Genomic DNA, 187,132 nt, shown 5'->3' with positions numbered 1-187,132 from the left:
AAGAGAGAGGTATTAGGATTAGATGATCCAACTACCGATTTAGATCCAAATGATTATGGCGACGGTCTTTCAGATCCTAATAATCCATGTGATCCAATCGCAGCTGATCCAGCAGGAGATTGTGATAATGACGGATTAACAAACGGAGAAGAGATTGACGGACCAGATGGTGATCCAACAACAGATGACGGAACGGATCCTTTAGATCCAGATTCAGATGACGATGGCTTAACCGATGGAGAAGAAGTATTAGGATTAGATGATCCAACTACCGATTTAGATCCAAATGATTATGGCGACGGTCTTTCAGATCCTAATAATCCATGTGATCCAATCGCAGCTGATCCAGCAGGAGATTGTGATAATGACGGATTAACAAACGGAGAAGAGATTGACGGACCAGATGGTGATCCAACAACAGATGACGGAACAGATCCTTTAGATCCAGATTCAGATAGATGGTTAACCGATGGAGAAGAAGTATTAGGATTAGATGATCCAACTACCGATTTAGATCCAAATGATTATGGAGACGGTATTTCAGATCCAAATAACCCATGTGATCCAGCTGCGTTACTAGTTAATGAAGATTGTGATGGTGATGGATTAACAAATGGAGAAGAAGTGGCAACAGGAACAGATCCTCAAAACCCAGATACAGATGGTGATGGTTTAACCGATGGAGAAGAAGTGTTAGGATTAGATGATCCAAGTACAGATTTAGATCCAAATGATTATGGAGATGGTATTTCAGATCCAAACGATCCATGCGATCCAATTGCTACCGGACCAACAGGAGACTGTGATAATGATGGCTTAACAAATGAAGAAGAAGAAACGGCAGGAACAGACCCTCAAAATCCAGATACAGATGGAGATGGTGTTCTAGATGGAACGGAAGTTTTAGATGGTACAGATCCTTTAGATGAATGTGATTTAGATATCGATAGCATAACGCTTACTCCTTCAGAAGGTTGGAACGATTTAGATTGTGATAGCGATGGTATACCTAATGGAGATGAAATAGGTTATGGAGATACAGATGAAGATGGAGATCCTAACTTTAATGATCCAGATGATGACAATGATGGTGTATTAACGATTAATGAAGATTATACAGATACAGATGTTTCAGATGGAGAAGTTGATCCAACAGGAGATAATGACCCAACCAATGATGATACCGATGGTGATGATATACCTGACTATTTAGATAACGACGATGATGATGATGGTATTCTAACTAGTGATGAATATCCTGGAGATGGATTTGGTTACGATGCATTTGATAGTGATGGAGATGGTTTACCTGATTATCTAGAAGTAGATAGTGGTGTATTAACAGCATCCGATGATGATATTGAAATATTCAATGCTGTTACTCCAAATGGAGATAATGATAATGATGTATTTACAATTGAAAACATTGAATTATTCCCAGAAAATCAAGTAAGAGTATATAACAGATGGGGAGTTTTAGTTTATGACGCTTTAGGATACGGACAAAATGGCGAGTATTTTAGCGGTAGATCTAGTGGAAGAGTTACTATTAGTGAAGATGAATTATTACCTGTAGGTACGTATTTCTACATTGTAACTTATGTTAAGAATGGAGAAACTAAAGAAAAAGCAGGTTATTTATATATCCATAGATAGAATTAAAAAAGGAGGTAGATTAAGGTCTACCTCCATTTAAAAAATAAACATAACAGATTAGAATGAAAAATAAAATCTTACTATTAGTTATTAGTATTAGCACTACTTTTTGCTTAGAAAGTTTTGCGCAGCAAGAAGCTCAGTATACACAGTATATGTATAATACAATGAGTATTAATCCTGCTTATGCTGGATCGAGAGAAGTATTAAGTGTTGTTGGTTTATATAGAACACAATGGGTAGGCTTAGATGGTGCTCCAGAAACACAAACATTAGGTGTGCATTCTCCTATTGGGAGTAGTGAAAAACTAGGTTTGGGACTGTCTATTGTTAATGATAACATTGGACCAACACATGAAACTAATTTTGATATTGATCTTTCATATACTATTAATACTTCAGATAAAGGAAGGTTCTCTTTTGGTTTAAAAGGAGGAGGTCATTTATTAAATATTAATTATGACGAACTTAAACGTTATAATACGGATGCTATATTGCCAACAGGAACTATCAGCGAATTTTCTCCTAATGTAGGTGTTGGATTGTATTATCGTCATGCCGATAAATGGTATGTAGGTCTTTCTGCTCCAAACTTATTGGAAACAGAACATTTAGATGAAGTAACTTTATCTACAGCAACTGAAAGAATTCATTATTATTTAATTGGAGGTTACGTTTTTAATTTATCAGATAATTTAAAATTTAAACCTGCATTTTTAGGTAAAGTGGTAGAAGGAGCGCCTTTACAAGTAGATGTAACAGCAAACTTTTTAATAAATGAAAAACTTACTTTAGGTGTTGCTTATAGATGGAGTGCAGCAATAAGCGCATTAGCAGGCTTTCAAATTACGGAAGGACTAATGATTGGCTTAGGGTATGACAAAGAAACAACAGAACTGGGTAAAACGAAATTCAATAGCGGTTCTTACGAAATTATGTTAAGATTTGAATTATTTAAAAAAGATAGTAAAATTATTTCCCCTAGATTTTTCTAATATAAAAGATTATGAAATTATATAAACTTACATTAATTGCTTTTTTTGGTTTCTTTATATCTACAGGATATGCTCAAAAAGGAAAAATTAAAAAAGCAAATAAAGATTATGACCAGTTTAGCTATGTTAAGACAAGTGAAATTTTACTTGAAGTAGCCAAAGAAGGACACAAATCTGTTGATTTATTCCAAAAACTTGGTAACTCATTCTATTTTAATAATAAAATGGAAGATGCAGCTAAATGGTATGGCGAATTAGTGGCTTTAAATGAACCTTTAGATGCTGAGTATTACTTTAGATATGCACAAGCATTAAAATATGGTGAAAACTATGAAGAGTCTGATAAATGGATGAAAAAATTCAACGACTCTAAATCCAATGATTCAAGAGGAAAAGCGTTTGCTTCTAAAGTAGATTATCTTACTAAAATTGAAGCAGCTAGTAAAGATTTTGAAGTAACTAATATGGACTTTAATTCTGAAGTTTCAGATTTTGGAACCACACAATATAAAAACAAATTAATATTTGCTTCCTCCAGAGGTGATGGTAAAATTTATCAATGGAACAATCAGCCATTCTTAGATTTATACGCAGTAGAAAAACAAGAAGATGGTACTTATCTTAATGTAGAAAACTATGATGAAACAGTAAATACACCTTATCATGAGTCTACAGCTTCTTTTACACCAGATGATCAGTTAATGTTTTTTACTCGTAATAATTATACCAATAAAAAACTGAAAAGAGATAGCGAAGATGTTACAAGATTAAAAATATACAGAGCGAGATTACAAGATGACGAAACTTGGGGTGATATTGAGTCTGTACATTTTAATAGTAATCAATATAGTGTAGCACATCCATCTATTAATGTGTACGGAACAAAATTATATTTTGCTTCAGATATGCCAGATACCCAAGGAGAATCTGATCTTTATGTTGTAGATATAAATACAGATGGTACTTTAGGAAAGCCTGTAAATTTAGGTTCTAAAATAAATACAGAAGGGCAAGAAACATTTCCTTTTATTAATGAAAAAGGAGATTTATTCTTTTCATCTAATGGATATCCTGGTTTAGGAGGATTAGATGTATATGTTATTAGAAATTTTGAAAATAAATACGAAAGTAATTCTGCTATAGTTGTAGAAAATATTGCGAAACCTATTAACAGTCCGCAAGATGATTTTGGTTACTATGAAAACTTAGGAACTAATGAAGGGTTTTTCTCTTCAAATAGATTAAACGGAAAAGGAGATGATGATATTTATAGTTTTGCTGCAAAAGAAACGAAGTGTGAGCAAATTGTTGAAGGTATCGTTAAAGATAAAAACTCTAGAGAATTATTAGCAGAAGCTACCGTTATCTTATTTGATAAAGACGGAAAAGAAATGCAAAGGCTAGTAGTTTCAGAGGATGCTGCTTTTAGTTTTAATTTAGACTGTGAAGAAGAATATTTAGTACGTGCTCAAAAGCAAGATTATGCTTCAGATGAATTACGTTTTACTACACCAAGTACAAAACAAGAATTAGACTTAGAGCTTAATTTATCTAAAGAAGTTAGAGAAATTGTAGTAGGTACCGATTTAGCCAAAGTATTAGATATTCCAATTATCTATTTCGATTTTGATAAATCTAATATTAGACAAGATGCAGCTTTAGAATTACAAAAAGTAATCGCTGTAATGAAACAATATCCTAATATGAAAATAGATGTACGTTCGCATACCGATTCTAGAGCTCCTTATAGTTATAACGAATCACTATCTAAAAGAAGAAATAAATCTACAATTGCACATATCATTAAAGTTGGTTTAATAGATGCTAATAGACTTACAGGAAATGGTTATGGTGAAAGAAGGTTAACAAATAGATGTTCAGATGGAGTGCCTTGTACAGAAGAAGAGCACCAGCTTAACAGACGTAGTGAGTTTATTGTAGTTTCTATGGACTAACTAAAAAATAGAGTAAACAAAAAAACCACCAAGAAATTGGTGGTTTTTTATTTTAATAGAATGTGTAAAATAAAAAAGCAAGCTTAAATTAAGCTTGCTTTTTTTCGTGACCTCGACTGGATTCAGTCGGATTAACTTATGCCTTTATTTATAAGGCTTTCAATGTCTTGTAATAATCTGTTAACCGATTTGTGATAATATCGGTTGATTTACAATGCTTTGATTTGCATTTCAATCTTAATGTAAAGATACTAAAACCATGGATTCAAACCTACATAAATCGTATCAAATGCTATGAAGCCTTACTCCATATTATACCCGTTAGGGTATGATATCATTGTGCTTTTACATAATTATACCTGTATGGGTATAGTTAGGAAACAGCCTCTAAATATTGATTTACAATCTCTTCTTTAATACCGCTGTATTCTGCGAATTCTTCTGCAGTTATAAATTGATGCGACTTTTTTCCGAAGTAGATTTTAATTTCATTTAAGAGCTTACGACCGTAGCGCTCACTTCTTCCTGTGATACGTTGTATGTCTTTGGGATATATACAAGCTCTTACTACTCTCATTTTATACTCTATCCATACTTGGTCCATATTGCATCTGGGAATCGTCTATATGTCTTTAAATGGCATAAAACGAATCTATCGGCATGGATGTATGGGTGTTTTTGATTTCTCTTATAAATCTACTGTCTTTTGCTTAATAATCAAAATATTAAAAGTTATGGCTAGACAAACAGGTATTATCAAATTGAAAGGAACTATCGGAGATATTTCCTTCTACAAGAGCGCAGACGGACACCTTGCGCGATATAAAGGAGGTGTTGATGGAAAACGTATTGCAAGTGATCCTGCGTTTCAGAGAACTCGTGAAAATGGTTCGGAGTTTGGACGTGCTGGAAAAGGAGGGAAGGTATTTCGAAATGCCATTCGTGTGCTTTTGCAAAATGCAAAAGATAAACGAGTGGTAAGTCGTTTGACAAAAATCTTAGTTGCAGTCACAAAAACGGATGCCGTTCACGATCGTGGTCTTAGAACCATCGAAGATGGGGATATGAGCACATTGTTGGGCTTTGAATTCAATGTGAATGGAAAGTTAGGAGCAACACTTTTTGCACCATTTGCTGTTGCATATGATCGTGTAACTGGAGATGTTACTTTGGACTTAGATCCATTTGCACCAACGTTACGAATTGCAGCTCCTGGAGGAACTACACATTACAAAATTGTAATGGGAGGAGCAGAGTTGGACTTTCCAAATGAAGCTTCTGTTTTTGAAAGTGCAGAAACAGGTATTCTTCCATATGATGGAGTGGATACTGCCGCTATTAACTTGACTGTTGCTCTTACTGCAAACACGGTACTTCCTGTCGTACAAGTTGTTGGTGTTGCGTTTTATCAAGAGGTAAATGGACAAATGTATCCGTTGAAAAATGGTGCATATAACGCGCTTTCAGTCGCAAATGTGGATACTGTTTAAATGGATGTTTTATTACATAGGACCTATTATGAAGAGGGCACGAATAGTGCGCTCTTCTATAATGGTCAATTTTTAGGTTTTGCTATTGAATTACCCTGGTTACATAACCAAAGAAATGTGTCTTGTATTCCCGAAGGTGAATACGCGCTGAAAGCGAGGTATTCGGATAAATTTGGACATCATTTACATATCGTGGATGTAAAAGGTCGTAGCCTTATATTAATTCATCCAGCGAATAACGCAAAACGGGAGCTTCAAGGTTGCATTGCACCGGTAACGCAGTTGTCCGGAATAGGAAAAGGAACCGATTCAAAAGCCTTACTTCAAAAATTGGTATCGCTATGTTATCAAGCATTTGACAGAAACGAAAATGTATTATTAACTATTAAATCTTAAGATTATGAATATAGCAGATCGTTATAAACAACCAACGCCTAAGTTCTTTAAAACTTTGCGAAACATCGGTATTGCATTAGCAACCGCAGGAGGCGCTATCATCGCTGCTCCAATTTCTTTGCCAGCTATCCTAGTAACTGTTGCCACTTATGTGACGGTTGCCGGAACTATTGTAACTGCAGTGAGTCAAGCAGTCACTATGGATGAAAATAGGGAGATTCCGAAGCATGCGATAACAAAAAAATCTAACAAGGATCCAAAAGATCCTGAATCAAGTTCCCGATAAAATGACACAACATTTCTCACATATTCGCTTTTCTATCCTAGGAGGAACCATTTCTTCCGTGTGGTTTCAAATTACATCTGAGGATCTTTTTAAAACTGCTATCATGGCAGCTTTCGGTGCTGTGGTTAGTTATCTCGTTTCCGTTTTTGCTAAACGTATACACCAGTTTTTTCAGCGTCGGAATAAATCATAAAAGAGAACTTTTCCGTTAACGGAATGCTTCCTTTCTAGTACTAAGCCCTTGCTTATTATTTTAAAAGGAAAAAAAGAAAACAATAGTACTAGTGGCGTGGGAATGCTGTCAAGCTTTTTGGACAAAATAATATGCCTAGTAGTAGGTTTAAAAAATAATACGCTTTTTTTCGGCGTATTATTTTTTTCAAAACCTTTAGGCTTGAGCTTTATAGCATTATGGCGTTGGGTGCAGGAAGCTAACTATATTTGTGAGCTTTTTTATACTTTAAATTCTGCCCATAATGGATAATGATCTGAGATAAGCCAGGATAGACTATTATTAGTTAGCAAACGGTTTTTTAAAGCCACGTTTACAAAATCATAGTTGCCACCACTTAAAAATTCCATAGATAATTTAGGTCCGTTATCATGACTATTGAACCAAGCTATTTGATCGTAGTACTTTGTTTTATTGAAAATGGATCTGGTTACCTGGTTGTTTTGTAATTGAGTAGGTACATATAATCCTTCCGATAGGAATGTTTGATCTAATAAATCACCACGCTCATCAATATTGAAATCTCCTAATGCAATAAAATCTTGATGGTATGCATTTACATTATCTGCCCAATCCCTAAGCCATTTTGCAATGCCACGTAATTCCGGAATACGATTTTTTTTATTTTTCTCATAGAGAATGTGAAGTGTCACTAAAATGAATGTACGTTTTCCTGACTTGAAACTTACTGCATAAGGAGATCTGACAAATTGATTTGAAAGTGCTTTATCTTTAATTGAGTCTTCCCATTCTTCAGGCACTACTAGTTCTCCTGCTAATCCTGAAAGTTGTACACGACGCGTATCAAATAAATACGCCATTCGTTCTCCGTTACCAACTTTACCTTTGTTTACATCTGTTAGGATTAATGACCAATTTGAACCCAGTACTTTTAACGTATCTCTTAAAGCACGGATGTTATCTTTTACTTCTTGAATAGCTATAACATCAAAACGTTTTATGATTTCTGCAATGCATAGAATTGCATGTAAATCTCTTTTTGGCGAGTCATCATCATCGGAATCCCATTTGCGTGTTAGATTACCAAATGCCCTTATGTTCCAGGTTGCAATTAGAAGGTTTCTATCTAATTGTTTTGAAGGAATCTTTAAATCTAAATCCGTTTTTAAAAGTTGCAGATTTTCTATTACTTCAGATGGTGGTTGGTCTAGTATTGAACTCATCCTTAAATATAATAATATTTATATTTATTTACAATAGTCTGATAAGCAGGTAATCTAAAAGGCGCGAGCCGACTGCGAGATTAGCAAGGCTGGTGTGGTAATAGCACGTTGCTTTTGCAGCAAAAGTGCGTACAACAGCAACGGTTTACCGCAAGGGTGGCGCATTTTTTGATTTTTTTCTTCTAGTTAGTTTTTGTTTTGATGGTATGCCGGAATATACCTGTTTAGGTAAGTGCAAGGTTTGAAGTAGGCCATGGAAGGTTAGGGGATAGTTTTCAATGGCGGTTTGGTGGTTTTCCTTTTGTGTTTGCTATTAGTAGCTAATAGATGTAATACATTTGCAAGAGTTTATTATGGAGTCTGGTAGTTAGCCAATCCGTGATTTAAAAAAATATGGAGTGGGGATGACATGGACCGGATGAAAGCCTTGCTCTTGCATGGTTTGCGAAATGGGATAATCCTTTTGTATGAGGATTATTCTTTAAAAGTAAAATTTGGTTTATAAGAATGAGGTCCCCGATTTCTCGGGGACAAGGTTATCTTATTTGCAATATGGGATGGTCAAAAAATGTGACACCCGTAGCCCACAGATTTGAATTATACTCTTATTAATAGTATTTGTGAATTGGAATTAAAAGTACTACAGGTTCAGTTTTTGTTAGGATTTCTGTGGGTTTTGGCCGCAGCGACCCGCAGGCTCGCATAATATTAAATAGCGGTTGTGCCTTAATAATTACCACTTGCGCATAGCGCAAAACTGTTTTGGATTTTAAGGCACAAAAGTAGCTATGGGTGAGGAAGGAGTGAATGTGTGTAATAAAACAAATAAATAGTATCAACGAGGACGTGTCGCCGCAGTGGTGCTATTTATGGTAAGCACAAATGCGACGATAGAAGCATTTTTGATTATGTATTATGGAACTAAATGGAACGACTGATGAACACCTTATTACCTGCCTATCTTGATTTTGATGTTAGAGGTAAGCGTAAATGTGTATGGTTTTTAGGATTCGTTTTTTGTTCTATTAATAAATAGGCTTCCAATTAGGCCAATGCCGACTATCACGTCTACAATGTTCCATATTTCCCTGCCAAGTGCAATTTTAAAAAAAGGTTGAAAGAGTAATGCTAGTGCACCATAAATAATCATTTCTGTGCTTTTTTTTTCAGCATAAGCCTTATACATCAATACTCCAAATCCGATTAATGCTATAAAACGCACAAGCTGATAAAACCCATAAGGCATATTTAATAAGCACAGAAAGAACAATATTGCTAAAACAATTATTATAATTGTTGTGCTATTTCTCATTATCTTGTTTTAAGCTATTCATTGTATCATCGTCAATTTTGCTTATTAGTTCAAATTCATTTGAAATATGTGTATCAAAGAAATCATCTTGAAGTCTTGATAAATAGGAGGTGCTTATAATGTCTTGTTCCAAATAATCTTCAAAGTCCGGATGCTTTTCAAGAATTGCTTTATTTTCAATTTTTAATTTTGAGCGAATAACTTTGAAAAATTTAATTTCGCTGTACTCCACTTTATTATCCGCTTTAATTGTCTCAATTGCGACTTCAATTAACTTTAATTCGTTCTCCTGTGTTAATTCTGTACTTGTAAGCTCGTTGAAATATTGCTTTAAAAACTGATGTCCATCTTTATTTATGGCAAGTAATAAATTATCCATTTCAGAATTAAAATCTATATCACCAAAGGTTTTATTTTCCTTATGTAATTTTTTAATAAGTTTAATTTCTCGTTTATCAATATCTCCATCACAGGCCATACAAGAAAACGCAGTCTTTAATAATAATTTGTCAAAGTTTATTGTTTCCATTTTAGTTGTTTTTAAAACCAATAGTTGGTCTTTGGTTAGTATTATCTGTTAAGCCTTCCATTTTAGCCTTAATGGATTTATAACTATTCAATTCTTTTAAAGAAATTGAAGGACGATTTTGTTCAATAGTTTCGATTAGAATCTCTTTTGAAATTCTAGATTTCATTTTAAGTGCTTTTCTTGATGCTTCATCACACAAAAACTTTATATCACTTGAAACGTAATTTTCTGTAGATTTTGCTAGAGTAGAGTAGTCTAAACCAATTTCCCTTGGTCTTTTTTCTAAATATAATTTAAACATCAATTCACGAGCTTCAAAATCTGGTGGTGGTAAATAGATTACTTTATCTAAACGACCTGCTCTTAAAATCGCTGGGTCAATCGAATTAGGTCTGTTTGTCGCTCCTATAATAAATACACCATCATCTCCACAATTATTCATTTGAGCTAAAAATTCATTTACAGCACTTGTATTCATATGATTTACACTTGAATTATCACGATTAGGAACTAACGCATCTAATTCGTCTATAAAAATAATACTTGGTGCATCTTCGCGAGCTTCATCAAATAGGTTTTTAATATTTTCTTGTGATTGATTTACAAATTTACTCTGAATATCAGAAGGTTTTATTTGATAGAAATTAAATCCAATTTCCTCCGCCATTCTTTCTGCAAAAAATGTTTTACCACAACCAGGTGGACCATAAAGTAACATTCCGTTGGGAATTGTTAAACCATATTCCGCATATTTTTCTTTGTCATTTAATGCATCAATTACATCTAATTGTATAGTCTCTTTGAGTTCTTGCATTCCAGCAATCGCCTTGAAACCTTGACCATTTTTTATGTTTTTTAATTTGGGCTTGGTTGATTCGTTTGAATTAGAAACTTGTTTAATTTCTATTTCTCCGTTGATAGCTTGAATAAACTCTTTTACATTTTTAAAACGATTTTCTGCATCTGGTTGTAATGCTTTGCTTATAATATTTACAGTTTGTTGGTCAATTTTAATATCAGAATCGTTAAATTTTAAAGTTTTATTTCGTTCTTCTAAAATAGCATCTTCTAATTTTATCCTATCGGATTTGTATTTTGATATTTCTACAAACCAAGGTGGTAAACCAAAAAGTAAATGATAATATAAAGCACCAACTGAAAACACATCACTCTGCACAGAAAATACTTTGTTGAAATTTTCGTTGGCTTGATAAAATGGGTTTAAACCATCTTTTAAAAAATCTTTGTTTGACTGACTTAAATATCGAGCATAACCAAAATCAATTATTTTTGGAATTTCAACTTTACCTGATAAGTCAGTCATAATATTTAGGTTCGTAATATCATTATGAATAACTGGATTTTCAAGATTATGCAGATAGTTCAATCCATTTAATACGCCTGAAATTATATCTTTTGCATGATAAGGATTAAATGTTTTATCTCGTTTCATTTTATCAGCTAGAGTTTCGCCACTAATAAAATCGAGAATTACAAAAGCATACTTTTGTTTTTCTAGAAGCAATTCGCCATTATCACAATACTTTACCGAATTAGGATGTTTAATTTGTTTTAAAATCTCAATTTCTAAAACAGCATCATTGTCATTAAATTGTGTTCTATCTAATTTAGAATAGGTAAACAACTTTAATAATTTTGTTTTTCCTTCCTGGTCTTTTACACGATATGTTTCTGCATAACTTCCTTTTTTTAAAAAGAAGGTTACTTTGTATTTATTCGCAATACTTTGTCCTTTGGTTAATATGTATTGTTTGTTAATCATTTAATTCTTCGTTGTTGAAATGTAGAAACTCCATTCATACTCATAGCTACTTTTCATCAATTCAGTACCATAGTCAGGTAACACTCCAGGTGCAGAAGCTCTGTAAGAATATGAACCAGAAGATAATGTTAATGACTTTCGTTCTTGTGGTGAGAATGAATATATTTCATTATTCAATTTTAATGTTAGTGTTTTACTTGTGTTGTTGTAAATTTTAATAACAGGTTTTTCGGAACTAGTCTTTCCAATTGGTGTAAAAATACCTTCTTCATTCTTAGGAAGCATTCTATCTAATTTTACAAAATTAGAATGAACGAATCCTTCTTTATTTGTTTCAATATCTAAAACTTGATAAAAGCCGTTAACTTTATCTTTAGATATAACAAACAATGCAGTTCCTTGCTGTAATGAAGAAATAACTTTACAGCTTGTGTTTGCTTCAGTTCTGAAGTTTACAGTTTTATTTACGTAACCTAAATAGCTTTGAGCATAAGAAGCAAAACCAAATATGAGACCTAAGAATAATGTTAAAATAAATCTTTTCATAATATAAAATTTTAGCCGATTAAAACAGAATCATCTCCACTTGGTCTGTCAGAAATTGGTAACATATCGTAAAGTGAAATTAGTATCTGTCTCAATTCTTCCTTATCAGGATTTTCAGATATCATACTAATTCCTTTATTTACCAATTGTCTAGCTCTATTAGAATCACTCCAAGTATAATCGCCAAAATTGTCATTAAAATCTCTTAGCATTCCAATAAACTGATATATTTCGGTTAATTTAAAGAAGAACATATTAATTTCTTCTAATAAGGTAGTGCCAAGTTTTACATCCTTGACCCTTATTACTTCTTCTAATTGGTTACGGAACTGATTAACTACTTCTGTGGTTTTATCATTTCCTAAATCATTGTTTACTTTTTCTAATCTGTAAAACTCTTCTTTGAGTTCCTCTTCTAATTTTGGCCATTCAGTTGTTTCGTTTAATACGTCAATCTCTTTTAATGACTTTCTTAATTCATTTAATACTTGGTCTTTATTTCCTTCTTTATCAGCACTAAACATTTTTTCAATTTCCTGCAAGTCAGATTCAATTTTTTGAAGTTGCGCATTATTCGAATTCTCACTTTGCTTTAATTCTACAAAACTTCCTTTTGCTTTTCGAATTTCATTACCTAACCAATTTGTATCTGTTGATTTTGTTTTGCTTTCGACTTGAGTTTCATATGAAAAATCCAAGTATGGAAAATAAGCGGTTACCGTGATTTTTTCAGACCTATCAATATTTACTGTTAAATCTACATCACTATTTACAGGTAAAAGTGAAGGCAAATCTGAACCACTTATTATAATATCTGTAACGTGTTCGTTATAGATAGCTCTTGTACTTTCAGCATTGAGATCTCCTTCATATATTGGTATTTTTATAAAATCAGAATCCATTCCTGGCCGAATTTGCTTTTGGGTTTTCAAACCGTTCCTCGTACCAATTGCTGGAATAGATTGATTTTTTTCTAAATTCTTAACTGTGGTAAAGATTATTTTTCCAGTTGATTTACTTTTTATCTCTATCCCAACATTATAAGCTAATGTAGCACTTCCAATTTTTGAGCCTTGAATTACGCTAAAATTAGATGGTTCACTTTCTAAAATATCTCCTTTGTCGTCATATAAAACAACATAAAAAACATTCGTTTTTCCTTCATTTAGTTGAATTTCGACAATTTCGCCAATAGTGTTTATTTCAATTTTTCCACTAGACCAAGCTTTATCTCCTCTAGTAACTTCTGCAAATACTTTTTCAGGGATTTCGCCTTCTGTTTTGTCTGCTAAAATTTTGATTGGTACAAATTCTTCTGTTTCTACCGTTGAAGATTCATGTGCTATTTCTAGCTGAATTTTAGTTTTATCTCTTGTTTGTTCTCTTACTTCTTCTGAAACGTCAACTGTTGAAGCATACAATGCAGCACCTTTTGAAACTACTGTCATTGGGTCTGCACTTGTATCAGGTTTACAAATTTGTGTTTCTAACATTTTTCGCAAAACAGGCGAAAAAGTTGGTCCACCAACAAGTATTAACGAATCTAAAGATGAGCCTTTTAAATTATTTCTTTCTAAAAGGTTTTTGCTAACATCAATTGCTTTTTGAAAAACTGGTGAAAGGGCATTTGATATGTCAGTTTGTGTAACAGTAATATCTAATTCAAATTCTTCTCCTTCATCATCTTCTCCAGGAATATCTCCTAAATCTGAAAGTATATTGTGTGTATCGTTGAATGAAAGTTTTATTTTGGTTTCTTCTGCATAAAATTTCATTGCATTTCTTAAAATTTGCTTTTTAGAATCGTCTGCTAAAATGGAATCAATTGCAAAATTTTCTTGTATGTAAGGCAATATTATTTCATCTACAATTGCAAAATCTAAATTTTTACCACCAAGATAGTTATCTCCTTCGGTATCAATAACCTTCATTATGCCTTCTTCCACTTTTAAAAGTGCTGCATCAAAAGTCCCTCCACCAAAATCGAAAACAAGCCAAAATCCATCTTTCTTATCAGAATCTAATCCGTAAGCCATTGATGCTGCAACAGGTTCTTGTAATAATTCAATATGGTCAAAACCTGCTAATTTTGCTGCTTCTCTTGTTGCTTCTTTTTGATTGTTTTTAAAAGCTGCTGGAACTGTAATTACGATAGAATTTACATTTTCGTCGGTAACGAAAGATTTTAAAGTTTTTAGTACTTCTGCGGATAACTCTTCTGAACTTAATTCCTTAACTAAATTAGAGCTTGAATAGGATTTATCGCTTCCCATTGTTCTCTTAAATTCAATAAAAGCATTAGCAGAATCTTCCTGCCAATTCTTCATAGCTTTTAGTTTTTCTCTCTTAAGGTTATTGAAGGCGCTTTCTCCAACTTGTATTGCCTTCTTCTTATTTATTGAAATACAAGAAGGCATAGTGTCAACTTGTCTATCTGTTTTTTTTATTGTTGCTTCGCCATTTTCCATTCTAGCAATAGCAGAATTTGTAGTACCTAAGTCAATTCCGTAGTCAATTTTTGTTCTAGCCATTTGATATTTTTTATTCACCAATACTAACTTCTATTTGAGCAGATTGAATCATTGCTCCCTTAAAGTTTACTTGTGGTTTTATAATTCGTGTAATAATTTCTTTTCCTTCTTCAATTTCATCACTAGGTGTGAAATTCGCAGTCACTTTCATTCCTTCATTATATTCTTTACCGAGCATTTCAACTAATTCATAGCCGTTAGCTGCAAAGTTATCTTGAATACGTTTAACTGAAGAACCCAATTGTTTTAATCCTTTTGTGCTCTCGTCCATTCTACTTAAATTCTTTTGAATTCTTATAACTTCATCTGCTACTTTTAAGGCTAATGAATGGTCTGCTTTTTCGTTTGAAGTTGTTGGCTGTACTTTGGTTTCTTCTTGTTTTAATTTCAATTGTGTTTCTAAGACTTCTACCAACTTGTTGTCCAATTTCACGCTTTCTTCTTCTAAAGCGGTTTTGGTATTCTTTATTTGAGTTTCAACATCTGTTTTACTCGATTTAATGCGTTTGCCTAATAACCAATAAACCAAACCACCCAATAAAAGTGTTGCTAACGTTGCAATTATCCAATACAAACGGTTTTTACCTAAACTACTGTCTAATTCTGAAATTTTGGAATTTGCGTTTTCGCCAGTTTGTTTAATTTTAGTTCCTAATTCTGTTGAATTGGTTACAATATTTTGACTGTTGTTTTTTATCAATTGATTTAAACTGTCAATGATACTTTCTTGTTTTTCTGATTTTAGGTTTAGTGTTTCTAAACCCTTTTTTTGTTGATTTAGAATGTATTGTTGATTGTTTAGTTTTTTTGTCAAAGAATTTATTTCTTGTCTTTGCTGAAAAACATTGTTTTTTATAGTTGGTATTTCTTTAACCAAAACAGAGTCTTGTTGCTGTTGAGCAAAAAGATTTGATGCTCCTAGAAATAGAGCTATGAGTAAAATTTTCTTCATTATTTTTTGATTGCTTTAATAAATTGGTCTAATCCTTTTCGGATTATGTGGTTAATACTTTGTTTGTTCTTCAACTTTTCAACCAAACTTGGCGAATATTTGTAGTATAATTTAATAAAACGTCTTCCAACTATGGTTTTGCTTAAAAACCCATCTCTGAAATTTCGTAATTCCATTACTTGTGGATGGTCGTAATCTCCATAAGCCATTGTTGCAATGTAGCAACCTTTATCAGTTGCACTACTGATAGTTGAACCAACTTTTTTTGCTGTAGATTTTGCTTGAGCTGCTCTTACATCTTTCCAATAGCATATATGTTTAACTTGGTTTATTTGAATTGGTCCAAGTTTGCTAAATAAGAAATCTACTAGATTTTGATATTCCGAAACCTTGTTTCGATTTGAACATTTTTTTATTATTTCAATGTCTCTTAAACTTATCTCACTACTAACAAGTTCAACAACTTTAGACCAATTTAGACAGCTAGCTTTCATTTTACTAACTTTAGAATAATTGATGCTCTGGTTGTAAGGCATATTCCTTATCATTGAAGAAACTTGGGCATCAATTTCACTAATAGCTTTGTCATAAGCTAATCTAATGGAACCCAATACTGAGATAGCTTGATTTATTTCGCGGTCTTTCATATCAGCAAGTGAAGCCAGACTATCTTTTGCTCTATCTTTTGTTAATTTACCAACAGCAATTCTATCTGCTATTTTTGTTAACTTTTGAGCTTGTTCTAAATAGTTATCACTAGAACCATTTTCTAGACTTTCGTTGAAATAATCAATACCACATTGCATTATTTCATTTGCTAATTGGTCTGCAATTGTTTTATATTTTAAGTCAGTAATTCCAAGTAATGATTGAAGAGTTACTAAGTCATCTTTACAGTTTGCAGCTAAATTTAGTCCAAATTGGTAGGCATCAATTTTGTTGTCCTTTCTTTTGTTTTTACTTCTGGAAATTTGGCTTTCAATATTGTGTACTGGTTCTTCTGTGAACTTTTTTGAAAGATAATTTTGAGTTGAACCGTTGCAATTACTGAATAATTGTAATGTTTCAGAACTAGAATATTGGTTTTTGAATTGCGTTAGCAATTCATCAACCAATTTTTCTATTTGTTTTTCATTATCAATCGTAAAAGTTTCATCTGCAACAGAATGAACAAAATTTTCAAAGTATTCAGATTCTATAAGTTTTATTTTTGCCTCAATTCCTTCTTTGATTTCTTCTCGATTTTGACTTAATAATCTGTAAGTTCCCAAATTATTAAAAGCCGAAAAATTCTTAGAATTTACATCTTTGTTTTGAGTTACTTTCTCCCAAATCTCAATTGCTTTTTCTTTGTCTCCATTTTTTAAGTATTCAATTGCAGTTTTATCAATATCGTTTGCTTTGAGAAACCAAAACAGAGCATAGTTTACTTTATCTTGGTTTTGCTCAATATTAGAAAAAGCTTTATTTATAGAATCTTCGGTTCTGGTAATACTATCTAAATCTTGAAAATCGTAATCAGAATTTATTTCTTTACCAACCTTAGAGTAGGCTTTTATTTTCGTCTTTTGCTTTTGTAATTCTCTTTCAGTTGCGTTTGAAAGAATACCTGCAATTCGGTAAGGGTTCTTTTGGATTAACTCCATATTTTTTCGGTTGGTTTTAAATTCCTAAAATTACTTCTTATTTTATTTCTTCTATTACGGTTTTCCGTATTCTGTTCGTTTTTTGAGTATTTAAAAAAAACAAAGTAGCTGTTTGTGAAACTGGCTTATATTTTGCCTTTGTAAAACCTACTATTTATCATTATTATAGTATGTATAAAAGATGGTTTGTGTCAAAACAGTTATTAATAGAAATTAATAAAATGGTTTTATGAATTCAAAAAATTAATAGCGAGAACAATATAGGAAATTTCCTCTTTTATTTTATTATTGATAATATTAAATGATGAATTTTGTTGCGATTTATTATTTTAAATTGGATTAAAAAGATTTTGGGATGTTAGGAGGAATGCACTTTTTTTTCTGCAATTAATTTTTAATTTCGCAGATAGATAAATAAAATAACTAAGCATTCACAAACCAATGAAAACTCTTTTAAAACTTACCTTTTTACTATTCTTTAGTCTTACTAATGCTCAATTTTCCGAAACTGCTCTTCCGGAAGAAACGAAAACTTTTATTGGATATTTTAATAATTTTAACACCTCACATGGTTCATTGCGATCAGAGATAGTAGATGGGACTAAAATATACACCTTGAAATATGGTATTGGAGCAGCACAGAATTTTATTATTCGTTTTGAAGAGACAGGAAATGATTTAGAATCCTTATATCAATTACTTAGCACTTTTTTTATTAAGGAAAACAAGAAAGATGAACAATATGTAAAGTCTTTTAAATTAGGCGAGGTGGATGTGATTTGTACGGGATTTGGTGGTATTCCTTTCCATATTTATTTTAAAACAGAAGATGGTGTTTTTTATATTTCTGAAAGACAGCTGGATAAGTTGTTCGGTAAGAGATAAGTTAATGTATTGTAAATAGGTATGTGTACCTGTTTGATAACTGTTTAGCGTATCAATCCTCAAAGTTTCACTAAAGTATTGATTATCTAATTTTAAAATATTCTCCTTTTCTTTAAGGTAAGCTGCCATTGCTAGCTCCCGTAAAAGGGAATAATTTTCTAATTCAATATAATTTGCTTTTACTTGTCTAAATATTTTTCTTTATTTTATTGATTGCGGTAAGCCTTAAATAATATAAATGGTTATTTATACAAGTGATACATCTCACTAATATGTTTTTTGATTTTCTCTCTAAACCATATTGGTTCTAGTACCTCAACCATATTACCTAGTTTTAAGATTTGTATTTCAAACTCGTAATTTGGTTTTAAAACATAGGTGACTTGTCCCCATTGGTTATCTATGCCGTTGATACAAATTTGGGATTTGTGTATTGGTAAGCTTCGTAAATACTTAATTTGGTTGTTATGTGCTTTGATTACAATTTTTTCGGGAGATTTACTTTTGGATTCGGTATAATTTAAACCAACTACATCATCGTATTGTTTTAATTGTTTTTGAAAATCATCCAGTTGAAGGGACTTGATGTTTTTAATTTCTATTTGTGAGAGTCTGTCGATTCCGAAATTTTTGATTTCACTTTCTCCATCTACTACTGCAATTAAATACCAACGATTGGCATATTCTTTTAAGCAAAGTGGGGAAACGATATATGGCTTGTTTGTTGCCCCATAGTAATTTTCTTTGAGAAAAGATATTTTATGGTTTGCGGCTATTGCTTGAATTAATTTTTTGAAATGTTGTACTCCAGAGAAGTTGGTAGTGTCCTCAGGGAGTACCCATTTTTGAAAGGACTTATAATCTTTAAATCCGTTTTCATAAAGTTCTGCCATAGCAGCAAACTGGGCAAATTTAAAAAATTGGCTTAAAGCTTCTTCATTCTCTTCTAGGGTATAGCCCCGCGTTTTATGGTTATAGGTGATTACAATACCAAAATCTACTTCTAATATATTCTTGTCTCGCTCGAAAGTGCGTTCGGTAAGGTCTACATCATAATCTTGGCGTAATCGATGAATAATCTCCTTTTTACTAAAGTTTGGATTGGCCTTAATTAGTTGTGCTATACAATTTAATCGCTTAAGAATTTTATAATCTGCCATAGTAGGTGTTTCCTTCAAAAATAGAATTTCCATTGCTTATAACAAGGTGATTGGAGTTTATTTAGCTATAATTTATAAAGTTTTTATGAGTCCGACATCATTTGGCGGAGTGGGTTTCGATGTTTGCATTATAATTAAAAATATCTGTTATGAAAAATGAATACTTGCTCCAAGACGAATTTACACATTGGCTAGATTTACAAAATGATTCCCTTTGTTTTAAATCTTCCTTTTACAGTTACCAAATAAATAAAATACATAGCATTTTTGCTTTAGAGAATGGGTTTCCATTTGATTTTTCGGATGCATTGGAAAATGAAATAATTTGTAATAACCCTCAAGGTGTTGAGGTAATAATTTTGAAGGTATTAGATAAAATGGAGCACAATGGATTTTGTAAGGATGTAGATATTCCTATTAAGGCATTGGAAGCAATGCGGATTGGATTACTGAAATATAGGCTGTTTCTTCATCATTTTTTAGCAAGTAGGAATACCAATTATAACTCTATAAATAGTATTAGTAATTACTTTTCTGAAACAAAACAGTTGCATTTAGTTTCCCTTTTTAAAGGTAACAAAAGGTATTCGTTCCCCGTTTACCAAGATGTCTATATCTATAATGCACTTGAAGTTGATGCTTTGTGGCAAAAGCTTTTAAAATCTCATGAAGACCAAAAGTTGGGAACTAAAGATGCGCATGGCACCATGGCTACTGATTTAGGAACTATAGTTGTGAAAAAGCGCGAAAAAAAGCAATTAGAAGTTGTGGATGGAGGGCAAACTTTAATCACACTTTCCATTTTAATGCATGTACTTACCCAGTTTTCAAAAGGCACAAAAGGTGCTGTTGGTTTTGAAAATAGAAATAGAGGTTTGTCTCAAATATTTTCATTTAAAACCGAATTAAATGATCAGAAATTGTTTCGAGTATTGGTTAATAATGGGATCAATAAATGCGCTACTTCTGCCAATGAAATAAGCAAAGGGATAATGTATAGATGTGAAGAACCTGGTTTAAATAATGGATATGCATTTTTACAAACTACATTTCGTTTTGTGCAGTTTGTGCAAGAAGCTAAGATTCCACAATCGGATCATTATATAGCCAATATGGATGCGTTTTTTAGTAAGGTGTTGAAAAACCATAGTATAACGATTAAGAAGTTAAGTCTAGAGAATAGGGATAAAACTTATTTAAATCGTAGTACTATTTTGGTGCAAAATATTATGGAATGGTTGTAAAGGAATCTTCCTGTTTTATAATATAATAAAGGAACAAAGATGGCGAATATTGAGTTACATCTTTTAATAGAAAAATTGAAATGAATACAAATATATATTACCAAGTAGAAACTAAATATTGGCGTAGGGAAGTACCGAATATTCATGATGCACTTTCGGACAGGGTACCTACCCAATCGGATATAGCCGAAACGAGTACTTTGTATAAAAATGATTCACCACTTGTAGCTAGATCTGCAGCTTTTAATCATTTTAATAGTATTATAGACGTGCTATATGAGGGTTTAGGTACGGAGCAAACTTCGGATGCTCAAGCTCGTATAGATTTGCAGTGCTATTTGGATTCAGGGAATGGTATAGAATATCTCAGTAAGTTTCCAGATAAAAAATTTAAAATGCTAAGTAGGGATGATATACACAATCGAATAGAAATATATGTCGTTATAGAAGGCGTGAAAACAGCAATCCATGGTTTACGTTGTTTAGAATATACAGATAGATTAGATGAAGGTATTATTGAAAACTTAGAAGGTTTAATCTTAGAATATAAATACTATAAAAATAATCAATTCGCTATAGATAAAGAGGGAATTAATATTACTTTAGAAACTTCAGATGGAAAAATAACAAGCATATTAAAAACTCCAGTAGATTGGAAACAACTTCAAAACTATCTGTAATATTGAATTAAATTAAAATTATGAGAGACGCATATAATAAGTTATTTGAAAAAATAAATAGAGAGGATTTTTTTAAATTAGGATTGGATGACATAATCTATATAGAGGAAAATGAAATAATGTTACAATGGGAGAAATTAAAAAATAACGTATTGAATAATAAGGAGGTATTTATACGAGGATATAGTCGAGACGCTAGAAAAACGAATTATTATATAACACTCTATATGTTCCTGTTTAAATTAGAGAATGTGATTAAGGATCCTTCAAATAATACCGAACCAACAAAACTAATAGCAAGTTTAACAAACTATATAAAAACTCCAAAAAAGAAATGTGAAAAGGAACTGTTAAGTAATTACCAGATTTCACATTTATTTGGAAGAACAAAAAACCCCTTGTTATTTAATTGTTCATGGAATATAGCTTATATCCCAAAATATTTAGATCCCTTTACTGGCCACGAAACACGAGGGGAGCACAGCATGACTTTTAAAAAAGTATTTAAAAGTCAGATTGAAAATCGTTTTTTGGATTATATTATTGATTACAACGATTTTATAACAAAATATGTTGAGCCTAATTTGCAAGAAGCACTTGATAATACAAGAAGAAAATTAAGAATTGATAAAAAAGAATTTGGAAAATTTGAAAAGGACGCAAGGAAGGAACTTTCTAAAATAGAACTTGAAGATAATAAACTTTTTTAATAATGGTTTAGAATTGATTACGGCCAACATAATTTTAATATGTAGCACGAGGAACAATCCAATATTATTAACTTATCATAGAAAAGTTAAGGGGAAAAGGTTCTTTTTAGTAATGAAGAAAAAAGTTATTATATTAATTAAGATGAACGCTCAAGTTTTTGTGTTTTGTACGATTTTTAAAACTTGTAATTAAAAGAGCACATATTAATGAATAGCAGTAACGAGAAAACCTTAAAACCTGAATGGTTGGAAAAAAAATAAAAGATAACCTTTACTTAAAAGTTTATAATCGTTAGATTTTAATTCCAAATCTCATCCTTATTACGTATTCTTTCTATTTCCTCCATAGCATTTAGTTCTATTTCTTGAACATCTTTAGAATAAAAAGGTATAATACTACTGTTCGGTAAATGTTTCACGTAATTATCAGTATGATTCCATTCCCAAATATTTCTTATCCAAAGCTCTTTGTCTTTATAATCTCGTTCGAGATAAATGAAGTTTTCTTTTGTCTTCCAGCTTCCTTGCACTTTAATCGACTTAAAACCCTTCCTTAAAGAGGAACTTGCTGGTTCTGAGTCAAAAATTTCTTTATTCGGCTCAAATGAATCCATTTTTAAGTCGACATCCAAAATTACTTGTTCCATATGGTCAGCACAGTGAATTAGATCATTGTAATTTTGAAGTAACTCAATTGTACTTAATGGATTTTCATGATGATTAAGAAAAACGGGCAAATCAATTTTAGCATAAATACCAAAAATTGAAACAGTGGTTTGACTTTTATCTAAACATAACTTTACGGTCATGAATTCATCTTCGTATTTTTTAGAAAACAAATGATAATTTTTTTCAAAATCCTTGATTTGTCTCTTTCTACCTATTGGGGAAATTAGGCTTAATGTATAGGTCACCTCTCCTAACACCCCAGTCAACTGAGCATCATAATTTAATTTAACAATTACAGGCTGGTTTCGCCCATTTGCTAGTGTAGAATCTAGGACACAAATCGTATCAGCAGATATTTTGGATCTGAAAATGGGAATATTATGTTCTTTGAAAGTGTTAATCACTTGTTTTTCGATATCTGTTTCTTTTATGTCTAATTTAAATTCAAAAGAAGGCTTCTGTAATTCATTCATTTTGGCTGGGTAAGGGTCTTGTACCAAATCCTCGTTTGGGGTTCTAAAGAATTGTTTCCAATTTTCATAATTGAAATTCTTTGGATCAAGATTGGATCGACCTTCATAAGCTTGGCATTTATCTATTAAGTTCTCTTCAAAATATTTTTTACTGATAAAATTAGCGAGATGATCTTGATCTATCGTGTTTTTTAAATAAGGATAAATAATCTCTAATATGCTATTCTCATCCATATCAAGATTCCGTTCTATTTTGCTAAACATACGATCAATTCTACCCACTCGTTGTTCATTATCTCCAGGGGTCCAAGCTATGCCATAATGAATGATTTGGTCACAAAAATATTGAAGATTAACTCCCTCCTGGAGAACAGAGGTGCTAATTAATACATCAGGATAAAATGGCGTATTAAAACTTGTCATAACCCTATTATTCTTAGTGTCTCCTGAATAAGCATATGCTGGTTGTGCATCCCAAAAATTTTTCCATTCCTCATTCAATAGCTGATCTTCATTAGTTAAGTTAAAGACCTTTTCACAAAGCACCTTGAAGTTCAAAATAGATTCTATTATCAATTGCGGGATCGAAGAATAAGACATTTGCTCACTAACTTCTTCAGTAAACTGTAGATACAATTTAACTGCAGTTGATTCACTTCTATTCGAAGCTTTAATGAAAGCGATATAAAGATCTACCAATGCTGGAGAAGCAAGTAGCATACCCTTTTCAATAAAAGTACTAAACGCCTCTTTTTGGTATTCATTCAGTTCTTGGTATTCCTTTTTTATACTTTCCTTTTTCTCTTCTTGTAATTCTGATTTTTCAAGATATCTCCAGAAAATTGTCATTAGAGTTGGGAGTTTAAGGGTTTCAGTAGACTTTTCTAATAAATCTAAACGTCCAGCCAAGGTGTTTTTGATCTTCATACTAACATCTTCAGTAACATTTTCTGAATCTGTTCTGTGTAGTAAACAACTGATAAAGTGATCGTCAGTATAGCCTTTCCCTTTTAAGAAAGACTTATAAATTTCAACTTTATATTCCTTATCAAAATAGTCTGCTCCTGGAGCAAAAAAGATATTAAACACGCTTGGTTTAGATCTATTGAATCTAAGTCGAAAATTTGATGCGTGAGTTGAAGTTTGAATGCCCGCTTTCTTTTTCAATGTTTTAAAAAGATACATCACTTTGGATGTTGGAACTTTTTCCAAATCTTCTCCTAAATCTTCATCAGATAAAATTAAGTCTTCTTCTTCATGATTAGTCAAACCACTCTTGTTTTCAAAATGTTTTCTAAATTCATTTAGACCAGCAACGAGTTCCATACTAGAGCCCAATGCATTGTTTATTTTTTTTAATAAAATTTCATCATATCTAAAGATTGCTCTTGCTGCAATTTCCCTAACAGATGGTATTCTTCTTACGAATACTAATTTTTTCGAATTAGGAGAGTTAAGGGTTTCTTTTTCCGCTATAAGGTCTTTATTAAGCTTTTCGTATTTAGGATGAGAAGGAGGAGATCCATCAAAAATTGATTGATACTTTGCCGATAATTCTAATAACATTTCTCCATCAGATCCTGAATTAAAATCACTCCCTTCTTTAAGTTCTTTATCATCTTCATAATTAATTTGTTCTTTTGGAATAAACTCTGTACCTTCTAAAAAACCAAGTATATTTCTTCTACTACCATGCATTTCTCCTTGCATATATTCAGCAACTAATTGTTTCTGATAGATCCCAAAAAACAGTTCAGACATTTCGTTATCCTTAAAATCCGATGCACGACTAATCTCTTTTCGATAATTATATTTCACTTTCCCTTGCTTTGATAATCGCCTAAATCGTCTTAGACATATATCATCAAGTATTGTATCATAACTTAATTCGGAGTATTTCTTATCATCAAAATAGGATACTATAGCATTTATATTACTACTTGAGCTGTGATTTGGAGTAGCAGTAAGCAACAATGTTTTTTTAGCAATTTTATTAGCACCTTCGTTAAAAAATGTTTCAGCAACAGCCACACGTAGACTCCCACCATGCTTGTTTCTAAAATAATGCGCTTCATCAATTATTACTAAGTCAAAATAGCCATCAGGAAGATGCTTTACTATGTCTTTTCGTATTAAGTCTGAAATTCCTTTTGCAGATTCTTTATTTCTTTCAATATTGTTGTAATCCTTGTCTGGTTCTATTCCTATATTTTTCAGCCTAGCATTTACGTCCGTTTGGCTGAATAATGAACTAAAAGAAGATATCTTACCTATAAAAAATTTACCCCATCCTTTTTGAACTTCAGTTGCCAAATCATATAGGTTGGTACAAAATATTGCGGGATTAATTGGTTTACCATCCACTCTTGATTTTACGATATCATCTTTTACTTTATAGTGCACTTTAATGAAAGTTTCGTATTCCCTCTCCCAATTGTAAGCAACTTCATTTCTAGGAGCTAACACAAGAATTCTTGCATCTGGTTTTTGCTGCCAAAGTGCTGCGCAAACTGCCAAAGACTGAATGGTTTTACCCATACCCACTTCGTCAGCAAGAAGTGCTATTTTTTTTTCATTAAGCAGATTGAATAAATAAGCTGAGCCTTCAGCCTGTATGTGCTGCATTGATATCGGGTTGTAGCTGTTAAATTCTAGCTCCCTATTTTCTTTATCTCTATAGAAACTAACAAAACGTGTTAGTTCTTGTGGCGTTATGTTTTTAAAATAGCTCATATTAATAAGAACAACTTTCTTGAATGTATTTTAACCATTTATTCATTTGATATTTATTCACATTATCAAAGTCTAGCATAATATTATCAATGGTTTCAATAGGAGGGGGATTCTCAAAAGTATTGTAACTATTAAACATATTTATCACTTGGTTTCCTCATTGATCATGAACCAAATAAAGGAACTGCTCATTTCTGTATTCGTAGAAATCATTTGCTCTTTTAAACGCATCAAATGTTCTGATAATTGGGATACAGACCCCGGAATTCGATATCCAATCATTGATAATTCTCTAGCATCAGTTTTAGCTTCTTCCAAACGAATTCTTATTTGTTCAAAAGCCAAGAACATGGTAAACCATGCATTGGAATAATCTCCTTTTAAAGCCTTAATGATTTTATCAGAAAGCTCTTCTCCTGTTTCCGTATCTGGTTGATAGTTTATTTGATGATACTGTGATTTATTTTCAGGTTTACGGTCACTCCAAGCTCTTAATAAGTCACTTAGGGATTCGAAACCCACTGAAGGTCTTTCCATTGGATTCAATTCAATGATAACACCTAGATAAACTTTATTGCCACCTTCTTCTTTATCGTAAACGGTAAATAGCCTATCTTTTAAAAGACTTTTATGTTCCTTGTAAAAGCTGACTCCTGAATTCAGAACTTGTTTCGCTGATATTCTATTTTTTTTACCAGGTAGATCGATAAATAAGGATTCAAAAGATGAATTATCCTCAGACTCAAATCTATATTGATAGGTAGACCAATCGACATAAATTTGGCAATTTATTGTCCAGTCGAATAGCAGTTCTTTCTTCTCATCATCAATATCTTCTTTTCTCATGCCTTTAGGGACATCAATTCGTTTTAGTTGAAAACTTTGTTTCAAAGCTTGATAAGTATAATCATTTATATCTTCAACGACACCAGCTTCAATATTATTTGCATTTATAGCTATGTTTAAACCAGCTTTGGTAAAATTCCATGAACCAATGGCTAATTTGGATGTAGTGCACCAAACCTTTGCGTGTACAAGAAGTTCTTTCCCATACTCATAAAGGTCTTTGTGCAGTTTGACTTTAGGCGTTGCTAAAACCTCCAAAACTACTTCAGAAGATAAGCGCATTGCTCCAGAAGTTGTGAGATCAGGAATTACATTTAGGTTGTTAACCCAACTCAAATCTTCTTTAATTATATTAAGAAATTCGTCTGAAAAATAAGGAGACCAAACAAACATATCTTTACATGTGTCTTCCTTGATATAATCTAAAAGACGATGCTTTGATATAGAGTGAATAAACTTCCATTTGGCTTCTGGCTTCAATCCTTTCTGCCATTCTATATTTAACGAATTAATCTTATTCCTATCCGATATATTAGGCAATAACCCCAAGAAAAAATCCGTAATAGCTTGTGCATTTACTTTATCATCTATTTTTTTAAAGACTACACTTTCTGAATTTTTTGACCAGGCAGAAAGGGTCAAATTTGCGGAACCTGTAACTAACCAGGCCTCATTTTTTTTATTCACCAACAAAGTAACCTTTGGATGGAATACCCCATGGGTAAAAGATTTACCAATGCTTTTTGGTTTAATAGCTATAGTTTGCACACTCGTTCTTTTAATGTCTGGGCGCATAGCACGGTAGTCGTGAAAAACTTTAACATCTACAGAGCCGCTATCTGCATTAACGATTCTGTCGTTCAATGCTTCAAAATCTTTTATATTTTTAATATCAAATGGGTTTGTTTGTACTAGGGCAGAGAGCACATATTTCTCAAAAAAATCTAAACTTAGATTAAATGTTGTGAACCAAGCCATTTTTATTTCTCCAATTTCAGAAATGGTCTTTTTAAACTCGTTATATAACTTTAGTCCTTCTGCCATTAGTTTATATTTAATCCGGTGTATATTGATTTGACAGCGTCTAAATAATATCGATTATACCAATATCCGTTAACCACAACATTAGATGTTGAAACATGTATTGCTTGAGGTATATAATGTTTGATATGATCATTTTCTAGTTCCACCCATGCCACGCCACCACGATCTTCCATAATTTTCTTATGGTAGTTTAATATTGCTTCTGCAAATTGTACTCCGTTATTTGTATTGTCTTTAACAAAATCAACCAACATTTCGAGTCTTTCGTTACGGCAAGTAAGCGGTAAAACACTTTCAAAGGGTATATCTCTAACTAACATATCTAAATCAGATTTTATATCTGATAACTTTTTTACAGAAACATCAGAAAGTAAATAAAACGCGTGAGAACATCTACTTAAAAAAGGTTCTAGGTCTAAAATCCACTGTAGCAATTCTTTTTCCTTTTCGTCCTCCTCTTTTTTATAGGCAGAAGCTATTATAGATGCTATGGTTTGTTCTCCAAATTGATTCATTTCTGAATAAATTGATTTCGCTGCACCTGAAGTTATCCCAAGCTTTTCCTTCCAATAGTTTTGTAGCAAAATGTTTTGTTCTAATTTACCGAAACAATCGGCATATAGCTTCCATAAAACCTTATCGTTTTTATAACGGTTAAGAGTAACTATAGGATAACCTTTATCTTGGTTTTGCAACAATTCAGTAAGCAAAACCATTAATTTATTTACCAATTTATTACCTTCAGGCCATTGTAAGAATAATTGTTCTATCCGTTCAAATTCTTTAGGTGAATATTCAAAGTTTTTTGACATCAACCCCATATTCATAAAAGGCCCTTTGTACCGTCCATTAATACCTAATTGTATTTGTCGGACTAATACTCCTTTTGATCGTTCGGCATGTATTTCAATTTCCTGATAATTACCATTCGATCTATCTAAATTATCTTGAGCTTTGTTGTTGCCAAGTAAACCCATAGTATTTACCGAGTTCCATTGATCCAAAAGGGCATATACCAGTAAATCCTCCATAAAAATGAGCATACCAGCTTTAGTGTCGTATGTATCACGATAGAATTGGAAATGATTTTGTGCTTGGTTAAATACCTCGTTATTTTCTTGCTGGAAACGATAAAGCACGAAATGATGAAGCAGATTAATGGAGTAATTCCGAACGTCTGTTGAAACCGTTGTAAGTTTGTTTTTAAATATGAGCTGCCCAAAATAGGTCCATATCATTTGCATTCCCATAGGGTCTACGGAACCATCTGAAATGAGGTCTTTGTCCGGGATAGTGAATATGTTAGTCCATTTCATGTTTTATAAATAAAGTGAAGCGTAATCATCAATTGATATTGTGGTATAATGCTTAATATTTAAATTTCTTAAAAAATTATCAATTTTACGATCGTTACCAGTGCTTAAAAAAACTGTTTTTTTTCGTCTCTCCTCAAATTGTCTAAAGTATCTTTCACGTTCAATTAATAACCAGCGAATAAATACTTCTTGACTTTCTAACTTTAAGCCCACAATAATCAATGGCATATTAAACCAAATGTGTAGCCAAGTGTCTTTACCACTCCAATTCCCTTGGTTTTTACCATTAAATAACCGTTTTTCTCCTTTGTGTATCCAATTTCTAGCTTTTTCAACACTCCCCATATAATCAGTTAAACCTAGGCGGATACTATCATGATAACGAGTTAATCCATGAATATGCCAAATACCAAAACCACTTGTAGGATCCTTTAATTTTTCTTGTGCATAATATCTATCCCAAGGATAAAATCTAGTAAATCCTTTATTCTCAGTTTTGAAAAAACATAATTCTTTCGATGTTTCTAAAGCTAAATCAAAATTTGTTGTAAGTACAGGGCAATTTTTACTTTGCGCCAAATTTAAAAATTGGTTATGAGGTTGTAAATTTTCTATTGAAGGCGATTTTAAATACGTACAAACTTTTAATTTTAACTCCTTACCATTTACACTATGCATTTCTATAAAATCATACATTTCATTATAGGTAAGACCTTCAAAATTTAATTTTTCTCCACCAATTTTATGCAATAAAGATTTCCAATCTAAAAAAGTGTTTTCTAAATTATTAATACCATTGCCTAATAATATAGCAGGTCTTTCTAATTGATGAATTGTGTCTCTTAATAGTCCCATAGCATTTTTAAACAATTCAGATAAATGAAATATTATCTATTTTATTCTAATTCTTCAATTGTGATTCCATCTTCTAAAAACTTGTAATATCCCGGAGATAACGCTATACTATCCTGATATTCATCATCCCATAAATCCTCATCCGTTTCCCACTCTTCCTTTTTTCGGATGAATTTGTATGGTATTTCTGAACAATCTATTTGCCCTTTTTTGTTTTTTTTGATTTTGAATTTTTCTCCTGGTTCTATTTCCATGTGATACATATTGTATCCTTGTTGGAAAAGTACTGCATCACTGTTATAATCTTCGTCTGGAGAAATGCCCATTTGTTCCAATGTAGATTGAAAGCTCGGTGTTATTATAATTTCAAGTAGTTTCATAATATTTTATCTTAGGTTTTACTTAAGGACCTCCCATATTCCAATTTTGAAAGTTTGTGGAATATTTGTTGCCGAATTTACCTCTGATAAAAAAATTAATTTTGTAATTATTTTATCTGGAAGCATTAAATTATTGCCTGTTTTTTCTTTGTATGGTGTTTTATATTCGTTTAAAAAAGCTTGATAAATCTCTTCATAAGATTTGTCATTGGTTTTTAAAGCAATTTCTTTTTTCGGTAATTTGTCATCAAAAGAGAACCATTCAGAATAAAAACTTTTTGATTTTGATGAGTTCTTTGGTTTAGGAGTTAAAAATGTAGGTTTTAAATTTAAATTTTCAAATGAAACTTCGAAATCATCAGTAATGCCACAAATTAAAAAGAACCCTTTTTTATTTGTAGAGTCACAATACAAGTTTAAACGCATTAAGTCATTAAAAACTCTTATTCTTTCAGGTTTTCCCCTAGTAGAATCTTTCTTTACATATTTAAATTCATATGCAGACTCTATCTTGTTTTTTGTATTATTAAATTGAAGGTCAATTCTTCTAACAGGTTTAAATTTTGAATGATGAAATTCCAGATTAGGCTTTAGTCCTGTAACTTCCAGATACTCACAAGCAGGAATTTTAATCGTTGATTCATCAATGATGTAATCTCTACCTACTGCTGAAATATAATTCATCCAATGAATTATACTTGAAGCTAAATAGGATTCTTTAAAAGTTTTCATAGTCTTTGATTAGAAAAATTAACAAAATGAAGATTGTCTATTCCAAAAAGCACTAATCGAACCCAAGGGTTGTCTCTATGAATTTCTATAAAATGCATATAGGTTTTACCTTTAGCATATTTTAGTACTTCATTATTCATAAATTCTAAAGGTCTTTCTGATTTTAAGCCTCCTCTTAGAATTGAAAAGGATGAGTTTTTGTTTTCTTCACCATTCATTAAATTATATTGAAAATATTCAACATTGTCGCTAGAGTGTTCTAGTTTAGTATATTCAAATTCATTTATTCCACTAATAATAATTCTAATCCAATGATTATCATTATAGATTTCGATGAATTGATTGTAACCTTTATTACCAACATATTTGGATACAGCAGTATCTAATATTTGTTTAGGATATTCAACTATAGAATTACATTTAAAAATCGCAAATTTTGATTGATTTTCTGTGATAATTTCTTTCTCAAATATTTCTATATTATTCATAATACTATCTTTATTATTTATTCCACCTCCAAAATAACATACCCAACCCCTCCAAAAGTAAAACCATCTCCAACCTTTCTACCTAACATGATTTCTGCTAATGTTGAGTTGGGTGCAATTTGTTTAAAGCCTCCTTTAAATTAGCAGAGAATTTTCTAAAGAACTCGTTTTCATGTGAGAACTCATATTTTTTGACTAAGTAGCTTTTAAAAGACATAGGTTTAAAAAATTATTCAAGAATTAGATTATTATTATTATTATTAAAATATTATTCAGGCTTTCATATGAGTTAAACTTAATTTGTATGTTTCAGATTCTTTAAAGCATCATAATTTAAATATGTATTTATATTATTTATTTTAGAAAATTTAAGTTCCATAATTATATTTGTTATTTACCTACCAATCCCTCTTACTTCACGATCATAAATCTCATTAAATAACAATGTTTTAAACAAAGCATTTGTTTTACCATCCGTCATTTTGTTATAGAAATCCAATTTTTTATCAATAAAACTTAACAGATTATCATCTATTTTTTCGTCAAATTTATCTTTGATGTTATTTTTTGAATTTTGTTTATTAAAATAACTTAACAGCTCTTGGTCATCATAGGTATCATCAAGAATACTTTGATAATCCTTTTTATCCTCATCGGTAAAGTCAGCCCCAAACGTATCATTTAAAACTTTAATAATTTTGGTTAAAAAATCAATTTCTTCTTCTGGTTTCTGAACACCACCGCCAGGTGTCATGCCATAATCTTCACCATCTTCTGATATTAAATCTAAGTTAGTAGTAAATTTATGTTGTATTTTATAACTATCTAATTCAATATCATTAATCACATCTACAGGTAAATCACTTTTTACATAAGGCAACTTTTTAAGTAGAGCAGAAAGGAACACGTACTTTTTTTCTAAGTCCACATCTGTAAATTGAATAATCTGACTTAAAAAACGATAGATTTTAGTATAAGACTTTGCGGCCGCTTTAAAGGCGTTTTTATCTTCATCTTCAAGCTCGTTATCAAAACGTTTTGCAATAGCTGCTAAAATGGATTGTATGCCTTCCATCTTGTCATTTGGCTTAAAGAATATCTCTGCAAAAGCTTCTACTTCGGTTTCATAAAAGACATTAAAACTATCTACCTCATCTAAAATAGTATATAAACTATTTGGATCGGTTTCATTTTCTTCTTCCATGAAGTTTTTACCATAGAAATGCTGAAAATCTGCACGCACTAATTCTGGATCGTTTACAAAATCTAAAACCATGGTAGAATCTTTACCTCTTCGGTTTCTATTTAAACGCGATAAGGTTTGTACCGTACTTGCGCCTCCTAATTTTTTATCTACAAACATGGTATGTAGTAACGGCTCATCAAAACCTGTTTGAAATTTATTTGCTACTATTAACATTCTGTTTGCAGGTAGTTTCAAAGCTTCTGGAATACTTATTTTACCACCAAGATTATTCATGCTACTTTCCGTAAACTCCTCGTTAGTATCAGGGTCTTTAACTGTTCCTGAAAATGCTACCAACGCTCTGTAAGGCAAATTCATTTCTTTAAGAATAGCATCAAACTTCAGTTTAAAGCGTACTGCGTGTAAACGTGATTTTGTAACCAACATCGCTCTTGCTTGCCCTTGTATTTCGTTTTGTGTTTGGCTTGTAAAATGCTCTAACATAATACGTGCTTTTTTATCTATGGCGTGATCTTGAAGATCTACATAGTTACCTAAAACGCGTACTGTTTTCTTTTTGTCGTACTCTTTATCTTCTATTTCTGTACGCTTTACTAGTTTGTAATAGCGTTTAAAAGACATGTAGTTTTGTAATACATCTTTTATAAAGCCTTCCTTAATGGCTTCCTCCATGGTGTACTCATCAAAAGGTTCAATTTTACCATTTATTTTTGTGCCAAATAACTCTATGGTTTTTTGCTTGGGTGTTGCTGTAAAAGCAAATTGCGAAATGTTTGGTTGTTGTCCTTTTTTGGAAATTTCTTCAGCAATAATCTCATCAGCTGTTTTAATATTAGCTTCGTCTTTCTCTGCTTCTTCTAGGCTTAACGCTTTACGCATTTGTCGAGATGATTCTCCCGATTGCGAGCTATGTGCTTCATCAATTAAAATAGCATATTTACGATCTGGATAATTGGTAACATTTTGAGCAATTACCGGAAACTTTTGAATGGTTGTTATTATGATTCGTTTTTTATCTTCAATAGCATCTTTTAAATCTTGAGACGTTGATCTTTCATCTATATACGCCACAACTCCTGGCGTATTATCTAGTTGACGTATATTATCTTGGATTTGCTTGTTTAACACACGTCTATCTGTAACTACAATGATAGAGTCGTATAATGCTTTTTCATCGGTATAGTTTTGATAAAAATTAGCTAATCTATATGCTAGCCAAGTAATGGTATTTGATTTTCCAGAACCTGCGGAATGTTGCACCAAATAGTTTTTACCCGTACCATCTGTTTTTAAAGCTTCTAAAATACGTTTTACAGCTCTACGTTGATGAAAACGAGGAAACAGTAATTTGGTAGATTTTTTATCTTCTAACTTTTTAGTTTTCGGATTATATACTTTTTCCTTATCGGTTTGCACACTAATAAAGTTTTGCACTAAATCTAATAAAGAATCTTTTCGCAATACATCTTCCCAAAGATACTCCACTTGATAACCCGTATCTGAATGGTTAGTCAATCCCGTATTAAAAGGTAAAAAGTACGTAGATTTCCCTTTTAACTCTGTAGCCATAAATACTTTTTCTGTACCTACCGCAAAATGAACTAAGCAACGTTTAAACTCTAAAAAAGGCTCTCCTTTTGGTAAACGATCTTGCATAAACTGCTTAATCGCATTGTGATGGTTTTGTCCTGTTAAAGCATTTTTAAGTTCTGCGGTAACTACAGGAATACCATTAATAAATAAAACAAAGTCAATCTCGTTATTATTACGATTAGAGTATTTTAATTGACGTACAATGGCTAAACGGTTTTTAGCATACGCGACTTCGTGCTCTGGTGTTTTGTTGTTAGCCGGTTTAAAAAAAGCTAAATCTAGTTTTTGACCACGATCTTTAACACCATTACGCAGCACCTCTAAAGTTTTATTCTTGGTAATATTTTTAGCTACGTTTTCTACAATTTTGGTGTCTACTAAAGCTCCGTATTGTTTAGCCAATTCTTCATACTTTTTAGGTTGTGTATCTTTTACAAATGCAATAATTTCTGAAGGAATAACACACGAGTCTTTGTCATACAAATTAGGTGATACGCTGCGGTATTCTTTAACTGTATTGACCAAGTAATTTTCTATATGTGCTTCGAAATGGATTTCTTTAGTTCCTGATGCCATTTTATGTTGTTTTTTTACACTTATTTTTTTGTTTTGGCCCAATGATGGCCCAATTATTTTTGTTAACTGGACTAAAGGTGGCCCAATTAAAAACCTTGAAAACACCTTTATTAATAGGTGATTACGCTTTGTCTACCGTTTTTAACTCTAATTTTGGCCCAATGGTGGCCCAATTATTTGTTTTATGCTGGCCCAATATGGTCGCCCTTTAAAACGTAAGTGGTACCAGCGCCAATGGTCCCGCTTTTTACTAAATACTGTCCATCTAAATCGGTTAAATATCGTGTAGCTGTTCTTTTAGCTACTTTACAGATCTCTTGAACAATAGTATTTGAAATACTTTGATGTTCTTGGACATATAAAATAATAGTTATAAACTCTGGTTTTAGTCCTTTTGCAGCTAAAGCCTCTTTTGTGTAATTGATTAGTGTTACCTGAAAATCTGGTGCTGTATTTGCAAAAATTGGTGGTGCTATTTTATGTGCTTTACACGCATTTATGATTTTTATGGTACCACGTCCCCAAGATTCTATATATCCTGCTCTAAATAAAGTGTTTGCTATATCTGGGTTAAATGGTTTTGATGGGTGTTTCTCTGTTAACCTATCTACCGTCCAATTTTCAGGTAACTGACCTTCGTTCCAAAATATAATTTTATTGTTGTAAACACTTATTTGAATAGGAATACCACTACTATAATCTTTATGCGCAATAGCGTTTAATAAAGCTTCTCTAACTGCGTCTTGCGGAAAGGTGAATTTCTCCTCACGTGCTCCATCATCGGTATATGAAATAGCTGCTTTATCATATTTTGTTTTAAGCAAGTCTAAAGCTTCTTCGGCTTGTTCTAGTAAATTGCCTTTTATTTCGTCTTGGTATATTAAATCGTCATCATCTTCAAAAAAACCTATTTTGATAGATGCGCCTGTAATGTATTTTTCTGGATTGGGATGAAATAACAATATCGCAGCTCTTTTAAGCATGGTATCATTATCTGCATACAGGTTTAAGCTTTCTAATAGCTCTTTATTGTTGCCTTCTAAATCTTCGGTAGACAAGCGATTACTTTTTTTGGCTTTGATCTTAAAAGCAGAAAACGTGCTGTCTTTTAAATCTTCTACTGAAATATTTGGTACAGGCACACCGTCCCATTTTTTACCTTGGCGTTCTAGTAAAAATTTGGTTAAGGCTGCGCCTTTCAATTCTTGTAAGGTACTATCAGAACGATAATAGTATTTACCACGTAAACTTATAGGAAACGGGTATTGCTCCACAATAATCTCTAGATACTCTAAACCGTCTTTTGCATGCAAGTTTACTGCTGCCATTACACCCAAAACATCGCGTATTTGGTTGGGTAAATCTTCTAGCAGTTTTCTGGCATTATCAATGCCCTTAACAACACCATTATCGTCAATACCAATATATAGCGTTCCACCTTGTGCATTAGCAAAACCAGAAACCCATTTCAGGTACTTCTCGTGCCAAGATTCTTTCCACTCTATATGTTGACTCTCTGCCATAATTAGTTGTTAGTTTTTAGATGTAGCTTGCCATTCTCTTACATCTATTTTGCCTGTTACTGCTTCACTAATGATAGATTGACGGTAGGCTTTTAGTTTTTTGATTTGAAGTTTTATTTTATCAATTAATAAATCCATTTTATTAGTTTTCAAATCTAAATGATTTACAATCTCTTGTTGTTCTCCTAAATCGGTCGGTAAGGCAAAACTAAATTCATTAAAAACGTTTTGATATAGGTGCTGAATAGTTGCACCTGATTTATTAAAATCAATAAATAGGTTAAATACGTCAGAACTTAATAACCAGAAAAAGTAATCTTGTAAATAATCCTTATTTAATGGTCGAGTAACAAAAACACCAGAATTTAAAGTAACTTTTTCTGGTTTGTTTTTTACAATTGCTATTTTACCAATAGTACCATCTTTTGTTATTAAAACATCATCATCCAACAATTGGATGTTTTCATCTACTTCATACCTATCGTAATCTACTCTGTGACAAGTATCCCATTTTATTTTTCCCTTATTAAAATCTGTTCCAGTAACTAAATAAGGTCCGACTTCTCTAAAGTCTTCAGATTTCAAACCTTGCCAACCAATTCTTCCTTTCACATAAGTAATATGCTTTATTCTCTTAATGCTCCAATTAGAATTATATTCACCCAACCACTCAATACCAGAATCTTTTAGTTTGGCATTTGGGTTTAAACCTTTGGTAACTGCTTCGTTAATTATGGCTTGTCGTTGTGCTTGTAGTTTTTTTATTAATTGCTCCTTTTTTTCTATTAACCCATCAATGATTTGGGTTTTGTGGTCTAGGTAGTTTACGATTGACGTAACATCTTCATCAGAAATATAAGGTATTTGAATATTTCCAATTGTTTCCGTATTTAAATTTAACTGTGTTCCTACTTTTCCTAAACCACCAAAAGGCAAATCTGATTGAAAAATATAATATAGAAATTCAGGATTTAATTTCAATTCTGGAAACCAAACAAATCCATCATGAATACAACATTTAATTTTTGTTATAATTGGTTTTCCCACAGAACCAGCGATACTTAAAAAGAAATCACCTGGATATCTTTTCACGCTTAATGATGCTCCTAACTCTGATAATTTCTCCTTAGTCTCTAATAAATATCTTTCACTAGCAGAAACATCTGCAATTCTAACCCACGAAAATTCTCCTTTTTCATCATCAAAATATTTTGGGTCAGCTATTGGTCTTGGTGAAGCACCTCTTTTAATTGAAGTTATCCACTTCATTTTCTTAATTTCCCAATGTTCAGGAATCTTGCCAATCCAATTAATCCCACTTTCCTTATATGATTCGTATGTCTTCATTAGGCTAACAAATCATTTAAAAGTTTTGTGATATCTTTTTCAAGGTCAACAATTTCTGCTTTAATTTCGGCAGCTGGCTGTAAACCTTTGTACTCGTAAAAGTATTTGGTAAAGTTAATTTCGTAGCCAATACGGGTTTTATCGTAATCTATCCATGCTTCTGGCACGTGTGGCAATACCTCGTTAGCGAAGTAGGTTTCTATATCGTCGGTTAATGGTACGTTTTCTTTATCACGTTTTTTAGAGTCTGGTTTTGGGTTGCCTTTACTCATTACCATTTTACCGTCTTTATACAATGGTTGTTCTATGGTGAGTTGGTAATAGCCAAAATCGTCATTATTGTAAATTTTGCAGTGTTCGGTTTCTTCAAAATTGGTATACAAGTCTAACAAAGCAGCAATATGGGCATCAGTAAACTCGTTACGTTTGTTACCTAAACTCTTTTTGTTAGAGCGCGCGAAAATGTGCTCGCTTTCTTCTTTTCCTTTCGCATTGGTACCAATTACTTTGCTCGCATTCCCATTAATTAATTGCACTTTACCTTTACGGTTTTCCGCTTTTTTATTGGTTAAAAACCAGATGTAGGTGTTAATACCTGTGTTGTAAAACAAATCTTTAGGTAAAGCCACAATACACTCTAGCCAATCGTTTTCTATAATCCATTTACGTATGTCGCTTTCGCCACTTCCTGCATCTCCTGTAAATAATGGCGACCCGTTGGTAACCACACCAATTCTAGAACCGTTGGTTTTGTCCATTTTAGCAATCATATGTTGTAAGAACAATAATTGTCCGTCACTAGTACGCGGTGTTCCTGCATAAAAACGTCCTGCAGGATTTAGCGCTTCGTTTTCTATAAAGTTTTTATCTTTTTTCCACGTTACACCATATGGTGGATTTGCCATCATGTAGTGAAATTGCTTGCCTTGAAATTGGTCGTCTGTAAATGAGTTACCATGTTTTACATCTCTAGGGTTTTCCCCAGAGATTAAGGCTTCCGACTTTGCTATAGCACAAGACTGCTCATTTAATTCTTGACCATAAGTCAACATGGTTGGTTTGTTGTTGGAATCTTTACAGATTTCGTCTAACACAAAGTTTTTACCTAGATTCACCATACCACCTGTACCACAAGCAGGATCGAAAATGGTGCGTATAATACCAGACTTACAAAGCTCGTCTTTTTCAGGTGTGAAGATGATAGCATTCATTAAAGCAATAACATCACGTGGTGTAAAATGCTCTCCAGCAGTTTCGTTGGATTGCTCATTAGATATACGTATTAACTCCTCAAACACGTAACCCATACTATGGTTATCTATGGTATCTTGATGCAAGTCAATTTTGCAGATGGCATCAATCATTTCATATAACAAACGGTTTTTTACCAATCGCGCTATAATTTTATCAAATTGAAAACTTTCTAAAATATCGCGTACTTCTGGATTGAATCCGTTTAAGTAGTTATTGAAGTTGATTTCAATATATTGCGGTTCGTCTTTTAACGAATTAAGCGTGTGTTTTGATGTGTTGTAATACGTTAAACCACCTGCTGCTTTTTTAAGGATTGGATCTAACTTGTCTTCGCTAACCTTATCTTTAAAATCGTTGTAGCTTTTACGTACATTTTCGTTTACGTTTTCGAGCATACAATCTAGTCTACGTATTACTACAAAAGGTAATAGTACATCTCCAATTTCATTTTTCTTAAAGGCATCACGTAAGACATCGTCTGTGATTTGCCATATGAATCCTACGTCTACTTTGTTATTTATGTTACTCATTATTTGATTTTTGTTTTAAGGCTTCGCTTAATAAATCTCTTGATAAATGTCTTAAATTGTCATGCACCCCATTTAACCTAAGCACCAATAAATCTCCAGGAAACCACTTAATTATTCCAGATTCATTGCAGCACATGTAATTACCATCTTTAGGTTCTACATTAGTTTTGAAGAATAGAGAGTCTTCTTCGATACAAAAAAAGCGAGCACCTACTTTTAATAAATCAGAAGATACCTTCTTTTTTATTAAATTAATTTTACCCTCTATTTCGCATTTTACATTTGCCATAATTTAATTCTTTTTTTTTAATTTATTGAAGCGATCGTCCATTTGAATATCTCTTAATATTTGAAAGCTAGATAAATAATAAACCTTACTTGTTGGATTAAAATCTTTAAATGAAACAAATGTTTTTACAGGTGTTATATTATAACCTTCTTTGGAGAACGTTCTGTATTTTACATAGGGATAAACGGTTTCTACATTTAAATCAATTCGTTTAGCTATATCTATGGTTGATTTCATTGCATAATAATCATCTCTAAACGTTAGTATATCGTCTTTTAAATTTAATAGAAATTTTTGACCAGCCTCATTAATATCGTAATAATCTCTTACTTCTGCGCCAACAGGTTTATCTTCATTTGACATATAATTTAACAGTTCTAAATCAAAGGCACGCATGAACTCGTTAATAACGCCATTGGTGCCAACCAACTCTTGTTCTCTAAACTTACCGAAATTTGTTTTCGTCATAGTTTGATTTTTGTTTAACAAATGTATGTTCTATTTGTGTGGTGGTTGTGTGTTGCTAGTTGAATAATGGGTTATTTAGAATGTTTCCGAATTTTAAATTGTTTTGCTTTAGTTTTTCATCGTGCGCCTCATCATACTTTTCATTAGATTTTTCATTCAGGTCTTTTATTTTTTTTATATAAGTATTAGCCTTAACAAAGTTTTTGTCAATTTCATTATTATAGAAATAAAGTCCTGAAACGACACCATTATCTCTATCAAAAACATGTTGTAAATCCATTAAAGCGTAATCAGTAATTACATGTCTATTACCCTGAAATTCTGAGCCAACATGTCTTAATATTGTAATGTTATTTTTAGGAATATTTAAAGATTCAGATAAAATTAATAAATATTGATTTACAATTTTATTTTTCACAAAATCGGGATGACCTGTATTAGTAGGGAATTCAGAAATTATGGTTAAATTTTTTTCTGCACTCCTATTTTTATAATTAAAACAAGTAGTTAAAAAATTAATTAAACTATTTTTTTTCTTAAATTCATTCGCGAAAATATATGGATCAATTAAGATAATGTTTTTACACTCATGAAAACTATTAGATACATCTTTTGTATTCATCCTTATGTCAAATTCTGATCTTAATGGACTCTTAAAAAACTCACCTTTAAAATTATAGTTAGTTCCTTTACACAAAACATTTCGTTTAGATGAAATTTGCATACAATCAACATCACCTTCGAAGAAAATAGAATTAGGTTTTGAATAATCAATATTAGCATCATAACTTTTGTTATATGGTGTTTTAATTATAGTATTTAACCAAGCTGATTTAATAGGATCCTTTTTTTCCTGTATTATATCTAAAATTTCTTTTATAGTGTAGCTTAATTGAAGATGTGATTTGGTGATAATTTGAGTGATTTTTTGATAATTAAGTTTTTCTGTAGAAGTTTCTATACCAACTGAATTATCTTGAATTGATTTGTTATTAAACAAATAATCAAAAAAATCTTTTGAAAGATAAACGTTAGACTCCATTAACTATTTGCTTTTAAAACCAATTCCAAGGCTAAATTATCATTCACATCATAAAAGTCTTTACCAAACCCTCTAGAAAAGCCTCCTTTTTTAGTATACTCCATTTCATAAGGACCTTCTTCATCAAAATAATAAAGCTTGAAACATTTGTTCTCAAGATTTAATAGTTGAGATTTCCTTATCATGTATTCTGAATGTGTTTCTAGAATAAATCTAATACCATAAATTGTATAAGCATCAAGAAACAAATCTGTTAACTTGGCTTGTAAAGCTGGATGAAGGTTGGCTTCTGGTTCTTCAATGATAACCACTTGGTTTGAATGAGAAAATTCAGGAAAATAAAAATACTTTTTTAAGTTGACTTTTTGTTCATCAATTTTTTGAGCAATTTTAAGCAGAATCGTAAATATTTGTCCTGCACCAAAGCCTTTATCGGCAATATTGATTGGCTTTTCAATCCCTTCTTCAAAAACATTAATTACACTTGCCTGTCCATAGATAGATATTATTTCATAGTTTATTCCTATATCGAACTCACTCATCCATTTTATTATAAATTCATCAGCAATTGATCCTTTTTTAATCCCTTTGTTTATCTGTTTTTTTGCTAGTTTACTTATATCATCGGATGTTCCTTCATTTAGAATTAAACGCTCCTGATTATATCTATGAGGTGATAAATGATCTACTTTGAACTGAAATAAATCCATTAGCTCTTCGCTAAAAGTATTTAACTTAATAGTTTCATCCTTGACATCGATATTTCCCACATCCTCTTTACCATCTTTAAAATATGAAATTAAGATTTTATTGAAAATATTGTTTAGATCTAAATCGTTTTGAGATAATTTATCTAATTCAAATGAAGGTGAAAATATTACGTCTTTTGTCGCACTTCTAATTGATTTATTTATGTTCTTAATCTTTTCATTTATTATAACTAAATACTTTGTTAGTTTCTCAAGTTCTGATTTTAAGTTTATTTTAGTTTTTTCATCTATTTTTTTTAACTTATAATCAGCTGAAAGACCAGCTATTGACAAGGCGATTCCAACTACTGGCATTGCAGAACCTAACAACATAATCAAATTTTTTGAAGAAATTGGCAAAGTCGAACTAAGACCAAGTTCTTTTTTCGTTTTCAATTCAAGCTTCTCAATCGTTTTCTCAACCGTTTTTTTCGTGTTTTTTAATCTTTCTTTTTCATTTGACTCATTTAAATAGTTATTTCTAGATAAAAATCTATTGTTAAAATACAAACTATAAGATTCACCTCCTTGTCTTTTAAATTCAATTTTTGATTCATTTTGTTTATTTAAGATTGATAACGATTCCAATATCCCACTTTCAAAATAATCTTGCTTATCAATTAAAGTTGGAGAAAAAACTAGAGCAAACAAATGACCATATCTTTCATACTCAAAAGAAATATTTGATTTTGTATTATTTTTCCAATTGATACAATTGGAATAGTTCTCAATTTTGTGACTACTTGAGTTATCTCCTAAAAAATCTAATTTAAAATGAATTGTTGAATTGGTGTAATCACTCAAAACCATAAGTGCTTTTAATGCACTAGACTTCCCTGAATTATTTTTTCCAGTAAAAAAGGTTATTGGTGCCAAATCAAGTTCCCAAGTCTCCTTAATTTTTCTGAAGTTTGATATTTTAATTTTTTCCATTACTTAGTTTAAAACGTATTATATAATTTAAAAATTGGCAGATATCTTTACCTGCCAATTTTTAATACTATTGTGATAAAGCACAACTGAGGTTTACTTCTTACTTTCCCCCTCATTAGAAGCACTATCTTTTAGTGCTTCTAAGACAACAGGAATAGCTGCTATAGCTATGCCTATTAATAATTGCTTAAATTTAACCATTTCGAAAAATTTAGATTACGCCTACTTGATTTTTTTTAAATTGACCTTTTGGCTTATATCAATTGCCATTAGACTACTTATTTCTTAATGACAATGCAAATATTAGAACTACTTGTGCAATCGACATGCACACGTCTAATTATAATTATTTAGACTATTATTTATTTTCATTTTATATGGTTGTAACACCTATAACCATTACTATAAGACAGGATTTTTTTTTAAAATTCAAGGCTTATATTTGATTTTGTCTTAATCTCCCTGTTGATACCTTTAGAATAATTTTCACTCTTAAGATTACTAGGGGTATCTCCTAAAAAATCTAATTCAAATTGATTTGTTGTATTGGTGTAATCACTCAAACCATAAGTGTTTTTAATACACTAGACTTCCCTGAATTATTTTTTCCAGTAAAAAAAGGTTACTGGTGCCAAATCTAAGCCCCATGTATCCTTAATTTTTCTAAAGTTTGATATTTTAATTTTTTCCATTACTTAGTTTAAAACGTATTATATAATTTAAAAATTGGCAGATAAAGATATCTGCCAATTTTTAATACTATTGTGATAAATCACAATTGAGGTTTATTTCTTATTTTCAATCTTAATCTTATCTATAGCATTTACTATAGCTTCTGAAATAAAAGGAGCTAAAAATATAGCCGCTTTTATTAATCCTTCTTTAAGTCTTTTCATTTCGAAAAATTTAGGTTAGGCCTACTTATTTCTTTTAAATTGACATTGTAGACTTATATCAATTGTCAAAAGAGTGCTTGTTTCTAAATGACAATGCAAATATTAGCACTACTTGCGCAATCGATGTGCACACGTCTAATTATAATTATTTAGACTATTATTTATTTTCATTTTATATGGTCGTAACACCTATAATCATTACTATAAGACAGGTTCTTTTTTTTAAACTCAAAGCTTATATTTGATTTTGTATTAATCTCGCTGCTGACACCTTTAGAATAATTTTCCATCTTAAGATTATTAGGGTTATCTCCTGAAAAATCTAATTCAAATTGATTTGTTGTATTCGTCTAACCTCTTAAAGCCATCACGGCTTTTAAATGCCTATATTTTCTAGAATTATTTTACTCTTATTATAAGTTATTCTAGAAAAAGTAAACTAGGTAAGAATAATCCTCTCCAAGTTTAAGACAATTTACTAAAAAAAAAAAGACAATTTCTTGTTTTTTATACGATATCTGCTTTTCGTTTTTATCCAACACAATGATTATAGCAGAAATTATTAACGAGACAATAAAAATAAAGGTAGCTATTTTGCATACTAATAATTTTTAGCCATCTTTATTACTCGGTCTCGTATCCTTTCTATTAATACTTCTGGTTTTATAACACGTACTTTCTCACCGTGTTCTAAAATTTTGGTCTCTAACTCATAGTTTAAAACAACACTTATTGTAATATCTATAAAACCGTTTTCTAGAGTTTTATGGTTTTCAATGCCTCCTGAAGATTGGGATTCGTGTATTGGCTTGCTATTAATATACGGCCAAAGCTCTTTATTGATTCTTAAAACTATTCTAGTCACATCAGTATCCTTCGGTTTAGTAACACCTATAATATCTTCAAAATATTCTTCAAAATCTATAATTTGACTTGCGTCAAATTTTAAAGAAGCATGCTCGATACATTTAATACGATCTAAAGCTAAATTAGTTAAATTATCATAGCCTTCATTTTTACCAAAAATAAACCATCTGTTATTATATTGTTTTAGGTGATATGGATGAAAAGTAATTTCCTGTTCTATTTCGCTATTAAAAGATTGATAAGTTACTATTAAACTTTGTTGGTTTTGAATAGCTTTAAATAGTGGAGATATAAATTCAGCACCAATAAGAAACTCATTAGTATCGAAACTAATTATCTCTTGATTTTGGTTTGATAGATTAAAAGTTTGATCTAACTTAGGTATTAATTCGTTAACCCATTCAAACTGTGGCAATCCTTTAAAACGTCCTAAAACTAACATTGCTGATTTTAATTGTTCCGCTTCATTTTCATTTAATGGTTGATTCTTTATAGAAAACGAGCTGTCCTCATAACGATAATAAACTCTTCTACCTTCTTTTTTTTTTTCTAAAGGTATAGACCAACCTTGTGAAGACTTCATAAATCTTAAGTCATCATAGAGCTGTCGTTTTTTAATGCCTTCCGAATTATAGTCAAACTCATATAATGCATTATTACAAGCTTCTAACAAGTCTTCGATATAATAACGTTTTCCTGTATTTCTGAAGCATTTATCTAATGCTTGGTATCTAATTATGGCGTTTTTGTTAGTGGACATATTTCTCAAAATTATTTCTTCGATATAAAAGTATATAAATTATGTGCATTGAAGATGCACTGGTTGTGAAAAAATGATATTTCAAGTTTATTCATAGATTCTAATAAAACATCTAAAAGAGATATAGAACTACTTAAAAAGGTAGATTGATATGTCTTAAACGAAGACAAGATTATAATGAGCTAATAGAAAACTACTGGTTTTAAAGGGAGGCGTTTTTGTTGTATTAAAATAATTAGGAGCCGAAGCTTTGATAAATATAGTGCGTAAAAGGATATCAATATTGCTATCTATTTGAATTAAGTCATTTTGATGAATGTTACTACATATAGAAAATGCCGCTATTACATAGGAAGTTGTATTACTTGGTATGCTTTGTATTTAAAAATGAACATCATTTCCTTTTATCCGCACTATTTGAAGTAAAGCTGACTAAGTTAAAAGATTCTCTCATTCTAGATCTAACACGTTCGCCATATTTCTCTTGAAGTTCTTCTGCATTGAGATTGGTTGTAATATGTGTTAGGATGTTTTTTTGTTTAAACACCTCATATCTTGATATGAGTATTTCACCCATTACATTACAATCTTTACCATAATGTCTGCCAATATGTTCAACACCTAAGTCGTCAAAACAGTATGTATGGTGATCGCTATAATCTTCAATCATTTTAAAACCAATACCATTAAAACCAAACACGATATTCCTACAAGGAATCAATGTGTAGGATTTTTTGTGAGGTACTAGATGCGGTAATAATCGCATTAAAGTCGTTTTTCCACAACCAACAGGACCAGATAAAAGGATACCTTTATTGGTGTCGATATCCAGTTTCTTGCAGTATTCGTGATCCTGGATAAAATAGCTTGCTAGTTTGAGTAAGAGCTCTTGGTCGTCTTCGTAGATTTTGAAGTTCTTGCCAAATAATAATTTTCCTTTTACGTCTAGGTAGGTGAGGATTTTAGGGAAATCGTAGGTGATTTCTTTGCCGTTAAAACTTCCTAACTCAAATTGTGTAGCGCCTTCGTAAAGGATACTCGGGTTTTTTAAATTATATGTGCTAGTTGTTTTTGTCATTTTGGAATTCAATTAAGAGATTCCCGCCTTCGCGGGAACTAGAGTGGGTGGTCATAATTTTTATTTCTGATAGTATGTAGATTGCCGCTTTCGGTAGAGCGATGGTTGTCCCGAATTTGGGACTGTTGCTTTTCTGTTTTTAGTTCTGCAGCTTTTAGTATCCAATTTTTGGCTGAAGCATGCCAATCTTCCATTTTAATTTTACCACCTATTTTCCAACCGTTAGCTTGGTAATGGTTATAGAATTTTTGTGCTTCCAATTCTGGTGCCTTTATTTTTTTAAAAAAGGCTATAACTTCTAATTCATTTTTTGGAAGCTCCAGTTTATAACTGTTTTCTATTTGTTTATACTGTTTATTAAAAGGTACCAATGCTTGTCCTTGATTTGGGACGGATAAGTCCAGCGGTTGTCCTACTACTTGTCTTGCATTTGGGATAGTTGATTCCAAATTACTTTGACTTTGCTTCGTAAGATTCCCGTTTACGCGGGAACTAAAGATGAGCATCTTAATCACAGATCCTTTGAACGGATTATGGGATGGTTCATAGATGAGGTATTTGTAATGATGTAATTCTTTGGTGCATCTGTGATAGGTAGATTTAGAACCTATCTTGGATAAACGCATGACCTCTTCCCGGTTGACATGGAAACCGTCGCAAAATCGATTGTAGTTCCATATTTGGAAAAACGCTAAATACAAACTTATGTGCGTTGGATTGAGCCTGCTGTCTTTTGAAAACTGACTAAATACTGCGTTGAGGTGTTTGATATAATTAACTTCTGCCAAAACATATCTTATGAAGCGACACGATTGTCTTTGAGTACTTTTAATATTTCTTCATACTCATAGAGTATAATGCCTCCAATTTTTGTGTAGGGTAGTGTACCGTTGATTCTGAAGTTTTGTAATGTCCCAGTACTCACTTGAAGCATTTCCATTACCTCGGCAGATTTGAGGTATTTCTTTGGTGTGGTTATTGGGTTTTCGGTAAGTAGTTTTTTTAGCTCTCCGAATAATTGCATTTTAAAATCGTGGAGGTCGTCTGTAGTAATAATTTCTGTTGGCATAGTAGAATTTGTTTTAGTTATTATTAAAAGATCCCCGCTTTGGGGAGGTCCCGCATCAAGTGCGGGATAACTTTAAGTACTATCTTATCGAGTTTTACTCTCTATGATAGTACTTATGTTAATTTGACTTTCGTTCTACAAAGCTGGTGTTTTTTGTATTATTTTTTTCGGTAGGTATTCGGTACTACCGAAATAATTTAACAGTTATGAAGTGTAATTTTATGGCCATACATATTGTGTTTATTTAGCGTTATCAAGGTCTATACGTTTTTCAAGACTCGTTTTTAATTGGTCTAAAAACTTTGTGGTGTCTTTTTCTCGATTCTTGATTTCGGCATAGGTTTTATAAAAATTATTGAGTTTGAGGTCAAACAAGGTCGCGCAAACTTCTGCCATTTTACTTAATTCTGCTTGTCCGTTTCTTATAGCTCCAGAACTATGTAAAGCATATAGCAATTCTACTAAGTCTGTTTTTGATGCGGTCCATGATAGTCCGTTAAGAATAGCCGGACTTATTTCTTTTACCGCTATATTCTCATTTTGGATTCGTAACGATTTAAGTTCGAATTGGTAATAGTTAGATAGTAAATCATAACTAATTACTTGCGCTGCTAGATTATCGTGACTAGTAGAAAATTCGGGATCTGTACAATAATGTAACGAGTCTACAGGGAATTCTAGTTTGTCTTTACCTCTTACAAAATAGATATGGTCTAATGATGTACTAGAATATTTTGTGTATTGGAAGAATTCTAAATTCCGTATTTTTTGTTGTTCTAGTTTGTCTATTAAAGCGCATACAAAATCCATTTGTTTTCTGATACCAGCATTTGGCTTTTCACAGGTAAATTGTTTTACTTGTGAAAAAAAGTTAATACGCCCAATGATAAATGGTTTGACTTCTTTAAAGAAATAAATCTCATCCTCTTGATTTCTGAACAAATCCTTTTTTCTAAGCTTTTTCCTTAATTTATTAAGCGTGTATATGGAAAGGTAGAGACCGTTATTTAACACATTAAGATTCCTGAGATTGGACTGTTTTATTAGTCCAATTTCCTTTTTATATTTCGATATTATTAGAGTAACGTGTTGCATAAGCGAGGGTTTTTAATTAACACAATTATCTGAATAATACATTTTCTATACCAAAATGAAAAGGAGTGAAATATTTTTAACAAATCTTAACTATTTCTTTTTGAGTCTTTTATGTTTTTTAATTGTTTCTCTTTGTTTAATAATACTTCCCTAAGCGCATTCATATCATCACTCACTTTGTTTTCTAATACGCGTGCATAAATTTGAGTAGTTGAAATTTTTGTATGTCCTAATAACTTAGAAACCGTTTCAATAGGTACACCATTTGACAATGTAACTGTAGTGGCAAATGTATGACGTGCCATATGAAAGGTTAGGTTTTTCTGGATGCCTACGAAGTTGGCAACTTCTTTTAGAAATACATTCAGCTTTTCGTTTGTTATTTTTGGTAGTAAAGAGTCGTTTACAACTGTAGTTGGATGGTCTTTATATTTATTTATGATATCTAATGCTTGCCTTAATAGTGGAACTTTAACAACGGTATTCGTTTTTTGTCTTTTGGTCATTATCCAGTTACCTCCATCTATACTTAATACTACATTGTTAGGTTTAAGATTCATGATATCCACGTAGCTGATACCTGTATAGCAGCTAAAAACAAATAGATCGCGAACGCGGTCTAGACGCTTGGAAACGAAAACCTTTTCTTCCAGGTTCTTTAATTCCAGTTCGGTTAAAAATTCTCTGTTGGTTTTATCATAGGTCATTTTCCATCTTACAAAAGGATCTCTGTCTATCCACTCTAAGTGATAGGCCAGCGTTACGACTTTTCGTAAACGTTGTATGTGTTTCATCCTCGTATTATTGCTTAATGCTTTGGGGTGGCCTGCTGGCCATATCTCACAAAGGAATAATTCAAAATGACTTAGAAATTCAAAATTGAGTTGGTTGAGGTAAATGTCTGTGGTGTTTTTTTTCTTCTGCAGAAACTTAAATATATAGTTTTCTGTAATTCCAAAATTTCTAATGGAACCAACTGCTAGCGTGTTGGCGATTTTTTCACTGTGATAATCAAAAATATTTTTCAAGGATTTACTTTGCTGCCCATCTCCAGTATACATTGATTTAATCAACTGCGCCGTAATGAGCTCGTCTTTGAATTTTAAGTCTTGATAGATTTGGAAGAGTTGGGTGCTAACTTCATCCATGTAAAGATTGATTTGTCTTGCTTGTGCAGAAGAGCCTTTTGCTTTTTTCTTTTTAGCATCCCATAGAGATAGTGGAACTCGCTTTTTTAAACTAAGGTTTACTCTTTTGCCATCTACAGTAATTCTAATGTAAAGTAGTGCTTCATTGTTAATTGCTCTTGTGGTTTGTAACCAGAAGATTGTTGAAAATGTGTGTTTTGTACGCATAGTTGTCGTCTTTAGATATTAAACATCGTTAGGACGAAAGTCAAATCAACTGTACTCTTTCAAAACTATTATTCTTCAAAGTGTCTGCTTAGCAGACACTTTGAAGGTCTGCTATCCGAAGAGCAGACATTTAAGTTCAATTAATATCAAATTAAATGAATGCTTTAAAAACCAGAAAACCACTCAAATCATAGTGATTGAGTGGTTTTAGTTAGAATTCTCATTCTTTAAAGTGACCTCGACTGGATTCAAACCAGTAACCTCTTGAGCCGTAATCAATTTTTTAAGTATTTGTTTATTACCTGAATATTATGTAAATCCTTTGTTTGTGTACTGTTAGTGCTGTTTTGTTTAATAATGGTTAATAACTATTATATGTTTAATTATATGTTTTTTCTGCAAATATTCTGCAAATTTATATATTTGCAGAAAGCATATAGCAATGAATAATTCTACTAAAGTAAAAAAAGATAATTTTCTTATTTCAATTAAACTAGATAATAGGCGTAAAAAGCAGAGTGGGAAATATCCTGTTAAACTTAGAGTTTATGGAAAAATATCTCAAAAAGAAAAATGGTATGCTTTAGACCTTGATTTAACTGAAAAGGAATTTGATACTATATGGATAAATTCTGAAAACAAAACTTTAAGAGGGAAAAATAAAGAAATACGACTGCATTTACAAGCTATTGAAACTAGAGCGAATGAAGAAGCGAAGCAATTAACAGTTTTTGATTTTGAACGATTTGAAACTCGATTGTTCCGAAAGTCTTCCGATAAAAATAATTTGAAATATTATTTTGATACTATTATTGCTGATAAGATTAAAAACAATAAAATTGGTACAGCCGAAAGTTATAAATACACGATTAATTCTCTAAAAGAGTTTAGTGAAACAAAGAAGAATTGTAAACTGGAAAAGTTAACATTTGATTTAATTAATGCTAACTGGCTAAAAGAGTATGAGAACTTTATGTTAGCTAAAGGTAAAAGTTATACAACAATTGCAATTTATACTAGAACATTAAGAGTTGTTTTTAATAACGCGATAGAGAATAATGACATAAGTAATGATATATATCCATTTGGTAAAAATAAATATAAAATACCTAGAACCAGAAAAGTAAAGAAAGCTTTAAATTCTGCTCAATTAAAAACGTTGTTTGCTGCAGAGGTTAAAAGTGAGAATGAAGCAAAAGCAAAAGCATTTTGGTTCTTTAGTTATGCTTGTAATGGTATGAATTTGAAAGACGTTGCATTATTAAAGTATTCGGATATTGATGGAGATAAATTTTCATATTATAGAGCGAAAACATTTGATAAAACAGCAGAGAAAACAACCATTACTATTTATTTAACAGAGTTTACAAATAAAGTAATAGAAGATTATGGAATTGAAAATAAAAGCGGTTACGTATTCGATATTATAAACATAAATGAAGATAGTGTAACACAATACAAGAAAATTAAAAATTTCACTCGGTTTATTAATGACCATATTAAAAGGATAGCTAAAGCAAACGATTTACCAGCAGATTTATCTACCTATTGGGCTCGACATTCCTTTGCAACAAATTCTTTGCGTAAAGGTGCTAGTATGGAGTTTATTAGTGAAGCCTTAAATCATAGTGACCTTAATGTTACTAAAATTTATTTTGCAGGATTTGAAGATGAAGCCAAAAAAGATTTCGCAAACACAGTAATGGATTTTTAAAAAATGGAGAATATAGTAGAATTGGAAATTATCAATCCAAAGAAAATGGAGAGCTTAATTAAACAAAAAAAACTAAGAGCAAACCCTATTTTAGGATTTGATGTTCTTTTTGAAGAACCACGAATAGAAGGTGTTATTTATAATAATAAATTAGAAAAACTTAATAGTTTAATAAAAGCATTCGAAACATGGTATAGAAATCAACCATTAAATACCGTTTTTTATGGGTTTGTAGATCAAGAAGAATTTAAAGCTATATTAACATCTAAATTTTATTGCATTGTGGCTGAAAGGCATTATGTAAAGGGTAATAAGTTAGTTCTCCATCTATGCACTAAAGAACAACTAATAGGCATTTTAACAGAATTAACAAAACAAATTACAGCTCAATTAAGTTATGCGCATTTTGTTAATAATGGAATAAAATTAAATCATCCTCAAATGATTAGAAACTTAAATATTAGTAAAAGAATTATAGAAATCGAAGAGTCAAAATATGCTAAGAAAGTAAAAAAGAAGCATTATTTGAAAATTATAAAACAGTTTATAAAAGAAGAGTTAAAGTTTTTAAAAGAGGACTTTAAGTATTCATCACAAATAGTTGGTCAACCAGAAAATGATGAAATAACTTTTTCATTTGTTAATAATTTTGATAAAGTTGAACCTGTAGAAGTTTATAATTATTTTAAAAAATCTTTAGTTGATAAAGGTTATTTGTCTTTAGATGATTTAAAGAAATATCTTATTATGGCTTTTGAAAATAAAGAATTACCTAAATCAAAATTTACCTTTTCAAATTTACATATAGAAAAGGTTAGAACTATATTTTATACTTACTTTAAAGATATAGCAATAAATACTCATGGAAAAAAAGAAATTTACGCTGATCTTTTAGGAGGATATTTCAACAGTTTCACGACTAAAAAAGTGATGAATAATTTTGCAGATGGATACAAAATAGTACGTAAATAATACCGATTTACGTATTTGAATACCTTCTTTACGTAAGTTATAAAAACACCTTAACAAACAAATAATATTGCACTATTAATAATTAAAATAGTGTAAAAATGATTCCATTTGAACAAACGCAACAAGATGTTGCTGAGGTAAAAAAAGAGCTTAAAGAATTAAAAGCCTTATTGCAATCTAATGCAAAACAACAAAGTCAAACAGACGATCCTCTAACTATTGATGAAATAGTAAAACTAACAGGTTATACTAAACCTACAATTTATGGTTATTGTCAAAAAAACGAAATACCACACCATAAAAAAAACGGTCGCTTATTCTTTTTTAAAACAGAAATTATAGACTGGATAAAAGAAGGAAAGCAAAAAACGGTTAAAGAGTTACAGGTTTCTGTAGATACATTTTTGTCTAATAAAAATAAGAGATAAAAATGGAAGCGCAAAAAAACAAAATAGATCTAAACAAGGTCATTGATTCTGAGATTCAAAAGAACAAAAATAGTTTTCCTTTGGATGTATTTCCTAAGACAATGCAGAATTTAATTGAAAATGCCAATGAAACTGTAATGTTTAATAGGGAGTATTTTAGTGCTGGTATTCTTTCTGCTTGTGCAACAGCAATAGGAAATAGTTCTAAATTATTTAATGGTTCTTATTTTAGTAAGGCCATTTTTTGGTTGATAATTGTAGGTAGAAGTGGAATAGGAAAAACGCACCCTTTAGTGTTTGCAATGCAACCTATAGAATATAAAGATAAAATGGCATACAATGATTTTAAAAATGATCTTAAAGAGTTTGAAAATCAGGAAAACAAAACTAATAAGCCAAAATATAATAAACATATATTAAAGGATTTTACACCTGAAAAACTAGCTGAGACTTTACAAAATAATGAAAAAGGGGTAGCAATTTATAAAGATGAATTATTAGGTTGGATTAATAGTTTTGACCAATATAAAAAAGGTGGAGATCAGCAATTATATTTAGAACTTTTTAATGGAGGAATACTTACGGTAGATAGGGTGACAAAAGACTCAATTAGAGTAGAGGAAACTAATGTAAATATATTGGGAGGACTCCAACCTAAGTTATTGAAAAACCTTGGTAAAAACGGCAGAAACGATGATGGTTTTTTATCTAGGTTTCTATTTGTTTATCCTAAAGAAGTTAAACCTCGTCTCTTTACAGGTAAATCCATTGAAACTGTTCATGTAGATAATTATAAGAAGTTAATAGCTAATTTATATGATGCTCCAGCTCGAAATTTCAAAGTCTCGCAATCAGTAATTGAAATCTTTAAAAAGTGGCAACATGAGAAGAGTAAAGAATCTTTTAATGATGATCTAGAAATGTTAACACAATCGAAACTTGAATCTTACGTATGGAGATTAGCGTTGATTTTGGAGTGTATTAACCAAGCGGATAGAAATGAGTGTACTGAAGAGATTTCTGATAAGAGTATTAAAGATGCAATTAGATTAGTTGAATATTTTAGAATTAATGCCTTTAGAGTTTATGATGAAATGTTGGATAACAATCCGCTTAATCAACTTCCAATAAATAAACTAGATCTATATAAAGAATTACCAATCGAATTTAAACGTAAAGATGTGTTACCGTTATTTGAGAGATTTAAGATAAATGGAGGTTCTATAGATAGGTTTTTAAAATCAGAACTATTTTCTAATCCCAATTACGGATACTATAAAAAGAAATATACAACAGGAAACTAGGTAAAGTAGGTAAGCCTTGTTATTAACCGTTATAGAATATCGGTTTACGGTTTTCTAGTTTTCCAAACTTTCCGTTTTTCACCAGTAGTAAATGCAAAGTAAACCTTTCTATTATTGTTGTTTACCAAGTTTACCGAGTTTCCTTCAATTTCAAATAATTATGAATTTTAGATATAATTTTGATAAATCAAGTAATAAATATCTATGCCCAAAATGTAATAAACGATCGTTTGTAGGCTATATAGATTCAGAAACCAATCAACTAATGTCATTACGTTACGGTAAGTGTGATCGACAAAGTAAATGTGGTTTTATAGCAACTCCAAAAGGAAGTGTTATTAAGACTACAGAATATGTTTATAAAGAACCAAAAACTATTTCTTATCATAAATACAATTTGGTTTCTCAAAGCGGAAGAGGCTTTTCTGACAATAATTTTATTCAGTTTTTGAAAACCGTTTTTAATGAAGAAGATATAAAGAAAGTAATATTAAAATATCTTATAGGTACTTCTAAACATTGGAATGGAGCAACCGTTTTTTGGCAAATAGACAACAATGAAAAAGTTAGGCATGGTAAAGTGATGTTATATGATGTAAATACTGGAAAACGGAAGAAAAATAAAAATGGTAAAGCATTTATTACAAGTGTAAAGAGCTTGATAAAAGAAAAGAATTTTAATTTATGTCAATGTTTGTTTGGTTTACACTTAATTGCGGAATCAGATTCAAAAGAAGTTGCAATTGTTGAAAGCGAAAAAACGGCAATTATAATGAGTGTTTTTAAACCTGAATACATTTGGTTAGCAACTGGTTCTGTTAGTGGGTTTAAATATGAATATCTCAAACCAATACGAGACTATAAAATTATTGCATTCCCTGATAAAACAGAATATAATAATTGGCTTAATAAAGCTATAGACTTAAATGCTTTAGGTTTTGATATTGCAGTTAGTGATTGTATTGAAAAATTAGAATGTGAAAAAGGTACGGATTTGGCTGATATTTTTTTAGATAACATTGAAAACGTCCAACTAGTAGAAGAAAAAAATATTGAAAGTTCTGAAAAAAATATTGAGAATGAAATCATACAAACAAACACAGATCTAATAGTTTTAAAATTAGCAAAGCAAAATCATAACTTAATTAAATTAATAGATGTATTTGATTTAACGGATAAAAACGGTTTAAGTTTAAGAACGTAAGTAAATTTGATAAATTTTAAAGCCTAGGCATCCGTGAAAAACGTAAAATAAACGAGATAGTTGTTTTTATTAAGCGTGAAAAACGGTCATAAAACGGTTATAAACGGTTTTATCATTGAAAATCGTTAATCGATATTACTTTTTACGTTTCCATTGTTTTTTTACTGGCTTATTAGTTTTTATTGGTAACAAAAAAAGATGCTAGACAAAAATAATTTAGCCTTATATGTCTTATAAAAGTATACTGATTCAGTTGTTTAATATAAGTTAAAGAAACAACTAGAAACACTTTTAAGTTGTTTCAAACCTCCAATCTATCTCGTTTTTTGAACAAAAACGGTATAAAACCGTGAAGCACTACTTTGTATTACTAATTGCGGTTTTTGTGTTGTATACCGTTTTTTAGTGCTTGGAATATTAGAAAAGGGTATTAGTATTTAAAAGAATACGGTTTAATTTCTGTTGGTTAACCGTTTTTTTGCTTTCTAGTTATTGTAAATGGAAGAGGATTTTTAGTAAGACATTAAAATTTAAATTGTTGTTTACGGTTTTCCGTAATAGAGCAAAACAAGATTTTTTTATATTGTCAGCGCAATTAATTAATTGCCTAGTTAAAAATAATTTATACAGAAAAACTTAATGGCTTATTTATATAGCAGAACCCATATATAGCCTGTAAAGTAAACAAAATATTTTTTATGCATATATAGATAAGTTGGTAATATTTTAAATAAAGAATTATGAAAAAAATTAGAATTCTATTTTTATGTTTTTTTACAGCAATTAATTTTTCAAATGCGCAAACTAAAAAAGAAACTATTAAATGGCTAGACACCTACCCTAAATTACTTCAAGATAATGATAAATATTATAGTTATTCTGGCTTTTCTGGTTATCAATTAGATTTTTTTACATCAGAAAAAGATGGTGTTGCTAATTTAACTTGGATGGAGAAGTCGAATACAACTCCTCCGTATTACCAGCGTACTAATGTTGAGAAAATTTATAGAATTGTATTATTCCCAACTGAAAAATCTAATAAAAAATGGTATAAATTAAGATTGATTTGTGAAGAAGGAGTTTCAAATATCATGTTTATCTTTAAAAGTAAAGATTCTGCTTTAAGAGTTTATAAAGCCATAAAACATCTTACTACATTTTATGATACAGATATAGAGTTTGATGATCAAGTTAGCTTAGAAGATAAGTTTTAATAAAACTAGAAAAAATAAATAGCGTTTGGAAATAACGTTTCTATTTATAGGTTGCTTGCTGCTTGCTTACGAAATTCTCCTGGATTTTATATTTGGTTTGTATTTACTAAATTAGTTGCTGATATATGTAGCTAATCAAGTATGATTATGTTGCCAGTAATTTTTTTAAAAAAATACACTTATGAAACAATTTGTATTAATAACATTGATTTTTTTTGTTTTTGGCTGTAAACAAAATCCACCAGAGCCAACTGAATTATACAACAAGTATAGAAACAGTGTTGCATTAATTCAAAACTCATATTATTTTAAAACTACATTAGATAATGGATTTGAATTCTTTTATACAATTGAAAATAACAAACCTGTTTTCTTTGACGAAGAACACGAAGCTATTGAAAATGCAGGAATAAGTTATGGGACTGGATTTTTTATTTCAGAAAAAGGAGAGTTGGCAACTAATAGGCACGTAGTTTATCCGAACAAAGAAAATGAGTTAGTAGGAGAAGGAATAAACGATTATTTAAACGATTTACGATACAAAATAAAGAAAGCAATTAATGAAAAAGAAACAGAACAAAGTAAATTAATTGATGTTTGGAATGAATATTATGATTATTTAGATTATGATAAAAAAATAAAAATAAAAAATGAATACTCAGAGACGAACAATGATTTATTAGAATTTGAGCAATTATTAGAAAAACTCGATTTTAATCCAGATAATACAATTACAGAATTAAAGCGAGTTTTTCTAGGTATTGCATTTGATGATACTCACGTTACTTCTATAAACGATTTCAAAGAATGTGTCGCAATAAAAAAAGCAAGAGAAGAGGAAGTTGATTTAGCTATAATTCAACTTAAAGATAAAACAACGCCAACAAAGATAAAAAACACATTTTCTTTAAAAAATATAAACGGTTTTGAGCCTCTTAAACTTAACGATGCTGTTTACATGATTGGTTTTAATCATGGTATCTCTTTAGCAAATACAAGAAATGGAATTAAATCTCAATTTACTCAAGGAACAATAACACAAGACCCAGATAATAATAGGGTTTTATATTCAATACCAACATTGCCAGGTTCAAGTGGAAGTCCAATTATAGACAAATGGGGGAATTTAGTGGCCGTCAATTTTGCAAAAACTGGAGATTTTCAAGGTTTTAGTTTTGGAATTCCTTATTTAGCATTAACGAACTTATACAATGACCAATCTAACATTGTTACATCTGATTATAGTATATCAAATACTACAGCTGAGTCTAACAAAAATATAGTTAGCAATAATTATGAAAATATAATTCGAGAATTTTTGCGAGCAGAAGAACAAAGGGATTTTAACAAAATATATTCTTTCCTATCACCAAAGTTTAGTAGATATTATGACATAAATAAGCCTAATTATTCAAATTTAAAAAAGCGATATGAATATTTATGGGGTTTTGTTTCAAATTCGAGAAATTACATAAAATCTATTGAAAAGATTAATGAATACACTTATGATTTAAATACTAATTACAAGTATTATAATGAAAGAAAAAAGAAAGAATTTAGTGTTAATAGCACAGTTAGATTTTTATTTGATTCTAATGGTAAAGTTATTGAAACATATGGAATAGAATAAAAATCACTATTAATTACTTTTTCTGTGCTTCATACAAAGCTCTTTCAGGTTTTCTATTTAATTTGTATTTGTTTAATTAGAAAGAATAAATAAAAAGAGGTTGTTAAACATAAAGAACGAAACAAGAAATGCATTACAAACTGACAGAGGAAATTATAAAACTTAGTAATTCAGATATTTGGAAAAAAGCAAAACTTGAATGGGTTTTTGAATATGCATATTATAGCGAAGATCTAGAAAGATGTCTTTGCGGACATTATCCCATAAAAAATGTTTGTGTAATAAAAAACACTTTCAATAAAACCCAAACGGAAGTTGGAAATTGTTGCGTAAATAAATTTTTAGGAATAGAAGATGGAAATAAAATTTTCACATCAATTAAGAAACTTAAAATTGACAAATCCAAAAGTATGAGTCCTGAAGTTTTGGAGTATTTAAGAAAAAAGAAAGTGTTGTCGGACTTTGATTATACATTTTATTCTGACACTATTAGAAAAAGGAAATTGTCTGAAAAACAATTAGTAATTCGAGAAAGAATCAATCAGAAGTTAATTGACTTTACAAGTTATGAATCAAACTCTAATTTTACGAGAATAAATCTTGTTTTAAAATGGGCAGAAGATAATTCCTGGTTTGACAAAAGTTTTGTGAATTCTTTAAAATCTAGTTGTGAGAAAAAAGGAAAATTGTCTGAGAAACAAACTTTAGCATTAGAGAATATTATAAAAAAAATGAAAATTGAATAATACGTTTGGTAGTAATGTAAATATATTATTTTTAGTTTTTGCCTATTTATGTGAATCGTATCAGATTTTATTTTTGGTTTGTATTTGCTAATCAGTTACTAAAATACATAATGTAATCATACACAAAACGATTGTCATTAATTATTGGTAAAGTTGATACAATTAATGTTTTATAAAAATTATTGACATAATAAAATTCAATACCAAAAAAATGAACAAAACAATTATTTTAAAGAATATTCAAAAACGATTACCCGAAAATATAATCATACAAGACGAAACGCAATACGAATTCAATGATGATGAATATCTTTCTATTCTTTCGTGGATTAAATGTTTTAACAAACACTATGAAACTTATGGAATGAGTAAAGGGGTGTCTGTGCAATTTCCTATAATTTCAAAAAGAATTCGTCTCGATTTTGGTCTTTATAGGATTCCTTGTGAGTTGGAGTATAATAAAGGGAAACATATTATTTATATTTCTTCGAATGGAAAAAGAATGGATGGATCAATTGATACAAACATAACAACAACAAAATTAATAAGAGAATTTAATCTTTAGCCTTGTCTTAATACAAGGTGCTATTTATCTCAATAGGTTATTTTCTTTGAAAATTTACTTGCAAATATTCCCTATTACCACCAAAAAGAATTATATTTTTAACAACTTTAACTCTCAACGATTTAAAAATTGTAAAAGCAGTTTAATTAAGTTCCTTTTCTGGAACAAAATATCATAAAAACAATAAATGACAAGCAACAACCAAAGAGCCGAATTACAAAATCAAATTTGGAAAATAGCCAACGATGTACGTGGCTCTGTAGACGGATGGGATTTTAAACACTTTGTATTAGGTGCATTATTCTATCGCTTTATAAGTGAGAATTTCACAGAATACATTGAGGCTGGTGATGGAAGTGTTAATTATGCAAAACTATCAGATGATATAATCACACCTGAAATAAAAGACGATGCTATTAAAACAAAAGGATACTTTATCTATCCAAGTGAATTGTTTGTTAATGTAGTTGAAAATGCTAACGATAACGAAAACCTAAATACAGACCTAGCTGCAATATTTACAGCGATAGAAAGTTCTGCAAATGGGTATCCTTCAGAAGAAGATATAAAAGGCTTATTCGCAGATTTTGATACCACCAGTAACCGACTAGGTAATACCGTAGAAAACAAAAACGACAGATTAAGAGATGTTTTAAAAGGTGTAGATGGCTTAAAATTAGAAGGGGATTTTAAAAATAGTAAGATAGACTTCTTTGGCGATGCTTATGAGTTCCTAATTCATAAATACGCAGCCAATGCAGGAAAGTCTGGTGGTGAATTTTTTACACCAACAAACGTATCGCAATTGATTGCCCAATTAGCAATGCACAAGCAAGAAAAAATAAATAAAATTTATGACCCTGCAGCAGGTTCTGGCTCTTTACTCTTACAAGCTAAAAAGCACTTCGATAATCATATAATAGAAGAAGGTTTTTATGGGCAAGAAATTAACCATACAACCTATAACTTAGCACGTATGAATATGTTTTTACATAACGTAAACTACGATAAGTTTCATATAGTATTGGGTAATACATTAATGAATCCACAATTAAAGGATGAAAGACGAGGTTACGATGCCATAGTTTCTAATCCACCGTATTCAATAAAATGGAAAGGTAGTGACGACCCAACACTTATTAACGACGACCGTTTTGCACCTGCAGGCGTATTAGCACCAAAATCTAAAGCAGACTTTGCTTTTGTGTTACATGCGTTAAGTTATTTATCTCCTAAAGGTAGAGCTGCGTTGGTTTGTTTTCCTGGTATTTTTTACCGTGGTGGTGCAGAGCAAAAAATAAGAAAGTATTTAGTAGATAATAATTATGTAGAAACTATTATCAATTTAGCACCTAATTTATTTTACGGAACAACTATAGCGGTTACACTTTTAGTGTTATCAAAACACAAAACAGATACTAAAACACAATTTATTGATGCTACAGGTGAAAATTTCTTTAAAAAAGTAACCAATAACAATGAGATGACGGATGCTCACATTTCAAAAGTTATGGAAATGTTCGATACTAAAGAAGAAGTTGAATATGTAGCCACAACCATTGACAATACTAAGATTGCGAAAAACGATTATAACCTTTCTGTTAATAGTTATGTAGAACCTAAAGATACACGCGAAAAAGTAAATATTGAAGTATTGAATAAAGAGATAGCTACAACTGTAAAAAAGATAGATAAACTGCGTGCTGATATTGATAACATCGTAAAGGAGATAGAAGCATGAGTAAGTTAGATGTATTGTTAGAAGGTGTTGAAGTGGAATGGAAACCTTTAGAGAGTGTTTGTAGTGTTTTAAAAGGAAAGCAATTAAATAAAACTGAACTTACAGAATTAGGAGAATATCCTGCCTATAATGGTGGAACTAATTATTCTGGATTTACAAATAAATTTAATGTTGATAAAAATACGACCATAATAAGTCAAGGAGGTGCTTCGGCTGGTTTTGTTCAATTTATCAAAAGAAAATTTTGGGCAAATGCACATTGTTATTATTTGAAACCTGATATAGATGTAGTTGAAAATAAATATGTTTATTATTTTGTTAAAAATAAACAGAGTAACCTTATGAACTTTCAATTTGGAGCAGGAATACCTGCTTTAAAATCGGATGTAATTAAAAAACTTGAGATCCTAATCCCATGCCCAGATAACCCAGAGAAATCACTAAAAATCCAAAAAGAAATAGTTCGTATTTTAGATATCTTTACTGAATTTAGTAAAGAACTTAATAAAGAGCTTACTAAAGAACTTACAGTACGTAGAAAACAGTACTACTATTACCGTGAGCAATTACTAACTTTTGATGAAAGTGAGGTTAAAACTGAAATATTAGGTAGTCTAGCTGAAAATCTAGATTCAATGAGAAAACCAATCGCAAGCAGTTTAAGAGAACCTGGTAATATTCCTTATTATGGAGCATCAGGTATTGTAGATTATGTTAAAGATTATATTTATGATGGAGATTTTTTACTAATATCAGAAGATGGTGCAAATTTAATAGCAAGAAAAACACCCATTGCATTTAGCATAAGTGGTAAAAATTGGGTCAATAATCACGCTCATGTATTAAAATTCAATAGCTATGCTGAGCGTAGATTTGTAGAATATTATTTGAATAGTATAGATTTAACGCCTTATATTTCTGGGGCAGCTCAACCCAAACTGAATCAACGGAATTTAAGTGGTATTAAAATTCCAAACCCACCACTTTTATTAAAAGAAAAAATAGTATCAATTTTAGATAAATTCGATACCCTTACAACTTCGATTAGTGAAGGTTTACCAAAAGAAATAGACTTACGTAAAAAACAATACGAGTATTATAGAGAAAAGCTGTTAACTTTTCCTAACGATAATATAGAAGCATAATATGGGTAAGACTTTAGATGAAATTGCAGAAGAATTAAGAGGTGCTAATAAAAAAGTACAACTTATTTATGCCTTTAATGGTACAGGTAAAACACGATTATCTCGTAAATTTAGATTGTTAATAGACCCAAAAATTACGGAAGAGGGACAAGAAGAACAAGAAACATCAGGTATTAAAGTAATGTATTATAATGCTTTTACTGAAGACCTTTTTTATTGGGATAATGATTTAGATGCAGATACCGAAAGAAAGCTGATAATACGTCCTAATAATTTTACAGGTTTTGCTTTAAAATTTCTAAAAGACCAAGGATTAGATAATAATATCGTAAAAAATTTCCAACATTTCACAAGTGATTCTGTAACACCTTTTTTTAATGAAGAGTATACTACTCAAGATAAAAATGGAGATGATATTGTTATAAAAGCATATTCAGAAGTAACCTTTTCTGTAGCAAGTGGCGACGACCAAAGCGAGAATAATATTAAAATTTCTAAAGGAGAAGAAAGTAACTTTATTTGGTGTGTATATTATAGCTTAATAGAACAAGTAGTTGAGCTTTTAAATATTCCAGAACTTCAAGATAGAGCAACCGATATTTTTAATGATTTAGAGTATGTGTTTATTGATGATCCAATAAGCTCGCTGGATGAAAATCATTTAATTGAATTAGCAGTAAATTTAGCTGAATTGATAAAGAAGTCAAATGGTATAAAATTTATAATTTCTACACACAATCCACTTTTTTATAATGTTTTGTATAATGAGCTTGGTAGTAAAGTTTGCTATATGTTAAATAAACTTGAGGATGGTACTTTTGATTTAGCAGAAAAAAAAGGAGATTCGAATAAAAGTTTTTCTTATCATCTGTATCTAAAGGAGACAATTGAAGAAGCTATAAAAACAGAAAGTATTGAAAAATATCATTTTATGCTACTTCGCAATTTATATGAAAAGACTGCAAATTTTTTAGGATATAAAAAATGGTCAGACTTACTACCAGAGGATAGGCAATTATATTATAATAGAATAATTCAGTTTACTAGTCATTCAACCTTATCAAATGAAGCAGTCTCAGAACCATCTAATCCTGAAAAGCAAACTGTTAGGTTATTGCTTGAACATTTGGTTAATAGCAAATATTGGAAAGAAGAAATAGCAGTAGAATCAGTATCAGCCACAGAAGAAGCCTCAACAATAGCAACAGAAAATGAAGCAATATAAAACCATAGCAGAATCTAACAATTTTATTGTTTTAGATAAATACAAAAAGTTTTCAGAACTAAATGAAGCACCTACAAGCTATCAAACAGAGGCAGATTTAGAGAGAGAACTCGTAAAAGATTTAACAAATCAAGGTTATGAGTATGTAAAAAGCTTAACTACACCAACAGCAATGTTGACCAATGTACGTGTACAATTGCAAAGTCTAAACGATATGCAATTTACAGACAAAGAATGGGTGCGTTTTGTAGAAGAATATTTAGACAAACCAAGTGATAACTTAGTAGATAAAACAAGAAAGTTACACGATAATTATATCTATGATTTTGTGTTTGATGATGGGCATATTCAAAATATATATTTGGTAGATAAAAAGAATGTAGTACGTAATAAAGTACAAGTAATTTCTCAATTCGAGCAAAAAGGCACAAATGCAAATCGTTACGATGTTACCATATTAGTAAACGGTTTACCTTTAGTACAAATAGAACTTAAAAAACGTGGTGTAGCTATTCGTGAAGCTTTTAATCAAGTACATCGCTATACCAAAGAAAGTTTTAATACGGATAATTCATTATTTAAATACTTACAAATATTTGTGATTTCTAATGGTACAGACAGTCGTTATTTTGCAAATACAGTACAACGTAATAAAAATAGTTTCGATTTTACAATGAATTGGGCAAAGGCTGATAATTCATTAATTAAAGATTTAAAAGACTTTACTTCCACTTTTTTTGATAAACATACATTATTAAACGTATTACTTACCTATTCGGTATTTGATGTAAGTGATGTATTGCTGGTAATGCGTCCATATCAAATTGCAGCAACAGAACGAATTTTATGGAAAATACAAAGCGCTTTTAATGCTAAAAATTGGGCAACAACAAAAAGTGGTGGTTTTATTTGGCATACTACAGGTTCTGGTAAAACGTTAACCAGTTTTAAGGCAGCACGTTTAGCAACAAAATTAGATTTTGTAGATAAAGTATTTTTTGTGGTAGATAGAAAAGATTTAGATTTTCAAACCATGAAAGAGTACCAACGCTTTTCGCCAGATAGTGTAAACGGTTCAGATAGTACAGCGGGATTAAAAAGAAACATAGATAAAAGCGATAATAAGATTATTGTTACCACCATTCAGAAGCTGAATAACTTAATGAAAGGTGAAAGTGACTTAGATATTTATCAAAAGCAAGTCGTCTTTATTTTTGATGAAGCACATCGCTCACAATTTGGTGAAGCGCAAAAGAACTTAAAAAAGAAGTTTAAAAAATACTATCAATTTGGTTTTACAGGAACACCAATTTTTGGTGATGACATTGTAGATGGTAAAATGATTCGTAAAGGTAATGCACTTGGTTCGCAGACTACCCAAAGCGTATTTGGTACAGAATTACATTCTTATGTTATTACAGATGCTATTAGAGATGAGAAAGTACTAAAGTTTAAGGTTGATTATAACGATGTACGTCCTAAATTTAAAGGTATAGAATCCGAACAAGATTTAAAAAAATTAACGGGAGCAGAAAACAAAAAAGCCTTATTACATCCAGTACGTATTAAAGAGATTTCGCAATACGTTTTACAACATTTTAGACAAAAAACACACCGTATAAAAGGGACTAATAACGGTTTTAATGCCATGTTTGCAGTAAGTAGTGTAGATGCAGCAAAGTGTTATTATGAAGAATTAAATAAGCTTCAAAAAGATAGTGATAAGCTATTAAAAATTGCAACTATTTTTTCTTTTGCAGCAAATGAAGAGCAAGGAGCAATTGGAGAAATAGAGGACGAAACCTTTGAGCCTACTGCAATGGATGTAAGTGCTAAAGAGTTTTTATCAAAAGCTATTGATGATTATAACAAGGCTTTTAAAATGAATTATGGTATTGATAGCAAAGGCTTTCAAGACTATTACCGTGACCTTGCAAAACGAGTAAAAAACAAAGAGGTAGACTTACTAATTGTTGTTGGTATGTTTCTAACAGGTTTTGATGCTCCTACTTTAAATACCTTATTTGTAGATAAAAATTTACGCTATCATGGTTTAATGCAAGCCTTTTCGCGTACCAATCGTATTTACGATGCCACTAAGACTTTTGGAAACATTGTAACCTTTAGAAATTTAGAGCAAGCAACCATTGATGCTATTACACTATTTGGAGATAGCAGTACTAAAAATGTAGTATTAGAGAAAAGCTATAAAGAATACTTAGAGGGCTTTACGGATATTGCAACAGGTAATGCACGTAGAGGGTATATTGAAGTGGTAGAAGAATTAAAAGAAAAATTCCCAAATCCTGATGAAATAGAAACAGAAAAGGATAAAAAAGAATTTTCTAAACTGTTTGGTGAATACTTACGAGTAGAAAACATATTGCAAAATTATGATGAGTTTAATCATTTAAAAGAATTGCAAAGCATTGATAAAACAAATGAAGAAGCAATAGAAGAATTTAAAGAAGTAAACTTTTTAACGGACGATGATATTGCGAGTATGCAAAGTATTGAAGTACCTGCAGAAAGAACAATACAAGACTATCGCTCTACTTATAATGATATTCGAGATTGGTTAAGAAGAGAGAAAAAAGGAAATGAAGCAGAAGAATCAGATATTGATTGGGATGATGTAGTATTTGAAGTGGATTTATTAAAATCGCAGGAAATAAACTTAGACTATATTTTAGAGTTAATATTTGATAGTAATAAGAAAACAAAGAGTAAAGAAGATTTAGTAGAAGAAATAAGACGTGTAATTCGTGCAAGTTTAGGTAATAGAGCTAAAGAAACTTTAGTAATCGACTTTATCAATGAAACAGATTTAGATAGTATAAAAGAAAAAGCGACTATTATAGATGATTTTTATGCGTATGCAAAAGTAAAACAGAAAAAAGAAGCATCAGTATTAATAAAGGAAGAGAACTTAAATGAAGAAGCAGCAAAACGTTATATTTTAGCGTCTTTAAAGCGTGAGTATGCAAGTGAAAACGGTATGGAACTAAATTCTATTTTGCCTAAATTGAGTCCTTTAAACCCTCAATATCACACTAAAAAACAAAGTGTTTTTCAAAAGATTGTTGCGTTTGTAGAGAAGTTTAAAAATATTAGTTACGAATTATAATAGTAATAAATAAATTTTATGCATTTATATAACTTAAAATCAAAAGAATCTATTAGTATTTTAAATGAGAAACCATTTAAATTGATGCCTTTTACAGTAAAGCAAACAGAGTCGATATAGTTATTTGGGAATTAAGTCAAATAGAGGCAAAGTACTTAATATAGTCTTGAAAACACGTGTTTCGGAGCTCTTAATAAGTGATCCTAAAGCAATTTAACTTAACTTTTTTTAAGATAATAATAACTGTTTTTCTTTGTCAATTCGTTTTAAAATGGTTATTTTGCATACTCTAATTTAAACCTTATAAAATATAATTCTTGTAATATGGCAAGATTATTGTAATGTTTTAATGGAGTTATAACTAAAGAAAATGGATAAGAAGAGTATAGACAAATTTTTTGAGTCTTATTCAAAAGATGTCTTAAAAAGTAAATGGGAAAAATACGATAAGTATTCAGAAAATAAAAATTCCGTTACAGTTAGCGAATTGTTAAATGTTTGGGATTTTCATTATGAAAATACATTCGTATTTAAAGAACCAAATTCAGATGATATTGGTTTTATCCAAAAGATAGATATTACAGAGTCCGAAATTACATTCGGACTTTTTTTATACCTTTATCCTATTAAAAATATAATAAATAAAAATAATGAATCAAGCAAGTTTCAAATTTATCAACTACAAAGTTGTTAATTTTAGTTTTAATTCAGATAATATTAAAGGTGAAGATATTTCAATAAAGCTTGATCCAAGTGGTGTTTATTCTGTTAATGATAAAACCTTCACATTGAGTTTTAATTTTTATGCTTTTAATAAACAAGAATCTCATAACGAACATTTTGTTTATTGCGAAATGCAGGCAGATTTTAAGTTTTCGGATGACGTAATTAATTTAGAATCTATACCTAACTATTTTTATCCAAATTGTATAGCAATAGTATTTCCTTATTTACGCTCTTTCATTTCAAGTCTTACGATTCAAGCAAATTTAAAGCCTATTATATTACCAACAATGAATTTAACTTCATTAAGTAATCCTTTACAACAAAATACAACTCAGAGATAATATTTTAGAATGCCTGAAACACAATTTATTTTATATCAGACTCTAGAAGATCAAGGTAATTATTTGGACAATGAGATGGAAGGTCCTTATGATTGCAAATGGGATAATACTTGGTTAGGTAAAGGTTTTTATTATTGGTATCATCATATAGATGTCGCTAAGTGGTGGGGGCAACAAAGATATGGAGAAGGTAATTATGTTATATTTAAAAGTGTTTGTACTGATTTGTCAAAATGTTGGGATTTACATACAGGTCCAGGCCAAGAGAATTTCCTTTATTGGTTGACTAAAATGGATGATAAAGATTTATTAGAAAAAGATACAACCGTCGCTCAAGTTATAGAATTTATAAAAGGTGAATACAGTGATTTTAATTACGAGGGAATTAGAATATTAGGTATAGATTCTATATCTCAAACAGCGGTAAGAAATATGAATTTACAAAGATTGAAATTTGAGACACCTAATTTTCAGCGTGACGCTAAAAAGCAAAGATTTAAAGCTTATTTTGACCTTACTCATCCAGTGCAGGTTTGTTTGTTCAAACACGATTCATTAGGGCGTAAAGATTATAAAGTTGTTTTCCCATTTGAATATTGTGAAGATTATCGTATTGATGATTATTTAATATAATTCCCCATAATCCAAAACCCAGTTTTTTCGCACCTCAAAATCCTCTGTCTTTTACTGCATAATTATTTGATTAGCGGCTAACTAGTCTTATTCAAGATTAGTTTAGGTGTTAAAAATAACAAAATGATATAATGGTTAAACCTACTTTAAAACTATACTTATTCAATATTATAAACTTATTATTGGTTTGTTTTATAATTCAATTACTGTTTACAATAGTTTTTAATTCCCCAAATGATAATGCAGATTTTACTGGAATAAATATTTGGCTAATTCTAGTGCTGATACTGACCTATGTGATTTGTAAATCATTGAAAAATAGCACTGAAAAGTTTTTATTGTATTTTGTTGTTTGCCTACTACCATTATTCATTGTAAGTAGGTATTATACTTTATTTGATTTTGTTAATCCTGAATATTATGGTTTTGACAATGTGTTGTATGATTATTTGCCAAGTGAATTGGATTTTGATATTAGAAAATTTATTTTCTGGCAAACAGGAGTTTCAAGCGGATTTAATTATTCAATAGAGAGTACTAACTTTCTTGTTACATTTTTTACAGTTCCTCCAGTTGCTTTATTTGAGTGCTTAATAAAAGCTATATTCCCAAACATTTTTATAGTTCTTCTTTTACAACTACCTATTGTGTTAGTTAAGAAAAATATTATTGATTGGAAAAAAGAACAATAAAGACTTTATATTTTATTCTTAAGTTCTAAATAGGATGATTTTTATCCATTTGGAATACGAGATTATATCTGGTCGCTTTGGTTTATTGTTTTATAGAAGTATTAAAAAACATCTCTTTCTTTGTGTTCTTTAAAATGTTGAATTTAAAAACACCCTAATCCTGATTAAATACTTGGTTATTAAGTAGTTGAATAAAATTTGTATCTTGTAGGATACCTTTAAGGTAAATTTCATTATATAATTTAACTCTTTATTTAAACATTATGTCAAATTCAAAACTCGAGTTGACCAATAACACTTTAGCATTAGCTGATGTGTTCAGTGGTTATTGTAAATACACATATCAAGAAGAAAGCCTAAAATGTAAAATAATGATGGTTTTTTCTAAAATGACTTGTGCGAAAGTTATAGGAACAAACCTATTAAAAAATAAAACACTTTATTTTAATACTAAGAACGATTTTAGGATTGTTTTTTTTGCAAGATTGCTATTTATGCTATTTGCTGTTCAATTTTCATATTGTCAAGTAGATATTTTAAATCCGACGACATCTATGGAATATGCTAGTCACTTTTTGGGTGAAAAAATCGATGTTTTTTCTGTTGAGGCGAATTCCGCTCATGTACATAAAGTTGAATATAATAATAACGATCTACATCAATTTCAACTTGTTAGTGTTTTTCCATTAACGGAAGGAGGAAGAGTAACTTATCAAACTGATGTAATAAGGACTAGCGAATCTCCGTTTGTTCATAGGAGGTTAGCGGTAATTAATAAGTCAGATTTTTCGGTAGCGTTTAAGTTAAATATAAAAAAGCTATCGATTAAAGAATTCGAACATACAGAGGTGTTAAATGAATCAAGTTCTGTCGCTGCAAGAGGAACGCTTGGTTTTCATTTTGAAAGAACAGATAAGCATGCGTATTATTTAGTAAGTATTTATCCTACACGCACTAATGCTAGATTAATGTTTGAATGGGATAATGTTAAAGATCCTGGTTCATCAGGATTTATAAGAAGGCTAAATGTTATCAATAAATCTAATTTTATTGGTGAGTTTGAAATTAAAGTTATAAAAATAGATGCAGAAACTGCAGCAAACATAGGATTTAAAAAAACGGGTTTACTAAAATCAGAAAAGCTCAATAAAACTAGTACAGTAAAAGCAAATAGTCAACATGGTTTTCACTTTGAGCGAACAAATAAACATGCTTTTTATTTAACTAGCCTATATCCACTTACAGAAAATGGTAGACTAACCTATGAGTGGGATAATGTTCGAGATCCAGGTAGTTCAGGATTTATAAGAAGATTAAATGTAATTAATAAGTCAAACAAGCCAGTTGAGTTTAAAGTAAGAGTATCAGAGGTGAAGCCAGTAAAAGGTGTTTTAGACCAATTTTCTGGAAATTCACAGGTTAATGAAGTTAAAAAGCTACTGATGGCTCTAACAATTCATCAGACGTAACAGTGACTAAAAAACAAATGGCTGACGATGATATTAGTTTTCAATGTGTGAATGCGGGGAATAAAATGAATAAAACATGTCAACGAAATCAAGCTGCAACTGCTTGTGCTCAAATGTCTTGTCAATTAGGTAAAGAAATGGACATAGGAAAAAGGTTTTCTATGCAGGAACAATATGATGCAGCAATGTGCTCAGAGTTTGAAACAACTTGTGGCTTTGATGGTTCAGGAGGCGGAAGTGGTGGAAACAACGGTGGTGGTAGTGGTGGTAATTCGGTTAGTTGTTCTTGGTATTCTCTTGGTTGTAGAATAGTACATACAGGAAATGATAATTGGTGGTTTTGACATAAGTTTTTCTTTGTGGTAAACCATTTTTAAGTCCAAGTATTCCTTACTGTATGTCTTTGTATTATTTCATTAACTTTCATTTTAAAATAACTTAATATGTATGATCAAATGATAACAAAGACAATACAAATTCAAGAAATTACGGTAGATGAATTAGCAGACAAAGTAGCAGACAAATTATTAATCAAAATAAAACACTATTTAGATGATTTGTATACTAATGAAAGCGATGTGTATCTAACAAGACAAGAAACAGCAGATTTTTTAAAAGTAGATTTGTCAACACTTTGGAATTGGTCTAATAAGGGTAAATTAAAAAGCTATGGTATTGGTAGTAGGAGATATTACAACAAGCAAGAAATAATAGCCATTTTAAAGAAGAATCAACTAAAATGATATTGGTTTAATAGTCGGGGAGCTATAAAGAACATGAATAGCAACATTATTAATTCTTGATAATTCTGCAAATTTTCTGCAAATGATGAAAACAAAAAAGCTCCCAATCTCTTGGAAGCTTTATTATCAGTAGTGACCTCGGCTGGATTCAAACCAGCAACCTCTTGAGCCGTAATCAAGTGCGCTATTCAGTTGCGCCACGAGGCCTTTTTTGTGGGTGCAAATATATTTCTTTTTAATAGAAACACAAAGCAAACTTAAATTTTTATTTAATTTTTTTTACGAGTAATATTATACACAGATAAAAGTCGGAGTTTATATGACATTTAAAGAGAAAGCGTACAAATTCAATTGCTTGAAAGCGTATAAGTTGTGAGGTCTTTTAAGTTTTTTTAATAGGAAGCTGAAAAAGTGTAATTAATCTAAAGCGTTTTTGGTCACATAAAGTTTCCAACCAAAAATAGCCATTTGTAGTTTTGAGGCTTTGCTTAAGTCCAATCGCTGTTTCGTGAAACTAGGTAATATGGTTTTATTAAGCTTTGCTAATATTTTAAACGCTTTCTTTTTCATTGTTAAAAAGGATGTATTCCTATAGGACAAAATTATTGCTTTAAATAGACGTAGCCAAATATTCCTTTTTTATAAAAGAGTAAAACTTATTCTAGACTAAGTTTTACTTGGTTATTTGCTACAGCATAGAAATAATAAGTTCAATTAAAGTGGTTACAAGTGTCATCATAATTTAAGGGTTATTGGTTAATAAAGCGTTTCGTTTTTCTAATGTTTTTTCAATATATATGTTTTTAAAAGCATGTTCCAAATGTTTTAATCAAAAACAATGAAGTTGCGTATGGTATTATAACTAAAAATAAGGTTTGTGTTATTAATTGTAATCTTGTTTTCTTGAATTGTGTTATAATATGTAATTAAATTATTTTTTTTAGTATGTAATTGTAATTTTTGAAGAGGCTTTTTAGTTGCATTTTGTAAACTGAAGGCTTTCTATTATCAAAACAAATGGTATTTATCCGTTTTCATCTTTTTTTATTATTTCTTACGACTTAAAAGGGCATCTTTATTCTGTGTAGATTTTTTTCTATAAGTGTTAAAGTTATGCATTTCCTGAGGCTAAAATCTACTTAAACCCAATTGGATACGTACTTTTACAAAAAATTCCCGCCTAATGAAAAAGTATTACATCTTATTGATATGTTTAGTCATATATCAATTTTCCTTCAGTCAAATTGTTATCAATGAAGTCGATTGCGACACACCAAGTACAGACGACAAAGAGTTTATAGAACTTAAGTCAGATACACCCAATTTTCCACTAGATGGTTATGTATTAGTTTTATTTAATGGTAATGGAGATGATAGCTATTTTGCTTTAGATCTAGATGGTTATCAAACAGACCCAAACGGTTTGTTTTTAATCGGTAGTACTACAGTGGAACCTTTTCCGCAATTACTTATTTCAATAAACACCATTCAAAATGGAGCAGATGCAGTTGCTATTTATTTAGGAAATGATTCCGATTTTCCAGATGAAACACCTGTTACACAAACCAATCTAATAGATGCTTTGGTTTATGATACTTCCGATTCGGATGATACAGAACTAATGGCTGCCTTAGGAGTTACAGAACAAATAAATGAAGGGTCAGGTAACAATACAAACTCCATACAACTTCTTCAAGATGGTTCGTATATATCTACAACACCAACGCCAAGAGCGGTTAATGATGGAGTAGGTATAGCTGTTACTGCAATTAGCATGTATACAAGTCAAACCATATATAATGAAGGAGACACGTTTGATATTGTTTTTTCTACGGAAGAAAACGTAACTGAAAATTTGACTTTTAGTTTTACATTAAATAATTACGGGTTTAATGCTACCGATTTTACAGGAGATACAGCCGTAACTATTCCTAATGGATCTAATACGGTAACAACAACGATAACTATTATAAACGATACTTTAGATGAAGGTGATGAAGAACCAATAGTGAAGTTTGCTAGTTTAGATTGGCCATACATTGCAAACAATAACTTTTTAGAACTAAGAGCTGTTGATGATGATTATACCATGGCTAATTTTGGAACACCTTCCAATCAATTTGATCCATTTTTAAGAAACGTTACCAGCACACAACCTGCAGGATATTATGATAGCTTACATGGTTTGCAAGATGAAGAATTACGTCAAGCATTACAAGATATTATTGCTGAAGAAGGTGTGGTAAGAGCTCAAACGTATACAGATGTAATTGATATTTTAAGAGAAGCAGATCAAAACCCAGAACATAGTAACGAAGTTTGGTTGTTGTATACAGAACAAGGTAGATCTAAGTTAGATAATCATACAGGAGGTAGTAGTACAGGTTTGTGGAATAGAGAACATACCTACCCACAATCTCGTGGTACTTTTGGATCTAGAGATGGAGATGATATTGCAGACGGAAAGGAAATATATTGGAACACAACAGCAGACTCCCTTCGTCATGGTTATTCAGATGCGCACGCATTAAGAGCGGCAGATGGACCAGAAAATAGCTCCCGTAACAATAAAAATTATGGAGACCCACTTTTAGGTGGATATAATGGACCGGATAATACCGCGGGAAGTTTTTACGGTGACGTGGCTAGAAGTGTTTTTTATATGGCAGTTAGATATAATGGGTTAGAACTTGTTAATGGCTATCCAGTTGATGAGGATGCAAACGACGGAACACTTGGTGATTTAGCAACCTTACTAGAATGGCATAGAAATGATCCACCAGATGATTATGAAATGAACAGAAACAATATAGTCTATACCTGGCAGTTTAATAGAAATCCATTTATTGATCAACCAGATTTAGTAGAATACATTTGGGGAGATCAAGTAGCTCCAGATGTAATTTGGGATCAAGGATTGAGTATTGCAGAAGCGAATGAACTCCAGGTGCAAGTATATCCTAATCCTGCAAAAGATGTCGTTTATATTAACGGACTTTTAAATAAAGCTACAGTGGAAGTTTTCTCTGTGGAAGGACGAAAATTAGAAAACTATACGATTACCGGTAATTCCGTTTTAAATACCAGCCTTTCTAGCGGTATGTATTTGTTTAAAATTACTTCGGAAGGTAAGCAACGATCAAGAAAATAGTGATCCAATAAAAAGTATCACATTAAAAAAAAATCGCAAACAGAACGTTTGCGATTTTTTTTATGCTTGGTTTTAACTAAAATATTATTTTTTGGTGGTCACCTGTATCACACCGTTTTTAGCTTTTTCGCCATATTTTCGTGTGTGCTTTTCACCTTTAATAACATTCATGCTTGCAATGTTATTTGGGTCTAGATTTTCCAGTTCTTCCCTTGTAGATTCTTTATCATCTATAAATATTAAAGGGCTATTTTCTGCGTCTGTAGAAATAAATAAAGAATTTCCAATATTAGATTTTATAAATTTCACATCTTGTTCTTCGTTATTGTCAGTATGCCAAATAGTTTCCTTGTCTCCTTCAATAATAATATCTTCGCTAATTATGTTTCCATTTTTCTCTTTTGTTTGAATTATCATGTGTTTGGAGTTTGGACTAAGTGATTTATTGCTTGTAAATGAATATACCTTTTTTTTGTTTTTAAAATTTTTTCCGTCTTTTATGATATTTCCGTCTTTATCCTGAGTAATAATTTTTATATCATTAGCAGCACCTTCTTCAACAACCCAAGTTTTACTTTCTTTTCCTTGTTTAATATCTTCAGTTATTATATTTCCATCTTTATCTTTCGTTATAAAAAGTACTTTTTCTTTGTTTTCTGAAGCATCCGTATTTAAATCTATAATAGTAGCTTTTCTTTGTACAATTACTTTGTGGTCTTTGTTGTTTTCATCTTCAACAATAACTTCCATATTGTGGTTGGCATTTTTTTCTTCTTCCGTTAAAATAATAACGTTACTTCCAGAACCAGATTTTACAATTTTAGTCTTGCCATCTTCCGTAATAAATATTTCTTCGTCTTCTATAGTGCTAATAGAAATACTATAGTCTTCGCTATTATACGTGATTTTAATAGGTTTAATGGCGTTATTCGAATTAGAACTAAACTTGGTTTTTGTCTTTTTAGAACTTGCTTCAATCTTAATAGCTATGATTTCATTGTTGTTATTTCTTTTGATGCTTTTAAAATCAAGAGTTACGTCTTTACTTTTAAATTCGGAGGTTATTTTGTCTAATGCAGCATCTGTGAAATCCTTATTAATTAGCACCGTTTCAATAGCTTCAGTAGTTTGTGTGGAATGAAAAGCATTTCCATTCAAGTACACTTCTTTCGTATTAAAACTCATTAAAAACAACGCTAATAACGGCAATATAAAAGCATATTTTAATAGGTTTAATTTGTTGGATTTTGATTTGTGTAACATAACGATTCGTTTTTTGATTAATGAAGTGTAAAAATTATTTGTCAGTTTTAATTGCGGATTAGAAACAGTCGTTTTAAGTAGAACATATGCATAGCTTTTTTTACAAGAAGAGATACGCTGTGCATTTTTGTCTGCAATAAACTCCAGGTTTTGCTGCATTTCTTTTTTGTAAAACCAGATAAACGGATTAAACCAAAATATAACCGTCGCTAATTGTATTAAAATAATATCTATAGAATGCAAATGCTTGGCATGTACTTTTTCGTGATTAATGATATGTGTTAATTCGGTAGCACTAAATTGTTTTGCATTGTAAACAATGAAATTGAAAAACGAAAATGGCGAAGTGGCAGCTTCCGTTTCTATAATTTGAAAACCATTAATGGCTTCCGTCTTTTTATTCTTTAATAAACGAAACAAAGAAGTGCATTCTAAAACCAACTTTATCAAAAAGAAACTGACACCAAGTAAGTACATACTACTTAAAATGTTAAAAGTGTAATCTGAATCTGTTACGGTTGTAATGCTTCCTCCGGTTTCTGTAAATGCCGAAATATCGAAGGCGTGTTGCGAAGCTTCTATATAAATAGGAATCACTAATAAAGGCAAACCAACAGTCACTAATACACCTATGAATAAAAACCATCGGTTGCTTTCAAAAAAAGTTTCCCGTTGCAAAAACAATTTGTAGCATAAATAGAATAGCGCAGTAATGACAGATGCTTTTATTAAATATTCCATGCTTATTTTTTTTGTTCAATTATGGAAATAATCTCCTTCAGTTCTGCAACACTTATTTTCTCTTCTTTAGCAAAAAAGGAAACTACATTTTTATAAGAGCTATTAAAGTAATTGTCTATGGCAGTGTTCATAAACTTCTTTTTATACGCTTCTTTGGTTATTATAGGAAAGTATTGATGCGTTTTTCCGTAGGCAGTATAACTAACATAACCTTTCTCTTCCAGATTTCTAATAATAGTAGAAAGTGTATTGTAATGCGGTTTGTCGTCCGTTATTTCTTTTAAAACATCTTTTACAAAAGCCTTTTCAAGCTTCCATAAAATGTGCATAATCTCTTCTTCTTTGTTGGTTAGTTTCTGCATCGAAAACATATTTTTGTTCCCATAAAATGGGGATCTAATTAATTTTTATTAAATGTATAACTATTTATGTAGTTATACAACTATAAATATAGTTTTTCAACTAAATTTTAAGTTTTGTTTTTTCATTTAGAAGAAATACTATCTTCGTAAAAAAAAATAATTATGAGTATTGCTTTTTTGATTTTAGGCTTTGTTTTGTTAGTAATAGGAGGTGAGTTTCTAGTTCGTGCTTCGGTTGCTTTATCTTTTAAATTAAACATATCTAAGATAGTTATTGGTATGACTGTGGTGTCTTTTGCGACTTCAGCTCCAGAATTACTAGTGAGTTTAAACGCAGCGCTGTCTGGCTCTCCAGCAATTGCAATAAATAATGTGGTAGGTTCTAATATCGCAAATATTGGTTTGGTGCTAGGTATTACGGCAATAGTTGGTTCTATAGGTGTCGATAAGTCTTTTTATAAGGTAAACTGGCCAGTAATGATGTTGTTCTCTATTGCGTTATATTATTTTCTTTGGAATGATAACCAACTAACAGCAATAGAAGGTGCAATCCTTTTTACAGCTTTAATTGTATTTGTAATCTTTTTAATTAGAAGTCAGAAAAACGCGGAAGTTTCCGAAGAAGTAGATGATGCTTTAGCAACCGTTTCCAATTTTAAAATGATTATTTGGTTACTTATAGGTGCTTTGGCTTTATATTTTGGTAGTGAGTGGTTGGTAAAAGGAGCTACAGAAATTGCAACACAACTTGGAGTTAGTGAAGCAGTAATTGGTGTTACTATGATTGCAATTGGAACCAGTGTTCCAGAATTAGCAGCTTCTGTAATTGCAGCAGCGAAACAAGAAAAAGCAATCTCTTTAGGAAACTTAATTGGTTCTAATATTTTTAATATTGGTTCGGTACTTGGTTTAACTTCTATGATTAAAACCATTCCAGTAACAGAGTCTTTAATACTATCTCGCGATATCTTTTGGATGCTAATCTTTGCTTCTCTAGTTCTAGTTTTAGCATTGCTTCCAAAAAGACACGAAATAAACAAAATAAAAGGATTTGGTTTAGTTATGCTTTACGGTATTTTTATCGTCTTAGTGTTTAGAGGGAGTTAGGGAGAGGTTGGTTTGGAGTGTTTGTGTTTGATTAGTTGCGTGTTTAAGCATGCGGTTTAGCAAATATAAACCGAATAGAAAAGTCACAAGGATTTTCGTAAGTAGGCTAAAAGACATCAATGAAATATACTAGGTGTTGTAACACGTTTTTATTTTTTTGTAATTGTTTTATAAAATGATTGGCCAAAATCTTCAATTATAATATTCTCAAAAGTCAAGTCATTATCTTTTATTTTACTCCACATTATTTTTCGATTATTTACAATACCATAATTAATAAAACTGATTTCAAACAATACATTATTTTGTTCTCTTTTATTTACTTTAATTATATAAAACCTATTAGCGTTCATATGATTATCAACAAAATTAGGATTGATAGCCATATTAACTCCTTTCTGCATTGTTTGTTTACTTGGATACATTAGTATGTCAGTTCCCATATTATGTATAGGAAATAAGGATTTGTAAGCAATAGAAGATGAAACTGAATAGTCATTATCCTCAATAAATTTGGTGTCAATAAATTCTAGATATTTAATTAATCCTTTCTTTTTATTTTGAGATAATTCTCCTTTAAAAGTTTCTTCTATTTTTTCATCCAAGAGTTCTTTGAAAATTTTAAATTCATTATCAGGTGGTAATTCTGATCTTAAATAATTTTCAAAAAGTAATATTTCTTCAGTATTATTCACGTTCCATTTAGAAATACAATACATTTTATTTTTAAAGTCGTCATCTCGAATTGTTTCAAAAAGTGAAGTGATTGGATTATTAGAGCAATAAAAAACAGGTTTTTCAGGGAAATTACATCTTCCCATTTTGGTAAGATTTATTGGTGGATATGAATATTCAGAAAACATATCTATATCAGTAAATGTTGAATATTCTCTAACTCTAAATAAGTTAAAGTTAAAATCTTTACATTTCGTAGATAGTAATAAATTTGGAGGTGAAATTAAGAACTCTTTTTGAATTATTGAATAAACTTCGTTTATATAATCTTCTTTTTTCGGGTATTTCTCTTTATCATAAAAAGGAAATTCAGATTTATTTAATTTTTTTATAGCTTTTAACGAATTTTCCAATGAAGGAAAGTCTTTTAATACATCTTTATTGCTCATTTTTCGTTAAATGTGTTACAACGGTTAAAACAATATAAGTCCGTTTTCAAGAACCTACATCTGCATCTAAACGAAGTTAGCGAAAAAAACTTAAAAACTCAAAAGCATAAATTACTCACATAAAAAAAAGGCTATCTATACAGACAGCCTTTTTAATGGATAATTAAATAATGTAAATGGTATTAGCTAATATTTGCAGACTTTACAGTCTTAATAATTCTACCAGCAATTTTATATGGATCTCCATTAGAAGCAGGTCTTCTGTCTTCTAACCATCCTTTCCAACCTTTCTCAACAGTAATAATTGGTATTCTTATAGATGCTCCTCTATCTGATACTCCGTAAGAGAAATCATCAATAGATGCAGTTTCATGGTCTCCTGTTAAACGTTGATCGTTAAATTCTCCGTAAACAGCCATGTGTTCTTTTACAACTGGTCTAAATGCTTCACATATTTTTTCGTACGTTTCTTTACTTCCACATGTTCTTAAAACAGTGTTAGAGAAATTAGCATGCATTCCAGATCCATTCCAATCCATATCTCTACCTAATGGTTTTGGATGGTACTCAATATAGTAACCATATTGTTCTGTTAATCTATCTAATAAATAACGAGAAATCCAGATTTCATCACCTGCTTGTTTAGCGCCTTTTGCAAACAATTGGTATTCCCATTGCCCAGAAGCAACTTCTTGGTTAATTCCTTCAAAATTTAAACCTGCATCAATACATAAATCTGCATGCTCTTCTACTAGTTTTCTACCATGTGTATGTAAACCACCAACAGAACAGTAATACATTCCTTGCGGAGCAGGATAACCACCAATAGGGAAACCTAAAGGTAATTGTGTTTTTGTGTCCATTATAAAATACTCTTGCTCAAATCCAAACCAGAAATCATTATCTTCATCTTCAATCGTAGCTCTTCCATTAGAAACGTGTGGCGTACCATCTGCATTTAAAACTTCTGTCATTACTAAATAACCATTTCTTCTTGTAGGATCTGGGTAAATTGCAACTGGTTTTAATAAACAATCAGAAGAACCTCCAGATGCTTGTTTAGTAGATGAACCATCAAAAGACCAATTATCTAGCTCTTCAATGGTACCTTGAAAATCTTCATGCTCTTCCACTTTGGTTTTACTTCTCATGTTTTGAGTTGGGAAATACCCATCTAACCAAATGTATTCTAATTTAATTTTTGCCATAATACTTACAAATTATATTAATAATAAGGTTACGAATATAAGTAATTTTCATTATTGCCTATAAAAAAATAGCCCTAATCATTTTAATTTTATTGAATTGTTGTTAATAGCCCTATTTTTTTTAGGGTATTGTTTTTTTTATAGCTAAAAATTGTAAATTTGTAAAACAAATAAAACATAAACTTATGTCCACCTTAAGATTTCATGCCGTAAAAGAAACCTATAATAGGAAACCTGTTCACATTGAAGAAAAGGAACGTCGTTCTTCCATTTTTGGTGCTAATGTCTTTAATGAAGACACCATGCAACAATATTTAACTAAAGAGGCACTTAAAAGTGTGCAGGATGCCATTAAAAATGGTTCAAAAATAGATAGAGTCATTGCAGATCATATTTCTACAGGTATGAAAGAATGGGCAATTTCTAAAGGAGTGACTCATTATACCCATTGGTTTCAACCACTAACAGGTGCTACTGCAGAAAAGCACGATGCGTTTTTTGAGCCTGTTGGAAATGGTAGAGCAATTGAGAAGTTTGAAGGCGGACAACTAGTACAACAAGAACCAGATGCTTCCAGTTTTCCTAATGGAGGCATTCGTAATACGTTTGAAGCGCGTGGTTACACCGCTTGGGATCCAACTTCACCAGCATTTATTTATGGTACAACACTTTGTGTGCCTACTGTTTTTGTTTCCTATACCGGAGAAGCGCTAGATTATAAAACTCCGCTACTTCGCGCGTTGCAAGCCGTAGATCAAGCAGCAGTTGCCGTTTGTAAATATTTTGATAAAAATGTAAAAAAAGTAAATGCCTCTTTGGGTTGGGAACAAGAGTATTTCTTAATCGATCTTGCCTTGGCTAATTCTCGTCCAGATATAGTATTAACTGGTCGTACGTTATTAGGACATTCTCCAGCAAAAGGACAACAGCTAGATGATCACTATTTTGGAACCATACCAAATCGAGCAATGGCATATATGCGAGACTTAGAAACCGAATGTATGTTACTTGGTATTCCAGTTAAAACAAGACATAACGAAGTCGCTCCTAATCAATTTGAATTGGCGCCTGTTTATGACGAAGCAAATCTTGCAGTAGATCACAATTCCTTATTAATGGATGTGATGGATAAAATTGCGGCACGTCATAATTTTAAAGTGCTTTTTCACGAGAAACCATTTGCCGGAGTGAACGGTTCTGGGAAACATAACAATTGGAGTTTAGCCACAGATACTGGAGTAAATCTTTTAAGTCCGGGGAAAACACCAATGAGCAACTTACAGTTTTTAACCTTTTTTATTAATACCATTAAAGCGGTTTATGATAACGAAGAACTTCTTCGTGCTGCAATAGCATCTGCTAGTAATGATCATCGTTTAGGAGCAAATGAAGCGCCTCCTGCAATTATTTCTGTATTTATAGGAGAACAATTAACGAAGACATTAAGTGAGCTGGAAAATGTGACTAATGGTAAATTATCTCCGGAAGAAAAAACAGATTTAAAATTGAATGTCGTAGGAAAGATTCCAGATGTGCTACTCGATAATACCGATAGAAACAGAACGTCTCCTTTTGCGTTTACCGGAAACAAATTTGAATTTAGAGCAGTAGGATCTACAGCAAATTGTGCAAATCCAATGACGGTTTTAAACGCTATTGTTGCAAAACAATTAATAGAGTTTAAAGGGGAAGTAGATGCCTTAATTGAAAAGAAAAGCTTGAAGAAAGACGAAGCGGTTTTCAATATACTAAGAGAATACATCAAGAAATCTAAAAACATTCTATTCGAAGGAAATGGGTATGGAGAAGCTTGGGAAAAGGAAGCTAAAAAACGCGGATTAAGTAATAATAAAACGACTCCGGAAGCATTAAAAGCTAAAATCTCTAAAAAAGCTATCGATCTATATGGCGATTTAGGTATTATGAATAAGGTGGAAGTGGAAGCGCGTTACGAAATAGAAGTAGAGCAATATACCATGCGTTTACAAATAGAAAGTCGTGTGCTTGGTGATATCGCAAGAAATCATATCGTGCCAACTGCTGTAAAATATCAAAACATTTTAATTGAAAACGTAAGAGGACTTAAAGAAATTTATGGTGCGGATTTTAAAAAATTAGCCAAAGAACAAATGGTTTTAATTGAAAGCATATCCAGCCATTTAGAATCTTTAAATTCTAATGTTACTAAAATGACGAACGAACGTAAAAAAGCGAATATGCTAGCAGATATAGAGAAGAAAGCCGAGGCATATTGTTTTAAGGTAAAACCGCTATTTGATGATATTAGATACCATTGCGATAAGTTAGAGTTATTGGTAGATGATGAGCTTTGGCCACTAACAAAATATAGAGAATTACTGTTTACAAACTAGATATTAGTATTCATTAATATTAAGGTCGCTTAATAAAAGCGACCTTTTTTATGGGACAAAAGTTAATACTTTGTATTTTGTCTAATATAATTTACATATCAACGAATACTTTGGTTAATAGGGGTTTAGTCTCTTCTGTTTTGCTTATTTTAGCAGAGCTATTAATCAAATCAATTTAAAATGAAGAGGCTTTTCTTAAGTGTCCTTATGCTCATGGTTGCGACTTTTATATTCTCGCAAGCTAGTAAAGAAAAAGAGGAACAAGATTTCAAAAAAGATTTAGTACAAACAGAACACGTAGTTCAAAATAATATTAACTAGTTATAGTTAGTAAATGACTTTACGAGTTGTTTTGTGTTAATTTAAGTTTTTAAGTATTTATAATAAAGACAAATGAACTTTCTTCATTTGTCTTTATTTTTTTATATTAGATGGATCCCTAAATAAGTAATACCCATGATTTTATATTTAAAACAATCTTTTACAGTTGTATTCCTGTGCTTTTGTTTTTCTCAAGTTCATTCGCAAACAAAAACCGAAGTAAGTAAACAACCGAAAGAAAATTCACATGCTTTTTTCTATCAATATAGAGCAAATAATGTGTTTACAGCAGCTGTTGGTACCGCAGTAATTAATGGAGATTACCAAGATCCATTATTCGAGTTTTATGGTCAAGTAGGTTATAAAAGATATATTAATCCCTATGTAAATGTGAATTTTACCTACAATAAATTCAACCTTGCACATAAAAACATTAGTAATAATGGATACATGTCTTTTGATCTTAATGTAGAAAGTACCATGATGCCAGATAGCTTTTTTACCCCTTTTGTTTTTGCAGGTGCAGGAGTTAATGCATCTAATTATTTTACAACAACAGATATGAAAATACAAGGAGGTATTGGTGTAGAATATATAATAATGGAAGATTTTGGAATCAAACTGTTTACCGATTATAACCATACCTTTTCAGATGAATTAGATGGAAAAGTATTTGGTGATGCAAACGATGTGTATTGGAGAATTGCTTTTGGAGTAAATTATTACTTTGGTAGAACTAACAAAAAGAGTAAAATACCAAGTGATGTACCAACAATTATTAATTCTAATCCAATAATTCATAATTAACTAAAATACAATTCCTATTTTTGTTGCTCAAAATAGATTCATGAGCCAAGATGTAAGTAAAAGATATGCACAAAGAGGAGTTTCTGCTTCTAAAGAAGATGTGCATAATGCTATAAAAAATATAGATAAAGGATTATTCCCAAAAGCATTCTGTAAAATCGTTCCAGATTATTTAACCAATGATGACGATTATTGTTTAATCATGCACGCAGATGGTGCTGGAACAAAATCATCACTAGCATATATGTACTGGAAAGAAACAGGAGATATTTCTGTTTGGAAAGGTATTGCTCAAGATGCACTTATCATGAATATTGACGATTTACTTTGCGTTGGTGCAACAGATAATATTATGCTTTCCTCTACTATTGGAAGAAATAAAAACCTAATTACAGGCGAAGTGCTTTCGGCAATCATTAATGGTACCGAAGAACTTATTCAAGACTTAAAAACCTTTGGTGTTACTATTCATTCTACAGGAGGCGAAACTGCAGATGTTGGTGATTTGGTTAGAACGATTATTGTAGATTCTACAGTAACGGCAAGAATGAAACGTGCAGATGTTGTGGATAATGCAAACATTAAACCTGGCGATGTCATTGTTGGTTTAGAAAGTTTTGGTCAAGCTACTTATGAGAAAGAATATAATGGCGGAATGGGAAGCAATGGCTTAACTTCTGCAAGACACGATGTCTTCTCTAAATATTTAGCAGAAAAATATCCGGAAAGTTTTGATGCTTCCGTACCAGAAGATTTAGTGTATTCTGGAAATGTCAAATTAACAGACGCTGTACAAGATTCTCCTATTGATGCAGGAAAACTAGTATTATCACCAACTAGAACCTATGCGCCAATTATTAGTGCCATCTTATCTAAATATAAAAGCGATCGTTTGCACGGAATGGTACATTGCTCAGGAGGAGCACAAACCAAAATACTTCACTTTATAGATAACCTGCATATTGTAAAAGATAATATGTTTTCGGTTCCACCATTATTTAAACTTATTCAAGAACAATCTAAAACAGATTGGAAAGAAATGTACCAAGTTTTTAATTGCGGACATAGAATGGAATTATATGTAACTCCAGAAATTGCTGAAGATATTATCGCTATTTCAAAATCTTTTAACGTAGATGCCAAAATTATTGGTCGCGTGGAAGCTTCCGAAGTGAAAAGCTTGACTATTAAAAGTGAATATGGTGTTTTTGAATACTAATTTCATTTTATTAATGTATCCGTTAATAGGTTCTTAAAAAAGTGCAACTAATGAGTTTCGAAAAAAAAACATTACTTATTCTATCGTTACTGTTATTAGTAATTAATATATATGTGATCACTACATTCTCTGTTTTTGAAAGGAGACTAGTGCGATTAATAAGTGTGTTTTCTTATTTTTTGTTATTTATGTTTTTTAAAGGATATAAAAATAAGGCAATAGGTATTGTTCTTGTCTCCTTTTTAATTTCTGATTTTTTCATGCTTTTTTATGAAGACAGCTTGTTTAATAAGCTAACGTCTGTTTTTTCCATTATTGGTTATTTAGTCTTGTTGCGTAGTGGATTAAAAAAAGTGCAATTAAAAAAAGTGAATAAATTTGTTGTTGTTTTTTTTGGAATATTAATTTCATTAAATTTATTTTTTTTAGATCAACTAATCCATTTAATTACCTATAAACTACATGATGGCTTACTGCAAATAATATTCTATTTGTATGGCGTCGTAACTATTTTAACCTGCGTTTTTGCAGGAAATTATAATTTCACAACCAATACTACAAAATCCATGTACTATATGTATTTTGTTTTTGGTTTTGTTCTTTCCGATTTCTTTACGGTATTAGCTTATTATTTTGAAGTAAAGATGTTTTATCTTCCAGAGATTTGTTTTTACTTTTTTGCCTTCTTTTTTACGGTACGATACGCAATTCATGATTATAAGGAAGCTAAAGTAATACTGACTTATTAATAGTAATGGCTTTGCCAGTACCTCGGTTTTCTGTTAAAATTTGTTAAAAATATTAAATGCTTTGTTGAAGTATTTAAATTCGTGTGCTACTAAATTTTTGCTCATGAAAAAGGTATTAATCCTACTAATCGTATTATCTGTTAATTACAGTAATGCGCAATCCGATTCTACAGTTGTGGATACCACCTTTAGAGGGAGTTTTCCTAAATGGAAAAACAAAAATATTGCTACTTTAGATGTAAGTGAAGTCGCTTTTGTGAATTGGAATTCTGGAGGAAGCAATTCCATTTCCGCTTTATTAGGTGTTGCAAGTCAAGCAAACTACAAATTCAAACATTTTTTTTGGAATAATAATATTAATATCCGCTACGGAATTAATAAACAACAAGAACAAGAGTTAAGAAAAACCGAAGATTTAGTGGAGGTTAACTCTAGTGTTGGTTATAGAAGAGATAGTTTAACCAATTGGTTTTATACTTCTAGATTTAATTTTAAAACGCAGTTTACAAACGGGTATACCTACCCAAACACATCCAATGCTATTTCTAAAATTATGGCTCCTGGCTATTTGTTTTATGGTGTGGGAATTGAATATGGTAAAAATATAGAAAGATTATCCGTTTACTTTTCACCAGCAACTACAAAATCTACTTTTGTTTTAGATCAAGAATTAGCAAACGCAGGAGCATTTGGTGTTAAACCAGCTATTCTAGATGAACAAGGAAATGTGATTAAAAATGGAGAGCAGGTGCGAAATGAGTTTGGGATACTAATTACAAACGCCTACGAAACAGAAATAGCTACTAATATTTATATGAAGCATGCGGTGAATTTTTATACCGATTACCTTAATGACTTCGGAAACATAGATGTAGACTGGCAAGTAAACTTAGATTTTAAAGTAAATAATTACGTAAGAGCGAATCTAGGTTCACATTTAAAGTATGATAATGATGTGAAAAATCTGATGGCTATTAATGAAGTAACGGAAGAAGAAGAATACGTAGAAGAAGGTGCCAAAGTGCAATGGAAACAAATTCTTGGTATTGGTGTTGTTGTAGATTTTTAAATCTATAATTAAGCAAAGCCTTTTATTAAAAAGATAAAGACTAAAGATACCGAACAGTCTATTAGAAATAGAAAACAGAGTAGTTTTACGTTAGAAACACCAACCATTTTGTAGAAGCCAATTCTTCGTCTAACGCTAAAATCTTTTAGAAGTAGTCCAAATAAAATTACTACAAATAGCTTCGTTAAAATAGTAAGCACAAAGCTTTGGCTTATTATTAAAACAATAAGATTGATAGTAATAGACCACAGAAATAGTGGTTTATAGTAAGCGAGTATTCCTTTTAGCAGTTTCATGAGTATTATTAAAACGCAAAAGTGCTCTAATTATTTCCATAACAATATTGCTAGTCTATACACTATATAAAATCCATAAATTATCGTATTTTTGGCATACAATTTTTTAGAAGATAGATGTTAGATAAATTACAAATAGTAAAACAACGCTTTGATGAGGTTAGTGATTTAATCATTCAACCAGATATTATTACAGATCAAAAGCGCTATGTAGAGTTAAATAAAGAATACAAAGACTTACGCCTTTTAATGGATAAACGTGAGCAATATATAGAGTTTACAGATAATCTTGCAGAAGCGGAAGCGATTATTGCAGATGGTAGTGATGCCGAAATGGTAGAAATGGCCAAAATGCAATATGACGAAGCTAAAGAAGGGATTCCTAAGTTAGACGATGAAATTCGTGTGCTTTTAATTCCTAAAGATCCGCAAGATTCTAAAAATGCGGTAGTAGAATTACGTGCAGGAACTGGTGGAGATGAAGCTAGTATTTTTGCTGGTGATTTATTTAGAATGTACACCAAATACTGCGAAGGTAGAGGCTGGAAAGTAGATACTGTAGATTATAGTGAAGGTACCAATGGCGGATTTAAAGAAATTCAATTTGAAGTTACTGGTAACGATGTGTACGGAACTTTAAAATTTGAAGCTGGAGTGCATCGTGTACAACGTGTACCACAAACCGAAACACAAGGTCGTGTGCATACAAGTGCAGCAACCGTTATGGTATTTCCAGAAGCTGAAGAGTTTGATGTAGAAATAAACCCAAAAGACGTACGTATCGATTTTTTCTGTTCTTCAGGACCAGGAGGGCAATCGGTAAATACTACCTATTCTGCAGTGCGTTTAACACACGTTCCAACCGGATTGGTAGCACAATGTCAAGACCAGAAATCACAACATAAAAATAAAGAGAAAGCTTTTAAAGTATTGCGTTCTCGTTTGTATGATATGGAGTTGGCTAAGAAAAATGAAGAAGATGCTGCTTTACGTGGAACCATGGTAACTTCTGGTGATAGAAGTGCTAAGATTAGAACCTACAACTATTCGCAAGGTCGTGTAACCGATCATAGAATTGGATTAACACTTTACGATTTACAAAATATTGTAAATGGCGATATTCAAAAAATTATAGACGAATTACAATTAGCAGATAACACCGAGAAGTTAAAAGCTAGTGACGAACACCTTTAATAATAAGCCTCTTTTTTGAGGCTTTTTTATTAAAATGTAAATAGAAATAATTTGTCATTCCGCACCCGATGCGGAATCCACTAATACTAAAAATAGATTCTGTGTAGTAGCGCAGAATGACAATATCTGATTCATGACAACACAACAACTTACTGCTCAGATCCAAAAAAAGAAATCCTTTCTATGTATAGGATTAGATGTCGATTTAAATAAAATCCCAAAACATCTTTTAAAAGAGGAAGATCCAATTTTCGCTTTTAATAAAGCAATTATAGACGCTACACACCATTTATGTGTTGCCTATAAACCAAACACTGCTTTTTATGAAGCCTACGGATTAAAAGGTTGGAAAGCTTTAGAAAAAACCATTAACTATTTAAACGAAAAGCATCCAGAAATTTTTACCATTGCCGATGCTAAACGTGGCGATATTGGTAATACAAGTACTATGTATGCTAAAGCTTTTTTTGAAGACTTAGCGTTCGATAGTGTTACTGTTGCTCCCTACATGGGAAAAGATTCGGTAGAACCTTTCTTAGCTTTTGAAAACAAACATACCATTATGTTGGCGTTAACTTCCAACGAAGGTGCTTTCGATTTCCAAACCAAACAAGTAGAAGGAAAAGAATTATACAAACAGGTTTTAGAAACTTCTAAAAATTGGAAAAATTCAGAAAACCTAATGTATGTGGTTGGTGCTACTAAAGCCGAATATTTTGCAGAAATCAGAAAAATTGTTCCAAATAGTTTTTTACTAGTTCCAGGTGTTGGAGCGCAAGGTGGAAATTTACAAGATGTCTGTAAATACGGAATGAGTGATACTGTAGGTTTATTAATAAACTCTTCTAGAGGAATTATTTACGCTTCCAAAGAACAAGATTTTGCAACTGCGGCAGCAAACAGTGCAAAAGATTTGCAAACACAAATGGAAGCATTACTGTCATTACGAGAAACGAAGTAAGCTTTTTAAATGAAACTAAAAGATCAATTAGGAAGACCATTAAACTTTAAATCCGTTCCAAAACGAATCATCTCTTTAGTGCCTTCACAAACCGAATTGTTATACGATTTAGGTTTAGAATCTTCTATTGTTGGTATTACTAAATTCTGTGTACATCCAAAGCAATTATTAAAAACAAAAACAATTGTTGGTGGTACAAAGCAGATAAATCTAGATAAGATAAAAGCATTACAGCCAGATATTATTCTATGTAATAAAGAGGAAAACACGAAGGAGATTGTTGCTGCTTGTAATGACATTTGTGTGGTGCATGTTTCCGAAATTGAAAACATTTCCCATTGTGTAGAAATGATTCAGCAATATGGAGAGTTATTCAATAGGAAGGAGGAAGCTTCCGAAATTTCAGAAAAAATTCAAAATAATTTAAAAGATTTTCAAAACTATATTCAAGAAAAACCGACTTTAAAAGTGGCGTATTTTATCTGGAAAAATCCTTTTATGGTTGCTGGTGAAAATACCTTCATTAATTATTTATTACAATTAAATAAATTGGTAAATGTTTACGCCCATTTAGGAAGGTATCCAGAAATTGAAATGCAACAAAATAAAGAAATAGAGGTGGTCTTTTTATCTAGTGAACCATATCCTTTTAAAGAAAAACATATCGAAGAATTAGGAGCGTACTATACTAATGCCAAAATACAATTAGTAGATGGCGAAATGTTTTCGTGGTATGGTTCTAGACTAATTAAGTCTTTTAGTTATTTTAAGAAGCTACATGTAAGTCTTTAGTATACTTTTTCTTGTATACCACTTCCACAAAACGTACAGCTTTTTTATCTGTAGCTTTTAGGTTTAATAGCTTGTCTAAATTTGGTTTTATATTTCCAACTTTGCAAAATTGTGCGCTCATAACTTGTTCTTTATATATAAAGTACGAGTTTTCTTCGCGTTTGGATTTTAAGCAAAGGTTAAAGAATTGATAAATAATTAAATGGCAGACGGAGATTGATCTCTAGAAAGATATTTTAGCTTATTCAATTTACCAAGAAGTTTGATCGCTCTGTATTCCGAAATATCACTTAAAGCATGGTCTGTTTGTCTAAGATTATAAGCTTGCTCTACCAAATTTTTATATTTTTTATCGAGTTTACTTTGATGTTTTTGTATTAATTCATTTTTGTTCATGATGGTAATTTGCTATTAATCAATTAAATATACAATATTTTTAGGTAGCATAATTATGCTTGATTAAATTTAATAAAAAAAAAGATTCTTTTAAAATTTATTTTTAAATTCTATGTAGCCTATTCTAAAGAGTAAATCGTTTAGCAAATAAAAAGCCTTTGAAGAATTATTCCTTCAAAGGCTTTTATATATTTTAGTAATCGAATTTTCTAACTATATGGACTAATCTTGTAAAGCAAAAACTTTACGTAATAAATCTGTAGTTCTAGAAGACGATTTACTTCTAATTTCACCTTCTTCAACAGCAATCATTTTATAAACTCCATTTAAAGCTTCTCCAGTAACATAATCTGTTAAATCCGGATTTACATTGCTAGTAAAAGGAATTGCGTTATACTTGTTAATTAAATTCGCCCAAACTTGGTCTGCACCAACTTTATCAAACGAAGCTTTAATTACTGGATTAAACTTAGCGTATAAAGCCGTTTGTGTTTTGCTCGTTAAGTATTGTGTAGCTGCATCGTTATCACCAAGAAGAATGTTTTTTGCATCTGTAAAAGTGATGTCTTTCACTGCACTAACAAAAATAGGAGTTGCTTCACTTACCGCGTCTTCTGCTGCTCTGTTTAATACTTTCAAACCTTCGTCTGCTAAGCTGCTTAATCCAATATCACGTAACGCTTTATCTACTTTTTTTAATTCTTCAGGTAACAATATTTTAACCAAGTCGTTTTTATAAAAACCATCTGTTTGTGTCAATTTAGTTACTTGTTTGTCAATTCCTAAATCTAAAGCTTCTCTTAATCCAGATCCAATTTCAGATTCAGACAGCGCACCAACTTCTTGTGGTAATTGGTCAATAACTTGTTGTAATTCTGCGCAAGCAGTTAAGTTTAAAAGAATAACTAAGGCAAATATTTTTTTCATGATTTATAATTTAAGGTGTAAAGATACTTATTATGGCGTGTTTTTTTTATAAAAACCGCGTTTTCCGTTATATCTTTTTGTGAAAAACAAAAAGGATGCCACTGCAACCACTCACGCAAATAGTAACTATGAGAAAATCACCGTTTTATTATTATAAACCATCACCTTACGTTTAATATGTAGTTTAATAGCATTGGCTAAAACTATTTTTTCTAAATCACGTCCTTTGGCAATTAAATCTTCAATGGCATGTGTATGAGAAACACGGGCAACATCTTGTTCTATAATCGGTCCAGCATCTAATTCCTCAGTAACATAATGACTCGTTGCTCCAATAATTTTTACGCCTCGTTTATAGGCAGAATGATAGGGCTTTGCGCCAACAAAAGCGGGTAAAAAAGAATGGTGAATGTTGATGACTTTGTTGTTATACTGACTTATTATCTTACCAGATACAATTTGCATATAACGAGCAAGAACAATAAAATGGATACCGAACTCTTTACATAATTTTAATTGTTGTTCTTCGGCTGCTGCTTTGGTTTCTTTGGTAACTGGAATATGATAAAACGGAATATTAAAACTATCTGCAATAGGCTTTAAAGTATTGTGATTACTTATTATAAACGGAATCTCTACATCCAGCTCTCCAGAGTTATAACGACCTAAAATATCGTATAAACAATGGTCGTATTTAGAAACAAATAATGCCATTTTCGGCTTGTCTTCGGCAGAATAAATACGCCATTTCATTTTAAATTGTTCGGCCAAATTAGATTTAAAGTTTTCTTTAAAAGCTTCCGTATTAAAAGAAACTGCTTCAAATTCTCCTTCTAATCGCATAAAGAAAATGTCTTGTTCTCTATCTACATGCTGATCTATATATACAATGTTTCCGTTATTATTCGCTATAAAATTGGTGACAGTTGCAATAATTCCAGATTGATCCTTACAGTTTATAAGTATGGTTAGTTTTTTCATGTTTGTTTCCGCGAAAGCAGTATTTTTTTATATTTTTATTTCCGTGAAAACGAAAATCGAATACCTAATAGGTATACTAAATTACTCTAAAAAAGGGAACTTATCTTTTTGTTTTTAACTTTTAGATAATTACATATTATAGAGCAATATTTTTGAATATTCCGTAAATTGCAAGCCTAAAACAGATTATATTTTAAGAATGACACAAGCAACACCATACAAGCCAAAATATAAAGTACGAATCGTTACTGCAGCAGCATTATTTGATGGTCATGATGCATCCATAAATATTATGCGTCGTATAATCCAATCTACAGGAGTAGAAGTCATCCATTTAGGGCATGACAGAAGTGTAGATGAGGTTGTAAATACAGCCATTCAAGAAGATGCAAATGCTATTTGTTTAACTTCTTACCAAGGTGGACATAATGAGTATTTTAAATATATGTACGATCTTTTAAAAGAAAGAGGTGCAGAACACATCAAGATTTTTGGTGGTGGTGGCGGTGTAATCCTTCCGTCTGAAATTAAAGATTTAATGGATTATGGTATTGCACGTATCTACTCTCCAGATGATGGTCGTGCCATGGGATTACAAGGTATGATTAACGATCTAGTGGAGCAATCGGACTTTGCCATTGGTGATGTTTTAAATGGGGAATTAGATATTTTACCAACTAAAAATGCAAAAGCAATTGCTAGAGTAATTTCTTCTGCAGAAAATTTTCCTGAGGTTGCCAAAGACACTTTAGATAAAATTCATATAAAAAATAAAAATTCTAAAACACCAGTTTTAGGAATTACAGGAACTGGAGGAGCAGGTAAATCTTCTTTAGTAGATGAATTGGTTCGTCGTTTTTTAGTCGATTTCCCAGAAAAAACCATTGGTTTGGTTTCTGTAGATCCTTCTAAACGTAAAACAGGTGGTGCCCTTTTAGGGGATAGAATTCGAATGAATGCTATCAATTCACCAAGAGTATATATGCGTAGTTTGGCTACGCGTCAATCTAATTTAGCATTATCAAAATATGTAAATGAAGCAGTTCAGGTTTTAAAAGCTGCGGAATATGATTTAATTATTTTAGAGACTTCAGGAATCGGACAATCCGATACCGAAATCATGGAACATTCTGATGTTGCTTTATATGTGATGACTCCAGAATTTGGTGCTGCAACTCAATTAGAGAAAATTGACATGTTGGATTTTGCGGATTTAGTTGCCATCAATAAATTTGATAAACGTGGTTCTTTAGATGCCTTACGTGATGTGAAAAAACAATACATGCGTAACAATAATCTTTGGGATGTGCATCAAGATGATTTACCCGTTTATGGTACTATCGCTTCGCAGTTTAACGATCCAGGAATGAATACGCTGTACAAAGCCATCATGGATAAGTTAGTGGAGAAAACGGATTCAGATTTAAAATCGACTTTTCATATTTCAGATGAAATGAGCGAGAAGATTTTCGTTATTCCACCATCCAGAACACGTTATCTTTCTGAAATTGCAGAAAGTAATCGTGCCTATGATAAAACGGCAAATACACAAGTGGAAGTTGCTCAGAAATTATACGGAATTTTTAAAACATTAGAATCTGTTTTAGACGCAACACCTGTTTTAGATAAAGCAGGAATTGCTTCCGAATCTATTTCACCTAACGAAGAAAATAAAGATTTTGTAAAACTTTTAGTTGGTGAATTTGACCGCGTAAAATTAAACTTAGATCCTTACAATTGGGAAGTGATTACCGGTTGGGATGAGAAAGTAAATAAATACAAAAATCCAATTTATAGCTTTAAAGTAAGAGATAAAGAAATAAAAATAGAAACACATTCAGAGTCATTATCACACTTGCAAATACCAAGAATAGCCTTACCAAAGTACCAAGCTTGGGGAGATATTTTAAAATGGTGTTTACAAGAAAACGTACCAGGAGAATTCCCGTATACTTCCGGATTATATCCTTTTAAACGTACCGGAGAAGATCCAGCACGTATGTTTGCAGGAGAAGGCGGACCAGAACGTACTAATAGACGTTTTCACTATGTAAGTGCAGGTTTACCAGCAAAACGTTTGTCGACAGCTTTTGATAGTGTAACGCTTTACGGAAATGATCCAGATTTAAGACCAGATATCTACGGTAAAATTGGTAATGCCGGAGTTTCCATCTGTTGTTTAGATGATGCTAAGAAATTGTATTCTGGTTTCGATTTAGCAAATGTAATGACGTCGGTAAGTATGACTATTAATGGTCCTGCGCCAATGTTATTAGGTTTCTTTATGAATGCTGCTATTGATCAACAATGTGAGTTTTACATTAAAGAGAACGGACTAGAAAAAGAAGTAGAAGCAAAAATTGCTAAAATTTATAAAGGTAAAATTCGTCCATCTTATCATGGCGAATTACCAGAAGGAAACAATGGTTTAGGTTTAATGCTTCTTGGTGTTACAGGAGATAAAGTATTACCAGCAGACGTGTATGCCGAAATTAAAACCAACACGATTGCACAAGTTAGAGGAACCGTTCAAGCAGATATTTTAAAGGAAGATCAAGCACAAAATACTTGTATTTTTTCTACAGAATTTGCATTGCGCTTAATGGGAGATGTGCAAGAATATTTTATCGAGAATAATGTCCGTAACTTCTATTCAGTATCAATTTCTGGTTATCATATAGCAGAGGCAGGAGCCAACCCGATTACACAATTAGCGTTGACCTTATCTAATGGTTTCACGTACGTGGAATATTATTTAAGTCGTGGTATGGACATCAATAAATTTGGTCCAAACTTATCGTTCTTTTTCTCTAACGGAATTGATCCAGAATACGCCGTAATTGGTCGTGTAGCAAGAAAAATTTGGGCAAAAGCAATGAAGCACAAATATGGTGCAAATGCAAGAGCGCAAATGTTGAAATACCATATTCAAACTTCGGGACGTAGTTTACATGCGCAAGAAATTGACTTTAATGATATTCGTACAACGCTTCAAGCATTGTATGCTATTTATGATAACTGTAATTCCTTACACACCAATGCGTATGATGAGGCTATTACAACGCCTACGGAAGAATCTGTACGTAGAGCAATGGCAATTCAGTTAATTATAAATAAAGAATTAGGATTAAATAAAAACGAAAACCCAATACAAGGATCTTTTATTATTGAGGAATTAACGGATTTAGTAGAGGAAGCTGTGCTTTTAGAATTCGACAGAATTACTGAAAGAGGTGGTGTTTTAGGTGCTATGGAAACCATGTACCAACGTAGTAAAATACAAGAAGAAAGTCTGTATTACGAAACATTAAAACATAACGGGAAGTTCCCAATTATTGGTGTAAATACATTCTTAAGTTCTAAAGGGTCTCCAACGGTTATTCCTGCGGAAGTAATTAGAGCAACAGAAGAAGAGAAGCAATTTCAAATTAAAACCTTGGCAAATCTTCATGATGCAAATGAAACAAAAGCATTGTTAAAAGATTTACAAGAACGAGCAATCAACAACGAAAATATTTTTGAAGCTTTAATGGAAGTTTGTAAAGTATGTTCCTTAGGTGAAATTACTGCTTCCTTATTTGAAGTTGGTGGTCAGTATAGACGGAATATGTAAGCAGATTTTTAAGTAATTATATACTCTTTTTAATACACCTCGAAGGTTTTAAAACCTTCGAGGTGTATTTTTTTTATACATTTTTGTAATATATTATATATTGTTAATACTAATTAAGAAAACAATTTTGAGTAGAGATTTTTATATAGTATCAATAGAGCCTCACATGGGCATTATCATTAAAATTTGTAGAGCTTACACAAATAGTCAACAAGAATTTGAAGATTACTATCAAGAAGTTTGTCTTCAAATATGGAAGAGTAAAGATTTGTTTAAAGAAAAATCTAAATGGTCTACTTGGGTTTATAGAATAACATTAAATGTTTGCTTAACGCATACTAAAAAAAAGTATAGAAAAGTAGAATTACAAACGGATGGTGTATATGATACCCAGAGCATAAACAACACAGCTTTTGCTGACGAATCATTAAACCTTTTGTATGATGCTATTAAGAAACTAAAAGAAACAGATAGGGCTTTGATTTTAATGTATTTAGAAGAGAAACCATATAAGGAAATTGCAGAAATTTTGGGAATAACTCCAAATAATATCTCCGTAAAAATATTAAGAATAAAACAACAATTAAAAGTATTATTAGATGGAAAAATCAATTGAAAATATTTGGGAAAATGGATTTAAAAATCCAAAAGATTTAAAAGTAGATAAAGCCTTTAATTATTATGAGAAGAAATCAAACCTTCTGATTGAAAAATTAGAACGCACTTACCAATTGGACAATAAAAGCTTACTTCCAATAGCAGTGGTATTGGGATTAGGACTTAGTATCTATGGACATATAATATTAGGGTTATATGTAATGGGGTTATTGATTACGCTATTTTTTTACAATAAAAAAACATTGCACTCCTTTGAGGATATTAAAATTAGTAATTCAAATTATGAATATTTAGTAAGTTATAGAAATACTATAAAAAGGACCATAAAATCAACAACTAGAGTTGTTGGATTAATATTTCCGTTACTTATATTACCAGGATATTGGTTGTTTTATAAAAACACAGCGTTTCATATAAGTTTTTTAGGTAAATTAACGAATATTCAATTGTTTATTATGGTGTTTGCTGCGGTTATAGTGTTTGGATTCTTATTCATATTTATTTATAGAGTATCAACTAAAGTTCTTTATGGTAATTATATGAACCAGCTTGATAATATGATTAAAGATTTAGAAGCGTTGATGTCTATTAAATAAAATTTTTCGTAAAGAAAGTAAATTACAGAAATAACATAATCTATGCAAATCAAACACACATTCAAAGCAATCATTAATTGGTCAATAAACGAAGGCGAAAGCACGAAAAATCCAAGAACCTTCAGTCGAAATCATGAAGTTTTCATTGACAACAAAGCAACACCATTGCATGTGTCTGCAGCAAAAACCTTTAGAGGTGACGATGCATTATACAATCCGGAAGATTTATTATTATCTGCTTTAACTTCCTGTCACATGATGTCTTATTTATACGTGTGTGCGCAACATAAAATTGAAGTATGAAGTTATTCAGATGCATCTGAAGGATTTCAGAGAACTATTTGTCATTCCTAGCAACTAGAAAAAAGCCTCAAAATTCCCGTTTTTTCATTTTCCAGAAATACTGCGAACCCTTATCTCTAAACCATTTCGTGATTTTAGAAAATACTTTTCTTATTAAAACACTAGAATAATGGGTTTTAAGGTTTATTTAATTATTTTTATGCCTTTATTTTTTAGAACTACATAGAACATAAAAAGAGAATAAACCGAATAAGCTAATCAATCTTAAAATAACCAAAATGAAAACAAAACTTCTTCTAATACTAGCAATAGTATTTTTATCTATTTCTCAAGCGCATGCTCAAGTGCCAATTAATGATGAGTGTGCTAATGCGCAGGAAATTATACTTACCACAACGGATGCAACATTAGTTGCAACAGAAACCACAATGGCAACACAAAGTCTTATTGCCAGCTGCGAGAATACAAGTCAAACGTGGTTGGATACTTGGTATTATTTTACAATGCCTGTAAATGGTAATGTAAGCATTACTTCAGCCGATTTTTATGACGTATTTACACTATATGCTAATTGTGCAGATAGCATGTTAGCGACTCCAGTTGAAATTAATTGTTCTAATGATGATACTTTTTATTACAACTTAATTGGGAACACTACACCTGCGTTATGCAAATCGTGATATTATGCGGAGCAAAAAGTTTTAATATTCAGGCTTTTGAAACGCAGCTAATGAGATTGCCAAATGCGATATTCCGTTACAACGCTAATGCAGACGTGCAAACGAAACCGGGCAACCCAAACCTTGTTGCAAGTTGTGAAGTGCTACCAAACCTTTAGATACTTGGTATCAATTTACAATGCCTGTTAATGGTAATGTAAGCATTACTTCAGCGATTATTTAGACTATTTACGCTTATGCTAATTGTCAGATACCATGTTAGCGACTCCGTGAAATTATTGTTCTAATAGATACTTTTTTTACAACTTAACCTGGAACAACGTAACCTTGCGTTATGCAAATCGTGATATCTATGCTGGAGCAAAAAGTTTTAATATTCAGGTTTTTGAAGCTGCAGCTAATGATGATTGCGCAAATGCGGAAGTAATAACCGTTACAACAGATGCAGCAACGAACGTTCAAACAGAAACAGGTGGTGCAACCCAAAGCCTTATTGCAAGTTGTGAAGATGCTAGCGCTACGTGGTTAGATGTGTGGTATCAATTTACCATGCCAGTAAATGGGAATATAAGAATCACTTCCGTAGATGGCTTCGATCAGTGTACGCTTTATGCTAATTGTGCAGATACCATGTTAGCAACTCCAGTTGAAATTGGTTGTTCTAGAGATGATACTTATTATCATGACTTAACTATGGGAACAACGTATACATTACGATATGCAAATCTGGTAAGTTTTGCAGGTGCAAAGAATTTTGATATTCAGGCTTTTGAAACAGTTGCTAATGACGATTGTTCAAATGCAGAAGTAATCGCCGTTACAACAGCTGCAGCAACGAACGTTCAAACAGAAACTGGTGGTGCTAATCAGAGCCTTATTGCAAGTTGTGAAGATGCTAACAATACTTGGTTAGATGTTTGGTATCAATTTACCATGCCAGTAAATGGGAATATAAGAATCACTTCCGTAGATGTCTTCGATCAATTTACGCTTTTCGCTAGTTGTGCAGATACCATGCTAGCAACTCCTATTGAAATTGGCTGTTCTAGAGATGATACTTATTATTATGATTTAATTATGGGTACAACGTATACCTTACGTTATGCAAATCTCCAAAGTTTTGCAGGGGTTAAGAATTTTGATATTCAAGCTTTTGAAGATATAGTTAATGACGATTGCGCAAATGCAGAAGTAATACAAGTTGCAAATATTGGTCTATGTTCAACAGAAAATGTAACAATAGACTCTAGAAGGGCTTCAATTACTACAAATATTGGTAGTTGTCAAAATGCGAGTCAAATTTGGTTAGATGCTTGGTATGCATTTGAAGCGCCTTTAACTGGGAATATTAATTTAAATTCAAGTTCAGGCTTTAATAATTTTGTTGTTTATGACTCTTGTGGAGGAACAGAAGTAGCTTGCTTTAATACTAGTGGTGTAATACCTGTTGTTTTCGGACAAACATATTTGCTACAAGTTATGCGTACAGATAGTGCTGCAAACTCATTTACTTTTTGTTTAGAAGGAGCACCAGAAGTCGCTCCAGGAACAGTTGGGTCTTGTGAAACGTTACCAGATGTTACCATTTCCACTTCTGAAAATAATTTAAACGAATGGTTGCCAATTATAGATGCTAATGGAAATATAGCCGCTGCAATACATGCTAATGGAAATGATTTAGGAGTAGTAACTACTACTTTGTTTGTGGATGCAGGAGATACAAGAACGACTTCTAACGGACATACATATTCTAGAAGAGAAGTTTCTATTTCACCTACCACGCAACCAACTACAAACGTTAGTATTCGTATTTATTCTTTAGAAGATGAAATCACAGATTTAATTACTGCAGATGCTAATTTAAACAGCTATTTTGGTTTAGAAATGATGCGTTTAGACGGTTCTGGTTGTACTGCAGGTTATACTGCGGGCGGAGATTTTTTTAATGCAACAACGGTACTTTATGGAGCAGATTATTATACTGGTTTTAATACCAATTCGTTTTCTGTGTTTTATCCAACGTCTACAAATTTAGACAGTACATTATCTATAGATACGATTAGCTCTGTGCAGGGGATTTCTGTTTATCCAACCATTTCTAGCGGAATAATTAATATTAAAGCTGAAGATAATTTAGGTAAAACAATGCTTTCCGTTTTAGATTTAAATGGAAGAGTAATTTTGTCTTCGGAAATTGATTTAGATGGAAATCCAGTACAAATTAACTTAGAAAGTACTAGTAAAGGATTATACTTTTTAAAATTAGAGAACAACGGAAACATTAAAACTCAGAAAATAATTTTGAAATAAATTTAAAGTTTGTATTTCTAGTTTTGGGATCTTAAAAAAGTGCTTTTTTATGCATAACAAAACAAAGCATCTCCATAAATAATATCAAAACAAAAAAGCGTTTCAATCTGAAACGCTTTTTTTATATTCAATAAAAAAAATATGTCTATCAAACACACTTTTAAAGCAACCGTAAATTGGACAATAAACGAAGGCGAAAGCACGAAAAATCCAAGAACCTTCAGTCGAAATCATGAAGTTTTCATTGACAACAAAGCAACACCATTGCATGTGTCTGCAGCAAAAACCTTTAGAGGTGACGATGCATTATACAATCCAGAAGATTTATTATTATCTGCTTTAACTTCCTGTCACATGATGTCTTATTTATACGTGTGTGCGCAAAATAATATAGAAGTGTTAAGCTATAGCGATCATGCAGAAGGAGATTTAGAAGTTGCAGCTTCAGGAAGTGGTAGTTTTAAAACGGTACGATTAAAACCAGTAGTAACCATAAAAAATGCTAATCAAAAAGCATTGGCTTTAGGTTTGCACGAAAAGGCAAATAGTTTATGCTTTATAGCTAATTCGTGTAATTTTCCAATTGCTCATGAGGCGACTATAGTGGTTCAATAATAAGTTTGAAAAAATAATTCAAATGTTTTGCATCTTTTTTAATGGTATCACGTCTATTATATGAACATAAAAATTAGATATCATGAAAAATAAAGAATGTACTTGTAACTGTGATGGTTGCTCTAAAGGAAATTGCCAAAACTGTACTTGCGAAAACTGTACCTGTACAAGTTGTAACTGTTAAGCAATACTTAAAGACAGTAATAACAACGCTAATCTTAGTAACTTTGTACTAAGATTAGCGTTATTTTAATAGATGGTTATGGATACTCAAGACATTTGGAAATTACATGCAGACGATATTAAATATTTTATTCTTAGTAAAGTCAAAGATGCCGCTGTTGCTGAAGATTTACTCCAGGAAACTTTCATAAAAGTACACACCAAACTAAATACGTTAAAAGACGAAGACAAATTGAAGTCTTGGTTATTCGCTATAGCAAGGTATACTGTTTTAGACTATTTTAGAAGTAAAAAAGTGGTGTATGAAACCACCGACGAAGATTTTATTTTTGAAGAACAAAAACTAGAACATACCGAAGCCGATTGCTTACATGGTATCATTAAAAGCTTGCCTAAAAAGTATAGAGATCCATTGTTTTTAAGCGATATAAAAGGTGTCAAACAACAACAAATAGCAGAACAATTGCACCTACCATTACCTACCATAAAATCTCAGATACAACGTGGTCGAAAAATGATTGCACAAGGTTTTGTAGACTGTTGCGACTTTGTAATAAATGAAGAAGGTTTTTTAGTTGGAGAAATCAAAGACAAAGCAGACTGTAAAATGTGTCATTAATACGTACCTTTGTGCAGAATTAAGACGATTTATTTCGTTTTACAACTTACAAATTTACGTAGCATGTCCTTTAAAAAATTAAATCCAGTATTAAAAGAAGCCTTAGAAACTCTTAATTATGAGGCACCTTTACCTTTTCAGAAAGAAATATTACCAAAGATAAAAGGAGGAGCAAATGTATATGGATTAGCTCCAAAAGGTTCTGGGAAAACGACAGCTTTAATCATTGCAATCATTCATAAATTAAAAGCAGAAGCCTTTGAAGATTCTCCTAGAGCATTAGTTATTGTAAAAGACAAGCAAGCCGCTTTAGACTTAAAAGAAGAGTTTGAAAAGTATACTAGATACATGGATTTAAGAATCTATGCAGCTTATGATGAGCAAACTTTAGACCAACAACGCGAGGAAATTTATTACGGAGTAGATGTTTTAATCTCCACACCAAAACGTTTAAACAAGCTTTACTTTATGAATAGTGTGCATTTAGGACAACTTAAATTGTTGGCTTTAGATGATGCCGAGTTTTTAATACGTAATAACTACCATAACGATGTTTTACGTGTTACCGAAAGTTTAGCGAAATGTCAATATGTGCTTTTAGCAGAAAAAATGCATCCTAAATATGAGCGTCTTCAAGATACAATTATGTACAATGCACATATAGTAGAAGGGAAATAATTACAGCGTATGCATCCAGGTGTTTTGTAATTTTTTGAATACTTTAAGTTCTTTTCTTAAAATAGGAATATACTCCTTACCATTACTATTGCATTTTTCTAAACGCTTACAATGGCTATACAGTCTATTGGTAAGTTGTCTTACAGATGCAATATGTTTGTGCTTTTTATCTGAAAAACGTTCCATTTCTGCCTTAATAATTTCAGGAGCAAGAGAAATAGAATGCTGTACAATATCACCAGAAAAGTAAATGTGTGCATCTTCGGAACCATCTTCTTTTAAGTATGCTAAATCCTGATTTAGATACGTAGAAATATTTCTAGACAACAGAAAAATAACCAAGGCTTGCTTGTATATTGGTAAGGCTGAAAGATGTGATGGTATATGCGCTAACATGATAATTTTTCGATTTCCATCAAATTTAGGCACAAGATCGCACTAAATACTTTCGTTTTTAAAGTAAAACCTTATATTTACTTTAAGTATTAAAATATTTTAACTTAAAACTTTAAAAATGAGCTTAGATAATCTGAATTGGAAGATTTTGAAGTGTTTGCAAGAAAATTCGCGACAATCAAATGCTGCAATTGGTAGGCAAGTGGGTATTACTTCACCAGCTGTTTCCGAGCGTATTAAGAAGATGGAAGATTTGGGGATTATTCAAAACCATATAACCTTAATTTCTCCTTTTGAGGTTGGTTACCAACTTAAAGCTCTAATTACTTTACATGCTTTTATGGGAAAACTAAAGCCGTTTCTTGAGAAAGTGAAAACCTTTGATGAGGTTATTAATTGTTACCGAATTACGGGTGACGAAAACATTGTCATGGAAGTGATTTTAAAAAATCAGAAACATTTAGAAACATTTATCGACCAACTTATTGTGTATGGCGAAAGTAAAACGCAAATCATTTTATCGCACGTAGTGAAGAATAATGCTATTAATAAGATTTAAATTGGGTAAGGAGTATTTAAATCTTATTAATAACTTGTTTTAAATTTATTGTTCACTTTTTTTATTCTTCATATATACCTTTAAAAATAGGAATAGAAAAGCACAAATACTTCCTAGTATTGCCATGATATACCAGGTGTTATTAAAGCCAAATCCATCTGCAAGTTGCATTCCTGCATTATGCCCGAAAATATGTGCTATAGAAAAAGCGATGGAGTAAAGGGCCATATATTCTCCTTGATTTCCTTTTTTTGCACGTTGCATGGCAAAGGCATTAGAAAACGGAAAAGCAATCATTTCTCCAACGGTCATTAAAAACATTCCTATAATTAATATTCCAGTCCAAGTAGTTAGGTTTAAAACCAAAAAACTAAGCGCAGTTAATGCAACTCCAAAAAGCATTAAACCCGTTTTGGTGTATTTGGAATTTTCTAACCATTTAATTAAAGGCATTTCTAATAAAAAAATAAAAAAACCATTTGCCCCTAAAAGCAATCCTATTTGTAATTCGCTTAATAAGTGCTTTTCTCTGTAATAAATTGGCATGGTAGAAAAGTATTGCAGAAAAATAAAACCAAACAAAAACATAGCAATTAGAAAAATTAAAAAGGACTTGTCTTTATATGCCGATTCTGGATTTTCTACAATGATATTATCCTGGATTTTAGCTTTTTTAGGATTTAAAACTAAAAACAAAACCAAGGTTGCTAGAATACAAGTAATACCATCTACCCAAAATAAACCACTATAGCTCATTTTTGTTATTATAAGTCCGCCAACAGCTGGTCCTGCAGAGAAACCAAGGTTTATAGCAAGACGAATTAGGGTTACACTTCTTGTTTTGTTTTCGGGTTTACTATACGCACTTAAGGCAACAAACATGGCAGGACGAAACATATCTGCAACTAACATTACTAGAAATATACCAACACATAAAGTAACAAAAGTGTTTAAAAACTGAAGCGCTACAAATAGTATTCCCGTTAATAATAAACTTCTAACCATTACTTTGTAATAGCCAATTTTGTCTGTTAATTTTCCACCTAACCAAGATCCTGCAACAGAACCTAATCCAAATGCAGACATGATCCATCCTACATCTGTAAGCGTGAATTTTAAATCTTCTATAAGGTATAAAGAGAGAAACGGAATCACCATAGTTCCCGCTCTATTAATTAAAGTGATAAGCGCAAGCCACCAAACTTCTGTAGAGAGCCCTTTAAATGTATCTATGTAATTATGTAATAGTTTTTTCATGTTGGTTGGTTTAGTCGTTTCTTGGTTTATTTCATTTGCAAAAAGTTTACTTCGTTAATAGACCTAAAATAAAAAAGTCCAACTACGAAGTTGGACTTTTAATATGGTATTAATTGATATTTACATCATCATAATATATAAGAAGTCCAACCTGTATCTCTACAAGAGGTATATTGTTTATAATTTGTAATGACTAAATTCATTTTATTTATATTTTGATGATTCAAAGCTAAACAAAATAATTAGAAGTTGTATTTTTAAGCCGAAAAATATTACCATGAAAAAATTATTCTATCTATTGCTATTGACATCAGTCTTAAGTTGTGCACAAGAAAAACAACCTTTATTAGGTGATACCGATTGGCAACGAGAACAGAATGCAGATTTTAAAGATGCTTCTAAATCGCCCTTAAAAGCTAAAGACAGAAAGACGTTTAGAACATTAGATTTTTATAAATTCGATGCTAATTTTGTGGTAACTGCTACTTTAGAAAGAACACCAGATTCGGAATGGTTTAAAATGAAAACCACTACAGATCGTGTTTCTAAAGAACGCGTTTATGGCGTTTTATCTTTTCAGCTAAACGGAAATTCCTATCGTTTGGATGTTTATCAAGGGCAAGATTTAATGCAGAAAGAAGGTTTTGAAGACTATTTATTTCTTCCGTTTATAGATAATACGAATGGAGATACTACCTATGGTGGCGGACGATATATTGATTTGCGCATTCCGGAAGGAGATACTTTAACGCTTGATTTTAATCAGGCATACAATCCGTTTTGTGCGTATAATGAAAAGTTTTCTTGTCCGATTGTACCAAGAAATAATTATGTAGATGAAAGCATTGAAGCAGGAGTGAAGGCTTTTGTGAAGTAGTTTTCAGTCTCAGTCTTCTGTTTTACTTTGCTAAAAACATTCCTAAAAAGACAGCTAGAAATCCTAAAACAAAACTTGCAATCGTGTATATGGCAAAACTGGTGAAGTCTCCAGATTTTAAAAATAGATGGTTTTCATAAGCAAAGGTGGAGAAGGTGGTGAAACCGCCACAAAAACCAGTTGCTAATAATACCGTTTGGTTAGAAGAAAGACTATTGTTTTTAAGTGCATAGCCAAGAATGAATCCTATAAGTAAACTTCCTAAAATATTCGCTAAAAAGGTTCCGTAAGGGATTCCGTTTTCACTATTGTTTAAATATTTCCCAATAATATAACGCAATACACTACCAAAACCACCACCAACAAATACGAGTAATAAATTCTTCATATTACAAATATACTATCTATTAAATTACAATAGAATTAATTTTTAAAACATGTTAACCTTTTTAGTTTTTGAGTATTAAAATTTGAATTTCATGAATTCATTCTCCTTAATACACTGGTTTAGCCTAAAGGCGTAATCCGAAAAGCCTCAAAATAGAGTAGGTATATCTTAAATTAAAAAAATCATGGAAAAATTAAGCGAAAAGCAACTCTTAGTTGCTAGACAAGAATTTAAGCCTTATTTAGCATCTGGAAGTAAAGCACTTTCAAAATTAAAGCTAAAAACACCTTTGAGTGCTTTTAACCAAAAGTTAAACACCACTTTTGAATCGTTGGGATGTGTAGGTTATAATTCGGAAAAAAAACAATTAACAGCAGTAGTAAATATTAAAATGACATCAGGGTATTCTGGTGATTTATGCACAAATGGATCCCATGAATATGTGCGATTTTATATAGACTATAAAGATGGTGATGGTTGGGAAGATATGGGAGTTGTGGGTTTAAATGTGCATGACATTCCAACTAAAAAAGATTGTCAGGGAGATACTGAAAAACCAATAAGTTATGTGGTTCGATTAGATATTAATCCGAAAAAGAAATTTTGTACCGTTGCAAATTTACCAACGGTAAGAGCAGTGCTTGCTTGGAATACTATTCCAGAACCGAATGATCCAAATTTAACAAAAGGAACTTATGTTTGGAGTGATAAAAAGGATGCACAAATTCAAATAGAGCCATTACAATTTTTTATGCCAAACTTCCCCGTTTTAGAGATTGATGATTTATTACATACTGCTATCTTAAATCCAAATTTATCTTTAAATACTATTGCTTTTGATAAACCGGAACAAATTGCTGCATTACAGAAAACAAAACAATCTATAATTCCAAAAGACTTACAATTTAATGAGCTTGTAAGTTTATATGCAAAAGATAAAATTGAACCACATAGATTTGGTTACCAATTGCTTCATCAGATTCAGAACACGGCATTTACAAATAATATTAGTGATATTTCAAGCGTATTTGAAGGGAATAATATTTCATTATCCGACAGTTTAATGCATTTAAATGCCCTGAATTGTAATACCAATTATGAAGAACTTATTGGTGTTGGTGCAGATTATAATCGAGAGGCTTTGGTAGGAACAATTAAAGTGAAAAAATCTTCAGGTTATAGCGGAAGCCTTTGTAGTAGCGGAAGTAAAGAATATGTATCTTTTTGGGTACAAACGGAAGAGAATTGTAATTGGGTGCATGCAGGAACATCTTCTGTTACTGTGCATGATATTAATAATATGCCTAGTGAAGGTTTATTTTATTCTGTAGTACTACCTTATAAGTTTACGGATTTAAAAAAGAATTGTGATACACCACAAGTTTTAAAAGTGCGCGCTGTATTGTCATGGAATGTTCCGCCTAGCGATATGAATTGCGCAAATTGGGGAAATGTGGTAGAATCTTACATACAATTAAAACCTAAAGATACATGGCATGGTATTGGTCCAAAACTAACAGTTATTGGAGGAGTAAGAGTGGAAGATATTGGTACGGATGGTTTAACTAAAGCGGGAACTTTCTTTGATTATTATGATACTCCTGTACCTTATGATAAGTGTGCTTTTGCTAGATTAATACTGGTAGAGGCTAAAACAAATGCATTTCTTGGTCAGAAATATAAAATAAGAATAGATAATCTTACTACTGGAGAAAGTAGTTATTTAAACAAATCATTTAAATTAGATGATAATTCAGAATCTACAGCTAATGGAGATAATGAGTATACATATTATGGGGATGCTACTAACAATGAAAATAATATTGTTGCAAGATTTTCACCAGGAAATGATGATTTGTTACGAATTACATTAGAGCATTTAGATGGTTCTACACCAGATAGTCAAGTCATTCAAATGGATAATACCATTCCAAATATCACTCTAGATATTGATAATTATGGGGAATGTTCTCACTTTATAAAAGGAAGTGCTATTTCAGGAAAATTTTCTGTTACTGAGACGCATTTAGAAGATTATCAATTGCGTACTACTTTAACCAATAGTGGGAATCATCTTATTGCTAATGGAACTCTTTCAACCATTGGAGATGTAGACTTTACTACAGAGACTTCTGAAACTAAAAACTGTGGAGAAATAACGTTATCAGCAAAACATAGAGTTATTTTGGATAGTAAGAGAATATATCCAGCAGTTAGTGTTAGAAGAATTGTTTGTCTAAAAGACATGCATTAAAAGTTTATTATTCATTTAAAAAAGGAAAAGCAGCTCGACTAGAGCTGCTTTTTTAATTACGAATTAGATATGCTGTATTATTTCACAGGATAGTAAATATCTGTTTGTATTTCTTCCGGTTTAACCGTTGTTGGATCATTAACATACAATTCCCAAACCGATACGCCTCGCATTTCTAGTTTCTTGTCTTGCATGTATGCACCAATAGCCATATGTGCTTGGTAATCGCCAGAACCATAATTACCATATTTGGCAATTTTAACCGCTTTTCCGGCAGATATATTAAAAGCTGTCATTCCTGGAGCAGGAGCTAATTCTTTTTTTAATAATAGGCCAATATAGAATTCTGCTTCTTTCGTTTCTTCATCCCATTTGGTGTAATAGGTACCTGGAATATAATCTTCTTGGGCTAATTTATCTGCAACATAAGCTCCAGCTTTTGGCATGAATTCCATAAAAAGTTTGGTCATTTCTTCTGGAGGTAAATCCGTTGAAGTCTTTTGTATATACCCTATAAATTTTTGAGAAGGTAAGGTTAGTTCCACAACATCACCTAGTTTATAATCTGCTTTCGGCATTTTTTCATAAGCTTCGGTTACCACAGCATCTAGTTTGTTAAGTCCTTTGTCGAACATGATACCAAGGTTTTTTTCCATACCTCCTTGAACAGCAGCAAAGGCTTTAAACATAAAATTCATTTTGTCATGTTTCATTCCCCAAGTTACTTCTGTACCATCTTCCACTTCCTGAAATTGCCAATACACATGATTAGGTTCCATACCCCCAAAAGAAATTTTTTGATCTATAGATGTATTAGGCGTTACAGCTACAGTTTCCATATAACCTGGTCCTTCAGCACCTTCCCAAGAATAATTAGCTCCTACACCAGAAGTTTTTTCAGGATATGTAATGGTCATAGTTGGGTCTTCAGCTTTCCACGGTCCCCAGTTTTCCCAGTTTTTAAAGTCGTTAATTTGATTGAAAACCATAGTTACTGGCGCTTTAATTAATTTGGTTCGTTTTACATCATAGCTATTTGGCTGTACAGCTACAAAAATGGAAAAACCAACAATTAAAATCAGTAATAGAAATAGGACGTACTTCAAAGTTTTCATTTTCTAAATTTTAGTGTGTTAACAAATATAGTGAATAAAAAAAAACACTAAATTTGAAATTGAATAAAATCAATAATAATATTAATATGAAATTAAAATCTATTGTAAGCTTAACTTTACTTGCATTGGTAATGCTAGCGTGTAAAAAGGATAAAGCAGAAACTGAAGTAGTTAAAGATGAAGGTGTTGCATTTAACTATAATGTAGAACAGTTTGCAGACATTAAAGTACTACGTTATCAAATTCCAGGATGGGAAAATTTAACACTTAAAGAACAAAAACTGGTTTATTATCTAACACAAGCTGGATTGGCTGGTCGTGATATTAGTTGGGATCAGAATTATAGACATAATTTGAAGATTAGAAAAGCTTTAGAATCTGTTTATACAAATTATAAAGGAGATAAGAAGGTTGCAAACTGGGCGAATTTTGAAACGTATTTAAAACGCGTTTGGTTTTCTAATGGAATTCATCATCATTATTCTAATGATAAAATTAAACCAGAATTTTCATCCGATTATTTAGCGCAACTTTTAAAGGAAACGAACACTAGTTTAGAAGGGGAAGCTTTTGATGTTATCTTTAATGATAAAGATGCTAAAAAAGTAAACTTAACTAAAGATGTGGATAATGTATTTTTATCTGCAGTTAATTTTTATGGGCCAGATGTTACTACTGCAGAGGTAGAAGCTTTTTACAAAAAGAAAACATCTCCAAATGCAAAAAAGCCTTTATCCTTTGGTTTAAATTCTCAATTGGTTAAGGAAAAAGGCGTTTTAAAAGAACGTGTTTATAAATCTGGAGGCCTTTATGGTGCTGCAATAGATCAAATAATTACTTGGTTAGAAAAAGCACAAAGTGTAGCCGAAAATAAGGCGCAAGGTGATGCTCTTGGTTTATTAATTCAATATTATAAAACAGGAGATCTTCAAACTTGGGATGATTATAACGTTACTTGGACGGCAGCAACCGAAGGAAATATAGATTATATAAACAGTTTTATTGAAGTATATAATGATCCATTAGGATATACTGGATCTTATGAAACAATTGTACAGATTAAAGATTTTGATATGTCTGAGAAGATGGCTGTTTTATCTGAAAATGCACAATGGTTTGAAGATAATTCTCCTTTAATGGATGCGCATAAAAAAGACAGTGTTGTAGGTGTAACTTACAAAGTTGTTAATGTCGCAGGAGAAGCAGGAGACGCTTCGCCAAGTACACCAATTGGTGTGAATTTACCAAATGCAAACTGGATTCGTGCTGCTGTTGGTAGTAAATCGGTATCCTTAGGAAACATTATTAATGCATACAATAATGCTGGTAGTAATGGTCGTTTAAAAGAATTTGTTCATGATGAAGAAGAGCTTAAATTAGAAGAAGAATTTGGTCAGAAAGCAGATAAATTACATACCGCATTACATGAAGTGATTGGTCATGCTTCCGGACAATTAAATCCTGGGGTTGGTGAAACGAAAGAAACACTTAAAAAATATGCATCTACTTTAGAAGAAGGTCGTGCAGATTTAGTTGGGTTGTATTATTTATATAATCCAAAGTTACAGGAGTTAGGTTTGGTGGATGATTGGAAGTCTGTAGGAAAAGCAGCCTATGATGGTTACATTAGAAATGGATTAATGACGCAATTAATTAGATTACAATTAGGAGATGATGTAGAAGAAGCACACATGGTTAATAGACAATGGGTTTCTGCTTGGGCTTTTGAAAAAGGCTTAAAAGATAATGTTATTGAAAAAGTAACACGTGATGGAAAAACCTATTTCAATATTAATGATTACGAAAAGCTTCATGCTTTGTTTGGTGAATTATTACGCGAAACACAACGTATTAAATCGGAAGGAGATTACAAAGCTGTAGAAGATTTAGTAGAAGGTTATGGTGTGAAAGTAGATCCAGCAATTCATGCTGAAGTTTTAGAACGTAACAAACAATTTACATCTGCTCCTTATAGTGGTTTTGTAAATCCGGTATTAGTTCCAGAAACAAATGACGCGGGAGAAATTACTGGAGTAAAAGTTATTCAACCAGGAACTTTCTCTGGTCAAATGTTAAACTATAGTAGAGATTATAATTTTTTACCAGAAGTGAATTAAAAAGTTATTTCAAGCTTTATATTAAAAACAGAACCTAAATTTATTTTAGGTTCTGTTTTTTGTTTTAATATTCTTTTTGGAAGGAATAAAACCTATTTATTAATACTAAATTTTAGTAAAATAAAATTAAAAATAAGAAGAATAAAAAGTATAGTTATTATTTGAAACATAATAGAAGTGTTTTGTTTCTTTAAATTTAAGGAATTATAGAAACGCATAAAATCCCCATTAAAGGGGATTTTATTAATTAGAAGGAATACGAATTTTCCCTAAAAAAGACTTACTGTTCTAATTAGTTTTTAATCATTCGTTTGGTGTAATATCTATCTTCTACTTTAAATCGGATTAAATACATGCCAACTTCTAATTTTGAAACATCTATTTTAGAAGTTGCTCCTTGGGTTTGCATGATTTTTTTACCATTTAAATCGAATATTACCATTTCGTTTATTTGCATATTTGTGGAAATATTTAAAATACCTTCTGTTGGAACTGGGAAAATCTTAATTTGATTTTTAGTTAGACTTTCTTCTTCAATACCCAAAGTACTATCCATTACTGTTACTGTAATTATGGTAGAAGTTGCATTACCAAAACCATCTGTAATTGTTAAAGTTACTGGGTATTCTCCAGATGTTGTAAAAGTATCTGTGTCTATACTTAATACGAAAGTGCAATTGTCATAAGAACCATTATCTACATCCTCTGCTGTAATGGTAATCGAAGGATTTCCTTCTAAATCTATCGTGATATCTTGACCAGCTACCGTTGGATCTATAGTATCTTGCACTGTAATTACTGCCGTTGCAGCATCGCTATTATTACTAGCGTCATTAACGGTTAATGTAACGGTATTGGCTCCAATATCATCACAAGTAAAAGAAGAAATATCTAAGCTAGAACTCGCAATGCTACAATTGTCACTAGAATTATTATCTACCATATTTGGTGTAATACTCGCATTTCCACTTGCATCTAATTGCACGGTTATATTTTGTGTAATTGCTGTTGGATTAATACCGTCTTCCACTGTGACGATTGCAGTTGCGGTTCCCGTATTATTGCTTGAATCGGTTACCGAAAGCGTTACTGTATTTGTTCCTAAATCATCACAAGAAAAACTGGTGATATCTAAACTGCTACTTGCTATGGTGCAATTATCGGAAGAACCATTTTCTATTTGAGATTCTGAAATGTTAGCGTTTCCATTTGCATCTAGTTGTACGACGATATTTTGCGTAATAACCGTTGGGTTTACGGAGTCTTCTACCGTAATAATTGCAGTTTCGGTATCGCTATTATTGCTTTGGTCTGTAACCGTTAAGATAACGGTATTGTTTCCTAAGTTAGCACAAGTAAAAGCGGTAATATCTAAACTAAAACTGGCAACAGTACAATTGTCTGTGGAGTTGTTGTTTACCATGTTTGGCGTAATAACAGCATCCCCATTAACATCGAGTTGCACGGTAATATTTTGTGTAATAGCTGTTGGGTTTACGTTGTCTTCAATAGTAACAATAGCGGTTGTGCTATTACTGTTTCCGGAAGTATCTTCCACAGTAAATGTTACCGTATTTGCTCCTAAGTTGGCACAAGTAAAAGCAGTATTGTCTAAACTGCTACTTGCAATAGTACAATTATCTGTCGAACCATTTTCTATTTCCGAAGGCGTAATATTTGCTATCCCATTTGCATCTAATTGGATGGTGATATCTTGCGAAATTGCCACGGGATCTATACTATCTACAACAGTAATAGTTACATCTTGTGTGCTTACTTTATTTTCGGCATCTGTAGCTGTAATGGTTACCGTATTAGCACCAAGATTTGCACAGGTATAATCAAATTGTGTTTGATTTAATACTACCGAAACTAATTCGCAATCGTCAAAAGTACCATTATTAACATCATCGATGTCTATAGAAACTTGTCCGTTTGCATCTAGTTCTGCTGTAATATTTGGATGCACCATAATAGTAGGAGGTAGGTCATCATAAACATCTACATCCAATGCAATTTTGTATAGCGAATAATTACCATCTGCATTTTTTATACTTAACCAAATATCGTGTACATCACAGGTTACTAGATTGGTTGGTATTTCTACCAAGTATTCATCGGTATTTCCTGTTGGTGAAAGTGCAGCAGCTGTTCCTGTACCAAAGCCTAATTCGGCATCGTATAAAAATTCAGCTTCCGTTAATGCGGCAGGAACTTGGTTTTCTTCCGCTTCAAAAACATAAAATATTTTCTTTTCGTATAAACCCCAAGTGCCATTTAGATTTTGAACACGTAGGCCTAATTTATGAAACCCAGCATCTAATGTTCCTAAAGGAATTACAAAGTTTTGAGTGGTTTCACTCGGACTTCCAGAAATGGTTAATGCATTTCCGTTTCCAAATCCGGGATCAATATCAAACCAATATTCTGCTCCGGCAATATTAGAAATAGGATCGCTTCCTGCTATGTCTTCCGAAACATAAAAAACTTTGTTATCGTATAAACTCCAATTTCCAACTAGATTTTGTGTGCGAATTCCGATGGTATGAAAACCAACATCTAATGTTCCTAAGGGAATTGCGAAATTTTGTGAGGTCTCACTCGGACTACCAGAAATAGCTAATGCATTTCCGTTTCCATGCCCAGGATCTGTATCGAACCAATATTCTGCTGCTGAGATGTTAGAAACTGGGTCGCTTCCTGTTATAGCATCCGAAACATAAAAGGTTACATTGTGGTAAAATCCCCAAGTACCTAAATTATCTTGAGCTCTAAGGTTTAGTTTATGAAAGCCTTCGTTTAAACCTGTAATAGGAAAGTTTAAAGCTTGTGTAAGTTCACCAGTATTTGCGTTTGCAGTTACCAAATTACCATTACCTAAACCAGGGTCTGTACCAAAATAATATTCAAATTGTTGAATGTTTTGCGAGCTTACTGTGGCAAAACTAAAAAAGAATAGTAGTATACAACCTAATAGATAATGATTTGGCAAGCGCATATTTGTGTTTTGCGCTTTCATAATTAATGTGCTTTTGCGTTAATGGTTACGTTAATTGTACCATTTTTTGGTACTGCGCCATCATAACTAATTATGTCTAGAGTAGGTATACCTTTTGGGTTACCAATTGTATTATATAAAAAACCGTTATTGTATAGGCCCATTTCTGTGCCACCACCACCTCCAGTAAGTGCAGGAGAAGTAGCTTGTAAGGTTAGATCGTCTTCTATACGGAACGCAGGATTGTATAAGTAATTTCCTGCAAAGCTTTCTGTGTTTGTAGCATCTATGTTAGTAAACATTGGGTCTGTATCTACTAATGTATTAGAGTCTGAAAGTGTACCATTAGAAGAGGTAAATATTATATTGCCAGTACCATAATTGTACGTTAGGTTGTTAGATAAATTAAAGTTTCCAGTAAAAGCAATTGTTGAATCTGTATCGTAATTAGAAATAAACATATTATTATATAAAATTGCAGTACCCGAGGTAGAATAATTGGTAATGGTTATTGTTGGGCTATATAAATAATAATGTCTAAAAATATTATTAGCTATTACGGCACTTGTAGTGTTATAGGTGTAGATTGGACTAGTGGATGAGAAAATATTATTTGAAAACAAAACATTTGTAGCATCTTCATATATATAATTTGTGCCTACTAAAAGGCAACCTCTAACTTTAATATCATCCATAATAACAGTTGGTGCAGCATTCCCTTCACCGAATTGCAAGCTGGATGCTCTACAGTCTGAAATAGTTAAACGAAGAAAAGGAGGAGCAATTGGAGCACCAGAACTTTGTGGATTAAGTGATGAAAATGACAAGCCTTTTAGTGTTACATCTGAAGAACGAATAATAACAGTACCTAATTGTGAAACTTTAGTTGTTTCGCTATGTGATCTACCAACAATAGTTAATTCTTTATCTATAGTAACAGAACCATAACTTGTGCCAGAAGGTTGTACGTAAATAATATCTCCTGCTGTGGCAGCATCATGTGCTGCTTGCACGGTTTGATAGGTTGTTGTGGATCCGGAATTATTGTCAATGGTAATAATAGTTTGTGCAAGTATACTTGAGGAGATAAGTAGTAAGTATAAGACTAAGGTTTTTTTAATTGTTTTAGTTGCATTTTTCATGATATAAAATATGTTAGATTAATAGATTACTAATGTAGGAAAGGAGTAAACACAAAAAAATCCCCAATACTGGGGATTTTTGAAAACAAGAATTAATAAGTGTTTCTTGAAAAAATGAATTGTTATATTTTAAAATTTATACTTCTTCTCTAAAGCATAACGCAAAAGCTCTCCTTTTCCGTGAAGTCCAAGAATGCGGATCATGTTTTTTCTATGTGTATCTACCGTATGAATACCAATAAATAAGTCTTCGGCAATCTCTCGTGAGGTTTTACCTTGCGCAACGAGTTGTAATATTTCAATTTGACGTTTGGTTAAGAGCCCTTTTTTAGTGTTGCTTTTATCTGTGCCAAGTGCATTGGTATCTATACTTTTGTCAAAGTATGTTTCTCCTTTGTACACCGTTTTAATTGCTTGTAAGACTTCTGTTAAGGAAGAGTTCTTTAAGATATAGCCTTTTGCTCCAGCTTCTAGCATTTGTTCTATGGCATCAATTTGATCGAACATAGAAAAGGCTAAAATCTTTGTAGTTGGGAATTCTTGCATGATTACTTTGGTGGCAGCGATGCCATCTAATTTGGGCATGCGTATATCTGTAATAATAACGTTTGGTTGTTTTAACCGTACAATTTCTAATAACTGTTCACCATCATTTGCAGTGCCAATTATAGAGATACCTTCTTCATATTTTAAGAGTAATTGTAATCCGTCAATTAAAGATTGATGATCTTCTGCTATGGCTAATCGTATCATTTTGTATGTTTTTAAATTCAAAAATCAAGCATATATTCTTTACGTTTTTCACTGAAAATGTTCTGTATTCTTAAATAGGAATGTCTATAATTATAGTTGTTCCTTGGTCTTTTTTAGACTCAATAATCATTTGGCCCTCTAAATGCTCTACCCGTTTATCAATACTATCTATTCCCATTCCGGAAGCTTGTTTTAGGTTTTTGGTGTTAAAACCAATACCATTATCTTCCACAATAATGTTTAGACCTTCTTCATGATTTGTTAAATGTACAATGCCTTTTGTTGCATGCGCATGTTTAATAATATTGGTTATGAGCTCTTGAATGATTCGGAATATGGAAATTTCTAAAGAGTTTTCTAGGCGATTTTCTAATCCAAAACTATGGACTTCAAAAGTAAGCCCATTAATTCCGGAGGCATTTATAGAGAGTTTTTCTATTGCGGGAAGTAAGCCGTTTTTAGCCATTACTCCAGAGTTTTTTAAATGTGCCATAGATCTAATCTCTACATAGGCATCTTCTAACAAAGTGCTGGTTTTTTTTATTAATTCTTCGGAAGCTTTAAGGTCTGTTTGGTTTTTTATGAGATATTCAAATTGCATTTTAGCGGCAGACAATGTTGCACCAACACTATCGTGTAAATCGGAAGCTAATTTTTGACGTTCTTTTTCTTGACCTCTAATCATCGCATCAATAGTAGATAACTCTAAATCTTTAAGTATTTTTTCTTTTTCTTCTATTTGTTCTTGACGTTCTTTTTCAGCTTTAAGTTGTTTTCGTTTGGAGTTTTTGAATATTAAAAAAGCGAATAGAGAGACTATAGAAAGACTGCTTCCCCAAGCTAAAGTGAGGTTTGTTTTTTCTTTGTTTTTTAGCTGAATTTCTGTTTGATGGTATAATTCATTTTGCAATTGTTTTTGAAAATGCATTAAACTATCCGTTTTTCTAAAATTATCAATTTGCATTTTTTGCAATGCTCTAGTATTCGCTTTGTCTTCTGCTTCATTTCTATATTCTCTTCCTTTTTCATAATGATAAAAAGTGGAATCAAAATTCTTTTTTCCTCGATGTCCTTCAAATAAAAAATAATGAGCACTTCGTATTTTAGTCTTATTAGGTATTTTTTCTGCATAAAAAAGACCTTTTTTAGCGATTTCTATGAGGCTGTCATGTTTCTTCTGTTTAAAATAGTATTGTGCCATTACATCATAGCCATGTGCGAGGATACTGTAATTATTTAATAGATTTCCGATTCTAATAGCTTCATTAATTTTCTTTTTTGCTAGTTTAAAATCTTTTTTTATAATGTAAGACTGTCCAATGTTGACATGGTTTACAGCTCTGTTTTTTAAATCCTTTTTTATGGTACAGAGTTTTAAACTTTCATTAAAATATGCTAATGCTTTGTCTACCTTAAACCGTATGTTATATATATTACCAATATTTGTTAGATTGGAAATAATGGTGAGCGTGTCTTTTCTGCTTTTGCTTATGGATAGGCTTTGTTCATAAAAAAATAATGCTTCATCTAAATTCCAACTGGTCTTATGCATTTTTCCAATATTATCTAGAGCTTTTGCCTCTCCTTTTTTATTACCTAGTTTCTTGTATAATTTTAAACTTTTTTCATAACTATTAGTCGCGGAAGGATAATCCCCTAAGATGTGATTTATATGCCCTAATGTGATTAAAGCTTTAGCTTGCTGAGGTTCTAATTTATTAGCTTCGGTAAATTTTATAAGCTGGTCTATAAGAATATAAGCACTATCTGTTTTATTATCTAAATAATTTTTAGAAATTAATGTGTTAAATGCTATGGCTCTTGTAGAATCTGGTTTTTTTGAGTTTTCCCAGATAGCATACAGTGTATCTTTAGAAGTTTGACCAAATGAAGGATGTATGACTATTAGTAATAATAAAATTGCTAATGATTGTTTTACTCTCTCCTTAAAAAAAGGATTTTTTTTAGATTGGATTGGCATGTTCATATCGGTAAATCTATTATTATCGTTGTGCCTTGGTTAATTTCAGACTCGATAGTCATTTTTCCGTCCAAATGCTCTACGCGTTTATCAATACTATGAATTCCCATCCCTTTTTTAGAAATGATTTTGGTATCAAAACCAACACCATTATCTTCTATCATAATATTTAGGCTGTCCTCATGATTTGTTAAGCTAATGGTTGCTTGTGTTGCTTGCGCATGTTTAATGATATTAGTGGTTAGTTCTTGAATGATTCTAAAAATAGTAAGTTCTAAACTGTTTTCTAATCTGTTTTCTAAACCATGATCTACCACATCTATTTGCGTTTTATTTAATGCTGAAATTTTATTAGCCATTTCCTTAACGGCTTTTAATAAACCTTGTTTAGCAATTACTCCAGAATTTTTAGCGTGTGCAATGCTTCTAATTTTCTGATAAGCTTCGTCTAAAAGGGTGTTGGTTTTTTCGAAAAGGTCTTCCGATTTGTTTTCCTTTAAAACATTAAAATGAAGTTTTACAGTAGCCATTAGTCCGCCAAGATCATCATGTAAATCGTTAGCAATACGCTGTCTTTCTTTTTCTTGCCCTTCAATCATAGCATCAATACTAGTCAGTTCCTGTTCTTTAAGTACCGCAGCTAGTTTTTGGGTTTGTATTTCTTGTTCTTGTTCGGCAAGTAGTTGTTTGCGTTTGGTGTTTTTCTGAATTAAGAATGCAGAAAATCCACCAAAAACTAAAAGGAATAAAGAGACAATAAGCAAGTTTTGATTTTGTTTTCTTTTCACTTCACTTTCTAGATTATCTGCCCGAAGTTTTTGGTTGTCATATTGTTCTTTAATATTGGCTATAGCTTCACGATGTTCTTTGGTATTTAGGCTGTCCGAAAGTTCAAGGGATAATTTTAGACTATTATATGCGCTATGGTAATTTTTTTGTTTGGCAAATAAATCCGATAGATTTTCATTAATTTTTTTGCTATTCTTAAGGATGTTTTCTCGCGTAGAAACGCTATCCGCTTTTAGATAAAACTTTTCAGCTTCATCTAGTTTGTTTAACCTTTCATAGGAAACACCAATGTTAAAATACGTATTAAAGTAACTTTCTTTTGAAGTATGACTTGGTGCCTTTTTAAAGAAGTCTAATTTCTTATTAAAATAATAAATAGCAGAATCCGATTGTAATAAATTATCTTCAAATAAAGCGCCTAAATTATTATAGGTATAAAGTAAATAAGCGCTATCCCTTTTTTTATAGTTATACCCTAAAAGCATTTTATAATTACGTAATGCTTCATTATTTTCATCTCTATAATAATAGTAGGTTGCTAGTAAAAAACGATGAATTATTTTATAAGTTGCTTGGTTGTACTCTTTCGCTTTTTGCTCTAAAATATTTAAATATTCTAGGTTATAATAGTTGTCATTATTATAATCATAAGTTTGACTAAGCGCTGCAAGGCTAGACAGTGTGGTTAAAGTGTCTTGTGCTTTTTTTGCTAGTTGAAGTGTTTGATAGCTTTTTTTGAAAAATAAAGAATCATTACTCGTTATTTTATTATAAAAACCCTCAAAATATAAGACTCTGCATTGTTGAAACTTCGTTAGGTTTTTGTCTTGTTCGAGCTGGTTTATATAGAAAGACATAGAATCACTATCTCTTAAACGGCTATGGTATATTAATTTATAAAATTTGGCATCCGTAGGTTTTTTAGAATTTTTAAATTTTGATTCTAATAGTGCAATAGGTGTGGTATTATCAAAATAAAAATAGGCAGAGTCATTTTGTGCTAAACAAATAGTACAACAAAAAATGCAGAGTATTTTTATAAATGATGCTCTCATAAAATTATTCCAAAAATTTACATTCAAGAGCTATTGGTGATCCTTTTATAACCGTTTTTTTCTTTCTTTTTGTAATGTTATTTTCGTTGCAGTCAAAATTTTCAAACACTACTATAATGGTTAATTCTGAGCCAGGTATTTCAGCGAAACTGCCTTTGTTAAACTTTTCAAATTTAGGTTTTGTAAAATCTCCACGACCAGTGATTTCATAAGTTATCGTATTATCTTTATTGCTAACTTCGGTTAATGTAGTTCCACTTGGATATGGTATTATGTATTTTGCTGTTCCATCTATGGTGTTATAATCATAGCCTTGATTTAAAATAGCACAAGGATTCTTGCATAAATCAAAAGCAGAGTCTTCTTGCTTGATATTGTTGTCTTTACAGTTTATTAAAAAAATGAAAAAACATAATATGCTCACCGATTTTAAATTTAAAATTTCCATTGTTTAGGTTTTCGTTAGCTTATTGGTAAATCTCTCAAAAATAGAGGTGTAAAAACATACCCGTTATTAGGTATTTTAAAAAGTTAAGCATTAATTTTTTAGAACGAAAAAAATAGAGGCAAAAGCCTTTTATAATAGATAAAGAGTCGTATTCTTTATATATAGTTTCCTGAAATAATAAATCCCCAAAAAAATGGGGATTTATGTCTGAAATAAAAACGATTTTTAATGTTTTATGAAACGTTTTATTACTGTTTTATTTTCTACTTGAAACTGGATTATATACAAGCCTTCCGAAAAATGAGAAACATCTATTTTGTTTGAAGGTTTCTTGATATGTAGTATTTGTTTTCCTAATACATCGAAAATTTCTATAGTATCTAGTGTTAATTCGGTGCTAATATTTAAAGTGGCTGTTGTGGGAACTGGATAAATAGTTATTTGTTTTTCTATTTCGTTAAACGTTTCCGCGGATAACTGTACATCAATAACTTCTACATTTACTTCAAAGGTTTCTTGATGTCCTGAACTGTCTGTAATACTAAGTATTACTGGGTAATTACCTACTTCAGTAAAGGTGTCCACATTTATGCTTAGCGTAAAATCACAATTGTCTGTCGAGCCATTATCAATATCATTTGCAGTAATGCTCACAGAACTATTTCCTTCTAAATTTACAGTGATGTCTTGCGCAATAGCACTAGGATTTAAATTGTCAATAACATGTACTATGGCTACCCCAGAAGTTGATGCTCCAGCATTATTTGATACTAATACATCTACATTATTTACACCTAAATCTAAACAGCTAAAACTAATAGTAGAAGCTAATGGGTTTCCACCAGTAAAAGCAGCGGTACCACAATCTATAGAATTGCTAAATAACAAATCTTCCGCATTTATAGTCGCGTTTCCAGAAGCATCTAGAAACACATCAAGTGGCGTAGCTAGCACTTCATAGCCAAATGTTATTCCCCAGGAATTTAATGTACCTACATCTTGAGAAACGCTATCGGATATAAAAATTTCCCAGATTCCAGATGTGTTTTCACCATCAAATATAGATAATGGATTTTCCGGAATAAACAAACCGTTTATAGTTGGTTCAGAGCTATCACATGCTGTTTCTACAGGGGTAGTCGCTTCATCATCAAAAGTGGCTAAGATATTATTTCCAAGACATCCATAGGTCGATGCAGGTACTCCTGGACGATCTATTAATGTAGCCGTCGTTCCGCTTGGTGATTTTATAGTTACTATAAGGTCTCCCACATACGTATGCGAAATATCGAGATCTACATTAAGATCTGTAATAATTACATTGTTTGCTACGGTAAAAGTGTCGGTTATACCAGTGGTATTACCATCAGGAATACTAAGAGCTGGACTGTTAGATAGCGATTGGGTAAGTGGGATAAGTCCAGATCCTCTTATTATTAATTCAGGTGGATTATTCGTAACATTTATTTGTTCGGTAAGCGTTGCTGGTACTCCGGTACAATAATCATTAACATAATAATTTACAGATGTCATACCAACTCCAGTAACGTTTGGGTCAAACGAATACGTCAAACCATCGCCAGTATCTGTTACACCTATTCCGCTATAAACACCCCCAGTTGGTAGTCCTCCGGAAAGGCCTGTTTGTATGCCAGAAGCCATGCAAATTTCTTCAACAGACTTAAAGCTAGAATAGTTTGTAGGTAAATCGAAAGCCTCTGTTCCATCACTTCTACTAGAAGATGATCCTTGTGAAGCACTAAAGCCTAAACCTCTTTTAGCGAATGCTTCCCATATTAAACATTGGTAAGCGCCACCATATAAAGTTTGATCTGCCGCTAAAATGGCATCACGACCATCTATAAATCCGGGGCTACAAGGTTGTAATATTAAGCCTTGTGTAACTAAATTTAATGCAATATTATTTCCACCTGTTCCGGTATAAAAATTAGCATCAAAACCTTGGTCTTCTATTAAACTCCAAGTCATATCCCATAACATGGCTGTCCAAACAGAGCCTATACCATGAGGAATAACTTCTGTTTTGATATCGTCATAAGTATGTGGATTCGTTGTTAGTAATGTGCTATATGGGTATGTTCTAAAACCTAAACCACTAGCAGATTCTCCTAATAACCATGTTCCTATGGGTCTGGAATCTTCACCAGTATCTCCAGATTTCATTGTTAAAAGCAAACCATAGAAATCACTCCAGCCTTCTCCCATTTGTTCTGTGTTTGCAAGACATCCTACTAAAGAACCTCCAGTTAACCGATTGGAAATACCATGTCCGTATTCATGAATGATCACTCCATTATCTATATCACTATCTCTAGAATTGCAAACATGCATACGCATGGTAGGATTCGTACCGTCTACAGGTGTCGAGAAAAACGCATTACAGGTGGCACTTCCATCTTGTGCTTGGGCATTTACGGAGTCTCCTCCTAATCCTGCATTACCATAATTATTTTCTTGAAAATTACCAGCTGCTTCATCAAAACCATATTCATAAAGTACATCATGTACAATGTTATTCCAATAAAATAAATTGGTAAGGATTGCATTTTCAGATTGGTCTCCAGCCGAATAAGTTGTATTAAGAGGAAAGTCGAAAATTAAACTCCCTCCAGGGCTATATGCATATTTGTCATCTGGTAAATTGTTAGCATCATCATCGTCATAGGCGCTTACATTATTTCCAACAGTAGATGTAAATTCAGCACCTTCAACACCATTTGTATCGTGCCATCCAAATGGAGAAGCAGATAAATTTTCGGGGTTTGTTACAAGTGTTCGGGGTCCATAATTTGGCGATTCCGTAGGCATAGCATACACGTTGTAAGTCGCAGTAGGTGCAAATGGTATGGGTGTGGAATAATTATTTAAACTAGAATGAATCTCCTTAATAGGGCCAATAAAATCAGTATGGTTTATGGTAGAACTGCTAGTTGGATGTTCTTCATGATCTCCTAAAATATTACAAGATATTGTTAAATTATCTTTATCTATAATAACTCCTGATGCAGCATCTACGTGAAAAACCCACCAATCGGATGCGTTTTTTTCAGCAATAGAAAGTTCCCAAACCATAGTTGTACCAATATCTTTCTGTAAGTAATACATTAACTTAACGGGAATGTTTTTCAAAGAAATTCCGGCTTTATTATAAATGGCTTTTTTATTTATTCCTCCTAAACTTTCAATAGTTTCTAATTTGTCTAAAGAATAATGCATTTGATTGGCAACCGAAGTAATTGCTTGACTCGCATTAAGAGCTACCGTTTTATTAAGGACAGTAGATGGAATATTTTCTATAAAATTATTATGCGATATTATGACGGTTCCAGACACGTCAAAATGAATGCTGGATTCTGTTCCTTTTACTTCAATACCATCTATAGCTTGTCTTAAATATATATGTCTGATACCCGTTTTTTTACTAACATATTCGTTAGTTATAACATAATTATTGCTTTTCTGCGTAATTAATGTTTCTAAAGAAATTGAAGATTTTTCAATGGAAATTTTTTGATTTGGTTTTTGTTGAGCAAGGAGTACATTCGTCACCATACAGATGATTACGAAGAATCGTGTAGTGTTTTTCATTTAAGTAAATTTAATTAATAGCCTTATAAAGGTATATTAATTTTTTGATAATCAATAAGTTGATTTAGGTAAATGAAAAAAAATATAAATGTTTTTCTGAAATTATTAGAGTCTGTAGTGTATGTGTACTTGTTAATAGAACACAGGTAGTACTTGAATTTAATACAATGATTTAGGTGAAGATTTATTTTAAAAAGTGCTTTATGGAAACAATAAAAAGAATAAAACAGATAAAAGCAACTAAAACCCAAATACTTCCTTTGTAATGTTGTTTGTGCAGTTTTAGATCTTTTCTGTAGGTGTATGTTATAGCTATAATAAATGCGATTGCAAATAAAATTCCGAAAACGATTTGACCATTACTAAACATATCTCTATTTTTATGCAAAATTAAGAAACAAAACCATAAGATTTCCGTTTTAACGGAAATGAAAAATAAAATTTTCATGAAAAATAAAATAGAGGCAGTAAAAGCGTTTCACACCGCTTTTAAAATAGGGCATAGAGAAACACCAAAAGCCAATTTAGGAAAAGATAAAAACACGCTTCGTTTTAATTTAATGCAAGAGGAAAACGAAGAATACTTTGAAGCTGCTAATAATAATGATTTAGTAGAGGTTGCTGATGCTTTAGGAGATATGTTATATATACTTTGTGGTACTATTATAGAACATGGTATGCAACATAAAATAGAGGAGGTTTTTAACGAAATTCAACGAAGTAATATGAGTAAACTTGGTGAAGACGGACAACCGATTTACAGAGAAGATGGCAAGGTGCTTAAAGGTCCAAATTACTTTACACCTAATATTTCTGAAATATTAGATAAGTAAACAAAAAAAGCAACCCATTAGGTTGCTTTTTTTTTATTCTTTTTTACTTTTTATTTAACAGCAACACGCCAATTGTGTTTGTCTTCTGCTTTATTATATTGTATATCCATTAATTTTCTTTTGAAAATAGTAGAATAAGAATCGGCATTCAATTCTGGTAATTCATAGACTTCTTTAGTATGTTCAAATGCTGAAATCGGACTAATAACTGCAGCAGTTCCAGTTCCAAAAATTTCTTTTAAAGATCCGTCTTTTGATGCTGTTTTTAATTCCTCCACAGAAATAGGTCTAATTTCTACTTCTACATTATTGTCTTCTGCTAATTGAATAATACTCTTTCTAGTAATTCCATCTAATATACGATCACTTGTAGGAGCTGTTACTAGTTTGTCGTTAATTCTAAAAAACACGTTCATGGTACCAGCTTCTTCCAAGTATTTATGAGTACTAGCATCGGTCCAAATAATTTGTTGGTATCCTTGATCTTGTGCTAAAGCGGTAGGGTAAAACTGCGCAGCATAATTACCAGCGGCTTTTGCATAACCAACACCACCATCTGCAGAACGACTAAATTGTTCGGCTATTAAAACTCGAACTAAACCAGAGTAATACGCTTTAACAGGTGAACAAATAATCATAAATTTATATTCGCTAGCAGGAGCAGCAGAAATAGCAGGCTCTGTAGCAATTACAAAAGGTCTTATATATAAGGCATTACCATCTCCTTTTTTAGTCCAATCTTGATCTAAACTAATTAAAGTACTAAGTCCTTCCGTAAAATATGCTTCCGGAAATTCTGGCATCGCTAATCGTTTTGCCGATTCGTTAATACGTTTAAAGTTTTCTAAAGGTCTAAATAACCAAACCTTATTATTATCATCTTTAAAAGCTTTCATCCCTTCAAAAACGGCTTGACCATAATGAAACACACGAGCCGAAGGATCTAATGTTAATGCTTGGTACGGTTTTATTTTAGGGGTTTGCCATTCGCCATTTACAAAATCACACTCAAACATATGATCCGAAAATTCGCGACCAAAAGCTAAATTTTCAAAATCAACGCTATCTATTCTTGATTTGTCTACTTTTACTATATCCATTTTGTTTGCAATTGTTTATTCATGCTAAAAAACATGTATTAAGACACAAAAATACAGAATAATAGTGGTATAAAAAAGATTAATTATTTTTTAAAAAGTACTATCTTTATGCCGAAATATTAATATTAAATTGAAATAAAAAATGAAGAAATATATACTAATTACAATGCTTTTAACTGTTTTTGTAGCTTGTAAAAACGATGCCAAAAAAGAGAGTGCTACTATTGAAGAAGCTAAAGAAGTAACATACACATCTTTTGGTGAAGAAATTATTGCAGATGATGCGATTGCTGCAACTTCTATGGCAGAACATTATAAAACAATGAAAGTTGGAGATAGTATAAACTCTAAAATGATTGCAAAAGTAGCCGATGTTTGTCAAGCTAAAGGTTGTTGGATGAAATTAGATTTAGAGAATGGAGAACAGGTGATGGTGAAGTTTAAGGACTATGGTTTTTTTATGCCTAAAAATATTGCAGGACAAGAAGTTATTATAAATGGTAAAGCATATGTTAACGAAGTGCCAGTAGAAGAACTTCGTCATTATGCAGAAGATGCAGGGAAATCTGCGGAAGAAATTGCGAAAATTACGGAGTCTAAAAAAACATACTCTTTTGAAGCAGACGGTGTTTTACTTGTAGAAGAGCAATTATAAATGAAACACTTACTTTGGTTTTTTTGTTTGGCTTTCCTTTTAAGTTGTAATACAAAAACAAAACAAGAAGAGAATACAGAAAAAAAGGTTTACGATATGTATGAGCCATCCGAAATGGCAATACTCATGAACCAGATGTATGCACATAATTTAAAGATTAAGAATGAGATTATTGCTGGTAAAATACCAACAGAGTTTCCTCAAGACTTTTTAAATATTCATACCGCAGAACTTTCCGATTTTAAATCTAGAAGCGAAAGGTTTCAAGCGTTTTCTACACTCTTTGTTACTGCAGAAAAAGATGTTTTCAATACCGAATCTAATATTCCTATAGAAGATAGATTTAACAATGCGGTTGGTCTGTGTATTTCTTGTCATCAAACCGAATGTACAGGACCAATACCAAGAATTAAAAAACTATTAATTAAATAGTCCTTTTTTTGAAACGGAATATTATAATTACAGAAGATGGTTCTACAACCATTCAAATTCCAGAATGGAATGAACAATACCATTCTACACATGGCGCAATACAAGAAGCGCAACACGTGTATATACAAAATGGTTTGCTTCATTATGTAGAGATAAATCAAGCAGAAAGTATATCCATTCTAGAAATAGGTTTTGGTACCGGATTAAATGCCTTTATGACATTGCTGGAAGCCGAAAAACAAAATCTTAGTATAACGTATAAAGGCGTAGAGGCTTTTCCTGTTTCTTCCGAAGAGCTAAAACAATTAAATTATGTTACCCAATTAGACGTTTCTATGAGGGAATCTACTTTTAATAAACTTCATGAAGTTCCTTGGGAAGCCGAAGCACAAATTACCAGTAATTTTCAACTGATTAAAGCGCAAAAAGATTTTTCAGAAATAAACGAAAAAGAAGCTTTTAATATTATTTACTTTGATGCTTTTGGAGCAGAATTGCAGCCAGAATTATGGACAGAGGAAATATTTAAAAGTATGTATAATGCTTTAAAGGAAAACGGAGTCTTAGTAACTTATGCCGCAAAAGGAACCGTTAAAAGAGCATTGCGAAGTGTAGGGTTTCATTTAAAACGCTTACAAGGTCCTCCCGGAAAAAGACACATGTTAAGAGCAACCAAGGTATTCTAGCTAGTTAGTACCTAACAGGCTATCGCTTTTTTTGCATTGTAAATAGTAGTGGTCATACATTGCTGTAATGGTTTTATAAAACGAAATTTTCTTTTTATAGTTAACAATATATTTACAGCTACCTTCTAATTCTACCAATTTTTGAAAAGCTAAAATTAAAGTAGATTTATCTTCGTTAAGCATATCTAAAGCGGTTAATATATTCCAATAATTAATTACATTATAATTGCTTACATCATTATTCAAAGACTTTTTGGTTTCAGAAATAACATATTCGGCAAAACTAAAGTGATCCTCTGTTACCGTTTTCTTTTTCTCCGGATTGTAAGAGAAAAAATCGGTTTCAAAATTTTCAAAAGTTAAGGTGTTTGTAGCTTGGCTATAACTTGTAGCTATACACGTAAATGCAACTAAAAATGTAAATAGAAATTTCATTGGTCTCTCTAAAAATTAAGGCTTACTTTAAAAAAATAATGGTGAAAATATACCTTCTAATTATAAAATGTAAAGTAATGTATTATTATGTGCTAATTATTCGATAAAAAGCTAATTTGTTCGGCTTTAAACAATTAAAACACTGATGGTTATAGCTTTATGAAAAACAAAGCAAAAATAAAGCCACACTTAAAAGTATGGCTATATTTTAAATATATATATTGATTAAGCTTTCTTTGCTTTAATTGTAATTTTTAATTCCATATCATCATTAATAAACTTGTCACCAAGGTTATCAAAAACAGATTTAGAACCATAGTTAATTCCCCATTTCGTTCTATCAATAGTAAAGGCTTCACTAGAAATTGTCATGATATCTCCTTCTTCGGTAATAGTAACAGGAAAAGTAACGTTATGTTTGTCTCCTTTTAAAGCTAAGTTACCAGAAAGCATTGTTTTTCCTCCTTCAGCAGCTTGTGTACCTGTAATTTCAAATGCTCCTGTTGGAAATTTGTTTACATCAAAAAAGTCACCTTCTTTACCTTCAACAGTTCCCATTAAATGCGCGTCTAAATTCTTTTTTTGATCTCCTTCAGTATCTGTAGAACTGATAGTTTTCATATCAATTAAAAATGTACCACTTTGTAAAATACCATTATCTACATAAAACACACCATTTTCAATGTTTACGGTACCATTGTGGGTTCCTGTTGGTTTAAAACCTTTCCACTCAATGGTAGATTCAGATACATTTGCAACATACTTTGCCGTTGCACTTTCGCTAACAGCAGCAGCTTCCGCTTCACTTGTATTCGCTTCTTTTGCTTTTTTGCAACCTATAACTGCAGTACATAAAGCAACAACAGTAAAAATATTTAAAACTTGTTTTTTCATAATAATTATTTTGTTTTTAGTGTTAAGTGACAAAAATACAAATTGTTAAGGTAGTTAAATAAGAAAACAGCTAAAAAAAAGTCAATGACATTTTGACATTTTTATAATAATGGCAGTACTTTTGCCATCTGTTAAAAGTATTTATAAAAACTAGGTACAGAAATGAGCAAGAAAAATAAAGAAGAAGTTATAGAAGAGCAAGTAGATCAAGCAACAGCAGAAACGCAAGAGTTATCTGTTGAAGAGCAACTACAAGAAGAAGTAAAACACGAAAAAGATAAATTTTTACGTCTTTTTGCAGAGTTTGAAAATTATAAAAAACGAACATCTAAAGAACGTATCGAGTTGTTTAAAACAGCAAGTCAGGATGTTATGGTGTCACTTTTACCGGTTTTAGATGATTTTGAACGCGCTTTAAGTCATATTGAAGACGATAAAGAAGCAGAAGAACTACGCAAAGGAGTGAATTTAATTTATCAAAAATTACTTTCTACATTAGAACATAAAGGATTGGCAGCCTTATCTGTTATAAAAGGAGATGTGTTTAATGCAGACCACCATGAAGCAATTACACAAATTCCTGCACCAACAGCTGACTTAAAAGGAAAAGTGATTGATGTGGTAGAAAAAGGATACAAATTAGGAGAGAAAGTAATACGTTTTCCAAAAGTAGTAATAGGACAATAAAAATTATTAATTAAAAAAGTGCTTTCCTTATGGAAAGGATTTAAGAATAAGAATGGCAAAAAGAGATTATTACGAAATATTAGGATTAAGTAAAAGTGCAACTGCAGCTGAGATAAAGAAAGCGTACCGAAAGATGGCTTTAAAATATCATCCAGATAAAAATCCAGATGATAAGGATGCAGAATCTAAATTTAAAGAAGCAGCTGAAGCTTACGAGATTTTAAGTAATGCTGACAAAAAAGCACGTTATGACCAATTTGGACATCAAGCATTTGATGGTTCCGGTGGTTTTGGAGGTGGCGGAGGTGGTATGAATATGGATGACATATTCAGCCAGTTTGGTGACATCTTTGGTGGTTTTGGAGGAGGAGGTGGCTTCTCTGGTGGTTTTGGTGGTCAACAGCAACAACGCAGAGTTAAAGGAAGTAACCTTAGAATTCGCGTTAAACTTACTCTTGAAGAAATTGCCAATGGAGTAGAAAAGAAAATTAAAGTAAAACGTAAAGTTCAAGCAGAAGGGACTACGTATAAAACCTGTTCTACTTGTAATGGTTCTGGTCAAATTACTAGAGTTACAAATACTATTTTAGGAAGAATGCAAACAGCTGCCACTTGTACAACTTGTGGTGGAGCAGGACAAACTATAGATAAAAAACCAGCAGAAGCAGATGGGCATGGTTTAATTATTAAAGAAGAAACGGTTTCTATTAAAATACCTGCAGGAGTTGTAGATGGTATGCACTTAAAGTAACAGGAAAAGGTAACGAAGCACCAGGAAATGGAATTTCTGGAGATATGTTAGTCGCTATAGAAGAACTAGACCATGAAACACTTCAACGTGAAGGAGACAATTTACATTATGATATGTATGTAAGTCTTCCAGACGCAGTTCTTGGTACTTCTAAAGAAATAGATACGGTAACAGGAAAAGTGCGTATTAAAGTAGAAGCAGGAGTACAATCTGGTAAAATTTTACGCTTACGCGGAAAAGGAATACCAAGCATTAATGGTTACGGAAAAGGAGATTTACTTGTACATGTAAATGTTTGGACACCTAAAACACTTAATAAAGAACAAAAAGAATTTTTTGAATCGATGCGTGAAGACGAACATTTTTCACCAAAGCCAGAAAGCACAGATAAATCTTTTTTTGAAAAAGTAAAAGATATGTTTTCTTAATAAAAAAACAATAGTACAAATAAGAAATCCACTTTTTAAGTGGATTTTTTTTTGTTTAATGGTAACAAATCCATTTCTATTAACATTTATTTAGCAAAAAATAGTATATTTGGTTTATCGCTAATTTATTTTAGCGGTAATTTTTCTTTTTCATAGCAATTTTTTCCCATCCTTTCACTTAAAGTAAAAGGGTGGGTTTTGTTTTTAGATAGAATTGGTTTCCGTTTTTTATTTAAACCACAAAATGTATTTCTATAAACCATAATGTCTTTTTTTTAGTCTTAACCCTATTTGCTATCTTTAATTTATGGATAATGCATGCTATTTCTCTTGTAACATTTTCTATATTTACAACACTTATATTTTACCAAAAAAAAGGCTTGGTATTGCTAAACATAAATTATGAAAAACCTCTTAGAAGCACATGAAGTTTCTAAAAACTTTGGAGATTTTAAAGCATTAAATAATGTGTCTATTTCCGTTCCTAAAGGAAGTATTTTTGGACTATTAGGTCCAAACGGAGCAGGAAAAACAACATTGATACGTGTGATAAACCAAATTACAATGCCAGATTCTGGTCACGTTATTTTAGATGGGGAACCTTTGCAATCCCATCATGTACAAAATATTGGCTATTTACCAGAAGAACGTGGCTTATATAAATCGATGAAAGTAGGAGAGCAGGCATTGTACCTAGCACAATTAAAAGGCTTAAGCAAAGCAGAAGCAAAAAAAAGATTGAAATATTGGTTTGAGCGTTTAGAGATTGGTGATTGGTGGAACAAAAAAATACAAGAACTTTCTAAAGGAATGGCGCAAAAAATACAGTTTGTCGTAACTGTATTACATGAACCTAAATTATTGATTTTCGATGAGCCTTTTTCAGGGTTTGATCCTATAAACGCAAATTTAATTAAGGACGAAATTTTACGCTTAAAAGAAAATGGAGCAACCGTGATTTTCTCAACACATAGAATGGAATCTGTGGAAGAATTATGTGATCATATTGCGCTAATCCATAAGTCTAACAAAATATTAGATGGTAAATTAACAGATATAAAAAGACAATATAAAACGAATACGTTTGAGGTTGGTATAAAAGCTGCAGACAAAATAGCACTTGCCGAAACTATTTCGCAAAAATTTGATGCATCACTTACCAATTTTAGATCTTTAAACGATGAGTTAAAACTAAACATTAAGCTTTCAGAAAATGAAACTTCTAATGATTTATTAAGCTATTTAACAAGTAAAGGGGAAGTTTCTCATTTTGTAGAAGTTATACCAAGTGCCAACGATATTTTTATTCAAGCAGTAAAGAATAACTAATTTATGAACCATTTACCACTTATTATAAAACGCGAATATTTAACAAAAGTTAAAAACAAATCGTTTATTATTATGACTATTTTAAGTCCTATTATCATGATAGTGCTTATTGCAGTTGTGGCTTATTTATCGCAATTAAATAATAATAAAACACGTACTATTTCTATTTTAGACGAATCGGAATTAGTTACAGATATTTTTCAAAACGGAGAACATACAAAATATAATATCCTTAATAATGTCTCTCTAGCGGATGCTAAAACTATTGTAGAAGAAGCAGAAACCTATGGCTTGCTATATATACCAAAACAAGATAGTATCGATGCATTGGTGAAACATATTAAGTTTTACTCTAAAGAAACACCTTCTTTATCTGTAATATCTAGTTTAGAAAGTAAATTAGAAAACAGGTTAAGAGATGTTAAATTACAAGAGCAAGGCATCGATCTAGACAAACTTACCGCATCAAGAACCAACGTTAATATTGCACAAGAAAGTTTTATTGGCGAGAAAACATCTAAATTAGATAGTTACTTTAAATTAGGTTTCGGATTAGCAGCGGGTTACTTATTATTCATGTTTATTATTATTTATGGTAACATGATTATGCGAAGTATTATTGAAGAAAAAACAAGTAGAATTATTGAGATAATTATTTCTTCTGTAAAACCAATTCAATTAATGCTTGGTAAAATTATAGGTACTTCTTTAGCAGGAATAACCCAATTTGTTATTTGGCTTATTATAGGAAGTATTTTAATGACAGTAGTTTCTGCTGTTTTAGGAATAGACTTAATGCAACAAACACCGCAAAATGAAATGTTGCAGCAAGCTATGGAAAACCCAGAAGCTGCAGTAGAAATACAAAATGCAATGGCGGCTTTTTATAATTTACCAATAGGAAACTTAATCATCGCATTTATCTTATTTTTTATTGGAGGTTATCTATTATACAGTTCGTTATATGCCGCAATTGGAGCAGCAGTAGATAATGAAACAGATACGCAACAGTTTATGCTTCCTATTATAATGCCGTTAGTTTTGGCCGTTTATATTGGTATATTTACTGTAATAGAAGATCCTCATGGTACGGTTTCTACTATATTTTCGTTTATACCATTTACCTCTCCAGTAGTGATGCTAATGCGTATTCCTTTTGGTGTCCCTATTTGGCAACAAGTACTTTCTTTTTTACTATTAGTTGGTACCTTTATGTTGACTGTTTGGTTTGCAGCAAAAATATACAGAGTTGGTATTTTAATGTATGGTAAAAAACCGAGTTATAAAGAGCTAATAAAGTGGATTAAGTATTAATATGAAAGACATTAAAAACATACTAAGTAAATCTATTCAAATCTCTAAAGATGTAGAGATTAGCGTGCAAAATATTTTGATTTTATTTTTGTATTGCTTTTTGCAACCGTATTTTTAAGATTGCTTAGAAGGTTAATAAGTAGAAAATTACCAAGTGATGATAAGTTAAAATTCAAAGCTGTTTTTTCTTATGCAACCTGGTTTAGTTATGTAGTTATCGTTTTGGTAACATTACATACTGTAGGAGTTAATGTTACTGGGATTTTTGCAGCATCTGCCGCATTATTAATTGGTATTGGTTTGGCCTTACAAACCCTTTTTCAAGATATTATTTCTGGAGTATTTATCTTAGTAGACCAATCTGTTCATGTTGGAGATATTATTGAATTGGACGGAAAAATAGGTCGCGTAGAAGAAATTAAATTACGTACCACAAGAGCAGTAACTATAGACAATAAAGTGTTGGTAATACCAAATCATTTATATTTAACTAATAGTTTGTATAATTGGACGCAAAACGGAACCACAACCCGTGAGAGTGTGGATGTTGGTGTGGCTTATGGGAGTGATGTGCAATTGGTGAAACGTTTGCTTATAGAAGCTGCTAAAGGTCATAAGGATGTTTTAGAATATCCAGCGCCAGCAGTGTTATTTACCGAATTTGGAGATAGCTCTCTAAATTTCAGAATTGCTTTTACGCTAAATGATAGCTTTAATGCAAGGATTCCAAAAAGTGATATTCGTTTTGAAATTGATAGACTATTTAGAGAAAACAATGTATCTATTCCTTTTCCACAAAGAGATATTCATATTATTCAGAAATAAAAAAAATAAAGATGCCTAAAATATTAGTAATAGAAGATGAAGCTGCAATTAGAAGAGTATTAGTAAAAATTCTTTCCGAAGAAAATGATACCTATCAAGTAGAAGAAGCGGAAGATGGTTTAGTAGGAATCGAAAAGATTAAGAAAGAAGATTATGACTTAGTGCTTTGCGATATTAAAATGCCAAAAATGGATGGTGTGGAAGTATTAGAAGCGGTAAAAAAAATAAAGCCAGAAACACCAATGGTTATGATTTCTGGTCATGGCGATTTAGATACCGCTGTAAATACCATGCGTCTAGGTGCTTTTGATTATATCTCAAAACCGCCAGATTTAAATCGTTTATTAAATACCGTTCGTATTGCTTTAGATAGAAAAGAGCTTGTTGTAGAAAATAAAATGCTGAAAAAGAAAGTCAGCAAGAACTATAAAATGATTGGGGAAAGTGACGCTATTTCTCATATCAAAGAAATTATAGAAAAGGTAGCACAAACAGATGCTCGTGTTTTAATTACTGGTCCAAATGGTACCGGAAAAGAACTCGTTGCGCATTGGTTACACCAAAAAAGCCAGCGTTCTAAAGGAGCAATGATAGAGGTGAATTGTGCTGCAATACCTAGTGAACTTATAGAAAGTGAACTTTTCGGACATGTAAAAGGTGCTTTTACAAGTGCAAACAAAGACAGGGCAGGGAAATTTGAAGCTGCAAATGGAGGTACTATCTTTTTAGATGAAATAGGAGATATGAGTCTTTCTGCGCAAGCAAAAGTATTACGTGCATTACAAGAAAGTAGAATTCAAAGAGTTGGTAGTGATAAAGACATTAAAGTAAATGTTAGAGTAGTAGCGGCAACCAACAAAAACTTAAAAAAGGAAATAGAAGAGGGTAGATTTCGTGAAGATTTATACCACAGACTAGCAGTAATTCTTATAAAAGTTCCTGCTTTGAATGAAAGAAGAGATGATATTCCGTTATTAATAGAATATTTTTCTAAAAAGATAGCAGACGAACAAGGTACAGCGCAAAAGAATTTTTCAGTAAAAGCTATTAAATTATTACAAGAGTATGACTGGACTGGTAACATTCGTGAATTACGTAATGTAGTAGAGCGTTTAATTATTCTTGGAGAAAAAGAAGTAAGCGAGAAAGACGTAAAAATGTTTGCGAGTAAGTAAAATATAAAATCACTTCAATATAAAAAAAGACACTAATTATTTAGTGTCTTTTTTAGTTTAGTATCAAATGTATTAATAATAAGTTCTACCTCATTTGGTATCTGGTTATCTTCTACCCAAGTATGTATATCTCCTAAATAATGCATGCCTAAATAGTTTGCAGATGCTACAAAAGGCATATTAAAACCTTTTATTAAATCCTTGCTATTACTGGTGCTTATCATCGCCATGTTTTTACCGCGTAGTTGTCTTCCTAAATCTTTTTCTGTTCTAATAACATCCGAAATACGATCAAAAAAAGCTTTCATAATTCCGCTCATGGTATACCAATACACAGGAGTTGCAAAAATGATAGTGTCATAGTTTGTAATAACTTCTGTGATTACATTCCTGAAATCGTCACCTGCATTTTTATATTCGTAATCATACTGACCAATAACTTTCATGTTTAAATCAATAACATCATAATTCCATTTTGATACAAGATGATTCACAATTTTATAGGTATCACCAAAACTTCTAGAGCTTCCTTGAAGTATTACTGTTTTATGTATTATCCTTAAATTTAGGTAGCTAAGAAATGACTTTGATAAGAATAAATGGCTAATTTCTAATAGAAACAATTAATGGTAACACAGAAAATATTGATGTGTTTTAAAAAGAAACAAAATTAAGAATGCGTTATATTTTGAAACTAACACTCACTCCAGTTTGTATATCGGGACTGTTGTTTACCGTAAGATCTTGTTGTAAATAAATAGTGGTGGTAACCTTTCTTGTAAAAGAATATAACAAAGTCCAATAGTTATTGTTTTTATACAAGTTGGTAGTCCCAATTCCCCAAGCATCGTGTACATCTGGATGACGAATAGGTATTATATAATCCAACTCCTCTCTTTTATTTAAGCTTGTTTGTATGTAGAAATCTAAACCTATAGAATGTATAGATCCTTTTTTAGATATAATATTATACTCCAAAGCACTTTCTAAAAAAGCGAGATAATTATTGGTTCCAAATGTTACGTTATCTTTTTTAAAGTCAATAGCATTTTTTCTTATAGCACCAATACCTGCACCCATTTGTGCGTAGTTACCGTTTTTAAACGGAATTTTTTTAACAGCATTTACAGATACACCCAAGTCTATTGACGAATTATATTTCGATAGATTGGTACCAAGATGCGAGCCAATATTCATAAAAAAACTTTTGTTTTTATTAATCAGCCACTCCGGATAATAATAGTACGTAGTTTCTATTCCGCTTAAAAAAACATCATTTTTTTCTAGTTCTGCAGTATTACCATTTCTATCGGTATATTTAATTCCTGCTTCATTTAAGTTGAAAACTTTTCTGTCAAAAGGATCTTCTCCTCCTGCAATTTTGCTGTGAAAATCTTCAATAAATTTATCACTTGTCAAAAAAGAAAGCGGATATTCTCCATTGGTTAACATGGCAACGCGCAACGCAACTACTAATTCTTTATTATCACTTAAATTAAAAGCAACATTCGCTTTAATACTTTTAATGACTCCGTCTATTTGTAATTGAAAAGTTTCTGCATCTAAGTCTTCTACGTCAAAATGATATTGCGCTAAATCCCAATCGTATTTTCGGGCTTCATTTCTTGTCGCTTCATCATTCGGAATGTAAGTGGTTACAGGAGGTCCCCAAACGTTGGCGCTTTCTAAGCTAATATTAACAATACTATGTTTGGTAGCGTGCGTTTTAAAATTCCCTTGAAGTCTAGAAAAAAAGATTCCAAAAGGATGTGAAGATAAAATACTAGGTTTTGTAATTCCGTTTTTAATAGACGTAGGTATTGAATCTGCTTCCTGGGAAAAAGTAATAAAAGGAAATAGTATGAATAGAGAGATACTTAAGTAAAATGTTTTCATGAAGGTTAATTAGCGTGGGGTAAAACTACAATATTTATAATCAGCTCGCCTAGAAAATTTTAGACAAATTATAAGGAGCTATTTTGTAATAGAATTTCTATTAACCAAAATTATTAATATCTTTAAACATAACTTAAAATGGCGATAAAATTGAAAGCAATTAAAATAAAGGACTTTAAAATACAATCTCAAATAGAAATTTCGAAACTTACAACAACCTATAGTTTAGAAGCAGATGAAGACGATGTAAAAGACGAATTAAAAAAGGTTAGACGAAAACTTGGCGAATTGCAAGATACCCTTTATGCGCATGGAAAATATGCTGTTTTGGTTTGCTTACAAGGAATGGATACTGCCGGGAAAGATAGTTTGATTCGTGAAGTGTTTAAAGATTTTAATGCAAGAGGAGTAGTCGTGCATAGTTTTAAAGTGCCAACAGAATTAGAGTTAAAACACGATTTTATCTGGAGACATTATATCGCACTTCCCGCTCGTGGTAAGTTTGGCGTCTTTAATAGAACGCATTACGAAAATGTACTCGTAACTAGAGTGCACCCTGGTTATATTATGGGAGAGCATTTGCCACATGTGAATTCTGTAGAAGATATAGACGATGCTTTCTGGAGCCAACGTTTTGAGCAAATAAATAATTTTGAAAAGCATATTGCAGAAACCGGAACCATTATTTTTAAATTCTTTTTGAACTTATCTTTAGGCGAACAGAAAAACCGGTTACTACGTCGTTTAGATAAACCATCTAAAAACTGGAAATTCTCTCCAGGCGATTTAAAAGAACGCAAACTTTGGGGAGCATACCAAGAATGTTATCAAGACGCTTTAAATAGAACTTCAAAACCACATGCGCCTTGGTTTAATATTCCTGCAGACGACAAACCAACAGCAAGACTTATAGTTGCTAAAATAATGTATGATACCTTAAAAGAGTATACCGATATTAAAGAACCAGAATTAGATGATGATGTGAAGGCAAATATAGCATTGTATAAAGAGCAATTAAGTAAGGAGTAATACTGCTTTTTTTTTTTCTAATTTTTTAAAGAAGTAATGTGTTTAAAAGAATTGATTATTATTTATAATATTTATCATTAAAAATAATATATTTATCGTTTACCGATAAATTTTTATCTATATTTGTGATGTAATTATAACTATTCTAATCATGTCAGAAACAAATAACGTCGTATTTAAAGGTTTGAAAATTGTAACTTGGGTCATCTTTGTTGGCTTATGTATTGAAGCAGGGGGATTGGTAGTTAACTTTATATGTAGTTTGTATAATCCTGAATTCGTTGCAAATCTATATCAGAAATTAGACTTAAGCGAAATGTATACAACTAGCAAATCGGCCTTTTTTAGTATGTACAGTTTTATATTAATCATCTCGATTCTTAAAGCGTATCTATTTTATTTACTGATTGTGCTAGTAACCAAAATTGATTTGTCTAAACCATTCAATAGTTTTGTTTCTAAACAGATTTCACAAATTAGTTACTATACATTTTCAATAGGCTTATTAAGCTATTTGGCACGACAAGTTGCTGAAAATTTGCAGCATCGAGGTTATAATATCGATATGTTAAACCAATTTTGGGCAGATAGTCAAGCATTTATTTTAATGGCAGCTGTAATTTATGTTATTGCTACTATTTTCTCAAAAGGAGTAGCATATCAAGAAGAACTAGAAGAAACAGTATAACGTATGGCAATTATTGTAAACTTAGATGTTATGATGGCAAAACGTAAAATGTCACTTAACGAATTATCGGAAATTGTAAATATCTCATTGGCAAATTTGTCTAAACTAAAAACAGGAAAAGTAAAAGCCATTAGGTTTAGCACTTTAAATGCGGTTTGCGAAGCATTAGATTGTCAGCCAGCAGATATATTAGAACATGCAAAAGATTAAGAATCTTAAAAATGATGCTAACTACTATTATTCCAAAACTACCAATGCGTGACAAGAATGTCACGAAAGACTTCTACATAAATAAGTTAGGTTTTAAAGTGTTTGGTAATCCAGATTTTAATGGTTATTTAATGCTAGAAAAAGATCAAATTCAAATACATTTCTTTGAATTTAAAACACTCGAGCCCAAAGAGAATTACGGACAAGTTTATATTAGAACCAATAATATAAATGATTTTCACCAATCCTTATTAGATAATAATACCACGATACACCCAAACGGTGCATTGGAAAATAAACCTTGGGGGCAAAGAGAATTTGCCATTCTCGATCCTGATAATAATTTATTAACCTTCGGACAAAGTATTTAATATTAAATATCGCTAACCTACTCTGTGTGTCATTTGTTTTAAATGTAAAGCTATTTGTCATAATACATCAACTTCAGTATTCCGTTTTTATTCACTAAATTAGTAGCTTAAATAAGCATTCGCAAACAAGTTAAGAGACATTATTTCGTTGTCCATTTTGATCGAATCGGTATCGCGTTTTATGCATCTTGAATGCAGCAGACTTAGAAAAAAATTATGATAAAAATCAGATGGATAGTAGTATTGGTTTTAGTTTCGAATATACTATTTGGCCAAAAGAGTGATGCGATTGTTCCGTTTAATAAAAAACTAAATACATTTTATAACGTACGCGATTTTTGTATTTCTAATAGTGGTAATGAAGCTTTTTTTACGATACAAAGTCCGGATGCACAAATTTCACAGATTGCGGTTGTTAAAAAAGAAAAAAAGGAATGGTTGGAGCCAGAACTATTATCTTTTAATGATTCCTTTATGTATTTAGAACCGTTTTTGTCGCCAAATGGAAATCGACTATTTTTTGTTTCAGATAGACCTTTAGACAATATTTCTAGTGAGAAAAAAGATTTCGATATTTGGTATGTGGATAGAAATAATAGTAACGATGCATGGTCGACCCCTAAAAATATAGGGAAGCCTATTAATTCTAGTTTCAACGAGTTTTATCCTTCCGTTAGTAGAAATAATAATTTGTATTTTACCATGGAAGCGCCTAATGGATTAGGAAAAGATGATATTTATTTCTCTAAATGGAATGCAGGTACATATGAAACTCCAGTTCTTTTAAATGAAAATATAAATAGCAGTGGTTATGAATTTAATGCTTTTATCTCTAGGGAAGAAAAATTTATAGTATATACCAAGTACAATGAAGATGGAGGACAAGGAAGTGGTGATTTGTACATTTCAATAAAAGATGAAAATGGCAAATGGGAAAAAGCAAAAAACTTAGGAGTTCCTATTAACACAAAGTACATGGAATACTGTCCTTTTTATGATGCCGAAAACGAAATCTTATATTTTACCAGTAAAAGAAGAAATCTGGAACCTAGAAAATTTAAAGATATTTTAGATTTTAAAAGCTATGTTCAAGAAAATCCAAATGGCTTAAGTAGAATTTATTCTACGGCTATAAAAATAGAATAAAGCAAGTTTTAAAGGAACAGGATAGAACTGCGACGCATTCGGAATTAAAAGGAAAGTGGATATTATAAATGCTTATAAAAAGGAGCTCATTCTAAACAACCCACTAATCAATAAATAAAATAAACGATGACCACTACCAGCCACCATGATGCGCGAGTTGCAAAAATGACCTTTGCTTCTGTATATCCGCATTATATTACCAAAGTAGAAAAAAAAGGAAGGACTAAACAAGAACTACATCAAGTAATTCATTGGTTAACGGGGTATAATGAACAAAAGCTAGAAGAGCTAATAAATGAAAAAGTAACCTTTGAAACCTTTTTTAAAAACGCATCCTTAAACCCAAATGCAGCACTAATTAAAGGTGTGATTTGTGGATATAGAATAGAAGATATAGAAAATCAGCTAACCAAAGAAGTTCGCTATTTAGATAAACTGGTGGAAGAGTTAGCGAGAGGAAGAAAAATGGAGAAGATATTGCGTATAGCATAATTTTGTGAATTTTAGTTTAATATTAATCCCAACAACAAAATGAAGAAATCTATTTATTATTTATCGTTTATAGTACTATTAACGTTTGGTTGTGTTAATACAACAACGATCCAAGATGTTATTCCTAATCACGATAACTTCACCATAAACTCTAGTTTTGTAAACGAAACACGCGTAATTAATGTGTGGCTTCCGCCAAATTATAAAAATAGTACCGATACTTTTCCGGTGTTATATATGCCTGATGGCGGAATAAAAGAAGATTTTCCGCATATTGCGAATTCCATAGCCAAACTAGTTGAAAGCAAAAATATTCCACCAGTAATTCTTGTGGGTATTGAAAATACAGAAAGAGGAAGAGACTTAACCGGTTTTTCGGAAGTAGAAGCAGATGCTGAATATTGTCCGTTAACCGATGGCGCAAAAAACTTTAGAGCATTTATAACCGAAGAGTTAATGCTTCAGATAAATACAAAATACAGAACAACTTCTCAAAAAGGTATTATTGGCGAATCCTTAGCTGGTCTTTTTGTTATGGAGACCTTCCTTTTACAACCCAACGCATTTGATTTCTATATTGCAATGGATCCTTCCCTTTGGTGGAATAATAACTATTTGGAACAAAATGCTTCCACATACGTAAATGCTTTTCCAAATAAAAAAATCAAACTTTGGTTTGCTGGTTCCGGAGTAGAAGATATTTCCATTCACACCAATATTCTTGCTAAAAGGCTACAAAGTAATGCGCCTAATACCTTAGTTTGGAAATATGAAGATGCGCCAAATGAAAAGCATAGTACCATTTTTAGAGCTAAAAAAGAACAAGCACTTACTTGGATATTGAATCCAGAAAAATAGCATATAAATTAAGGTTTTATATTTTATTTAAGAATTCTTCATTTCTAGAAGTAGTACCTTTAAAACTTAAAAAAAACATCCCTAAAAAAGTAAAATGAAAAAAATTCTCCTGTTTCTTTTCGCATTAAGTACGATTACAAGCTATTCACAAACCGATGAAGAAGTCCTTAGAGAAATTTATACACAGTCTTTAACCAATGGTAAAAGTTATGAGTGGCTAGATTATTTGTCTAACCAAATAGGAGGTCGTTTGTCAGGATCTTTACAAGCAGAATTTGCTGTGCAATGGGGAAAAGAAGAATTAGAAAAACTAGGTTTAGATAAAGTTTGGTTACAAGAAGTGATGGTGCCAAAATGGGTTCGTGGCGCAAAAGAGTATGCGTATTTAGAATCTTCTATAAAGAAAACTACGACCAGTGTTGCTATTTGTGCGCTTGGTGGCTCTGTGGCAACAAATCCTTTGGGTTTAAAAGCTAAGATTATTGAAGTTCAAAATTTTGAAGAATTAGAAAAGCTTGGAGAAGCTGCAATAAAAGGAAAGATTGTATTTTTTAACCGTCCCATGCAACAAGATTTAATTAGTACTTTTAATGCGTATGGCGGTTGTGTAAATCAGCGTTATAGTGGTGCTGTAGAAGCTGAAAAATATGGAGCAGTTGGTGTTATTGTACGTTCTATGAATATGCGTTTAGACGATTTTCCACATACAGGAAGTATGACCTATGACGATCTTCCTTTAGAAAAACGTATTCCTGCTGCTGCAATAAGTACCAATGGTGCAGAACTCTTAAGCACAGCATTAAAATTAGATGAAAATTTAGAATTTTATTTTAAACAAAGTTGCTCGCAATTTAAAGATGTACTTTCTTATAATGTCATTGGTGAAATTACAGGAAGTGAGTTTCCTAAAGAGTATTTTGTAGTTGGCGGACATTTAGATTCTTGGGATTTAGGAGATGGGTCTCATGATGATGGAGCAGGAGTGGTACAGTCTATGGATGTTTTAAGACTTTTAAAAGCATCTGGAATTAAACCAAAAAGAAGTATTCGTGTCGTTTTATTCATGAATGAAGAAAACGGATTACGTGGCGGAAATAAATACGCAGAAGAAGCAAAACGAAAGGGAGAAAACCATGTGTTTGCTCTAGAAAGTGATGCTGGAGGATTTACCCCAAGAGGATTTAGTTTCGATTGTAGCGACGCTAATTTTGACCAAGTATTAAGTTGGAAACCTTTGTTTAAACCATACCTTATTCATTATTTTGAAAAAGGAGGAAGTGGTGCAGATGTTGGACCATTAAAAAACGATAGTAACGTATTAGCAGGATTACGTCCAGACTCACAACGCTATTTTGATCACCATCACGCAGCAAATGATACCTTTGATGCGGTTAATAAACGCGAGCTAGAACTAGGGGCGGCGACCATGACATCTTTAGTTTACTTGTTTGATAAGTATGGTACAAACCCTCTGCCAAAGCAAAGCGAGATTAAAAATTAATCTAAAAAAAAATAACAGATGCTATTTTATTAACGAATAAAGATAGTATCTGTTTTTTTCATATCCTCTAGTCGTTGCAGTGCTAAAACTAACTGACTAGCATCCCAATATCCATATTCAAGGACTATTTTTTTATGGATAAATTGATAGGTAATATGAACAGGCATTTCAATTTTTTTATTGTTTTCTAAAAGGTTGCCTTCCCAAATCCCCCAAAAATTCACCCATTTTTTTCCGTTGTCGTCGGTAACCATTTCAAATTCTCTTCTGTTTTCTTCAAAAGCTCTCGTTAAAAAACTAGAATCATTTCTTTTATGATATTCAGGTAAACTTTTAGCAGTGAAAAATTGATTTCTTGTATTGTAATACACTTTCGCGGTATCTGCATAATTCATTGTTAAGCTATCCCATTTCTGGTAGTCATAATTATTAATTACGGCTTTAACAATGTCAATTTCTGGAGAGTTTTGCGTGTAGCGATTTTTTTTGGTACAGGAAACTATTACAAAGAATAGCAGCCCTAATGCAATTACATTTTTCATGAATCTAAAATTTAAATTAATAAAGCGTTTCCATATAGAAATAGGAAAAATATTAATCATAGTAAAAGTGAGGCAATACTATATTTTAGCTCAATTAGGATTCATATAAATATACAAAATAAAATATATTAAGCATTGACTTTTAGTAGATTATTGGTTTTGGGTAAGGTTGGTTGGAGTAAAAGGCTCTATGCTTTACTTTAAAGATCTTTCGCTTCTATAAATTATTTCCAAATACTATTAAGCAGTTAATCGTTTATTGTGGTTCTTTATAGTAGTATTTTAGGTTATCTGTTTCCTTTTTGTACTTTTAGTGGACTATTAATCAATTTATTAAAAAATGAAAAAAAAATTACTTTATCTGGCTTGTTTCGCTACTAGCCTAACTTTTGCTCAAAGCATTGCCACGTTTAACAGTATGAATATGTCAGTATATGCCAATGTCGATGGTACAGTAGATCAAAGTCCAACAGGAGCAAGCACAACGTGGAATTTTACTAGTTTAACCAATACGGGAACTTCTATAGATTCCTATGCTGCACCAACAAGTATGGAAACAACTACATTCCCAGGAACAACAAATGTGTTTTCTTCTGGTGATAACGATATTTTATTAAAAAGTATTGCTGGAGAACTTTCTATAACTGGAGCAGTAACTCCAGATTTAGAATTGAATTATATAACAGATAATGCGCTTATTGGTGCATTTCCATTAAGTTTTGGCTATAACAATTCAGATCCAGTTGCTGGAACCTTTAATAGTGGATCTGCTTCAGGTACCTTTTCTGGAAATATTGTGAAAATGGTAGATGGATATGGAACACTTAGTATGAATGTTGTTGGATCTGGAACTTATAGTGGAACCGTTACAAGATTAAAAATGCTACAAACGGTTACTTTAGATTTGCCTCCATTTTTAAATAATGCTGGAACGGCAACACAAACTTCTTATTACTATTATGACAATAGTAATGGTAATTTAGTTTTTAGATCAAATACTATAAATATTAATATACCTATTGCTGGAATTGATGACACAACAACTGTTAGTGAAGTATATTTAGTCACTTTGTTGGGACTTGAAGAAAATGTATATAATGAGATATCTGTGGTGCCAAATCCAGTACAGTCCATATTAAATGTAAATTTAAAAACACCAACAGCAATTAAATCTATTGTTGTTTTTGATTTAAATGGAAGACAAGTTTTAAGTACAACAAATAATACAACCGCTATAGATGTTAGTGCTTTACAAGCAGGAATGTATATTGTGCAGGTACAAACGGATAGAGCAGTGCTTACCAAAAAGTTTATTAAAAAGTAATAACTTTGTTTTTATAGAAAAGGCATAAAACCTGAAAAGTTAACTTTTCAGGTTTTGCTTTTTCATTTGTTTTCGTAGTTGTTTTATGGTAAGTGTACTGCCATCATGACTCCATCCAGGAGCCGCAAAAGCATACATGAATTTATGAGACCAGTTTTTGGATTTCTTCATATCGTTCCAAATATCTTTGTATTCATGTGTTAAAATAACAAGTGGATTATAGGAATTTGGCGCGTGAGTAACCCCATATTTAATTTCAATATTTTCATCTAGCTCTTTCCAAGTACCGAAAATTTTATCAAAAATATTTAAAAAGCCACCATGGTTTTTATCCATATATTCTATGTTTTGTGCATGGTGTACTTGGTGCATCGTATGTGTGTTGAATACTTTTTCAATGACACCTAATTTAGGAACGTAAACCGTATGTAATTGAAATTGCCAAAGGGATTCAATTCCTAAACAAACAACTACCATTTCTGGAGGAAAACCAATAGCAGGCATCCACATGTAAAATAAAGGTTTGTAAAAAAGAGTAAACCAACCATTTCTCACTGCTGTTCCTAAATTAAAATTATTGGAAGAGTGATGTACAATATGTGCAGCCCAAAGAAAGCGTACATTATGATTCTGTCGGTGAAACCAATAATAACTAAAATCGTCACAAAGTTGGCATATAAACCAAATGTACCAAGCGTATCCAAAAGACTCGTATCCCATAATATTGGTGTGTACACCAGCTACTATTGGGTTAAAAAGGTTGTAAATAAAGTTAAATAATACAATGGCTGCAATGGTTTTAGTAAGTGGTGCTATAATAGCAGAGCCAACGCCCATTGTTACACTTGCTGCCAAATCTTTCCATGCGTATAATTTTTGACTGCGAGCCTCTTTACGATGTTTGCTATAGCTCAACTCTAATAAAATGAGTCCTAAAAAACAAGGTACACCGTAAACTAAAGGGTTAGTAAAATCCATTAAAATTTATTTTTAATTCCAAAAATACCTTGAATTTACTCGGAAACCGCAGTTGAAAGGTATTTCTTAGTAAAAAAAATCCGCATTAAGCATAGGTTTGCTTAAAACGGATTTATATTTTAGAATGAAATGGTCTTATTTTGTTAAAGCCTTTTCCTTTGTTTTACTAGAAATTTCTATTTCTATTTGGTTGTGAAGTATATCTTCAAAAGTTTCTCTTTTTCGAATTAAATGTGCTTCGTTATTTAGCCAAAGTACTTCAGCAGGACGATAACGCGAATTGTAATTGCTAGCCATCGAGTAACAATAAGCTCCAGCGTTTTTAAATGCTATGATGTCTCCTTCGTTAATTTCTGCAATACGTCTGTTATTCGCAAAAGTATCCGTTTCACAGATATAACCTACAACACTATAAAAACGCTCTCTTCCTTCTGGGTTAGAAATGTTTTCAATTTCATGCTGCGATCCATAAAGCATAGGTCTTATTAAATGATTAAATCCGGAATCAATTTGTGCAAAAACAGTAGAAGTAGTTTGTTTTACCACATTTACTTTTGCTAAAAACTGACCAGCTTCGCTCACTAAAAATTTTCCTGGTTCAAAACCAAGGGTTAATTCTTTTCCGTATTCTTTGCAGAAATCATTGAAACGTTTGGTTAGTTTTTCTCCAAACTCTTCAATATTCGTTTCAATATCTCCTTCTTTATAAGGTACTTTAAAACCAGAACCAAAATCGATAAAATCTAACGTTTTAAAGTGTTTAGCCGTTTCGAATAAAATTTCACTAGCATATAAAAACACATCAATATCTAAAATATCACTTCCAGTATGCATGTGAATACCGTTAATATGCATGTTGGTGTTTTCAACAATACGAAGGATATGCGGTATTTGATGGATGGAAATTCCGAATTTACTATCTATATGTCCTACAGAAATATTCGTGTTTCCTCCAGCCATTACATGCGGATTGATACGAATACAAACAGGTGTTTTTGGATGCTTTGTACCAAATTGCTCTAAAATAGAAAGGTTGTCTATATTAATTTGAACGCCCAATTTAGCAGCGGTTTCAATTTCTTCTAGTGAAACGCCATTCGGAGTAAAAATAATTTGATCTGGTGTAAAACCCGCAGCAAGCCCCAATTTTACTTCTTGAATAGAAACCGTATCTAATCCGGCTCCTAAGGATTTCATTAATTTTAAAATAGAAATATTAGATAGCGCTTTAACAGCATAGTTCAGTTTTACCTGTTTAACCTTTTTAAAAGCAGAAGTTAAACGCTTATATTGAAAAGCTATTTTAGCTGCGTCATAAACGTAAATCGGACTCCCGAAATCTTCTGCTATCTTTAATAATTCGCTGTTTTGCATGTGTGATTTTTTTTCAAAGATATTTTTTTTCAAGCGTATAAAAATTAAAATATCATAATATTACATATTTTAAACATATTGTTAATTATTTAACAATATGAAATTTCTATAGTTTGTTAGTTTTTTAATAATTAAATATTAGGGTAAGTTCTTGTGATTATTTACTTTTGTTTTATTATAAATTCTTTGAAGCTTTTGGCGAAAGAGAACTAACAATTTTACTTTAAACAAGATGAATTTACACGAATATCAAGGAAAAGAATTATTAAGCAGTTTTGGCGTACGTATTCAAAGAGGAATCGTTGCACAAACAGCTCAAGAAGCAGTTGCTGCAGCAAAAAAAATGACGGAAGACACAGGAACTGGTTGGCACGTGATTAAAGCACAAGTTCATGCTGGTGGACGTGGTAAAGGTGGAGGAGTTAAGCTTGCTAAGAGCTTACAAGAAGTAGAAGAAATTGCTGGACAAATTATTGGAATGGATTTGGTAACACCACAAACTTCTGCGGAAGGTAAACGTGTACACCAAGTTTTAGTTTGTGAAGATGTTTATTATCCTGGAGATTCTGAGACAGAAGAATATTATATGTCTGTACTTTTAAATAGAGCTACAGGTAAAAATATGATTATGTATTCTACAGAAGGTGGAATGGATATTGAAACGGTTGCAGAAGAAACACCACATTTAATATTTCATGAAGAAATAGATCCTGCTTTAGGAATAATGGGTTTTCAAGCTAGAAAAATAGCTTTTAACTTAGGTTTATCTGGTGTTGCTTTTAAAGAAATGACAAAATTTGTAACTGCATTATATACAGCTTACGTGGAGTCTGATTCTTCTTTATTTGAAATTAACCCAGTTTTAAAAACAAGTGATTCTAAAATAATGGCTGTAGATGCTAAAGTATCTTTAGATGACAACGCATTATATAGACATAAAGATTTAGCTGCTTTACGTGATTTACGTGAAGAAAATGCAATTGAAGTAGAAGCAGGTGAGCATGGACTTAACTATGTAGATCTTGACGGAAACGTTGGTTGTATGGTAAATGGTGCTGGACTTGCAATGGCAACAATGGATTTAATTAAGCAAGCAGGTGGTGAGCCAGCTAACTTTTTAGATGTTGGTGGTACTGCAGATGCTGCAAGAGTAGAAATTGCATTCGAACTTATTTTAAGAGATCCAGCTGTAAAAGCAATCTTAATTAATATTTTTGGAGGTATTGTTCGATGTGATCGTGTTGCTCAAGGAGTTATTGATGCATACAAAAACATGGGGAATATTGAAGTGCCAATTATTGTACGTTTACAAGGTACCAATGCAGATATAGCTAAAGAATTAATTGATAATTCAGGATTAGCTGTAATGAGTGCTACAGAGTTTCAAGAAGCTGCTGATAAAGTACAAGAAGTATTATCTAAGTAAATTACAATGTGGTACAGAACTAGTTTCTGTATCTCATAAATATATAGAAAAGAGGGACCATTTGGTTGCTCTTTTTTTTTGCCTTAAAAAGACAATAGGCAGATAAGTATTCTTTAAAATGATGATAAGTATATATTAGACAAAAAAAAGAGCAACTAATCGTTGCTCTTTTTTTGTATCTTATTTTTTGCTGGAGTATCGCTTATTTTTTTCTCTCCTTTTTTGGGCATTGGTCCACGTAAATGAATTACTAAACCATTAAGAAAATTTCGTAAAATTTGATCACCACACTCCATATATTTTGGATGATCTTCTTTTCTAAAAAAAGCATTAAGCTCACTTTTTCCTATTCTAAAATCAACTAAAGCTAGAATTTTTATAATATCCTCATCACGAAGTTTATGTGCTACTCTTAGTTTTTTAAATATGTCATTATTAGTCATAGTAGAATTTTAATTTTTTTTGTTAGTTTTAAAAGTATAAATCCTATCAATCTATGTAAACAAAGGTCTTGTTTGCCATTTTGTAAGATTTTGTTTCTATGAAACTAGTAAAAAAGCGATGAATTACTCTTTTTTTTTCGACAAGATACAATATATCGACGATTATAAAAGAGGGATTATATCTAACTTTATAATAATTAATTAATTCCTCATAGTAATGGTAAATAGGGTAGAAAAACTATGCCTTTTGTCTGAAATGATTGCATTTGCGAAATGTGACAAGATGATAAAAAGTATTGAGCATAAATTTTTAATAGGTGTAGCGAAGCAATTGCATATTTCTCGTGAAGATTTTGATTACCTTATAGAAAACCCTATAGATTATACACATTTAAAATCACATAGTGAACGTATTGTACAATTTCATAGATTGGTTTTATTAATGAGTATTGATGGTGAAATTGAAGATAAGGAAATTATTAAACTGCATAATTTTGGTTTACGAATGGGATTAAACCATGAATCTATTAGTAGAGTATTGTATTTAATGGAAAGCTTTCCAAATAAAATTGTACCACCAGATGTTTTGATAGATATTTTTAAAGTACAGTATAATTAAGTGAAACTCTAAATTAAAAAGCCAAAGGCGCATTTAATTTAGTTATAGAACATATTCCTGTGTAGGCAGGAATCTCATTTTTTAAATATTTTTTTTCCACTCTAAATTAAAAAGCCTTTAGGTATTAGTTGAAAAAAGATTTCTCGACAAGCTCGAAATGACATAGGTTTCAGTCATCAGTCATCAGTCATCAGTCATCAGTCATCAGTCATCAGTCATCAGTCATCAGTCATCAGTCATCAGTCATCAGTCATCAGTCATCAGTCATCAGTCATCAGTCATCAGTCATCAGTTAAGCTTTCAACTCTTCCAGTTTACCTTGGTAGCTTTTAATTTCGTCACGAAGTTTTGCAGCAACTAAAAAGTCTAAAGCTTTTGCTGCCTGCTCCATAATTTTCCGTTTTTCACGAATTTTCTTTTCTAATTCTCCTTTCGATAAATATTCGCTTTCTGGTTCTGCAGCTCTTGCCGCTTCTAATTCGTAACTATAGGTGCTCACCGAATTTTTACCTAAAGCACTATCTAAACTTTTATTTAATGCTTTTGGTACTAAATTATGCATGGTGTTATAAGCAATTTGTTTTGCACGTCTGTATTCGGTTTCATCAATCGTTTTTTGCATGCTTTTTGTAATTTTATCGGCATACATAATTGCTTTTCCGTTCAGATTTCTTGCTGCTCTACCAACGGTTTGAGTTAGTGATCTTGCCGAACGTAAAAATCCTTCTTTATCTGCATCTAATATAGCAACCAAAGATACTTCAGGTAAATCTAAACCTTCACGAAGTAAATTCACACCAACCAAAACATCATAAATACCTTTACGTAAATCTTGCATGATTTGTACACGCTCTAAAGTATCTACATCACTATGAATGTAATTTACACGGATCTGAATACGACTTAAATATTTCGTTAATTCTTCCGCCATACGTTTGGTAAGTGTAGTTACTAAAGTCCGTTCGTCTTTTTCAATACGTTGCTGAATTTCTTCAATTAAATCATCAATCTGATTTAAACTTGGTCGTACTTCAATTATCGGATCTAATAAACCTGTCGGTCTAATGACTTGCTCTACATAAACACCATCTGTTTTTTCAAGCTCATAATCTGCAGGCGTTGCACTCACATAAATGACTTGGTTTTGAAGGGCTTCAAATTCTTCAAATTTTAATGGTCTGTTATCCATTGCAGCCGGTAGTCTAAAGCCATATTCTACCAGATTCTCCTTTCTACTTCTATCGCCTCCATACATCGCATGGACTTGTGAAATAGTTACGTGACTTTCATCTACAACCATTAAAAAGTCCTCTGGAAAATAATCTAATAAACAGAAAGGTCGTGTTCCTGGTTCTCTTCCGTCCAGGTAACGCGAATAATTTTCAATACCAGAACAATAACCTAATTCTCGAATCATTTCTAGATCGAATTCGGTGCGTTCTTTAAGACGTTTTGCTTCTAAGTGTTTTCCTATTTCTTTAAAATAATCGTATTGTTTGACTAAATCATCTTGAATACTTTTAATAGCTCCTTGTAAAATGTCTGGTGAAGTAACAAACATATTAGCAGGATAGATGGTTAATACATCATATTTTTCAATGATTTGATTGGTTTGAATGTTGAAGGATTCAATCTCTTCAATTTCATCGCCAAAGAAGTGAATACGAAAAGCATCATCTGCATAACTTGGGAATATATCTACTGTATCTCCTTTTATTCGGAAGTTTCCGTGGTTAAAATCGGCTTCGGTACGCGAATACAAACTTTGTACTAATTGGTGTAATAATTTGGTTCGAGAAATGACTTGATCGCGTTTTAAAGTAATGACATTTTTTTGAAACTCTACCGGATTTCCAATACCATATAAACAAGAAACCGAAGCAATTACAATGACATCACGACGACCAGAAAGTAGGGAAGAGGTGGTGCTTAAACGCATCTTCTCTATTTCTTCATTAATAGATAAATCTTTTTCTATATAAACACCAGAAGTTGGTATGTAGGCTTCGGGTTGGTAATAATCATAATACGAAACAAAATACTCGACCGCATTTTCCGGAAAAAACTGTTTGAATTCACTGTATAACTGTGCCGCTAAAGTTTTGTTATGCGCAAGGACTAAGGTAGGTCTTTGGGTTTCTTCAATAACATTAGCAACGGTAAATGTTTTACCAGAACCAGTAACACCAAGTAAGGTTTGGTATTTTTCATGAGTATCTAAACCATGTACTAATTGTTTTATAGCATTTGGTTGATCTCCTGTTGGCTTAAATTCTGATTCTATTTTAAATTTCATATGTTATTGTCATGCTGTACTATGATTCCGCATCTAAAAACGTAATACCTTTAAATGACTTAAAGCTAATGGAACTTGAAATCTTTGGAAGCTATCTTTTTAAGGTAAAATGTCCTTTAAGTTCTTCATCCGTATATAATGTGATTAAGTACCAATAATCATTACTTTCTAGATTATATCCTCTGTAGGTTCCGTCCCAAGATTTCTCAGCAGGAGAAACTTCTTTTAAAAGTTTACCATATCTGTTAAAGATTAGGATTTGTTTAATGGTATTTTGAGTATCTGTTATTAACCAAGTATCATTAAATGTATCTCCATTTGGTGTGAAAAATAAAGGAATATGAATTTCTTGAATACTATCGATTGTAAACGGAATAGATTTTACGACACAACCATTTTCATCTTGAACGATTAAGGTGTGAAGTCCATTTGCAAGATTTGTAAATACAGGGTTTACTTGTGAAGCACTAGAATCTACCGTGTACAGGTAGTTTATACTAGTGTCTGTCATGCTTACTGTTATGGAATCATCCACGATAGTAATATTAGAATCATCCAGTGTGAAATCTGTAGCAGGATAAATAGTGATATCAAAACTAGTTTCGTTGTCACAAGTATTAGGAGCAGTTCCAGTTATATTATAAATATAAAGAGTTTGCGATGTTGTGATCATATCACCAGCGTTTAATTGCGTTCCGCCACCATTGGTTGCGGTATAATAGTTTCCATTCGTTAATACTGGTAAGGTATAACTTGTACAAACCGTTTGATTTGATAAAGTGTCTACAGGAGGATTTCCGGTAACTGTAATAGTGAAATTAGATTCGTTTGAACAAGTGTCAGGAGCAGTCCCAATTTCGTTATAAATAAAAATAGTTTGTGTGGATGTAATGTTGTCTCCAATGTTAAGTTGTGTTCCGCCACCATTGGTTGCCGTGTAATAGTTTCCGTTGGTAATAGCAGGTAATGTATAGCTATCACAAACGGTTTCGTTAGAAACGGTATCTACAGGAGGTGTTCCGCTAACTGTAATTGTGAAACTAGTTTCGTTATCACAAGTATTAGGAGCTGTTCCAGTAATATTGTAAATAAAAATAGTCTGTGTGGTTGTAATGGTACTTCCTGCCGTTAGTGTCCCCACCATTGGTTGCCGTATAATAGTTTCCATTCGTTAATGCTGGTAAAGTATAACTAGTACAAACAGATTCGCTAGACACAGTATCTACAGGAGGATTTCCAACTGTAATTGTGAAACTGTTTCGTTATCACAAGTATTTGGCGCAGTTCCAACTTCGTTGTAAATAAAAATAGTTTGAGTGGGTAATTTATCCCCAATGTTAAGTTGTGTTCCACCACCATTGTTGCGTGAATAGTTTCCGTTAGTAATAGAAGGAAGTGTATACTAGCACAAACGGTCTCGCTAGAAACGGTATCTACAGGAGGTGTTCCGCTACGTAATGGTGAAACTAGTTTCGTTATCACAAGTATTTGGCGCAGTTCCAGCAATATTATAAATAAAAATAGTTTGTGTGGTTGTAATGGTACTTCCTGCGGTTAGTTGTGTTCCACCACCATTGGTTGCCGTATAATAATTTCCATTCATTAATGTAGGTAAAGTATAACTAGTACAAACGGTTTCGTTTGTAAGTGTATCCACTTCCACATTACCAACATGTAATTGTGCCGCATTAGTAACCAAGTCGCAACTTGCTGAAGTGACTTCGCAATAATATTGATTCAAATCAAAAGTTAATGGCGCATTAGTAATGGTTAAGGTGTCTGTTGTTGCTCCAGAATAATTAGCATCATTCGTCACATTTACCCAGTTTCCGGCACTAGTTAAAACTTTCCATTGGTAGGTATATGTTTCGGTACCAGATATAGCCATTGTAAAAGTAGCTGTACCATTCTCACAAATGGTTTGTGCTGTAGGATTTGTAATTGTAGGTGTATTATCTGTAATTGGATCTGCAGTATGCGAACCTAAATCGGCACAATCTTCTTGCGTGTTAATAGTCCAATCCGTAGCATCAAAAGATGTTTGTGATACGGCAGCATCTGGATTTCTAATAATAGTATATCCTCTTTCAGTTGGCGCATTACGATATCGATAAGTATACCGTTTTTTAAAAGTTTAAATTCATCGTTATCATTTATTCCTGTGCCAACATTAAAATCGGCAACTAACGAAGGACAATCCGATCCACTTCCTAATATAATAATAAAGGTATCAAAAGGCGCCACAGTACCTAATATGTTATAGGTCTGACTAGGAACAGCGTTTCCAACATCTCCATAACGTTCAATAATATAAACACCATCTAAAACAATAGGCGTATTGGTTGGGTTGTATAATTCTATAACGGCGTAACTTCCGGAATTCGCATCATAAATTTCTGAAATATAAACATCTGCAGTAGTACATGCTGAAGCTAATAAAGTGAAATCTGTTGCTGAATTACCTACACAGCCACCAGTACTAGTAATGGTTATATTAGAAGTAGCAGAAGTTCCTGCAGGAATATAAGCTTCTATTTCATTGTCATTAATTATGGTGAACGTCGCACTTATTCCATCGAATGCTACAGTTGCGGCAGCGTTAAAATTACTTCCGCTAATATAAACTACTGTGTTTTCTGGTCCGCTAGAAGGGAAAAAAGAAGTCAGTACAGGAGCAGGACAAAAGTTGGAAACCTTTGCTGCGTTTTTTAAGTTTTTGTTAGTGTTAAAAGCGTTGCTTGCATTGTAAATAAAAAAAGTACAAATAAAAACAAGTAAAAGTTTAATACGTTTCATTGGCTATAATTAGGGCGCAAAAATAATTAATATTTAATTAGTCTTATGTTATGTGAATGTTACCTTCTAAAAAAAAGGAGCCTTATTTAAAAATAAGGCTCCTAAATATATGATAAAATATTAGATTAATAAAGAATACCTAGACTATAAACTATTTGTTAAGGTATACCCAACCTATATATCTTTGTTTGGTAGCATTAGCATCGTTAAGGTGTAATACGTAAAAGTAGGTTCCAACAGGTAATGTTTTATCCGAACTCATAAGGCCTCTGTTCGCTTTTCCGTACCATTTATTATCGTTGTTTCCAGTGAAAACTAGTGTTCCGTAACGGTTATAAATTTCTAGTTTATGATTGGTGTATACATCATATAATCCTTGAATTTTAAACCATTCGTTATAGGCATCTCCATTTGGTGAAAACCCGTTAGGAATTATTATAGCATCCAAATTAACAAGAACCTCAAAAGAAATAGATTTAGAAACACAACCATTAGCATCTTCCACATAAAGGGTATGTGTTCCGTTAGATAGGTTGTTAAAAGTATCATCTGTTTGAAACGAACCAGAATCGACAGCGTACACATAACTAATGGTTGTGTCGTCCATAGTTACATTTAATTCGTTTTCATTTATAGTAAGATTAGCTGCGGTAAGGATGAAATCTGTAGCAGGTAAAATGCTAATATCAAAACTCGTTTGGTTGGTACAAGAAGCTACAGAGTTGTAAATATAAACCGTTTGTGAGGTAGTAATCACATCACCAGCGGCAAGCGCTGTTCCTGTTCCGTTAGTTCCTGTAAAATAATTACCGTTTGTTACAGTAGGCAACGTATATTGAGAACATGTTTCGGTGTTACTATTTGTATCTACTAAAGGAGCTTGGCTTATAGCAACGGTAAAACTAGACTCGTTAGAACAGTTATTGGGAGCAGTACCTAATTCTATATAAATATATACCGTTTGCGATGTAGTAATTGCATCACCAGCAGTTAATGGAGTTCCTGTTCCGTTAGTTCCTGTAAAATAATTACCATTCGTTAAAGTTGGTAACGTATAACTTTCACAAGCCGTTTGATTGGCTAAAGTATCTACGGTTGGTGTTCCATTTACGGTAACTGTAAAACTGTTTTCGTTGGTACAAGTACCTACAGCATTATAGATATAAATAGTTTGTGTAGTTGCAATGCTATCTCCTGCGTTTAAAGACGTTCCAGTTCCGTTGGTTGCTGTAAAATAGTTTCCGTTTGTAAGTATTGGAAGTGTATACGAAGTACATACCGATACATTAGATACAGTATCCACACTTGGAGCAGGAGTTACAGTAATTGTAAAACTGCTTTGGTTTGTACAAGTACCTACGGCATTATAGATGTAAATAGTTTGTGATGTCGAAATTACATCTCCAGTAGCAAGTGCTGTTCCAGTTCCATTAGTTCCAGTAAAGTAATTACCATTCGTTAGCGTAGGTAAGCTATAGCTGTCACAAACCGTTTGATTTGCTAAAGTATCTACAATAGTCACATTAATTTCTAATTGTGCTGCATTGGTTATCAGCGTACAAGAAGGTGAAGTGATTTCGCAATAATATTGATTATTATCAAAACTAACAGGAACATTATTAAGGGTTAATGTACCCGTTGTAGCGCCTGAATAATTCGTGCTATTGGTTACGTTTACCCAGTTTCCGGAAGCGTTAAGTGTTTTCCATTGGTATGAAAATGTTCCAGAATCTTCGGAAGCTGTAAAAGTAGTTGTCCCATTTTCACAAATAGATTGTGACGTTGGATGCGTAATATTTGGTGTGTTATCTGGAATAGCATCTGCAGTATGCATATCTAAATCGGTACAATCTTCTTGAGAACTTATAGTCCAATCGTTGCTATCGTATATGGTTTGCGGAATGGTAGCATCTGCATTTCTAATAATGCTATATCCTCTTTCGTCTGGCGAATGCACATTATCTATAATGACACCGTTTTTTAAAAGTTCAAATTCATCATTGTCATTAATTCCTGTGCCAATATTAAAATCCGCGATAAGCGAAGGACAATCGGAACCACTTCCCATTTGAATTATGAAAGTGCTTAAAGGAGCTATAGTACCTGTAATAGCATCAAAGGTATTGTTTGGTGCTGCATTTCCAATATCTCCATATCGAACAATAACATAAGTATTGTCAATAATTACGGGAGCATTCGTTGGGTTATAAAGTTCTATAACCGCATAGTCTCCTGAAAACGCATCATAAATTTCTGAAATATAAATTTCTGCAGATGTACATGCGGAAGCTAATAACGTAAAGTTTGTAGCAGATGTTCCTGCACATCCACCAGTACTTACAATAGAAATAGAAGCAGAAGCACTAGTTCCTGCAGGAATAATAGCAGTTATTTCTGTATCACTAATAATATTGAAAGTAGCATTGACTCCTCCAAACGCAACCATATTGGCAGTGCTGAAGTTGCTTCCAGTAATGGTGATTAATGTATTTTCTGGTCCTGAAGAAGGAGAAAAAGAGGTAACAACAGCAGCAGGGCATTCTGTTGTTTTATTTATGTTTTTAACAAGATTGGTATTGCTTGATGTACTAGTAATAGTAAATAATAAAAGAGCAATAGAACAGAATAGGGTAATAGTTTTTTTCATTAAATAGTTTTAAGGGTGGTAAAAATAATAAAAAATATAATAGTCAATAGAGTGCAATTATAAACAATAATTAGCGTACTAAAGCAAAATGTCCTCGGTAGGTTTTTCCGTTAGAAAAACTAACTACAAACCAATAATCTGACGACGGTAAATTTTCGCCGTTAAATGTACCATTAAAACCTTGACTTTGTGGGCTTACTTGTTTTAAAAGTTTACCATATCTATCAAAAATTTGAATAATCATGGTTGCTTTAAAATCTAAATCGACACCTAATGGCATCCAAGTTTCGTTGTAATAATCTCCATTTGGTGTGAAATACGTAGGAAAACCTAAAACGTAAATAACTTCTATAGTTGTACCACAACCATTTTTATCTCGTATGTATGCGATATGTTCTCCTGCGGAAATATTAGTAAATATATTGCTGTCTTGGTATATGCCATTACTATCGTCTAATGCAAATTCATAATCTCCAAATCCGGAAACAGTAAGATTAATGGTGTTGTTTGGAGCCACGCCAGATACCGAAACAGATTCTACAAAGGCTGTATCTTTAGGTTCGACAATAATATCTCTAGTTGCAGAACAACCATCTGGATGTGTTACTATTACCGTATATGTTCCAGCTTCATTAATGTTTATGGTTTCGGTTGTAAATGTTGTAGCGTTGTTATTGAATAACCATTGGTAAGTGAAATCTCCAGGCGCACCAATTAACAGTCCTGCTTCTAATGGGACGGTGTTTGGGTAATTATTTAAACAGTAGTTTGTGGTTTCATCTTCTAAAAGGATAGGAGTATATTTCATCGATAGCATTACTGTGCTAATTGCAAAACAACTGCTTCCGTTGGTGATACGTACATAAATGGTTTCTGTATCTTGGATGATGTTGGTGTAGTTTCCGTTGATACTATTTATTTCCGCTTGTAAATCTGCTTCCGTAGGATAAAAAGTAATGCTAGATCCTGCAGGAACTTGTGTTTCAATTTGAGAGCGTAGTTGGTTTAAATCAAATTCGGTAAAACCATCTACAGGAAGATTATCACATGCTGAAAATGGTGGAATAGTAACCACATTGTTTGAAATATCTAAAAGCAATTCCGCGACAGCGTAACAACCAAACTGATTTTCTACACGAGCAAAAACGGTTTGTAAAACCATAGTGTTTTCGAAAGCTGTAGCATTAGGAATTTCATCTATTTCATCTTCTGCATCTATTTCAAAGAGATAAAAATTAGTGATAGTATCTCTGGTATCTGTGACTATATCTTGTTGCGCATCGAATAGATTGTAGGTTGTAATTCCGTCTTGGTTGACATCACAAGCAATTAATGTAGCGTCGTTAATAATAGGGTTTGTTGCGTATTCTACTGTGATTTCTCCAGAGGTTACGCAGGTAGTAGGATAGGTAATAGTAACGCTATACGTACCAGCATCTAGAACGGTATAAGTCGGACTGGTTTCTCCTGTAATTGGTAAGCTGTTTTTAAACCAAGTATACCCTGTAGCTCCAGTTTGTGTAGCATCTAAATCTAAAGTTTCGTTTTCACATAAAGGATTTCTTGTAGCAAAAAGTCTATCTAAACCAAGATCAATATCGGATGTAAAACTTCCCGCTTCTAAAAAAACTGCGGAATCATATCTATAGTTTTGCTCATCTGCAATTACTAATTTAACATGATAAGTTACATTAGGCGTAATAGTTGCTGTAGCTGTAAGTACTGCTGTTTGTCCGTTAAAATTTATAGGAGCAGAAGCATCGTTCCAACCTCCAAAAAAAGTTTCATTAATAGGGGGGCAAGCTCCTGGAATACCAGAATGCACCGTAGTCACTTTTACAGGCGTATTGGTTCCTGGGACTAACGCTATATTGGTATAATTTGTAGAGGTTGTTGGACGAATTAAAAAGCCAAACAAATCGGAATACTGACAGGTACTATTATCTCCTTCTTGGTATTCTTCGGAAGCGAATAAATAACGAAAGCTTATTTGGTTACTAAGCGATTGAAAATCGAATTCTAAAATGGTTGCGTTTATAGTATTGTTCTCGCTTAAAGCAGTTTCTAAATCTCTATCGCCAGACCATCCAGAAGCATCATCATCACTTAAGCTGGTATTTGGTCCTGGAACGTTAGATAATCTTCCGGTACTTAAAACCAAACCGTTGGTTATAGGAAATGTTGTTCCAGTAGCATCAAAATAACCATAACTTTGGTCTGATCCATTAAAATTACCACCTTCCACATTTGTAACCACTACATTACTAATACATTCACTATTAATTAAAATGTCTTCAATAAGTTGTTGTGGTGTATAGGTATTGTTATCTACTTGTATGTTTTGCGAAAATAGCAAACAAGTGAAAAGAGATAATAAAACCGTAAAGCAATTCTTCATTACATATAATTGGATTGCAAATATAAAGAAGTGTTACGTTTTATAAGGGAAATGATATGTTAAAGAAATTTACGACCTGTATTTATCGTTTAAGTGTAAAATTACCTTTTAATTCAAATTTCTTTCCATCTTGAATTACTTCGGCAAGAAACCAATAATCACTTGCTGGCATTTTTTGTCCTCTGTACGATCCGTCCCAACCAGGAGAAGTATGCGACAATGTTTTTAATAGTTTTCCATATCTATCAAAAATATATACAATGGTTCCTGTAAGTTGGTTAACGCCAGTAATGTGCCAAGTATCATTATAACCATCGTTATTAGGTGTCATGAAAAGTGGCGTATCTATAATTACAATTTCTTTAGTAGCAGAAGCACAGCCATTAGCATCTAAAACAGTAATAGTATGTGGCCCAAGTGTTACATTATTAAAAAAGTTAGATTCTTGTGCAGGACCATTATCTAGAATGTAGAAGTAATCGCCAATACCGCTAATAGTTACGGTAATATTATTTGGGTCTGAAAAATCTACTTGCTCTGTAAACTCAATAGTTGCTTGTTCCGATTCTATAACATTAAATGTTGCAGAAGTTGGACAGCCAAAATCTGAAGTAACTGTTACGGAGTAGGTTCCTATTTCCGTTATTTCAATTTCTGAAGTTGTAGCACCTGTAGACCAAGAATATGCATCAGTACTAAAACCTGTATGAGCACTAACAATAAGTGGAAGACTTTCTAAACATATTGTTTGATCTTCAATTTCTACAACCGGTTTTCTCTCTACAATAGTATTAAAACTAGTTATGCTATAACATAAAGTGTTTTTGTTTTCAATACGAATGTAAAAGGTTTGTCCGTTAAAAGCATAGTAATTTAAATCGGTAATTTCGTTATCGTTGTCCATAGCTTCTTCTTCTAATTCAAAGTAAGAAACTGTAAAGTCACTCGGATTTTGACTTCCTAAAACGATGGCTGTTTGTACCTCTAAATTAAAGAGTTGTATTTCGTCATAATCATCATCACAAGTTTGTAAGTCGGTTAACGTATTTGTAATCGGACTACTATTTACTTGTAAATTAAAAGACGAAGTAGAATAACAATGTGAATTTGTGTTTTCTGCTCTTACATAAATAGTGTCATTATTTGTAGCATAGATATACGCATCGTTTGACGGATTTTGTGCATTTTGTGCATCAGTAAGATTGCTATAAAAAGTAACAGCAATATTGGTTACATCGTCTATTAAAAGATCTATGGTATCGGAAAGGTTATAGGTTTTGTCTACATTATCACAAGTTTCAAAAATGGAAACAGTATTAATACTAGGAGGAACGTCTACAATTAATTCTATTGGCACAGCAACATAGCAGTTAGAAATCGTGCTAGTAATTTTAATATATGCTGTTTGCGGATTGCTAGTATTGGTATAATTACTTGGGTTGTTAATTATATTGGTATGCGCTTCTGCATCGTTAAAAGAAGGATGGTAGGTTATTGCAATATCATCTTGTCTAACACCTAAAACATCTATTTCTACAGCGGTTAAATCGAAATTAATAAACCCGTCTGTATCTGTATCACATTTTTGTAAAGGTCCAGTAGGGCTTACATTGGGTACTTGTATGATGATTAAATCAAACTCGGAAATACCATGACAATAGGTTCCGTTATCTATTCTTGCAAAAATTCGTTGTGGGTTTTCTATATTTTCATATTCCAGCGGAAGGCTGTTTTCTTCATTTTCTGCATCATTAAAGGAAGTGTAAAATGTAATGGTTAAATTTTCTGTGCTAGAAGCAGACATTTCTGCTATTTTTTCAGAAAAATTAAAAGTCTCTTTTCCATCATTTGCAATATCATCACAAACTGTGAAATTTGAAGGAGGGGTATATTCTGGAATTAATCCTACTTCAATTAGAAAAGAAGAAGTATCAAAACAATCATGATCTGTAATGTTTTCTACTCTTGTATAAATTCTTTGCGGGTTGTCTGTGTTTTGATATATCGCGTTTTTATCTATAATGCTTGTTGCTGTTCTGTCTATTGCATCTTGTGCAGTTTCGAAATATAAGACCTGTTTACCAGGTTGTCCATTTAAGATTTCAGCATCTTTTTCATTAAAAATAAAATCTGCTGTTTGATCACCATCTGTTTCACAATGTCTAAAATTAGTAATCGTAGTAAAAACAGGTTGTGTATTTACTATTATTTCAAAAACAACAAGAGCAAAACAAGTGGTAATATTGCTTTCAACTCGTGTATAAATGGTTTGCGTATTTGCGTTGTATGCAGTGGTGTTAGTAATAGCACCAGTATTTGTATTTGCATTATTTTCAGAAGTATGAAAAGTGATCGTTAAATTGGCAGTACTCGTTACTATTTCATCAATTTTATCGTCTAGATTTACAATATACGAAGCATCATAATCGTCATCACAAATAACAATATCAATTGGTTGCATAACCGTAGGAGCAGGAATCACTTGTATTTCTAACTCGGCAACATCATAACAACCAGTGACTGTATTTCTAACTCGTGTAAATACTATTTGCGGATTTGTTGTATTGGTGTAAAAAGGAGGTAATGCGTTTTCATTATTATCAGCATTATCTTCTGTTAAAAAATATTTTACAGCAGCATTTGCAATACCATCGCTTACTAATCGTTAAAATCTTCTAGAGAAATAGAGGTATAACCATCATCATCTGTATCGCAATAATCTACCGTATCTAATGGTTGAATAATGGTTGCTGGATCAATAATTAGATTAATGTTTGAAAAGTAAATACATCCAGGTGTTTCAATGGTAACATATAAAGTATGCGGATTCTCTGTTATGGTATAAATTACCGACTTGTCAATTTCGTTTTGATCATTGGTTTGGTCGTCTTCTGTTTCATAAAAAGTAACAGTAGCATCTTCTACATTATTTGCAATTATATTGCCAACAGAATTTAAATTAAATTCAACAATACCATCATTAGAAGCATCGTCACATTTACTAAAATCTCTAATGTTTGTTCCAGATTGTAATAAATTTGCATGTAACTCTACTGTAGATATAGAAGCGCAACCGGTAGCGTTACTTACTACTCTAATAAATACGATTTGCGTATTTGGAATTGTATTATTAAAATTTTGATAATCTGTAATTGGGTTATCTCCAGTTTGTGCATCAGCATACGTTACATGAAATGTAACGGTAACATCTGTTAAGCCTTCTAGTACATCTGGAATTATGGTAGATAAATCAAAAGAAGCTAAACCATCATCATCTGGCTCACATGCGTTAATTTGCTGTGTGTCTGTGTTAATATCTGGGTTTTCTAAAACATTAATTACTAGGGTTGTTGTACTCACGCAACCGGTAGAAGCATCTACAACACTGACAAAAAGTTGTTCTGTCGTGCTAATATTTGTATACGGTAAAGGAATCGCATTTACTGCATTGTCTGCATCTATTTGCGAGTAATGGTAGTTTACAATGTATCCCGTGTTTCCTCCTGTAATATCATCATTTTTAACCGATAAATCTATGGATGTAAAACCATCTGAAGTTGCATCATCACAAACATCTAATTGTGTTGGGTCTGCAATTATAGGTAAAGGATTTACTACTAGATTAAATGTAGTAAATGCTAAACAACCATTATCTGTATCTTCAATTCTTACATGAATTATTTGCGGATTACTAGCGTTTACTATAGGAGTAGTTATCGGATTGTTTCCACTGTGTGCATCTGTACTCAATGTATAATAACTAATATTGTAATTTGATGGTGGTACCGAAGCCAAGACTTGTCCATGCATTGTAGAAAGATCAAAGGTTTCTTCTTCATCATTACTAATGTCATCACAAATTTCATAATCTGCAATATTTCCAGCAGATTGCTCTGAGCTTAATGTAACAAGAATTTCATCTGTTATCTCGCAAACGCTGTCTCCAATAGGCATGGTAACGACCACTTGGTATAAACCAGATTGTGTTACATTTTTTATATGTGGAGGTGTTTCGTTAGGAATTAAAGTACTATTTAAAAACCATTCGTAGGTTGCTAAAGAGTTATCCGTGTCGGCATTTATAGTAACCGAATCGGCACAAGTTGTAATATCTGCTCCTAAATCTACGGTTGCATTAAAACTATTTCCTTCAATAAAAACAGCAGAATCATAATTCTGGTCATCTTGATCTGCAATAACTAATTTAATTTGGTATTGTACATTAGGAATAATACTTGCAGTTGCAGATAGTACGGTTGTTCGTCCGTTAAAGTTCGTGTCTCCAATATTATACCCATCAAAGTACATTTCGTTTTCTGCGAGACAATGACCAACAATTTCATCGTGTATGGTACTTGTATTCACAGGAGTATTCGTTCCTGGTAGCACTGCAATATTAGTATAATTGGTTGTACCAACTTCTCTTAAAAGGAAAGCAAAACCATCAGAATATTCACAAGGATAGGTTGCATAATATTCTTCGGAAGCTAAAATATAATTAAACTGAATTTGATTGGTAACCGAAATAAAATTGAATTCGATAGATGTTGCATTTAAGGTATTAGAAATACCAAGAGCAGTTTCTATATCGGGATCGGTAGCCCAAGTGCTTTCTCCATCATGCATGTTATTTGCATTTGTGGAATTACCAGCAGAAGTAGCGTTTCCTGTAGATAATAGAATTCCATTTTCAAAAGGGAAATTGGAAGTGCCTTTTTCAAAATAACCATAACTAGTTAATCCATTTACACTTCCGTTTACGTTAGAAACGATATTGGAAACTTCAACACAACCTTGAATTAAACTATTTTCAATAAGTTGTTGTGGAGTTTGTGAATTATCAATGGAAATTTGTTGCGAGAATGAATCCTGCATAAAACTGATGCCTATTAAAATACACGTAAGTACTAGCTTTAGTTGAGGGTTTGTGTTTATTTGGCTCTTTTTCAATTTATTGGACTTTAATTCTAGAGCTCAAAAGTATACTAAAATTAGATTAAATGCAAATAAAATCGACGAAATACCTACCGGTGAATTGGCTATCTATTCAAATAAACCCATCCTGTCATGATTTTATAGTTGCTATCATTTAAGTTTAGTACGTAAAAATAAGTGCCAACAGGAAGTAATTTATTTTGATTATTTAGTCCGCGATTGGCTGTGCCTTCCCATCGTTTAGAGTTGTCTCCAACAAATATTAATGTACCATATCTATTATATATTTGAAGTTCATGTCGTTCAAAAATATCATACAAACCTTGAATGTTAAACCAATCATTTACATTGTCGTTGTTGGGTGAAAATCCTTCCGGGATAATAGGAGGACAGTTCTCAGTTATTAGATTAAATTGATAAATGGTATAGCATTCTTCGGCATCATCTTTTATATAAATAGTTTGAGGACTTGCTGTACTTGAATAGTTTTCAGGATTAAGAATATTGTTTTCGTTATTTACTAGATCTTCAAATTCTTCATAAAAACGAATCGTATTTATATCTTCATATTGGATTAATTCCAATTGGTTGGTAATATTAAAATATGCAGTATTAAAACCAAGATCACAATTTAACATGTTATTTAATTCTATAATTTCAGGAAGCGGAATAAGCTGTATGTTCTCTGTGGTTATATTATTGGTTTCGTTTAACTCTATAACCATGCCGTCACCATTTCCTATATCGTCTACAACAATAGTAAGGGTAAAAGCATCAGGAATGTTGTTAGGTATGGTAAGTGAGATATTTCCGTTTTCAAAAGCATTTATAGCAATTTCATTTTCCGTGGTGCTTTGTGCAATTAGTTGATTGTTTGCATAAAACGCAATAGGAGTTTGTTCTTGTAAAGTTGCGGTACTATTTATATTATAGACGGTGTAATCAAGGTTTATCGTTTTGCTATAGCAAGGAATGGAATATTGGTTAACAGCTATTGTAGCATCTGGTAGTTGACTGTTTAAAACGGTAATGATATTATTTAAAATAATTAAATCTGCTTGTGTTGTCAACTTTATGGTTGCTGAGGTATCTCCAGTCGCAATATTATTTTGAATGGAATACACGTCTAAATCGGCATTATAAAAGCTAGTAGAGTTCGTAAAGGTATTGGTGCCATTAAAAGCATTGCTCGCTAAATTTAATGGCGGATTAGAAATTATGGAATTATTAATAGATAAGGTTTCGCCAAGGTTTAAGGCGTTGTCTCCTTCCCAGGCAAGAAAACCAATTTTTGCACCTTGAGTGTCTAAAACGTTTAGGTTATCTATAATAATGGTTTTTTCTTGTACGTTTCGGTTAATAATATCTAATCCTAAAAACAAGTTTATTTGATTTAAGGGAAGTGTATTATCTTGGTATATAATATAGATACTCCAGCCTGCAAAATTGGTTCTATTAGCACAGTATCCTGGATTGCTTGATAGTGTATCTGAAATATCTAAATTCGTTAGTTCATAACTCGTATTTCCCTGAGTTGTTATTAGATCTGTAATATTAGTAGCGCAAGAAAAATAGGGTAAGGTACCATAATCATCGTCTTCAAAATTAACGTTGTACACATTTTCGGCGGTAATAGGAATGTTGTTTAAGGATACTTCCAAATCTCCTTCTCCAGATCCAGCCCAAAACAAGAAAGCTGCCTTAATTGTTGTGTTTGCTGGCATTTGTAAATCTGCTTGTGAAGCAGGAAGGATCTGACAAAAAGTATTTTGGTTATTTTCTTCAGGATTTAAGGTGTTACCAATAGCTAAATAGTCATAATGTCCATTAAATTGCTGAAACAACGTAATCTCTTGTGCATGAAGCAGAAAAAGGCTTTTGACAAGTAGCAATATTAATAAAAAGGTATGACGCGTTTTCATATTATTCCATGTAAATGTACGCGATTCCTTTTATCGTTTCAAAGTAAAATGGTTGAAATATTCTCTACCATCTTGTAATTTTACAGCAAACCAATAATCATCATTTGGCAATTTTTTTCCATTAAAGGTGCCGTCCCAACCAGGACTAGTAGGGCTTATCTGTTTAATAAGTTTACCATAACGATTGTATATTCTAATGGTAGTATTGGGTTGTATGGTTTCCGAAACACCAGAGATTTGCCAAGTATCATGAAAGCCATCATTATTAGGAGTAAAGTATGGTGGGAAACCAATTAATGCAACAGACTGTTTTTCGATACCACAACTGTTTTTATCTCTAACATAAACGGTATGTAAACCTCCATCAATAGCTAGAAATGTATTGCTATCTTGATATGGTCCTGTGATATCGTCTAGTGCATATTCATAATCTCCAAGTCCAATAGCTGTAATGTTTATAGAGTTGTTATTGAATATTTCAATAGGAGGAATAGTAGCAATACTTGAGGTGTTTGTAGTTATCGTTCTATCGGAATAACAACCTTCAGGATTTTCGGGAGAAATAGAAGATAGGTTTGTAATTCGAACCGTATAAATGCCGGATTGTGTGACTTGAATTTCCGGTGTGGTTTGTAAGGTTTCTAACCATAAAAAGGAATAATCACTTAATATACCAGGAAGATTTCCTACCGTTAAAGTGATAAAATCATCTTCTGAATTTTCACAAAAAAATACCGTTTCCGTTTCTTCAATATCGGGTATGGTATTAGAAATTAATTCTAGCTGACTGATGCTATAACAATCACCAAAAATGTTATTTTCTAATCTTACATAAATGGTATTCAGGTTGGAAGTGTTTTCGTAATTGGTAATATTGAAAATTGCGTTTGTACTATCTTCAGCATCCGTAAGGTTTTCAAAAAAGGAAATATTGTTATTTGTAGCGCCAATTGGTATCGCAGATAATAAGTCGTACGTTGCTTGTTCTAGAGGTAACACGCAACTTAGTAATGGGTTTAAATTTAATATTGGCGGTGCTTGTGAAATATTTAAATTTCTATATATGGTTTGTATTTCACCAGCTGTATCTATAGAAATAGTTACTGTGTAATCTCCAGGGTTGGAGTATACATGAGTAGGATTGGTTAAAGTGGAGGTATTGTCTGTTCCAGATACGGGATCTCCAAAATCCCAAGTAATATTATTTATTATAGAAGAGGCGTCTATTTCAAAAGAGGTGGTATCTCCATAGCATGTATTTGTGAATACATTGGTTGCAAAAAAGTAGGATTGTATAAAAGGAGGTAGGCCAAACTGACTAACATTTCCATTAAGGTATATACCATCTGAGATGTAATTTGCGGCTAAGCCAATTTCATTAGGATCTGTAATTACGCCAAGGTATTGAGAGCCATGTTTTGCAACATAAATTCTTCCATCTAAAGCTTGCTGTAAAGCTCCTAAATTAATGTTTTCTTGAACAATTATTATGTCAGAATTAACAATAGCAGTTTCTGTAAAAGGGTTTAAGTTATATTGATGGATTTTAGAACTGTTGCTGTCTCTGTCAATTTCGGAGATGTATAGTAAATTACTGTCAGGAGAAAACTCACAGCCATAAGGGCCAAAATTATCGGAAGTATAATTTGAAATTGTAATCGGATTTGTTAAAATACCTGTAGAAGCATCAAAGTCAAAAATCTGTGTTTCGTTATTCTCATAAGATTTTACACAGGCTATTTTTTGTCCATTCGGAGATGCTTTTAAATAACCAATACTATTATTTACGGCACTATGCATTGAGCCAACAGCACTAATAATAGGAGTAGTGTTAATTCCGGAATTAGAAATTAGATACGCAATAAATTCATTACTATTCCATTTATGACTTATTACCCAAATGTCTACACCATTAGCATGCTCCACAGCAGTTATTTTTTCTGCAGTTGGTGCAATTAAAAGAACATTTTTATTCGATGTTATATCTCCTAAACCATTATCTAAATTTATATCTACTTCCGAATAACGCAAACCATTAACACCAGCTTTGTCATCTACAGTAAAAAGGTAAAAGATATTATTTGAATTTGGTTTTGGAACAATCAGTGCAGACTGTGTACTAGAAAAATCACCTAAAAGACCATTTCCATTAGGCATGACAAGATGGTTTTTGTTCCAAACGGTTATTCCATCCGAATAGAATAAAAGATTACCAAATTTATCAGAAATAGTTGAGCATCCTTCATCTGTTTCTAATTCACCACCAAGAATACTAATAGGAGAACTATTGTTGAAATTTATTCCTGCTTGCTCTCCAAAAAACCAGTTTGCGGCTTCATTTTGCGTATAACTTTTTAAGCTTATCAATAGTAAGCTTAATAAAATAATATGTTTTAAATCCTTGGTCATTATAGCTAGAGTATTAGAAAAAATATAAACTTTACTCGTCTCTTTTATATAGTAATAATAAGTTGATAAACTTTCTGTGCAAAAAAGGTTACTAGGTTAAAGGTAGTATTTTTCTATCAAAAAGGTTTGGTACTAGAATGGAATTTACAGATTATTAGAAAAAGGATGCATTTTCGCTACAAATATTGGGTTTTAAATAAAAAAATAAGTGTTTACAACATGGATTTTGTAAACACTTATAGTAAAAGTTAGTTTGTTTTTAAAGACTTCTTTAATTATAAACAGTTGTTGTGTATGCTTTTAGAAGCATTATCGTTTTAAGGTAAAGTGATTAAAATATTCTCTTCCATCTTGAAGTAATACCGAAAACCAATAATCGTCATTTGGTAAAACATCACCATTAAATGTGCCATCCCAACCTTGTCCAATTGGACTAATTTGCTTTAATAGTTTACCATAACGATCAAATATTTTAATTTTTGAATTTGGCTGAAAAATACTAGAAACACCATAAACTTGCCAGTAATCATTAACACCATCATTATTTGGTGTAAAGAATTTAGGAAAATCTATAACCGAAATTATTTCTTTTTCAACACCACAACCATTTTTAATATCTCTAACGGAAACCGTATAAATTCCTCCAGGAGTTACATTGGTAAATATAGGGCTAGATTGATAATACGTATGTAAACCAGCATCATTAAAAAGGGCATATTCATATTCTCCATCTCCAGAAGCATTAACGGTTATGGTATTATTTGTGCTAGCATCTATAATGTCAACAGAATCAATATTTGCAATACTAGATGGTTCTACAGTAATAGTCCTACTTTTTTCGCAATTATCTGCATTGGTAACGGTTACTGTATAGATTCCTACTTGATTAATCTGAATCTGATTTGTAGTTTCTCCTGTAGACCAAGAATACGTATAATCGTTTGGGTCACCAATCACGCCACTTTCTATTGGAGTTGTTTCCGGATATGCGTTTAAACAATAAAAAGTAGTTTCATCTTCTATAAGTTGCGGAAGCTTATTAATAGTTAGATTCACTTCGCTAATACCATAACATGAATTACCATTTTCTGCTCTTGCATATATGGTATGTGTATACGGATTTGTATTGGGATATGGAGTAGTTAATGCATCCTGCTCTAAAAGCGCATCGTTATAAGTTTCATAGTAGTTTATAGGAAATGTGATACTATTTATAGTTTGCATGTCTGTTGTAAATACATCTAGATCAAAGGCGTTTATTCCATCTTCAGAACCTAATTCGTCACAAGCAGGTTGCGCATTATAATCTAGTATTTGTGTTGTACTTACCTCTAATGTAAGTTTTGCAATGGCAGTACATGTTGTGGTGTTATCTTTTATTAGAGCAAAAACTTCTTGCGGATTAACAGTATTAGGATAGTTAGTTTCATCTAATTCGTTTTGCTCACTTTCAGCATCTGCTAATAAACGATAGTAAGTAACGGAAACATTTGTAGCGCCTCCAGTTAAAGCATCTTCAGCTTCCGTAAGGTTAAATGTTGTAAATCCGTCTGCAATACCATCTTCATCACATTGAATTAAGCTACTATCAAAACGATTTGGTAACGGATTTACAATGACATCAAAAAAGGTAGTGTCATAACACTCTGTATTTAATCTATTTTCAATTCGAACAAAAATTCTTTCTAGAGACGGCGTTTGTGTATAATACGTGTTGGCTAATGGAGTATTTCCACTATCTGCATTTGCCTGCGAATCATGATATGTTACAGCATAGTCTGCTATGTTTTGAGTACCTAAGACTTCCGAATCAAAATCGGTAAGCACAACTTCTATTTGTCCGTTAGTATCATCACCATCCACATTGTCATCACAAGATGTAAAGTTATCTACAAAGTTAGCCGTTGGTGTATTAAATATTCTAGTAGTAAACGAAGTGGTATCGTAGCAACCAGAATAACCTTTGTTTTGTATTCTCGCAAAAATAGTTTGCGGATTATTTTGATTATCATAGGAACCTATGATTTCATTGTCAAAATCATCTGCGTCTTCTTGACTTGCAAAATAATGAACGCTAAAATCGCTGGAAGGCTGCGTTCCTAAAACATCGGCGTCTTGAGAAGTAAAATCAAAAGCCCAAAGGTCATTATTATTGTCATCGCAAACGGCAATATCTAAAGGTTGGTTAGCAACAGGAGGTGTATAATAACTTACAATCGCTTGTCCTTCTTTAGACTCACAATCGTTTCCAGGTATTTCTATTAATACTTCATAATTACCATCTGTATAAACGATTAATTCATTTGGAATTGTTGGAGTTGCAATGGGTACACCATTATTTGTCCAAGAGTAAGTCGCTCCAGGAATAACTTCGGCAGCCAAAGTATAGTTTTCTCCGATACACAATGGTAATTGTATGTTTTGTGTCGTGGAAGTATTATCTATAATATCAATTTTTTCAGAAAAGAAGGAAGAAATAAAAGGCGGTAAACCTTGTCTAGCCAATCTACCATTTAAACTTATTGAATTAGGTGTGTAATTACAATTAACACCTAAAGTATTAGGAGCTTCTATGGTACTTAAATTTGGTAAACCTGTGTCATACGTCCTACTTTCTGTTTTGTATATTTTATTGTCGGGACCTAACTGTAAGGCGCTTCTAAATCCTCGTTTGCTTTCAAGGGTGATTTGACTACCAGCTATGTTTGCTGCTGTTAAATCAAATTGAAGTAAGGCACTTTGATGATTGTTCGGGTTATTGTTATCACTAGAACTTGAACTAGAATAGTCATTATAGGTACTAATATAAAGAATTTCACTATTGGAAGAAAATTCCGCACCATAAGCGTAAGTAGCACCATTAAGCCCCGATGAGTTTATGTTTAATCGTAATGGGTTAGATACAGAGCCATCCGTTACATCAAAATCAAAAATAAATAGGCCTCTACGAATATTTGCCGAAACTAATTTTGTTCCATCTGGGGATAGTTTTAAATAACCTCTTCTTTCAGTTATAATTCCTCCTGTAGTACTAATAGTAGGAGCGGTGTTTACTCCAGTTGGGCTAACTTCAAAAGCATAAAATGTATTGTTATTGGTGTCTGAAGCACCAGAATTTGTAAGCGCATCATTATCGGAATATGCAACTACCCAAATATTACCAGTGGTACAATCTTTAAGAACAGCACTCAGTTTTTCGGAAGCTTTATATAGCAAACGTTGGTTTTTTAAAGTAGTCAAACCTCCTAAACCTCCACCTAAAGTCATGTCTACTTCCGAATAATTAAAACCCCTGTCTGGCTGACTTTGGTAGGTTGTTCCTTGTGTGAAAATATAATAGATATTAGGATCTTCTGGTTTAGGAATTATAATAGCAGATTGTGTACTAGAAGGATTTCCATATAAGTTATTCCCATTTAGCATCACTTGATGGTTTCTATTATACACCGTAATACCATCTGTATAAAACAAAAGGTTTCCGTCATTATCCGAAATACTTGTACAACCTTCGTCTGTTCTTAATAAACCATCTGTTAAAGCGGTTACCGCTCCTGTATTATTATCAAAACTAATACCTGCATTATCACCAAAATACCAGTTAGATGCTTGGTCTTGAGAATAGGTTAGGGAATAGGTTAAAAAAAGGAGGTATAATATTTTTTTCATCTTATATAGCAATAGCTACCAAAGATATTACATTTTTATTTGAATTTAAGAAGGTGAATGTTAAAATGGGCTTTGTATGAAATACTATAGATCTCTATTTTTTAAAATTCTGTAGGATAGAAATAAGAAAATAGCTGTCCAACAAAGTACAATAACAATTTCATACCAATGTACAGCATAATCATAAGTAAGATCCATTTTATCTGGAAACTTAGTCATCATGATACGTTGAAAAGGTTGGTCTATTAGTTTGTACATCGATTTTAAAGGGAAGAAATTCTGAATTTTTTCTGCCAATTCAAAATTAGCTTGCCAAGTAATCAATCCTAAAATAATATACTCAAAAATGTATAAAACAAAAAGGAAAGCAAGCGCGAATGCCGAGCGTTTTACAAGCATACCAAAGAATAAGCATAAAGTGAAAAAACCAACAAGCTTCACAAAATAAGCGATTAGGAAATTAGTTTCTCTAAAAATGATACTTGCTTCGGTGTAACTAGAGTAGTACATACCAATACAAAAAGAGGCTACAGCAATTAAAATAGTTGCTACTAAGGAAAAGAATACAATGGTGTAAAACTTAGAGAGTATAAATTCCTTTTTACTTAAACCATCTATTAAGTTTTGTTTTATAGTCTTATTGCTATACTCATTACCAATCATACTTACTACAACAATGGCGAAAAAGAATTTAAATTGTGCAGCAAAAAACGTGGTGATATGCCAAATGATTGGAAAGTTAAAAATACCTAATTCGCCCAATTCTAATGTGAAAAAGCCAAAGAAATTTATTTTTATAGAAGATAGAATTAATACGGTAAACGGTAAAATAAAAGAAATAAAGATAAGTACTTTACTAGCTCTATTTAATAGTAGTTTTTGTAATTCAAGATTTAATAGTCGTAACATGGGTTTGGTTTTGGATCTGAAACAAGTTCAGTATAAATGGATGAATTAGTTATTGTCTGTAAGCTGAAGAAATTGTTCTTCAAGACTTTCTTTACGTTTTACTAAATGAGATAATACGATGCCTTTTTCAAACATCAATTTATTGAAATCTGTAGCATCCATTGGTGCATTTAAAAAGGCAGTAATTAAACCGTTTTCCACTTTTATGTTTTTAAAAGTAGTATTGCTTTCTAGAAGCTTTATTAAATCTTCTTGTTTTTCGGCTTTTAACTCAAAAAAGCCATGACTGGAAATCATTTCGTCTACACGACCAGAATATAGTTTTTCTCCTTTACGAAGTACCACAACATGCGAGCATACTTTTTCTACCTCGTCGAGTAGGTGAGAAGCTAAAAGAATGGTAGTTCCTTTTGCTGCAATATCTTGTATTATTTTACGTATTTGATGAATCCCTTGTGGATCTAATCCATTTGTAGGCTCATCAAGAATTAATATTTCAGGATCATTTAATAAAGCCGAAGCAATAGCTAGACGTTGTTTCATACCTAAAGAATAGGTGTTGAACTTGTGGTCTTTTCTATCTTCTAAACCAACAACAGCTAGTTTTTCTTCAATTTTACTATAATCAACGCCTTTAATTTTGCAAACCAGTTTTAGGTTTTGAGCAGCTGTCATGTATGGGTAAAAGTTAGGACGCTCAATAATGGCTCCCACTTTTTTTAATGCATCATGTGTAGATACCGTTCCATCAAACCATTTAAAATCTCCTTGCGTTTTGTTTACCACATTTAAGACAATTCCTAATGTTGTAGATTTCCCACTTCCGTTTGGTCCAAGAATACCATAAACGTTTCCTTTTTTTATAGTAAACGAAAGGTCTTTTACTGCTGTGAGATAGCCAAATTTTTTGGTAAGGTTATTAATCGTAAGAATAGATTCCAAAGTATAAAGGTTTGATTAGTTATAGGTAAGACGAGGGAAGCCGAAAATTGTTACAGGTTAAAATGAAAAAGCACCCTAATTATTTAAATTAGGGTGCTTAAAATTTTATAATAGAACTTTATTTAGTTCCAGTTTTCTTCAAAGTCTAGATTGTCATAATCGTTAATATCATAACCATCATCAAACTCGTCAAATTCATCTAAATCTTCACTTTCAAAGTTTTTAATAGGCGCTTCATCCGGAATTTGTCCATGCACAAACATTAAGTTTGGGTAATCTTGTCCTTCGGCTTCCTCTACAATTTCAGCTAGCTCTACATAAAAGGTCCACATGCTTAAAAAGTCGTACACATAAATTAGTTTGGTAGCCATTTCATGTGATACATCGTTAATTGCAGTTTCGTTCATTAAACGCACAGCATTAGCACCTTCGCTAACATCAAACATCGAGATTTCTTCGCCTTGTTCCCAAGTATCATTACTTATGTAAAAGGAAGCCATTTCTAATCCGTCAAAACCAAAAGACTGGGTGATGATGTTATGTAAGTCTTCTAAAGTATCTGTTTCTCGGATTTCTAAATCACGAAAAATATCTTCTTCGGTGTCATTATCTAGTACTACTCTAAATCTGTAAATCATGGTAAAATATTATTTTGCAAAGATACGATTTCCATACTCTAAAAACCAAGAACTAAATTCCAACTTTTGGTATTTTAATTAAAGCGTTTTTTACTTTATCTACTATAACGATGCAGTGTGAATGTCATAGCACTTAATAGGAAAAATGCACCAATTTGATGTGCAACACCTAATACTAATGGTACTTGATATATAATGGTTAGTACACCTAATAAAAATTGAAATCCGACCAATATTAATAAGGAATGGATTGCTATTTTTTGATATCTAGTAGTTGTTTTCTTTTTTGCTTGAAACCATATAATGAATATAAAAAGAACCACTATATAAGCAACTGTTCGATGTATAAACTGAATACCACTTGGGTTTTCAATAAGATTTTTATAAAACGGATGAAGGATATAAACGGTTTCGTGCATAAATTTGCCTTCGTTCATTAAAGGCCAATGGTTATGTAGTAACCCGGCTTTTAAACCAGCTACAAAAGCACCATAAATAATTTGAAAAATTAATAGGATGTAACCAATCCCAATAAGGTTTCTAAACTTTTTGTCGACAGCTTTTTTCTCTGGAAATATTAAATCTAGAGCAACCCATAAGGTTGCTGCAAAAGTTAAAAAGGCTGTGGTTAAATGTGCTGCCAATCTAAAATGACTTACATCTGGTTTATCTACTAATCCGCTTTTTACCATATACCAACCTAAAAAACCTTGAAAACCACCAAGCACAAGCAGTACGATGCATTTTTTTATTGTTTTTTTGGTAAGCTGTTTGGTTGCTAAAAAGTATAAAAATGGAATAATAAAAATCATACCAATTAATCTACCAATGACGCGGTGTAACCATTCCCAGAAATAGATACTTTTAAAATCTTCTAATGTAAAATGAGAATGTAATTTTTGAAATTCTGGATATTGTTGGTATAAAGCAAAAGCTTCTTGCCAAGCCGCTTCTCCAATAGGAGGAATAGTTCCAGTTATTAATTTATAATTAGAGATGGATAAACCAGAATCTGTTAATCTGGTAATACCACCAACTACTACCATAACGAAGATTAATAAACAGCCAGTAAACAGCCAGTAGATTACTTTTTTATTGTCCTTTTTCATTGTTGAATTAATTCTTTTTCAAAACATAAGCTATTTTCCATAGCAACGTATTGACCGTAATTAGGAATAATTTGATACTTGTTTTTTTTATAAAAGGAAACCGCTTCCACTTGTCTAATTCCTGTTTCTAAAATGCAGGTTTTATACTGTAACTCTTTAGCCCAATTTTCTAGTTCCTGTAGTATTTTACCAGCAATGCCATTTCCTCTTGCATCCGGTTTTGTAAACATGCGTTTTATTTCTACGCTACTTGTATGAAATTCTTTAAAAGCACCACAACCAACAGGTTTGTTATCTATGTATGCTACAATAACATGTTGTAAAACATCAATATTATTGTATTGGTTATAGAAGTCGTGTTCTTCTCCGTCTGTTATTTTTAAATAGGCATCTAGTTGTTTTACTAAGTAAACAAAGTCGTTATTTTCAGAATTCGTTCTAACTAAATCCATTTTTTTGTTTTTTTACTTACTGAAAAACTGCCTACTACTCACTTTTTGTTAGTCCTAAACGTTCTCCTTCTTTTAACATTAGCTGAAAAGCGGCATCAAATTCATTCGGTATTTCTCCTTCTAAAATAGCTTCTTTTATCACTTCTTTAATAAGTCCGATTTCTTTGGAAGGCTTTAAATTAAAAGCTTTCATAATTTCTTCACCAGATATTGGTGGTTGAAAATTACGTACACTATCTCTTTCTTCTACTTCTACAATTTTTTCACGAACAATCTTAAAGTTGTTATGATACTTTTTAAATTTATGTGGATTTTTAGTCGTAATATCTGCTTCGCAAAGCGTCATTAAATCGTCTACATATTCACCAGCATCAAAAACCAAACGGCGTACTGCAGAATCGGTAACATCTTGTGCTAATACAATAGGTCTGGAACTCATAAAAACCATTTTTTGGACAAACTTCATTTTGTCATTCAATGGCATTTTTAGTCTTTTAAATAAGCGATACACCATTTTAGAACCTTCAAATTCATGCGAATGAAAGGTCCAACCTACTTTTTTACTAAACCTTTTTGTTGGTGCTTTTCCAATATCATGTAAAAGTGCTGCCCAACGTAACCAAAGGTTATCTGTGTTTGGAGCAATATTATCTACCACCTCTAAAGTGTGGTAAAAATTGTCTTTATGTTTTTGACCATCTACTTCGTCAATTCCTTTTAAAGCAGATAATTCTGGAAGTATGTGTTTTAATAAGCCGGTTTCTTCTAATAATAAGAATCCGATGGAAGGTTTTTTGGATTCTAAAATTTTATTTAGTTCCACAACAATACGCTCTTTGGTAATTATATGTATTCGTTCGTTGTTTCTTTTAATAGCGTCAAGAGAATCTTTTTCAATAATAAAATCCAACTGTGTAGCAAAACGAATAGCTCGCATCATACGCAATGGATCATCACTATAGGTAATATCTGGATTTAATGGCGTTTTAATGATTTTAGCATCTAAATCTTCAATGCCTTGAAAAGGATCTAGAAGGTCTCCAAAATTTTCTTCCGATAAATCTAAAGCAAGTGCATTGATAGTGAAATCTCTTCGGTTTTGGTCGTCTTGTAAGCTTCCATTTTCTACAACGGGGTTTCTGCTGTCTTCGTTATAGGATTCTTTTCTTGCACCAACAAATTCAATTTCAATGTCTTCATAGCGAAGCATTGCTGTACCATAGGTTTTAAATACTTGTACTTTTGGTTGGTTGGGGATGTTTTTTGCTACTTGTTTTGCTAATTCAATGCCGCTACCAATAGCAACAATATCTATATCTTTAGCAGTACCTCGTTCTAAAATAAAATCGCGAACAAAGCCACCAATAACATAGCTATCTAAGTGTAGTTCTTTTGCAGATTGCGAAATGATTTTGAATATTTTATTTTGTAATGCGTGTTTGTAATTCATAAAAAAAATTCCAAAAAACTAAATTCCAAATAACAAATTCACCTATTGAAATTGGATACTTGAAGTTAGCATTTTATTTTCGTATAACTTTAACAATACCATTGCTGCCTAACTTAATAATAGACGATGGTTTTGTTGTTTTTTTTTCGTGGTGCAAATTTACAACATAGTCTACACCTTTTATAATCTCTTGAGGTATTTCTTTAAAGGATTTTGGAGTAGGAGCACCACTAATATTTGCTGAGGTAGATACAATTGCACCATTAAGTTTTCTGCAAATTTGGAAGCAAAATTCATCATCCGGAATTCTTATCGCAATGGTTTTATCTGCTGCAATTAAATTTGGTGCTAGGTTTTGTGCATCATCATAAATGATGGTAATTGGATTTTCGGCAACATCAAAAATGCTTTGTGCAGCGTCGGGTATTCTTTTTATGTACTTAGTTAACATTCTAACGTCTGCAACTAAGCAAATCATCGCTTTAGTTTCTATGCGTTTTTTAAGCTTGTAGATTTTTGCAACAGCTTTCGCATTGCTTGCATCACAGCCAATTCCCCATACCGTATCTGTGGGATAGAGTATGATTCCGCCTTGTTTAAGGATATCAATCGTTTTCTTTATTTCTTGATGCAATTTTTTTTATTACAAATATATTTAAACTAAATAGTCTTTATATAATTACTTTATTTAATTTTTTTAATTTTGAAGAAAAAAGAATATGCATGTTTTAGTAGCAAATAATAAATTAGAGCGCGTTGGAGGTACAGAAACTTTCACCTTTACTTTAATACAAGAATTATTAAAACAAGGGCATCAAGTAGAATATTATACAAGAAGAAAAGGCCAAGTATCTAATAGGATAGAACAAGAATTAGGAGTTGGTTTTAAAACAAGACGTTCGTATGATATTGTTTTTGCAAATCACAATAAAATAGTGAGGTTGTTATATTTTCTAACCAATGCACCAATCATACAAACCATTCATGGTACTACACCAAGAGTCGAAAAGCCATCTATTTTTGCAGATGGATATGTTGCTATATCCGATGAAATAAAAGATTATTTAAAATCGAAATACCAATTAGATGCTACTGTAATTTATAACGGAATTAATTGTCAAAAATATCATGCGATTCATCCTATTCATGAGGAGTTAAAAAGTGTTTTGTCTTTATCTCAAAGTGAAAAAGCAAATGTGTTGCTAAGAGAAGTCTGTAAAGATTTAAATATAGAATTTTTAGAAGCAAACAAGCAAGAAAAAACAATTGTTACTGAAGTTTTAGATATCATTAATCAAGTAGATATGGTTGTAGGTATTGGTAGATCTGCTTATGACGCCATGGCTTGTGGTAGACCCGTTATCATTTTTGATAACAGAAAATACATGGGGAATAAAGGCGATGGTTATGTGCATGAAAATGTAAGTGAAATATTATATAATAATTGCTCTGGAAGAACGTATAATAAAACATACACCAAAGAATTATTAATTGAAGAGTTTAAAAAGTACGATAAAAAAAATGGTGCCTTTTTACGAAACTTTGCCTTAGAACATTTAAATATTGCAAAACAAGTGCCTAAATATTTTGATTTAATATTGGAAAAAAGAATTTCAATATTTAAAAAGTTAATACATAAAAGGCAGTTGTTACTGTTGAAATTAAAACGAAAATAAACCAATTAATACTATTTTATAACCGATGAAAATAACTTTAATTGGACTAGATAAATGGAAGTTTAATCAATTTATTTGTGATGAATTGATGAAACAAAATCACGAAGTGCATCATATTAATTTTGATGCATTTTTATATAAGTATCCTAGCTTCTTTCATAAAGGGATAAATTTCTTTTTGAAAACATTTTTCAACTATAATATGAAACGTGTACACCTAAATAAACATATCCTTAAAAACCTAGAAGCTATTGGGAAACAAGATAAAATCTTAATAATAAAAGGGGATAATTTATCTAAAAAAACATTGAAACACATCAAGAAGAACTATACCAACGAGCTAATTGCTTTTTTTAATGATAGTTTTTCAAGATATCCAAGAATGAAAAAAGTGCAAAATGTTTTTGATACTGTTTTTTCGTTTGAAAGGAAAGATGTGGAACAGTTTGACTTTCATTTTGTAAGTAATTATATTTATTTTCCTATTGAAAAGTTTCATGCCGATAAAGCATTTGAATACGATATTTTTAATATCAGCTCTTTAGATAAGCGTGAAAATACGTTGCCTATTATTGCAAACTATTTTAAATCCCTTTCCATACGGTATAAATTAATAGCTTATACAAGAGATAAAAGCATAACTAAAATAGAAGGAGTAGATTATATTGATAAAAAAATAGAATTGCAGGAAATGGAGAAAATGGTGGATAAATCTAAAACCATGTTAGATATACAAAGACCTAAGCAAGAAGGCTTGTCTTTTAGAGTTTTTGAAGCTTTAGGGAAACATAAAAAATTGATTACTACCAATGCCTCTTTAGCAAGCTATGATTTTTATGATCCAAATAATATCGCTATAATTGATGTAGATAATATGCATGTTTCACCAGATTTCTTTAAAACACCTTATAAGGAAGTAGATGCTGAAATTATTAATAAGTACCACATTTCTAATTGGGTAAATACCGTATTTAATTTAAACTAAGAAGGAGTTGATGAAAATGAAAAATGTAATACATAAAACGTTTCAAGCACAAGAGAAAGTGCTTTCTTCCATGATCCTTAATTTTAATGATGAAGGAGAAACTTTTGGAAATCAAGATAGAAACTCACTAAAGCTTTTTAAATTAAACGATAAAACAGTTGTTGTAAAATCGTTTCGTATACCAAATATCTTTAATCAAATAGCCTACAAGTTTTTCAGAAAAAGTAAAGCACAACGCTCTTTTGAATATGCTTCTAAGCTAAAAGAACTTGGTATTGGTACGCCAGAACCAATTGCATATTATGAGTTTAAAACCTTCTTTTTATTTAAAAAGAGCTATTATATAAGTGACCATTTAGATTGCGATTTAACCTATAGAGAACTCAGTAGAAACCTTGATTATCCAGATCACGACGCTATTTTAAGAGCCTTTACAAGGTTTACTTATAAGCTTCATGAAAGTAATATTAATTTTTTAGACCATTCCCCAGGGAATACTTTAATTAAAAAAGTAGGAGGCGAATACCAATTTTATTTGGTGGATTTAAATAGAATGGAATTTAAGCCAATGTCTTTGGAAACAAGAATTCAAAACTTTGAAAGACTTACGATACATAAATCTATGGTAGAAACCATGAGTGATGCATATGCAAAAGTTTCGGGTGAAGATTATGATGTTATTTTTAATTTAATGTGGAAGGATACACAAGCGTTTCAAGAAAAGTTTTACAAGAAAAAACGCTTAAAAAAGAAGTTGAAGTTCTGGAAGAAGTAATCTTTAAGAGTAAAGAATTATTCTCTTCCTTTACGCAATAACCATAATTTTACATAACGCATAAAAATCACATACGATTGTATGGTTCCAATAGTAAGTCCTACAAGACCATCTCTAAATCCTGCTTGTATAAAATAATGTTTAAAAAATCCCCATAAAGGTTTAATCACAAAATGATACGGCGTTAGTTTTCCTGTTTTTTTATCGTAATCTTTTGCTTGCCACCAAGCATAACGATTCATTTTTTCTAGATACTTATCAAAAGTAATATAGGTATTGTGGTAAAACTTGCTTTCTAAGTTGCCAATAGTGCCATTCACTATTATTTCGGCATGTACATGTTTATCTTCATAGGTACATAAATCGCGTTTAAAAAGACGAATAACCTTATCGTTTCTCCAACCACTATAATGTACGCGTTCTCCCATAAAATGGTTCATTCTACCAATCCAATAGGCATCATGTTCTATTTCTGGTTGATTTAATAATGTTTGTATTTCTGCTTTTAATTCTGGAGTAACACGCTCATCTGCATCGACTAATAAGATCCATTCGTGTTTCGCTTGCGGAATTGCCCAATTTTTTTGAGAAGCAGAATATTCATATTCCCGACGAATTACCTTGGTTGCTAATGCTTGCGCCTTTTCAAAAGTACCATCTGTGCTTAAACTATCTACGACTAATATTTCGTCTGCAAAACTTACAGATGCAATAACAGCTTCTATATTATGAATTTCATTTCCTGTAGGAATAAGAGCTGTTAGTTTAGTCATTCGTTTTAAGTAGAGTATATGCTTTATTATAGCTTTTAAAAGTAAAGTAATTTAGTCGTTTTCGCATTTTATACTTTCGTACCAAATTTAAGGGTTTTTGTTTTAAATAGCTTTTATCTTTATGTAAAAATGTAATAGCAGCATCTATAATGCGTTGGCTAGATTTTCCGTCAAAATATGGATGTAAATCTTGAAGAAAATGTGTGATACTTTGAATTAAATCTTCGGGATACGACAAAGCTTCTTGAAACGTTTTTTCTAAATTGGAAGCTTCATGTACATGTAATAAGTAGTCGTGATTAAAAGTATGATTAAAAGTGACTACTGGTTTTTTCTGCAATAAAAATTCTTGAATTGCCGAAGTAGTATCTGCAAACATAATATCTGCTTGCTTATATAATGGCGTTAAATCTGTGGTGTCGAAAAATGTGAAATTCGGATTGTTTATAGATTTCCATTTGCTAACAATAGCTTCTGGAAGTTTAGGATGCAAAACCATAATAAAATTAAAAGTGCCAGTTTGAGATAGTCTTTTAATTTCTTGGTAAACGGAATCGTTGTACGCAAGGCTTAAACTTTCGGTAAAAGTAGAAGCAATCATAATGGTATTATTACTTTCTCTTTTCTCTATTGGAAATAAAGGATCTACTTTGCTCCAGCCCGTTTCTACAACTTCAAAATAGGGATGCTTTTTTTGTTGTGCTTTAAAACCGTTGGTGGTAGACGGACCTTGGGTACAATACAAATCGAAAAAACCACGAAGCCTAAAATGACTAAACGCATTTTTCTTTGAAGGTCTTTTTTGTGCGTTAAAACCATGAAAAACTTGCACTTTTAATCCCGTAATAAAATCGGGAACACTGTCTGTTGCAGTTAAAACAACATCTGGTTTATAATCTAAAACCTCTTGTATCGTCTGTAAAGCATTACTTTTTTGCTGTATTGCTTTTTTACCATCGGCAATATCTGCAAACCATTTTACGGTATAACCACGTTTGGTGATTTCTTCCTCTAGAGGCGTACCAATTGGTAATGCGTAACTATACGATATATAAATTAAAAATTTATAATTCATGATTATAAGGTACTTAAAAAGGTTTTAAGTTCTGGTTTAATAAATTCAGGTTTAAGCTTTAAGTAATATTTTTCTGGATCTTTTTTTGCTTCCGCTTTATCGGTTTCATTATATGGGATATAGTCCGATACATGTATAGCAACATTATTTCCTGGTTCGTTTTCGCTAAACCAATTCGCTTTGTTTAAATAAGGCGAAAAAATAGTAAAGGTAGGAATGCTTAATGCCTTTGCCATATTATTCGCACCACCTTCATTTCCTATTAAAGCATCACATTGTTGCGTTATGGCTAAAAATGCTCTTAAACTTTTTCCAAAGACATCAAAATAAATGTGTTTTTGCGTTTCGGCTAAACAGTAATCATAAATGGCTTTCGCTTCTTCTTTTTGTTTTGGAATATAATTAAACAGTATTTGTGCATCCTTTTTATTGGCAACTAAGCTATCTAATAATGCAGCCATATATTTGGCAGGATACGTTTTTATTGGGCTACTCCCTAAAACACTAATCATAAACAAAGGTTGGTTACTTTGTATGTTTGCGGTTTCTAAATACGTTTTAGCATTCGTAATTTCTTCCGGTTTTAAATAGATTTTCGGAGTTGTATTTTTAAACGGAATAGCCAATGGTTCTAACAGTTTTAATCTGTTTTCAATGGCTAAACTGGCGTTGTTTTCAGGCTTCTTTAATCTTTTAATAGGATGCGTAAAAACAAAAGCAGTATGTTTTTTATGGTATGCAATTTTTGTTTTAGCGGAAGTAAATTTACTAATAAGTGTACTGCTTAGTTTACCATAAACATCAATCACCACATCGTACTTTTCTTTTTTTAACGTTTTTAGGAACCTATAAAATGACCTTTTACTTTTCTCCATTTCCGGAGTAATAAAAACAAAATTATCTATAAACGGATTGTTTTCTACAACCGCGTACGTATGCGAATTAATGACATAATCTAATTGCGCATCTGGATATTTTGCACGTAATGCTTCAAACAGAATACTGCTTGTTAGTACATCACCAATCATTTTTTGTTGAACAACTAGTATCTTCAAACTCTAAGAGTATTTTATTATTAATTAAGCAGGAGTAAGTACTGCTTACTGCGACTGCATACTGCCAACTATTTTAAACCGCTACATCATATTCACGTAACGCATCGTTTAAAGATGTTTTCTTATTGGTACTTTCTTTACGTTTTCCAATAATTAAAGCACAAGGTACTTGAAATTCTCCAGCTTTAAATTTTTTGGTATAACTACCAGGGATTACAACAGAACGTGCTGGCACTACACCTTTAGTTTCTATAGGTTCGTCTCCGGTTACATCAATAATTTTGGTACTCATAGTTAATACTACATTAGCACCTAAAACTGCTTCTTTTTCTACACGTACACCTTCAACAACAATACAACGAGAGCCAATAAATGCACCATCTTCAATAATAACTGGAGCTGCTTGTAAAGGTTCTAAAACACCACCAATACCAACGCCACCAGAAAGGTGTACATTTTTACCAATTTGTGCACAACTACCAACAGTAGCCCAAGTATCTACCATAGTTCCTTCATCTACAAAAGCACCTATATTTACATAACTTGGCATTAAAATAGTACCCGGAGCAATATATGCACCATGTCTTGCTACTGCATGCGGTACTACACGAATCCCTTTTGCTGCATAACCCGTTTTTAACGGAATTTTATCATGATACTCAAAAATACCAACTTCAAAAGTTTCCATTTTTTGAATAGGGAAATATAAAACTACAGCCTTTTTTACCCATTCATTTACTTGCCAGCCATCGGTAGTAGGTTCTGCAACACGAAGTTTTCCTAAATCTAATAAGTTTACAACTTCTCTAATTGCTGATGTAGTTTGTGGTTC

159 protein-coding genes, 1 tRNA gene and 3 pseudogenes (1 of these 163 running past the window's edge) are annotated in these 187,132 nt (G+C 31.8%); 78 read left to right on the top strand and 85 right to left on the bottom strand.

All coding sequences use genetic code 11. The features are described from left to right. The 3 genes from AMD28_RS18275 to AMD28_RS18265 all read left to right on the top strand — a co-directional run. The coding region (locus tag AMD28_RS18275; protein WP_152975649.1) for a T9SS type B sorting domain-containing protein at positions 1–1,656 on the top strand (1,656 nt) is incomplete at its 5' end. 62 nt (positions 1,657–1,718) lie between these two features. Next, a complete protein-coding gene (locus AMD28_RS18270; protein ID WP_055445576.1) occupies positions 1,719–2,651 on the top strand; it encodes a PorP/SprF family type IX secretion system membrane protein in 933 nt (310 codons plus the stop codon). 11 nt (positions 2,652–2,662) lie between these two features. Beyond that, positions 2,663–4,606: an OmpA family protein gene (locus tag AMD28_RS18265; protein WP_055445575.1), complete on the top strand. Its 1,944-nt coding sequence runs from the start codon at positions 2,663–2,665 to the stop codon at positions 4,604–4,606. A gap of 373 nt (positions 4,607–4,979) precedes the next feature. Here the strand turns inward: AMD28_RS18265 and AMD28_RS18260 are convergent, their stop codons facing one another. After that, complete coding sequence (locus AMD28_RS18260) at positions 4,980–5,183, bottom strand: hypothetical protein (protein ID WP_055445590.1); 204 nt, start codon at positions 5,181–5,183, stop codon at positions 4,980–4,982. A 157-nt stretch (positions 5,184–5,340) separates the two neighbouring features. Here AMD28_RS18260 and AMD28_RS18255 point away from each other — a divergent pair, with 157 nt between their 5' ends. Genes AMD28_RS18255 through AMD28_RS18245 form a run of 3 tightly spaced genes read left to right on the top strand, consistent with a single transcriptional unit; the run spans position 5,341 to position 6,778 of the window. Then, a complete protein-coding gene (locus tag AMD28_RS18255; protein WP_055445574.1) occupies positions 5,341–6,096 on the top strand; it encodes a hypothetical protein in 756 nt (251 codons plus the stop codon). After that, positions 6,097–6,492: a DUF5675 family protein gene (locus AMD28_RS18250; protein ID WP_055445573.1), complete on the top strand. Its 396-nt coding sequence runs from the start codon at positions 6,097–6,099 to the stop codon at positions 6,490–6,492. It begins immediately after the preceding gene. Positions 6,493–6,547: 55 nt separating this feature from the next. After that, positions 6,548–6,778 carry a hypothetical protein gene (locus AMD28_RS18245; protein WP_338035255.1) on the top strand — a complete coding sequence of 77 codons (231 nt, stop codon included), beginning with the start codon at positions 6,548–6,550 and terminating at the stop codon, positions 6,776–6,778. A 453-nt stretch (positions 6,779–7,231) separates the two neighbouring features. Here the strand turns inward: AMD28_RS18245 and AMD28_RS18235 are convergent, their stop codons facing one another. The 8 genes from AMD28_RS18235 to AMD28_RS18200 all read right to left on the bottom strand — a co-directional run bounded on the left by AMD28_RS18235 (position 7,232) and on the right by AMD28_RS18200 (position 17,493). Continuing rightward, positions 7,232–8,194, bottom strand: a complete 963-nt coding sequence (locus tag AMD28_RS18235; protein ID WP_055445570.1) for an endonuclease/exonuclease/phosphatase family protein — start codon at positions 8,192–8,194, stop codon at positions 7,232–7,234. Between the two features lie 1,003 nt (positions 8,195–9,197). Continuing rightward, positions 9,198–9,506: a DUF6804 family protein gene (locus tag AMD28_RS18230; RefSeq protein ID WP_055445569.1), complete on the bottom strand. Its 309-nt coding sequence runs from the start codon at positions 9,504–9,506 to the stop codon at positions 9,198–9,200. Beyond that, positions 9,496–10,035 carry a tellurite resistance TerB family protein gene (locus AMD28_RS18225; RefSeq protein ID WP_055445589.1) on the bottom strand — a complete coding sequence of 180 codons (540 nt, stop codon included), beginning with the start codon at positions 10,033–10,035 and terminating at the stop codon, positions 9,496–9,498. The genes AMD28_RS18230 and AMD28_RS18225 overlap by 11 nt, the downstream gene beginning before the upstream one ends. Position 10,036: 1 nt before the next feature. Next, complete coding sequence (locus AMD28_RS18220; RefSeq protein ID WP_055445568.1) at positions 10,037–11,818, bottom strand: AAA family ATPase; 1,782 nt, start codon at positions 11,816–11,818, stop codon at positions 10,037–10,039. Beyond that, positions 11,819–12,364, bottom strand: coding sequence for an SH3 domain-containing protein (locus AMD28_RS18215; protein ID WP_055445567.1), 546 nt, complete (start codon positions 12,362–12,364; stop codon positions 11,819–11,821). Positions 12,365–12,375: 11 nt separating this feature from the next. Further along, complete coding sequence (locus AMD28_RS18210; protein ID WP_055445566.1) at positions 12,376–14,895, bottom strand: Hsp70 family protein; 2,520 nt, start codon at positions 14,893–14,895, stop codon at positions 12,376–12,378. A gap of 10 nt (positions 14,896–14,905) precedes the next feature. Then, positions 14,906–15,847 (bottom strand): hypothetical protein, encoded by a 942-nt coding sequence (locus AMD28_RS18205; protein WP_055445565.1) that lies wholly within the window; start codon positions 15,845–15,847, stop codon positions 14,906–14,908. After that, the gene (locus AMD28_RS18200) at positions 15,847–17,493 is read right to left on the bottom strand and encodes a CFI-box-CTERM domain-containing protein (RefSeq protein ID WP_055445564.1); all 1,647 of its coding nucleotides are present in this window, start codon (positions 17,491–17,493) and stop codon (positions 15,847–15,849) included. Before AMD28_RS18200 ends, AMD28_RS18205 begins: the two co-directional genes overlap by 1 nt. A 441-nt stretch (positions 17,494–17,934) precedes the next feature. On the opposite strand from AMD28_RS18200, the gene AMD28_RS18195 reads away from it, so the two are divergent. Next, on the top strand, positions 17,935–18,378 hold the full coding sequence (locus AMD28_RS18195; protein ID WP_055445563.1) for a hypothetical protein: 444 nt from the start codon (positions 17,935–17,937) through the stop codon (positions 18,376–18,378). 242 nt (positions 18,379–18,620) lie between these two features. Here AMD28_RS18195 and AMD28_RS18190 read toward each other — a convergent pair whose 3' ends face one another. Then, positions 18,621–19,571 (bottom strand): helix-turn-helix transcriptional regulator, encoded by a 951-nt coding sequence (locus tag AMD28_RS18190; RefSeq protein WP_055445562.1) that lies wholly within the window; start codon positions 19,569–19,571, stop codon positions 18,621–18,623. A 116-nt stretch (positions 19,572–19,687) separates the two neighbouring features. On the opposite strand from AMD28_RS18190, the gene AMD28_RS18185 reads away from it, so the two are divergent. The 3 genes from AMD28_RS18185 (at position 19,688) to AMD28_RS18175 (ending at position 22,172) form a co-directional block, all read left to right on the top strand. After that, positions 19,688–20,782, top strand: a complete 1,095-nt coding sequence (locus tag AMD28_RS18185; RefSeq protein ID WP_055445561.1) for a DUF262 domain-containing protein — start codon at positions 19,688–19,690, stop codon at positions 20,780–20,782. An 80-nt stretch (positions 20,783–20,862) separates the two neighbouring features. Next, positions 20,863–21,462 carry a hypothetical protein gene (locus tag AMD28_RS18180; protein ID WP_055445560.1) on the top strand — a complete coding sequence of 200 codons (600 nt, stop codon included), beginning with the start codon at positions 20,863–20,865 and terminating at the stop codon, positions 21,460–21,462. Positions 21,463–21,482: 20 nt separating this feature from the next. Further along, positions 21,483–22,172, top strand: coding sequence for a hypothetical protein (locus AMD28_RS18175; protein WP_055445559.1), 690 nt, complete (start codon positions 21,483–21,485; stop codon positions 22,170–22,172). 299 nt (positions 22,173–22,471) lie between these two features. Here AMD28_RS18175 and AMD28_RS18170 read toward each other — a convergent pair whose 3' ends face one another. The 22 genes from AMD28_RS18170 to AMD28_RS18070 all read right to left on the bottom strand — a co-directional run bounded on the left by AMD28_RS18170 (position 22,472) and on the right by AMD28_RS18070 (position 50,339). After that, complete coding sequence (locus AMD28_RS18170) at positions 22,472–26,047, bottom strand: DEAD/DEAH box helicase (protein WP_055445558.1); 3,576 nt, start codon at positions 26,045–26,047, stop codon at positions 22,472–22,474. A gap of 1 nt (position 26,048) precedes the next feature. Next, a complete protein-coding gene (locus tag AMD28_RS18660; protein WP_161804654.1) occupies positions 26,049–26,186 on the bottom strand; it encodes a hypothetical protein in 138 nt (45 codons plus the stop codon). A 5-nt stretch (positions 26,187–26,191) separates the two neighbouring features. Then, a complete protein-coding gene (locus AMD28_RS18165; protein ID WP_055445557.1) occupies positions 26,192–27,937 on the bottom strand; it encodes a phospholipase D-like domain-containing protein in 1,746 nt (581 codons plus the stop codon). Then, on the bottom strand, positions 27,937–29,253 hold the full coding sequence (locus tag AMD28_RS18160; RefSeq protein WP_055445556.1) for a hypothetical protein: 1,317 nt from the start codon (positions 29,251–29,253) through the stop codon (positions 27,937–27,939). Before AMD28_RS18160 ends, AMD28_RS18165 begins: the two co-directional genes overlap by 1 nt. Before the next feature lie 3 nt (positions 29,254–29,256). Next, on the bottom strand, positions 29,257–30,108 hold the full coding sequence (locus tag AMD28_RS18155; RefSeq protein WP_055445555.1) for an SIR2 family protein: 852 nt from the start codon (positions 30,106–30,108) through the stop codon (positions 29,257–29,259). 41 nt (positions 30,109–30,149) lie between these two features. After that, a complete protein-coding gene (locus tag AMD28_RS18150; protein ID WP_055445554.1) occupies positions 30,150–30,488 on the bottom strand; it encodes a hypothetical protein in 339 nt (112 codons plus the stop codon). Between the two features lie 18 nt (positions 30,489–30,506). Further along, positions 30,507–31,220, bottom strand: a complete 714-nt coding sequence (locus AMD28_RS18145; RefSeq protein ID WP_055445553.1) for a hypothetical protein — start codon at positions 31,218–31,220, stop codon at positions 30,507–30,509. Further along, positions 31,217–31,708 carry a hypothetical protein gene (locus AMD28_RS18140; protein ID WP_055445552.1) on the bottom strand — a complete coding sequence of 164 codons (492 nt, stop codon included), beginning with the start codon at positions 31,706–31,708 and terminating at the stop codon, positions 31,217–31,219. Before AMD28_RS18140 ends, AMD28_RS18145 begins: the two co-directional genes overlap by 4 nt. A gap of 394 nt (positions 31,709–32,102) precedes the next feature. Continuing rightward, on the bottom strand, positions 32,103–35,084 hold the full coding sequence (locus tag AMD28_RS18135) for a type I restriction endonuclease subunit R (RefSeq protein ID WP_055445588.1): 2,982 nt from the start codon (positions 35,082–35,084) through the stop codon (positions 32,103–32,105). 182 nt (positions 35,085–35,266) lie between these two features. Next, entirely contained in the window at positions 35,267–36,607 is a 1,341-nt protein-coding gene (locus AMD28_RS18130) for an ATP-binding protein (RefSeq protein ID WP_055445551.1), read from the bottom strand. Between the two features lie 9 nt (positions 36,608–36,616). Continuing rightward, the gene (locus AMD28_RS18125) at positions 36,617–37,954 is read right to left on the bottom strand and encodes a restriction endonuclease subunit S (protein ID WP_055445550.1); all 1,338 of its coding nucleotides are present in this window, start codon (positions 37,952–37,954) and stop codon (positions 36,617–36,619) included. Beyond that, positions 37,954–39,738: a type I restriction-modification system subunit M gene (locus AMD28_RS18120; protein WP_055445549.1), complete on the bottom strand. Its 1,785-nt coding sequence runs from the start codon at positions 39,736–39,738 to the stop codon at positions 37,954–37,956. The genes AMD28_RS18125 and AMD28_RS18120 overlap by 1 nt, the downstream gene beginning before the upstream one ends. Beyond that, positions 39,731–40,027, bottom strand: coding sequence for a hypothetical protein (locus AMD28_RS18115; RefSeq protein ID WP_055445548.1), 297 nt, complete (start codon positions 40,025–40,027; stop codon positions 39,731–39,733). The genes AMD28_RS18120 and AMD28_RS18115 overlap by 8 nt, the downstream gene beginning before the upstream one ends. A 3-nt stretch (positions 40,028–40,030) precedes the next feature. Beyond that, positions 40,031–40,495: a hypothetical protein gene (locus AMD28_RS18110; RefSeq protein ID WP_055445547.1), complete on the bottom strand. Its 465-nt coding sequence runs from the start codon at positions 40,493–40,495 to the stop codon at positions 40,031–40,033. Positions 40,496–40,550: 55 nt separating this feature from the next. After that, positions 40,551–41,537, bottom strand: a complete 987-nt coding sequence (locus tag AMD28_RS18105; protein WP_055445546.1) for a hypothetical protein — start codon at positions 41,535–41,537, stop codon at positions 40,551–40,553. Further along, positions 41,537–43,219: an AAA family ATPase gene (locus tag AMD28_RS18100; protein WP_055445545.1), complete on the bottom strand. Its 1,683-nt coding sequence runs from the start codon at positions 43,217–43,219 to the stop codon at positions 41,537–41,539. Before AMD28_RS18100 ends, AMD28_RS18105 begins: the two co-directional genes overlap by 1 nt. A 1,497-nt stretch (positions 43,220–44,716) precedes the next feature. After that, positions 44,717–45,742, bottom strand: a complete 1,026-nt coding sequence (locus AMD28_RS18095) for a helix-turn-helix transcriptional regulator (protein ID WP_055445544.1) — start codon at positions 45,740–45,742, stop codon at positions 44,717–44,719. Positions 45,743–46,136: 394 nt separating this feature from the next. Continuing rightward, entirely contained in the window at positions 46,137–46,820 is a 684-nt protein-coding gene (locus AMD28_RS18090; protein ID WP_055445543.1) for a P-loop NTPase family protein, read from the bottom strand. A 38-nt stretch (positions 46,821–46,858) separates the two neighbouring features. Beyond that, positions 46,859–47,608: a hypothetical protein gene (locus AMD28_RS18085; protein WP_055445542.1), complete on the bottom strand. Its 750-nt coding sequence runs from the start codon at positions 47,606–47,608 to the stop codon at positions 46,859–46,861. 8 nt (positions 47,609–47,616) lie between these two features. Next, the gene (locus tag AMD28_RS18080) at positions 47,617–47,889 is read right to left on the bottom strand and encodes a helix-turn-helix domain-containing protein (protein ID WP_055445541.1); all 273 of its coding nucleotides are present in this window, start codon (positions 47,887–47,889) and stop codon (positions 47,617–47,619) included. Between the two features lie 240 nt (positions 47,890–48,129). Continuing rightward, positions 48,130–48,831 (bottom strand): RteC domain-containing protein, encoded by a 702-nt coding sequence (locus tag AMD28_RS18075; RefSeq protein WP_241492546.1) that lies wholly within the window; start codon positions 48,829–48,831, stop codon positions 48,130–48,132. Between the two features lie 239 nt (positions 48,832–49,070). Beyond that, entirely contained in the window at positions 49,071–50,339 is a 1,269-nt protein-coding gene (locus tag AMD28_RS18070; RefSeq protein ID WP_055445540.1) for a site-specific integrase, read from the bottom strand. A 442-nt stretch (positions 50,340–50,781) separates the two neighbouring features. On the opposite strand from AMD28_RS18070, the gene AMD28_RS18065 reads away from it, so the two are divergent. The 20 genes from AMD28_RS18065 (at position 50,782) to AMD28_RS17970 (ending at position 71,958) form a co-directional block, all read left to right on the top strand. Then, positions 50,782–52,053, top strand: a complete 1,272-nt coding sequence (locus AMD28_RS18065) for a tyrosine-type recombinase/integrase (RefSeq protein WP_055445539.1) — start codon at positions 50,782–50,784, stop codon at positions 52,051–52,053. Positions 52,054–52,056: 3 nt separating this feature from the next. Further along, on the top strand, positions 52,057–53,025 hold the full coding sequence (locus tag AMD28_RS18060; RefSeq protein ID WP_055445538.1) for a hypothetical protein: 969 nt from the start codon (positions 52,057–52,059) through the stop codon (positions 53,023–53,025). 98 nt (positions 53,026–53,123) lie between these two features. After that, complete coding sequence (locus AMD28_RS18055; protein WP_055445537.1) at positions 53,124–53,453, top strand: helix-turn-helix domain-containing protein; 330 nt, start codon at positions 53,124–53,126, stop codon at positions 53,451–53,453. 2 nt (positions 53,454–53,455) lie between these two features. After that, positions 53,456–54,757, top strand: coding sequence for a DUF3987 domain-containing protein (locus tag AMD28_RS18050; RefSeq protein ID WP_055445536.1), 1,302 nt, complete (start codon positions 53,456–53,458; stop codon positions 54,755–54,757). Between the two features lie 160 nt (positions 54,758–54,917). Further along, the gene (locus tag AMD28_RS18045) at positions 54,918–55,961 is read left to right on the top strand and encodes a DUF6371 domain-containing protein (RefSeq protein WP_161804653.1); all 1,044 of its coding nucleotides are present in this window, start codon (positions 54,918–54,920) and stop codon (positions 55,959–55,961) included. Positions 55,962–56,701: 740 nt separating this feature from the next. Beyond that, positions 56,702–57,175 (top strand): hypothetical protein, encoded by a 474-nt coding sequence (locus AMD28_RS18040; RefSeq protein ID WP_055445534.1) that lies wholly within the window; start codon positions 56,702–56,704, stop codon positions 57,173–57,175. 181 nt (positions 57,176–57,356) lie between these two features. Continuing rightward, entirely contained in the window at positions 57,357–58,805 is a 1,449-nt protein-coding gene (locus AMD28_RS18035; protein WP_055445533.1) for a S1 family peptidase, read from the top strand. 128 nt (positions 58,806–58,933) lie between these two features. Then, complete coding sequence (locus AMD28_RS18030) at positions 58,934–59,551, top strand: hypothetical protein (protein WP_055445532.1); 618 nt, start codon at positions 58,934–58,936, stop codon at positions 59,549–59,551. A 211-nt stretch (positions 59,552–59,762) separates the two neighbouring features. After that, positions 59,763–60,116: a hypothetical protein gene (locus AMD28_RS18025; protein WP_055445531.1), complete on the top strand. Its 354-nt coding sequence runs from the start codon at positions 59,763–59,765 to the stop codon at positions 60,114–60,116. Between the two features lie 187 nt (positions 60,117–60,303). After that, on the top strand, positions 60,304–61,857 hold the full coding sequence (locus AMD28_RS18020) for a type I restriction-modification system subunit M (RefSeq protein WP_055445530.1): 1,554 nt from the start codon (positions 60,304–60,306) through the stop codon (positions 61,855–61,857). Then, a complete protein-coding gene (locus AMD28_RS18015; RefSeq protein ID WP_055445529.1) occupies positions 61,854–63,002 on the top strand; it encodes a restriction endonuclease subunit S in 1,149 nt (382 codons plus the stop codon). The genes AMD28_RS18020 and AMD28_RS18015 overlap by 4 nt, the downstream gene beginning before the upstream one ends. Before the next feature lies 1 nt (position 63,003). Further along, entirely contained in the window at positions 63,004–64,227 is a 1,224-nt protein-coding gene (locus AMD28_RS18010) for an AAA family ATPase (RefSeq protein WP_055445528.1), read from the top strand. Next, positions 64,214–67,354: a type I restriction endonuclease subunit R gene (locus tag AMD28_RS18005; protein WP_055445527.1), complete on the top strand. Its 3,141-nt coding sequence runs from the start codon at positions 64,214–64,216 to the stop codon at positions 67,352–67,354. Before AMD28_RS18010 ends, AMD28_RS18005 begins: the two co-directional genes overlap by 14 nt. Positions 67,355–67,724: 370 nt before the next feature. Then, positions 67,725–68,048 carry a hypothetical protein gene (locus tag AMD28_RS18000; RefSeq protein ID WP_055445526.1) on the top strand — a complete coding sequence of 108 codons (324 nt, stop codon included), beginning with the start codon at positions 67,725–67,727 and terminating at the stop codon, positions 68,046–68,048. Next, on the top strand, positions 68,005–68,421 hold the full coding sequence (locus AMD28_RS17995) for a protein-export chaperone SecB (RefSeq protein ID WP_055445525.1): 417 nt from the start codon (positions 68,005–68,007) through the stop codon (positions 68,419–68,421). The genes AMD28_RS18000 and AMD28_RS17995 overlap by 44 nt, the downstream gene beginning before the upstream one ends. Positions 68,422–68,430: 9 nt before the next feature. After that, positions 68,431–69,054, top strand: a complete 624-nt coding sequence (locus AMD28_RS17990) for a hypothetical protein (protein WP_055445524.1) — start codon at positions 68,431–68,433, stop codon at positions 69,052–69,054. Between the two features lie 131 nt (positions 69,055–69,185). Then, complete coding sequence (locus AMD28_RS17985) at positions 69,186–69,746, top strand: hypothetical protein (RefSeq protein ID WP_055445523.1); 561 nt, start codon at positions 69,186–69,188, stop codon at positions 69,744–69,746. A 263-nt stretch (positions 69,747–70,009) separates the two neighbouring features. Next, the gene (locus tag AMD28_RS17980; RefSeq protein WP_055445522.1) at positions 70,010–71,215 is read left to right on the top strand and encodes a hypothetical protein; all 1,206 of its coding nucleotides are present in this window, start codon (positions 70,010–70,012) and stop codon (positions 71,213–71,215) included. Positions 71,216–71,232: 17 nt separating this feature from the next. After that, the gene (locus tag AMD28_RS17975) at positions 71,233–71,559 is read left to right on the top strand and encodes a hypothetical protein (protein WP_152975648.1); all 327 of its coding nucleotides are present in this window, start codon (positions 71,233–71,235) and stop codon (positions 71,557–71,559) included. A gap of 111 nt (positions 71,560–71,670) precedes the next feature. Then, positions 71,671–71,958 carry a helix-turn-helix domain-containing protein gene (locus AMD28_RS17970; RefSeq protein WP_161804652.1) on the top strand — a complete coding sequence of 96 codons (288 nt, stop codon included), beginning with the start codon at positions 71,671–71,673 and terminating at the stop codon, positions 71,956–71,958. Positions 71,959–72,091: 133 nt separating this feature from the next. On the opposite strand, the gene AMD28_RS17965 is transcribed toward AMD28_RS17970, so the two are convergent. Next, positions 72,092–72,165: transfer RNA gene (locus AMD28_RS17965), tRNA-Arg, on the bottom strand. Between the two features lie 210 nt (positions 72,166–72,375). Further along, positions 72,376–72,528: a hypothetical protein gene (locus AMD28_RS17960; RefSeq protein ID WP_055445519.1), complete on the bottom strand. Its 153-nt coding sequence runs from the start codon at positions 72,526–72,528 to the stop codon at positions 72,376–72,378. A 613-nt stretch (positions 72,529–73,141) separates the two neighbouring features. Between AMD28_RS17960 and AMD28_RS17955 the strand changes: the two genes are divergently transcribed. Then, positions 73,142–75,109, top strand: a complete 1,968-nt coding sequence (locus AMD28_RS17955) for an endonuclease (protein ID WP_055445518.1) — start codon at positions 73,142–73,144, stop codon at positions 75,107–75,109. Between the two features lie 84 nt (positions 75,110–75,193). On the opposite strand, the gene AMD28_RS17950 is transcribed toward AMD28_RS17955, so the two are convergent. Continuing rightward, a complete protein-coding gene (locus AMD28_RS17950; protein ID WP_055445517.1) occupies positions 75,194–77,113 on the bottom strand; it encodes a M56 family metallopeptidase in 1,920 nt (639 codons plus the stop codon). 2 nt (positions 77,114–77,115) lie between these two features. Beyond that, positions 77,116–77,475 (bottom strand): BlaI/MecI/CopY family transcriptional regulator, encoded by a 360-nt coding sequence (locus AMD28_RS17945; protein WP_055445516.1) that lies wholly within the window; start codon positions 77,473–77,475, stop codon positions 77,116–77,118. Positions 77,476–77,637: 162 nt separating this feature from the next. Between AMD28_RS17945 and AMD28_RS17940 the strand changes: the two genes are divergently transcribed. Beyond that, positions 77,638–78,582 carry a calcium/sodium antiporter gene (locus AMD28_RS17940; RefSeq protein ID WP_055445515.1) on the top strand — a complete coding sequence of 315 codons (945 nt, stop codon included), beginning with the start codon at positions 77,638–77,640 and terminating at the stop codon, positions 78,580–78,582. Positions 78,583–78,731: 149 nt separating this feature from the next. Here AMD28_RS17940 and AMD28_RS17935 read toward each other — a convergent pair whose 3' ends face one another. Continuing rightward, positions 78,732–79,706, bottom strand: a complete 975-nt coding sequence (locus tag AMD28_RS17935; RefSeq protein ID WP_055445514.1) for a hypothetical protein — start codon at positions 79,704–79,706, stop codon at positions 78,732–78,734. Positions 79,707–79,888: 182 nt separating this feature from the next. Beyond that, positions 79,889–80,914 (bottom strand): glutamine synthetase beta-grasp domain-containing protein, encoded by a 1,026-nt coding sequence (locus AMD28_RS17930; RefSeq protein ID WP_055445513.1) that lies wholly within the window; start codon positions 80,912–80,914, stop codon positions 79,889–79,891. Positions 80,915–81,099: 185 nt separating this feature from the next. On the opposite strand from AMD28_RS17930, the gene AMD28_RS17925 reads away from it, so the two are divergent. The 5 genes from AMD28_RS17925 to AMD28_RS17905 all read left to right on the top strand — a co-directional run bounded on the left by AMD28_RS17925 (position 81,100) and on the right by AMD28_RS17905 (position 87,451). Continuing rightward, on the top strand, positions 81,100–83,286 hold the full coding sequence (locus AMD28_RS17925) for a glutamine synthetase III family protein (protein WP_055445512.1): 2,187 nt from the start codon (positions 81,100–81,102) through the stop codon (positions 83,284–83,286). 456 nt (positions 83,287–83,742) lie between these two features. Beyond that, the gene (locus tag AMD28_RS17920; RefSeq protein ID WP_193787290.1) at positions 83,743–84,414 is read left to right on the top strand and encodes a porin family protein; all 672 of its coding nucleotides are present in this window, start codon (positions 83,743–83,745) and stop codon (positions 84,412–84,414) included. Between the two features lie 40 nt (positions 84,415–84,454). Next, on the top strand, positions 84,455–85,633 hold the full coding sequence (locus AMD28_RS17915) for an AIR synthase related protein (protein ID WP_055445511.1): 1,179 nt from the start codon (positions 84,455–84,457) through the stop codon (positions 85,631–85,633). Positions 85,634–85,683: 50 nt separating this feature from the next. Continuing rightward, positions 85,684–86,382 carry a hypothetical protein gene (locus AMD28_RS17910; RefSeq protein ID WP_152975647.1) on the top strand — a complete coding sequence of 233 codons (699 nt, stop codon included), beginning with the start codon at positions 85,684–85,686 and terminating at the stop codon, positions 86,380–86,382. A gap of 103 nt (positions 86,383–86,485) precedes the next feature. Continuing rightward, on the top strand, positions 86,486–87,451 hold the full coding sequence (locus AMD28_RS17905) for a DUF3078 domain-containing protein (RefSeq protein ID WP_055445509.1): 966 nt from the start codon (positions 86,486–86,488) through the stop codon (positions 87,449–87,451). Positions 87,452–87,459: 8 nt separating this feature from the next. Here AMD28_RS17905 and AMD28_RS17900 read toward each other — a convergent pair whose 3' ends face one another. After that, complete coding sequence (locus AMD28_RS17900) at positions 87,460–87,747, bottom strand: hypothetical protein (RefSeq protein WP_055445508.1); 288 nt, start codon at positions 87,745–87,747, stop codon at positions 87,460–87,462. Positions 87,748–87,864: 117 nt separating this feature from the next. Here AMD28_RS17900 and prfA point away from each other — a divergent pair, with 117 nt between their 5' ends. The 3 genes from prfA (at position 87,865) to AMD28_RS17885 (ending at position 90,694) form a co-directional block, all read left to right on the top strand. Continuing rightward, on the top strand, positions 87,865–88,941 hold the full coding sequence (gene prfA / locus AMD28_RS17895; protein WP_055445507.1) for a peptide chain release factor 1: 1,077 nt from the start codon (positions 87,865–87,867) through the stop codon (positions 88,939–88,941). A 133-nt stretch (positions 88,942–89,074) separates the two neighbouring features. Continuing rightward, positions 89,075–89,902, top strand: a complete 828-nt coding sequence (gene pyrF, locus AMD28_RS17890; RefSeq protein WP_055445506.1) for an orotidine-5'-phosphate decarboxylase — start codon at positions 89,075–89,077, stop codon at positions 89,900–89,902. A gap of 9 nt (positions 89,903–89,911) precedes the next feature. Beyond that, complete coding sequence (locus tag AMD28_RS17885) at positions 89,912–90,694, top strand: ABC transporter substrate-binding protein (protein ID WP_055445505.1); 783 nt, start codon at positions 89,912–89,914, stop codon at positions 90,692–90,694. Here the strand turns inward: AMD28_RS17885 and AMD28_RS18655 are convergent. The 4 genes from AMD28_RS18655 to purU form a co-directional block, all read right to left on the bottom strand. Then, a complete protein-coding gene (locus AMD28_RS18655) occupies positions 90,669–90,815 on the bottom strand; it encodes a hypothetical protein (protein ID WP_161804651.1) in 147 nt (48 codons plus the stop codon). The two genes, AMD28_RS17885 and AMD28_RS18655, sit on opposite strands and share 26 nt — an antisense overlap. Before the next feature lie 77 nt (positions 90,816–90,892). Next, positions 90,893–91,090 (bottom strand): Lacal_2735 family protein, encoded by a 198-nt coding sequence (locus AMD28_RS17880; RefSeq protein ID WP_055445504.1) that lies wholly within the window; start codon positions 91,088–91,090, stop codon positions 90,893–90,895. A 222-nt stretch (positions 91,091–91,312) separates the two neighbouring features. Then, positions 91,313–92,017 carry a DUF4197 domain-containing protein gene (locus AMD28_RS17875; RefSeq protein WP_055445503.1) on the bottom strand — a complete coding sequence of 235 codons (705 nt, stop codon included), beginning with the start codon at positions 92,015–92,017 and terminating at the stop codon, positions 91,313–91,315. A gap of 126 nt (positions 92,018–92,143) precedes the next feature. Then, on the bottom strand, positions 92,144–92,998 hold the full coding sequence (gene purU, locus AMD28_RS17870; protein WP_055445502.1) for a formyltetrahydrofolate deformylase: 855 nt from the start codon (positions 92,996–92,998) through the stop codon (positions 92,144–92,146). A 199-nt stretch (positions 92,999–93,197) separates the two neighbouring features. On the opposite strand from purU, the gene AMD28_RS17865 reads away from it, so the two are divergent. From AMD28_RS17865 to AMD28_RS17825, 10 genes and pseudogenes are all read left to right on the top strand, one after another. Further along, positions 93,198–96,611, top strand: a complete 3,414-nt coding sequence (locus AMD28_RS17865; RefSeq protein ID WP_055445501.1) for a methylmalonyl-CoA mutase family protein — start codon at positions 93,198–93,200, stop codon at positions 96,609–96,611. A 127-nt stretch (positions 96,612–96,738) separates the two neighbouring features. Next, positions 96,739–97,227 carry an RNA polymerase sigma factor gene (locus AMD28_RS17860; protein ID WP_055445586.1) on the top strand — a complete coding sequence of 163 codons (489 nt, stop codon included), beginning with the start codon at positions 96,739–96,741 and terminating at the stop codon, positions 97,225–97,227. Beyond that, positions 97,211–97,825 carry a hypothetical protein gene (locus tag AMD28_RS17855; protein ID WP_055445500.1) on the top strand — a complete coding sequence of 205 codons (615 nt, stop codon included), beginning with the start codon at positions 97,211–97,213 and terminating at the stop codon, positions 97,823–97,825. The genes AMD28_RS17860 and AMD28_RS17855 overlap by 17 nt, the downstream gene beginning before the upstream one ends. A 165-nt stretch (positions 97,826–97,990) precedes the next feature. Further along, positions 97,991–98,125: pseudogene (locus tag AMD28_RS19205) on the top strand (OsmC family protein); the annotation flags it as partial. Between the two features lie 281 nt (positions 98,126–98,406). Next, positions 98,407–98,808, top strand: coding sequence for a hypothetical protein (locus AMD28_RS17845; protein WP_055445498.1), 402 nt, complete (start codon positions 98,407–98,409; stop codon positions 98,806–98,808). 154 nt (positions 98,809–98,962) lie between these two features. Then, positions 98,963–99,031 (top strand): annotated as a pseudogene (locus tag AMD28_RS19200) (hypothetical protein); the annotation flags it as partial. Positions 99,032–99,135: 104 nt separating this feature from the next. Further along, a complete protein-coding gene (locus tag AMD28_RS17840) occupies positions 99,136–101,118 on the top strand; it encodes a T9SS type A sorting domain-containing protein (protein WP_055445497.1) in 1,983 nt (660 codons plus the stop codon). Positions 101,119–101,259: 141 nt separating this feature from the next. After that, the gene (locus AMD28_RS17835) at positions 101,260–101,733 is read left to right on the top strand and encodes an OsmC family protein (protein ID WP_055445496.1); all 474 of its coding nucleotides are present in this window, start codon (positions 101,260–101,262) and stop codon (positions 101,731–101,733) included. Between the two features lie 262 nt (positions 101,734–101,995). Continuing rightward, the gene (locus AMD28_RS17830) at positions 101,996–102,535 is read left to right on the top strand and encodes a sigma-70 family RNA polymerase sigma factor (RefSeq protein WP_055445585.1); all 540 of its coding nucleotides are present in this window, start codon (positions 101,996–101,998) and stop codon (positions 102,533–102,535) included. A 63-nt stretch (positions 102,536–102,598) separates the two neighbouring features. Then, positions 102,599–103,213 (top strand): DEAD/DEAH box helicase, encoded by a 615-nt coding sequence (locus AMD28_RS17825; protein ID WP_055445495.1) that lies wholly within the window; start codon positions 102,599–102,601, stop codon positions 103,211–103,213. On the opposite strand, the gene AMD28_RS17820 is transcribed toward AMD28_RS17825, so the two are convergent. After that, positions 103,214–103,609, bottom strand: coding sequence for a hypothetical protein (locus AMD28_RS17820; protein WP_055445494.1), 396 nt, complete (start codon positions 103,607–103,609; stop codon positions 103,214–103,216). Between the two features lie 118 nt (positions 103,610–103,727). Between AMD28_RS17820 and AMD28_RS17815 the strand changes: the two genes are divergently transcribed. Then, positions 103,728–104,168, top strand: coding sequence for an Lrp/AsnC family transcriptional regulator (locus AMD28_RS17815; protein WP_055445493.1), 441 nt, complete (start codon positions 103,728–103,730; stop codon positions 104,166–104,168). A 45-nt stretch (positions 104,169–104,213) separates the two neighbouring features. Here the strand turns inward: AMD28_RS17815 and AMD28_RS17810 are convergent, their stop codons facing one another. Continuing rightward, positions 104,214–105,425, bottom strand: coding sequence for an MDR family MFS transporter (locus AMD28_RS17810; protein WP_055445492.1), 1,212 nt, complete (start codon positions 105,423–105,425; stop codon positions 104,214–104,216). A 277-nt stretch (positions 105,426–105,702) separates the two neighbouring features. Between AMD28_RS17810 and AMD28_RS17805 the strand changes: the two genes are divergently transcribed. After that, the gene (locus tag AMD28_RS17805; RefSeq protein ID WP_055445491.1) at positions 105,703–106,302 is read left to right on the top strand and encodes a DUF1684 domain-containing protein; all 600 of its coding nucleotides are present in this window, start codon (positions 105,703–105,705) and stop codon (positions 106,300–106,302) included. A 22-nt stretch (positions 106,303–106,324) separates the two neighbouring features. On the opposite strand, the gene crcB is transcribed toward AMD28_RS17805, so the two are convergent. Then, positions 106,325–106,690 (bottom strand): fluoride efflux transporter CrcB, encoded by a 366-nt coding sequence (gene crcB / locus AMD28_RS17800; RefSeq protein WP_055445490.1) that lies wholly within the window; start codon positions 106,688–106,690, stop codon positions 106,325–106,327. A gap of 184 nt (positions 106,691–106,874) precedes the next feature. Here crcB and AMD28_RS17795 point away from each other — a divergent pair, with 184 nt between their 5' ends. Further along, positions 106,875–108,944, top strand: a complete 2,070-nt coding sequence (locus AMD28_RS17795) for a hypothetical protein (protein WP_055445489.1) — start codon at positions 106,875–106,877, stop codon at positions 108,942–108,944. A 77-nt stretch (positions 108,945–109,021) separates the two neighbouring features. On the opposite strand, the gene AMD28_RS17790 is transcribed toward AMD28_RS17795, so the two are convergent. Continuing rightward, positions 109,022–110,059, bottom strand: coding sequence for an SRPBCC family protein (locus tag AMD28_RS17790; protein ID WP_055445488.1), 1,038 nt, complete (start codon positions 110,057–110,059; stop codon positions 109,022–109,024). A gap of 86 nt (positions 110,060–110,145) precedes the next feature. On the opposite strand from AMD28_RS17790, the gene AMD28_RS17785 reads away from it, so the two are divergent. Next, positions 110,146–112,176 (top strand): dipeptidyl-peptidase 3 family protein, encoded by a 2,031-nt coding sequence (locus tag AMD28_RS17785; RefSeq protein ID WP_055445487.1) that lies wholly within the window; start codon positions 110,146–110,148, stop codon positions 112,174–112,176. Positions 112,177–112,468: 292 nt separating this feature from the next. On the opposite strand, the gene AMD28_RS17780 is transcribed toward AMD28_RS17785, so the two are convergent. The 7 genes from AMD28_RS17780 to AMD28_RS17750 form a co-directional block, all read right to left on the bottom strand. Continuing rightward, positions 112,469–115,195 (bottom strand): T9SS type A sorting domain-containing protein, encoded by a 2,727-nt coding sequence (locus AMD28_RS17780; protein ID WP_055445486.1) that lies wholly within the window; start codon positions 115,193–115,195, stop codon positions 112,469–112,471. A 2-nt stretch (positions 115,196–115,197) separates the two neighbouring features. Further along, positions 115,198–116,316 (bottom strand): right-handed parallel beta-helix repeat-containing protein, encoded by a 1,119-nt coding sequence (locus tag AMD28_RS17775; protein ID WP_055445485.1) that lies wholly within the window; start codon positions 116,314–116,316, stop codon positions 115,198–115,200. 129 nt (positions 116,317–116,445) lie between these two features. Then, positions 116,446–117,069 carry a response regulator gene (locus AMD28_RS17770; RefSeq protein WP_055445484.1) on the bottom strand — a complete coding sequence of 208 codons (624 nt, stop codon included), beginning with the start codon at positions 117,067–117,069 and terminating at the stop codon, positions 116,446–116,448. 70 nt (positions 117,070–117,139) lie between these two features. Next, complete coding sequence (locus AMD28_RS17765) at positions 117,140–119,056, bottom strand: tetratricopeptide repeat-containing sensor histidine kinase (RefSeq protein ID WP_055445483.1); 1,917 nt, start codon at positions 119,054–119,056, stop codon at positions 117,140–117,142. Continuing rightward, the gene (locus AMD28_RS17760; protein WP_152975646.1) at positions 119,053–120,894 is read right to left on the bottom strand and encodes an ATP-binding protein; all 1,842 of its coding nucleotides are present in this window, start codon (positions 120,892–120,894) and stop codon (positions 119,053–119,055) included. Before AMD28_RS17760 ends, AMD28_RS17765 begins: the two co-directional genes overlap by 4 nt. Before the next feature lie 4 nt (positions 120,895–120,898). Continuing rightward, positions 120,899–121,342 (bottom strand): hypothetical protein, encoded by a 444-nt coding sequence (locus AMD28_RS17755; protein WP_055445481.1) that lies wholly within the window; start codon positions 121,340–121,342, stop codon positions 120,899–120,901. A 225-nt stretch (positions 121,343–121,567) separates the two neighbouring features. After that, entirely contained in the window at positions 121,568–124,951 is a 3,384-nt protein-coding gene (locus AMD28_RS17750; protein ID WP_241492545.1) for a M36 family metallopeptidase, read from the bottom strand. A 446-nt stretch (positions 124,952–125,397) separates the two neighbouring features. Here AMD28_RS17750 and AMD28_RS17740 point away from each other — a divergent pair, with 446 nt between their 5' ends. After that, positions 125,398–125,784, top strand: coding sequence for a pyrophosphohydrolase domain-containing protein (locus AMD28_RS17740; protein ID WP_055445479.1), 387 nt, complete (start codon positions 125,398–125,400; stop codon positions 125,782–125,784). A 50-nt stretch (positions 125,785–125,834) separates the two neighbouring features. Here the strand turns inward: AMD28_RS17740 and AMD28_RS17735 are convergent, their stop codons facing one another. After that, positions 125,835–126,884, bottom strand: coding sequence for a branched-chain amino acid aminotransferase (locus tag AMD28_RS17735; RefSeq protein WP_055445478.1), 1,050 nt, complete (start codon positions 126,882–126,884; stop codon positions 125,835–125,837). Between the two features lie 142 nt (positions 126,885–127,026). Here AMD28_RS17735 and AMD28_RS17730 point away from each other — a divergent pair, with 142 nt between their 5' ends. The 3 genes from AMD28_RS17730 to mnmC2 are packed head-to-tail and all read left to right on the top strand — an operon-like array spanning position 127,027 to position 128,657. Beyond that, positions 127,027–127,539: a DUF4920 domain-containing protein gene (locus tag AMD28_RS17730; RefSeq protein ID WP_055445477.1), complete on the top strand. Its 513-nt coding sequence runs from the start codon at positions 127,027–127,029 to the stop codon at positions 127,537–127,539. Further along, positions 127,540–127,971: a hypothetical protein gene (locus tag AMD28_RS17725; RefSeq protein WP_055445476.1), complete on the top strand. Its 432-nt coding sequence runs from the start codon at positions 127,540–127,542 to the stop codon at positions 127,969–127,971. It begins immediately after the preceding gene. An 8-nt stretch (positions 127,972–127,979) separates the two neighbouring features. After that, positions 127,980–128,657, top strand: a complete 678-nt coding sequence (gene mnmC2 / locus AMD28_RS17720; RefSeq protein ID WP_055445475.1) for a tRNA (5-methylaminomethyl-2-thiouridine)(34)-methyltransferase MnmC2 — start codon at positions 127,980–127,982, stop codon at positions 128,655–128,657. Here the strand turns inward: mnmC2 and AMD28_RS17715 are convergent, their stop codons facing one another. Then, a complete protein-coding gene (locus AMD28_RS17715) occupies positions 128,658–129,092 on the bottom strand; it encodes a hypothetical protein (protein ID WP_055445474.1) in 435 nt (144 codons plus the stop codon). A gap of 225 nt (positions 129,093–129,317) precedes the next feature. Continuing rightward, positions 129,318–129,986: a YceI family protein gene (locus tag AMD28_RS17710; RefSeq protein WP_055445473.1), complete on the bottom strand. Its 669-nt coding sequence runs from the start codon at positions 129,984–129,986 to the stop codon at positions 129,318–129,320. A 162-nt stretch (positions 129,987–130,148) separates the two neighbouring features. Here AMD28_RS17710 and AMD28_RS17705 point away from each other — a divergent pair, with 162 nt between their 5' ends. The 6 genes and pseudogenes from AMD28_RS17705 to AMD28_RS17680 all read left to right on the top strand — a co-directional run bounded on the left by AMD28_RS17705 (position 130,149) and on the right by AMD28_RS17680 (position 136,495). After that, a complete protein-coding gene (locus tag AMD28_RS17705) occupies positions 130,149–130,673 on the top strand; it encodes a nucleotide exchange factor GrpE (RefSeq protein WP_055445472.1) in 525 nt (174 codons plus the stop codon). Positions 130,674–130,725: 52 nt separating this feature from the next. Further along, positions 130,726–131,852 (top strand): annotated as a pseudogene (dnaJ, locus tag AMD28_RS17700) (molecular chaperone DnaJ). Positions 131,853–132,254: 402 nt separating this feature from the next. After that, positions 132,255–133,181 (top strand): ABC transporter ATP-binding protein, encoded by a 927-nt coding sequence (locus AMD28_RS17695; protein ID WP_055445471.1) that lies wholly within the window; start codon positions 132,255–132,257, stop codon positions 133,179–133,181. Positions 133,182–133,184: 3 nt separating this feature from the next. Further along, on the top strand, positions 133,185–134,495 hold the full coding sequence (locus AMD28_RS17690; protein ID WP_055445470.1) for an ABC transporter permease: 1,311 nt from the start codon (positions 133,185–133,187) through the stop codon (positions 134,493–134,495). 120 nt (positions 134,496–134,615) lie between these two features. Further along, on the top strand, positions 134,616–135,320 hold the full coding sequence (locus AMD28_RS17685; RefSeq protein ID WP_338035254.1) for a mechanosensitive ion channel family protein: 705 nt from the start codon (positions 134,616–134,618) through the stop codon (positions 135,318–135,320). Between the two features lie 11 nt (positions 135,321–135,331). Then, the gene (locus AMD28_RS17680; protein WP_055445469.1) at positions 135,332–136,495 is read left to right on the top strand and encodes a sigma-54-dependent transcriptional regulator; all 1,164 of its coding nucleotides are present in this window, start codon (positions 135,332–135,334) and stop codon (positions 136,493–136,495) included. A 32-nt stretch (positions 136,496–136,527) separates the two neighbouring features. On the opposite strand, the gene AMD28_RS17675 is transcribed toward AMD28_RS17680, so the two are convergent. After that, the gene (locus AMD28_RS17675; RefSeq protein WP_275077411.1) at positions 136,528–137,034 is read right to left on the bottom strand and encodes a flavodoxin family protein; all 507 of its coding nucleotides are present in this window, start codon (positions 137,032–137,034) and stop codon (positions 136,528–136,530) included. Positions 137,035–137,176: 142 nt separating this feature from the next. After that, positions 137,177–138,391 (bottom strand): hypothetical protein, encoded by a 1,215-nt coding sequence (locus tag AMD28_RS17670; RefSeq protein WP_055445468.1) that lies wholly within the window; start codon positions 138,389–138,391, stop codon positions 137,177–137,179. Between the two features lie 138 nt (positions 138,392–138,529). Between AMD28_RS17670 and AMD28_RS17665 the strand changes: the two genes are divergently transcribed. From AMD28_RS17665 to AMD28_RS17630, 8 genes are all read left to right on the top strand, one after another. Beyond that, complete coding sequence (locus tag AMD28_RS17665) at positions 138,530–139,420, top strand: PPK2 family polyphosphate kinase (protein WP_083478376.1); 891 nt, start codon at positions 138,530–138,532, stop codon at positions 139,418–139,420. Positions 139,421–139,571: 151 nt separating this feature from the next. Then, the gene (locus AMD28_RS17660) at positions 139,572–140,108 is read left to right on the top strand and encodes a DUF2975 domain-containing protein (protein ID WP_055445467.1); all 537 of its coding nucleotides are present in this window, start codon (positions 139,572–139,574) and stop codon (positions 140,106–140,108) included. A gap of 3 nt (positions 140,109–140,111) precedes the next feature. Beyond that, positions 140,112–140,318: a helix-turn-helix domain-containing protein gene (locus AMD28_RS17655; protein WP_055445466.1), complete on the top strand. Its 207-nt coding sequence runs from the start codon at positions 140,112–140,114 to the stop codon at positions 140,316–140,318. 14 nt (positions 140,319–140,332) lie between these two features. Beyond that, positions 140,333–140,689 (top strand): bleomycin resistance protein, encoded by a 357-nt coding sequence (locus AMD28_RS17650; RefSeq protein WP_055445581.1) that lies wholly within the window; start codon positions 140,333–140,335, stop codon positions 140,687–140,689. A 216-nt stretch (positions 140,690–140,905) separates the two neighbouring features. Next, positions 140,906–141,835, top strand: coding sequence for a TolB-like translocation protein (locus tag AMD28_RS17645; protein ID WP_055445465.1), 930 nt, complete (start codon positions 140,906–140,908; stop codon positions 141,833–141,835). Between the two features lie 126 nt (positions 141,836–141,961). Next, positions 141,962–142,327 carry a DUF2200 domain-containing protein gene (locus tag AMD28_RS17640; protein WP_055445464.1) on the top strand — a complete coding sequence of 122 codons (366 nt, stop codon included), beginning with the start codon at positions 141,962–141,964 and terminating at the stop codon, positions 142,325–142,327. 39 nt (positions 142,328–142,366) lie between these two features. After that, entirely contained in the window at positions 142,367–143,185 is an 819-nt protein-coding gene (locus tag AMD28_RS17635) for an alpha/beta hydrolase (RefSeq protein WP_055445463.1), read from the top strand. A gap of 94 nt (positions 143,186–143,279) precedes the next feature. Further along, on the top strand, positions 143,280–144,686 hold the full coding sequence (locus AMD28_RS17630; protein WP_055445462.1) for a M20/M25/M40 family metallo-hydrolase: 1,407 nt from the start codon (positions 143,280–143,282) through the stop codon (positions 144,684–144,686). A 29-nt stretch (positions 144,687–144,715) separates the two neighbouring features. Here the strand turns inward: AMD28_RS17630 and AMD28_RS17625 are convergent, their stop codons facing one another. After that, positions 144,716–145,228, bottom strand: a complete 513-nt coding sequence (locus AMD28_RS17625) for a hypothetical protein (RefSeq protein ID WP_055445580.1) — start codon at positions 145,226–145,228, stop codon at positions 144,716–144,718. A 340-nt stretch (positions 145,229–145,568) separates the two neighbouring features. Between AMD28_RS17625 and AMD28_RS17620 the strand changes: the two genes are divergently transcribed. Further along, positions 145,569–146,552 carry a T9SS type A sorting domain-containing protein gene (locus tag AMD28_RS17620; protein WP_055445461.1) on the top strand — a complete coding sequence of 328 codons (984 nt, stop codon included), beginning with the start codon at positions 145,569–145,571 and terminating at the stop codon, positions 146,550–146,552. 39 nt (positions 146,553–146,591) lie between these two features. On the opposite strand, the gene AMD28_RS17615 is transcribed toward AMD28_RS17620, so the two are convergent. Beyond that, positions 146,592–147,530, bottom strand: coding sequence for a sterol desaturase family protein (locus AMD28_RS17615; protein ID WP_055445460.1), 939 nt, complete (start codon positions 147,528–147,530; stop codon positions 146,592–146,594). 135 nt (positions 147,531–147,665) lie between these two features. Continuing rightward, complete coding sequence (gene lysA, locus AMD28_RS17610) at positions 147,666–148,904, bottom strand: diaminopimelate decarboxylase (protein WP_055445459.1); 1,239 nt, start codon at positions 148,902–148,904, stop codon at positions 147,666–147,668. Between the two features lie 232 nt (positions 148,905–149,136). On the opposite strand from lysA, the gene sucC reads away from it, so the two are divergent. Next, positions 149,137–150,330: an ADP-forming succinate--CoA ligase subunit beta gene (sucC, locus tag AMD28_RS17605; RefSeq protein WP_055445458.1), complete on the top strand. Its 1,194-nt coding sequence runs from the start codon at positions 149,137–149,139 to the stop codon at positions 150,328–150,330. 155 nt (positions 150,331–150,485) lie between these two features. Here sucC and AMD28_RS17600 read toward each other — a convergent pair whose 3' ends face one another. Further along, a complete protein-coding gene (locus AMD28_RS17600; protein WP_055445457.1) occupies positions 150,486–150,773 on the bottom strand; it encodes a DUF1456 family protein in 288 nt (95 codons plus the stop codon). Positions 150,774–150,990: 217 nt separating this feature from the next. Here AMD28_RS17600 and AMD28_RS17595 point away from each other — a divergent pair, with 217 nt between their 5' ends. Beyond that, complete coding sequence (locus AMD28_RS17595; protein ID WP_055445456.1) at positions 150,991–151,392, top strand: hypothetical protein; 402 nt, start codon at positions 150,991–150,993, stop codon at positions 151,390–151,392. Between the two features lie 292 nt (positions 151,393–151,684). On the opposite strand, the gene uvrB is transcribed toward AMD28_RS17595, so the two are convergent. The 18 genes from uvrB to AMD28_RS17510 all read right to left on the bottom strand — a co-directional run bounded on the left by uvrB (position 151,685) and on the right by AMD28_RS17510 (position 180,595). Beyond that, on the bottom strand, positions 151,685–153,688 hold the full coding sequence (gene uvrB, locus AMD28_RS17590) for an excinuclease ABC subunit UvrB (protein WP_055445455.1): 2,004 nt from the start codon (positions 153,686–153,688) through the stop codon (positions 151,685–151,687). Positions 153,689–153,779: 91 nt separating this feature from the next. Further along, a complete protein-coding gene (locus AMD28_RS17585; protein WP_161804650.1) occupies positions 153,780–154,832 on the bottom strand; it encodes a T9SS type B sorting domain-containing protein in 1,053 nt (350 codons plus the stop codon). Positions 154,833–155,138: 306 nt separating this feature from the next. Continuing rightward, positions 155,139–155,576, bottom strand: a complete 438-nt coding sequence (locus AMD28_RS17580) for a hypothetical protein (protein ID WP_055445453.1) — start codon at positions 155,574–155,576, stop codon at positions 155,139–155,141. 95 nt (positions 155,577–155,671) lie between these two features. Beyond that, the gene (locus AMD28_RS17575) at positions 155,672–156,484 is read right to left on the bottom strand and encodes an IPT/TIG domain-containing protein (RefSeq protein WP_055445452.1); all 813 of its coding nucleotides are present in this window, start codon (positions 156,482–156,484) and stop codon (positions 155,672–155,674) included. A gap of 151 nt (positions 156,485–156,635) precedes the next feature. Next, positions 156,636–159,131, bottom strand: coding sequence for a T9SS type B sorting domain-containing protein (locus AMD28_RS17570; RefSeq protein ID WP_055445451.1), 2,496 nt, complete (start codon positions 159,129–159,131; stop codon positions 156,636–156,638). A gap of 70 nt (positions 159,132–159,201) precedes the next feature. After that, entirely contained in the window at positions 159,202–161,529 is a 2,328-nt protein-coding gene (locus AMD28_RS17565) for a T9SS type B sorting domain-containing protein (protein ID WP_055445450.1), read from the bottom strand. A gap of 82 nt (positions 161,530–161,611) precedes the next feature. Then, complete coding sequence (locus AMD28_RS18990; RefSeq protein ID WP_241492543.1) at positions 161,612–163,990, bottom strand: T9SS type B sorting domain-containing protein; 2,379 nt, start codon at positions 163,988–163,990, stop codon at positions 161,612–161,614. A gap of 197 nt (positions 163,991–164,187) precedes the next feature. Further along, the gene (locus tag AMD28_RS18985) at positions 164,188–166,404 is read right to left on the bottom strand and encodes a choice-of-anchor L domain-containing protein (protein WP_241492542.1); all 2,217 of its coding nucleotides are present in this window, start codon (positions 166,402–166,404) and stop codon (positions 164,188–164,190) included. Between the two features lie 164 nt (positions 166,405–166,568). Next, positions 166,569–168,386, bottom strand: a complete 1,818-nt coding sequence (locus AMD28_RS17555; protein WP_055445449.1) for a T9SS type B sorting domain-containing protein — start codon at positions 168,384–168,386, stop codon at positions 166,569–166,571. Positions 168,387–168,416: 30 nt separating this feature from the next. Further along, a complete protein-coding gene (locus AMD28_RS17550) occupies positions 168,417–170,795 on the bottom strand; it encodes a T9SS type B sorting domain-containing protein (protein WP_055445448.1) in 2,379 nt (792 codons plus the stop codon). Positions 170,796–171,104: 309 nt separating this feature from the next. Beyond that, complete coding sequence (locus AMD28_RS17545) at positions 171,105–174,461, bottom strand: T9SS type B sorting domain-containing protein (protein WP_055445447.1); 3,357 nt, start codon at positions 174,459–174,461, stop codon at positions 171,105–171,107. Positions 174,462–174,545: 84 nt separating this feature from the next. Next, positions 174,546–175,370: an ABC transporter permease gene (locus AMD28_RS17540; RefSeq protein ID WP_055445446.1), complete on the bottom strand. Its 825-nt coding sequence runs from the start codon at positions 175,368–175,370 to the stop codon at positions 174,546–174,548. Between the two features lie 45 nt (positions 175,371–175,415). Continuing rightward, on the bottom strand, positions 175,416–176,312 hold the full coding sequence (locus AMD28_RS17535; protein ID WP_055445445.1) for an ABC transporter ATP-binding protein: 897 nt from the start codon (positions 176,310–176,312) through the stop codon (positions 175,416–175,418). A gap of 122 nt (positions 176,313–176,434) precedes the next feature. Then, complete coding sequence (locus AMD28_RS17530) at positions 176,435–176,950, bottom strand: IS1096 element passenger TnpR family protein (protein ID WP_055445444.1); 516 nt, start codon at positions 176,948–176,950, stop codon at positions 176,435–176,437. Between the two features lie 95 nt (positions 176,951–177,045). Next, positions 177,046–178,059: a COX15/CtaA family protein gene (locus AMD28_RS17525; RefSeq protein WP_055445443.1), complete on the bottom strand. Its 1,014-nt coding sequence runs from the start codon at positions 178,057–178,059 to the stop codon at positions 177,046–177,048. Then, positions 178,056–178,511 (bottom strand): GNAT family N-acetyltransferase, encoded by a 456-nt coding sequence (locus AMD28_RS17520; protein ID WP_055445442.1) that lies wholly within the window; start codon positions 178,509–178,511, stop codon positions 178,056–178,058. Before AMD28_RS17520 ends, AMD28_RS17525 begins: the two co-directional genes overlap by 4 nt. A 34-nt stretch (positions 178,512–178,545) precedes the next feature. Then, on the bottom strand, positions 178,546–179,961 hold the full coding sequence (locus AMD28_RS17515) for a CCA tRNA nucleotidyltransferase (RefSeq protein ID WP_055445441.1): 1,416 nt from the start codon (positions 179,959–179,961) through the stop codon (positions 178,546–178,548). A 73-nt stretch (positions 179,962–180,034) separates the two neighbouring features. Then, a complete protein-coding gene (locus AMD28_RS17510; protein WP_055445440.1) occupies positions 180,035–180,595 on the bottom strand; it encodes an L-threonylcarbamoyladenylate synthase in 561 nt (186 codons plus the stop codon). Between the two features lie 85 nt (positions 180,596–180,680). Here AMD28_RS17510 and AMD28_RS17505 point away from each other — a divergent pair, with 85 nt between their 5' ends. Genes AMD28_RS17505 through AMD28_RS17495 form a run of 3 tightly spaced genes read left to right on the top strand, consistent with a single transcriptional unit; the run spans position 180,681 to position 183,397 of the window. Next, complete coding sequence (locus AMD28_RS17505) at positions 180,681–181,637, top strand: glycosyltransferase (protein ID WP_055445439.1); 957 nt, start codon at positions 180,681–180,683, stop codon at positions 181,635–181,637. 25 nt (positions 181,638–181,662) lie between these two features. Then, positions 181,663–182,622 (top strand): WaaS/CpsH family glycosyltransferase, encoded by a 960-nt coding sequence (locus AMD28_RS17500; protein WP_055445438.1) that lies wholly within the window; start codon positions 181,663–181,665, stop codon positions 182,620–182,622. A gap of 16 nt (positions 182,623–182,638) precedes the next feature. Then, the gene (locus AMD28_RS17495; protein WP_055445579.1) at positions 182,639–183,397 is read left to right on the top strand and encodes a lipopolysaccharide kinase InaA family protein; all 759 of its coding nucleotides are present in this window, start codon (positions 182,639–182,641) and stop codon (positions 183,395–183,397) included. A gap of 17 nt (positions 183,398–183,414) precedes the next feature. Here the strand turns inward: AMD28_RS17495 and AMD28_RS17490 are convergent, their stop codons facing one another. The 4 genes from AMD28_RS17490 to AMD28_RS17475 all read right to left on the bottom strand — a co-directional run. Next, positions 183,415–184,170, bottom strand: a complete 756-nt coding sequence (locus tag AMD28_RS17490; protein WP_055445437.1) for a glycosyltransferase family 2 protein — start codon at positions 184,168–184,170, stop codon at positions 183,415–183,417. Then, complete coding sequence (locus tag AMD28_RS17485) at positions 184,163–185,245, bottom strand: CDP-glycerol glycerophosphotransferase family protein (RefSeq protein WP_055445436.1); 1,083 nt, start codon at positions 185,243–185,245, stop codon at positions 184,163–184,165. The genes AMD28_RS17490 and AMD28_RS17485 overlap by 8 nt, the downstream gene beginning before the upstream one ends. 2 nt (positions 185,246–185,247) lie before the next feature. After that, complete coding sequence (locus AMD28_RS17480; protein WP_055445435.1) at positions 185,248–186,300, bottom strand: glycosyltransferase family 9 protein; 1,053 nt, start codon at positions 186,298–186,300, stop codon at positions 185,248–185,250. Positions 186,301–186,373: 73 nt separating this feature from the next. Beyond that, a protein-coding gene (locus AMD28_RS17475; protein ID WP_055445434.1) for a 2,3,4,5-tetrahydropyridine-2,6-dicarboxylate N-succinyltransferase crosses the window boundary here: on the bottom strand, positions 186,374–187,132 show its 3' portion. The gene runs 57 nt beyond the window's last position; only the last 759 of its 816 coding nucleotides appear in the window; its start codon lies off the right edge, out of view — the gene reads right to left on this strand; it ends in the stop codon at positions 186,374–186,376.

Source organism: Lacinutrix himadriensis, assembly GCF_001418105.1.
GTDB classification, from domain to species: Bacteria; Bacteroidota; Bacteroidia; order Flavobacteriales; family Flavobacteriaceae; genus Oceanihabitans; species Oceanihabitans himadriense.
This window is presented reverse-complemented; position numbering and strand designations above follow the sequence as displayed.

Coding starts and splice junctions, on each gene's coding strand:
- uvrB (WP_055445455.1), bottom strand. CDS start 153,688: ATGAAATTTAAAATAGAATCAGAATTTAAGCCAACAGGAGATCAACCA.
- AMD28_RS17500 (WP_055445438.1), top strand. CDS start 181,663: ATGAAAATAACTTTAATTGGACTAGATAAATGGAAGTTTAATCAATTT.
- AMD28_RS18045 (WP_161804653.1), top strand. CDS start 54,918: ATGAATTTTAGATATAATTTTGATAAATCAAGTAATAAATATCTATGC.
- AMD28_RS18255 (WP_055445574.1), top strand. CDS start 5,341: ATGGCTAGACAAACAGGTATTATCAAATTGAAAGGAACTATCGGAGAT.
- AMD28_RS18040 (WP_055445534.1), top strand. CDS start 56,702: ATGAAAAAAATTAGAATTCTATTTTTATGTTTTTTTACAGCAATTAAT.
- AMD28_RS18110 (WP_055445547.1), bottom strand. CDS start 40,495: ATGACGAAAACAAATTTCGGTAAGTTTAGAGAACAAGAGTTGGTTGGC.
- AMD28_RS18235 (WP_055445570.1), bottom strand. CDS start 8,194: ATGAGTTCAATACTAGACCAACCACCATCTGAAGTAATAGAAAATCTG.
- AMD28_RS18005 (WP_055445527.1), top strand. CDS start 64,214: ATGAAGCAATATAAAACCATAGCAGAATCTAACAATTTTATTGTTTTA.
- AMD28_RS17550 (WP_055445448.1), bottom strand. CDS start 170,795: ATGACCAAGGATTTAAAACATATTATTTTATTAAGCTTACTATTGATA.
- AMD28_RS17855 (WP_055445500.1), top strand. CDS start 97,211: ATGGAAAAATCAATTGAAAATATTTGGGAAAATGGATTTAAAAATCCA.
- AMD28_RS18015 (WP_055445529.1), top strand. CDS start 61,854: ATGAGTAAGTTAGATGTATTGTTAGAAGGTGTTGAAGTGGAATGGAAA.
- AMD28_RS18185 (WP_055445561.1), top strand. CDS start 19,688: ATGAAAAATGAATACTTGCTCCAAGACGAATTTACACATTGGCTAGAT.
- AMD28_RS18160 (WP_055445556.1), bottom strand. CDS start 29,253: ATGAAATGGACTAACATATTCACTATCCCGGACAAAGACCTCATTTCA.
- AMD28_RS18170 (WP_055445558.1), bottom strand. CDS start 26,047: ATGAGCTATTTTAAAAACATAACGCCACAAGAACTAACACGTTTTGTT.
- AMD28_RS18205 (WP_055445565.1), bottom strand. CDS start 15,847: ATGAAGAAAATTTTACTCATAGCTCTATTTCTAGGAGCATCAAATCTT.
- AMD28_RS17580 (WP_055445453.1), bottom strand. CDS start 155,576: ATGGCTATATCTGGTACCGAAACATATACCTACCAATGGAAAGTTTTA.
- AMD28_RS17925 (WP_055445512.1), top strand. CDS start 81,100: ATGTCCACCTTAAGATTTCATGCCGTAAAAGAAACCTATAATAGGAAA.
- AMD28_RS17810 (WP_055445492.1), bottom strand. CDS start 105,425: ATGAAAAAACTATTACATAATTACATAGATACATTTAAAGGGCTCTCT.
- AMD28_RS17520 (WP_055445442.1), bottom strand. CDS start 178,511: ATGGATTTAGTTAGAACGAATTCTGAAAATAACGACTTTGTTTACTTA.
- AMD28_RS17900 (WP_055445508.1), bottom strand. CDS start 87,747: ATGAAACTGCTAAAAGGAATACTCGCTTACTATAAACCACTATTTCTG.
- AMD28_RS17640 (WP_055445464.1), top strand. CDS start 141,962: ATGACCACTACCAGCCACCATGATGCGCGAGTTGCAAAAATGACCTTT.
- AMD28_RS18105 (WP_055445546.1), bottom strand. CDS start 41,537: ATGGAGTCTAACGTTTATCTTTCAAAAGATTTTTTTGATTATTTGTTT.
- AMD28_RS18655 (WP_161804651.1), bottom strand. CDS start 90,815: ATGAGCGCACAATTTTGCAAAGTTGGAAATATAAAACCAAATTTAGAC.
- AMD28_RS18135 (WP_055445588.1), bottom strand. CDS start 35,084: ATGGCATCAGGAACTAAAGAAATCCATTTCGAAGCACATATAGAAAAT.
- AMD28_RS17545 (WP_055445447.1), bottom strand. CDS start 174,461: ATGAAAAAAATATTATACCTCCTTTTTTTAACCTATTCCCTAACCTAT.
- AMD28_RS17795 (WP_055445489.1), top strand. CDS start 106,875: ATGGAAAAATTAAGCGAAAAGCAACTCTTAGTTGCTAGACAAGAATTT.
- AMD28_RS17670 (WP_055445468.1), bottom strand. CDS start 138,391: ATGAAAACATTTTACTTAAGTATCTCTCTATTCATACTATTTCCTTTT.
- AMD28_RS18165 (WP_055445557.1), bottom strand. CDS start 27,937: ATGGCAGAAGGACTAAAGTTATATAACGAGTTTAAAAAGACCATTTCT.
- AMD28_RS18095 (WP_055445544.1), bottom strand. CDS start 45,742: ATGTCCACTAACAAAAACGCCATAATTAGATACCAAGCATTAGATAAA.
- AMD28_RS17585 (WP_161804650.1), bottom strand. CDS start 154,832: ATGGTGGGGACACTAACGGCAGGAAGTACCATTACAACCACACAGACT.
- AMD28_RS17930 (WP_055445513.1), bottom strand. CDS start 80,914: ATGGCAAAAATTAAATTAGAATACATTTGGTTAGATGGGTATTTCCCA.
- AMD28_RS17555 (WP_055445449.1), bottom strand. CDS start 168,386: ATGAAAACGCGTCATACCTTTTTATTAATATTGCTACTTGTCAAAAGC.
- AMD28_RS18225 (WP_055445589.1), bottom strand. CDS start 10,035: ATGGAAACAATAAACTTTGACAAATTATTATTAAAGACTGCGTTTTCT.
- AMD28_RS17825 (WP_055445495.1), top strand. CDS start 102,599: ATGTCCTTTAAAAAATTAAATCCAGTATTAAAAGAAGCCTTAGAAACT.
- AMD28_RS18660 (WP_161804654.1), bottom strand. CDS start 26,186: ATGTTTAATAGTTACAATACTTTTGAGAATCCCCCTCCTATTGAAACC.
- AMD28_RS17910 (WP_152975647.1), top strand. CDS start 85,684: ATGAGTTTCGAAAAAAAAACATTACTTATTCTATCGTTACTGTTATTA.
- AMD28_RS17960 (WP_055445519.1), bottom strand. CDS start 72,528: ATGAAAAAGAAAGCGTTTAAAATATTAGCAAAGCTTAATAAAACCATA.
- AMD28_RS17905 (WP_055445509.1), top strand. CDS start 86,486: ATGAAAAAGGTATTAATCCTACTAATCGTATTATCTGTTAATTACAGT.
- AMD28_RS17835 (WP_055445496.1), top strand. CDS start 101,260: ATGTCTATCAAACACACTTTTAAAGCAACCGTAAATTGGACAATAAAC.
- AMD28_RS18210 (WP_055445566.1), bottom strand. CDS start 14,895: ATGGCTAGAACAAAAATTGACTACGGAATTGACTTAGGTACTACAAAT.
- AMD28_RS18260 (WP_055445590.1), bottom strand. CDS start 5,183: ATGAGAGTAGTAAGAGCTTGTATATATCCCAAAGACATACAACGTATC.
- AMD28_RS18140 (WP_055445552.1), bottom strand. CDS start 31,708: ATGAATAATATAGAAATATTTGAGAAAGAAATTATCACAGAAAATCAA.
- AMD28_RS18115 (WP_055445548.1), bottom strand. CDS start 40,027: ATGGCAAATGTAAAATGCGAAATAGAGGGTAAAATTAATTTAATAAAA.
- AMD28_RS17690 (WP_055445470.1), top strand. CDS start 133,185: ATGAACCATTTACCACTTATTATAAAACGCGAATATTTAACAAAAGTT.
- AMD28_RS17940 (WP_055445515.1), top strand. CDS start 77,638: ATGAGTATTGCTTTTTTGATTTTAGGCTTTGTTTTGTTAGTAATAGGA.
- AMD28_RS18080 (WP_055445541.1), bottom strand. CDS start 47,889: ATGCCAACAGAAATTATTACTACAGACGACCTCCACGATTTTAAAATG.
- AMD28_RS17845 (WP_055445498.1), top strand. CDS start 98,407: ATGAAAACAAAACTTCTTCTAATACTAGCAATAGTATTTTTATCTATT.
- AMD28_RS18175 (WP_055445559.1), top strand. CDS start 21,483: ATGAGAGACGCATATAATAAGTTATTTGAAAAAATAAATAGAGAGGAT.
- AMD28_RS17715 (WP_055445474.1), bottom strand. CDS start 129,092: ATGAAATTTCTATTTACATTTTTAGTTGCATTTACGTGTATAGCTACA.
- AMD28_RS18145 (WP_055445553.1), bottom strand. CDS start 31,220: ATGAAAACTTTTAAAGAATCCTATTTAGCTTCAAGTATAATTCATTGG.
- AMD28_RS17980 (WP_055445522.1), top strand. CDS start 70,010: ATGTCAAATTCAAAACTCGAGTTGACCAATAACACTTTAGCATTAGCT.
- AMD28_RS17650 (WP_055445581.1), top strand. CDS start 140,333: ATGCTAACTACTATTATTCCAAAACTACCAATGCGTGACAAGAATGTC.
- AMD28_RS17780 (WP_055445486.1), bottom strand. CDS start 115,195: ATGAAAGCGCAAAACACAAATATGCGCTTGCCAAATCATTATCTATTA.
- AMD28_RS17885 (WP_055445505.1), top strand. CDS start 89,912: ATGAAACTAAAAGATCAATTAGGAAGACCATTAAACTTTAAATCCGTT.
- AMD28_RS17985 (WP_055445523.1), top strand. CDS start 69,186: ATGGTTAAACCTACTTTAAAACTATACTTATTCAATATTATAAACTTA.
- AMD28_RS18195 (WP_055445563.1), top strand. CDS start 17,935: ATGAAAACTCTTTTAAAACTTACCTTTTTACTATTCTTTAGTCTTACT.
- AMD28_RS17530 (WP_055445444.1), bottom strand. CDS start 176,950: ATGATTTACAGATTTAGAGTAGTACTAGATAATGACACCGAAGAAGAT.
- AMD28_RS17600 (WP_055445457.1), bottom strand. CDS start 150,773: ATGACTAATAATGACATATTTAAAAAACTAAGAGTAGCACATAAACTT.
- AMD28_RS17695 (WP_055445471.1), top strand. CDS start 132,255: ATGAAAAACCTCTTAGAAGCACATGAAGTTTCTAAAAACTTTGGAGAT.
- AMD28_RS17680 (WP_055445469.1), top strand. CDS start 135,332: ATGCCTAAAATATTAGTAATAGAAGATGAAGCTGCAATTAGAAGAGTA.
- AMD28_RS18180 (WP_055445560.1), top strand. CDS start 20,863: ATGAATACAAATATATATTACCAAGTAGAAACTAAATATTGGCGTAGG.
- AMD28_RS18100 (WP_055445545.1), bottom strand. CDS start 43,219: ATGGAAAAAATTAAAATATCAAACTTCAGAAAAATTAAGGAGACTTGG.
- AMD28_RS17760 (WP_152975646.1), bottom strand. CDS start 120,894: ATGAGAGCATCATTTATAAAAATACTCTGCATTTTTTGTTGTACTATT.
- AMD28_RS18985 (WP_241492542.1), bottom strand. CDS start 166,404: ATGCAGGATTCATTCTCGCAACAAATTTCCATTGATAATTCACAAACT.
- AMD28_RS17540 (WP_055445446.1), bottom strand. CDS start 175,370: ATGTTACGACTATTAAATCTTGAATTACAAAAACTACTATTAAATAGA.
- AMD28_RS18265 (WP_055445575.1), top strand. CDS start 2,663: ATGAAATTATATAAACTTACATTAATTGCTTTTTTTGGTTTCTTTATA.
- AMD28_RS17950 (WP_055445517.1), bottom strand. CDS start 77,113: ATGGAATATTTAATAAAAGCATCTGTCATTACTGCGCTATTCTATTTA.
- AMD28_RS17495 (WP_055445579.1), top strand. CDS start 182,639: ATGAAAAATGTAATACATAAAACGTTTCAAGCACAAGAGAAAGTGCTT.
- AMD28_RS17730 (WP_055445477.1), top strand. CDS start 127,027: ATGAAGAAATATATACTAATTACAATGCTTTTAACTGTTTTTGTAGCT.
- AMD28_RS17865 (WP_055445501.1), top strand. CDS start 93,198: ATGACACAAGCAACACCATACAAGCCAAAATATAAAGTACGAATCGTT.
- AMD28_RS17830 (WP_055445585.1), top strand. CDS start 101,996: ATGGATACTCAAGACATTTGGAAATTACATGCAGACGATATTAAATAT.
- AMD28_RS17755 (WP_055445481.1), bottom strand. CDS start 121,342: ATGGAAATTTTAAATTTAAAATCGGTGAGCATATTATGTTTTTTCATT.
- AMD28_RS18120 (WP_055445549.1), bottom strand. CDS start 39,738: ATGAGTAACATAAATAACAAAGTAGACGTAGGATTCATATGGCAAATC.
- AMD28_RS17805 (WP_055445491.1), top strand. CDS start 105,703: ATGAAAAAATTATTCTATCTATTGCTATTGACATCAGTCTTAAGTTGT.
- AMD28_RS18060 (WP_055445538.1), top strand. CDS start 52,057: ATGGAGAATATAGTAGAATTGGAAATTATCAATCCAAAGAAAATGGAG.
- AMD28_RS18250 (WP_055445573.1), top strand. CDS start 6,097: ATGGATGTTTTATTACATAGGACCTATTATGAAGAGGGCACGAATAGT.
- AMD28_RS17485 (WP_055445436.1), bottom strand. CDS start 185,245: ATGAATTATAAATTTTTAATTTATATATCGTATAGTTACGCATTACCA.
- AMD28_RS17735 (WP_055445478.1), bottom strand. CDS start 126,884: ATGGATATAGTAAAAGTAGACAAATCAAGAATAGATAGCGTTGATTTT.
- AMD28_RS18065 (WP_055445539.1), top strand. CDS start 50,782: ATGAATAATTCTACTAAAGTAAAAAAAGATAATTTTCTTATTTCAATT.
- AMD28_RS18000 (WP_055445526.1), top strand. CDS start 67,725: ATGGATAAGAAGAGTATAGACAAATTTTTTGAGTCTTATTCAAAAGAT.
- AMD28_RS17990 (WP_055445524.1), top strand. CDS start 68,431: ATGCCTGAAACACAATTTATTTTATATCAGACTCTAGAAGATCAAGGT.
- AMD28_RS17775 (WP_055445485.1), bottom strand. CDS start 116,316: ATGAAAAATGCAACTAAAACAATTAAAAAAACCTTAGTCTTATACTTA.
- prfA (WP_055445507.1), top strand. CDS start 87,865: ATGTTAGATAAATTACAAATAGTAAAACAACGCTTTGATGAGGTTAGT.
- AMD28_RS17635 (WP_055445463.1), top strand. CDS start 142,367: ATGAAGAAATCTATTTATTATTTATCGTTTATAGTACTATTAACGTTT.
- AMD28_RS17630 (WP_055445462.1), top strand. CDS start 143,280: ATGAAAAAAATTCTCCTGTTTCTTTTCGCATTAAGTACGATTACAAGC.
- AMD28_RS17710 (WP_055445473.1), bottom strand. CDS start 129,986: ATGAAAAAACAAGTTTTAAATATTTTTACTGTTGTTGCTTTATGTACT.
- AMD28_RS18200 (WP_055445564.1), bottom strand. CDS start 17,493: ATGGAGTTAATCCAAAAGAACCCTTACCGAATTGCAGGTATTCTTTCA.
- crcB (WP_055445490.1), bottom strand. CDS start 106,690: ATGAAGAATTTATTACTCGTATTTGTTGGTGGTGGTTTTGGTAGTGTA.
- AMD28_RS18030 (WP_055445532.1), top strand. CDS start 58,934: ATGCATTACAAACTGACAGAGGAAATTATAAAACTTAGTAATTCAGAT.
- AMD28_RS17575 (WP_055445452.1), bottom strand. CDS start 156,484: ATGAAACGTATTAAACTTTTACTTGTTTTTATTTGTACTTTTTTTATT.
- AMD28_RS17660 (WP_055445467.1), top strand. CDS start 139,572: ATGTCAGAAACAAATAACGTCGTATTTAAAGGTTTGAAAATTGTAACT.
- AMD28_RS17595 (WP_055445456.1), top strand. CDS start 150,991: ATGGTAAATAGGGTAGAAAAACTATGCCTTTTGTCTGAAATGATTGCA.
- AMD28_RS18035 (WP_055445533.1), top strand. CDS start 57,357: ATGAAACAATTTGTATTAATAACATTGATTTTTTTTGTTTTTGGCTGT.
- AMD28_RS17570 (WP_055445451.1), bottom strand. CDS start 159,131: ATGAAAAAAACTATTACCCTATTCTGTTCTATTGCTCTTTTATTATTT.
- AMD28_RS18125 (WP_055445550.1), bottom strand. CDS start 37,954: ATGAAGACATACGAATCATATAAGGAAAGTGGGATTAATTGGATTGGC.
- AMD28_RS17935 (WP_055445514.1), bottom strand. CDS start 79,706: ATGAGCAATAAAGATGTATTAAAAGACTTTCCTTCATTGGAAAATTCG.
- purU (WP_055445502.1), bottom strand. CDS start 92,998: ATGAAAAAACTAACCATACTTATAAACTGTAAGGATCAATCTGGAATT.
- AMD28_RS17975 (WP_152975648.1), top strand. CDS start 71,233: ATGGCTGACGATGATATTAGTTTTCAATGTGTGAATGCGGGGAATAAA.
- AMD28_RS17820 (WP_055445494.1), bottom strand. CDS start 103,609: ATGTTAGCGCATATACCATCACATCTTTCAGCCTTACCAATATACAAG.
- AMD28_RS18215 (WP_055445567.1), bottom strand. CDS start 12,364: ATGAAAAGATTTATTTTAACATTATTCTTAGGTCTCATATTTGGTTTT.
- AMD28_RS18230 (WP_055445569.1), bottom strand. CDS start 9,506: ATGAGAAATAGCACAACAATTATAATAATTGTTTTAGCAATATTGTTC.
- AMD28_RS17785 (WP_055445487.1), top strand. CDS start 110,146: ATGAAATTAAAATCTATTGTAAGCTTAACTTTACTTGCATTGGTAATG.
- AMD28_RS18025 (WP_055445531.1), top strand. CDS start 59,763: ATGAACAAAACAATTATTTTAAAGAATATTCAAAAACGATTACCCGAA.
- AMD28_RS17615 (WP_055445460.1), bottom strand. CDS start 147,530: ATGGATTTTACTAACCCTTTAGTTTACGGTGTACCTTGTTTTTTAGGA.
- AMD28_RS17955 (WP_055445518.1), top strand. CDS start 73,142: ATGAAAAAGTATTACATCTTATTGATATGTTTAGTCATATATCAATTT.
- AMD28_RS18090 (WP_055445543.1), bottom strand. CDS start 46,820: ATGACAAAAACAACTAGCACATATAATTTAAAAAACCCGAGTATCCTT.
- AMD28_RS18010 (WP_055445528.1), top strand. CDS start 63,004: ATGGGTAAGACTTTAGATGAAATTGCAGAAGAATTAAGAGGTGCTAAT.
- AMD28_RS17565 (WP_055445450.1), bottom strand. CDS start 161,529: ATGAAGAATTGCTTTACGGTTTTATTATCTCTTTTCACTTGTTTGCTA.
- AMD28_RS17655 (WP_055445466.1), top strand. CDS start 140,112: ATGGCAATTATTGTAAACTTAGATGTTATGATGGCAAAACGTAAAATG.
- AMD28_RS17705 (WP_055445472.1), top strand. CDS start 130,149: ATGAGCAAGAAAAATAAAGAAGAAGTTATAGAAGAGCAAGTAGATCAA.
- AMD28_RS17625 (WP_055445580.1), bottom strand. CDS start 145,228: ATGAAAAATGTAATTGCATTAGGGCTGCTATTCTTTGTAATAGTTTCC.
- AMD28_RS17815 (WP_055445493.1), top strand. CDS start 103,728: ATGAGCTTAGATAATCTGAATTGGAAGATTTTGAAGTGTTTGCAAGAA.
- pyrF (WP_055445506.1), top strand. CDS start 89,075: ATGACAACACAACAACTTACTGCTCAGATCCAAAAAAAGAAATCCTTT.
- AMD28_RS18070 (WP_055445540.1), bottom strand. CDS start 50,339: ATGCGTACAAAACACACATTTTCAACAATCTTCTGGTTACAAACCACA.
- AMD28_RS17915 (WP_055445511.1), top strand. CDS start 84,455: ATGAGCCAAGATGTAAGTAAAAGATATGCACAAAGAGGAGTTTCTGCT.
- AMD28_RS17515 (WP_055445441.1), bottom strand. CDS start 179,961: ATGAATTACAAACACGCATTACAAAATAAAATATTCAAAATCATTTCG.
- AMD28_RS17620 (WP_055445461.1), top strand. CDS start 145,569: ATGAAAAAAAAATTACTTTATCTGGCTTGTTTCGCTACTAGCCTAACT.
- AMD28_RS17770 (WP_055445484.1), bottom strand. CDS start 117,069: ATGATACGATTAGCCATAGCAGAAGATCATCAATCTTTAATTGACGGA.
- AMD28_RS17725 (WP_055445476.1), top strand. CDS start 127,540: ATGAAACACTTACTTTGGTTTTTTTGTTTGGCTTTCCTTTTAAGTTGT.
- AMD28_RS17765 (WP_055445483.1), bottom strand. CDS start 119,056: ATGAACATGCCAATCCAATCTAAAAAAAATCCTTTTTTTAAGGAGAGA.
- AMD28_RS17920 (WP_193787290.1), top strand. CDS start 83,743: ATGATTTTATATTTAAAACAATCTTTTACAGTTGTATTCCTGTGCTTT.
- AMD28_RS17490 (WP_055445437.1), bottom strand. CDS start 184,170: ATGACTAAACTAACAGCTCTTATTCCTACAGGAAATGAAATTCATAAT.
- lysA (WP_055445459.1), bottom strand. CDS start 148,904: ATGCAAAACAGCGAATTATTAAAGATAGCAGAAGATTTCGGGAGTCCG.
- AMD28_RS18130 (WP_055445551.1), bottom strand. CDS start 36,607: ATGGCAGAGAGTCAACATATAGAGTGGAAAGAATCTTGGCACGAGAAG.
- AMD28_RS17995 (WP_055445525.1), top strand. CDS start 68,005: ATGAATCAAGCAAGTTTCAAATTTATCAACTACAAAGTTGTTAATTTT.
- AMD28_RS17875 (WP_055445503.1), bottom strand. CDS start 92,017: ATGAAAAAAATATTTGCCTTAGTTATTCTTTTAAACTTAACTGCTTGC.
- AMD28_RS18155 (WP_055445555.1), bottom strand. CDS start 30,108: ATGGGACTATTAAGAGACACAATTCATCAATTAGAAAGACCTGCTATA.
- AMD28_RS18220 (WP_055445568.1), bottom strand. CDS start 11,818: ATGATTAACAAACAATACATATTAACCAAAGGACAAAGTATTGCGAAT.
- AMD28_RS17970 (WP_161804652.1), top strand. CDS start 71,671: ATGATAACAAAGACAATACAAATTCAAGAAATTACGGTAGATGAATTA.
- AMD28_RS17945 (WP_055445516.1), bottom strand. CDS start 77,475: ATGCAGAAACTAACCAACAAAGAAGAAGAGATTATGCACATTTTATGG.
- AMD28_RS17525 (WP_055445443.1), bottom strand. CDS start 178,059: ATGAAAAAGGACAATAAAAAAGTAATCTACTGGCTGTTTACTGGCTGT.
- AMD28_RS18050 (WP_055445536.1), top strand. CDS start 53,456: ATGGAAGCGCAAAAAAACAAAATAGATCTAAACAAGGTCATTGATTCT.
- AMD28_RS18055 (WP_055445537.1), top strand. CDS start 53,124: ATGATTCCATTTGAACAAACGCAACAAGATGTTGCTGAGGTAAAAAAA.
- AMD28_RS17505 (WP_055445439.1), top strand. CDS start 180,681: ATGCATGTTTTAGTAGCAAATAATAAATTAGAGCGCGTTGGAGGTACA.
- AMD28_RS17645 (WP_055445465.1), top strand. CDS start 140,906: ATGATAAAAATCAGATGGATAGTAGTATTGGTTTTAGTTTCGAATATA.
- AMD28_RS18990 (WP_241492543.1), bottom strand. CDS start 163,990: ATGCAACCAATTGATATTGTTATTTGTGATGACGATTATGATGCTTCG.
- AMD28_RS18150 (WP_055445554.1), bottom strand. CDS start 30,488: ATGAAACTACTTGAAATTATAATAACACCGAGCTTTCAATCTACATTG.
- AMD28_RS18020 (WP_055445530.1), top strand. CDS start 60,304: ATGACAAGCAACAACCAAAGAGCCGAATTACAAAATCAAATTTGGAAA.
- AMD28_RS17740 (WP_055445479.1), top strand. CDS start 125,398: ATGAAAAATAAAATAGAGGCAGTAAAAGCGTTTCACACCGCTTTTAAA.
- AMD28_RS17880 (WP_055445504.1), bottom strand. CDS start 91,090: ATGAACAAAAATGAATTAATACAAAAACATCAAAGTAAACTCGATAAA.
- AMD28_RS17790 (WP_055445488.1), bottom strand. CDS start 110,059: ATGAAAACTTTGAAGTACGTCCTATTTCTATTACTGATTTTAATTGTT.
- AMD28_RS18270 (WP_055445576.1), top strand. CDS start 1,719: ATGAAAAATAAAATCTTACTATTAGTTATTAGTATTAGCACTACTTTT.
- AMD28_RS17665 (WP_083478376.1), top strand. CDS start 138,530: ATGGCGATAAAATTGAAAGCAATTAAAATAAAGGACTTTAAAATACAA.
- AMD28_RS18190 (WP_055445562.1), bottom strand. CDS start 19,571: ATGGAAATTCTATTTTTGAAGGAAACACCTACTATGGCAGATTATAAA.
- sucC (WP_055445458.1), top strand. CDS start 149,137: ATGAATTTACACGAATATCAAGGAAAAGAATTATTAAGCAGTTTTGGC.
- AMD28_RS17750 (WP_241492545.1), bottom strand. CDS start 124,951: ATGAAAAACACTACACGATTCTTCGTAATCATCTGTATGGTGACGAAT.